Raw genomic sequence first — 221,689 nt, 5'->3', positions numbered from 1 at the left:
TCCTCCACCGCTACAACTACCATCGCTGTCACACCGCACTCGGAGGCCAAACCCCCATCAGCCGAGTCAACAACGCTGCGGATCAATACAGCTAGAGCGCTTCCAGCAGGGCGTCGACCAGCCCCCGGTCGTGCTCGTAGCTGAGCAGCGCCCGCGCCTCCTCGACGGGGAGCCAGCGGAGTTGGTCGACCTCGCGGTTCGGGGTGAACCGTCCGGTCAGCCGGGTCGCGGACCAGTAGCGGACGCGCTTGATCCGGTCCCGGATCAGATAGTGCTGGGTGGGCAGGCGCTGTCCGAGCATGACCGTCATCCCGGTCTCCTCGAACGCCTCGCGGAGCGCCGCCTCGCGATGGCGCTCGCCCAGTTCCAGCTTGCCCTTGGGGAAGCTCCAGTCGTCGTACTTGGGCCGGTGCACCAGCACCAGCTCCAAGCCGCCGGACGCCCCGCTCCGGCGCCACAGCACCACGCCTGCGGCCTTCACCACGTCCATACTGCGCGGGGCCTGATCCATAGCCTTCTTCTGCTGCTTCTTTTTCTTCTTCGACTGCTGCTTCTCGGACGTGTTCAGGTCGAGCGGGCGAGCCATGGGTCGGTGAGCCATCCGGAGCTGGTGAAATCGGGCCAGGAGCGGCTGAAGGCGTGGCGCGCGGCCTCGACCTCCAGACGTTGATCAGCATGCACCACCCCGAGGACGTATGCCGTCGCCGGGGTGATCCGCGGCGTCCGCGCCGCCAGCGCCGCCGCCTCGGCCGCGTCCGCGGCCTCCTGCTGTTGGTCGAGGTGCGCGGCGAGCTGGACCAGGCCGGCCAGCGGTTCGTCCGCGCGCCCGCCGAGCAGTGGGCGGCAGACCTCCAGGGCGTAGCGGGCGTAGCGGACCGCCGCGCCCACCCGCGTCCAGGAGACGTCCTCGTGCGCGGCCTGCAGCGGGTCCGCGGCGACCGGGACCCGGTGCAGCGCGTCGCCGTTGTACGGCTGGGCCGCCCGGTCCAGCGGCAGGCGGGAGACGGTGAGCTCCAGGGCCTCGCCCATCCGGCCCGCGTAGGCGAGCAGCTGCTCCGGCGGGCGGGACTCGGCGGGGGCGCGCAGCGGCAGGTCGGAGACGAGCAGCGTCATCCTGTCGGCGAGCGAGTGGAACCGGGCCGAGCCGAGTTCCTGCAGCGCCGCGGTGTGGCTGCGCGAGCGGGCCAGGGTGAGTTGGCGGTCCAGCATCGCGCGCGCCTTGGGGGCGCCGGGATGGTTTGCCAGCAGGCCGCCTGTCACGGGCTCGGCGGCGAGGCTCGGTAGGCCCGCCCCGCCGGAGGTCTCCCCGCTGCGCGGGGTCGGTACGCCGGTCGCGTCGGTGCAGGTCAGCGAGTCGATCGCGGTGAGCAGCCGGGTGAGTCTGCGGGTGTAGCCGTGTTCCTGGCCGAGGGTGACCACCAGCGCGGCCAGGTCGCCGCGCATGGTGTCGCCCCAGGTCGGGTCCAGCAGCGCGCCGAAGCCGTGCAGCGCGCCGTCGACACGCCGCAGCGTGCCGAGGTCCACGTCGGGCAGTGCCCGGAGGAAACGTCCTGCCTGCTCGGCGAGGTGGGCCCCGAGCAGGCTCTCCGCCGACGAGGCCCCTGCGGCGGCCGGCTCGATCTCGGTCGTCATTCGGTGAGTCCCCGTTGCGGTCGGTAATTGCGGGTTTGGTTCAGCTGGACCCGGCACCGGGCCCCCAGCCGTCGTTTCCGCGCCGGGCGCGGCGGCGGGAGTCGATCATCAGTTCCTGCACGTTGCGCAGCGGGCGGCCTTCCGCGTCGTGCGCGTGCCTGGTCCAGGCGCCGTCGGCGCCCAGGTGCCAGGAGGAGGTGTCGTCGGCCATGCCGAGTTCGAGCAGTCCGGCCAGCTCGGCCCGGTGGCCCGGGTCGGTGACCCGGAGCAGGGCCTCGATCCGGCGGTCCAGGTTGCGGTGCATCATGTCGGCGCTGCCGATCCACACCTCGGGGTCGCCGCCGTTGCCGAAGACGAAGACCCGGGAGTGTTCCAGGAAGCGTCCGAGCACCGAGCGGACCCGGATGTTCTCGCTCAGTCCGGGCACGCCCGGCCGGATCGCGCAGATGCCGCGCACCCAGACGTCGACCGGCACTCCGGCCTGCGAGGCCCGGTAGAGCGCGTCGATCACGGCCTCGTCGACGATCGAGTTGACCTTGATCTGCACCCGGGCCGGGCGTCCGGCCTTGTGGTGCGCGATCTCGTCGTTGATCCGCTCGATCAGCCCCTTACGCAGTGAGCGCGGGGCGACCAGCAGCCGCCGGTAGGACTCGCGGCGCGAGTAGCCGGAGAGCCGGTTGAACAGGTCCGACAGGTCCGCGCCCACCTGCGGGTCGGCGGTCAGGACGCCGATGTCCTCGTAGAGGCGGGCCGTCTTGGGGTGGTAGTTGCCGGTGCCGACGTGCGCGTAGCGGCGCAGCGTCTCGCCCTCCTGGCGGACCACCAGGGACAGTTTGCTGTGGGTCTTCAGCCCGATCAGGCCGTAGACGACGTGGCAGCCGGCCTCCTCCAGCTTGCGGGCCCACTTGATGTTGGCCTGCTCGTCGAAGCGCGCCTTGATCTCGACCAGGACCAGCACCTGCTTGCCCGCCTCGGCGGCGTCGATCAGGGCGTCCACGATCGGCGAGTCGCCGGAGGTCCGGTACAGCGTCTGCTTAATGGCCAGCACGTTCGGGTCCGCGGCGGCCTGCTCCAGGAAGGCCTGCACCGAGGTGGAGAACGAGTCGTACGGGTGGTGCAGCAGCACGTCCCGCTCGCGCACGGCGGCGAAGATGTCCGGCTGCGACGCCGACTCGACCTCGGCCAGCCCGCGCGCGGTCCCGGCCACGAACGGCCGGTACTTCAGCTCGGGCCGGTCCACGTTCGCGATCGCGAAGAGGCCGGTCAGGTCCAGCGGGCCGGGCAGCGGGTAGACCTCGGCGGCGGAGATGTTGAGCTCGCGCACCAGCAGGTCCAGCACGTACGGGTCGATCGACTCCTCGACCTCCAGGCGCACCGGCGGCCCGAAGCGTCGCCGCATCAGCTCCTTCTCCAGCGCCTTGAGGATGTTCTCGGTGTCGTCCTCCTCGACCTCCAGGTCCTCGTTGCGGGTGACCCGGAAGGCGTGGTGGGCGAGGACCTCCATGCCCGGGAAGAGGTACTCCAGGTGCGCGCCCATGACGTCCTCCAGCGGCACGTACCGCTGCGGCGAGGCCGTCAGGAAGCGCGACAGCGACTGCGGCACCTTGACGCGGGCGAAGTGCTTGTGACCGCTGACCGGGTTGCGCACCACCACGGCCAGGTTCAGCGACAGCCCGGAGATGTACGGGAACGGGTGCGCCGGGTCGACCGCCAGCGGGGTCAGCACCGGGAAGATCTGCTGCCGGAACAGCGCCAGCAGCCTGGCCTGCTCCTTGTCGGTCAGCTCGTTCCAGCGCACCAGTTCGATGCCCTCGGCGGACAGCTCGGGCAGCACGTCCTGGTGGAAGCAGGCGGCGTGCCGGGCCATCAGCTCGCGGGACCGGGTCCATATCAGGTCCAGCACCTCGCGCGGCTGCAGACCGCTGGCGCTGCGCTGGGCCACGCCGGTGGCGATGCGGCGCTTGAGCCCGGCGACGCGGACCATGAAGAACTCGTCCAGGTTGCTGGCGAAGATCGCCAGGAACTTGGCCCGCTCCAGCAGCGGGGTCTCCGGGTCCTCGGCGAGCTCCAGCACGCGCTGGTTGAACGCGAGCCAGCTGCGCTCGCGGTCCAGGAACCGGTTCTGCGGCAGTTCGTCCTCGACGTCGGTCGGGAAACCCGCCTCGGGCACGAGGACGGTCCCGCCGGCGGCTCCGGGCGCGGACGTGGTGGCGGATGCGGACGGGGCAGGCTGGGCTGTCATCTCGGGTGGCTCCTCCTGCGCGTCATCCGCAGGCCGCCTGGGGGACCTGACGGATCGCATTTCGTGATCTTTGCAACGGTGTGTGAACTGGGAGTGAATTCAGCATGGCCTGCGGGAAAGCTGCGGCGGTCGCCTCCGCACCGCCGTCCTCGGGCCACGCAGCACCAGGCGTCCGACGGGTCATCCGACGGGTCAGGGGCGGACGCCGTACATGAGATCCACTTCGTGGACCGTGAACCCTGCCCTTTCGTATACCCGCAGCGCGGCCGGGTTATCGGCATCGACGTAGAGGAGGACCGTGCGCAGTCCTCGGTCCTCGATCAAGTGGCGCAGACCCACTGCGGTGAGTACCTTGCCCAGCCCACTGCCCTGTTCCGACGGCGCGACCCCGACCACGTAGACCTCGCCCAGGCCGCCCTCGGCCTTGGTCCAGTGGAAGCCGACCAGTTCGCCGTTCCGCTCGGCCAGGAAGAACCCGTTCGGGTCGAACCAGCCCTCGGCCTCGCGCTCGTCGAGGTCGCGGCGGGTCCAGGAGCCCTGCTCGGGGTGGTGCGCGAAGGCGGCGGCGTTCACCCGCAGCCAGGCCTCCTCGTCCTTGCCGGGGACGAAGGTCCGCACGGTGACCCCGTCGGGCAGCGCGGGCGCCTCCGGGGCGGCGTCCGTCCGGCGCAGCTGCCGCAGTTCGCGGACCAGCGCCAGCCCGGACTCCTCGGCCAGCCGCCGCGCCCCCGGGTGCCCGCTGTGCGCCCACAGCTGCTGCGCCCCGCCGGCCAGCGTCCGCAGCAGCAGCGCCCGCCCGTGCCCGAGGCGCCGGTGCGCCGGGTCGACCACGAGCTCGGCGGTCCGGTCGCCGTCGATCTGGGCGTAGCCCAGCAGCGTGCCGTGCTCGTCCCGGCTGGTCAGATGGCTCACCTCGGCCCGCCCACTCCGCAGCGCCAGCCGCCCCTGCTCGGAAACCGCCTGCCGCCCGTCCACCTCCGCCGCGCGCGCCAACAGCGCCGCGACGTCCTCACGCTCCGCAGTGTCCATGTGTTCGACCCTACGGCTTGTCAGGTCCTTCGCCTGCGACAAATGGACTATGCGGCCCCGGCCCGGCGGGACGGCAGGACCGCGATCGCGGCGACCGCGCAGGCGGCGGCCAGCCCGAAGGCCGGGGCGTAACCGGCGGCGGTGATCAGCGCCCCGACGGCGGGTGGGCAGAGCGAGGCGGTCAGGTTCTGCCCGGTGTTGTGGACGGCCAGCGCCCGCCCGGCCCAGGACGAGCCCGCCAGCTCGGCCACCGCGGTGAAGGAGAGCCCGTTGGTGCTCGCCGACAGTCCGCACAGCAGAACCAGCAGCACCACGGCCGCCGGGCCGGGCACGAAGGCCATCCCCAGCGTCAGCGCGCCGACAGCCCCGGCCAGCACCCGCATCGGCGCCAGCCGGCTGCCGACCGCGTCCGACCAGCGCCCCGCGCCGATCCGGCAGGCGGCGGCCAGGGCCTGACCGCAGGCCATCAGCTGCCCGGCGGCCACGGCCGGCCAGTGGCGGACGTCGGTCAGGTAGACCAGCCCGAACGCTCCGACGGTGAACTGCGGCCACACCATCAGCGCGCTCGCGCCGTGGATCCGCCACAGGGTCGCGCCGCGGTAGGGGCTGGCCGGGCGCTCGGCCGGGGTGTTCGCCTTGCTCGGCGCACTGCGCGGCGGGTCGACGACGAAGGCCGCCGTCAGCACCGTCATCACGCCGCTCAGCACGGCGACGAACAGCACCGCCCCGCGCAGCCCGTGCGCGGCGGCGATCGGCGGGACGGCGACGGCGGCGACCAGCATGCCCAGCGGCGTCGACGTCTGCCGCACGCCCATCGCCAGTCCGCGCTGCTGGGGTGGGAACCACCCCAGCACGACCCGCCCGCTCGCCGCCGACACACTGGCCCCGGCCGCCCCCGCCACGGCGAAGAGCGCCCCCAGCGCGACCAGCCCGTGCGTGAACAGCGCCCCCGTCAGCGCGGCCGTGGCCAGCCCCAGCCCGATGGCCAGCACCCACCGCTCCCCGTACCGGTCGGTCGCCGCGCCCCACGCGTACAGCGCCAGCAACAGCCCGGCCGTCGGACACGCGACCATCAGCCCGGCCTGCGCCAACGTCAGGTGCTCGCCGCTGCGCAGCGCGGGGATCAGGTACGGCATCCCGTACACGAACGCGAACGCCGCCGTCTGCGCAGCGGTCCCGAGCCCGAGCATCACCCAGCGGCGGCGCGCAGGGGGCGTGCTGGGGGAAGCGGTGGGCGCGGTCGGGCCGCGCTGACTGGTGGTCATGACGGCATCATGGCCGCTGACTCATATGGTGGGACAGAAATATTCGTATGCTGAGACGGGCTGGCTGGTCACACCTCCGTCGGCAGCTCCGGGGGAGGGGTCGGTGCGCCGGGGAGTTGGAGTGTGGCGAGGGTGCCCGGGTGGGCGTTGGAGAGGGAGACCTCGCCGCCGTGGTCGTGGACGGTCTGGGAGACGATCGCCAGGCCGAGGCCGGAGCCCGGCATCTGGCGGGCGGCGGGGGAGCGCCAGAACCGCTCGAAGACGTGCGCCAGGTCGTCCTCCGGGATCCCCGGGCCGTGGTCGCGGACGGTCAGCGTGCCGAACTTCAGGGCGACGTCGATGGTGCCGCCCGCCGGGCTGAACTTCACGGCGTTGTCGAGCAGGTTGATCACCGCCCGCTCCAGCGCGTGCGCGTCGGCGCGGACGTACCAGGGCTCGACCTGGACGGTGAACTCCAGCCCCGGCCCGCGCAGCCGCGCCCGGTCCAGGGCGCGGGCGACGATGTCGTGCAGCGCGATGACCTCCAGCGGCTTGGAGCCCTTCGGGCGCGTCGGCCGGGAGAGTTCGAGCAGGTCGCCGATGAGCGTGGAGAGCTCGCCCATCTGCGCCTTCATGTTGCGCAGCAGACGGGTGTGGGTGTCCGGCGGCAGCGGACGCCCGGCGTCCTCGCTGCGGACGAGCAGGTCCACGTTGGTACGCAGTGAGGTCAGCGGCGTGCGCAGCTCGTGCCCGGCGTCGGCGATCAGCTGCGACTGCCGCTCCCGGGAGGCGGCGAGCGCGGTGGACATGCTGTTGAACGACTCGGAGAGGCGGGCGATCTCGTCGTCCCCGGCAACGTCGATGGTCGTGCCGACCTCTTCGGTGCGGGCGATGTGCTCGACGGCGGCGGTGAGCTTGTCCACCGGCTTGAGCGCGGCGCGGGCCACGAGCAGTCCGATGGCCCCTGCGGCGACGATGCCGGAGACGGCGATGGCGAGCAGCACGACCAGCAACTTGCCGAGTTCGTGAGTCACCTGGTCCAGCGGGTAGGCCGTGAGCAAGATGTACGGCTCGCCGGTGTTGGTCGCGCTGGACACCACGCGGACGCGCGCCCGGCTGCCGTCGGTGTAGGTGCCGTCGATGATCTGCGTCTCGCCGACCGGGACCGCCAGGTACGAGTGTGCAACGGTGATGCCGACCGAACTGCCCGGTTGCACACAGACGCTGTTTGTCGGCTCGTCCGGCAGCACGAGTTCGCTGTCCCAGCGGTACTGGGTCTTGCTTCCCGACGGCGCAGCGTAGCCGGGCGTCGCCGCGGCACTGGCCTTCGAGACGGCCTCGGGGGCGCTGCCGGCACACACCAGGTCGCGCCCGATGCCGCCGGCGTTGGTGAGGTTGTCGTCGACCTGGCCGTAGAGCTGCCCCTGTACCAGGAACCAGCACGCGAGCGCCGCTATGGCCACGGCGAGTGCGACCGCCGAGGCGGTGAGGAGTGCCAGTCGGCCGCGGAGGGTCATCCTCCGAAACCAGCCGGGACTTCTCATGCCGCACGCAACGCGTAACCCACACCACGCACGGTGTGCACGAGGCGCGGCAGGCCGCCGGCCTCGGTCTTGCGGCGGAGGTACATCACGTACACGTCGAGCGAGTTGCTGGAGGGCTCGAAGTCGAAGCCCCAGACCGCCTTGAGGATCTGTTCGCGGGTCAGCACCTGGCGCGGGTGGGCCAGGAACATCTCCAGCAGCATGTACTCGGTCCGGGTCAGTTCGACCGGCTTGCCCGCGCGGGTGACCTCGCGGGTGGTGGTGTTCATGGTGAGGTCCTCGAAGGAGAGGATCTCGTCGGCGCCCGCGGCCTCCGCCGCGCCCGCGGAGGTGGTGAGCGTGGAGCGCCGGAGCAGCGCGCGGACGCGGGCCAGCAGCTCGTCCAGTTCGAACGGCTTGGCCAGGTAGTCGTCGGCGCCCACGTCGAGGCCGGTGACCCGGTCGCCCACCGCGTCGCGGGCGGTCAGCATCAGCACCGGGACGGTGTCCCCGCGCGAGCGCAGCCGGCGGACGGCCGTGAGGCCGTCCATGCGCGGCATCATGATGTCGAGCAGGACCAGGTCGGGCTTCTGCTCCGCCACCGTGTCCAGCGCCTCGAGGCCGTCGGAGGCGGTGACCACCTCGTAGCCCTCGAAGGCCAGGCTGCTCTCCAGCGCGTCCCGCAGCGCTGGCTCGTCGTCCACGACCAGGACCCGGGCCGGTGCGTCGGACTCGGTGGCTGTCATCCCCGTTGCTCCTCGTAACGCTTGGTGACGCTTGGAACCAGTGCTGAGAAATGTCGTTGCTGCGGCAATTGTCCGCCACGCGGGCCCGCGGACCGCACAGGTCCGCGGGGTGCGCCCGCGTCAGCTGGTGACGCTCTGGCCGGACTGCAGCTGCGGCAGGACCTGCTTCACCGCGTCGATCGGAATGGCGAAGCCCAGGCCCACGCTGCCCGCCTGGCCACCGGAGCTGTCGCTGCCGCTGGAGGAGTACATCGAGGCGTTGATGCCTATGACCTGGCCCTGGGCGTTGAGCAGCGGGCCGCCACTGTTGCCCGGGTTGAGCGAGGCGTCGGTCTGGATCGCGTTGTAGCTCGCCTGCTGGCCGGAGCTGGGCTGGCTGTTGCGGCCGCTGTCGCCCTGCCAGAACGGGAGGCCGAAGCCGCCGTTGCTCTGCACCGTGCTCGGGCTGACGTCGACGGTGACCGGGCGGTTCAGCGCGCTGACGATGCCGGAGGTGACCGTGCCGGTCAGGCCGTCCGGGTTGCCGATCGCGGTGACCTGGTCGCCGACCGCGACCTGGCCGGAGTCGCCGAGCGAGACCGTCGGGAGGTTGCTGTAGCCGCCTATCTTGATGACCGCGACGTCCAGCTTGGCGTCGGTGCCGACGATGGTCCCGGTGGCGGTCTTGCCGTCGTTCAGGGTGACCTTGATGGTGCCGCCGTTGCCGTTCACCGCGTCGGAGATGACGTGGTAGTTGGTCAGGATCTGGCCGGTCGCGGTGAGTATCTGGCCGGTGCCGATGTCCTGGGCGTTGGAGCTGTCGACCTCGATCTGGACGACGGCGGGCGAGACGGCCTTGGCGATCGCGGCCGTGTCGCTGCCGGAGGTGCTCTTGTCACCGGTGACCACGGCGTTGGTGGAGTAGCTGGCGTGGTCGCTGGTGGAGTTGCTGATGAGGCCGCCCGCGACGCCGCCCGCGAGGGCGGAGAGCACGGCCACGGCGGCGACCAGCGCGAGCGGGCGCTTCATCCGCTTGCGCGGGGCTCCCGGCTCGCCGCCGTCACCGGCGGGGTACGCGCCGTCGGCGGTCGGCGGGACCGGCGGGATCGGCGGGACGACCGGCGGGCCCATGGGCGGCCCGGCGGGCGGCTGCTCGGCGCTGAAGTAGTACCCCTGCGGGCCCTGCGGCGGCTGCGGAGCCTGAGGCTGCGGCGCCTGCGGGCCCTGCGGTTGGGCGGCCTGCGGGCTCTGCGCGGCGGCCTGCTGCGGGCGCGGCCACTCCGGCGCCGGGGGCTGCGGGTACATCGGGGCGGAGGAGGACGGATGGACCGTGCCTTCGAGGGGCTGGGCCTCGTACGCGGTCGGGTGGTACCCGGGCAACGGCGGCACAGCAGGGGTGTACGGGTCGTCTGCGTGGTTCCGGGGCGTCTCGCTCATGGAAGTAACTTCCGCCTTGTAGATGAAAACCCTGTGAGAGCCCAATCAGAACCGAGGTAGAACCTTCGACCTCCCGTCCCGGACCCCCGTCCGCACCGGTCCGGGCGCCGACCGGCACGCGGCCGACCGGCGCCGAACGGGAAGTCAGTTGCAGCCGCAGCTGCGGCGGATCACCAGACGGCTCGGGAAACGCCGGATCCTCGGCGTGTCCGAACCCGGGACCGCGAGTGAGTCGTCCAGCACCAGGTCCACCGCGGCCTTGGCCATGGCGTCGCGGTCCGAGGCGATGGTGGTCAGCGGCGGGTCGCAGAACGCCGCCTCCTGGATGTCGTCGAAGCCGATCACGGCCAGGTCCTCCGGCACCCGGAGGTCCAGCTCGCGGGCGGCCCGCAGGACCCCTATGGCCTGGTCGTCCGTGGAGCAGAAGACCGCCGGCGGCCGGGCGGCCGGGTCCTTCAGCACCTCGAGTGCGACCTGGTAGGCCCCGTAGCGGGAGAAGGGCGCGTCGATCAGACGGCCCTCCGTGGAGACGCCCGCGGCGTCCATCGCGGCCCGCCAGCCGTGGATGTGGTCGACCACCGGGTCGCCGGGCGCGGGCGCGTTGACCGGGCCGCCGAAGCAGGCGACGTACGGGTGGCCGTGGTGTTCCAGCAGGTGGCTGACGGCGAGCATCGATCCGCCCACGTCGTCGGTGACCACCGCGATGTCGTCGCCGGTCTCCGGGCGGCGGTGCAGCAGCACCACCCGGGAGTCGTCGTGCGCCGCGAACTCCGCGTCGGCGCGCTCGCTCGGGCCCTCGCTGATCAGGATCAGCCCGGCCACCCGCATGCCGAGAAAGGCCCGGACGTAGTGGATCTCACGGTCGCCGGTGTAGTCCGAGTTCCCTATCAGGACGATCTTGCCGCGCTCCGAAGCCGCCCGCTCCACGGCGTGGGCCAGCTCGGCGAAGAAGGGCTGGCGCGCATCGGGCACGACCATGCCGATCAGGTTGGTGCGCCGGCTCGCCATCGCCTGGGCGACGCTGTTGGGCCGGTAGCCGAGCTCGTCTATCGCAGCGAGGACGCGCTCGCGGGTCGCAGGCGCGACCGGGCGCGGTCCGTTGTTGATGACGTAGCTGACGACCGCGGTCGACGTCCCCGCCAGTTTGGCGACATCGTCGCGGGTCACCTTGGGCATGGCGGAATCCTACTTGGACATGTCGGGCTGGGGGCCAGTGCGTTCGGGACCTGATACAGGTCACCGACGCACTGGGCTGCTAGGACCCCTTCGAGGCGTTGGCCGAGGACGTGGACTGCGCGGGGGACTTCTCTGACGATCCCGACGACTGCGCCAGCTCCGACGACTCCGACGGCTTCCGCGACGACTCGGCGGGCGTCTCGGCGCGGGCAGCGCCCTTCTCCGGTTTCTCCGGCACGACGAAGCGGTAGCCGACGTTGCGGACGGTGCCGATCAGCTGCTCGTGCTCCGGCCCGAGCTTGGCCCGCAGCCGTCGGACGTGGACGTCGACCGTCCGGGTGCCGCCGAAGTAGTCGTAGCCCCAGACCTCCTGCAGCAGCTGGGCCCGGGTGAAGACCCGGCCCGGGTGCTGGGCGAGGTACTTGATGAGCTCGAACTCCTTGAAGGTCAGGTCCAGGACCCGGCCCTTGAGCTTGGCGCTGTACGTGGCCTCGTCGACGGAGAGGTCGCCGTTGCGGATCTCCATCGGGCTCTCGTCCGCCGTCACCTGCTGACGGCCGAGCGCCAGCCGCAGCCGGGCCTCGACCTCGGCCGGACCGGCCGTGTCCAGCAGCACGTCGTCGACGCCCCACTCGGCGGTGACGGCCGCCAGGCCGCCCTCGGTGACCACGAGGATCACCGGCGCGCCCGGACCGGTGGAGCGGAGCAGCTGGCACAGGCTGCGGGTGTGGGGAAGGTCACGACGTCCGTCGACCAGGATGACGTCGGAGCTTGGCGTGTCGACGAGCGCGGAGCCCTCCGCGGGCGCGACACGGACGTTGTGCAGGAGCAGTCCGAGCGCGGGCAGCACCTCGGCCGACGGCTGCAGGGCGTTGGTCAGCAGCAGGAGAGAACTCATACCCGGTTAGTCCCCTTTCCGGGTGGACCGGTGACACTTCCTGGCCCGGTGGCGCACGTCGTCGGGCGCTACCGGGAACGTCCGTCACTCGTGCGAACGTCCGTACTGGTGTTCACAAAGCACAAAAGGATCCGGCGGCTACGCTGCCCGGACCCTCACTGCTCAGGAGAATAGCCCACATGGACGCCGTAGCGAAGAGTGCCGTTCGCATCCCGGACACTTCCGGCCGCCGGACGCACTGGCGCTCGTCTGCGGAAGCGCGGCTCACCGCGGCCGACGGCGTGAGCATCCACGCGGCGTACCTGCCCCCGCAGAACGCTGACGCGACAGTCGCCGTCGTGCTCGCCCACGGCTTCGGCGGAGCCGTGGAACGCCCTGCCGTACGGCGTGCGGCAAGGGTCTTCGCGGGTAGTGCCGGGGTGATCACCTTCTCCTTCCGCGGGCACGGCCGGTCCGACGGTCTGTCCACGGTCGGCGACCGGGAGGTGCTCGACCTCGACGCCACCGTGGCCTGGGCCCGGGCGCTCGGTTTCGAGACTGTTGTCACAGTAGGTTTCTCGATGGGCGGCGCCGTCGCGCTGCGGCACGCGGCACTCCACGGGGGCGTCGCGGCGGTCGCGGCGGTGAGCGCTCCGGCCCGGTGGTACTACCAGGGCACCGCGCCGATGCGGCGGCTGCACTGGGTGGTGATGAAGCCGCTCGGACGGGTGGTCGGCCGGATCGGACTGAAGACCCGGATTGACCCGAACGAGTGGGTTGACGTGCCGATTCCTCCTGTCGACGCAGCCGCACGGGTGAACGTCCCGCTGCTGGTCGTCCACGGCGACGCCGACCCCTACTTCCCGCTCGACCACCCGCGCTCGCTGCGCGAGGCGGCGCCCGACAGCGAGCTGTGGATCGAGCCGGGCTTCGGCCACGCCGAGAACGCCGCGACCGAAGCCCTGCTGGAGCGGGTCTCCGCCTGGCTGACCAGCCACGCGTGACTGTTGCCGGTGGGAACGGCGATGATGGCTCGCATGCAAGGAGCGACGGAGACAGTCAACGACGAAGGCGTGGCCCGCAACGGCGTGATCCGCTACTGGGCGGCTGCCAAGGCGGAGGCCGGCACGGCGGAGGAGCCGTACGCGGCGACCACGCTGGCCGCCGCGCTCGCCGCCGCGCGTGCCCGGCATGCCGACAACCCGCGCTTCGCGCACGTGCTGGAGCACTGCTCGTTCCTGGTCGACGGCGCACAGGTCGGCCGCCGCGAGCACGCCGACGTGCCGCTGACGGAGGGCGGCACGATCGAGATCCTGCCCCCGTTCGCGGGAGGGTGAGCGGCCGATGAGCGACCAGCAGCAGTACGAGAACGCGAACGAGTACGGGTACGAGTACGGGCAGCAGCCGCACCAGCACCAGCAGGCGCAGCCGTACCAAGAGCACCAGCAGCCGCAGCAGTACCCGCCGCAGCAGCAGTTCGAGCAGCACGGGATGTCCGGCTTCCCGATCGACCCCGGGGTCGGCGCGCCGCAGACGGCGGAGTCGGATGCCGAGCGCACCGCCTATCTGCCGCCCATTCCGGCCGCGCCGTCGCAGAGCCAGCAGGCGCACCAGGCCCCGCAGACCGCGCAGGCCTCGTACGGCTATCCGCAGGCCGAGGGTCCCGGTGGGCCCCTCGGGTACGGCGGCCACGGATCCGACGCGGAGCAGACCGCCTACCTTCCGCCGATCGTGGACGGGCACGCCCCCGACGCGTACCAGGCCGCCGCCGGGCAGTCCCGGTTCGGGCACATCCAGGAGCACTACGGCACGGGGGAGTTCCCCGTGCAGCAGCCCGTCGCCGAGCCTCTTGCTCAGGCCGCGCCCGCGTCCATGTCTGCGTCCATGCCCGCGTCCGTGCCGGAGGCCGAGCGCGCCGACTCGCCCTGGCCCGACGGCTGGGAGCGTCCGGCCGCGCCGCCCGCCGCCTGGGCCCCGCAGCCGTCCGGGGCAGCGCCGACGCCGCCGAGGCACGCCGCTCCTCAGCCGCAGGGGTTTGCGCTGGGGTCGGTCGAAGCCGGTCCTGGCGGGTCGACGGATAACGCCTTCGAGCAGACCTCGTACCTGCTGTCGGTCCCCGCACCGGTGGCACCGGTGGCATCGGAGCCGAAGGCCGCTCCCGCGTCCGGTGAGGCCGACAACGCCTTCGAGCAGACCTCCTACATGCTGCCCGTTCCCGTTCCCGTTCCCGTTCCCGCTCCCGCCGAGCCCGGGAACCCCTTCGAGGAGACCTCGTACCTGCTCGTGGTCCCCGCGCCGGAGAACGCGTCCGAGCAGACCGCGTACCTGCCGCCGATCCCGCCCCTGCCGTCTGACGCGGGCGCGCCGGGTGGGGCCGGGGGCTCGCTGCGGGAGGCGTTCGCCGCCGCGCAGCCGACCGGGCCGGTGGCGGGCAGGCCGAGGCCGCTGGACGCGCAGTCGGGTGGTTCACTCCGTGAGGCCTTCGCGGCCGCGCAGCCGACCGGTGTCGGTGCGCCCGCGCCGCAGCCCGCCCGGCGTACCGGCTCGCCGATCATCGACCCGGGCATCCAGCCCGGCGCCCTCACGCTGGTCCTGTCGGCGCTGATCGGCGTGTCCGCGCTGGCCGGGCGGTACGGGCTGGCCGTGCCGGTCCTGCTGCTGCAGGCCGTCACCGCCGCCGGATGGTTCCGACTGAACGGGATGTGGCCCGCACGGCAGGGCATCGCCCTGGCCGCACTGGGCGGGGTCGTCGCCGACGCGGCGATCCTGGCGGCGTCGTCGCAGTCCAGCGCGCCGACGGTGATCGCGGGGACGCTTGGGGCGTTCTTCGTCCTGGTGCTGGTCCTGCAGATCTTCAAGCCCAGCAACCCGGACGAGCGCTTCTACGCGCTGACCGTCTCCGCGTCGGCCACCGTGGTGACCGTCCTGGGCGCCGCGTTCCTGGCGGTCGGCAACGGAAAGGCCGTGCTGGCGGGTGCCCTCGCCGCGGGCGTCTCGGCCGCCCTCTCGGCGCTGCTGCGCAGGCCGGCCGCGCTCGGGTTCGGTGCGGGCGCGGTGGCCGGGCTCGCCGTCGGTGCCGGGATCGCAGCCGCGACCGGTCTGGGTCTGGTCGAGGGCGCGCTGCTCGGAATCGCCGCCGGCGCCTGTGGGCTGATCGGCCGTCGGGTGGCGGCGTACGACTTCCCGTCGCGCTTCGTCCACATGACCGCCGGTGTCGCACTGCCGCTGGCCGCCGCCGCGCCGGTCGTCTACCTGATCGCGCGCTGACCCGCTGAGCTGCTGAGTCGCCGAACCCCTGAGCACGCCGGGGCCGGGCAACCGTCGTTGCCCGGCCCCGCGTCGTTACTTCCCGAACGTGGCAGCCTTGAAGGCTGACCCCCGCTCCACTGCTTCACACGAAAGAACAAGCGAGCGAACTTCGAAGGGATCAACACCTCATGCGCAACCTGCGCCGACTCCTGATCACGCTGGTGATCATCTTCGGCCTTTTCGTCGTCGCCGACCGCGTCGCGGTCCGGATCGCCGAGAACGAGGCCGCCAGCAAGATCCAGAGTTCGCAGGGGCTGGCCCAGAAGCCGGACGTCAGCATCGAGGGGTTCCCGTTCCTGACCCAGCTGGTCGGCTCCAAGCTGGACCAGGTCAAGCTGCAGGCCGACGACCTGAAGGTCAAGGGCAGCAACGTCCAGCTGGCCACGCTGAACGCCACCCTCAACGGCGTGCAGATCACGAACAACTACTCCAGTGCCGTCGCCGACTCGGCGACCGGCACGGGATACCTGACCTACACCGACCTCTCCAAGGCGCTGCCCAACAACACGACGATCGGGTACGGCGGCGCGCCGGGCAAGGTGAAGGTCAGCACCACGATCCAGGGCACCCAGATCTCCGGCACGGCCGACATCTCCGTGGTGAACGGCAACAGCGTCCAGCTGAACAACCTGGACACCGGTGACCCGCTGACCTCGTTCCTGGCCAACGTCTTCTCGCCGCAGATCCCGTTGGCCGGTCTGCCGTACGGTCTGCAGCTCCAGTCGATCTCCGCGGACCAGAACGGCGTCGCGGTCACCGTCTCCGGCACGGACGTCCACCTCAACGGCTGAGCCGAACCCCCGGGGAAATCGCGGCGCGGAGGGGCACTGGTGTCCGATCCGTGAGACGACCTGTCCATGGGCGTCCCGCAGATCGGCCCGGGACCCCTCCGCGACCACGTCGGAAGTGGCCCGCGGCGTGCGCGAGCGCGTATTCATCTCATGCTGTGGATGTCATTGTCTCACCATTCAAGACTTCGGTGACAGCCCCTGCCCTGGTTCCCTAGAGTCGACGACATGAAGCGACAGGCGGACCTTACGAAGCGGCGGGCAGTGGACCTGTGCCGTGTCGCTGCCTGCCTCTGTCGAATGCGCTGATCGGGCCGGTTTTTCAAGAGAGCCTGCCCACCCTCGCGCCGTTCCCGCGTGCTTGAGCCACGCCCTGCAAGACTTCCTGCCGCACGTCCCACGATCCGGACTCCCCTCCGGACGTGTCACCGCGCGCGGCCACCATCGCCTTCCGCAACTGCCCCGGAGGAGAATTCCCATGAGCCGTAGTGACGTCCTGGTCAGCGCCGACTGGGTCCAGGAACACCTGGACGACCCGAAGGTCGTCGTGGTCGAGGTCGACGAGGACACCGCCGCCTACGACAAGAACCACATCCGCAACGCCGTCCGGATCGACTGGAAGAAGGACCTGCAGGACCCGGTCCGCCGCGACTTCGTGGACCAGGCCGGTTTCGAGGCCCTCCTCTCCGCCAAGGGCATCTCCAACGACGACACCGTCGTGCTCTACGGCGGCAACAACAACTGGTTCGCCTCGTACGCGTTCTGGTACTTCAAGCTGTACGGCCACGGCGACGTCCGCCTGCTGGACGGCGGCCGCAAGAAGTGGGAGCTGGACTCCCGCGAGCTGGTCGACGGCGCCAACGTGCCGAACCGCGCCGCCACCCAGTACAAGGCCAAGGCCCAGGACACCTCGATCCGCGCCTTCCGTGACGACGTCGTCGCCGCGATCGGCAGCAAGAACCTGGTCGACGTCCGTTCGCCCGACGAGTTCTCCGGCCGCCTGCTCGCGCCGGCCCACCTGCCGCAGGAGCAGTCGCAGCGTCCGGGCCACGTCCCGAGCGCCCGCAACATCCCGTGGTCGAAGAACGCCAACGACGACGGCACCTTCAAGTCGGACGACGAGCTCCGCGCCCTCTACCAGGAGGAGAACGTCGACCTGGCGAAGGACACCATCGCCTACTGCCGTATCGGTGAGCGCTCCGCGCTCACCTGGTTCGTCCTGCACCAGCTGCTGGGTCAGACCAACGTCAAGAACTACGACGGCTCCTGGACCGAGTACGGCAGCCTCGTCGGCGTGCCGATCGAGCTCGGCTCCAACTGAGCAGCCGGCCCCAGCAAAAGCAGCAAGGAGAGCAAGACATGTGTGGAGCCAAGGCCGGAGGCCCCGAGCTGGCAGGAGTGGACGTGGCCAACGAGACGATCATCCAGGGTTCGGTGACCCGCGACGGTGAGCCGGTCAACGGCTATGTCCGTCTGCTCGACGCGAGCGGTGAGTTCACCGCCGAGGTTCCCACCTCGGCGACGGGCCAGTTCCGCTTCTTCGCCGCCCCGGGTAGCTGGACGCTGCGCGCGCTCGTCCCGGGCGCCACGGTGGACCGTGCGGTCGTCGCCCAGCAGGGCCAGTTCACCGAGGTCGCGATCGCGGTCTGAGCAGTGACGCAGTAGCGCACTGACGTGACGGGGCAGGTCCGTCGGACGCCGTACCCACGGCGTCCGACGGGCCTGTTCGCGTTCCCCCGGCAGCATTTCGGGAAGACTCCTCTTATGCAGTCGCGACGCCGACATGCCTACTACGCGCTGATGGCGGTCTGCCTCTTTCTGATCGTCCTGGCGTGGAACGTGGTGCGCCTCTGGTCCGTGCCGGCGGCGGTGGTGATGAGCCTGGTCGCGATGGTGATCCCGCCGATCGCGGCGGTGGTTGCCAACCGGCGCGGTCCGGACGATGCCTGGTGGGACGACCCGGCCGTCAGCCGACGGGTGCCGCGACCCCGGCAGCGCCCGAGTGGCGGGGCTCACCGAGAGGGCGACACCCGGCCCCACTAGACTGTGGCAAGCCGTTTGTCCGACCGTGCAACCGCTCAGAGGAGCAGGCCCCCATGACCACCTTCTTCGACATCCTGCTCGCGCTGATCGCCGTCGCGATCATCGCGTTCGCCGTCTTCTCGGTGAAGAAGCTCTACCAGGGCCAGCGCTGACCATGATCGAGATCCCTGAGGGTCTGCACAAGGACGTCGTCTCGCTCGCGTTCCTGCTCGGGACGTGGGAGGGCGCGGGTGTTTACGCCCCCCTGCCCAATCAGGAGGGTCCTGGCGCGGAGAAGTGCAACTTCGGCCAGGAGGTCATCTTCCGGCACGACGGCCGCCCGTTCCTCGAGTTCCGCTCCCGCACCTGGGTGCTGGACAACGAGGGCAACAAGGTCAGCCCGCTGGAGAGCGAGGCCGGCTTCTGGCGGGTCACCGGCAACCCGCACGGCACCTCCGGCGTCCGCGAGATCGAGTTCTCCTCGGTGCGCGACGACGGCACGGTCGAGATCTGGTACGGCGAACTGGCCGACGGCAAGCCGCAGATCGACCTGGCCACCGACGCGGTCGCCCGGATCGAGGGCGCCCCGCCGTACACGGGCGGCAAGCGCCTGTACGGGTTCGTGAACAACGAGCTGATGTGGGTCGGCGAGAAGGCCGCCCCCGAGGTTCCGCTCCGGCCGTACATGTCCGCGCAGCTGAAGAAGGTGCTCAACCCGGCCAAGCTGATCGAGGACATCGCCGACCTCCCGGACGACGGCATCGCGTTCTTCCGCTGAGCACTGGGTGCTGGGTGCCGAGCACTGAGCGCTGAGCACGCGCTGAGCGCCTCCTCTCCGGCCGGTACCTCTGTCCCGCACCCCCCTAGACTCGGGGGTACGGGACAGAGGCGTTTCTCAGGACTGGTTTCTCAGGACAGGGGCTCGGGTTGAGCGGCATCGACTGGCAGGCGGACCTGCGCCAGCGCGGATATCGGCTCACGCCGCAGCGGCAGCTGGTGCTGCAGGCGGTCGACGTGCTGGCGCACGCCACCCCGGAGGAGGTCCTCACGGAGGTCCGCCGCACGGCCGCGGGCGTCAACATCTCCACCGTCTACCGGACCCTGGACCTGCTGGAGGAGCTGGGCCTGGTCACCCACGCCCACCTCGGCCACGGCGCGCCCACCTACCACCTGGCCAGCCGCGACCAGCACATGCACCTGGTCTGCCGGGACTGCGACAACGTCATTGAGACCGACATCGCGTTCGCCACGCCGTTCGTGGAATCCCTGCGGCGCGCCCATGGTTTTGAGACAGACATGAAGCACTTCGCCATCTTCGGCCGCTGCGCGGACTGCACGGCCAAGCTCCCCGACGGGGCCGAGCTCGCCGACCGGGCGGACACGGCCGACCACGGCGGGATCGCCGGGGGAGCGACGGACAAGGAGACCCACGCGTGAGCTACCGCAGCCCCCTGCTGGACCGTCTGCCCGGTGCGGTGTCCGCCGACGGCGTGGACGCGGGCGTCGCGGCGCACTACGGCGACCTCTTCCGTGAGCAGCGCGCGCTGGCCGGCGGTGCGGGTTTCGTGGACCTGTCCCACCGCGGCGTCGTCACCGTCTCCGGCCCGGAGCGGCTGAGCTGGCTGCACCTGCTGCTGACCCAGCACGTCAGCGGACTCCCGCCGCAGCAGGCGACCGAGGCGCTGATCCTCTCGCCGCACGGCCACATCGAGCACGCGCTCTACCTGGTGGACGACGGCAGTACGACGTGGATCCACGTCGAGCCGGGCACCACAGGGGAGTTGGTCGCCTATCTGGAGAAGATGAAGTTCTTCGCCCAGGTCGAGATCACCGACGCGACCGACGCCTACGCGGTCGTGTACCTGCCTGCCGGGTCCACTGTGGAGGCGTCCGGCGGGACCGGGGCCGTCGCGGCGGTGCGTGAACTCGCTTACGGCCGGGACCTGTTCCTGCCGCGCGAGAGCTTTGCCGAGGCGACGGACGGCTTCGGCCCGGCGGCCGGGCTGTGGGCGTACGAGGCACTGCGCGTCGAGGCGCACCGGCCGCGTCTGGGCTTCGAGACCGACCACCGGACCATCCCGCACGAGCTGGGCTGGCTGGAGACCGCCGTCCACCTGCAGAAGGGCTGCTACCGCGGTCAGGAGACGGTGGCCCGGGTGCACAACCTCGGCCGTCCGCCGCGGCGTCTGGTCTTCCTGCACCTGGACGGCAGCGGCGAGGCGCTCCCCGCGCACGGCGACCCGGTCCGCCTGGCTGCGGACGGGCCCGAAGGGCGTGCCGTCGGCTTCGTCACCACGGCCGTCCGGCACCACGAACTCGGGCCGATCGCCTTGGGGTTGGTCAAGCGCAACACCCCTGCGGACGCCCCGCTGACCGCGGGCACGGTTGCGGCGGCGCAGGAGATCGTCGTCGAGCCCTGACCGTGTCCCGGTCTCGGGTCTAGAAGTCCAGCAGTACCCAGAAGTCCAGCAGTGCCTAGAAGCCCAGCAGCACGGTGAACGGGCCGTCGTTGGTGAGCGAGACCTTCATGTCCGCGCCGAACCGGCCCGTCGCCACCGTTGCGCCCAGCTCCCGCAGTTGGGCGACGACCTCGTCGACCAGCGGCTCCGCCACCGGCCCGGGGGCCGCTGCGTTCCAGGTGGGACGGCGGCCCTTGCGGGCGTCGCCGTAGAGGGTGAACTGACTGATCACCAGCAGCGGCGCGTTCAGGTCCGAGCAGGACTTCTCCCCTTCGAGGCTGTGCTTGTCGGAAAAGATCCGTAGCGACCAGAGCTTGCGCGCCATCAGCGCGGCCTGTTCCGGGGTGTCCTCGTGGGTCACCCCCACCAGCACGCAGAGCCCCGGCTCCTGGATGGAGCCGACGACCTCGCCGTCTACGGTCACACTTGCCTCGGTCACCCGCTGAGCCACTGCACGCATGCCCCCATTCTCCGGCACCCGTTGCAGGGGGCGTGCGAGCGGGCTCCGCGCGCCCCCGCGCCACCCCCGACGGGGGCTGTGCGCTGGGGATATGCGCCGGTCGTATTTATCACGGTGATTCGCCAGGGCCCCGATTGGGTGCAGCCGTCCCCGAACATGCGACGGACGGTGGCACGATGCACGCGTGGGACACCATGACGAGCTCGCCGAGCCGATCGACCTCTCCGGACTCGGTCTGGACGAGCTGCGCACGCTGCGCCGCCATGCGCAGCGGGACGAGGCCGACCTCTCCTATCTGCGCCGACTGCTGCAGGGCCGGGTCGACATCCTGCGCGCCGAGCTGGACCGCCGCAGCGGCCATGCCGCGCTGCTCACGGACACCCTGCTGGAGCAGCTGCCCGAGATCCTCGCGGACATCCCCTCCCAGGTCCGCCACTCGGCCCGGCACGTCACCCTGGGCACGCCCAACAGCCACGCGTACCGGACCCTCGCCGACGAACTCATGGGCGACGCCCGCCTGGCGGACCTGGCCGAACAGAGCGACGCCCAGCTCCAGAAGGCCTGCATCCGGCTGACCGCGCACGAGCGCGGCATCTCCCGGGAGCGCCAGCGGCTGCAGCGCACGGTGGACGGTTGCAGCGCGGAGATCACCCGCAGGTACCGTGAAGGGGAAGCACGCGTCGACGACCTGCTGTCCGGAGGGTGACCCGCTCCGCGCGGCGGTCCCCTCCAGGCACAGAAGGAACACTCACATGTCTGAATCCTCCGCCGCCGCAGGTCCCGCCGACCTTCCCGTCCTCGCTGAGGTCGTCCGCTCGGGTTTCGTCGAGGGCCACCACCGCGGCTCGCTGGTGATCCTCGCCGCCGACGGCAGCGTCGACTTCGCGCTCGGCGCCCCGGAGTTGCCGGTCTTCCCGCGTTCCAGCAACAAGCCGATGCAGGCCACGGCCGTGCTGCGCACCGGTCTTGAGCTCAACGGAGAGCTGCTGGCGCTGGCTGCGGCCAGCCACTCTGCGGAAACGTTTCACCTGGACGCGGTGCGGAAGATCCTCGCCTCGGCCGGACTCGACGAGACCGCGCTGCAGACCCCGCCGTCCTACTCCCTGGACGAGGAGGAGGCCGAGGCCTGGATACGCGCCGGCGGGCAGCGCGAGCGCATCCTGATGGACTGCTCCGGCAAGCACGCGGCGATGCTGGCGACCTGCGTCCGCAACGGCTGGGACACCGCGAGCTACCTGGCGGTCGACCACCCGGTCCAGGTCGCGGTCAGCGAGACGCTGGAGGAGCTGGCGGGTGAGCCGGTGGCGGCGGTCGGCACGGACGGCTGTGGCGCCCCGCTGATGGCCGTCAGCCTGGTCGGGCTGGCCCGCGCCTTCCGCGCACACCTCCTGGCGGACCCCGGCACCCCGCAGCGCCGCGTCGCCGACGCGATGCGCGCCCATCCTGAGTACGTGGCGGGCACCCGCCGCATCGACACCTGGCTGATGCGTGCCGTCCCGGGCGCGATGGCGAAGATGGGCGCGGAGTCGGTCCAGGCCGTCGCCCTCCCGGACGGCCGCGCGCTCGCCTTCAAGATCGACGACGGCGCGAAGCGGGCCCTCGGCCCGGTCCTCGCCGCCGCGCTTGCACGCGCGGGCGTGCAGGTGCCCGCGGACGCACTGGCTCGCATCGCGGCTGCCCCGCTGTACGGCGGGGGCGCCGTGGTGGGCGAGGTCCGGGCGGCGTTCTGAGCCCTGCGGCAGAGGGAAGTTGCACTATCAGGGGGGCGGGGCTCTGCGCGAGACACCACCGTGTGCGGGTGGCGCTGCTCGTTCGGTGCTCTACCTGTGTGGGTGGCTGGTCGCGCAGTTCCTCGCGCCCCCAGAGAGAGCAACTATCCCTCGGCGCCGGTGATCCGGCCGAAGGCCTCGAGGTTGCGCGTGGATTCGCCGCGCTTCGTGCGCCATTCCCACTCGCGCTTGATCGCCGTGGCGAAGCCCAGTTCCAGCAGTTGGTTGAACGGCTCGTCCGCGTTCTCCAGGACCGTGCCGAGGAGGCGGTCCACCTCCTCCGGCGTCACCGCCGCCAGCGGGAGACGGCCGACCAGGTAGACGTCGCCGAGGCGGTCCAGGCCGTAGGAGAGGCCGTACATCCGCGTGTTGCGTTCCAGCAGCCAGCGGTAGAACGCCTCGAAGTTCTCGTCAGGGCGGCGCACCACGAACGCGTTGATCGACAGTGTCTGCTCGCCCACCCGGAGGCTGCACGTCGTCGCGAGCTTGCGCGTCCCCGGGAGGGTCGCCACGAACGTCCAGAGATCGCCGGACGGTTGCTCCCAGGGGACTCCGGCCTCGTCCAGCGCAGCGGCCAGCACCTTCGCCGCCCGCTCGCGGGTGCTTCTCTCTTCGCCTGCCCTTGCGCTTGCGCCTTCGCCTTCGCTCATGCTTCGCACGTTACCGCGCCGTAGCGACCGCCACCTGCCCGGTCGTGAACCGGGCGCGCTGGATGGTGTCGGAGTAGACCTCGGCGGTCGAGCGGGCCGCAGTCTCCCAGCCGAACGCGCGGGCGTGACGGGCCGCGGCCGCGCCCATCCGGGCGCCGAGCTCGGGGTTGTCGACGAAGCGGCGCAGGACTCGGGCCCAGGAGGCGGGGTCGTGGCCGGCGACCAGGAAGCCTGTCTCGCCGTCGCGCACCGCGACGGGCAGGCCGCCGACCGCCGCCGCGACCACGGGCGTGCCGCAGGCCTGCGCCTCCAGGGCGACCAGGCCGAAGGACTCGCTGTAGGAGGGCATCACCAGGGCTGTCGCCGCGCGGTACCAGTCGGCGAGCTGCTCCTGGCCGACCGGCGGCTGGAACCGGACGACGTCGCAGACGCCCAGCTGAGCGGCCAGCTTGTGGAGGGCCTCGGGGCGGGTCATCCCGCTGCCGCTGGGGCCGCCGACGATCGGGACGACGAGGCGTTCGCGCAGTTCAGGGGACTCGTCGAGGAGGTGGGCCACGGCGCGCACCAGCACGTCGGGCGCCTTGAGCGGCTGTATTCGGCCGGCGAAGAGCAGCACCACCGCGTCCAACGGCAGTCCGAGGCGTGTCCGGATCTCCCGGACGGACGCCTCGGCGGCGCGGGAATCGCTGACCGCGTCCCCCACGGGACCGGTCGGGGAGGCAGTCGCAGGGCGGAAGACGTCCAGGTTGACGCCGGGGTGGACCACCGCGAGCTGGTCCCGGCGCGCGCCGTAGTACGAGGCGAGCTGCTCGGCCTCCTCGTCGGTGTTGGCGATCAGCCGGTGCGCCGCCTCGACGACCTGGGACTCGCCGATGATCCGCGCCGCCGGTTCGGGCTTGTCGCCCGTCGCCAGCGAGGCGTTCTTGACCTTGGCCATGGTGTGCATGGTGTGCACCAGCGGCACGCCCCAGCGGTCGGCGGCCAGCCAGCCGACCTGGCCGGAGAGCCAGTAGTGCGAGTGGACCACGTCGTAGTGGCCCGGACGGTGCCCGGCCTCGGTGCGCAGCACGGAGTGGGTGAAGGCGCAGAGCTGCGCCGGGAGGTCCTCCTTGATCAGGCCCTCGTACGGGCCCGCCGTGACGTGTCGCACCAGCACGCCGGGCGCCAGCTCGACCTTCGGCGGCAGCTCGGAGGCCGTGGCCCGGGTGAAGATCTCCACCTCGATGCCGAGCTCGGCCAGGCGCTTGGAGAGTTCGACGATGTAGACGTTCATGCCGCCGGCGTCGCCCGTTCCGGGCTGGTGCAGCGGGGAGGTGTGGACGCTCAGCATGGCCACGCGGGCGGGCTGATGGGTCACCGCTCGTCCTCTTTCCGGTCCGGTCCTGGGTCGTCCTGCTGTCCGGCTTCCTGCCTTCAGCACTGGTGCAACAGGTCTGATCGCCCAGCGATTCCCGCCCTCATACCCACGTTACCTGTTCGATTCATTTGTTCGATCGCGTGCGGATGCCTCGGCCCGGACCGCGTACGCTGCGTGACATGGGAGCTCGCACGGGGACGAAGCCGGTGGGCGCGGTCACCCGGGGCACCACGAACCCGAACCGTCTGCGCCGCCAGGACCGCTGGATCGCCCACACCCTGGCCCCGGCCCTCCGCCGCGCGGACGCGTCCTCGCCGGCTGCATCCCCGTCGAACGCTGCCCGGACGGACGCGGCCCCGTCGAACGCGGCCCGGACGGGCGGTCCGGTCGCCGTCGACCTCGGCTACGGAGCCGCGCCGTGGACCGCGGTCGAGCTGTACGAGCGGCTCCACGCGGTCCGGGCGGACGTGCGTGTGGTCGGCATCGAGATCGAGCCGGAGCGCGTCGCCGCGGCGCAGCGCTGCGCCCGTCCGCCGGCGCTCACCTTCCGCCGCGGCGGGTTCGAGGTGCCGCTTGACGGAGGCGAGCGCCCGCTGCTGATCCGCGCGGCGAACGTGCTGCGGCAGTACGACGAGGACGAGGCCGCGGCGGCGTGGGAGCGCATCTGCGCCCGGCTGGCCCCGGACGGACTGCTGGTCGAGGGCACCTGCGACGAGATCGGCCGCCGCCAGTCCTGGGTCGCCCTCGGCCCGGAGGGCCCGCGCACGCTGACTCTCTCCACGCACCTCGCGTCGCTGGAACGCCCCTCCGATCTCGCGGAGCGGCTGCCCAAGGCGCTGATCCACCGCAACGTGCCGGGCGAGCCGGTCCACGCCCTGCTCCGTGACCTCGACCGCGCCTGGGCCTCGGCCGCGCCGTACGCGGACTTCGGCGTGCGACAGCGCTGGCTCGCCACCGTCCGCACCATCGCCCCGGACTGGCCCCTCGTCGACACCCCCTCCCGCCACCGGCTGGGTGAACTCACCCTCCGCTGGGGCGCTGTGGCGCCGCGCTGAGCGGACGCTCCCGCATGTGGCTGCGGCCCTGGGTAGTGCAACGGCCCTGGTCGTTTACAGCGATCCATGGCAGCATCCCGGGGCCGTATCTGACGCAGCGTCAGCAAATGGGAGGCCTGCCGTGCCACGTTCCCGCCCCCGTCGCTGGGAGTCACTGTTGTTCGTTGCCTCCGCCTTCGCGTTGAGCGTGGCCGGAACGACCGCCACCGCCCCGTCCGCCGTTGCCGCCCAGCAGCTCGCCCCGCTCTCGCCCGCCCAACGCCTGGCTGACTTGCAGGGCGAGATCGCCGCGCTCTACCAGCAGGCCGAGTCGGCGTCCGCCCGCTACGACGAGGCGACCCAGGCCGTCACCACCCAGGAGGCGCGGATCGTCGCCGTCGCGCGGCAGATCGTCGCGGCGCAGGACAAGGTCGACACCCTCACCTCGCTGGTCGGGCAGTATGCCGAGTCGCAGTACTCGGGGCTGTCCTCGTTCTCCGATCCCACCCTCCAGGCGCTGTTGGCCCAGGACCCGGGCGCCTATCTGGCCCAGATCCCGCTGGCGCAGCAGGCCTCCACCTCGGCTGCCGCCGCGCTGCAGCAACTGCAGCAGGCGCAGGCCACCCTCGCCGCCTATGGCAACGACGCGACCACCGAACTGGCCGCGCTGTCCCGGAGTCAGGCCGAGGCTGCTGCGGCCGTCTCCGAGATCAAGGGCAAGTTGGCCACCGCGAAGGCATTGCTGGCCTCGCTCTCCGCCGCTGATCTGGCGGAGTTGCAGACCATGCAGGCGCAGACCGCGCTCGCGGCCCAGATGGCCTGGCGCGGCACGCTCACCGCGGCCGAGCTGGGCCGTCAAGCCGTGGGGGCGAGCCGGGCGGCCATCGCCTACGCCGTCGCGCAGATCGGCAGGCCCTACCTCTGGGGCGGCACCGGCCCCAGCTCGTTCGACTGTTCGGGGTTGACCATGCGCGCCTGGCAGGCGGCGGGCGTCGACATTCCACGGACCTCGGAGACGCAGTGGGCGGACCTTCCGCACGTGCCCGTCTCCGACCTGCAGCCCGGGGACCTCATCATCTACTTCCACGACGCCAGCCACGTCGCGCTCTATGTCGGGGACGGCGCCATCATCGAGGCGCCGCACCCGGGCGGTGTCGTCGAGCTCGCCGCGGCCGGCTCGATGCCCATCCTCGGCGTGGTCAGACCGTCCTGACGACTCGCATAGCCGAAGTTCACTCGAACGAGTTATCGAATAACCATGGTGGATTGACGGTCTCTCAGTCCACCATGGGTCCGTGCGACAACTCCTGCCACACCCGTTCGAAGACGTCGTAGGCGTCTGCCCCGTACAGCACGAACCGGGCCTCCTCGACCAGGCTCCGGCTCCCCACGTCGCCCATGTCCGACACAACCGATGTGACCGCAGTGTCCAACATATCCAACATGTCCGATGTGACCGACGTAACCGAAGTGTTCGACCCTCCGGCCGACAGCATCACGCCGAGCGCGATCCGCGCCGCGCTCTCCATCGGCCAGCCGTAGACGCCGGTCGAGACGGCCGGGAACGCCACCGTGCGCGCGCCCAACTCGTCGGCCACACGCAGCGATTCGCGATAGCAGCAGGCCAACTGGGCGGCGCGGCGCTCGAACTCGGCCGACGGCTCGCCCGGTTGCGGGTAGACCGGGCCCACGGTGTGAATCACCCAACGGGCGGGCATCCGTCCGGCCGTGGTCGCCACCGCCTGACCGGTGGGCAGGCCCTTGCCGTAGTGCCCCGCCCTCAGTTCCCGGCAGGCGGCCAGGATCTCCGGACCGCCCGCGCGGTGGATCGCGCCGTCGACGCCGCCTCCGCCCAGCAGCGAGGAGTTCGCCGCGTTCACCACGGCGTCCACCTCCTGCCGTGTGATGTCCCCCTGAATCAGCGTGATCTCCATCACCAACTCCTTTCCTCCTGTGGCACGCTAGAGGACTTCTCGGGCGTGGCGCCGCACCGTTGCGCCTCAAGCGCCGCACGGGCTCTCGTACGGCACAGTGATCACGGTCGCCCCAGGTGCGGCCGAATGCGCTGGGGAGAGGTCGTGCAGATCACGTCACGGTCACGAGAAGGACGCCAGATGATGGTGTTGGGTGGGCACTGGATCCGCCGCCCAGCCGTTACCGAGTCGGAGAGAGGGAGGTAGGCCCATGAACGCCAGTTCCGGCGCCGCTGCGAACGCAGCGAGTGCGGCGATACCGCGCCCGCGCATCTCCGACGCAACGGACGCAACCAGTGCAACCGGCACAAAAGGCGCGAATCCCGAGTCTGCTGAGGTCGCCGCTGCTGTGGCCGTCGCCACTGCGCCCGTGCCGCCGCTCTCCGTGCTGCTCATCGAGGACGACGACGTCGGTGCCGAGTCGGTGCGCAACCTCCTTGCCGAGCTCGGCTCCGAGGTCGCCTTCCGCTGGGCCCGCAGTCTCCCCGAGGCGCTGCCGATGCTCGACGCGGACACTGCCTGCGTCCTGATCGATCTCGAACTCCCGGACAGCAGCGGCCTGGAGGACATCCGCACGCTGCTGCGCCGCGCCCCGCGCACGGCGGTCCTCGCTGTCACCGGCACGGTCGACTTGCAGCTCGGTGCCGCAGCCGTCGCCGCCGGTGCTCAGGACTTCCTGGTCAAGCAGGAGATGGACGGCCGTCTGCTGACCCGCGCGGTCCGCTACGCCGTCGAGCGCAAGCGTGCCGACGAGTCCCAGCGCCGCCTGGTCGAGGCGGAGCTGCGCGGCCAGGAGAACGCACGCCTCCAGCGCCACCTGCTGCCGACGCCACTGCTCGACGGCTCCGGCCTCAGCTTCCACGCCCGCTACCGGCCAGGTCGTCGCCGGGCGCTGCTCGGCGGGGACTTCTACGACGCCGTCCGCACGGCTGACGGCACGGTCCACGTCGTCATCGGCGACGTCTGCGGCCACGGCCCCGACGAGGCCGCGCTCGGAGTCGCGCTGCGGATAGCCTGGCGCACCCTGGTCTTCGCCGGTCTGACCGGCCATGCGCTGCTGGCCACACTGCAGCGCGTGCTGGAGCACGAGCGCCGCAGCGAGGAGATCTTCGCGACCCTGTGCATGCTGGCGATCCGCCCCGAGGGCGACCACGCCGAGCTGCACCTGGCCGGTCACCCCGCGCCGCTGCTGCTGCGCGAGGACGGCGTGCCGGAGCTGCTGCCCTACGACGACGCCGGTCCCGCGCTCGGCCTGATCGGCGAGGGCCACTGGCCTCCCGGCAAGGTCCGGCTGGGCGATGACTGGGCGCTGATGCTCTACACGGACGGCCTGATCGAGGGCCGGATAGGCGCCGGCACCCGCCGTCTCGGCCAGGAGGGGCTGATCGACATGATCGGCGACCACCGGCAGGCGGGCCTCCGCGACGAGCAGCTGATCGACACCGCCATGTCCGAGGTCGAGGACCTCAACGGCGGCGCGCTGGCCGACGACGTCGCGGTGCTCCTGCTCACCAGGGCCCGTACGGCCCCATGTGGTCCTGCTTCTGCTGCCCGTTCCGGCCACCCCGGCGGGACGGCGTGACGCGCCGCAGCGCGGGCCGCACGTCCACCATGTAGACCATCGCGGCCACGATCGCGATCAGGTCGAGGAAGATCGAACCGAGGAAGAACTCGATTCCCACGCCCACGCCCAGGATGATCAGCCAGAACGGCTTGGTCTTCTTGTCCGCGGCCCGGTACGCGTCCTCGCGGCGGAACGCGGCGTCGACGAAGGTGAAGACCGTGAACAGCGTCAGGCCCATCATCAGCCAGTACAGGACGTTGTCGAATGCTGCCGTCAGCAGTCCGTAGGCGGCCAGCTGGTTCATCGCCACTCCCTCGTTCCACTCGGACGGGCTCAGGCCCATCGTGACATGCAAAACGGCTGGGGCACACAGGACGTGCCCCAGCCGTTGCGATCCTGTCGTTCTCTTGTCGCGCGCCCTTTGGCCGGGTGGTTCAGCTGGTGGTGCGGGGCTTGCGCGGCGTCGACTTGCGCGCGGGCTTGGGCGCGGCGGCGTCCTTGGCCGCTGCGTTCTTGGCCGGGGCGGGCTCGTCCACGACCTCGACGATCTCGACGATCTCGGCCTCTGCCTCGACGTCGTCCAGACCGGCGGCGAAGACGTCCGCCTTGGCGGTCGGGGTGCCGTTGCTGGCGCGCTCGGCCTTCGCGGTCACCGGCTGCGGGTCGGCCTCAGCGTCGGCCGCGCCCTCCCCGAACTGGCGCTCGACGACGACCTTGCCGCGCACGGCGAGCTCGTCGTAGACCTCACGCGCCTTGACCGCGAACTCGGCGGCACGGCCGACGCTCTGCAGCGCGAGGGCCTGGGCCCGCTCCTGCAGCGACTTGATGTCGGTCGGCAGCGACTGCACCGTCTCGGTGACCTTGGTCTGTGCCTCGACCAGGCGGGCCTGGGCCTCGGTCAGGGTCGCGGTCGCCTTCTCCTGCGCGGCCTGCCGGTCGGCGGCGAGGGCCGCGGCCTTCTCCGGAACGGTCCGGAGCTTCTCCACCGCCAGGTCACCGGCCCCGGCGAGGGCGTAGAGCGGGGTGGGGTCGGACAGGGTCTTACGGAGGTCGTCAGTGATCGGCATCGGAATTCCTCCCCTTCACGTCGTCTGCTGGCTGGGTGTGTGCGGCTCGTCGGTGGTGGCCCCGTCGGCGGGCGCGGTGCGGGAGCGGGCGTTTCCGGGAGTGGCATCGGGGTCGTTGACCCGGACGCCGTTCTCCTTGAGGAACGACTCGTAGACCGCGAGCAGCACCTGCTTCTGCCGCTCGTCGATCAGCGGATCGGCCAGGATCGCGGCCCGGAGCTCCAGGCCCTCCTCCTCGCGCTCGTCCAGGATCCCCGCCTGCACGTACAGCGTCTCCGCCGAGATCCGCAGCGCCTTGGCGATCTGCTGCAGGATCTCCGCGCTGGGCTTACGCAGTCCGCGCTCGATCTGACTCAGGTACGGGTTCGACACCCCTGCCGCGTCGGCAAGCTGACGCAGCGAATACTGCGCATACCGCCGCTGCTCCCGGATGTACTCGCCGAGCGACCCGACGTTGAGTGAGGCCATGACTCCATGCTGCTCCTTTGTGCTTGCAATTGCAAGCACGCCGCTAGCAAGCGTTTGCGGGCGTGTCGGCGGCGTGGCGTCCACCGTCGATTCCGGAGGCCTCCGGCGCGGGACGGGTCGCGAGGAAGAAGGCCTGCTCGCCCTGGGTGGGGCGCTCACTCTCGTCGGGTGCGCGGACCAGGCGGGCGTCGAGGGTGAAGCCGGCGTCGGTGAGGAGTGCGGCGACCTGGTCCAGCGGGAGCCAGTAGACGTCCAGGTCAACGGCGTGGCCGTAGCCCTGGCTCAAGCGGCGGTGCCGGTCTCCCACCTTGAATGCGAGCAGGAGTCGTCCGCCCGGTGCCAGCACCCGGTGGATCTCCGCGAAGACGGTCGGCAGCAGCTCCGGCGGCGTGTGGACGGTCGAGTACCAGGCAACCGCGCCGTCCAACGACGCGTCCGGCAGGTCGAGTTCCGTCATCGAGCCCACCTCGAAGCGGATGCCGGGATGCCGTTGTCGAGCCACCTCGATCATGCCGGGCGACAGGTCGATCCCGAAGATCCCCTCCAGCCCCAGCCCCCGCAGGTGGGCGGTGACCCGCCCGGGCCCGCAGCCGAGCTCCACCGCACGGGCCTTGGGCCCGACCACCTCAGCGAACACGCCCAACATCGCTCGGTCCAACGGCTTCGGCGCGAGCTCGTCGGCGAGAAGCTCGGCGTAGTCGGCGGCGACGGTGTCGTAGGACGCGCGGGTGGAGTCCAAGTACGTCTGCGCGGAGGTCTGTTCGGCCATGGCGGCACCGTAGCGGCCACCTCTGACAACGACAGGTCAGTGGCCGTGCCCGCCGCCGCCGAAGTCGTGCCCGCCGCCGTGGTGTCCGCCGGAGCTGTGCGAGGTGTGGTGGCCGTGGTGGTGATGTTGACCGTGGTGACGTCCGCCGGCACCGGGGTCCGACAGGTAGCCGAGCCCGTTGTCGAAGCGGGGCGCCCGCCGCTTCCGGTCGATCGCTTTGAGCCAGCGCCGTCGGGAGAGGGCCACGATGACCGCCGTCACGACGACGAAAGGTACGCAGGCCACGAGAAACGCGAGCATGGTGGCGATAGGCATGAGTGGTCCCCCTGTTCCGGCGGATCTGCCCGCCGATGTGGACGCTCGTTCCCGTGGTGGTGCGTCAAGACACCTCAGTTGATCAAGATCTGAGCCTTCGTAGGGCACTGGCGGAGTGTGCGCCATCGTATTGAACGCGTTCAAAAATAGGGCTACAGTCCTTCTCGGCGCAAACCTGAACGCGTTCGATTCTGGTAGGGCCAGGCCATGGGGGGCTGCTTCGCCATGCACTCGACCGTCATCACCGAGCCGTACCCACGGCACCAGCGACGCCGCGGGCACCCGGGTGTCGCGCGGTCGCCGCAGGTGCGGCCAGAGGCCGCTCGGGGCAGTCCGAGTCGGGCGGGGAGCGGCCCGGGAGGGAGCAGCGACTGTGCAGGGGGCAGCCGGTGCTCGCATCCTTTCGGGCCGCTGGTCCGGATAGCCTCGACCCGTGACCGACGACCAGCCCGCCACCGCGAAGGACGAGCAGGGGAACTCCGCGGAGCCCGGCGGAACCGAGCCCGCCAGGACGGCGAAGAGCGAGCGCACCCGCGCGCTGATCCTGGAGACCGCGATGCGGCTCTTCCAGGAGCGCGGCTACGAGAAGACCACGATGCGGGCGATCGCCGCCGAAGCGGGGGTCTCGGTCGGGAACGCCTATTACTACTACGAGGGCAAGGAATTCCTGATCCAGGGGTTCTACGACCGGATGACCCACGAGCACGCCCTCGACGCCCGGGCCCGGATGGAGGGGCGGACCGACTTCTCGGAGCGGTTGTCGCTCGCGCTGGAGTCCTGGGTGGACTGCGCCGCGCCGTACCACGAGTTCGCCGCCCAGTTCTTCCGGACGGCGGCCGACCCGAACAGCGCGCTGAGCCCCTTCTCCAACGAGTCCCACCCGGCCCGCGCGACGTCCGTCCAGATCTTCCGCGAGGTGCTGGACGGCTCGGACCTGGGCCCGAAGATCGACCCCGAGCTGGACGAGCTGCTGCCCGACCTGCTCTGGCTGCACCTGATGGTCGTGGTCCTGTACTGGGTCTTCGACCGCACCGACGACACCGAGCGCACCCGCGCGTTCGTGAAGCGCTGCGCCCCGTTCGTCGCCAAGATCGTCACCCTGTCGCGCTACCGGGTCTTCCGCCCGCTGGTCCGCGACGCGGTGGACATGGTCAAGGAATTCGTCCTGCCGACGATCGGCAGGACCACGGCGTCGGCCAAGCCGGCCGCGCTCGCCGACCCCGAGGTCGGTGCCAAACGCAGGCGACGCGCCAAGGGTTGACCGGACGTCATCCCCTCCGGCGCCGCCGGAGGGGATGACGTGATGAGCAGCGACACGACGGATCCGGTCCGCGACGCGCGTGACCACCACCGCACAGCCGTGACCCGGTGAGCGGCCTGCGGCCGACCGACGGCCGTGTCCATGCGCCACTCCGGCACGGCCTGTGGATCGTTGCACTGGCCGCGCTGTTCAGCGTGCTCCTGGTCGTGCTGGCCTACCTGACTCTGTTTGCGCTCGTTGCTCTTGGTTGGTTCGGCTTCGTCGTACCGTTCGGCGCGGTGCTGTTGGTGGTGGCGCTGGTGGACGGGGCACTCAGCTCCAAACGATGCCGCCGCTGCGGCGAACGGCTCCGGCCGACGGCCGAGGAGTCAACGAAGCCGACGGAGCCGACGGGGCGGCATTGATCTGGCCGTCGGGCGCGGCGGGCGCGTCGGGACCGGCGCTGGTGCTCCTCGCGCTGCCCGCACTCGCCTGGGCGGCCTTCCGCTAGGGGCGAGACGCGCCGGCACGACGACCGGCGGTGCTCATGGCCCGGATGGCGAGGTCGCAGGCCCGACAAACCCCCTGCTTCCGCGCGGTGTTACGTATGCGAATTACCTGAGGCCGCCTCGTCGGTGTGTGTTAGGCTCCACCCGCATAGTGGAACTCCTATTCCACCATGCGGACAGGCCGGGCGGGGGCGCGGGGAGGCTGGCGATGCGGATTCTGTTGACCGAGGACGACTCGGACGTTGCCGAGGAGTTGTCCACGACGCTCCGGCGGCACGGTTACGACGTGACCCACGCGCCTGACGGGGTGTCCGCGATCGAGGGGCACGAGGGCTTCGATCTGCTGCTGCTCGACCTGGGTCTGCCGGACCTCGACGGTCTGGAGGTGTGCCGTCGGATCCGGAGGACCTCCACCATCCCGATCATCGTGGTGAGCGCGCGCGTCGCCGAGATGGACCGGGTGCTGGCACTGAAGTCCGGCGCCGACGACGTCGTGGGCAAGCCGTACGGGTTCTGGGAGCTCGAAGCGCGGATAGAGGCGCTGATGCGCCGTGTCGCGGTTCCGTCGGAGCCCGCGGCGGACGTGTTCGCCGCGCCACCCACACCCGCTTCGCCGTCCCCGGCGCAGCAGTTGCGCTTCGGGAACGTGTCGATCGACCCGCGAAGGCGCCAAGTGCTGGTCGGCGGCCTGGAGGTGGAGCTGACGCGCAAGGAGTTCGACCTGGTGTCCGTCCTGGCGGCAGACCGGGGCGCGGTCTTCGAGCGGGGGCGGCTCATGCGTGAGGTCTGGGGCAGTGACTGGTTCGGCTCGTCCAGGACCCTGGACGTGCACGTCAACAGCCTGCGCCGCAAGCTCGGCGACCCCACCTGTATCGAGACGGTGCGGGGTGTCGGGTTCAGGCTGAGAGCCGGGTGAGTCGCGGTGCGACGCAGATACCTGATCGCCAATCTGAGCCTGGTCTCGTTCATCGTCGCCGTGCTCGGGATCCCGCTGGCCGTGCTCGTCGCCCGCAACGCGTGGGCGGACCTGGAGAACGCGGGACAGTTGGACCGGGCGTATCTGATCGCGCCCATCGTCAAGCTGAGCGCACATGAACTGCCCACCCGACTCCCGGAGTTGGTGCGCGAGTTCACGGCGGCGCGCGGAGCCACGGCGATCGTCGTGGACCAGTCCGGCCGGGAGGTCGTCGCCTCGGGGCCGTCCCCTGCGCGCTTCTACCGGGAGAACTCCGGGGCGGTGCGAAGTGCCTTCCGGGGTGAGCATGTGATCAAGGAGGGGAGCCTGCTCCCCGACGCGTCCCGTCCCCTGGTCATCGCCCAGGAGTGGCAGTTGACCGACGGCCGCTGGTACGCGTTCCTGATCGGGGTGCCGACGGAGGACCTGCGCCGGACGATCGCGATGCGGTGGGCGGTACTCGGCGCCGGTGCGCTGATCGCGATCCTCGGGACGACCGCGATGGTCTGGTTCCTGTCGGCCTGGGTGCTGCGTCCCATCAAGGCCACCGAGGCCGCGGTGCGTTCCCTGACCCGGGGGCATGACGTCGAGCGGATCTCGGTCCATCGCGGGCCGCCGGAACTGCGCACGCTCAACGCCCATGTCAACCACCTCGCGGGCACGGTGCAGGCGCTCGTCGAGCGGCAGCGCTTCTTTCTCGCCGACGCGTCGCATCAACTGCGCAACCCGCTGGTGGCGCTGAGCCTGCGCCTGGAGAACCTGGAGCCGCACATCGCGGACGGCGGCCGGGGCGGCTACCGGAAGATCCTCGGCGACATCGACCACCTGCGGCAGACGCTGTCGGAGATCCTGGACATCTCCCGGGTGGTGAACGAGGAGCAGCAGATCACCGAGGTGGACGTGGCCGCGGTGGTGGCGGACCGGGCGTCGTCCTGGTCGGTGGTGGCCTGGCAGCGGCACGTCCGGATCTACAGCACACCCTGCCCCTCCGTCTTCGTGGTGGCGCGCCCCGGTGCGCTCGAACAGGCCCTGGACGTGCTGCTCGACAACGCGATCAGGTTCAGCCCGTCCAACGGCGAGATCGCAGTGGCCGTGCTGCCGGGCGAGACGTTCGTCGACATCCATGTCCGGGACGAGGGGCCGGGCATGACCGCCGCGGACCGTGAGCTCGCGGTGCGCCGGCACTGGCGGCTTCCGCAGGGGAAGCTCGCGGGCAGCGGGCTCGGGCTGTCCATCGCGACGATGCTGGTGAGCTCCTCGGGCGGGCAACTCGACCTGCTGGCTGCGGAGGGCAGCCCCGGCCTGGACGCCCGGATCCGCCTGGCCGCGCCCGTCGTCACGCAGTCCGTGACGAAGACGAAGAATTGACAGAGATCTTGCGCAGTCCTGCCACTTCGCGTGCCAGGAACGGGCGTTGGCATAACACGGCCCGGCTAACGTTCCCGTCGTGAGTCACCGCGACCGCAGAGTGCCGACCGCCACCCCGGACGGCGCCGTCGCGGACTCCTGACGCCGCTCTGCTGCCTCGCGATCCGTGTGCACCGCGCGTCGATTACCCACCTCTCCTCGAATCTCCTCGAAAGAGCCATGTCATGACCAGTACAAGCGTGCATGCGGGTGCCGCGAGCCTGCCGTCCACACGTGACCGGCGAGGCCTGGACCGCGCAACGACGCTGCTGCTGTCGACGGCCACAGGTCTGTCGGTCGCGAGCCTCTACTACGCCCAACCGCTTCTCGAAGACATCCGCGCGGCCCTCCATCTCAGCACCTCCGGCGCCGGACTGGTGGTGACGATCACTCAGATCGGCTACGCGCTCAGTCTGCTGTTCCTGGTGCCGCTCGGCGACCTGCTGGAGCGGCGGCGCCTGGTCACCGCGATGTGCCTGCTCAGCGCGGTGGCACTGACCGCTGTCGGCGTCGCGCCGAACGCGGGGCTGCTGTATCTCTTCAGCGCCGTCGTGGGACTGTTCTCGACCACGGCGCAGATGCTAGTGGCCTTCGCGGCGGGCCTCGCGGCGCCCGAGGCACGCGGCAAGGTCGTCGGCACGGTGATGAGCGGACTGCTGCTGGGCATCCTGCTGGCCCGCACCGCCGCCGGATACCTGGCCGAACTGGGCGGCTGGCGCCTGGTCTTCTGGGTGGCGGCAGGACTCATGGTGCTGCTCGCGGGGGCGCTGCGCGCCCGGCTGCCCCTCGCGCCGCCCACCTCCGACCTGCGCTACGGCGCGCTGCTCCGCTCCGTGCTCTCGCTGCTGCGCGAGGAGCCGGTGCTGCGCCTGCGCGCCCTGTACGGCGCGCTGACCTTCGCCGGCTTCAGCGTCCTGTGGACGCCGATCAGCCTCATGCTGGCCGGCAACCCCTACCACTTCGCCCCCGACATCATCGGCCTCTTCGGCCTGGCCGGTGTGGCCGGCGCGGTGGCCGCCGGGCTGGCAGGCCGCCTCGCGGACCGCGGCGGCGCCCGGGCCGTGACCGGCCTCTGCGGCCTGCTGCTGACGGTGATGTGGCTGCCCATGGGCTTCGGACAGCACTCCCTGATCGCGCTGATCGTCGGAATCATCGGCTACGACCTGGCCTGCCAGGCGATGCACATCACCAACCAGAGCGAGATCTACCGGCTGCGGCCCGAGGCCCGGAGCCGCCTCACCTCCGCCTACATGACCTGCTACTTCAGCGGCGGCGTCGTCGGTTCGTCCCTGGCGTCGCTGGCTTACGCCGACTACGGCTGGGACGGAGTCTCCGTGCTCGGTGCCGCCATCGGGGCCTGCGTCTGCCTGATCTGGCTGTTCGGGCTCCGGAAGGCGCGCTGACGCGCAGTCGTCCGCCACGGCGCACCGGGGAGCGCCGATACCGCGGGGGCCGGGCAGGGCGCGGCAGTGGAAGCCGCGCACCGACAGGTTCACGACCACCGACGCATTTACGACCACCGACACATTTACGACTACCGGCGCATTTTCGACCGCCGACACATTCACGACCACCGACACGACCACTGACCGAGGAGAACCATGTCCGCGTCGCAGACTCTCTGCGGTGACCGTTCCGAGCCTGCCTGGCTCACCGACTGGCAGGAGCGCAGTCCTGGGTTCCAGGCCGAGTGCCTTGCCGCTCATGACGCCCTGGTGCGGGACCTCGCCGATCCTTACGCCGCACAGGACCGGGTGCTCGCCGACATCGTCGGCGTCAGCGCGGGCTCCGCGCACTGGCGTGAGCGGGGGTACGACGCCGTTGCAGCCGCCGAACCCGCCGACCGTGCCACGGCGTACCGGGCGACCCTGCCGGTGATGCGGTACGACGACTTCGTCCCGCTGATCGAGCGCGAAACCCGCACCAAGGGCGGCATCCTGACCTGCAGTCCGGTCCTGCGCTGGCTCCGCACCAGCGGCACCACGGGCGACCCCAAGCTGGTTCCGTACACCAGGCACTGGCTGCTCTCCTACCGCATGCCCGCGATCCGGGCGATGTGGGGAACCTACCTGCGGCTCCACCCCGAGATCCTCGCCCACCCCTACGCCACGCTGGACACCCAGACCGTCCGTGAGGACGCGAGCGAGTTCGTCCAGGGCGTGGCGCACCAGGCGATCAGCAACCGTCATCCCCGGCTCAACGAGGGGGACTGGAACCCGCCGTGGTACGAGGCGCCGTGGTTCGGGCCGGAGACCCCGAACAGCCACGACGGGCGGATGTACCACCGCATCCGCGCAATGCTCGGCCGGGACCTGCACTTCATCGCGGCGATCAACCCCAGCACGCTGATCTCGCTCCGCGACCTGATCGGTGAGAACCGGGCGGAACTGGTGCGGGACGTACGCGAGGGCACCCTGCTCGGGGAGCCCTGGGGCAGCCCGGACCCGGCCGGGGCTGAACGGTTGGACCGCGTCCTGGCCGACCCGGACTTCCGGCTCACGGACGTCTGGCCGGGGCTCACCGGGTACAGCTGCTGGCTCTCCGGCAGCGCCGGGCTGTACCAGCAGAAGCTGGACGCCGTCCTGCCCGGACTGGCCCGGCTGCCCTTCATGAGCTGCGGGACCGAGGGCGTCACGGCGATCCCCGTCGACGCCGACCCGGTCAGCCAGCCGCTCTCGGTGAACCAGGCGTTCTACGAGTTCGTGCCCGCCGACGTTCCGGTCGGCGAACTCCTGGACGCAGGCGAGCACTTCGAGACCCTGCTCTTCGACGAGGTGGAGGCCGGCCGCGACTACCACCTGGTGATGTCGCAGGCCAACGGCCTGTACCGGCTGTGGACGGGCGACATCTACCGGGTCGAACGCACGGTCGGTGCGGTGCCGTGCATCCGGTTCGTCCGCCGCGACGGCGTCTTCCACTCCTTCACCGGAGAGAAGCTGACCGAGGGGCACGTCACCGAGGCGCTGCGCGACGGTTTCGCCGAACTCGGTCTCGAACTCGGGCTCTACCTGTGCGGGCCGGAGTGGGAGGAGCCGCCCCGCTACCTGGTCGTCGTCGAGTCGTCCCAGGCCGCTTCGGCGCCGGACCCCGAGGCCGGCGAACCGGGCGGTGAACCGGGCGGTGAACCGGCTGTCGAACCGGTCGGCGAACCGAGCGGTGAAGCGGACGTCGAGGCGCGGCTTTCGGACGCGGTGGATCGGGCGCTGGCGCGGATCAACATCGAGTACGCCTCCAAGCGCGACAGCGCGCGGCTGGGCCCCCTCGCCGTACACCTCGCCTCCAGGCAGTCCGTGTCCCGGTACGTCGAGAGCCGACGTACCCAGGGCAACGGCACGCAGTACAAGTACAAGCCATTCCAGCAGGACACCGCATTCGTCCAGCAGATTCTGGGCCGCTGAGCGCCGGGTGACGGCGCATCGAAGGAGGGGGAACATGTTCGAATCCACGGCGACGAGTCCCGTCGGGGTCGACATCCGACGGGAGATCATCCCCGTCGTCTGCGACGGCATCACTCTGGACCTGCACGTGTGGCGGCCGACCAGACCGAGAGCGGCGGTCTTCTACTTCCACGGCCTGCAGAGCCACTCGGGCTGGATGTGGGAGACCGGACCGGCCTTCGCGGAGAGAGGCGTGGCCTTCTTCGTCCTCGACCGGCGCGGCAGTGGCACCAGCCCCGGCGCCCGCGGCGAGATACCCGCGGTCGCGACCGTCCTTGCGGACCACCGGGCGGCGCTGCGGGCCGTCCGCGAGCTGACCGGCGACGACGTGCCGCTGGGTCTGTTCGGCCACTGCCTGGGCGGTTCGTTCCTCGCCGCCCTGCTCAAGTCCGGCACCCTGGACACCGCCTATGACGCTGCGGTGTTCTGCTCGGCCTGGCTGGGCAAGCTGCACGCCACCCTGCCCGCCGACCGGTTGCGTGCCCTGGCCGGGGACCAGAGCACGGAGCAGCAGGACGTCGGACTGTCCGCGGCGGACTTCACCGACCAGGACCGCTACCGCCGCTTCATCGACGGCGACGACCTTGCGGTCCGCACCCTGACCGGCCGCTCCCGGGCCCGACTGCTCCAGTTGGAGCAGATCTACCTGTCGCCGGACGCTCCTGCGCTGCCGGACCGGGTGACCACGGCGTTCGTGTCAGGGCAGGCGGACCCGATCATCGATCTCGACGACGCGCATCGGACGTTCATCCAGTTCACCGGTGGGCGTGGCGAGATCAGCATGCTGCCCACCGACCGGCACTACCTGCTGCAGACCGGGGTCCGCGACCGACTGATCGCCTGGACCGCCGCCTTCGTGAAGGCGGCTCAGCCGCGGCAGTACGTCCGTGCGAGGCAGCATGGCTGAGACCGCCGCCCCCGCGCTGCCGGACGCGCTGACGGTGTCCACCGCGCGGGTGCCGATGCGACGCTCCTTCGCCCACGCCGCGCACGTGCGGGACCACGCGGAGTCCGTCCTGGTCCGCTGCCGCCTCGACGGCGTGACCGGCTGGGGTGAGGGAGCGCCCCGACCCTATGTCACCGGTGAGACCACCGAGAGCGCACAACAGGTGCTGACCGGCGAGAACGCCGCGCTCCCGCTCACACTGCTGCGTGAACTCCGGGATTCGGGCGCCGTGTTCGAGCAGGGGCCGCGGGCCTTGGCCCTGCTCGACCTGCCGCGCCTCCTGGGCGGTCTGCGACGGGCTCCGGCCGCCGCTGCCGCGTTGGAGACCGCGCTGTTGGATGCCTGGTGCAGGCTCTACCAGCGGCCGCTGCGCGACATAGTGCGGGCCGTGCTGCCGGTAGTGGCAGAGACGTCCGGCGGGACGTCGGCTGGGACGTCGGGCAGGGCCTCGGGTGGGACCTCGGGACTGCTCGCAGAGGAGCCGCAGCAGCGGCCGGTCACGCTGGTGGTGGATCTGGCGGGCGGCGCGGACCGACGTGTCGCGGCCCTGGGCCCGACTGCGGCCGCCGCGCTGCGGCACGTGAAGCTGAAGGCCTCACCGAGCGCCGCCGACACCGCGCGCCAGGCCCGTACGCTTCGCGGGCAACTCGCCGACATCGGGGCCGCCGGGGTGACGGTCTCGGTGGACGCGAACGCCGCGTGGACCGGCGACGAGAGCCTGCGCGCCGCCGAGCTCCTGGGCGGGCTCGCCGACTGGCTGGAGGAACCCACCGCACCGCGCGACTGGGCACAGCTGCGGCGCATCCGGGAACAGACGGGTATGGCCGTCATGCTGGACGAGTCCGCGGTCGACGTCGGGGACGTTGCAACCGCCGCCGCACTGGGGGCCGCGGACGCCGTCAACCTGCGTGTCTCCAAGTGCGGTGGTCTGATCGGCGCACTCAAGGTCGCGGCGGCTGCCCGGCGTTGTGGGCTGCGCTTGCAGGTGGGCGTCCAGGTGGCGGAGGTCGGGCCGCTCTGGGTGGTCGGCCGGATCCTCGGCGCCGAACTCGCCGATCTGCTGGCGGTGGAGGCCGGCCGTCAGGACGAGTGGTTCGATCCGCCGCTGACTGAGCCTCCGTACCGGGTCGACCGCGCCCGGCATCTCGCCGCGGTGCCGCAGGGCCCGGGCCTGGGCGTGGTCCCGTCACCGGCCCTGCTCCGGTTCTCCCCGGGCTTCGACTGATTTCCACAGGTTCGAGATTCGAGAAAGGAACACTCACATGACACAGCGCACTGCCCTGATCATCGGCGCGGCCGGCGGCATCTGCCGTGAACTCTCCCGACAGCTGGCGGACAAGGGCGAGCGGCTCGTCCTGTTCGACCGCGACGAGGCCGCGGTGAAGTCCCTCGCCACGGAGTTGGCCGGGACGACCGAGGTCGAGGTGATCGTCGGCGACATCCTCGATGTCCCGGAGAGCGAAAGGCAGTTGGGCGCGCTGACCGGCGCCTGGACCCCGGAGATCCTGGTGAACGGCACCGGCGGCGACACCCGCGTGGTCCCGGTGACGGAGCTCGACGAGGAGTTCCTGCGGCACTCCGTCGCGGAGAACCTGCTGCCGGTGCTGACCGCCACCCGGCTCTGTGTGCCCGCGATGAAGCAGGCCGGCTACGGACGCATCGTCAACTTCGCGTCTGCCGGGGGGCGTACGTACAGCCACTTCAACAACGCCGCGTATGTGGCGGCGAAGGCGGGCGTGATCGGCTTCACCAAGCAGGCCGCGTACGAGCTCGCGCCCTACGGCGTCACGGTCAACGTCGTGGCCCACGGCCCGATCGCCACCGACCGGGTCGCAGGCGCCTGGGAGCGCCGTCCGGAGGAGCAGAAGGCCGCGGTGCTCTCGAAGATCCCGATGCGCAGGATGGGAACCGTCCGCGAGGCGGCCGGCAGCGTGCTGCACCTCTGCTCCGAGGAGTCCGGCTACAGCACGGGCACCGTGACCGACGTCAACGGCGGCATCTGGATCTGAGCCCCGCGTCCACCCGCCGCCCGCACGCGGGCGACACGGGCACCGCGCGACACGAGCACCGCGCGACACGAACCGCGCACTGCGCGACACGAATACGAGCACGAGAGAGCGAGAGACGAGCACATGGCAGTCTTCATTGTCGAATGGACCTACGCCGTCGACCGGGCGGGCCGCGAGGCGGTCAACGCGGAGCACAAGGCGCACCTGAAAGAGCTGGTGGAGCAGGGCGTCCTGCTGGCCGGTGGCCCGCTGCCGCAGGACAACACCGGCGTGCTGGTCTACCGCGCGGCGGACCGCGCGGCCCTGGCCGAGCTCTTCACCGACGACCCCTACATCCGCGCCGGGTACGTCAAGCAGAGCGTCATCCGCGAGTGGCAGGTCAACTTCGGTCCGCTGGCCGGTGCCTGAGACATGGCAAGCGACTGGGAATCCCTGCCCGGCCGGCCGGGCAAGATCGTGGTGATCGGGCGCAACTACGGTGACCGCGACGACGTCGCCGCGGCCGGAGCGGCACCGCTCGCGGTGTTCTTCAAGCCGCCCACCGCGGTGATCGGCTCCGGGGACGCCGTGCGGCTGCCCGCCGCGACCGGTGAGGTGCGTTTCGAAGGGGAGCTCGCCGTCGTCATCGGGCGACGGTGCAAGGACGTCCCGGCGGAGGCGTACCGGGACGTGGTCTACGGCTACACGTGCGCGGACGACGTCACCGCCTGGGATGTCGGCACGGCGTCCGGGCACTGGTCCAGGGCCAAGAGCTACGACACGTTCTGCCCGCTGGGACCGCGGATCGTCCGTGACCTGGATCCGACCGACCTGGCCGTCCGGACCAGGGTGAACGGCGAACTGCGCCAGGACGGCACCACCGCACGGCTGCTCCGGCCGGTGCCGCAACTCGTCGCTGAGGTAAGCCGGTTGATGACCCTGGAGCCCGGCGACGTGCTGCTGACCGGCACGCCGGGCGGGGGAGGCCCGTTGCGGGTCGGAGACCACGTCGAGGTCGAGATCGCCGGAATCGGCACGCTCACCCACACGGTGGCCGAGGCGGGTGATGCGGTCGATCCGGGGACGACCGCGCTGCCCCCCTTGGCCTGACGGCACGCGGCACGCCGCACGCCGCACGCCGCATGCCGCACGCCGCACGCCGCGCGGCAGTGCTTTCCTACCGGCGGGACCCGACCGGAGCGGGCACAGGATGTCGGGTCCGATACCTGGCACGCTTCCTAGGCTCGGTGATCGAAAGGGAAACGGAAGGAGCCGTCGGCGTGCTGGAGCCGTTGAACGACGCGATGGCGTGGGTCGAGGCGCACCTGGGTGACCAGGAGGGCGTCGACGCCGCCGAGTTGGCGAGGGTCGCGATGACCTCGGAGTACCACTTGCGGCGGATGTTCTCGGCCTTGGCCGGGATGCCGCTGTCGGAGTACGTCCGGCGCAGGCGGTTGACGTTGGCCGGGGCCGAGGTGCTGGCCGGGGAGGACACCTTGCTCGACATCGCGGTCCGCTACGGCTACGGCTCGGGCGAGGCGTTCGCGCGGGCGTTCCGGGCGATGCACGGGATCGGCCCGGGGGAGGCCCGCCGGGCGGGCGCCGGTGCCGTGCTGCGGTCGCAGCCGCGGATGACCTTCCGGCTCGTCGTCGAAGGGAGCAGCACCATGCAGTACCGGATCGTGGAGAAGGGCGAGTTGGCGATCGTCGGCCGTAAGGCCACCGTCCCGCAGATCCACGCGGGAGTGAACCCGCACATCGCCGAGATGATCGGCCGGATCGACGCGGAGACCATGGCGCGGATCACCGCGCTGTCCGACCAGGAGCCGGAGGGCATCGTCTCGGGCACGCTGCCGCACGACCCGGACAACCGGGACGAGGGCAGTCTGCTCGACTACTACCACGCGGTGGTGACGTCGCCCGAGCGGGCGGCGGCCGAGCCGGACCTCGACGCGTACACCGTCGAGGCCGGCAGCTGGGCCGTCTTCACCAGCACCGGCGAGTTCCCGCAGGCGTTGCAGCATCTGTGGCGCGACGTCTACACCGAGTGGTTCCCGTCCAACCCCTACGGCCACCGCCCCGCACCGACGTTGCTGCGCGTGCGCAGCAACGCCGGGATGCGGCCGGAGGCCGGTGCGGGTGCGGTGGCGGAGCTGTGGATCGCGGTGGATCGCGAGGAGCGGGAGCAGCGGGAGCAGCGGGAGGAGCGTGAGCAGGGCTGACAAGCAGCCAGAAGGCGCAGGTCAGAGCATTCCGGCGAGCCGGTAGAGCACGAGCGATCCGGCGACGGCGACGTTGAGGCTGGCGCCGCGGCCGATCATCGGGATCTCGACGACCGCGTCGAGCAGGTCGAGCGCTTCAGGCGGAATGCCGGTCTGCTCGTGGCCGAGAACCATCACCGTCGGCTCGCGGGCGGCCGGGAGATCAGCCAACCGGACGGCCTCATCGGCGAGTTCGACGCCGACGATGCGGTGGCCGCGGTCACGGGCGCGGTTCAGCCAGCCGAGCGGATCGCCGGTGCGGTGGACGCAGGACGGGCGGCGCAGCGTGTTGCCGCGGGCGAGGGCCTCGTCCACCCAGGGGAAGCGCGGCGCGACCATGCAGGCACCGACGGCGTCGCAGGTGCGCAGCAGGGTGCCGAGGTTGGCGCCGTGCAGCGGCCAGAGCGGCGCGGCGTAGAGGTGGTCCCAGCAGGGGTGGCCGCGTCGTCTCCGCATCCCGCTCAGCTCGGCGGGCGTGCGGACGCGGGCCTTCACGGCCGAGCGGAGGCGCACCTCCGCGAGGTCGTCGTGCCGGTACGCCGGTCATTGGTGCGGCGGTCACCGGGGCCGCAGTCAAAGGAAAAGGCAGTCATGCCGCCGAGGCTAGGCGGTCGTCGTCCCGTGCAGCCACGGAATATCGCCGGCAGGCGATGGCGGTGGCGGTGGCTGCACGGGACGTGATGCCGAGGGTCAGAAGGTGTCCGGGCACCACGGCGCGCGGTCGGTGCGGAGCACCCGCTGGGCGCGCCGGAGGCCGCCCGGTCGGCGCTCCTGCACCAGCCCGGCCTGCTGCAGCCGTTCCAGCGGCTGGGAGTTGAAGTACACCGTCGCCAACTGGCTGATGTCGCAGGCGAAGTCGACCTCGTCCGCGGCGTCTTCACCCACCGGGACACAGACGCCCCTGCCGTCCTCGGCCGCGTCGAGCGCGTAGCGGCCCGCCGCGTAACCGAGCGCGTCGGTGACCTCGAAGACCACCCGGCCCGGGGCCTCGTACGTCCGCGCCGCGAAGGCCTTCGGCACGTCGAGGATGCGGACCCAGAAGAAGTCGTCCGAGCTGTCGCCGTTGTCCACGCAGGCCCGGCCGTTGTGCAGGGCCAGCGGCAGCGGGGAATCGGTGGCGAGGTCCCAGATGTCGATCCGCTGAACCCAGTCGACCTGCAGCGCGTAGCGCCACAACGCGGCCTCGGCGGTCCAGTCGACCGCGAAGTAGTCCTTGACCTTGAGGGTGACGTCCTTGGGGAGCCAGTTCCGCCACTCGTCGATGACCTTGTAGGTGAGCAGGCCCGCCGGATTGCCGTCCGGATCGCGGTAGAGGGCGATCAGCGGCTCCTCGAAGGTGCCGTTGCGGCTGGTCAGCTCGCCGGTCCGGAACTTCCAGACGACCGCGTCCCGGGAGACGGCTGCCGGGCGGTTGCGGCGGAAGCGGTCGTGCAGTTCGGGGGCGATCTTGGCGTACTCGGCCAGGGTGATCAGCTCGATGCTGCCCCGGTCCGCCTCGGCGGGCACGCGCATGCCACCGGCCAGCTGCTTGTCGATGATCCGGCCGTGCTGACCGGCGACCGGGCCGAAACCGTAACGGCCGTAGATGCCGAACTCGGCCGGGATCAGCATGGCGAAGGCCTCGCCGCGGGCGACGGCGGCGTCCAGGTCCTGCCGCATCATCCGGGTGAGCAGGCCGCGGCGGCGGTGGGTGGCCGAGACTGTGACGTTGGTGATCGCATCCGCGACGGCGGTCGCGCCGCCCGGGAGGGTGACCTCCTTGGCGAAGCTGCGGAACGTGCCGACGCAGCGCTCACCGTCGAACGCGCCGAGGGCGCGGCCGAGCCCGAGGTCGAAGCGCTGTCCGTGGTAGTCGGCGGAGCCGTCGCCCATGGGCTGCATGAACCCGACGTTCATCGCCTGGCCCCAGGCGGCCAGGGTGGAGTCGTCGATGACCCGGATCTCGACGTCCTGCCGCGCTTGCGGCTGCGCCTGCGTTTGCTTCTGCACCTTCGGCTCGTCCATGGTCCGAACTCTAGGAGGCGACGTCGGCAGAAGCACCGGAATTGTTGCCGCATCCGCCGTCCAGCGCGCCGCCGTCGAGTGCGCCGCCGTCCAGCCCGCCGTCGTTGACCGCGCTCTCGGCCATCGCGCTCTCGGCCATCGCGCTCTCGGCCACCTCACCGTCGTCGATCCGCACGGCCTGGAGACCGCCGGCCCGGCCGCGCATCAGCAGCACGTAGCCGCCCGCGCAGACGACGCCGAGCGTGGCGCACGTGGCCCAGACCGAGTTCGCGCCCCACGCGCTCAGCATGAAACCGGCCGACAGCGGGGCCATGAACGAGTTGGCTTGCCAAGCCAGTTGGAGGGCGCCCTGGTACCGGCCGCGGCCGTGGGTGGGCGAGAGCTCGGCGACCAGGGCCTGGGTGGCGGGTGTCCAGATCATCTCTCCGCAGGTCCAGATGACGACGGTCAGCGCGTAGAACCAGATAGCCCCCGCGAAGGCGCAGAGCGCGGTGCCGAAGCCGAGCAGTAGGGCGGCCGAGGTCAGCGCGGCCTTGCGACTGCCGTGCTCCACCACCCTGCTGATCGGCATCTGGGCGAGGACGACCACCAATCCGTTGACCGCGATGACCAGGCCGTAGTCGGTGGCTGTGAACCCCTGACGGCCCATCACCACCGGGAGGGCGACGGCGTTCTGGCCCTCGACGACGGCGAGTAGGAAGGTCAGCACCACCAAGCCCATGAACGCGCCGTCACGGACCACCGTGCCCATGCTGACCGAGCCCTCGTCGGGTTCCGACGTACCGGCTTCCGACGTGCCGGCTTCGGACGCGGCGGAGGTCTGCTCCGGCCGGGTCTCCGGGATGCGCAGGAAGACGACGAGCGCGCAGAGCAGCGTCGTGATCGCGTCGCCCCAGAAGAGGAGCACAAAGCCGTGGGCGGCGATCAGTCCGGCGACCGACGCGGAGATCGCGAAGCCGATGTTGATCGCCCAGTAGTTCAGCGAGAACGCCCGCACCCGGTCCGCGCTGGGGACGAGGTCGGCCATGGCTGCAGAGGTCGCGGGCCGGGCGCAGCCGCTGGTCAGGCCGAGCAGCGCGGCGACGACCGCGATCAGCACCGGCGCCCGCGTGTAGCCGAGCGCGACCGTGGTCACCGCGGCGAGCACCTGAGCGGTGACGAGGGTGGGCCGCCGTCCGATCCGGTCCGCCAGCACGCCGCCGATGATCGAGCCGAAGACACCGCCGAGGCCGTACGCGGAGACGACCAACCCGGCGACGGCGGGGGAGAAGCCCCGCGTGGTGGTCAGATAGAGGGTGAGGAAGGTGACTACGAAACTGCCCAGGCGGTTGACCAGGGTGCTTGTCCAGAGCCACCAGAAGGTGGTCGGCAGTCCGCCCACGGTTTCGTTCAACATGACCCGTAAGCGGCCGGGGGCAGCCATGGACATATGCACTCCGCCTTTGGCAGGTAAGTGTCAGACAGTCTGTCCGCACGCTACCGACTCGGTGGGCGGGCGCGCCAGCGAATTGGCACCTGGACTAGGCTCGGGGCCATGGCTGAAGCTCCCTACCGTCTTGTGCTGCTCCGTCACGGCGAGAGCCAGTGGAACGAGAAGAACCTCTTCACCGGCTGGGTCGACGTCGACCTGAACGAGAAGGGTGAGAAGGAGGCTGTACGCGGTGGCGAGCTGCTCGCCGCGGAGGGTCTTCTTCCCGACGTCCTGCACACCTCCCTGCTCCGCCGGGCGATCCGCACCGCGCAGATCGCCCTGGACCGGGCGGACCGCCACTGGATCCCGGTGCACCGCAGCTGGCGCCTGAACGAGCGCCACTACGGCGCGCTCCAGGGCAAGGACAAGGCGCAGACCCTCGCCGAGTTCGGCGAGGAGCAGTTCATGCTGTGGCGCCGCTCCTACGACACCCCGCCGCCGCCCCTGGCCGACGACTCGGAGTTCTCGCAGGCGGACGACCCGCGCTACGCGGAGCTTCCGGCCGACATCCGCCCGCGGACCGAGTGCCTCAAGGACGTCGTCCACCGCATGCTGCCGTACTGGTACGACAGCATCGTCCCGGACCTGGCCGACGGCCGCACGGTCCTGGTCACCGCCCACGGCAACTCGCTGCGCGCGTTGGTCAAGCACCTCGACGACATCTCCGACGAGGACATCGCGGGCCTGAACATCCCCACCGGCATCCCGCTCCTCTACGAGCTGGACGAGAACTTCAAGCCGATCACCAAGGGCGGCCGCTACCTCGACCCGGCCGCCGCCGCCGCGGCCATCGAGGCCGTCAAGAACCAGGGCAAGAAGTAGCCACTTGCGTGATCATGCCCCCACCTGCGCGAACAGCGCGGATGGGGGCCTTCTCTTGCCTTGGGCCGTCTGTGGGCCGTCAGGCCGCGCGATCATGCTCCGTGTCGCGCCAGCGTCCAGCAGTCATGAGCGAAAGGCTCGCCCGTACTGGACCTGACCCGCGGGATCTGACGGATGGTCAACCGCTTGCTCGACGCGTCGTGGACGCACGACGGGAACCCTAGGATCGCGGCATGACCTACGAGTTGCTGACCGGTGACCGCGATCCGGAGCTGAACGAGATCCTCGAACGAGGCCTGGACGAGTACAACTTCGCCGCGACCGGCACCTCGGCCGCCGACCAGGGCGCGTTCTCGCTGAAGGTCGTCGACGGGGCAGGGGAGGTCGTCGGGGGCCTCGCCGCCTGGACGTGGGCCGGGCTCTGCGGGATCAGCATGCTCTGGGTCCGCGGGGAGAGCCGCAAGGACGGCTGGGGCACAAAGCTGCTGCTGGGCGCCGAGGAGGAGGCGCGGCGGCGGGGCTGCGACCGGGTGGCCGTGGCCTCGTTCACCTTCCAGGCGCCCGCGTTCTACCAGCGTCACGGGTACGTGGAGACCGGCCGGACCCAGGGCATCCCCGGCGGCCACGAGGACGTCCACATGTTCAAGCGGCTCGACGTCGCGACGGCGTGAAGCCGTGACGACGTGACGCCGTGAGGAACGGGGCCTCACGGCGTCGTGACGACTGGTCAGGGCCAGAAGGCGGCTGTCATCGGCTCGGACAGGGATCGAAGGAACGGGCTTCTCGGTGGCGGACGGGGTGGGTGGTCCGGCCGGGCGTCGGCCCGATCAGTGGCTGCGGCAGCCGCCGCACTGGCAGCTGCCGCCGGACTGGCAGCCGCAGCCGCAGCCCGAGCCGCAGCCGCAGGCGGCGAGAAGTGGGAGACGGCGTGGGTCGGTGGCCGGCGGGGGAGTCGGAGTCTGCGGGGTCGGAGCCTGGATCACGGAGACGGCCCTCCTCAGCGGAGTTGGGGTCCTTGGCTGGGATTCCACGGATCGGCGCCGGATGGCATCGGCGCCTGTAGCCCAGTGAAACGGCCCGTGTACGGAACGTCAACGGGCGTACGGGTTCACCCGTACGCCCGTCCGTGCGCCCCTGCCGGAGCACCGCAGGTGAGTCACCCCGCGCCCCGGCTCCCCTCGCCCCGGTCCCGGCGAGGCCGGGTCACTCCGCCTCCGGGGCCTCCGCCACGAACTCGTCCGCGTGCTCGCCGGTCACCAGGAAGACGACGCGGTTGGCCACCGACACCGCGTGGTCCGCGAAGCGCTCGTAGTAGCGCCCGCACAGGGTGACGTCCACCGCGGTCTCCACGCCGTGGTGCCAGCGGTCGTCCAGCAGGTGGGCGAAGAGCTGCTTGTGCAGGTCGTCGATCGCGTCGTCGTCGCGCTCCAGTTCCAGCGCGGCGTCCACGTCCTTGGTCGCGATGACCCGGCCGGCCTTGGCGATCATGCGCTGGGCCAGCTGGCCCATCTCCAGCACGATCGGGTGCAGGTCGGCGGGGACGGCGGACTCGGGGTAGCGCAGGCGGGCCAGCTTGGCCACGTGGCGGGCCAGGTCGCCGCAGCGCTCCAGGTCCGCGCTCATCCGCAGCGAGGTGACGACGATGCGGAGGTCGGTGGCGACCGGCTGCTGGCGGGCCAGCAGCGCGATGGCGCGGTTCTCCAGGTCGTGGTGGAGGTTGTCGAGCTTCTCGTCCGCGGCGATCACGCTCTCGGCCAGCTCCAGGTCGGCGTCGAGCAGAGCGGTCGTCGCCCGGCCCATCGCGGAACCGGCCAGCCGGGCCAGCTCCACCAGGCCGTCGCTGATCGAGTCGAGTTCCTCGTGGTAAGCGTCGCGCATTCTTCTTCTCAGTCCTCACTGGGCCGGTGGCACGGATCTGCCGCTGACACGGGTCCGACAGCACGGACGATGTCGCCGGATCAGGCAGATGTTCCCACTGTGCGTGGCCACGGCAACCCTGGACCTCAGCAGGAGTGAACCACTGGGGACGTGAAGGTGAATTCTCGGCATCCTCCGGCTGAGCGCATTCTCCGTAGCTCACTGCAGGTCACCGAGGTGCGCTTACGCTGAGGACATGGACGTGAACGTGGCCGCCGCCTCCGTGAGCGCGATCGTCGGGCTCGGAGTCGGCCTCACCGCCGCGCTCGCCTTCCGCTGGAGCGAGAAGGAACAGCACCCGTCGAAGCGGGCCGAGAAGCAGGACGAACCGGCTCTGCCGCCCGGTGTGGACACCGTGCTGTCAGTGCTGCGCTCCTGCGCCGTGGTGCTCGACGAGAGCGACCAGGTGATCAAGGCGAGCTCTGCGGCCTACGCCCTCGGGCTGGTGCGCGGGGGCGCGATCGCCGTTGAGTCGATGCTGGCGATGGCGCGGCTGACCCGCCGTGACGGTGAGATACGGCAGGCCGATCTCGACATCCCACGCCGCGCCGGGGGAGGCGGCGACGGGCTCGCCGTGTCGGTACGGGTGGCGCCGCTCGGCTCCAGACTCGTGCTGGTCCTGGTCGAGGACCTGACCGAGGCGCGGCGGATCGAGGCGGTCAGACGCGACTTCGTGGCCAACGTCTCGCACGAGCTGAAGACCCCGGTGGGCGCCCTGTCGCTGCTCTCCGAGGCCGTCCAGGACGCCAGCGACGACCCCGAGGCGGTGCGCCGTTTCTCGGGGCGGATGCTCATCGAGTCCGCTCGGCTCACCAGCCTGGTCCAGGAGATCATCGAGCTCTCCCGGGTCCAGGACGACCTGCGCATGGTCGACCCGGAGCTGGTGCCGGTGGACGAGCTGGTGGCCGAGGCCATGGACCGCTGCCGCCACTCGGCGGCGGCCAAGCAGATCACCATGGCCGCGGGCGGTATCGCCGGGCTCCACCTCTACGGCAACCGCGGCCAGCTGGCGGCGGCACTCGGCAACCTGGTCGAGAACGCCGTCAACTACAGTCCGGCCCGGACGCGCGTCGCCATCGCGGCCCGCAAGCTGCCCGGCACCCGGCAGGACTCGGTCGAGATATCGGTGACCGACCAGGGCGTCGGCATCTCCGAGAGGGACCGGGAGCGCATCTTCGAGCGCTTCTACCGGGTCGACCCGGCCCGGTCCCGGGCGACCGGCGGCACCGGCCTCGGCCTCTCCATCGTCAAGCACGTGGCCGCCTCCCACGGCGGCACGGTCTCGGTCTGGAGCATCGAGGGCCAGGGGTCCACGTTCACCTTGCGCCTCCCCTCCGGGGACCTCCCCGGGCGGCTCGTGACCACCTCAAGCCACGTCGATGTCCACGCTGACGCCGATGTCGACGCACCCACTGACCCGTCCACCCACCGGACGGAACCGGCTCACCTGCCCGAGCAGCCGGATCCGCACGCCGTCGAGTCGTCGGGATCGTCGAATCCGTCAGAACTGACCGATCCGACCGACCCGGCCGAGACCACCTCTCCCACCCTTACCGCCGCCCCGGAGGCCATGCCGTGACCCGTGTGCTTGTTGTCGAGGACGAGGAGTCCTTCAGCGACGCCCTGTCCTACATGTTGCGCAAGGAGGGCTTCGAGGTGGCGATCGCCGCCACCGGGCCCGACGCGCTGGACCAGTTCGAGCGCAACGGCGCAGACCTGGTGCTGCTGGACCTGATGCTGCCGGGTCTGCCCGGCACCGAGGTCTGCCGCCAGCTGCGCGCCAAGTCCAGCGTTCCGGTGATCATGGTCACCGCCAAGGACAGTGAGATCGACAAGGTCGTAGGCCTGGAGATAGGGGCCGACGACTATGTGACCAAGCCCTACTCCACCCGCGAGCTCGTCGCCCGCATCCGCGCGGTGCTGCGTCGCCGCGGCGAGGCGGAGGAGACCACCGGCGGCCCCGGCGCGCTCGAGGCCGGCCCGGTCCGGATGGACGTCGACCGCCACGTGGTCACCGTCGACGGCGCCAAGGTCGACCTGCCGCTGAAGGAGTTCGACCTGCTGGAGATGCTGCTCCGCAACGCGGGCCGGGTGCTCACCCGGATGCAGTTGATCGACCGGGTCTGGGGCGCGGACTACGTCGGCGACACCAAGACCCTGGACGTCCACGTCAAGCGCCTGCGCGCCAAGATCGAGCCGGACCCGGGCGCGCCGCGCTACCTGGTGACCGTCCGCGGCCTGGGCTACAAGTTCGAGCCCTGATCGGCGCACCGGGTCGGACGCTGACCTGCGTACCCAGCCGGTCGCAGATCCGCGCACCGGGTCGGACCCCGGTTCGAGCGCTGCGTCGAACAGTCGGGGTCGGACGCGACCCTGACGCGCCACAATTTCACCCGAAAGTGGCTGAGGCCGGGCCCGTCCTGTTGATCAGGACGGGCCCGGCCTCTGGCTTCGGGACGTGCCTCGGCTGCCGGGGATACCCCGGGATCAGGCGGTCGGCTTGGAGACCGGGGTGCTCGCCTTGCCGCCGGCCGTCGGGGTGGCGCTGCTGCCCGGCTTGTGGGTCCCGCCGCCCTTGTGAGCCGTGGCGGAGGCGCTGACGTGCGGCAGGGCGCTCGCGGTCGGGCTCGGCGTGCCCGGGGCGTAGGAGGCGTACTGGCCGGAGCCCTTCTGGATCTGGGCGTCCACGGTGACCGAGCCCGCGTTGGCGAAGACGAAGGTCACCGGGATGTTGGAGCCGGCCGGCTGGCTGAGCGTCGGGACGGTCGCCTGGATGGCGCCGGTGCTCGGGCCGCCCAGGATCAGGCTGGCCTGGGTGTTGATGTTGCCCGAGCCGGACAGCGTCGCGGCCGTGGCGCCGACGGTCACCGAGACCAGGGTCTCCGCCTGGGACTCGTTGTTGGCGATGTTGGCGACGACGTTGGCGGGGGCGTTGCCCTGGGCGTCGGCGACGACCTCGACGCCGTTGACCTTCAGCTGGCCGTTGCTCAGCGAGGTGGCGCCGGTGTTGGGCTTGACCTGGAGGGTCGCCGCGCTGGACCCCGCAGAGCAGGCGGCGAGGACGGGGGCGATCGCGACGATGACGGCGGCGACCGCGCCGCGACGAAGAGTGCGGCTCACGGCGGAGGGTGCTCCTTGAACGTTTTGATGGTTCTGGCCGCGTTCAGATTACCGATGGGCTTTATCCGCTCCACACGGGGTGGCCCGTGTCGCGTTCGAGAGCCGACCGATACCCTGTCGGACGAAGATCGGATCACGGTTTCATAACGCACCGAACGCAAGATCGTTGCGAGCCGAGGCGATGCCCGCAGGTTCGTGGACAACCGCTCCGACCTGCGGGAAGCCCCCGTCGAACAGGGGTCGCAGCACGGAATCATGCCGGTTGTCAAGCCTGCGGATATGCTCTGACCTGCGGAAACGCCCTTCTGATACAGCCCGGATCGTGTTAGGCTGGAAAGCCACGGAAGGGGTACCTGTCACATGACGTTCAAGGTTGGCGACACCGTGGTCTACCCCCATCACGGGGCCGCGCTGATCGAGGCCATCGAAATCCGCCAGATCAAGGGTGTGGACAAGACCTACCTGGTGCTCAAGGTGCAGCAGGGTGACCTGACGCTGCGCGTGCCCGCGGAGAACGCGGAGTTCGTCGGAGTGCGCGACGTGGTCGGCCAGGACGGTCTGGACCGGGTCTTCGAGGTGCTGCGGGCACCATATACCGAAGAGCCGACCAACTGGTCCCGCCGCTACAAGGCGAACCTGGAGAAGCTTGCCTCCGGCGACGTTATCAAGGTCGCGGAGGTTGTGCGCGACCTTTGGCGACGTGAGCGCGAGCGCGGGCTGTCCGCAGGCGAGAAGCGGATGCTGGCAAAGGCACGCCAGATCCTGGTGAGTGAGCTTGCGCTCGCCGAGAACACCAACGAGGACAAGGCGGAGACGCTGCTCGACGAGGTCCTTGCTTCCTGAGGTCCCTGAGTGCGTTCGGACTGTGCATGCATGTCGCAATGTCGGCGTGTGTCCGTACGCGTGTCAGTACGTGGTGCATTCCGTACGTGCGTCCGCACGTACGGGTATGACGTCACGGTATGTTTCGTTTCAGCGCCTGGCGATGCCGTCGCCGGGCGCTGAGGCGTGCGTTGTCGCACGCGCCACGCGGCGTCAGTCCTGCGTGCGTGGTGCGTGTGGTGAAGGCGGAGCTCAGAGCTGTGGTGCGTGTGGTGCGAGTGCCGGACGCAAGCACAAGTGGGGCTTCACGGAAGGGCGCTGAGCCCGGCACGCCATGGCCATACCCACATCCCTGAAGGGACCAAACCTGAACGCCGCAGCAGTGGTTCCCGCCGCCGGCCGGGGCGAGCGCCTCGGGCCAGGCGCCCCGAAGGCGCTGCGCGAGCTCGGCGGGGTGCCGATCCTGGTGCACGCCGTCCGTGCGCTGGCGCGTTCGCGTGCCGTCGGCCGCGTCGTCGTGGTCGCACCCGCGGACGGCGTCGCCGAGGTGCGCGCCCTCCTCGCTGATGCGCTCGGCGAGCGTGAGAACGCCGTCCTCGTCGTGGTGCCCGGTGGCGCGACCCGTCAGGAGTCCGTCCGGGCAGGCCTCGCCGCGCTCCCGGAGGACGTCGACGTGGTGCTCGTCCACGACGCCGCCCGCCCGCTGGTTCCGGTCGACGTGGTCGACGCCGTGGCCCGCGCCGTCGCGGAGGGCGCCGAGGCGGTCGTTCCGGCCGTCCCGCTGGCCGACACGGTCAAGCAGGTCGGCGCACCCGCCGCGCCCGGCGGACCGGAGCCCGTCATCGCCACACCCGACCGGTCGACCCTGCGCGCGGTGCAGACGCCCCAGGGCTTCCGCCGCGACGTCCTCGACCGCGTCCACGCCAAGGCAGTCGCCGAGGGTGTCGACGCGACCGACGACGCGGGCCTGGTCGAGCGGTTCGGCGGCCGGGTCGTGGTCGTGCCCGGCCACGAGGAGGCGTTCAAGGTGACCCGCCCGCTGGACCTGGTCCTGGCGGAGGCGGTTCTGGCCCGACGGAGGTCCCGCGATGAGTTCTGAGGGCACCCGACTTCCCGGCCTTGCCGGTCTTCCCCGTCTGCCGCGCACCGGGATCGGCGTGGACACCCACGCGTTCGCCGAGGGTCGCGAGCTGTGGGTGGCCGGTCTGCGCTGGGAGGGCTACTCCTTCGGCCTGGACGGCCACTCCGACGCGGACGTCGTCGCCCACGCGGCCTGCAACGCGCTGTTCTCGGCGGCGGGCCTCGGCGACCTCGGCGCGCACTTCGGGACGGACCGTCCCGAGTGGGCGGGCGCGCCCGGCGTGAAGCTGCTCGCAGAGGCCGCACGGATCGTCCGCGAGGCGGGCTTCGAGATCGGCAACGTCGCGGTCCAGGTCGTCGGCCCCGTGCCGAAGGTCGGCAAGCGGCGCGCGGAGGCGCAGGAGTTGCTTTCCGCGACAGTCGGTGCGCCGGTCTCGGTCGCGGGCGCGACGACGGACGGGCTGGGCTTCCCGGGCCGTGAGGAAGGTCTGACGGCGGTGGCCACGGCGCTGGTGTACTGAGGGTTCCCCTTTCACGCTCGGGGACGCTGCACTCACCTGACGTCTGCAACTGGCTCTCTGTGTGACGCGGGCAATAAAGGCGTGTGGCGTCAGCCCGTGCAGGCGCAGGGCACCGGTTCCCGCCCACTACCCTGGTGGGGTGAGCATTCGCCTGCACGACACCGCCTCCGGTCAGGTCCGTGACTTCGTCCCGATCACACCGGGCTGCGTCTCGATCTACCTGTGCGGAGCGACCGTCCAGGCCGCGCCGCACATCGGTCACATCCGTTCCGGCCTCAACTTCGACATCATGCGCCGGTGGTTCGCCCACCGCGGCTACGACGTCACCTTCGTCCGGAACGTGACCGACATCGACGACAAGATCATCGCCAAGTCGCGTCAGTCGGGCCTGCCCTGGTGGCAGATCGGCTACGCCAACGAGCGTGCCTTCAACGACGGCTACGCCGCCCTCGGGTGCCTGCCGCCCACGGCCGAGCCGCGGGCGACCGGGCACGTCACCGAGATGATCGAGATGATGCAGGCGCTCATCGAGCGCGGTCACGCCTACGCGACCCCCGAGGGCAACGTCTACTTCTCCGTCACCTCGTACCCGGACTACCTCGCGCTCTCGCACCAGGAGCTGGACAACCTCCGTCAGCCCGAGGGCGAGGGCGAGGTCGGCAAGCGTGACCCGCGCGACTTCGCCATGTGGAAGGCCACCAAGCCCGGCGAGCCCAGCTGGCCCACCCCGTGGGGCGACGGGCGCCCCGGCTGGCATCTGGAGTGCTCCGCGATGGCGCACAAGTACCTGGGCAGCAGCTTCGACATCCACGGCGGCGGCCGGGACCTGATCTTCCCGCACCACGAGAACGAGATCGCCCAGTCCAAGGCCTACGGCGACGACTTCGCCGCCTACTGGCTGCACAACGCCTGGGTGACCCTCAGCGGCGAGAAGATGAGCAAGTCGCTCGGCAACTCGGTGCTGGTCTCCGAGATGGTGGCCAACTGGCGTCCGATCGTGCTGCGCTACTACCTGGGCACGCCGCACTACCGGTCCACCATCGAGTACAGCGAGGAGGCGCTGCGCGAGGCGGAGACCGGGTTCGCCCGGATCGAGGGCTTCATCGAGCGCGTCCTCGAACTGCACGGCCAGGTCGAGCCGGCCGCGGACGTGCCGCCGGCGTTCGCGGAGGCGATGGACGAGGACTTCGGCGTGCCGGGCGCGATGGCGATCGTCCACACCGCCGTGCGGCAGGGCAACGCGGCGCTGGCCGCGGACGACAAGGAGAGCGCGGTCGCGCGTCTTGCCGAGGTCCGTGCCATGCTCGGAGTGCTGGGCATGGACCCGTTGGACCCGTTCTGGGCCGGTGCCGGCGCGGGCGCCGGGGACAACCTGCACGATGTGGTGGACTCGCTGGTCAGGCTGGTGCTGGAGCAGCGGCAGGCCGCGCGCGAGCGCAAGGACTGGGCGACGTCCGACGCCATCCGGGACCGGCTCTCCCAGGCCGGGCTCACCATCGAGGACCGGGCGGACGGTTCGCGCTGGACTCTCAGCAAGTAGCCGGTACCGCACCGCCGTAGAGCACGCAGCGCAGCCCGGAGCGGCAGCGCACAGGGCAACCCCGAAGCGAAGTAGCAGAGCGCGAAAGCGTAGAAGCAAGGAAGCAGGACAGCAGCCATGGCCGGCAACAGCCAGCGCAGGAACCGTCGTAACCCCGGGTCGAAGAAGGGCGCGTCGGTCGGCACGGGTGGCCACAGCCGTCGGGCGCTGGAGGGCAAGGGCCCGACGCCGCCCGCAGAGGCGCGCAAGGGCCACCCGAAGCAGCGTGCCGCCAACGCCGCCGCCAAGCGGGCCGCCGACGCGCGTGCGCGGTCCGGCACGCGCCGTGGCGGCGTCCAGGGCCGTACCGGCAAGGCCGGTACGGAGCTGGTCTACGGGCGCAACTCGGTAGTGGAGGCGCTGCAGGGCGACGTGCCCGCGTCCGCGCTCTACGTGCAGCAGTTCATCGACAACGACGAGCGTGTCCGTGAGGCGCTGAGCCTGGCGACCGAGCGCGGTGTCCCGCTGCTGGAGGCGCCGCGGCAGCAGCTCGACAACCTCGCCGAGGGCCACAACCACCAGGGCATGATCCTCCAGGTGCCGCCGTACGAGTACGCGCACCCGGACGACCTGCTCGCCGCCGCCGCGGTCAACCGCGACAACGCGCTGATCGTGGCGCTGGACGGCATCACCGACTCGCGCAACCTCGGTGCGGTCGTCCGTTCCGTCGCCGCGTTCGACGGGCACGGCGTGGTCGTCCCCGAGCGCCGCTCGGCCGGGATGACGGCGGGGGCGTGGAAGACCTCCTCGGGCGCTGCGGCGCGCGTGCCGGTCGCGCGCGCCAGCAACCTGACGCGTGCGCTGGAGTCGTACCAGAAGGCGGGTTGCTTCGTGGTCGGCCTGGCGGCCGACGGTGAGCACGACGTGGTCGACCTGGACGCGCTGACCGGACCGGTGGTCATCGTGATCGGTTCGGAGGGCAAGGGACTGTCCCGACTGGTCTCCGAGACCTGTGATCTGACGGTCCGTATCCCGATGCCGGGTCAGGCCGAGTCGCTCAACGCCGGTGTGGCGGCGGGCATCGTGCTCTACGAGGCCGCGCGCCTGCGCGCCACGGCAGCCAAGGCCGACAAGCCCGCGAAGTCGTCCAAGGCAGCCAAGACCGAGAAGGCGGCCAAGGCCGGCAAGGCCGACAAGGGCTGAGCCTTTTCGCCCGGGCCGTTTCACCTGGCCCGGTCGACCTGCTCCAGCTGACGTCTTCCAGCTGACCTGGTCCCCGCCTGAACTCCCCGGTGGGGATGCGTCAATGGCCGGCCGCTACGGTGGCCGGCCTTACGCGTCGTGTGTCCGTTCGGAGTTCGGACGTGGCCGCTCTTGGCGGACTTTTGTCAACTCCGTCCACTTCCGTCAACCGGGAGTGTCCTTCCGGCCCTTCAGTCGGTTAGAGGAGCGTGGACACCAGAACACGTACCCGTCCCCGTCCCCGGGCGGCCTCCGCCGGTGGGGCCGATGCTGGTGAGGCGACGCTCAACACGGTCAAGGTGCCGTCGGACCCGACGCGGTTGAACATCACCACCGCGAGCTTCCGAGTGCGGTTCAGCCCACCCGAGGGGTCGTTGATCGCCCCGGGCCTCGTCGGCGCGATGTCGCGTGACTCCGCCCTGGTGGGGGCAGGCACGTTCGCCGGTCCGGCACGCGCGGGCGCTGCGGCGGGAGTTGCCGCCGGCGGAGCGGTCGGGATCCCCGGCTCCGTCGCCGTCCCCGGGCTGACGGGTGCGGTCGCCACGATGCCCCGCCGACGCGGGCGCGTGGTGCCGATCACCTACACCGGCCAACTCGACCTCGCCGTACCGCCGCGGGGCGTCCCTGCCCAGGCGGCCGGCCGGGCGTCCGAGGGCGGCGGCCGTGGCGTCGCGCTGGGCGACATGGAGTCGACCCAGCAGATGACCCAGGTCGACTTCGACGAGCTCGAGAACTACGAGGACTTCGCGGGCTTCTCCGGCTTTGCCGACCTCGACGGCGTCCGGGTCTTCGAGCCGGCAGCGCGGCGTCCTCCGCTTCCCGACACGCCCGCTGCCTCCACCGCGCAGCACCACGCCTGGTACCCGGGCAAGCGCGTCGACCTCGGCCTGGTGCTGCTGCCGCTGCGCGTCTTCCTCGGCTGCATCTCGGTCTACGCGGGCTTCAGCAAGCTCTGCGACCCCGTCTACTTCGACGGCGGCGCTCGCGGCTCGATGATGCACTGGCTGCAGGCCCTGCACCCGTGGAGCGTCGCGCAACCGCTGCTGGCGCTGGCCATGGACCACCCGGTGGGCGCGGGCCTGGTGGTGGCGTTCGTCCAGATCAACGTCGGCGTGCTGGCGATCCTCGGCCTGTGGCAGCGGGCCAGCGCGGCGGTGGCCATGATGCTGTCGGTCGCCCTGTTGGTGACGGTCAGTTGGCGCGCCGTGCCGGTCTACGACACGCCGGAGATCATCTTTCTGGCCGCATGGAGCCCGCTGCTGCTGGCTGGTGCGCCGATGTTCTCGCTGGACGGCTGGCTGCACCTGGAGGCGTGGCGTCGGCTCGGCGAGCACGCGGAGGTGCAGCAGTTGCGGCGCCGAGTGCTGCGGCGCGGGGTGGTGCTGGCGACGGTCGTCATCGGCACGACCTTCCTGCTGGGTTCCGTGCTGGGCGCGGCAGTTCGCGCCTCGCACGTGAGCCAGACCACCTCGGTCCCGTCCGAGACGCCCACGCCCTCGCCGAGCCAGTCCACGCCGAGCGACGTCTGGCCGAGTGGAGCGATTCCGGTCCCGGTGGCCTCCGTGCCGACGAGCGGCAAGTCGGGCCACTCCGGCCCGGGCTCGGCGAGCGCCAAGCCGTCGCCGTCCAGCTCGCACAAGCACCACAGCGGCAGCACGGGGGCGACGTCGTCCACGTCCTCGTCGTCGTCCCTGGGCAGCTCGCCCACCGGCTACGGCACGGGGGGCAGTTCCGGCTCCAGTTCCGGCACGAGCGGCTCCAGCCGCTCGCACAAGCCGAGTCCCGGGCAGAGCCCGGGCAACCCCAACGGCGTGATCGGCGGCCTGCTGGGGTAGCCCGCAGAGCGCGTACGCGGCAGGTAGAAGGGCAGAGGGGCAGACGGGCAGAAGGGAAGGGCGGGGAACCGGTCACCGGTTCCCCGCCCTTCCCTTCTGTGCCTCTGTGTCCCTACGCGTCCTTAGGCGTCCGCCTCCACGGCGGCACGGGTCGACGCGAGCTCCTTGGCGGCCTCGTGGAGGTCCTTGGCGGTGTCGATGGCGCGCCAGTAGACACCCTGCGGGAGCTCGTAGCCGGAGAGGCGGTGCTCACGCGCCAAGCGGGGGAAGGTGGTCCGCTCGTGGTCGCCGAGGTCCGGCAGCATGCCCGCGAAGTCGGCGGAGAAGACGTAGACGCCCGCGTTGATCAGGTAGGGCGACGGCGGGGACTCGATGAAGTCCAGGATGTTGCCGAACTGGTCCACGTCCACGGTGCCCCACGGCAGGCGGGGACGGGCCAGGGCGAGCGTCGCGTGGGCGTCGCGGGCGGTGTGGAAGTCCGCCATGTCGCGGAGCGGGAACCGGGTCCAGATGTCGCCGTTGGTGGCGTACCAGGGCTCGCTGTGGCGCGGCAGCGACGCCGCCGCGAACTTCAGGCCGCCGCCGCGTCCCAGCGGCTCGGTCTCGACGACCGTGGTGACGTTCAGCGGCAGGTCGGCGGCCTTCAGCCAGTCCTGCAGGACGTCCGCGAGGTAACCACAGGAGATGACGACGTCGGTGACGCCCTCCTCCGCCAGCCACTGCAGCTGGTGGCCGACGATCGGGACGCCGGTTCCGGGGATCTCGATCATCGGCTTGGGCCGGGTGTCGGTGTAGGGGCGGAGGCGGGAGCCCTGTCCGCCGGCCAGGATGACGGCCTGGGTCACGGTGGGCGCTGCCAGCGGCGACTGCCCGGCTGAGGGGATGAGATTCTCGTCGGTCATGGCGCCACCCTAGGCCCTGTGGGCGGAGGTGTACGCCGGTGCCAGGAGCAGCCCCGACGGGCGGCCGACGCGGGAACCCTGAGCACCGGTGAAACCGGTACCCAGGGTTCTGTGGGGGGCGCGCCAGGGTCGGGCCGGGGTCCGGCGGGGTCCGGCCTGGGTCAGGCCGTCGGAGACAGGGATCCGGCGGCGAAGGAGGCGTCGCAGACGGGGCGGGCGTAGGTGAGCGCCTTCTGCACGTCGCCGTGGTACTTGCGGACGGCGGCCTGGCCGAGGTCCCGCGCGATGGAGGAGCAGAACGCCCGCAGCGACGGCTGGCGGTCCATGGTGCTCTCCAGGTCGTCGAGGGCGACGCCGGGGTTCCTGGTCGTCAACTCCCGCAGCAGGCGTGCCCGGAGGGCGTCCTGCGGCGCGGTGCTGTCGCCCTGCGCGGGGGCGGGCTGGGCGGCTGCGGCGGTCAGCGACTGGACGTCGGCGTTTGCCGATGGGGCCCAGGAGACGCGGGCCACCGCGAGGGTGCCGGTCGTCACCAGGACGAGCGGCAGGACGAAGGCAAGTGATCGGCCGATGCGGCGGGCTAGCTGCTTCACGACGGCGATGCTAGCGACCTGTGATGATTTGGCGACATTGCGTCACTCCAACGAGTGAGTATCGCGCCGGAATTCTCCCGAAAAGCCCGAAGCCGCCCGGGGGAACGGGCGGCTTCGACGCCTTGCTTCGGAGTGCGTCTGACGTCGGTTGTCTCCGGTTGTCTCCGATGTGGGACCGACCCGGACGTCAGTCGCCCAGACGGGTGCCCGTCTTGGTGGAGAACAGGTGACGCTCGCCCTCGCGCGGCACGACGTGCAGCACGTCGCCACGCAGCGGGACGGACCGGCCGCCGACCCGGACGACCAGGTCCTTCGTCTCCTCGCCGACGGTCGCGGAGCCGTAGACGTAGCCGTCGGCGCCGAGCTCCTCGACGACGTTGACGGTCACGGCCAGGCCGGTGCCGCCCTTGGCGAGCGCGTCGCCCTCGGAGACCACGTCGAGGTGCTCCGGGCGGACGCCGAGCGTGAGCGTGGTGTCCCCGGCGGCGGAGGCCTCGGCCAGCGCCTCGCGGGAGACCGGGACCACGATGCCGCCGAACTGCACGCCGCCGTCGACGATCGGGACCTCGATCAGGTTCATCGCGGGCGAGCCGATGAAGCCGGCGACGAAGAGGTTGGCGGGCCGGTCGTACATGTTGCGCGGGGTGTCGACCTGCTGCAGCAGACCGTCCTTGAGGACCGCGACCCGGTCGCCCATCGTCATGGCCTCGACCTGGTCGTGGGTGACGTAGACGGTGGTGATGCCGAGGCGGCGCTGGAGCGAGGCGATCTGCGTACGCGTCTGCACGCGGAGCTTCGCGTCCAGGTTGGACAGCGGCTCGTCCATCAGGAAGACCTGCGGCTCACGCACGATGGCGCGACCCATGGCGACACGCTGACGCTGACCGCCGGACAGCGCCTTCGGCTTGCGGTCCAGGTACTCGGTCAGGTCGAGGATCTTCGCGGCCTCCTCCACCTTCTGGCGGATCTCGGCCTTGTTCACGCCGGCGATCTTGAGGGCGAAGCCCATGTTCTCGGCGACGGACATGTGGGGGTACAGCGCGTAGTTCTGGAACACCATGGCGATGTTCCGGTCCTTGGGCGGGAGGTGGGTGACGTCTCGGTCACCGATGCGAATGGCCCCGCCGTTCACGTCCTCCAGTCCGGCCAGCATGCGCAGGCTGGTGGACTTGCCACAGCCGGAGGGGCCGACCAGGACGAGGAACTCCCCGTCCGCGATCTCCAGGTCGAGCGCGTCGACCGCGGGCTTCTCTCCACCGGGGTAGACACGGGTGGCCTTGTCGAACGTCACCGTAGGCATGGTTCTGCTCCACTTCACCGGCAGGAACGTGCCGGACGATCCGAGTAAAGGGGGTGGGGTGGTATGAAGTTGTGGCCCTGCTCGCCCCGCCTGCGCCCCGCACACGTCCGCCGGAGCGGCACGGTTCACCGGGAGGTCTAGTCCACATCGCAGAGTGAACTTCAGGCGACGGTACCGGTCGGACCATCCGCTTGTCAGCCCCTCGCGCACGACCAATTCCGCACCACGCCCACCCTCCCCGCCCGGTACACTGCCAAGCGCGCCTCCTTAGCTCAGTTGGCCAGAGCACCGCTCTTGTAAGGCGGTGCTCATCGCCCGGCTTGGGCCGGGAGGCCCGACAAACTGCCTGGTCAGAGGCCCTTCCGTCGAGACGATGGAAGGGCCTCTGTCGTTACAGCACGCATTCAGCACGCATCAGGCCGCCGAGGCGAGTCCGCCGGTCTCCAGAGCGGCGAGCTGCTCGGCGAGCTGCTGGGCCTTCCGCGCCGCCTTCTCGGCCTTCTTCCTGGCCTTCTCCAGCGCCTTGGTCCGCTGGGCGTCGAGACGGTCGGAGACCTCGTCCAGGCGGTCGGGCCAGAGGTGACCGTACGTGTCCAGGGTCAGCGTCGCGGTCTTGTGGCCGAGCATGGTCTGGACCACCTTGACGTCGGCTCCGCTGGCGATCGCCAGCGAGGCCGCAGTGTGCCGAAGCTTGTGCAGGGTGATTCCCATGTCGCCCAGCCCGGCCGTTACCAGTGCGGTCTTGTAGTGCCGGCGCATGAAGTTCCGGTACATCAAGACACCGCCCAGCGGAGCAGTGAAGAGATATTCCTCCGGGTCTCTCTCGGCGATTACAAGTGCCAGCTCCTTCACTAGGAACGCTGGAATGGGAACCGACCTTCGCTCGTGATTTTTGGTGCTGTCCTCAAGATAGAGCTTGCCTTTGTCGGAACCCCAGGCTTGGGCGATTCGAACGCGCCTGGTTTTCAGGTCAACATGCTTGATCTGAATGGCCGTCACCTCACCCCATCGGACACCGGTGTAAGCCAGGAAGAGAATGAGAGGCCGGTATTCAGCACAGGCTTCTGCAAGCGCTTCAACCTGCACATCGGTCAAGTAGATGTGTTCGGCGGGCGTGTACCGGGGGAGCGGCACCCCGATAGCAGGGTTGTATGCAATTTTCTTCGTCCGTACTGCGAATCCGAGGACGCCCTTAAGGACAACCCAGATCTTCCTGATGGTCGCCGCGCTCAGAGGTGAAGCAGCGGCGACGGAGTCCGCCATGATGTTGCCCAGCCAGGTCACGATGTCTTCGTGCTGCACATCGGCAACCGCGGTGGTGCCCCAGCGGGGAATGACGTGGAGGTCCAGGACGCCCCGATACCGGGCGCGGCTCGATCGACGGAGATCGACCTTTGAGGCGAACCAGGCTTCGGCGATCTCGGCCACCTTGGTACGTCCGGCCCGAGGGTCTCGGTACGTTCCGAGACCAAAAGAGCTCTCGACTTCGGTTCGCTTGGATTCGGCGTCAACCTTCCGAAGGAAGGTGAGCATCCGCTCCTTCCCGCTCGGGTCGTACCAGCGAACTCGGAATCGGCCCGGAGGCTTGCGCCCAGTCGTCTTCGCCTTCGCGACGGCCTTCTTATAGGCGGCGTGGTTAATGCGGTCTTCTATCCATACGCGGGACATAAATCACCTGGATCTGGTTTGCAGTGTTCATGGTCATATCCATTCCTTCTTTCTGCCCGTTTCGAATGAGCGGCTTCTGCCGCATTTCGGGTTGCATGGTTTGTGTTGGGCCCGCACTTGCGCCGGAGTGGTGGCCGCTCCGGGTAGGTGGATGAGTCAGGGCCCGGTGCCTGCGCTTGGGATCAGGCCGGCCGTGGGATCGGCCGAACGCCGAGGGCAGGGTTGCTGGCCAGGTGTCCGTGCCGGACGCCAAACTCCAAGGCACGCTTGAGCGTTGCCAGGATGCCGTTGATCGTGGCGAGGCTCAGGTGACCCTCGGCGCGAAGCGCCGAGACCAAGTGCTCAATGTCCGCTCGGGTGATCGTGATGGCGAGCTTGGCCCCGAGGCGCGGCAGTGTGTGCAGGTCGAGCGGTCTGCGGTTGGGCAGCCTCGGCGGCGCGAGCGGCCGGGTGGGCCTCACCGGCATTGCGGACCAGAGGTCGACCAGACGGTTGAGCGTCAACGGAGCCCGGCCGTACGCGATATCGGCTTGTATGGCTCTCGCAAGGTCCCGAGTCGCCACGCTCAAGCTGCGGAGGTGGCCTGTCTCGGTGCGCCAGCGGATGCGGTAGCGGGCCGGCGGCGTGCGGCCAGCCGTACGAGCACGCGCGACGGCCTTCTGGTAGTCCGCGTGCTTACCGCGGTCCTCGATCCGAGCGTGGAACATGGTCTTCTACCAATCGTTGATGGGTGCATGCCATAACATCGCCTCTTCTCTGCCCGTGCGGATGCGGGACCGGTTGGTCGCGCAATCGGGTTTGCTGAACTGGCGTCGCGGCCGTGCCGGACGCCCGTGTGGTGTAGGGCCTACTTCGCGCTGGTCTCGCCTGGCCTCAGCAGCGCGGCAAGCTCCTCCGGGCTCGCGCCCGATTGGACGGCGGCGTTGATCTTCTCCAGGGTCGCCGCCATCTCCGAGTTGAAGGACTCGGCCAGCGCCGCGGCCCGGTCCTGGAGCACGGAGCGGGTGAGGTCGGCGATGGCCTGCTGACCGTCGTTGGCCGGCATCCGCTGGAGAGTCGCCGAGTAGAACTGCCGAGAGTCACTCTCGGGCAGCGCTCTCTGCCCGCAGAACCACTCCATCAGCAACTCCGGGTCGCTCACTGCTAGTTCGGGAGTCAGCTGGAGCTTCGTCCCTGGCTCGGCGCTGTCGGGCAGGCCCAGCAGGTGGACTGGAGCGATGTCCAGTACCACCGCCAGGACCACGACTTCGTCGATCGACAATTCGCGCCGTCGAAAGCCGTCCGCACCTCGGCGGCCGGTCTCGATGTTGCTCAGCGCGGGGGCCGTCAGCTTGGTCGCACCAGCCTCATGGCATGCGGCTGCCAGTTGTTTCGTGGTCCACCCGCGTCGAGTGCGGGCTTCCTTCAACCGGAGCGCTGCCGCGTCGCTCACCGACAGGGTCGGTGGAGCCGAGCCGCTGGACATCTGGCCTCCTTGCTCGTCGTATCGGCGACTCTACCCATCATCTCTCGATTGTGCAATCGACAAGCGTCGGACCCGCGCTGCCATGTCGATTCGGCAAGCAGCTCGCCAGTCTCCTCGCCGAACAGGTCTTTGGGCTTGCATGTGCGTCGAATCGACAAGTTCATGCGTCGCATTGACAACTCGGCCAAGTGTGGTTGATGCTCATCCCGGTTGTTCAAACGACGACTCTGGTTGTCGAAATGACGAACGAGATGAGATGTGAGTACTCATGAGTACGGACAGGCTGTGGACTTTGGACGAGGTCGCGACGTTCCTCGGTGTGCCGAAGCAGTCGGTGTACCAGATGAACTGGAAGGGCACCGGCCCGCGGAGCTACAAGGTCGGGCGGCACCGGCGGTACGACCCAAGCGATGTGCGGGCGTGGCTGGACACCCGCTCGTCCGACGCCGGGAGCAACCGATGAAGCGGCCGATGACCTCTGCGGATGAAGCCTGCCGCCGCCCCTGGTGGTCGTTGGAGCAAGCCGCCTCCTACCTCGGGATCACAGCCGCCGACCTGCGGTATCTGGGCACGGTCGGCATCGGCCCCAGGTACATCGAGACGTTCGAGGCGCGGAAGTACCGGCCGGCTGACGTCCGGCTGTGGGCGGCCACCGGTCTCACGCGCGACAGCCGCGGTTGGAACGGGGAGGCGCGTTGACCGGCGATCAGATCGCCCGCCTCTCCGACGGATCACCTCCCGGCCCGAGCGGACCGAACGGGTCGTCCCGGCCTCCCTGAACGTGAGTCCGTTCAACAGGCGAACGCCGGGCCTCCGCCGGGAGGACCGAAGACCAACCATTGCAGGAGCTCATCATGCAGACCTTCACCCACGACCGTTACGCGGACCAGCCGCCGCACGCCTGGATCGGCCGTCACTGGATCTCGACCGCCAAGGACGGATCGGGAGAGTACCTCCGCGGAGTGATCATCGACATTCGCCCGGGAGGCGTGAGAGTGAAATGGCCGTCCTCGACTGAGTGGGCTGCCACCGACAAGGGCAGCCTCGCCAGAGGCTGAGAACAGACAGAAGGCCGGCGTGCCCCCACAGTCCTACGGTGGGGCGCGCCGGCCTTCTGCTGTGCCGGTCTTGAGAGTGGTTCAGCCGTTAGCGCCAAGGAATGATCTCGGGTTCCGGCGCATGCTGGTGGTGCGCCCCGGCCTCGGCGGAAGTGCTGGCTCTGCTAGTGAGCGCCCGAGCGCCTGAGCGCCCGGCACGGGGCGTCAGCACCGCAGGCGGTCCTTCAGCTGATCACTTCTCAGCCGCTTCCCCAGATCACGCACTCGGTCTGGTGGGCCGTGGTGATGACAACAGTGCCGCCGATCGAGATCCGCCGGGTGCGGGTGACCGTGCAGCAGCTCGGCAGAGGCTCGGGCGGTGCGGGGCGCGGGACCTCGGCGGTGGGCCAGAACAACACGGCGTCGTCCCCCGGCTCGCGCAGCGTGGTGCCGAGCGCGGCAACGCGGGAACGGCGTCGGCTCCTTCGGGGTCCTCGTCGGTTCATCGCCCCAGGATGCCCGGACGAGACGCTTGGTGGGGTTGGCTTTCACCCGCTTGCGCGTACGGCTTTCACCAGGTGGCACCAGAGACGCTGGGGCAGCCGGGCGATCTTCGCCTGGCTGCCCCCTTCGTCCCGCTGACCAGGAGTTCCAGTCGGCATTCTCAACGGCGGCGCCACCACAGCGCGCGGCTGCGGGGCCGATCCGGGGCGGCCGGCTCGCTGACGGGCTCGCGGAGGGCTGCGATCGTCTCGGCGTCCCAGCGGGCGCGGTGGGGAGCCCGATCCCAACTGGTGGATGGCGCCGCAGTGACGAGCACTCCCTCTCCGATGTCGTCAGCCAGGGTGAAGCCGGAGTTCTGAAGCTCGGTGGTCAGCATCTGGGAAGCCAGGAAGAGCGCCGTCGTGGCGCTGATCCGGTCCGACTCACACAGCCGCACCGTGAACGGGACCGTGGGCGGGGTGAGCGGCTGCGGGCCAAGGTTCCATGTCAGGACGACGCCTTCGGCTCGCGTGCCGAGGGCGAGGCCAGTGGTGCCGGGCTCGGTGAGCGTGTATCCGACGTCGTGCAGGGCCGTGCGAACTGCGTCGTACAGGTGCTGGTGGTGCTGGTCATACATACGGTGAGCCTCGCTGCTTCGCTCGCGATAGTTCAGAGGGTGTCGCGCATCAAGGCCACCACGGCAGTGCCGTACGACCGGGCCCTGGCCCAGACTGCATGCTCGTCCTGGCCGGCCTGTCGCCACTCGTCCAACCGGTCCTCCCCGACGCGCATCCCGAGTCGCGGATCAAGCAGCAGGCGGACTTTCCAGCCGGTCTTCAAGCTCAACCGTGGGGTGGCCGGTACCGATGTGCCGGACTGTTCGGCGGCCACAACCTGGGAGTGCCAGGTTCACCGGCGCAGGGCGGAGCGCCACTGCACGAAGAAGATCAGTGTGCACACTGCCAGAACTGCCGTGATGGGCTCCTGCATCCACCTGGTGTCCGACTCCGTGCGGCACAGGATCAGCGACACCGCAGTGCTAGCAGCCCAGGCGACCCAGTAGCCGTAGCGCTGGCTACCGGTGATTCGCCAGGCGACCGCCGCAGCGCTGAGCACCAGGCCGGCGGATGGCCAGAACAGCCAGGACGAGCCCAGCAGCGCCAGGGTGGCACACATCACGCTGCCGCCGACCAGGCCAGCTATTAGCCGGAGGTTCTGGCGCAGTTCCACCTCGCGGGTCTGCCTCACGGTCGTCTCCTCTCGGACGCTCCATCAAGGGCCCATCCCGCTGGCGTCATGTGTCACAGCTCAGACAAATCATCCGGGCACCCACACATCGTCGCAGGTTGCTGCGGTTCTGGATGACAAGCCGGATCGCCTACGAGGGGACGATGCGGCGGAACGCGACCGCCTGCTGGTCCCAGTAGCCGCCACTGAAGTGGGTGATCTGGATGTCCTTGCCTGTGCGGGGGGCATCAAGGACGAGGTCTGACCCCAGGTACATGCCGACGTGGCCGGGGTTGGTGGGGGTGCCGTCGGAGCCGGCCACGAAGATCAGGTCGCCGGGCTTCAGTTGGGCGGCAGAGTAAATGGGCGTTCCGTCGTACACCTGCTCGTACGTGGTGCGGTGGATCGTGATCCCGGCGGCTTCGTAGGCCCGCATCATCAGGCCGGAGCAGTCGTAGCTCGGATCTCCGGTGCCGCCCCACTGGTAGGGCATGCCCCGCTTGCTGATGCCGAACTGGATCGCCGTGACGACCTGCACCGGCGTGCCGACCGGAAGTGAGAACCCGGCGGGGAGGGCAACGGGATTGGTGATGGCCTGGCCGTTGCCGTCCCCGGTGGCGCCAGCACAGTTCGCCGCGCCACCGCTCACGGTTCCGACCAGTCTCTTCGCCAGGTCCTCCCACTTCGCGTAGGCGTCCGGGTAGGCGCTTCTCTGTACGCGCTGGGCGGCCTGCGTAACCGAAAGGGCTTCCCAGCCGGGCACCTTCACCAGGGCGGCGAAGAACGCCTTCGATGCGTAGACCGGATCGACGAGCTGGGCAGGAGAGCCCCACCCCTGCGACGGGCGCTGCTGGAAGAGGCCGACGGAGTCCAGGTCGCCGTTGGGCCTGTTGATCAGGGTGCTCTCCTGCATGGCGGTGGCGATGGCGATCACCGCTGCCTGCGGTGGCAGTCCCAGGCCGCCGGAGACCTGGTAGATGATCGCGGCGTTGTTGATCTGCTCACTGGTCAGCGACTGGCCGTCCGCGGTGATCGTTCCCGGCGCTACGGGTGTCACACAGCCCACGCCCCCCACGTTGAGGGTGGGGGTCACGGCGGAAGCGCCGCCGGCCGTAAGGGCGATGCTGATGACGAGGCCGAATGGGACAGCCACGCCAGCAGTGCAAGCCTGCACGATCTTCTTCACGAGCCACCCCTACGCGCGGGCCCGAGACGCGGCTGCTCGGTACGAGAAGCAAGACCGCCAAGGCCGTTGATTTACTCCAGCTAATTCTGAGTCGGCCAACCATAGGCTCACGTCAATGGCGCGGGTCAACTGGAATCAATGTGATTCCTGATACATGGCAACTGGAGTGAAGATCGCCAGGCGGATCGCGACCAGCCGTCGGGGGAGAGGCTGGTGGGGCGAGGCGCAGGTGCGGCCGTGAACGCGGTTCAGTGGTGTGCAGGGCCAGCCGAGACGAGCGAGTGCTCCTGGTGCCGTTCGAGGGCCACCACGGCATTGCGTACCGCCGCGCTCTTTCGCGCGGCAGCGACCCGTCGCAGCCACCGCGCCTCGTCAGCGAGTTCGGCAGCCCCGTGAGCAGGAAGGTCCGCAGGGCCGCTCTCTGGAGCGGCGCCACGTTCCCGCGCCCGCAGTCCGAGCCCGATCCACACCGCCTGTGCCGCCGCCTCGAAGTCGTCGCCGCGCAGGCCGGCCGCTGACAGGCTCGACCTGATTGCCCGCCAGTCCTCGCAGCTGACGTACTGGCGAAGCAGCAGCGCGGCGTCTCTGATCTCGATCGTTCGCCGCAAGAGGCGGATGCTGAGGTACCGGACCCTGGTGAGGTCATCGAGGAGAGTCGGGGGTGTGCCGAGGACGACGCCGGGGACCGCGGTAGTCAGCTCGCTCCAGAGAGGCCGCAGGGCGAGCAGGTTCCGGATCTTGCTCAGGTTGTGTCGGCCGGCTTCCACCGTCGGTACCGAGATGCCGAGCACCATCAGCAGGACCGCGAGGATCAGGGGCGCTCGTGTGACGAAGAGCGCGAGGTTGTTGCCGCCAGGGATTCGAAGCCCGACCATCCAGGCCGTGAAGAGCGCGCACCGCCCCACCGTGAAGAGCGAGCCGGCCAAGGTGCCAGCCGTCATCAACCAGATGCCCACGTTCAGGCACCGGGAGGTAGCTTTGCCAACTGCTACCCACAGCATGCGGCTTGCGGCGATCATGGCGTACCCGAAGTAGACCTCGAAGGTCCCTACGGCGATGATCGCGGCTTTGTCGCCCTCGGCGGCCACGACGAACTCGCGGGCCTCCGGGCACGGGGCGGCGATGAACAGCACAGCAAGCAGTCCGATCGCGGTTGCCGCGAACGGCCGGCGAAAGCGGAGCATGCCGCTTGCGCTCGCTGGCGGGCTCACGGCAGCCACCCAGTCCAGCATGGCTGCACCGGAGCAGATGCCGAGGCTGTAGACGATCAAGCCTGACAGGTTGGCGATGCCGGCGAACCTGTCGGTGGCTGCGATTGCGGTCGGCAGGTGGGCGGTCATCGCCAGGCCGAGCCAGAGCAGTGCCCACCAGAGGGAGCGCTTGATCGGTGAGCGCCGAGCGCACGGAAGTCGCCAGATCACCACCAGCCACAGGAGGGCGATGGCGACCTGCTCAACCACAGCGTTCGTCCCGGAGGGGATGACCGAGTGCCTCGCCCAGGCGGTCGATGAGCTTGGAGGGCTTGCCGTCCACGCGGGCGTGCCCGAGACCGGCTCGCTCGATCAGGAGCGAAGCGACCATCTCGGCTTCGCGCTCCTCGATCTTTGAGTAGCTGTGCCGGGTCGCGAACATGTGCGCCAGGGCCGCTGGCTCCAGATCCGGGAGAGCCTGGCGCAGTGCTGTTGTGTCGAGGACTTCATCGGGGTAGTGGTCGCAGAGCATGTGACCGACCTCGTGAAGCGCGATGGCATCGCGGTGAAGCGGTGAGGTGCTCTGCTCGACGTAGATCTGGTCCTCGTCGTCCAGCTTGGTCCACCACCCATTGGGGAAGCCGTCGCCGGCTGCCAGCCCAGGCACGAGGAAGAGCTGGATGCGTCGGCCGCGGTGTTCGCCGACCGACGCCAGAAACTGGGGCAGATCAAAGGGCTGGGGAACTGGCAGTCCTCGGACCCGCTCGTAGCAGGACGCGCGCAATCGCCTCAACTCGCGCATACAAGCCCTCCAGTTGCCCCCGGGCTCCAGGTCGCTGCAATGGCACAGCACCTGGCATCTCGCCCGGCCGTCAGTCAGCGTATGCGAACGATCGCGAAGGGTTGGCCGGAGGTATCGAATTGTGACGGTTCTGTGGGCGTGGCGATTGTCACTCGCTGGGCGTCTCGGCTTGATCGTCGCCGTCTGGGAGGCCCTCGACGGCTCGCGCCGCTTCGATCATCTGCGCGATGCCGGCCAGGCCGCGGGCTGAGAGGCCGTCCGCGCGCAGGACGAGCTGTCGAACCCCTTCATCGCGCAGTGCCGAGAGGACCCTCAGTTGCTCGTTGGTCCGCTCGGCTGCCTCGTCCTCGTAGAAGTACATCGGCGAGACGCCGAAGAACTTGGCGATGGCAGCGAGCCTGCTGTGCGTCGGGTCGGTGCGCTTGCCGGTTTTCAGTTGCCACAGGTAGGTGGCCGACAGCACCTGTTCGCCAGCATCGGCGTTGATCCGCTCCGCGACTTCGGCGTTGCTGTACGGGCCGCGGTCGGCCGGGTGGACGACCTTGAACAGGTGGTCGAGCCGGGCGGCGATCGTGCTCGGCTGCTCCTGTGCCGGTGTTCCTTCGTCGGTCATGGTGCCGGTGGACCCCCTCTGTGGACGTATATGACGACCCCTCATCGTCGCGCACAGTGACACTCATTAGCCAGTGTAAACAGAGAGTGTCGGCGTGAGGCTGATCACAGTGATTCTGGTTGACGGGGCGTATTCACTCCTGCGTATCTTTGCTCATCACCTCGTTAGCCAGAGTAAATCGCAGCTGTTCAGCGCGCGTACCTCGAAGCAAGCGGGCGATCCCTCACCGTCCGCCTGTCCGCTACTGCGGAGGCGACTTCCCGTAGCCGAGCCGGCCCCGCCGAGCGACGGCGCGCCCGCACTAGGAGTCCGGCTTGTCCACCTACCTGCACCTTGCCCAGTCGGCGCACACCTTGCTCGCTGATATCCAGAATCCCGCACCGGCTGACCCGACCAACGGCTCGAAGGGCGCGAACCTGCTGCTTTCCTACGCGAAGTGGGGAGCGCTGATCGCGTGCGCCGTGGCCGCCGTCGTCTCCGGTGGCCTCATGGGCATCGGCCACCTCAGCAACCGGCCGGACAGCGCGGAGAAGGGCAAGCGGGCTCTGGTTTGGTCCCTGGGTGGCGTCATCGTCACTGCCTGCGCGATCCCGGTGGTCAACACCGTCTTCGGCGCAGCGGCGTAGCAGAAACGTTCCTGCGAGCAATCAATGAGCAATCAGTTTCTCGACCGCCGCCCGCGTCGCAGGCTCCTCCCGCTCCTCCTTCTCGCGGTCGTCGGCCTCCTGGCCTTCGTCGCCGTTGGCGTGGCGATCGAATCCGGCGGTGCGCCACGTGGGCCCAAGATCTACACGCCGCCGGCCGCGATCCCACCGCCTGGCTCGGTGACTGGGGTCGGTCCGAGCGGGTCGCCCGCACCTGGCAACACCGGCCCGCTCCAACTCGTCCAGGGTGACAAGTTGATCAACGGCGTCTCCGTCGGATACCCCCACTCGATGATCGGCGCGGTCTCCGCCGCCGTCGAGTACTGGCGCCAGATCGGTTCCACTCTCGACCCCGACCGCGCCGCCGCTGTCGGCCGGCTGGTCGCCGATCCTTCGTGGTCCGACGCACCGCAGCAGCTGGCTGCCGGACCCACCGGCGCCCGCAAGGCCCTCGGTGTGGCGACGGATGGGCCCGCCCCGGCGGGTGCGTCGGTGATCCTCGCGCCAGTCGAGTACCAGCTGCGCTCGGTCTCCGCCGACAACGTCCAGGTGCTGCTGCTGGCCACCTACACCACCAGTTCGCCGGCCCAGGGGCCGCAGACGCGCATGGGGGTCTACCCGCTCGACCTGCACTGGGCGGCCTCCGGCGACTGGAAAATCCCGGCCCCGTCCGGCACCGACACCACCGACTACAGCAGCCTCGTCGCCGAGCCAGGGTCCGTCCAGGCATCGGTGAAGGGCTGGCAGGAGTTGAAGCGATGACCCCGGCCCGCACAAGCACCAGCAGCCGGGAGGCGACATGCCTTGCGGTCTGAGCGATCCGGTCAGCTGCGTCACCGGTCCCATACTCAACACGGTCGCTGGAGACGCCGTGAGCAGCATGGCGTCCTCGGCGTGGAACTCCATCTGCAAGTCCTTCGCTGACGCGTGCACCGAAGTCCTCAAGGCGTTCGCGAACGCCTTCGTGAAGATCCCGCCCATCGACCTCTCGGGCCACGGCATCCGCAGCGTCTACGCGATATCCCTCGGCCTCGCGAGCCTCATCGCGGCGCTGCTCCTCATCGGTCAGGTGATCCGGACCGCCATCACGCACGACGGCTCCGCCCTGGCCACCGCCTTCGTTGGCGTCGGCAAGGCCGCCCTGGCCTTCATGCTCACTCTGACCATCGCCTCCACCGCGCTGCTCGCAAGCGACGAGACCACCAAGTTCATCGTTGAGAGCACCTTCGACAGTCAGCAGGCGTTCAGCGACAAGATCGCCAAGCTGATCGCGTGGAGTCCGGGCAACAGCGCATCGCTTCTATTGATCTTCGCGATCCTCGGCATCCTGCTCACCATCGTCCTGTGGTTCGAGATGCTGATGCGCAACGCCGCCATCGCCGTGTTGATCGCCACCTCGCCGATCTCGGCAGCCGGCCAGGTCTCGCAGTCCACGAAGTCCTGGTGGAGCAAGCTGGTCAGCTCCACCGTCCAGCTGATCATCCTCAAGCCCATTGTGGCCCTGGTGTTCGCGCTCGGCTTCGGCCTGGCAGGTGACTCGCAGGACCTGTCGAGCACGCTCTCTGGCATGCTCGTGCTGCTGCTCGCAGCTCTGGCCTGGCCTTCCATCGCCCGGTTCTTCACCTTCGCCAGCGTGCAGGTGGGCGGGGGCGCTGGCCTTGCCGGGCTGCTCGGCTTCGCCGGCGGTCGTCTCAGTGCGGGCGGCGGTCCGGCGTCCGGCCCCTCTCCGGACACATTCGGCCAGGAGAGCGCCAGTCGCACGATGAGCAGCTTCGCCAGCAAGGGCGGAGGCGCTGCCGGTGGAGCAGCTTCCGGCGGTGCTGGGGCGGCGGCCGGAGGTGCCGGCGGTGCGGGGGCGGCGGCCGGGGGTGCCGCTGCTGCTGCCGGGCCGATCGGCATAGCCGCCGCTGCCGGTGTGAAGCTCGCCCAGCAGGCCGTCAACTCGTTGGCGGGCGGCATGGAGAAGATGGCCGGACACGCGGGCGTGCAGGGCGCGAATCCGTACGCGGCTCAGCCGGCCGGGTACGTCAACCGGCATGCGGGCGCTCCGCTGCCCACCAGCGGAGCCAGAGCGGACCAGTCGAAGCCGGACTGGTCTGGCCAGCAGGAGCAGCAGGAGCCGCAGGCCGAGCCGGTGGAGCCAGCCGGACAGCAGGCGGACCACCAGCAGGCACTCCAGGACACCACCCCGGAGCTGCCGGTCGCTGGTGCTCCGCGCAGCGACCCGCCCACGATCGAGATGCCCCCGGTGCCCGCTGGTCCGCCGACCGGTGCCACAGCCGCCAGCGCCGCACCCCCGGCAGGTCCCGCACCGCAGAGCGGCCCCGTACCGGGCCCCCCGCTCAGGGCACCCCAGCCCGGCAAACCGGGCACCGCCCCGTCGGCGTCCGGCACGGCGGCACCCACACCGACCCAGGCCCCCACGACCCGGCCGGCCTCCGGCGCAGCCCCGATCAGCGCCACCCGGCCAGCCCCCAGCACGCGGCCCGCAGCGGTCCAGGACCACGCGGCACCCGCACCAGCACCGGCCCCGTCGGACCGCCCCAGTGCGTCCCGACCCGAGGCCGCCCCGGTCGAGCGCCCCACCGCACCGCCCGCCACCACCACCCCTGACCAGCCCGAAGGAGGCGACAAGTCATGACCACCGAGACGGCTCCCAGCCGCACGTACTTCGGCTGGCAACAGGAGAAGGTCGCCTTCCTCTTCGGACTCAGCGTCCAGCGAGCCGCCATGCTCGGCGGCGCCGTCCTCGCGGCAATCTGGCCGTTCGCCATCTCGTACGTCCGGGCCGGCATCGTGACCTGGCCCCTTTCCCTTCTCCTCTTTCTACTCTCGTTCGTCCGGATCGCCGGCCGCACAGTTGACGAATGGGCGGTCGCCTTCGTGTCCTTCGAAATCCTCCGCTTCCGTGGGCAGAATCGCTTCCTCTCCGGTGCCTTCGCACCACGCAAGGCCGGTACGGACGAGCCGAAGATGGACCTGCCCGGCATCCTCGCCCCGCTGACAATCCTGGAAGCGGACGGCGGCAGCGGCGACCCGATCGCAGTGATCCACCACCAGTTCGACCGCACGTTCACGGCGGTCGCCCGGGTGCGCTTCCCCGGCATCGGCCTCGTTGATTCCCAGCGTCGCGAGCAGCGAGTGGCCAGCTGGGGCGAGCTGCTCAACAGCCAGTGCACGGAGGGCAATCCGATCATCCGGATTCAGGCGCTCCAGCGCCTGGTCCCGGAGTCCGGCGCCGCGCTCCAGCGCTGGCACACCGACCACGTCGCCACCGACGCGCCCACCGTCGCGGTGGACATCACCAGGTCGCTGCTGTCCACCGCCACCCTGGCCACCAGCCAGCGGGAGGCATACCTCGCGTTCACGATGGACGCCGCCCGCGCCGCCGGCCCCATCAAGGCGGCCGGTGGCGGCAACGCCGGAGCTGCCGCCGTCCTGGTTCGCCACCTGCGGGCCCTGACGTCCTCGATCGCCTCCGCGGATCTCCAGGTCGAGAGCTGGCTCAACCCGCGCGAGCTGGCCGAGGTCCTGCGGACCGCCTTCGATCCGGACTCCAGCCGGATGCTCGCAGAGCGACGGGCAGCGGCCACGGCAGCCGCGTTCCGCGGGCACGAGGTCCCCTTCGAGGCAGGGGTGGACCCAGCTGCGGCAGGCCCGTCCGCCGCTGAGAGCTGGCGCGGCCGGTATGAGCACGACGGCGCCGTGTCGGTCACCTACGCCGTCCTCAACTGGCCCAAGAACAAGGTGTACTCGACCGCCCTCGCCCCGCTGCTCGGCGAAGGCCAGTACCGCCGAGCGTTCAACCTGCACATCGAGCCCCGCGGCCCCCGCGCTGCCGAGCGCGAGGTAATGCAGGAACGCACCGCCCGCGAGGTCGCAGTCAGCATGCGACACAAGACCGGCCAGATCATCCCGGAGCACGAGAAGCAGGCCCTCCGCCGCGCTGAGGCCCAGGACGCTGAACGGGCCGCCGGCCACGGCCTGGTCCGCTACACCGCCTACTGCACCGTCACCGTCACCAACCCGGCCGAACTCGAAGACGCCTGCGCTGCCTTGGAGGCCGACGCCAACCAGGGCCGGATCGAACTCCAGCGGATGTGGATGGCCCAAGACGTGGGCTTCGCCCTCGGAGCACTGCCGGTCGGCATGGGTCTGCCCAAGAAGCGGGTGGCGTGATGTTCCGCCGACGTACCGCCGACCTCCCCGTTCTCGACCTGACCGAGGTGCTCGGCCGACCCGCCCCGGTAGCACCGAAGCCCGCGGCGGCGAAGAAGCCGAGGCAGCGCAAGGAACCGGTGGCGCCCCGGCGCGGCTACGCCCGCCCGTACGCCGGACGCGCGCCCAGGATGCCGAATGCCCCGGTGTTCAGGGGCAGCACCGGCCAGGTCCAGGGGCTGTACCCCTGGCTGTACGGGGCTTCCATGCCCCCGGCCGGCGCCTACATCGGCGTTGACTGCCTGGCCGGCGGGGCGTTCAGCTGCCACCCGATCGAGTGGCTGCACCGAGGGCTGATCACCAATCCCAACCTCTTGGTGACCGGCGTACCGGGTACCGGCAAGTCGGCGACCGTCAAGGTCCTCGCGACCCGGCTCGCCGCCTACGGCGTGCGCACCTTCGTGCTGGGCGACATCAAGAACGAGTACGCGCCGCTGGCCCGTGCGTTCGGCGTCGAGCCGGTCGAACTCGGCCCCGGGCTCCGGAACCGCCTGAACCCCTTGGACGCCGGCCCGTTGGGTTCGAACCTGCCCTCCGACCCGGAGGAGCTGCGCGAGCGCCTGGACGAGGTCCACCGCCGCCGGATCACCCTGCTCTCCTCCCTGCTGGTCATGCGGCTCGGCCGCAACCTGACGCCCACCGAGGAAGCCGCTCTCTCCCTCGCCATCCAGCACGCCTCCGGCCAGGCCACCGGAGCCAGCCACCTCGTAGACCCGACCATCCCGCAGGTCTGGGCCCTGCTGCGCGACCCGCTGCCCGAGATGGCCGAGGACCTGCGTGTCCGCGACGCCGACGTGACCGAGTTGCGGGAGATGATCCGGCCGGCCGCCGACGCGCTCGGCAACATGGTCCGAGGCAGTCTCTCCGGGCTGTTCGACGGGCCGACCACCGTGAGGCCGGACTTCGACGCGCCGATCCAGACCGTTGACCTGTCCCGGATCGACGGCCGCGGCGACGAGACCGTGGCCATGACCCTTGCGTGCGTGTCGAGTTGGGGCCAGGCGGCAATTGACGAGCCGGGCGGCCCCGTGCGCCTGGTCGTCCGCGACGAGCTGTGGCGCGCGATGCGAGTCCCGGCGATGATCCGCAAGCTCGACTCGGACCTTCGTCTCTCCCGCGCCCAGGGCACCATCCAGGTCCTGAGTACGCACCGATTGGCTGACTTTGAGGCTGTCGGTGCGCAGGGCAGCGAAGAGGTCAGCATCGCCCGCAACCTGATCGCGTCCTGCGACGTGCGGATCTGCCTGCGCCAGGACACCGCGCCGCTCGCCATGACGAGGGACGCGATTGGCTTGACCGACACGGAGTGCGCGCACATCGCCTCCTGGAGCGGCGAGCAGATCGGCCGCGCGATCTGGAAGATCGGCCGGACCTCCAGCCATGTGGTCCAGACCATTCTCAGTCCGATCGAGCGCCAGCTGTACTACACCAACGAGCGGATGGCTGTGTGAGATGGCCGCCGCCTCGAACTCCACCGTCGCCCGGCGGCCGGTGCTGGACGGCCCGTCGGACTACCTGATCGTCCTGCTGATCATCGCGGTGGTCACGGTCACTGCGGGGACCTGGGCCACCGGCCAGCTCGCCGGGCTGATCACCCACGCCACCTGGCCCGCCGTGCCGTTCGGCGACGCCTTCGCTGTCGCCAAGCAGCTCCCTCACCACCTGGACGACCCGAGGTCGGCCTGGCCCGCGCCGGTCCGCCGTGACCTGCCCGGTCCGGTCGGCTTCGCCGTCGCCAGCGTGATCGTCGCGTGCGCGGCGATCACGGCGGGTGCCTTCGCCCTGCGCCGTCTGCGCCGCAGCCGCTCGGTGCGCGGCTTCGCGTCCGCCACGCAGCTGTCGAAGACCCTTTCCACCGCGGCAGTCGTGAAGCGCGGGACCATCGTCCGGCCCTCCCTTAAGGGCCGCCGATTCACCGCCGACGACGTTGCGGTGCAGCTCGGCCGGACCATGGCCGGGATGCTGCTGTGGGTCTGCGTCGAGAACTCCGTGCTGATGCTGGCCGCCCCACGACAGGGAAAGACGAGTCAGGTGATCATCCCCTGGATTCGGGCCTGGCACGGCCCGATGCTGGTCACCAGCGTCCGCGGCGACGTGCTGGACGCGACCGCGCTGATCCGACGCGGCCTCGGCCCGACCCTGGCGATGGCGCCGACCGGCATGGTCGAGTGGCCGGACCAGGTGCAGTGGTCACCCACCAGCGGCTGCGAGAACTTCGGCAAGGCGATGCAGCGGGCCGACCTCATGGTCAAGATCGGCAAGAGCGAGACCACCGACAGCTCCGGCGCCGGCTTCTTCGGCGCCACCGCCACCTCCCTGCTCGCGGGTTGGCTGCACGCCGCAGCGATCGCCGGCCGCAGCATGGAGGACGTCCTGCGCTGGGGCTTCAACGCCCACGTGGAGGAACCGATCAAGCTGCTCGCCGAGTCCCACCGCGCGGAGCCAGGCGTCGCCGAGATGCTCGACAGCCTTTACCGGAACCCGGGCGATACCCGCGCGAACTTGTTCGCGACCGTCCAGACAGCCCTCACCCCACTGTTCTCGCCGCTGGCCCGCGCGACCTTCGTCCCCAAGGCCGGCAACGGCATCGACATCGAGGACTGGCTGCGGAGCAACGGCACCATCTACCTGCTCGTGGACAAGGAAGAGGCCACCGCACTCGCCCCGCTGATCAGCGCATTCGTCTCCGAAGTCTTCGGCACCGCCAAGCGCCTCGCCGACCGCTCACCCGGCGGCCGACTCGACCCGCCGCTGGGAGCACTGCTGGACGAGGTCGCCAACATGTCGCCGCTGCCCAACCTCCCCGACCTGATGAGCTTCGCGGGCGGTTCGGGCATCTACGTCGTCGCGGTGCTCCAGAACATGGCGCAGGCCCGCAAGACCTGGGGACGCGACGGGGCGGAGATGCTCTGGGGCAGCTCCACCGTCAAGATCGCCCTCGGCGGCCTGGGCGGCGACGAACTCGAAGAGTTTTCCAAACTCGCCGGGCTCTACCGCGAATCCCTGACGACCTACCAGAGCGGCAGCCACGGCACCACGATGCAGACCACCCTCCAGGACCGCAAGACCGTTACCCCGGACGAGATCCGCACCCTGGACGAGGAGCGTCGCGAAGCCCTGGTCATCCACGCCACCACCCCCATCACCAAGATCCGCATGCAGCGCCACTACGAAGGACCCGACCGCAAGGCGTACGAAGAGAGCATCGAGTGGTCGCGGCGCTACCGCGCGGGCGAACTCGACCCCCACGAGGTCGCCGCGTGACCCCGCGACCCGCATGGAGCGGGCGTCACGCCGAGCCGCGCTCCGCCGCCGACCGGCGCTGGGAATCCCGCTTCGACCGGCGCCACCACCAGGGCCTGCTCCGCCGCCCCGAGCCCCCGATCGACTGCACCCTGCGGTGGAGCGGGCCGGTTCGCGGAATCGACGGCGCGCTCTACCACGCCGGCGAGGACCACACCGGCGCCCCGGTGGTCGTCGTGTTCAGCCCCGGCTACCAGGAAACCGTCCCTGCGCTGTGGCCGACGGACGACTGGGCCGACCACCGCGCCCTCACCGAGGGCCGGTTCCTCCCCGTGAGCACCTGGCGGCCCTCGCGGGCCGACCACGAGGACCTGGTGCTGGCCTACCTCGTTCAACGCCCGCGCGAACTGGCCGACCTCAGAGGGTGGGTGCCGGTGGACGCGTTCACCACCCATGTTCGCTACGGCATCTACGAGGCGATGCTGGCACTGCACGCTGACGCCGAGCCGGTCACCCCCGCGACCATCGTGGACCGCGTCCGCAGGAGCACCGACGAGCTGTCTCCCCGCCTGGCGCGGCTGGTCACTGACACGATGGACACCTCCGCCTACCTGCGTCGCCTCAAGGTCACCCCGAGCACGTCGATCGAGGCACTCGACGCCGCCGTGCACCTCGTGATCGCCGACTGGAATGCGGTCTCGTTGGCCGACCGCGCAGACACGAGGCACCAGCTCACCCGGTGCCCGGACACCCTCTCCGGAGCCACCCGCATCCTGCCCGCCCAGCTCCAGGATCAGACATGACCGAGCCCGCGATCACGCCGATCGGCAGGGTCAAGCACAGGCCGCACGCCCGGATTCGACGCCTTCGCGGGCGCCGCGCCGACGGCGCGCCGACCAGCGGCACCAACTCCGCCAGCACCGAGGCGAGTCCTCGCACCAGGCTGGTTGAGTGGCACTCGATGACCGGGCCCGAGCGCATCGCGGCCTGGGGCGGCCTCTGTGACTGGGTGACCTGGCTCCACGACCGATACGAGCTGGCGGTGGAGTCGAGGCTGCCGCAATGCTGGGCCGAACACCCGGGGCTGATTGAGGAACTGTGGGCGCTCAAGGTCTGGCGGGAAGAGATCTACGGAGCCGGCCCCGAGCAGCAGGTCGGCCAGGCTGCCCGCTATTGGCATGCCGAGCTGCGCACGGTGGTGGCGAACGCGACCACCGTCTACGCGACGGCCTGCCGAACTGGGCACCGAAGCCCGGAGTTCAGGGCCGCCGAGACCCCGGACCTCCAAGAGCGCTGGACCACCGCCGATCCCTGGGCCGGGATTCCCAGCCGCCTGCTGGCTGCCCACGCGGACACCGCCGAAGCCGGTAGTCCGGACCGCCTCACCGCGGCCCAGATGGACGACGCCCGGGCCCGCGGCCTTGCCGCGCCGATCAGCCCCGGCATCCCCGAGTACGTACGGTTCGCCGACGCCTGGTGGGCCGTCGAGATCGGCGGCGCCTGGCTGCGCATCGTCACCGAGGAGCTGCTGGAGCGGCTCGACGACGCTGCTGCTCGGATGGCCGCCGCCGATGACGCCGCCCGCCGCTACAGGGAAGCCACCACCGGAACGAAGTCGAGGACGAACCGATGACCCACCCCAATCTCGTGCTCCGTGCCGAGCAGGCCGTCATCGGCTCGGCGCTACGCGACCGCCAGCGCTTGGACGACATCGCGTACCTCACCCCGGACCGCATGGCCCACCCCACCCACCGCGCCGTGCTGACCGCCTTGATCGAGTCGCGCACCAGCGACCCGACGGCGACGCCCGCCCGGCTGCCGGAGCTGATCGCGCAGCGCACGGCCATCACCGGAGTGCACGCCGACTACCTGCGGCGCCTCGCCGACGCCGCGCCGCAGCCGCGCAACATCGCCAGCTATGCCCGCATGGTCCAAGAGGCCGCCGTCCGCCGGGACCTCGCGCTGCACGTTGACCGGCTCCGTTCGACCGCCTCGGGCCTGCACGGACCAGACCCGGTGCTCGACCGGCTCACCCAGGCGATGCGCCGTACCGAGCAGACAGCTCCGGTGGCCAGGCTTAACGAGCCGGCCCCGCCTCCGTACGAGTCTTGGCCGCAGCCGGCCGGCGAGCAGCAAGTCCGGGTCGAGGTCCGCCTTGAGCGTCAGGACACCGTGCTCGCGGATCTGCTCCAGCACCCGGAGCAGATCCGGGAGGTCAGCAGTTGGCTGTACCCGGAGGTGTTCGAGGAAGGTCCGCGCCGTGAGGTCTACGAGGCCATCGTGGTCGTCGCCGAACGCGGCGAGCCGGTCGATCAGTTGACCGTCGAGTGGGAGGTCTACCGGCAGGACCCCCAGGCATATGAGGTGAAGGTGGAGGTGAGCGTCGAGGAGCGCCCCGACTACCTCACCCGCCTCGCCACCACGGCCGTCATCGTCGGTGCCGCAGTCGAACTCTCGGGGGAGATCATGGCCGAGGACATCAGGGCAAAGCTCGCCACCGACTTCGGCAACATCGACGCCACCACCCGCACACCCGGTCCGGAACTCAAGGCGAGCCTTGACGTCAGAGCGACCACGGCGGCCCCGCGTCAGGAGCCGGCGCCTCTCTTGCAACCGCCGCCGGTGCAGCAGACCCCCGTCATCCAGCCGAACATCCGGCCGTGAGGGGAACCGCGATGACCAACTCCGAAGTGGGCATGCTGGCAGACCTCAGCCACGCAGCCATGGACGCCGCCCTCGCCGACGGGACTGCTCAGTACCTCAGCGAGACGATCCGCGACTTCGCCCGGTATCGGGAGTCCTGGTGGATCTTCGACAGGGCAGGTTGGTGGGAGGTCACCCGAGCCGACGTCGCGGCCGGACTGGACCTGATGGAGGAGAACATGCGCCTCGCGGACCTGGCCGTGCAGCGCCACACCGGTTGAGCAGAGCCGCCCCCGCACCAAAGCCGAACGGTGCGGGGGCGACGCCGCGTTCCGTGCACCGTGACAGTGGCAGCGCGCGGGGCTTAGAGGGCGGCCGTGCCTTCGGTGTGCTCGGCGTCGTAGAACTCGGCGAACTCCGGCTGGCCGCCCTCCCAGGCGCGGTGCACAGCGGACCACTCCTCCTGGTTGAGGACGAGCTTGTCGTCCGCGTGGCCGTCGGCGTCGTCGCTGAGTTCCACGCCGCCGTCCGGAAGCCGCCTGATCGTCAGGTTGAGCGCGACGCCCTCGGTGGTGCCAGCGTCGTAGAACTCGGCGAACGGCGGCTCCTTCGTCTCGAAGGCGCGGTGGACAGCCGACCACGTCGCCGGCGTCAGACGAATCTGGTCGTTCTCGTGGCCGGGCTTGTCGTCGCCGAGTTCCACACAGCCGTCACGGAACCGCTTGATCGTCAAGCATCCGGTGTTTCCGTTGGAAGCGAACGACTTCACCCGGGCCGTGATGCTCTCGGTGCCGTCGTGGGCGTAGGGGTCGTGGGACATCGTCACAGCCAGTCTTTCAGACGTCGGTGCAGGAGATCGTTGGACTCTTCGGGCGAGAGAGCGAGCGCGGACAGGCGGGCCCAGGCTCGCTTGAAGCGGATCTCTTCGCGCTCCGACTCTTGCACAGTCCCTGCGGTAAGTGCCTCGGAGAACACATACGTTGGTGAATCTTCCTCGTCGAAGCTGTACCGCTTGACCCGGAAGAATACCCTGCCCGCTGCACCCGACGTCTTGGGGATGACGCGTAGGACAACATGACCTTGGGCTGTCAGGTCCTTGAGCAACGTCAACTGGGGAACCATCACGTCCGGGTCGGTCGAGCGCTCGAAGGCCGACTCGTGGACGATCGTGTGCACGTGCAGGGGTGGGTTATCGAACAACCGCTGCTGCCGGCGTCGATGGACTTCCAGCCACAGCTCCGCCTCGTCGGGGCTCGGCTGCTTCCAGTAGTACTGGGCGTTCTCCCGACGGGCGCTCGGGTGTTGAAGGAGGTAGCCAAAGCAGTCGTCGTCGATCTCCTCCAGGAGAGCCGCCTTGGCCTCGACCTCGATCTCACCGACCATCTGGTGATCGAGGATCTCGCGGAAGGGCGCCCACCAGTGGACCTTGGCCGCGCTCTCCCGCAGGTTCAGCAGACGCTGCCGGCGCGCCCCCTGAACGTCGTAGCCGTCGAGCAGGCGTTCCAGGGATCGCTCTGGGATGAGCTTGACGCCGTTCTCCCACTTGCTGATGTCGCTGGCGTCGAGCCCGGTCGCCGTGGCCACCTCGCGCAGCAAGCGTGTGCCACGGAGGGCTCCCAGCTCAACGCCCAGGGCGCCGGCGGCGATCGGTGAGAAGTGCGGGGGCACTCGATCCTCCCTTCTGGCTGACCGTCAGTCTCCTGCGCCGAGGGGGGCGTTGCAAGATTCGAGACTGACCCATTGGGTTACCCATTAGGGTTGCGCACGCGATGTGACCGGGTACACACTCGTCATCACTACGCAGCGCGGTCATCGCCCCACCATTGGTGATCATGTCGTGCACCTCGACAGCTGCACCCCACGCGATGGAGGCAGTCGTGCTGGCCCTGGAAGACAGACACGCTCACGTATTCGCGTCGAGCCAGTTTCCCGCAGCAGAGCTGTCCGTCCCCAAGGCCCGCCGGTTCGTCAAGAGCGCCTACGAGTGCTTCAAGGTGCCGACGGACACCGTCGAACTGATCGTCAGCGAACTCGTCACCAACGGAGTTCAACACACCCAACGTCCCGTACGTGTAACCCTGTTCACTCCTTCGAGTGGCTTGCTCCGCATCGAGGTTGCGGACACCAGCTCCGCGCCCCCCAGGCGACGGCAAGCCAGCCCCGACGACGAGAGCGGCCGAGGGATGGAACTCACGGAGGCGCTGTCCGAGTCGTTCGAGGTCGCGCTCATCCCCGGCGGGAAAGTGGTCTGCGTCTCGATCGCGGTCGAGGAGGCTTTCCCCACATGACCACCGGATTAGTAGCGATCGGGGTCGTCAACCCGTCTCCGGACGAGGCCCTGAATGCGGCGACTCGCCTGCTGGATGCCATGGACCAGCAGCACCTCAAGCGCTTGATGCTGCGCCTCGGGGAGCGCATCGGCGCGGAGGTCACCATCGACGGCCAGTGGGGCCTACCGAATGTGCTTGGGACCGATGCCCTGTGGGAGGGCGACGCCGGTCAGTCCACGTGCGCAGTCGGCAAGGAGGGGCGCCAGCTCCGGGTAGTACCCGCGGTCAACCGCTTGGAGCATCTCCGCCAGGGCGATCAGTTGGCCCACTCGCCCGGCGGGGGACTCCAGAACGTCCGCGAACTCTTGGCGGATGCGGTGTGCGACGGCGGGCACCAGCAGGCTGCTGACCCACAGGACCGCAGGGTCGTAGCCGACCGGCACCAGGCCCCAGCGTTCCCAGTCGAGGATCTTGAGCGGCGCGGCGGTCAGGTTGGCCCACTGGAGATCACCGTGCCCGGTGGTCCGCTCGATTTCGGCTGGGGCCGGGATACCGAGGTACTTCGGGAAGACCTCTTCGACCCATGTCTGGCGCAGAGTGATCTTCGTGCTCGGTGCTTCCGCGATGCCAGCCAGCGCGTTCCGCAGCCCGGTCCACCAGCCGTCGTCCAGGCCGGGGTCATCGCGGAGGTCCGGGGTTGAGGAGACCGCGGAACCTACCAGGTCGAAGACGTCCGCCTGGTAGAACCAGCCGGCCTCCGTCCAGTCCACGGTGTCGTGGAGCCGGGGGCGCGGGACGAATGCAGGGACGAACTGTTCAGCGCCGAGGGCGCCCTGGCCGGTCGGCCGGGGCGCCCGGTGACGGCTGCTTCTGGAGACCCGGAGCCAGTTGTTCTCGGACCGGCAGCCGATGGTGGTTCCGGAGGTGCCGAAGACTGGTGGTTCGGTGCACACGAGGCCGAGGAACGCGGCGGCTTTCTTGTGCGCTGTCGTCAGGTTGTGCCGGGTGTCGTCATCCGGCTGAAAGGACATCGAGCACCGTCCTGAGTCGCTCGTCGGGGATCGGCTGGGCGAGAGCTGCCCTGGCATCGTCCCAGTGCTGGCGGGTGCCGGTCGAGGTGAGGACGACGTCGAGCGCCAGGCACGCGCCGATGAGCTGGAACGCGGAGTTGTCGACCATCTCGCGCCCCAGAGGTCCGTAGTATTCCTTCATGCGTGGAGAGTTACCCGCAGTGCTGTATGTAAGCCCCACCCGAGCACGTCCAGCACGACGCCTGTGCCCCCGTTCGCGAAGGCAGTGCATCGCAACGGGGCTGTTCAAGACCCCACCCCAACACATCGGGGGATGCCCTACGCCCCGCGTGAGGCATGCTTCCTTCCACGCGCCCGGAGAACAGATGAAGGATGAATCACCCGCTGCGGACGACCTGGCAGCAAGCAAGGAGAGAAGCTGGCGCGAAGCAGCGGTCATCGACGCCGCCTTCACCTCCGGCGACCTCGACCAGGAGGGTTGGCACGAGGCCGTCCGCGCGCTCATCGAACCCGCGTACCTGGCTGCCGACAATCCCCGGGCCCAGTCGGGGCACAGCGGAGACGCGGCCCACTGGGAGCGCGCCCGCAGGCTCCTGGTCCGGGCGCTGCCGGCGTCCGGGGGCGACTTCCTCGACGTCGGCTGCGCCAACGGCCACCTCATGGAGACACTCACCGCCTGGGCTACTCAGGACGGCATTCACATCGAGCCATACGGGGTGGAGATCTCCGAGGCCCTGGCCGCGCTGGCCCGCGAGCGCTGCCCGCAGTGGAGCGGCCGGATCTGGCACGCGAACGCGATGGGCTGGGAGCCGTCCCGCACCTTCGCGATCGTCCGCACCGGTCTGGACTACGTCCCACCCCAACTGCGCGGCGCCTACGTCGAGCACCTGCTGACCCGGGTGGTGGCACCCGGTGGACGGCTGATCATCGGTGTCTTCAACGAGGAACGCGACCAGCACCTCCTGGAGCGTGAAATCACGGAGATGGGCCACCGCGTCGGTGGGCGCGTTACCGCCCCTCACCGCCACCCCGCCTTGCTGTACAAGGCGTTCTCGGTCGAGTCCCCATCCGCGCCAGGCTCCGCCCCTGCGGCATCCACGGAGGGGTGCTGAGGCTGGAGTCCGGCAACGGGGCGAAGCGGCACGAGTGGCGGATCGAGGAGCGGGGGTACCTCACCGCGGTTGGGGCGGCTAAGTAGGGATTAGGTCATGCGTGCGATTATTGGCGATCCAATGGGGCGGTTGCTGATACCTGGAGTGGCTCAAGATGCGCAGGGAGGAACCCCAGTGGGCTGTTCCGCGCTTCTTGTCGATCATTAGTTCGATAATATCGATGTTCCTCATCGTGGTTGTCAGTGGTGGCTTCTAATGTCATCCGTGGTGATGGAGCATCAGCTGGGGATGGGAGAGGGATGTCGTCGCGCTTTGAGGTGGGCCACCTCGTCGACTGCCCGGGGGCACCGGGAATCGGGCGTGTCGGCGAGATCCATGGAGACTCGCTGCGCGTCGACTTTTTTGAGTCCGTGGCCGAGCCTGCGGTCGAGTCGCTCCTCGCGTCACCGTCTCGGTGTCGCCGGGTGACGCTACCGGCCGAGACTCGCGTGTACTGGAGGAACCCCAGTACGGGGGAGTGGCGGGCCGGCCGTGTGAAGGGTGACCGGCTCCCTGAATACTTCGTACAGTTCCCGAACTCAGACTACGACTTTCCCGTACATGAGCACGATCTCCGCGTCCGCTGGGACAGGCCCGTCCGCGACCCGGTCCAGGTGCTGGCATCCGGCGGCAACGAGTCCGGTTACTTCCACGATGCCCGGCTACCGATGCTGCGCAGTCTGGTCGCGCAACGCGCAGCAAGCGCTAACGTGCCCGCTCTGCTCTCTGCGGCCGTGGAGATCTACCCACACCAGGTGCGCGCAGCACTGACCGTCCTTGCAGACCCTGTCCAGCGCTACCTTCTGGCGGACGAGGTTGGGCTTGGCAAGACAGTCGAAGCGGGCTATGTCATCCGGCAGACCATGATCGACAACCCGAGAGCCCGGATCACCGTCATCGCACCAGACGCGCTACGTCGGCAATGGGTGCGTGAGCTCACGGACAAGTTCTTCATCGAAGACTTTCCACAGGCGCGAGTGAAGTTCTCCTCGCACGAGACTCCGGAGAAGTGGCACCAGTACCACGACAGCGACCTCGTGGTGGTAGACGAAGCGCATGCGCTAGTTGAGGCTAGCGGTCCCGGAGAGTCCCCGTACCGTGAACTGTGCGAGTTGGCACATGCGTCGTCAAAGCTGCTACTCCTGTCTGCGACGCCAGTCACCTCTCACTACATCACTCACCTCGGACTACTGCACCTGCTGGATCCAGACCTGTACCGGTGGGACGACCGTGAGGCATTTGAACGACGGTACGCACTCCGGGCCGAGTTGGCCGACAGTGTGTATGGGCTCAATCCGGCTTTCACCTTCTTGCTTCCATCGACGATCGAGGGCATCCGGGGCCTGCTGCCACAGGACACACGCTTCGAGGTCTTGGCTGCGGGGGTCCTCGAACTCCTCGATGAGGACGATGACCTGCGCGATGAGGCCGATCGCCAGGAGATCATGGTTCGCGTCGAGGAGTTGCGAGCTCACATCAGCGAGACGTATCGCTTGCACCGTCGGGTGATCAGGCAGCGCCGTGCTCAGGTGCTTCGTGATGACCCAACGTCAGAGATGGAGCCGTATGAAGTTCGGGGCCGGGAAGAACCTGAGCTTCTCGAGTCCGAGATCTTCGGGCAACAGGCGGCTCAGGACTGCCTGCTCGAGTGGCGCACGGGCATCTGGGATCATCTACTCGACGAGGGTACGGAGGAGCAGCAGGCCTCGTACGCACTCGCTCTTGGTGTGCTCGCTTCCCGGGTATCAGGTCCGGCCGATGACTTTGTGGACGCGCTCCGCTGGCGGGTCCGGCGGGACGCGGCAGCGGGAGACCGCGCTGGTCTAACCGTGCCGGAGCGTCAGCTTCTCTCTGCACCTTGCCTGGTCGAAGAAGAGTCTCGGATCCTGGACGAGTTTGAGGGTCAGCTCACTGAGGCAGACCGGGATACCGATATCAAGGTGCTGGTGCACGCCTTGTTGCCGGTGCTGCGTCAAGGCGGCCGCATCGTGGTGTTCTGTGGTCCCGGAGGGCTGGCCGAGAACCTTGCCGAGCGGCTGCGTACGCAGTTCCCCAGGGCGTCAATCGGCTCGCACACGCGCAGTGCCGGCGTGGAGGAGTCTGAACAGGCTGTCGTCGAGTGGAGCGCTCCGGCTGCCAAGAAGCCCACCCGCGTGCTCATCGCTGACCTGTCCGCCGAGGACGGGCTGAACCTGCAACTGGCTGACGCGGTCGTTCATCTCCGCCTGCCATGGTCCCCGAACAGGCTTGAGCAGCGTCTGGGTCGGATCGATCGGTATCGCGGAGTCAGGTCCGCCGGGCAGGCTACGCCGGCCCGCCAGTATGTCTTGCGTGGATCTGCCGGGGCGGAGTCTTTCCACGATGCCTGGCTATCGGTGCTAATTCATGGCTACGAGATCTTTTCTGAGTCGGCGTCAACGCTTCAGGACGCTATCGCCCAAGGGCTGGCTGACGTATGGGGAGTAGCTCTACGGGAAGGCCCAGACGGGTTCCCCAGGGCTGAGGAGCGCGTTCGCGAAGAAATGGGCGAAGCGCGTCGTCAGATCGACAAGATGGACATGCTGGAGGCCATCCACGAGACCTCCACCGAGGAGCGTGACATCGCATCTGCGCTCGGGGAAATCGAGTGGCAATGGCACAGCATGCGAGACGCCTTGCTGCGATACGCCGGGGACAGTGAGGGAGGGATCAAGTTCCGGCACTACGAGCGCACGGTGGATGGCTGCCCACGCGAAGTCTTCGACCTCGACTCTTCACATCCGCTGATCGCTCCCCGACTCTACGTCCGCGAGCGCTCTCTGCTGTCCCGCACGATGGCCCAGGCGACGTTCAACCGTTCTGCTGCGCTGCGGGCACCCGGCACTCGGTTGTTCCGCATCGGCAACCCCTTCATTGACATGCTGGGTGCCGTCATCGCTGTCGATGACCGAGGCCAGGCGGCGGCGTTTCGGCGTATCGACGGCGACTACAGGGGAGAACCGCTGCCGTACTTTGGATTCGACTTTCTGGTGGAAGCGGACACCTCTGCCGCACTGAGGCTTGTTGCCGACCGTTTGGAGGCGCAGACCGCGCTGCGGCGCCAGGCCGACCGCATCCTTCCGCCATTCATGCTCAAGGTGTGGATTCCGGCTGGAAGCGATGAGGCACTCGTCAGCGGGAGAGTCCGCAACTGGCTGGACGAGAAGTACGACAACCGCAGGGATGAGAACTTCAATGCCCAGCGGATCCGTGACTTGACCGACATCTTCGGCGGCTGGAGGGGCTACCGGAGCTCCGCGGCAGCGGCCGAACAAGGAGCTCGACGGGAGTTGGCAAAGGCCACCGACCTGACCGCCCGCTGCTCTCAGGCCCAGGAACAGGCCCGACGCGTGCTCGCCGTGGCGAAGGCTCAGGCAGAGGCTCGCGAAGCAGCAGGCCACCTGGTGGGGGATGCCGAAAGTTACCTCCGGGACGTGACGGTGACGAACGCATTGGTAGAGGGACTCTCGCGCCCGATCGTACGTGTGGTCTCGGTTACCTGTGTGGTGCGCAGCCAACGGGAGAGGAAGACGAGTGACGCGTGATACGTGGGCGGGAGCCCAAGCGCTATTCAACTCCTGGCCGGATGTGGCGACACACACGTTCGATACGGGCACTCTGCGCCGGCTCGGCGATGCGCTCGCCGGCCTCGCCACGAATGAAGCAGGCTGGCGCGATGTGGCAGCGCTGACCCGGCAGATCCTGCTCGAAGCGCACGCACGCGGCAACACCTCGCGGCTCGAGGTGCCTGTGGACCCGCTGCTTCCCAGCCGCGACCAGTGGCAAGAGGTCCACTGCCAGACCCTGCCGTCGACTCGAGGGCTCCGGGTCTCCGCGCTGCCGTGGCACCCGGAAGTGCCGAGCGGGAAGGCGGAACAGGCCGCAGACGACGACCTGCGGCAGGTACACCTGGGACTTGAATCGCCGCACCGACGGCGACTTGAGCACTGCTCGGCCGATCCTTTTTGGACCGAGGCCCTGGGCTATGAGCACTACCTCTCAATCGGGCAGCGTCAGGCGGCGCGAGCGGTTGCCCTCGCGCCGCCTGGTAGCACAACGATCGTCTGCCTGCCGACAGGGCACGGGAAGACCGAGGTCGCGCTCGCACCCGCCCTGCTTGCGAGCGCACGCAGCGGGGTGTCCGTCATGGTGGTCCCCACGGTGGTCCTGGCGCTCGACATGGAGCGCCGCACCCAGAAGGTCCTCGCGAACGGGGGTCGGCAGAGCCCTACCGGCCGCTACGCATACATCGGCGGTCTCGCTGACGATCTCAAACGCGAGATGCGCGACGACGTGCGCACCGGACGGCAACGATTGCTCTTTACCTCACCAGAAGCTTTGGTCTCCAGTCTTAAGGAACCCTTGGAGGACGCAGCCGAAGCCGGTCTGCTGAAGTATTTCGTCATCGACGAGGCGCATCTCGTCGAACAGTGGGGCAGCAGCTTTCGCCCAGAGTTCCAGACGATGTCCAGCCAGCGCCGGACCTGGCTCAGCACTGCCCCCCAGGGGCTAGAACCCATGACTGTGGCGATGAGCGCAACGCTTACCGAGCAGCAGGTGAACTCATTGGAGAACCTGTTTGCCGGCCCCCAGCCTGCTGAGATCGTGTGGGCGTCAGGGCTGCGTCACGAGCCGAGTTACTACATTGATGCTCGCGATGATGAGGAGGGGCGCCAGGCCGCAGTTCTACGATCACTCTCTCTCTTGCCACGGCCGTTGGCACTGTATGTCACGAAGGTCGACGACGCGGAGGCCTGGACCGAGCGCTTGCGGAGGTCAGGGTTCGCGCGGGTCACGTGCGTGACCGGGAACTCGAACGACGAAGAACGCCGTAGGGCGCTCGAAGGTTGGAGCGGAAGGACCTCCGGCGCCGCGGGGCGCACGCGCTTCGACATCGTGGTGGGCACCTCCGCCTTCGGCCTAGGCATCGATCTTCCCGACGTCAGAACCGTGGTGCATGCCTGCCTTCCGGAAACGGTCGATCGGTACTACCAGGAGGTCGGCCGGGGCGGTCGCGACGGTGCTCCTTCGTTGGCATGTCTCGTGTCGGGGCCCGGGGACGAGTCCGTGGCCAAGGGCATCAACCGGAGTGCAGTGATCACGGCGAGGCGGGCGTTGGAGCGGTGGGAGTGGATGTTCCGCCCGGACGAGCACCTGGGTGCCAACCGCTATCGCGTCAGTCTCGATGCACACCCGGGAGACATGAGCGAGGGTTATGAACGCAATCGAGAGTGGAACATCCGCACGCTGAACCTCATGGTTCGAGCCGGCCTGGTGCGTCTTCACGCCCCCGAGCCGCCCCAGCGCCTCGAAGAGGAGCCGGACGTGGTGTGGCGAGCCAGGTTGGGAGCCTTCTACGCGACGATCGCCACACGTGTCGACGTCTCGCTCGAGGATATTCAGACGAACGTTGGCGACCACTTTGTCAAGAGATTCGATGCGGCTCGCAGCGCGTTGTTGTCCGAGCAGAGGTCGGCCCTGACGCACCTGCAGGCGGCCCTAAGAGGTGACCGTTGCATCGGAGACGTCCTAGGCGCGTACTACCGAGTGCCTCGTCCCCGCGGAAGCCTTCGAACGGGAATCACATGCCGCGGGTGTCCACGCTGTCGGGCGGACGGGGGGCCTGGAGAAGACGGGTTCTACCGCCTGGCGGCGGTACCGCGCCCACCAGTGCCGTTCGCGCTGGGGCGCCCGGAGGATCCCCTCGCGCACTACCGCGGTGACCTGCAGTTTCTGAGCCTGTGGTGGGATGGTGAGCAGGAACGACGGGACCTCGTCCCACAGTTGCTGAAGATGCTCACCCGGCGAGGCATGGCTGTGGTGGGTGGACCGGGCTTGGACGCCCGCACCGTGACACGGCTTCAACGGGACTCACTGCCCCGTCCTGTCATCGTGGACACCGACCACGACCTGTTGAACAGCTACCCAGGACCGGTGCTGTGGCTGCTGGACGACGACGCCGCCAAGTTGGATGACGCAGTGTCAACTCGTTTTGAGGCCGGAGACGTAACCTACCTTCTCCACCCGAAGCGCGTGGAGCACCCCGACCGGCCGGGCCTATCATTGATCGACATCCACCGAGCGAACATCTCGGTTCGCGCTGCTCTGGAGGCGCTCTGATGGCCCTGATCAACGTTGAGGGATCTCTGCCTTCTCCCATGTGGGCGGTGGTTCGGTTCCTCAGCTTCATGAAGAAGCCCGTTCCAGTCGATCAGTGCAGAGCGCTGCTGAGCCCGTCCTCCCTCTCCTCGGACGACGGAGCGACTGACAGAACGTTTGACTTGGCTGTCAGCACGCTCCGAGGACTTGGCCTGGTGAGCGTCGAGGAAGGCAGTGGTGACCTCAGGCTTGCAGACGTCCTGCGGGATCTCGGGCAGGAGGACCTTGATGCTTACACAAGGTTGCTCCGCGACGCCGTCCTCGCGCCTGATCGCAACACTGGACTGGCCGATAGCGCCGACCAATCCGGGCCGCGGGACCTCACTCGGGCGCTGGCGTGGTTCCTGTCCCTGGACCCGATGGACCCACCAGTGAACTGGGAGAGTGCCCAGTTGCAGCAGCAGGGCGCCTTGAAGCCTGAGGTCGGCTCCCTCTTCAGCAACGACATCCGATGGCAGCGCTTCGGGTATTGGGCGCCGGCACTCGGCCTGGCAGCCCGACCGCTCATCCCAAGCAGTGGCAGCAGCCCGCTGACGCCTGACTGCACACCGGCGGTCCGCCAGGCCGTGTTCGAACGGTGGCAACCCGGGATGCACGTCAACGCGGTTGAGACTCTTCTGGCCCTGCGCGGCGCGTTGCCCGTTCTCCCGGGCGGCGGCTACGCACAGGCACTGGGGATCACCAGCCCGGGAGAGACCGCAGCCGGTACGGCGCTGTCGTTCGCCCTGCTGCGCGGTGAGGACGAGGGCTGGCTCCGCTTTGAAAGCAACGCCGACGCGCGTCGCGTGCTGAGCCTCCATGACCCCGAGCGGCCTCTGAGCCCCCGCTACGTGAGCGACATCACGATCCTGGAGGACCACCGTGGCTGACTTCCGAGGCTATCTCTGTTGGGATCCCGCGACGGCGGCCACCACGATCAACACCGAGGCCGTCAGCCCTCCGCGTGCTGTCTTTCTGGCCACCCATGTGCCACTGCGCATCCAGCGGGCCCGGCCGGAAGGCCGCACCCTTGTGAAGGAAGGCCGCCCCGTTGACGAGCAGGTTGTCCTTAAGGACTTCCTGACGCGGAAGTCGGACACCGGAGCCCTGCTAATGCCGATCGTCGGCGATTCGGGATCCGGAAAGTCCCATCTCGTACGCTGGGTGAAAGAGCACATCCCCTCCACGGACAAGCGGCAGGTTATCTACCTCGAAAAGGCCAAAACCAGCCTCCGAGGTGTCATCGAGTCGTTGCTCGCGGAGATCGAAACAGGTGATCTGGCCCAACTGAAGGCAGACCTTGATAAGTTCACCGCAGATGTCGACCAGCCCGCGCTGGCCCGGCGGCTCCTGAACGCGCTCGAGGAGGTCCTCGCAGCAACCACGAGCAAGGATGTCTCCGGACCGGCGCGTGCACTGACAGGACCCCGCGGGCTGGCCGTAATTCTGCAGGACCCGCATGTCAGGGAGTACATGCTGGCCTCCGGCAGATACATTCCCCAACTGGCCGACCAACTCCTGAACGACAGGAGGGACGGCAGCGCCGAGCGTCCGCAGGGCTTTACCACAGATGACCTGCCGTTGGACATCGCCGACGTCAAGTTGGCAGCAAGGGTTACCCAGGACCTGCTAGGTCAGTTGATGACCAGGGGTGACCTCCAGGCCTCTGCGGTGGACCTGCTCAACCAGCACCTGGAGCCGGCTGTCAAGAATGCGGCCAACCTCGGCACGGGACGCCTGCAGGACGCGATGGTGGAGGTCCGCCGGGAGTACGCCAGGCAGGGCAAGGAGATCATTCTTCTCATCGAAGACTTTGCCCTTATCCAGGGCGTGCAGCGTGACCTTCTCGATGCGGTGGTCGAGGCGGCCAACCGAGACGGGAGGACGATCCTCGCACCGATCCGAACTCTGATGGCGGTGACTACGGGCTACTTCCGCGAACTGCCGGAGACAGCGCTCACCCGAGTTCGAGCGACCACTGGATACGTCTACGACCTCGATGTGCCCTATGACAAGGACGACAACGGAGCAGCCCAGATCACGTCGTTTGTGGGCCACTACCTCAACGCAGCCCGCATCGGTCGCGATGATCTGGAGCGCATAGACGACAGCGCTACGCCCAACTTCTGCGAGAGTTGCCCCCTACAGGCCCGATGCCATGACGCCTTCGGTGCTACAGCCGAAGGCCATGGCCTCTACCCCTTCAACGAGCCGGCGCTGATCCGCGCAGTCCACTCGACAGCCCCGAAGAATGAGCCGTGGGCTTTCGTCCCACGCACCGTGTTGGGCAGCGTGGTGCGACCTGTGCTGGTGGAACACGCCAGTAGCCTCAGGGAAGGAGAGTTCCCAAGCCCCCGCTTCCGCGAGCAGTTCCCCACAGCCTCGATTGATCACGCCTTGAGTGGGGCCGTGCGCGAGAGCGTTGACGACAGTGACCACGTCGACGCTGAACGGCGGAAACTGACGCTCGAGTTCTGGGGAGACGCGCCACAGCACGCAGCGGCACTGGACGCGAAGCTCCTCCAGGCGTTCTCCATGGCACCCTTGAGTGCCTCAGGCCGCATCACCCCGGCGGACACGGCCAACCACGGGCCGCAGCGGAGCTCACACTCCGCGCCTGCCCCCGCGCCATCTGCACCAGATACTGCTCTGCCGAAGTCCCTCCTGGCCCGACTCCAGTCCGCCGAGGACTGGATCTCGCGCGATCGAACGCTGGAGCAAGTCACAGCCCGCGAGATCCGAGGGGTAGTCGCGGAAGCGGTGGTCCAACGCTACCGGTGGACCACGCCGCTGATGCAGGCCCAGTCGTCGAAGCTTCTGACCAGTGCGTGGCCACGCGACTCGAGGACAGTCTCAATCGAGGATGCTGTAGGGGAAGGACGCGCCGAGGCGGCGCGTCCCGAGATCCGATTCGACCGCAAGGCTGCGAACAGCGAGTTCTTCAAGAGCGTCCTGTGCGCCAAGCACGGGCGCGGCCGGGCGCGGGCCGAGGACATCCGCCGTCTGAGCCGGTACGCGGACCTGTATTCAGACGCACTAACCTCCGCAGTCCAACGGCACTTGGAGATCTCGGACGACGAACTCGTCCTGGGGATAAGGGCCTCGCTGCTCGGGGCTGCTCTCGCTGGCCGGGCCTGGCCCGGGCTCGATGACGCGGCACTGCTGTCCGTAGTCCTGGACGAGGGGCGGACCTGGACCCGCGCGGATATTGGACTTCGCACCAGGCAGTGGAACGAAACTCTGGCACGACACTTGAAGGCACGACCGGCCTTGGTCGAGCGGATCAGGACAAGCATGGGTATCGCGCAGGGCAGTACGGGTGCCGTCAAGATGATCGATGCCGCTCGGGCAGTGCCGCTGCTCCGCCAGGCCGCGTCCGAATGGAACTGGGACATCGAGGGATTGGTGGTGCCCACATGGGTCAGGCCTGCGGTGATTGGGTTCGCGTCGTGGATGACCTCCGTTGACGATCAGGCCGCTCTCCTTCGAGAGCGTCTCCATGAGGTCCGGTCACGCCAGCCACGCGGCACCGCAAGCAGTCACACGCTCTCCGCGATTCGGGGCGCGCTGACATCTGCGCGAGAGGTGGGACTTCCACTGGCCACCAGCGACGCCGAGCGCATCGAGTCACTCATCCTGCGTGTGCAGGATGCTGACTGGAAGGTCATCTCGGAGCTGGAAGACGATCTGGAGAAGGCAGCCGGCCCGAACCGCTCCGAAGGAGCTCAGCGGACCGCCCTCGTCGTCGCAGCCGTCCGGGAGCGAGGGGACGCGTTCGAGGACATCCGCCAGATCCTCGTCGCAGCCGATGCCTGGCTCGACGAGGCCCTGAACAGCGCGGAGTCCCGGAGCGGCGAGGCCGGCGACAGCGCGGCACTAGGGGTTCAGGAACTGCTCAACGAGTGGCGTGAACTGGCCGTGGCAAGGGGCGATGAACAGTGAGCGAGATGTCGGTATACGACAAGGCGACGCAACTTCAGAACCACGCCCGCCGTCTAGCGGCAGGCGCTGCCGGAGATCGAGAGGCGGGCAGGATCGCCGAGCGCATCGCAGAACTGAGGGTGCAGCTGAACGAACTCCGTCAACAGATCAGTGTGGCCCGCGCACTGCAGGCCCAAGGGGCCTACGACTTCGCCAGGCTCTCTGACGTGGAGGATGGCCGCGTCGGGTTCGAACGCAAGGCGCAGCCTGGGGCACTGCCTTCGAACGATGTGTTCAAGACCGCCAGACAGAAGGTCAAGGCCGCTACCCAGCGCGCGGAGAGCGAGGTCCAGGCCGCTTGGTCGACCTGGTCCAATGACCGCCTGAGCGCTCTTCCTCTGGCCAGGATCCCCATGCTGCCCCCAGACGAGCAGCAGGTGGCCCGCGAACGCCGCGCAGAACTGGAGCGCGCCGCCAAGAACGGCAAGGCCACCACGTCGGGCATCGCCGTGTTTGCAGCCACAAGTGCCGCACTGGCTGAGATGCTGCACGACGCCCAAGACCCACCAGACGAGTTGCTGGCGCTCCTGGACAGGCTGGGGAAGCGGCCCGTCTCACTGCGCGAAGTGACAGACGAGGAGATCGCGTTGCTGCGGGCATACGCGATCGACGACCAGATCGGATTGCTGAGGAAGGGCGCGTGACCCAGCGCATCAACAGTGATTTCGCCAACGAACTCCTCAACCGCTTGGAGGATCTAGAACTCCCCCTTCTCGCATGGGGCATGACCGAGGGTGCGCTCGCCGAGACGGAAGTCCTCACGGTCATCGAGGAGACCCTCACGTGCCACCCGACGCCGCCAGCAGACACGACGGCCGACGATGTGCTCGATCAATGCCGGGACATGGCCCTGCTGTTCTGCGTGCCCGGAAGCTCCCCACCTCGCTACCGAACACGCCTGGCCGAGTCGCTGCGCCTGACGGCAGGGCTACGTCAGCTGTTCGCCCCACGCAGTTGGGCGGGTCCGCCCGAAGCCGGATGGTGGCAGCACGGGAAGCGACTGGTCGCTGACTACCGGCTGCACATTGCTCCGCGGCGCTACCCTCGGCGCGACATCGAGGCAGCCACAGTTCTCCAAGAGTTGGCATCCCTCACCGGATGGGAAGAGGTCCAGCAGTACATCGCGGCTGCCCAGCTCCAAGGGCGCTCCTTGGCCCGTTTCCAGGTGGATGCCTCTAAAGCCATCTTCGCCTCATTGGGACAGCCCCAGTCCAAAGGACTGATCATCGGCGCCGGAACCGGCAGCGGTAAGACACTCGCGTTCTACCTCCCGGCATTCGCCGCGATGGCACAAGAGGCTCGCCCCGGTTCCGCCCGCGTGCACACGCTCGCTCTGTACCCGCGCAAGGAACTGCTACGCGACCAACTCCGCGAGGCAGTCCGCACCGCCGACATGATCGGCGACGCGCTACACCGGGCCGGCCGTCGGCCCCTGCGGATCGGCGCCTTGTACGGCGACACTCCCTGGAACGCTCGCGATCGCAGGCTGGAGGCCGGCGCGAACGCTTCGGGCGCATGGACGAGGAAGCGCGGCGGGGCGGTATGTCCGTACCTGACTTGTCCTCAGTGTGAGACTGGCGACTTGCTGTGGTCCGACGAGGACCGGAGGGAAGAAAAGGAGGTGCTGACGTGCGTTAAGTGCCGCCACACAATCCCTCACGGGAGCATTGCCCTGACTCGGGACTCTCTTCGCAGGACGCCGCCCGATCTGCTCTTCACTACGACGGAGATGCTCAACCGGAACAGCGCGAATCCCGATCTGGAAGGCTTGCTGGGCTGGCGGGGCGGGAGCCCGCCGGCTCTCGTGCTGCTCGATGAGGTTCACACGTACTCCGGCATGCATGGCGCACAGGTAGCCCTGCTGCTGCGTCGTTGGCGCAAGGCAACCCGAAGGACGATGACCTTCGTCGGGCTGAGCGCAACCCTTAAGGACGCCGACCGGTTCTTCGCAGAACTCGTGGGGCTGCGCGCCAGCGATGTGGAATCCATCGAACCGAGCGTCACAGACATGGTGGCTGAGGGCCGCGAGTACGCGATCGCCCTGCGCGGCGACCCGGTCGCCGGTGCGAGCCTGCTGTCGACCTCGATCCAGACCGCGATGCTGTACGGGCGGGTCCTGGACCCGGATAGCGAACGGTTCCTCTTCGGTTCCACTGGCTTCCTGTTCACGGACGATCTGGACGTCACCAACCGCTTCTATGACGACCTGCGGGACGCAGAGGGAGGGCAATCGCGCTCTGGTGGACGCGCTGGTGCCAAGCCGGTGCTCGCCGGGCTGAGGGCGGTGGAGCGGCCTGAACATGCCGCGCGCTACCGTGACGGCCAGTCCTGGGATGTGGTGGAGCAGGTCGGGCACGACCTTGATCCGGGCCTGCGCCGTGGTGAACTGCGCATCGGACGAACCTCCTCACAGGACGTGGGCGTCGATCTCGGGGCCGATCTCACCGTTGCCACCGCCTCGCTGGAGGTCGGCTTCAACGACCCGCGTGTCGGGCTGGTAATGCAGCACAAGGCTCCGCGCGACGCTGCAGCCTTCATCCAGCGACGCGGCCGGGCCGGCCGTCAGAGGGGCACTCGCCCGATCACGGTGATCACACTTTCCGACTACGGCCGCGACCGCCTCGCCTATCAGGCCTACGAGACGCTGTTCGCCCCACAGGTGCCTATACGGCGGCTACCTATCGGGAACCGGTTCGTCCTGAAAATCCAGGCGGCCCAGGCGCTCCTGGACTGGCTCGGCCAAAAACTACGGTCCCGCAGAGTATGGGCGGATCCCCGTGTGCTTCTCGCGGCTCCGAGGAATGGCCTCCGCTCCGAAGACGACCAGGCCCGCGAACTGCTCGCCACCCTCCTGCAGACTCTCCTGGACGACCCACGTCTCCAGGACGATCTCGCCAACCACCTGCGCAGCGCGCTGCAGGTCAGTGCCGATGAGGCGCAGGCCCTACTGTGGGAGCAGCCGCGGTCGCTCCTACTCGGAGTCGTGCCCACCACTCTGCGCCGCGTAGGCAACCGCTGGAAGTCCCTACGCGACGACCCCGGGGCGACGCGCGGGAGTTTGCTGCCCGAGTATGTGACCCGGTCGCTGTTCGAGCCGCTGAATCTGCCCGAAGTGGAGCTCGAACTGCCCTTTGATGGAGGGGAGTCGGACGAGCGGCTTCCCATCGCCAAGGCGCTTAGGGAGGCCGTGCCCGGCCGAGTGAGCCGACGCTATGGTCATCGGCGTGACGAACATCGAACCTGGCTACCGATGCCGGAGCCAGGCAGGAGCGAACTGGACCTGCTGCAACTCGTTGCCAGCGGCACTCCCGAAGGCCCCTGGCGCCCGCACGGAGTCGACGGCGAGATCGAGGTGGTACGACCCCACCGGCTGATTCTGCAGAGTCCGCCAGCTGACATCACTGACCGCTCCCAGGGAACTCCCTGGTGGCACACCGAGATTGTCGTCCCCGACGACGCACCGCCCAGTCCCGGCGACCTGCCCGATCCTTCTCCCTGGCGGCAGCGCGTCGCCGGCATCGGCTTCGCAACGCACGCCGCCGGAAACCCGGTCGAGGTCCGACGCATGACGACCGGAGCAGAGTGCGACATCAACTACGAACGCGGTCGCAGCGAGAGCCGCACCGTCCGCTACACCCTGCGGGGGCGTCCTGCCGCATTGGGCTTCCGGCTGGGAGTTGACGCCGTACGCATCAGTGTGACCCCAATTGACCTCTCGGATCCTGCAGTACTCAACTACCTGACTTCGCCGCAGTGGCGGTCCCTCGCATTTGCCAGGGCCGTCGCCGAAGATCCCGCCCTCGCCGAACTGGCGAACTCCTTTCAGCGTGACCGACTGGCGCAGGTCTACCTCACTGCCTTTGCTCTCGCCGGCCTCGACGGGGATCGCACCAGCGAGGAGATCAGCACTGAACTAGCAGCCGGCTCATGGAGGCTGGACCTTCCGGAGATCTTCCGGGTGCTGTATCGCGAAGCCGATTCAACCGGTCACGGTGTGGACAATGACCGACTGGTCACCGCTCTGACCGAACTGGCGCGTGATCAGCGAGTCATCGATGCCCTCAACCGGGCCGGGCAGCTGCTGGTCGCGCCGGACATTGCGGTGCGCACCGCGGACCTGGCACTACGTGTGTACAACGACACTCTGGCTGCCGCCATCCTTGCTGCGGCGCTGCGCGCCTGCCCAGACGCGCAGGATGGCGATTTGATTGTCGATGTGTTGCCCGGGGCCGACTCCGGGAATCCAGCGGTGGTCTGGTTGAGTGAGACTTCCATCGGCGGTCTGGGCGTGGTCGAACAGTTTGTCCGCTCGTACACCGAGGATCCACGCAGGTTCTGGGGACTGGTGGCTGCGGCGCTTGCGCCAAGCGACTACGAGTACGTTGATGCTGCCGTGACCCGGTTGCTCCGTCACCTGGGCGTAGAGCCAGGAGGAACAGCAGCGCGCGCAATGGCGACACTTCGAGGCTCGGTGCCTGCGATGGAGGCGGAGAGATCGCTCGGAGCCCTGCGCCGAGCCTGGGCGCTCCTTGACGGACCGCCGCGGCACAGTGCGGTGGCGGCCCTGTCCACCAGGCTGCTGCGGCCTGGCAGTAGTCCAGACACTGATTCCGCAGTACTCGCCCTTGTCGACAGTTGGACGGCGTTGGAGAGGCGGCTCGGTATCGAGGTTGACGCCCCGGTCATGGCATACGCTGTCGGATCGGGCCGTCTGCAGTTGGGTGGCACGCGGCGGCTGAGCGCAGACCAGGCGTTCAGCATGCTCTGGCCTCGTGGCCGGCAGGCCCGCACCCAGCACCTCGAGCACTATCAGCCTTACGCCGACCGACCGATTCTGGACAGGCTGCTCATGGAGGCCGCCTACGACGACAGACTTCCGCGGATCGATGTGACAGCCGCCGACTGGGCAATGAGATACCAGAAGGTCATGGCTGAGTCCGCAGCGGTGGATCTCGTCTGTCCGGCTGCCGATGGTCGGGCTATGGGCGATGCGCTGGTCCAAGTCCCCGTCCTTCGCGTGGACCGTGATGTCATGCGCGTCTACGGCGAGGTCCGCGGGTTCGCCAGGCACGGTGACGAACTCAGGGCTCGGGTGGAACTGCGGGAGGCCGTGCAGTGAGCAGGTTGGAACGAACAGTCCGTACGGGCGCGCGCACCGGCCTACACGTCGACACCATGCTGGCTGCGGCCCTCCTGGGGGAAGTGCTCGCACCGAGTGACGACCTCTGGCTAGTGTCGCCGTGGATCACGGACGTACAGGTTCTGGACAACAGCCAGGGCGCCTATGACGCCATATTCCCTGAGGCGCCGCCATCCGGATGTCGGCTCTCCGACATCCTGGCTCGCGCGGCCGCCGCGGGGGCACGCGTGCATGTGGTCACTCGCCCGGACCCTCACAACGACGACTTCCTGCGGAGGCTCAGCACTACGGCACCGACGACACAACTGCGCATCACGTGTGACGCCGACGTGCATGAGAAGACCCTGTCTGGCGGGGACTGGATCCTCAGCGGATCGATGAATTTCACCATCCGTGGCATGAAGGTGAACGACGAGTCGGTGACGTACAAGGTGGGAGGGGCGGACGCCGCCCAGGCGCGGCTAGACCTGGCGGAACGCTGGAAGGATGGCGTGTGACACGGCAGCAGCACCAGAGGATGCGGACCCGCGAGGAGATCGAGTCCTTCCTAGCGCGGTTCTTTGGTCCTGGGAACGACGCCTGGCCCAACCTGGAGCCGGGCCATCCGGGTGAGAGGGACGCTGCGCCCTTCGTTGAAGTGCTACGAAGAGGAGCCGATACACCCGTCGTCCTGCCGCGGCGGGACATCGCACGCGACTGGTTTGCCGCGTACGTCATCGCCCGGGATCCGGCCGATGCAACGAAGGCAGCAGATCTGATCAACGCTTTTGCTGGTCCGACCTACGTCATCGACGAGGTCGTCCGCCCCATTCGATTGGATCCCAACGATCCAGTGGAGCAAGCAATCCTCGATTTCGCGGGCTCCGGTTCGACCTTCAGGCTCCGTACGGGTGTGCACCGTATGCACCGCACGAAGCTGATCGAATCCCTCCAGTTGATGCAGAGGACTGCGGCCGGTCGGCCGCCCCGGCTATGGCGAGTGGCCAAGCCAGTCGGGCGGTTGCTGGCCGAATTCGAGGCCGCTCTGGCGGCAGGTGGGCAGGCGTCGTCTGGAGATGTGCTGGAGCAGTTGGCCGCCGCCGGTGGTGTCACTGCGACGAACCTGGCTTGCCTGAGGATCAAACGGCTCTACCGGCTTGGACTCAGCGCAGAACTCCTCGCGATGCCCGGCCTGGCCGACGTTGTCCGACAGGATCCGCCCGGACCTGTGAAGGAGGCGATCCTCGGCGCGATCTACGCGATGGCCTTGCAGGAGCCGCTGAGTGCCGGGGACGTCGAGGCTGCGAAAGAGGCTCTCATCGCAGCCGGACGGTACGTCCCGGACCTGCTCGACGGCGACATGCGTACGTACGAAGCGGGCGCGTTGACTGTTGCCCTGCTCGCTGCCTCAGTGAGGAGCGACGTTGCCACCCTGACACGTCTGGTGAGGGACCTGCGGGAAGCCGGGCAGTGGGAAATGCTCCCGGCCCTGGTCTGGGATGACGCTGTGCGTCTCCTTGAAGGCTCCGCAGCACCGCAACATGACGGGGAAGCGGAAGGGGAGCCAGGCGCGGCAGTTACCGGAGAGCCCAGTGCTCCGTCGGCGGAACTGGTCGACCTCCCAGAGACCGCGCCGCCGGTCGACTCATGGCACAGCCTCATCGCGGCCGTCGCGGAGGACAGACCTGAAGGCAAGGCGGTGTTGCGGGCGGCCTCCTGGACTTCGTGGTCGCCACCCGCTTCGGACGACCAGGCGATCGCAGATGTCCTCGACAACTTGGGGGTGGTGCCGGCAGAACGGGCGTGGGGAGCCGTAGGCCCGTTCATCGATGCGGTCGGCTACCAGTTGCCAGCTGGCCGTGCCGCGCGGGCGTTCATCCGTAACGCCCTGACGTTCGACCGGTTCGCCCCTGGCGATCTGCTAGCCCTGCACGCGCTATCGGAGATTGCGCTGAGGGCCGCTCCAAGCGCGGAGGACTATGGGGATCTGCTAGATGAGATCGGCTCCGAGTGTGACCGTTGGGTTGCTGCCGAGCGTGCGTCGATCGCCTTGGACTTCGTCGATCGGCTGGTACTCGCGGCGTGCCCAGACGTTGAGGCACGCGGCAATTTGGCCTACGCCCTGCTGGAGCCACTATGGCGACACCAGGCCCGCCTTCAAGAGGCCGATCTGGCATTCGCGCGGCGGCTCTCGAACGAACTCGGCATCGAGTTCACCTGGGCGCAGCCGGACAGCGACGGGGTGGAACACACACCGCTCGCGGACCTCCCGGCACTCAACGTTTTGCTTTACTCGCTAGACCACGCGGTGCTCGCCCGTTGCGCGGACGAACTCAACCGTCTCGCGCCCGCGGTGAAGGTGACCACAGCCCATGACCACGTCGGTGGTCCACAGCTTCGCCAGAAGGCGCGCGGCGCCGACGTCATCGTCATAGCCACACGTTGCGCAAAGCATGCAGCGACTGGGTTCATCTCCCAGCACTCGGGCTCCGCGCAGATCGCCTATGCGGACGGTAGCGGGTCGGCCTCGATGCTCCGCGCTTCAGTCAGCGGCTTGCGCGCCGCAGTCGCCGATCACTGATCAACGGTGGCCGCCCGCATGGCGGCCACCGTTGAACAGCCAGCCGGAAACTCTAGCCCTGGACGACCCGCAATAGGTGGGTGGTGAGCAGCCGAACGTCGTTTGGCGTGTTCTGAAGGCTGTTCCAACGCCGCTCGTCGCCGTCTGCGAACTTCCAGGTGCCCGACGTCCACGCCGTATCTGGCCGGAGTCGCTCGAGGGCCTCACGAACCTTGACGCAGCGTACATCTTCGGCTGACATACCCTCAGTGAGGCTGTCCATGACGAAGCCCATCGCCTGGATTCCCACTCCATGCGTGAGACGAGAATTGCGAGGCGGGAGCTTCCAGGCATCGGGGAAGATCTCCCACACCATGGTCCAGAAGGCTTGAAGATGACGGAGCATCTGCTCCACATCGCCGCTGCCGTCGACCGGGCTCCGGTATTGGTACAGCGCTCCCTCAAAGAGGCTGTGCTCAACCATCTTCAGGAGGCTGTTGTCCTTGATGTACCCGTCTGGCGCCGTGGGGCTCGCAATCCTCGCGCGAAACGCGCCAGTAGAGTCAGTATTGAGGCGGGTCATGATCTGTGACGGGAGCTTGCGCCGGGCGTACGCAGGCGGCAAGTGCCCTGTGGTATCCGGCAACAACTCGTGGATGAGGCCCTTGGGAAGAGGCTTGGTGGAGTTCACCAGGATGAACTGGGAGCGTTGCTCCTCCTGACCGTCGGCGATAAAGCCAACCGCCGCGACCGGGAACTCGGCAAGATCCGCGTCGCGGATGGCGGCGGCACGCTGCTGACCATCGACGAGCCAGGCCGGCTTCTCACTCTCGGGCAGGGATTCGTCGACCGGAATTACCAGCTCTCCAGGAGTTGAGTACTCTACCGATCCGCTCCGGATGCCAGGAACGAATTCGACACGCTTGTCGAAGGCCAGGACCACGGCGTTGGGAAGCATCGATCCATCTGACTCCAGATAGCGCCGGATGGCCCGGATGTGGCTGAGCACCTCGGGCCTCTGGTAGCCCTGGAGATGCTCTTCCTCGTCACGACGGACACGGGAGACGGCTGCAAAGTTTGGCAGCTTCTTGCCGTCGATGCCAAAGCAATAGATTCGCCGGTTGCCCTGGCGAATCTCGAGGGCAGGAATCCGCAACGTGTATTGGTCGGCCACATCATCTCCTAGGTATACGGGGCGGCCGACTGGCTCGGCCTGCAGGCTTTATCGAGAGAAGGACAGGGCGCGCATCTTGGTCTCCAAGACCGCGAGATTGTGAAATCCCCTGCGCTTGTTGCGCTCGGTGCCGCGGAATATCGCGATCTCTACGCCGTGCGCTCGGCAGAGGGCGCAAGGGCAGGTCCGCCAGGGGGCAGCCTCTAGGGTCCGCTCGTAGCGGCCCAGGTAGCTCTTCTTCTTCGGATCGGCCACCAGAGTCTCGTATTCACCTAGCGAGGCGAGAACGTCTTTCAATGGGACGCGATTTTGGTCGAATCCTCGCAAGTTCTTCAAGCATTCCCGCTCTGCTTTCATTGCTGCAGCCTGCGAGACAGCTCCAGAGAGGATCTGTCGCTTGAGTGTGGGATTTCCATCTACTTGCGGCACCCGGATTGCGGCGAAGGCATCTTCCCTGGTGTGGTAATTATTCCGTTCATCCATGAAAGCCTGGCGGAAAGCGGACGTGCTGTCGAAACTCGTCACCCCATGCTCCGCGAAGACCTCCATGCTGTCCACGCGAGTAATTCCCAGCAAGTGGAGTTCGGTCTTCGGGAGGCGGACGTCGTCGATCCTCTCGAGGCACGCCAGGATCTCCTTGGTCTTCAACGGCACCATGCCTCCGAGAGCGATGCGCTGATAGCCCATGTCCTGCAATCGAGCCACACTGTCCGCGTAGCTGTCCGGGCTCCAGCCCTGCGCAGCTCCAACCGGAACAATCTTTCGCCCTCGTGACTCGACGGCAGCCAGGAACTTCTCGGCGAGCCGCAGGGAGATCTGCCGACGCTCGGCCCAAGCTGAATCAACGTCATCCTCGCTGACGTCCGGCGCATAGCCAAAGATGACGTGGTCGACACTGACCCCCTCGTCAAATCCACAGCCCTCGTAGAAATCAAGGACTTCTTCGACAGAGTAAGGCGGATATTCTTCCTCGACATAGTTGAAGGCACCACAGTCGCCGAGGCTCACCACAGTGTCGGGAAGCCGGAAGAACTTCCTGATTCCGAACCGATAGAGCCTTGCTCGCTGTGGCGCGGTATACTTCCCGCTACCTTTGACGGATCCATCAACAATGGCCTTGCTTACCAGGATTCCATCATAAGGAGCAGGCGTCACCACCTCGTGGGCATATCGATCGTCACGTTGCCGGACGCGCGTCGGAGAATATTCGTCATTCATGAAGTCGTATGTCGGACTGACCAGGTCCTGACTGTCCGGGAAGTAAAATCTCACGAGGCGCTCATCCTTGACTGGACATAGACTCGGACTAGAAAATTCGAGAGAGTGCTAATGTGGCGAGGCGTATTCTGCAGCTCGTCCCACGAGGTGTTGAGTTCGCGCCAGCGCCCATTCATCCAATGGCAGTGGGGCTTGATCAGAGCCAACTCTTTCCGCGTCTGCGCGAGAGCGTCATTCGACCGAAGGTCGACATTGGCCATAATTCGATCCATAAGCCGACCCATGGAACGGATCCCGACGCCGTGCATCAGCCGACTCTTATTTGGCATGATTCCCCACGCTTCTGGAAACGTCTGCTGGACAGCAGTCCAATACGTGATAAGAATATTTCGGATCGCGGCCGTGTCGGTTGTCCCATTTGAGAGATTCCGATGCGGGAAGAGAATTCCAGCCGAAGAATTGAGTGACTCTTCAATGGCGAGGATCAGGCTGTTGTCCGTGACCACGGCGTCGGACTTCTGGGCAGGCGTGGTGGACGCGCGCTTGATCAACCCGCGGAACGGGGAATCGTGATCCTGGTTGAGGGCGTTCACCAGCACCGAAGGCAACTTGCGCGCGGACAGCTTGGTCGGCAGCGGAGTCGCAACCTCGGGGAGGAGTTCGGACACGAGGTTCGTCGGCAAAGGTGACACGGTGTTGACTCGAAGAAACTGGTCCCGCTGGACGTCCAACTCTTCAGCTACGAAACCTGCGACCGTGATCGGCAGTCTGGAGTGCCGGGTGCGCGCCAGAGCGAGACTGCGCTGCTGGCCATCGACGATCCAGGCCGGGCGCGGCTCGTCGCTGGAGGTGGGAAGTGGGATCTCCAAGGTGCCACTCGTCGCGAGGCCGTCACTACTCGAGGGCCCGGGACTGGACTTGAAGCGCACTGTAGAAGGCAGAGCGAGAATGAGCCCGTTAGGGAAGAGCACTTCGTCGCTGTCGAGGTACTCCAGGATCTGCTTGACGTGCTGCTTCTTCTCCGGCCGCTGATACCCGATGAGTTTGCCCGCCTCGTCGCGGGAGATGCGGGCGACATCCGCTACCTGGTCGACCTCTTCCGCAGCCAGCACGAAGACGTACAGCGGAATCGTCGGGTGCTGATGGACCCGTAGAGCTCGACGCTTGAGAATCGTAGCGGTCATCGCTCCTCCAAGGTCTCGACGTACAACATGGCAAACCTCTTCTGCTCGCACGCGAGCCCGGTGTCTCTCAGCAGGCGGTGAAGCCTGGTTCGTGAGTAATCAGGGTGAAGTTGCGCGTGGCACCTGATGAAGTCTTTGACCGCGTCGTCAGTCAGTGGTTTGCGGTCATAGCGCTCGGCCTTATCCGCTGTTGCCGCCCAGCGTCCCCAGGATCGCGCGGTGGCTGCCGCGGTCAGCTTGCCGTCAGCACAGTGGCGGAGCCAGGACGCAGCCATACGCACATTCAGGCTGGTGAGGGTGCCCCCAAGCGCGCTTCGCAGCGTCGCCCGCGCAGGGACTCGCAACACACCCGGAACCTCGGTGGAACCGCCTACCAGCACAGCCTCGGTTCCGGCAGCGCCGAGTGCGGACAGGTCATCCCGCAGTGCGTTGCCGTACACCTCGGACAGAGATAGCAAGACTGCGCCGCGTCGCCCGAGATCCTCCAGGGTCGCGCGCCCGCGCCCCACCTGGAGGTGGTTCCACCACTGCACGGAGTCGGCCGTGCTGCCGGCCACGGAGTCAGCGTGGCGACGGCTGAAGGTCGCCGCGTACGCAGGCGCTGAGACGGTGATGGGCTGCAATCCGAGGCCGGCTGATGCGACCCACATCTGCGGGGTGAAGCCCGCCTTCACAGCTGCGCCAGCCAACTGCCGGGCCTGTACCCAGTGTTCGCCTTGGTAGAGGTCGCAGAGGGGGACAAGGCCGGAAGCCTCGTTCAGCCGCGTCTGCCAGACGTGGGCACGGTGCTCCGTACTCCCAGCCGGCAGTGACCGGGCATGCAGGGCCAAGCTTGGCATGGACATCTTGCGGTCCGTGCAGGTGACCACAAGCGAAAGTTGCCTCACGCGACTCGACTCCAGGATCCGGTAACTCGTCTCTAGTTGTGGTTACTCTACCGTCCAGATAACACGGTAGGGTGCACCGGTACCCAAAGAGCCAACTGAAGGAGTGAACATGGGACGTCCCGCAATCGTGCTGCTGAGCGGTGGTCTTGACTCGACCACGGTGCTGGCCATCGCCAAGGAGCAGGGCTTCACGCCGTACGCGCTGAGCTTCCGCTACGGCCAGCGGCACAGCGTGGAGCTGGAAGCGGCCAAGCGCGTTGCCGAGGCTCAGGGTGTGGCGCGTCACGTCATCGCAGACATCGACCTGCGCGTGTTCGGGGGCTCTGCACTGACCGACGACATCGAGGTGCCCAAGCACGACACCGTCGAAGAGGCGGAGAGCAGCAGCGTCCCGATCACCTACGTGCCTGCACGCAACACCATCTTCCTGTCCTTCGCCCTGGCCTACGCCGAGGTCGTCGGTGCCACCGACATCTTCACCGGCGTAACCGCGGTGGACTACAGCGGCTACCCGGACTGCCGGCCCGAGTACATGGACGCCTATGCCAAGATGGCCAACCTGGCGACCCGGGCGGGCATCGAAGGTACCCAGGAGCTGAAGCTTCACTCCCCGCTGATCGCCCTCTCGAAGGCCGACATCGTCCGCGAGGGCCTGCGCCTTGGTGTCGACTACTCCCTGACCTCGAGCTGCTACGACCCGGACGAGCAGGGCCGAGCCTGCGGCCGCTGCGACACCTGCCTGATGCGCCTGAAGGGCTTCGCGGAGGCGGGGGCCACCGACCCCGTCCAGTACCAGGGCGCCTAAGAATGACGTACCTGATCAAAGAGATCTTCTACACCCTTCAAGGGGAAGGGAGCCACGCAGGCCGCCCCGCTGTCTTCTGCCGCTTCTCCCGCTGCAACCTGTGGACCGGTCTGGAAAAGGACCGGGAGCGGGCGATTTGCAGGTTCTGCGACACCGACTTCGTGGGCACAGACGGGGAGGGCGGTGGCCGGTTCGCCTCCGCTGATGCCCTCGCGCAGGCCGTCGAGCAGGCATGGCCCTCCGAGGCCGCCGATCACCGCTTCGTAGTGTGCACCGGCGGAGAGCCGCTCCTGCAGTTGGACCAGGCTGCCATTGAGGCACTGCATGCACGTGGCTTCGAGGTTGCTGTAGAGACCAACGGCACGCGGACGCCGCCGGAAGGCATCGACTGGCTGTGCGTCAGTCCCAAGATCGGCTCCGACTTGGTGGTCACCCGCGGCGACGAACTGAAGCTCGTGTACCCGCAACTCGGCGGAGACCCAGCCCAGTTCGAGCACCTTGACTACCGCCACTTCAGGCTCCAGCCCATGGACGGCCCTGATCGAGAAGCCAACACCCGAGCAGCCGTCGAGTACTGCATGAAGAACCCGCGCTGGACCCTCTCCCTCCAGACGCACAAGTATCTGGGAATTCAGTAATGGAAATCTTCCGCGAGTTCACCTTCGAAGCCGCCCACCGGCTGCCCCGAGTTCCCGAGGGCCACAAGTGCGCCAGGCTCCACGGGCACTCCTACCGCGTCATCGTCCACGTGGAGGCCCCGGTCGACCCCGAGGCCGGCTGGGTCATGGACTTCGGTGACGTCAAGCGTGCCTTCAAGCCGATCGAGGCCCGTCTCGACCACTACTACCTCAACGACATCGAAGGCTTGGAGAACCCCACGAGCGAGCAGTTGGCCCGCTGGATCTGGGACCGGCTACTGCCCGACTTGCCGGCGCTCTCTGCCCTGACCGTCCGAGAAACCTGCACCTCCGGGTGCACCTATCGGGGCGAGTGAGAATGCACGACATCCAGAACGAGGCCGACCTTCGTGGCATCGAGATCGACGAAGTCGGCATCAGCGGCCTGCGCTATCCCGTGAGCTTCGACGACGGGTACCTGCGCCAGCACGGCATCGCGGATCTCACGGTCACAGTTCGACTTCCGCATGACCGGCGCGGCACACACATGAGTCGCATGGTCGAGCTGGTTCACGAGCACCTCCAGCAGTTTGACCCGCGGGAACTACCGCAGGTCCTCAAGGCCGGTGCGGACCTTCTGGACGTTTCCTCGCTGACCGTCACCGTTTCTATGCCCATCGGCACTCGTGTCACAGCGCCAACCAGTGGTGCCGAGTCCTGGCAGGTCCACGATGTATCTATCGAAGGTCGCTTGGACGGCAGCGCGGCCATCGTAGCGACCACTGTGACCTGTGAGGTCACCAGTCTGTGCCCGTGCTCGAAAGCGATCTCGGACTACGGCGCACACAATCAGCGCAGCCGCGTCTCGTTGACCGTTACCGGCGTGGGAGACAATCCATACCCATTTCCTGTGCACGATGCCGTGCAACTACTTAGGGGTTGTGCGTCCGCTCCCGTGGTGCCCCTCGTCAAGCGGCCCGATGAGCGTGCCCTGACGATGGAGGCATATGACCATCCGGTGTTCGTCGAGGACATGGCTCGAGATATCTCTCTTTCCTGTCGGGAACGAGAGTTCGTTCACTCAGTGAGCGTCCGTAACTTGGAGAGCATCCACAGCCACGACGCGATTGCCCGCATCTCCGGATGACGCGCCTTGTTGACGTGCGGCACGCCACCCCAGCGGGGTCGCGCCGCACGTCAACAGACGGTGTCCTCCATGGTTGCGACCGGCGACACTTCCAGCGTGTGGACAGTCGAGGAGACCGGAGGGAGATTGCGGTTGTTGCGTATCGCATCAGAGTCTGCGGACTGCTCGTGGCGTGACACTCCTGCTGGCGCGTGGCGGGTAGCGTGTGATCATTACCGATGCAGCAATTGGCTGGCCCAGTAGACGAGGTTGCCTCCCGCGCCGCCCACCACGAGGGTCAGCAAGGTGAGGAACATCGGTGAGACCGACACCGACATGGAGAAGTGGCTACCGATCCTCACGTCCAACGATCGTTGTACGGCCCCGACATTCCCCGCCTGCACGGTGTCCGATTGCGGTGACGGCAGCGCGTCGCCGGCATCGTTGGCAAACGGGGAGCCGATCTGCGTGAGATGCTCAGAGGTCATGAGTAAGCCCTTCTGTGGGTGCGCCGCCGGTACCTGGCCTCGGAACCTCAACCGAAAGCGCAACGCTCAGTCCGCCTGTTTTTTGCAGGTAGATACAAAGGGGGCCCCGCCGTAGGCACGGCGGGGCCCCTCTATGATGGATCAACGGTACTGACTGGCCTGACCTGAGGTCAAACGTCCTTGTCGGACGTCTACTTGGTGCCAAATGATCATTGGCGAAGCGCCGCTTGTCGCGCGGATGCGTCGGTGGCAACTGTGACGGCCCGCTCAAGGCGTGCCGGCTCCACAGGCCAGCTCACGTGCTCTTCGACTTCCCACTGAACCGGGCGCCGCGTGTCCCGCCTCACGAGGTCAGTGTCACGGCGTTGATCACTTTCGGGGGCGCCTGCCAGCGCTGCTGCCGTCGAACCTGCCAAGTGGCCGCCACCTGGCAGCCCTGTCCCTGAGGAGAACTATGCGTGCTCGCCCCATTGTCGCCGCCGGTGCTTTGGTCGCGTACATAGCCACAACGCCTGCAGCCAACCTGCTCGTCACTCACTATGGAGTCGTCCCCGTCGGGCTCGGGCAGGCAGCCCCCGCCGGTGTCTACATGATCGGCCTCACCCTCGTACTTCGCGATCTGGCTCGTGAGCTTGCCGGACGTGTCCTGATCATCACGGCCATGGCCATCGGTGCGGTCTTGTCGTACTGGCTGGCTACTCCGGAGTTGGCGACCGCGTCCGTGGCGGCCTTCGTAATCGCCGAGACCCTGGACTACGCGGTGTATGAGCCGCTACGCCGACGCGGGCTGGTCCTGGCCGTTGGGATATCCGCCACCGTCGGTCTGATCGCAGACTCCCTCGTCTTCCTGTGGATCGCTTTCGGATCCTTGGCCTACCTGCCCGGCCAACTGCTCGGCAAGGCCTGGATGACCCTTGCCGCGCTCGCTGTCATCACTGTGTGGCGCCGTCTGCGGCCGGTGGTGGTGCTTGCATGAAGCCCGCTCCCTTGGAGTCGGAGCCCGGGTGATCGGAGTGTCACACGAGCCGTACGCAAGTTGAGGGTGCCGCAGTTGGGGCGGCGCGGTGCTGGTAGGGCCGCGCCGCCGGATGGCGGTTCTAGCGTCGGTTCTTGGGCTTCTTACGCTTGGGCTGATTGCGGACCACACCGCTGCGGTCCGGCGGTGCCGGAGTGCGACGGGGGGTGCCGGCCGCTGCACGCAGGATGGCGGTCACGCGCTCGTGGAGGGCCTTCTTCTGCTCCAGTGTGGTGGCATCCGCCGGGGTCTCCAGCAGGTGCTGCTTGATGACGGAGACGATGTCCTGCTCCCACACGCCGCGTTCGGCAGGGTCGCGGGGGAGGGGGTAGTCCTCGCCGTAGAGTTGGTGGAGGAAGATGAGTGCCTCCTCGTCGCCGATCTCAGTGATCGTTTCGCGGTCGGGGACCTTCAGCGCCCTGGCCTCGCTCTCCCTGATCTCCTTGATCAGGTTGAGGCGCACGGTCTCCCTCGAGCGGATGAGCCTCGGGTTCGTCCCGAGCCACGCCGCGGTCGCGGCGAACGCCAGAAGTCCCGCTTCGGTTGTCGCGGCGACCGGATCGAACTCGACGCCGTCGCGGCTGTCCCCCTTCATCGCGGAGAGCAGGGCCAAGGCGGCCTCCCGGTGCACGGCGGGTGCGTCCCGTTTGATCAGTTCGGCCGCCCCGTGCGCCGTTTCCGCGTCGGAGAAGCGGGCGCCCTTCTGCTCGCCAAGGCGGAAGAGGTCGTTGGTCAGGGCAAGCGCCTGGTTGGCGGGGAACTCGAAGCGTGGCCTCGGGTAGGGCTCGCGGCCGGGGTCGTCGTCCCAGGTGGCGATCCGGTCCACGACAGCCGCGAGGGTCTCGCGGTCTGCGTCGATGAAGGCCAGGACCACGCGGCGGGAGAAGGCGTGCATCCGCCCGGTCCGCTCGACGACGGCCGCCGGCATCTCGTCGATGATGGCGCGGGCCGTGTCGCTGAACGCCTGCTGGTCCGCATCGTGCTCGCCGCGGGCCGCTCGGCGCGCTGCCCGCCGGGAGGGCAGCGCGCGGCAGGTGCCGATCAGGACGGCCAGTTCGAAGGCCAGCATGACCTGGTTGTCCGGGGACTGGGCGGCGAACTCGGACTGCGCCCGCTTGATCAGCTTCGGGCTAGTGCTGTGGACGGCCTCGACCGCACGCAGCGGAAGACCGACGGGATACCCGGGGATGTCTTGGGGGAGCGGCTCGATCTCGCGCAGGTAACCGGTGGACATCATGGACGCGGCCACCTGAGGCCAGGTCTGCCAGAGGTCGGCGCCCCGCCCCTCCTTGACGATCAGGTCGCCGATTCGGTTGTACGCCTCGACGTGGCCCGACTCGGTGAGCGCGCAGACCGTCCAGGCGGCTGCGCTCACCCAGCCGGCGTCGTCGCCTCCGGCGAAGGATCGGTGCAGGGCCGCCTGCTCCAGCAGCTCGTCCAGTCTGCCCGCCGCCCGGATGAAGCCGGGGATCAGCTCCCGACCCCAATGCCCAAGGAGGTGGGCTCGGTCGACCGAGCCCAGTTCGATGGCGCACCGGTCGGCAGCGTCCTCGGCCTTGGACGAGTCGCCTTGGCGGGCCGCGTCCGCCAGTGCTCGCCCGAGCTTCACCCAGGCGGCTTCGGGGTCGGGCACGTTGGTGAACAGCGCGGCCGTGTCACCGGTGGCTGCCGCGACGATCTCTGCCCAGGCCGCAAGCAGCCCGGCGGTCCTCTCAGCGTCGAGCACGACGCCGGCCAGGTGGGCCATCAGGACGTCGCCGTTGTGCGACGGACCGTTCGCCAGGATCTCGGTCAGCTGGCGCGCATCGGTGAACCGAGCCTGTTGAATCAGCATGCGAGCCATACCCCCCGTACGGATCACAGAGCCGTTTCGCGGGGCTGCCGTGATGCTGAGCGATGATGTGAATGTTCTTGCCGGGACAGCGTTTCAGCAGAGAGCCCCAGCTGCAAGGCAGTGCCGTCGGCGCGTCGGGTGGCCGGCTAGGAGTTTGCACGGCCTGGGCCAAGTCACCTCCGGCACGGCGGTCACCTTCAGTTCAGGTGCATCCGTCACGCACACCCTTCTTCGGTGTCGCCACGGCGACCGGGCTCAATCTCAACACCCGTCTGAATCAGGGCGATGATCGCGGAGGTCGGACGCACGTCGCCGAAGCTCCGATAGACGGTCCGCAGCACGAAGGAGGTCATATCCACGCTGCTCAAAAGGGCGTCCCCGCGCGTGGGACCACCGTGACGGACCTGACCACCCAGCGATGGCAACCCACCCTCTACGATGCCCTGCTCGTCCTCTCCCAGGCCGTCCTGGCCGTCCACTTCGACGACCTCCTTCCACTCTTCCCACCGAAGCCAGGCTCCAAGGGCACCTGATATAGCCCCATCACCGCCGCGCATTCTGACCACCGATCACCTACACAGGCGATCGCCGCCAGTAGCCGGACCAAGGACGATGAGCCGGATCTGTTCTTTCTTGCGCGGTAAGCGCTGATCCGAGGCGGCTGGACCGGCGGTGCACATGGGATGCTCTGCCTCTGAGGGAACGCAGGCATGCTCACGCGGTCGAAGCCGGGCGGGCAGGGAGGGGCCGAGGCATGGCGGGCGAGTTGTGGCCACATCAGGTGGAAGCCGTGGAAGCGGTGGCCACCGCGGTCGGGCGGGGCGGCCGTACCAGCCTGATCGCTGCCTGCGGCACCGGCAAGACCCGCATCGGCGGAGCCGTGGCGACCCGGCTGGGCCCCAGCCTGCGCGTGCTGGTGGTGGTGCCCACGATCGAGCTGCTGGTTCAGACAATCGACGCCTACCGCACGGTCAGCGGCGGACACCTGGGCGCCACGGTAGCGGTGTGCAGCGACCCGACGATCGCCGAGATGCAGATGCTGGAGGGCGAGCCTGACGTGGTGGTGACCACCACCCCAGACGTTCTGGCCGCCAGCACCCAGGGCCGAAGCCGAGTCACAGTGCTGTCCACCTACGCCTCCCTGCCCGTGATCGCCGCCGCGCACGCCCACCACGATCTCCCGCCCTGGGACCTCACGGTGATCGACGAGGCGCACCGAACCACTGGTAAGGCCGACGGTCCGTGGAAGGCGATCCACCACGACGCGCAACTGCCTGCTCAACGGCGCCTCTACATGACCGCCACACCGAGGGTGGCCACCACCAGCGGTGACGCCGGGGTGTCGATGGACGACCAGCAGATCTTCGGCGACGTCTCCTACCGGCTACCGTTCTCACGAGCGATTTCGATGGGTCTGCTAGCGGACTACCGCGTCATCGTGCCCGTGGTCACCGACGAGGAGGTCCACAAGCTGACCGCCGACGCGAACCTGGCCCTGCGCCTGGGGGCCGCGTCGCTGCAGCCGGCCACCGTGGCCGGGCAGATCGCGGTGCTTCGCACGATGACCGAGTACGGAGTCCGACGGGCCATCAGCTACCACCACCGTGTCGCCGACGCCCGGACCTGGGCCTCCACCCTCCCGGCGACCGCGGCCCTGATGCCCGGTGGCCCGGTCGGAGTGTGGGCCGGCCACGTCTCCGGCGCCCAGGCACCTCACCTGCGGCGCCGAATCCTCGAACGGCTCGCCGACCCCGGCGACGAACTCGCCGTGGTCAGCAACGCCAAGGTCCTCAACGAGGGCGTCGACGTGCCCGCAGTCGACTCGGTGATCTTCAGCCGGCCGCGGCGCTCCGCCATCGACACCATTCAGGCCGTCGGGCGGGCGCTGCGCACCGGTGGCCGCCGCGACAAGGTCGCCACCATCGTCGTCCCGCTTCTCCTCGCTGCCGGAGAGAGCCCCGAGGCGGCCTTGGAGAGCAGTGAATGGGAGCCGGTGTGGCAGGTGCTCCGTGCGATGCGCGATCACGACGACCGCCTGGACGAGGAACTACGGCTTCACCGCGTGCAGATCGGCGAGGGCAAGCCGTTCGAGACGCTCTCGCGGGAGCACAAGCTGCCGACCTGGCTGACGGTAGCCGGGATCGAGGTGCCGGAGACCTTCGCCCGCGCCATCACCATCCGGGCTGTGCGTGCCACTACCCCGAGCTGGGACGAGTACTACGGCGCCGCCCGCGCCTACCACCAGGTCCACGGGAACGCCGACATCCCGTACGACTGGATCACCACGGAGGGCCTGCGGCTGGGTTCCTGGTTGAGCAAGCAGCGCGTCGCCTACAACACCGGTGACCTGCCAGTGGACCGCCTCGAACTCCTGGAGAAGCTCGGCATCGTCTGGGACCAACTCGAGGAGTCCTGGCTGCTCACGTACGAGGAGGTCAAGCGCATCGCTGAGGAGATGGGCCACTTCGCCTTCGAGGAAGGCGTCGTCACCCAGCGCGGCGTCGTCGTCCTCAACTGGTGCACGGCGCAGCGAACCCGGCGCCGGGCGGGCAAGGTGTCGGAGCAGCGGATCGCGCTGTTGGATGCGATCAACTTCCCCTGGGACGGTGCACAGGACCGTTGGATGCGCCGCTACCAGGAACTCAAGGCGATCTACGACAGGCGTGGGAGCCTGCTGCGTCTGCCCAGCACATCACGTGAAGCGATCTGGCTGGAGGGCCAGCGCGCCAGTTTCCGCAAGGGTCGACTCGATCCCTGGCAGGTCGACCTGATGGCGGAGATCGGCATCGACTTCCAGGACCGCCGCGACAGCTCCTGGCGCAACACCTACGAGGCGTTGAAGGCATTCCACGCCGAGGAGGGCCACTGGGCCGTCCCGAGCGATCTGGTCACGGTCGACGGCATCAACGTGCAGTCATGGAGCACCGCGCAGCGCAGCAACCGGCAGAGCGGAACGCTGGCCGAGGAGTACGTGGCGCTCCTCGACAAGATCGGCTTTCCCTGGGATCCCGCACAGGAACGCTGGGACAGCCGCTGCGTCGAACTCCATGCGTTCCACACTGCCCACGGGCACATCAAGGTGCCCGCCGGCCCGCTGGACTCCTGGCTGTACCAGCAGCGCAAGAAGTACCGCCAAGGCCAGCTCGCTGAGCCCGCGCAGCAGCGCCTCGCCGCGATCGACCCGCTGTGGTACGACGAGCGGGCCTCCTTGACCAGCGAGCGGACCAGGCGGTACTTCGAACTGACGAACTCCTCTTGGGAGAAGGTCAAAGCGGTCCTTCCGACGCGCGGCGGGTCGGTGTGGGAGAACAGTGATCACCGGGCCGTCGTCGAGGCCATCCTGTGGAGGCTCGGCACCGGTGCGCGGTGGGAGGACATGCCGGTGGGCACCGGTTCGTACGTCACCGTCAGCGGGTGGTATTACCAGTGGGCGAAGGACGGCACGTGGCGGGAGATCTCGCGATGCGCCCAAGTCCGGGGCCACCACCGGGCCGACGGCTGAGAGGGGACGCGCAGTGGTGAAAGACGAGAGCGGCCTATCGCGCCGGCCAGGCGGCCTGCCCCTGCCGATCGCGGCTGCGCTGGTGGTGATCTGCCTCGGCGGGGTTCTCGCGGTTGGCGCCCTCCAGATCGCGCTTGCCGGGAGCGCCTCGCTCGGGGAGCGCCTTGCGGTGTTCGCCGTCAGCGGCGCCTTCCTGGTGCTGATGGCCCTGGTGGCCTTGTGCGGCGTGTGGCTGACGGTTCGGCAGCCGAGACGTCATGCCCCGCCCCAACGTTCTCGGTAGGCGTCGGGAGCGCGCGTCGACGAACGCTTCCGATCCAGGACGTTTGTCGGTCGGTCGTGATCGGCGTCAGGGTCTCGGAGTCGATGCGGGAGAACACGAGGTCACACTGCTCTTCCAGCGCCTCGCGCCAGTGGACCGGCACGTCGGGTCGGCTGTGGAGCGCGGCGGGGTAGCTGGTCGCGGCAATTCGTCGAGCTTTTGAGCAGAAGCGGCTCTGCGGCGTGCGGTGGTGGCGTGAGCTGCGGCGACGGCCGGGAGCAGGCCTCGCTGAGGGGTCGTCATGGATATGGCAAGAATCGCCGTGCCCGACGAGCGGTCTCCTGGGACTGCGTGTGCTGTTCACCCGAACACCCAGACAGCAATCGGCCCACCTGCGAGGATCGCCAGCATGCAGACATCTCCCGCGGACCACGCCTGGGACGACTTGCTTCAGTCGGGCACCGGCCCCGTGCAACAGAGCTTCCTGGACCTGGTCAGGAGCACCCGTGACCACGTCGGCTACCACCCGGACATCGTCTGGGGCAACCTGCAGACCCCGGAGTACGCCGCCGCCATGCTGCGACTCGTCGTCGACTTCCACGAGATCCCCGACGACATCGAGGCCGGCGTCGCCGCGCGGACAGCGCGAGCGCAGTACATCGGGCAGGAAGGCCGGACCTACCACGTACTGCTCGGCGAACAGGCGCTGCTTACGAACATCGGCGGAGCGGACGTGATGCGCGGGCAGTTGCGGCGGCTGCTCGACGCCACCGCTCTTCCCGGGCTCACCCTGGGGATCATCCCGGCACGCGCCCGCCTGCGGGTCTATCCAGGCGACGGCTTCTCCATCTTCGACGATCGCCGCGCCGAGGTGGAGGGCTACCGGGGCGCCGAGACGATCACGGACCCGACGCGGCTCGCGGTGTTCCGCAAGGCGTTCGAGTTGCTGCAGCAATCGGCTGCCTACGGCCCGGCAGCGCGAGACCTCATCGAGACTGCGATGGACGGACTCAGCCGCGAGGCGGATGACGTCCTCTGATGTCCCGCACCTTCGAGCTACACCTACAGCGCCGGTACTTCGACCTCGTCGCCGCCGGTCGTAAGACCACCGAAGTCCGTGTGCTCTACCCGCGCCTGGCGGACCTTTCGGCCGGAGATCGCATTCGCTTCAGAGTCGAGGATACCGATCAAGCCTGCGAGGTCCTGGTGAACGGCGTCACCGCCTACAGCGATTTCGAGGCCCTCTTGGCCGGCGAAGACCTGGCCACGATCGACCCGACCGCCACCCGCGAACAACAGCTCAGCGCCATGCGTTCCTTCTATCCTGCCCCGAAGGAGAGTCTCGGCGCCCTGGCCATCGCGATCACACTGACCTGACCGCTCGTCGCAGCACCAGTGAGGTCGTTCAGCGGCGAGCCAGGTCAACAGGTAGCGCCGCGAGACCAGCCCTTCGGAATCCGCCGTTCGACGTACAGGCGACGAACGCAGTCGCTACCCTCCGGCGATATGGATGTTGACGGACTGCTGAAGCAGGCCCAGGCGGTGCGCTTCCCATCGACCTGGGACGGGTGCCTCGCCTGGGCGTCCGGGTTGGTCTCCTGGCACCTCACGCAGCGCCCCACCGCCTGGGCGCCCGTCCGGGACAACACGGATACATACATCCACCATGTGACCGCGGTGGTCGCTTGCGCGCTGCACGCCACCGCGGTTGAGTACCGCCTGGACGCTCCCGCCGGTGGCGAGCTGTTGCGCATCCCGCTTGCGCCGGCCGGCGAACTTCTCGGCGACGGCGTCCTCGACGTCCTGGCGAGCGCCTCACCTCCGGCTCCGGATTTGTCGTCCCTGCTGCACTCCATTCCGTACTGGATCGAGCAGGGCGACGATGACGCCCGCACCAAGGGCGAGTTCATCGTCGATCAGGCCCGCGGTGTGCTCGCGCTGCACACCGAGTTCGGATACGCGGTCGGTGACCGTCTGCGGGCCATCCTGGAGACCGGGCAGGCCATGGACGACCTGCAGCGCGGCAACGCTGCCGTGACGTATCCGCCGGACGCTTGCATCTACGAGACGGCTCAGCCGCTTGATGACCACGTGATGGCCGCGTCCAACCTGGAGGCCATGCACCTCGCGGACCAGGCAGCCGGGACGCCCAGTTTGGGCCTGGAGCGGCAACGTCTGCTGGTCCAGGCCGCATTGAGCGACCGGATCGTCCTCGGTCTCGGCGAGCGAGCGTCAGAAGACCAACGTGAACAGGCACGGGCCAAGGCCGGGACTCTGCTGGATTGGGACCGGGAGCACGGCACGCACACCGGTCCGCTCGCCGCCGAAGACGGCCGATGGAAGGAAGATCCGCTCGGGTACGTGCGGCAGGAATACCACACGCACCTCGACCGCCTCAGCCAGCCGCTCCTTGGGGACTGACCTCAGCCGGTTGCTCCCGGCCAGTACGAGCGGTAGCTGATCGGTCATCGCCTTCTGCGAAGCAACCTCCCCGAGGCTGCCGAGACGCTAGCGTCTCCTCATCGACAAGCAGGGAGTGTGGCTGTGCAGTTGACGGTGGTGGTGCAGAACCTCGGTCACGGTGGGCTGAAGAACGGGGACGGTGAGCCGGAGGACCGGTGGCCGCTGCTGGCCGAGCGAATCAACGCGGCAGCCGAGCGGGTCGATGTGGTGCTGCTGTGCGAGGCGGTGGACTGGGGTCTCTACGGTCACAAGCAGCTGGCCCGGGCGATGCGCGACCTGGGCCTGGACGCGCTTCCGCTGGCGCCCTCCAAGAGCGGCTACGGCACCGCCGTGCTCTACCGGCCTGAGGTCCTGGGCCGTTGGAAGCGTTGGAACACTGACTTCGCGCTGGAGACCCTGCACGGCTTCGGCATCGCCACCTTCGAGATCGAGGGCCTGCCCGCGCCGCTGAGCTTCGTGCCGGTGCACTACGACCCGCATTCGGCGGACCGGGCACTCATCGAGGCGAACCTGACCGCGACCCGCGGCTACCGGTACGGCCCGTTCGCTGTACTGGCCGGGGACTGCAACTACCCGCCCGCGTCCTCCACGCACCCGCTGCCTGATTTCTCCGAAATGCGGCCATATAATCTGGGGTCGAGGACGCTTCTCCCGGAGGGAGACGTCGACCCGGGCGTGGATCCGGTGCCGGACCGGCGGGTGGCCCGCAAGCTCGTCCAGAACGGCTACGTGGATGTGGCCTGGCACCTGTACGAGAAGACGGGGGACGAGCGGCTCCTCGCGTCGACCGGCACGGACGACCGGATCGATCAAGCGTGGGTATCCGGTCCACTGGCCGGAGCGGTCTCCGGCTACCGGCTGCTGAGTGAGCCGAAGGGCGCCAGTGACCACGACGGCCTGGCCTTCGAGCTCGAGACGTCCGCTATCGACACCGCCCGGCCCTGGGCCTATCGCTGACCGGTCACGCGGTTGCGGTCATCGGTGAGCAGCAGCGAGACGCCCGTCCAGAGCCGTGGGAGGGCCCGTACTCAGCTGGGGTTCCGGTAGCTGGAGCCCGCCGCGCTGGAGTCCCTTGGTGCGGTGCCGGCGGTGGTCATGAGTTCCTCTCGAAGGTCTTCGCGACAGCAGCCTCCGGGGCAGTGCCGTGGTCAGCGGTAGAGGGCGGAGTGAGGTTGTCGGCGAGCGCGAGAGCGCGAACGTCCGGGAGCAGCAGCGGTCCCACAGCGGCCAGGATCAGGACGGCGGTGATCGCCCACAGGGCGCGGGCGAGTGACGCGGTGCCGGCGAGGCCCGCGGCGAGGTACGCGAGGGGCACCAGGGTGAGCTGCCCGACCTCGGAGAAAGCGGAGATACGGCCGAGTTGGTGGGCGGGGATCCGCTGGGGAAGGAGGGTGCGCCAGGAGATCATGGAGATGTTGAGAGCGGCACCTGCGGTGAACGTGGCGGCGATCAGGAGTGGTAGTGGGGCGTGGGTGGCCATGGCGGCCATGGGGAGCGCCATGGTGGCGGCTGAGGCGACTTCGGCGAGGCCGGGCCGGTTGGGGGATCGCAGCAGGCACGCGGCCGCGCCGGTGACCAGGCCGATGGTGAAGCCGGAGATCACCAGGCCCCAGTCGGCGGGGCCGTGGAGGTGCTGCTGCGCGTACACCGGCCCGAGGAGGACGTAGCCGGCGAGCCAGGCCGCGACGATCAGAGTGCCTTGGATCGTCATCGCCCACAGCCACCGGTGCGAGGCGAAGACGGTCCAGCCCTCGCGCAGCTGCCGCCACGCGGTGGTGCGCTCCGCGGCCGTGGCGGGCAGGTGCAGGCGCAGCACGAGTGCTGCGGCGCCATAGAAGGTGACGGCGTCGTAGGCCAGGCCCCAGCCGGGGCCGATGGCCGCGATCAGCGCACCACCCACGGCAGGGCCGGCGATCTTGACGGCGTTGATGGAGCCCTGGTGCAGCGCGTTCGCCTGCCTCAGCGCCTCGGCGGGGACGAGTGAGGGGACCGTGCCGGACATGGCGGGGGACAGGAACGCGCTCGCCGCGCCGGACAGTGCGGACAGCATCGCCAGACGGCCGACACTCGCGGTGTGCGTGAGCAGCAGGACAGCGGCAGCGCTCTGGCCGGCGCCCAACAGCAGGTTCGAGGCGGCCATGACGAGATGGCGCGGGTAGCGGTCGCCGGCCACGCCTCCGACGAGAGTGAGCAGGACCTGCGGCAGCGCGCCTGCCGCGAGGATCCAGCCCAGCGAGGAAGCGCCGCCGATCGCCAGGCCGCCGAACGCCAGCGCGAGGGGCGCGATGGCCGTGCCGGAAGCGGACAGGATCCGCGCAGCGAGGAACACGCGGAAGTCGCGGTGACGCAGCGGAGCGAACGCGCCGCTGGTCGCGGGAGCGCCGTGAGCGGCCATGAGTCCCAGCGGCCCTCGAAGACGTATCCGCCGGCGCACATCCCGCTCCATGCCGGGCTCCGGGTCGTCGGCGGCCTGTGCAGCCAGATTGGCGGGATCACCGGATGTCGTCACGAAGCACCACCTCAGCCTCAACGCCCCGATCCGACAGCCGTGATCGGGGCGTTGGAGGCGTATGCGCGAGCGAGGCACGACGTCGTCCGGGTCCTGTTTGCTGGCCATTGCCCTTCTTGAGCGCGCCGCGGCCGATGCTTTGCACAACGATCGTCGACTGCACGGGGTCCTCCGTGGTGAATTCCGGGCTTGGTTCGGAGTGGGCAGGGCATGCGGTCTGTACTGGTCTGGGGCCGTATCAGGCGGCGTGCAGTTGCGATCGGGGCTCGGTGAGCTGGATGTGGGCGAGGGCCTTGTCGTCGCTCTTCTTGTAGCGGGGCCACTTGCCGGCGGCGGGGTCCTGCTCCTCGACTTCGCGGACGGTGTCGACCACCGCCTGTGGGCCGGCTGTGCGGCACGCCGCCGCCAGCTCGGGCCAGGTGTACAGCCCGTATTCGTCGACCGCGCAGGCCGCACCGTCGGTGGCGACGAGCACCTCGTCGAGCTCGTGGAGCGGCCAGGTGGCGGTGCGGGCGTGTCGTCCGGCTGCCGGGAGCGCCTCCGCGATCCAGTAGCCGCCGGCGCGGTTGACCACGGTGTCCTGATAGGCGCGCAGCTCCCGAAGAAGAGCGCGGTGCCGGTCGTCGAAACCGTGGCCGAGGCGAAGGCGTTGACGGTACTCACGGGCCTGGGGACGGGACTCGACAAGGCGGGCCAGGTGCTCGTCGCGCAACTGGTGCACGGTGGCGTCGGTGCCGAGCGCGATGATCGGGCTGTCACCGAGCACTGCCGCGTCGATCTGCTGTCCCAGCTGGCGCACGATGGCGACGGTCGCAGCCGGGGATGAGCCTGCGACGAGCCCGTGGTCGCGCACGACGTGGCCGATCGCCTCGGCCAGCAGTTCGCGCAGGTCCCCGCGCGGGTCCTCGCTGAGCAGGTCCGCGATCCGGTCGCCGAGTACGCCGGCGTACCAGCCGCCACGCGGGGCCTGATCGGTGACGGTCGACACACCGTCGAGGACAACCAGGGCATGAGGTAGGACGACGACGCGGTCCTCGGTGGGGCGCTCGGTGCTTCCGGGTAGCTCTCCTATCCGCACCCTCAGGGGCGCGGTGCGGATCTGATGCATGCTCATGCCGGTACTCCTCGGAAGTCGGGAAGGGAGGGACGTCGCGGTGGCGGCGCCGGGGCGTGCGATCGCCCAGGCGGTCCTGGGCTCGCGGCGTTGGTGACGTCAGTCGTGGGAAGTTCTGTCGAGCTGCGACCTGATGGACTTCTCCAGTTGGTCCATCGTCTGGGCCATGGCGCTGGCGAGATCGACCTCGTATAGGTGGGCGAGGATCAGGACCGACCACAGGCAGTCCGCCAACTCATGCTCGAGGAGAGCCTGTCCGCCCTGGGCGTCACGGGCTCCCTCCTGGGCCATCACGATCTTCGCGAGGTCGCCGACATCCCCGACGAAGCCGAGCACGAACTCCTCGCGGCTCCATACCCGTCCGCGCTTGGCCTGGTTCAGATCGTCGTAGAGCGCGTGGATCTCCAGCGCCCGCTGGAGGAGCTGAGGAAGGTCGGTAGCCGCTTGCGGTGCCTCGTGTTCGAGGTGCGGAGCGGTGAGGAGCTGTTCGATGGTGCGGTGGTCGGCGAGGAACTTCTCGACCTGGTGGAGTAGCAGGGTGTCGCCGAGGTCGCTGAGGTGGACGCCGTCGCTCCAGAGCCCGGCCGGAAGATCGTTGCCGGGGCCGGCGGTGAGCTGCTGGGAGGCGGTAACGAACGGTTGCCAGGGGTCCAGGACGAGGGCGCCGGCGGCTTCGGCGGCACAGGCAGCGATGCAGTTGAAGCGGTTGAGCTCGTGGTTCATGGCCTCGACAGTCGCTCGGTCCGCGATGGGCCCGAACGGGGTCTCCAAGACGCACACCACGATCCGGGAGCAGGCCGCGAGCCGCCGGAGAATCGCGGTGTAGTGCGCGGTGAAGTCAGTAGCGTTCACCGTCTCGGCCTCTCGGCCTTGGAAGCGGCGCCAGACATCGTTGATGCCGCAGGAGACGAATGCCAGGTCGTAGCCGGCGCCTTCTGTCTCGGTGGCCCGACAGACGATCTGCTCGATGTCGCGGCTGGTGGCGCCGCCCCGCGCGCGGTTGTCGAACTCGAAGGCGACGTGCGGCCAGGAAGCTTGCAGGGAGAGGTGCACGCGGTGGACGTAGCCGCGCCGCTGCCAACTCTCGACCGTGACCGGCGTGCCGATCGGCGGCAAGCCGGACTGATTTACCAACTGGGAGTTACAGGCCTCCAAGTGCTCCATGATGCTCGAGCCGAACCAGCCGACGCGCAGCGTGCGCTGGTTGCCACTGGCGGATCCGGAGGCGCCGGAAATGAGTTCCTTCACGAGCGGCATGCCGCCTCTCCACGCAACGGCGCTCCCTCTGTGAGGGCAGCTGCCGTCAGGAGGACCGCGGCCGGGATAAGGGACGGGCGAGCCGAGCACTCCCCGTCTCGCGGCCCGCCGGTGGCTGGCAGGTGCTTCCCGGGCGGGGTCACGATGCCGTACCGAGGGGGACGGAGGCGACGTGCCGCCAGGTGATCTCGCGGCCGTCGTGGCTCTGGGCGACCAGGGAGATATTCTCGGCGGTGAACGTGACCGGTTGCGTCGGGCAGTCACTGAGCCATGCCTTCATGTCCCGCCGGTCCGGCACCGGCCCGGTGGCGTAGGCGATTGACGCGTGTGGGTAGTAGACGGGCGGGATGAGCGGGAAGCGCTCGCCGGTGACGGCGGCGGTGGCCTTGGCGGTGATTTCCCACAGGCGGCGGGCCGGCTCGCCGGGCCGTCCAGCGCATTCGAGAGCGACGGTGCCCACGCTCGGGCGGTCCAGGGTGAGGTCGAACGGGGCGATGGTGGCGCACTGCTTGCGGACCTGCTCGGTGATCGCGGCGATCTCGTCGTCGGTGATCTCGCTGACGGGCCCGGAGTGCAGCAGCGTGACGTGGTACCACTCGGGCTGGACCGGGGCCATGTTCTCACGGAGCGTCAGGTTCTTGTAGGACTCGAAGAGCGCGTTCCGGATGCCGGCTGGGGGGAGGATGTGCCAGTGGTAGTCCTCGCGGCCCTCTGGCCAGCGGTGGGTGACGGTGTTGAAGAAGCTGTCCATGGTGCGGTCCTCGTCTCAGTTGGTGGGTCGGGTGGTGACTGGGCCGAGCAGGTCGGTGAGTTCGTCCTCGATCGTCGGTAGGTGCTGCAGCAGTTCGCGGCTCATCTCGTAGCGGTTGTTCCAGTAGCGGATCCCGTCGGGGTCGGCACCGGTCGTGGGCTGAAGGTAGGTGTCGGCCAGGCCGAACCAGGTCTGCAGGGCCTGCAGCAGCGTCAGCCGCGCGGAGAAGTGCAGTTGGGCCAGCGCGGCGGGCGGGGCGTGCTCGGCGTACGCGGCGACCACGCTGTTGGCGAAGGTGCGCCAGTTCGATGAGGTGGCGACGGTGAGCGGGTCGTAGGCGATCCGGCCGACCTCCCACGCCGGGTGCAGGACGCGACCACGCAGGTCCACGACCGCTGCCAGGTCGCCGCCAGCGGCGAACAGGAGGTTCGGGCGCGTGACGTCGCAGTGAACCAACTGCATCGGCAGGTCCGGCGGCAGGCCGGCCTGAAGGGCCGGCACGAATCGGAGGTCTTCCAGACGCTGACGGACCCGCTCATGGTGGAGCAGGTCGGCTTTCGTCGGTGTGGGCAGGGCGTCGATCGCAGCCAGGATGCGCCGGCCGAGGTCGTGGACGGGCGCGGTGTCCCGGCACCACCAGGGCTCGGAGGTGGGCCGGAACCGGCCGGGGTGCGGGTAGGCGGCCAGGCGCTGGTGCAAGCGGGCTAGCATCACCCCGATCTGGGCACCCTCGGCAGGGGCGAGCGGCCCGGTGGCGGGAGCGGCCTCGATCCAGTCCCAGACGCTGACAGCCAGCCCGCCGGCCGCCGTCAGGAGGCTGCCGTGCCGGCCCGGGCGCAGAGCAGGGATCGGGCAGCCGCCCCGGCGGGCGAAGTCGGACGCCTCCAGGCCTGCCGCCGTCTCGGTCAGGTCGGTGCCTGGCCGATATGCCTTCACGAAGAACCGCAGCCCGACGCTGGTGGCCTGGTAGTTGTCGGTCTCGGTGCCCAGCGGCACACGCTCGACGACGGCGCCGGGAAGGCCGTGGTGCGCGGCGAGCAGCGCGACGATCTCGTCCTCCCGGCTCACGCCGTAGCGCCTTCGCGGGTCTCGGAGACCGGCCAGCCAGAGGCCGCGAACAGCGGGCCGCCATCGCGGTAGGCGGCGATGGCGGCGGCACTGGTTGGGAACATCGGCTCGGGCAGGTCGTGGAGGTCGGACCAGCCGACTGAGATGTGCTTGGTCGGCTCGTTGTTGACCAGGTCGCCCGTCCAGCGGGTGGCGGCGAACACGAACAGGACGAACTCACCCACGCCGTCCCAGCCTTCGGCGACGTGGACGACGTGCACGAGCCGCAGGTCCGCGAGGTCCACGATCAGGCCGGTCTCCTCCAGCAGCTCCCTGGCCGCTGCCCGATCGGCGGGTTCTCCCGGGTCGACTTTCCCACCCGGCGTCGTCCAGGCCGGGCCGGGGTTCCAACTGCGGGCGGCGTAATGGATGGTGACGACCCGCTCCGTGTCCTGGTCGTGGACGATCACAGATGCGGCGAGTCGGCTGGTCATCATCGCGTTTGCTCCCTTGGGGCCGTGCGGTCAGTGGCTGGTGGTGGCGTTGTCAGGTGCGCTGCGCGGTGCTGGTACAGGTCGGCGGTCCTGGGAGAGCTGCCACAGATCAGCGAACAGGCCGGGCTGGTGAACAAGTTCGTCGAAATGGCCGCGCTGGGTGATGCGCCCGTCTTCGAGGACGATGATGCGGTCGGCGACGCTGGTGTTGGCGAGGTTGTGGGTGACGAGGATGACTGCGTTGCCGGCGGCGGCCTCGCGCAGGCCGTCGAAGATGGTCCGCTCACCACGGGCGTCGAGGTCGCTGGTCGGCTCGTCCAGCACGAGCAGGCCACCGCGGCGGTGGAAGCCGCGGGCTACCGCGATGCGTTGCCACTGGCCGCCGGACAGGGCGACGCCGCCCCACCATTCGCGGGCCAGCAGGGTGTCCAGGCCCGAGCGCAGAGTGGCGATGACCTCATCCGCGCCGGCGGCCTTCGCGGCGTCCATCACCGCTTCGTCGCCGCGCTCGGTGGGCTGGCCGAGCTGGATGTTCTGCCGCGCGGTGTCGGGCCAGCGGGCGAAGCTCTGCGGCACCACCGCGGTGTGGCGCCAGACCGCTTGCGCGTCGAGGTCGTTCATGTCGACGCCGTCCCACAGCACCTGGCCCTTGGTGGCCAGGTTCAGCCCGCACAGCAGCTTGAGGAGGGTGGACTTCCCGGCGCCGTTGACCCCGACCACGGCGATGATCTCCCCACGCCGGACCGTCAGGTCCACCCCGTCCAGGACGGGCTTGTCGGCGTCCGGGTAGGTGAAGCTCACACCCTTCAGTTCGATCACCGACGGGGCGGACGGCTTGATGGTGCCGCGCGCCAGGCGCCGCCCGGCGGCCTCGTCCACGAAGGTCGTCCAGTGGTCGAGGTAGAGGCCCGTGCGGTAGAGGTCGGTGCCGTAGCCGATGATGCCCTGCATCGCCTGGGCGCTGGAGGTCACCGCGATGACGGCGGTGCCCGCCGAGGCCACCGAGATCCGCCCGTCCGCGAGCAGCCAGCCGAGCGCCAGCCACAGCACGCCCGCGCCGACGCCGGAGGCTGCGGAACCGATCAGGGAGATCCGCGCGGACTGTCCCACGGCCCGGTCGTTGCTCTCGTCGATCCGCTTACCGGCGGCCCGGTAGCGGGTCAGCAGGTAGTCGGCCATCGTGTCGGAGCGGACCTGGTCGGCGACCGTCTTGTCCATCAGGTACCAGCGCAACATGTTGAGAAGCCGGCGGTCGTCATAGGAGCCGTGCATCGCCAGGTAGTTGATGCGGGCTGAGCGCACCGAGGCCAGCGCGCGGGGGATCGCGCCGAGCAGCAGGAGCCCGAGCAGGAGCGGGTGCAGGACGGCGAGCACGGACGCCGCGGCGATCAGGGACAGGCTGGAGGCGATCATGCTCTGCGTCTCGGGCAGCAGGTCCCGGGAGATGTCCGCGCCCCGGTCGGCCGCATCGGCCCGGTCGTTGAACCCGGGGGTGTCGTAGGCGGCAAGCTCCGCGTTCGACCCGGCGTCCAGCATCAGCAGCTCGGCCTGGCGCGAGATCTTCGGGCCGATCCGCTGGGACAGGCTGGATACCGTCACAGCCAGCACGGCCCGCGCTCCGGCCGCCACCGCCAGTACCGCCAGCGACGGAGCCGCCTGGTGCAACCGCTCACCGATGTGGCCGGAGGCGATCAGCGCCGTCAGCGTCCGGGTCGTGGCCAGCAGCCCGAACGCCCCCAGAACCCCCGAGACGACCTGGCACGTCAGCAGCACCACCAGCGCCGTACGATCGATCTGCCAGCCCAACGCGAGGGCGCGGCGCATCAACTCCGGCAGCCGGCGCACCATCGCGCCCGTGGTCATGCTCTGCCCGGCCGCGATCCGGTTGTCGCCGGCCATCTGCCAGCGCAGCGCCTCCTCGTTCTCCTCGCTCTCCAGTTCCTGTTCCTGCTGTGGCGCGGTGGTGTGCGACATCCGATCCCCGTTTGCTCGTAGTGGCACCCGGCCGGGCGCCGGGTGATGGGCAACGCGTGCACCGCCGCCCGCTTCGCGGCGGGTGGCGGGGTGAGGGTCAGTGGGCGGCGCGTGGAGAGCGCAGCAGGTCGAGCGCCGTTCTCGCGTAGGCGAGGATCTCCTTGTCCTGGTGCTCCCTGGCCCACTTGAGCGCGGATGGGCAGTCGATCGCCGCCCATCCCCGGCATGCCGACTCCTCCTCGGCGGACAGGGTGCGGCCGTAGCCGTCGAAGAACGCTTCGCGCAGGGCGGGCCGCCCTGGGGTGAGCTGGTAGAGGACGCGCATGAGGTCGTGGCGCACCGGTTCTTCGACGGATGTTCGTTCGAAGTCGATGACCCGCAGGCGCAGACCGGCGTCTGCCCGCTCGACGAGCCAGTTGCGCGGGCTGTAGTCGCCGTGGCACACCGCCACTGGCAGCACCGGTGGCGGTGCGGCTGTGGCGGCGGCGAGCACGGCGACGTCCTCGGCCGGAAGCGCGAGGTCCAGGGCCAGGTCCAGGGCGCGGCGGCGCTGGACATCCCAGGGCGTCGGCGCGTGCACGGCATCCTCCGGCGGATGCTGCCCGTGCAGCCGGGCCGCCAGGACCCCGGCCTGCCGGTAGGCCTCCCGCTCCAGCACCGGGTCCAGTTGGGCCACGGACAGCGGAAGTCCCTTCACCGCGCGGGTGACGATCAGCAGACCCTCTGGGTTACGGCCGGCCAGCCGGGCCGTTCGGCGCGCACCGAGCGCCGGGACGAACTCGTCGTAGGCGCGGGTCTCACGGTCGAACATCAGCCGGTTATTGTGCCGCTTGGCGTACCAACCGTGGCCATTACGGTCCTCGACCTCCCACACCACCGGGGTTCCATGACGGTTGCGGGAGCGGATTGCGCGCAGACGGAACTCTCCGACCACCTCGCCCAGCAGGCGGGCGACGCCCTCCGGAACCCCCGTCCCCTCGCCATGGTGGCCGCTCACGCCGGGAACCCCCGCACCGACAGCGCGCGGCCCACTGCGATGGCGTCCAGCGCCTGGACGGTGTAGTCGATGACTGGCTCCGGCAGCGCCTCCAGTGGCCACCACCGCAGGTCGCCGCACTTGGCCGGCTCCATGTTCTCCACTTGGCCGGTGTACTTGGCGGGGGTGAAGAACAACTGCAGCCGTCCCGCACCGTCGTCTGCGTCGAGGTCGTGCAGGACATGGACCAGCTTCAGATCGGCCTGGTCGATGTCGATGCCCAGCTCCTCCCGCGCCTCGCGCGCCATGCCGGCCGCGACGGATTCGCCCTGCTCGAGGTGACCGGCGGGGACGTGCCAGCACCCTTCGCCGTAGGCCGTGTTTCTGCGTCTGCCCAGCAGGACCTGGTCCTCCTCGACGAGCACCAAGTGCACCCCGATGACCGTTTGGTGCGGCACTGAAATCTCCTTCACGACACAGAGGGGACGAAGACGATGGAGCGGCGCGCCGACGGTGCACTCGGTGCTGCGGCGGGTGCCGGGGGATCGGGTGCGCCTGATCCTGTCAGCGCCTGGCCGTGTTGCTCGGCGTGTCAGTCCGGCGGTCACTCGATGGTGCCAACCTCGGTAAAACAGCGGCGAGTTGCTGGCCATGGACGCGAGCCCTTGCCAGTGCTGACCGGGCTGGTGTTCGGCCGTGTGGCTCTCTCCAAGGTTGGCAGATGGCGTGGTCGAGCGGTGCGAGGATGCGGGGCCGTGACTGGCTCTTCTGTCTCCCGGAATCCCGTGGGTTGACATGCCGCACCTACAGGTCGGCCGGGATGGGGGTGGCGGGTGAGCCGAGGTGGAACAGCAGACGGGGTCCGAGCCGTTCGACCGCTCCACTGCCCATCATGACGACCAGATCGCCGCGTTCGGCCAGTGAGGCGATCAGTTCCTCGACGCCGCTGCCGACTTTGGTGGCGTGCCACGTGTGCCAGGCGTGCACGTGGCCGGCCATGCCATTGAGGGTGGCGGCGCGGGCGATGGCTGCGGTTCCTGTGTCGGCCTCCGGGTTCGATGCGGGTTGGGGCGCGTGGACCGGCAGCAGCACGACGTCGTCGGCCGCAGCGAGTTGGGCGCCCATCTCGAGGCCAAGTGACATGGTGCGTGCCAAGCCGCTCGGCTCGAACACGGCGATGACGTTCCCCTCCGTGAGCATCCGCGCGGCCTTGAGGTCGGCGGCGATCTCCGCGGGGTGACGGGCGAGTGAGTCGACCACGGTGATTCCGGCCTGGCGGCCCAGCACGGTCAGGGACCGTTCGATGCCGTTGAACCGCGTGGAGATGCCGGCGGCCAGGTCTGCGGCCGTTGCGCCGAGCGCGCGGCCGGCGGCGAAGGCGGCAGCGGCGGCCAGGGCGTTGTGTCGCCCGGGCATCGCCACGATGACGGTGTACCAGGAACTGTCGGCGTCCTGCACGGTCACATGGCTGGCCGTCCCGTCCCACACGACCTGCACGACGCGCACGTCCGCGTCATGCGCCTCGCCGAACGTGATCACGCGGGGGCCGGATCGCTTGGCCAGCCGGTCGGCCAGCGCGCACGCTCCGGGGTCGTCGGTGGGTAGAACCACGGTGCTGCTGCGTCGGGCGAGAGCCTCCAACTCGTCAAGGACGTCGTCGAGGTCCTGGTGGTGCGCCGGCGTGGCGGTGGCGTTGAGGATGAGTGCGACCGTCGGGAAGCAGCGGGCCTCGGGCCGGGGCCCGTCATCTTCGCCCGGGCCGAGGTCGGCGATCAGCAGATCGCCGCCGCTGTGGTGACCGGCGACGCTGCCTGCCGGTGGGGCGCCGAGCACCCAGGACGGGTTGCGGTGATCCAGTGCGCTGGTGAGCATGACCGCCGCGGTTGTGGTGCTGTGGCTGCCGGCCACTGTGACGGAGGCTGGTGCGGAGTCGACGAGCATCGCCAGGGCCTCGTCGCGCTGCAGGACAGGCAGGCGCATCTCCTCGGCCCGTTCGCGCTCCGGTCCTGTGCTGGCCGTTGAGCTGTTCCAGACCAGTGCCGACATGTCCGCTCGGACGTGGCTGCGGTCGTTGCCGAGCACGATCCGGGCGCCGGCCTTGGCGAGCGCTGCGGCAGCGTCGCTGTCCTGGGTGGCGGACCCGGACACGCGGCTGCCGCGCTCTACCAGCAGCCATGCAAGCCCTGGCATGCCGGGTTCGGTGATACCGACCAGGTGGGGAGCGGATAGGCGGATCGGCCCGCTGTACACGGGGGTCTCACGTGCCACGGTGTCGTTCAACTCCTCTGTAGAGCATGTGCGGTGGGAAGATCTGGCGGGCGCGGTAAGACGGCGATGGGCGACCATATGACCTGGGGCGGTAGCCGCCCTCACGTTCTGGCGCTCGGCGGGGCTGGCGCTCGCCGGTGGACGGATGGCGCGTTCTGGTGCGCCGCGGGAAACGGGGCACGGGAGATCAGTTGGTCCAGCAGGGCGACGAGCACCGCCCGCACGGAGGCGTGGTCGCGGGCGTCGACCATGAGCACTGCGGTGTTCGGGTCTTTGAGTACGAGCGCGGTGCGGATCTGTGGCTCGGTGTAGGGCCGGGCGCCTTGGAAGCAGTTGACCGCCACCACGAATGGGGTGCCTCGCTGCTCGAAGAAGTCCACGGCGGCGAAACTCGTCTCCAGACGGCGCGGGTCGATGAGGACGACGGCACCGATCGTGCCGCGCAACAGGTCGTCCCACATGAACCAGAACCGGTCCTGGCCCGGGGTGCCGAACAGCAGGAGCGTGGCGGCATCCAGGGTGATCCGCCCGAAGTCCAGCGCCACAGTGGTGGTCGTCTTGGCCTCGGCGGTCACCGGGTCGACACCGATACCCGCCACGGTCAGGCGCTCTTCGGTTCGCAGCGGGGTGATCTCGCTGATGGCGCCGACGAAGGTGGTCTTGCCGACGCCGAAGCCGCCCGCGATGAGGATCTTCGTCTGCGGGGGCGGACTGGAGCTAGAGGGCTTGGAGGCCGCTTCGGACGCGGCGGAGAAAGGTGACATCGGCTGCCTGGTGTTCGGTCATCGGGGGTTGGTGGTGCAGGAGGCCGCGGTCGGCCAGTTCGGTGAGCATGGCGATCACCGTGACCAGGGGCAGGCCCAGGCGGGCGGCGATCTCCGCCACCGCCCGCGGCGCCTCGCACATGGCGAGGGCTGCCCGCCACTCGGCGGGCAGCCCTCGCGGCTGCGCGTTGGGGGCGGCGGTGACAAAGGAGTGCATCGCCAGCGGGGGCCCGGCAGCGGAGGGGACGGGGACCAGGGCGAACAGGCGGGTACGGCGGCTGGCGGGCATCAGCCGGCGGTGAGGTCCGGGCGGGGCCGGGTGCTCATCTGTTCCGCGTACGCGCGGGCCTTGCGGACGATCTCGCCCAGGGCCAGGCCGACGGGCGCGGACGCCTCGAGCGCGACGAACAAGGTGCTGTTGGCCCCGCACGCGGTGATCGCGATCGTGCGCTGCTGCATGCTCACAACGGTGTGCAGGACTTGCCGGCCGTCCACGTCTGCGGACAGTGCGGTGGACAGGCTGGCCATGCCGGAGCAGGCCGCGGTGATGCGCTGCGCCTCCTCGGTGCTGACGCCGTAGGCGGCCTGGGGGAGGCCGTCGTTGGACAGCAGGACCAGGCTCAGCACGCCGGGGATGCTGGCGAGACTGTTGCGGAGCATGTCGTAGCTGCGGTCGTTAACGGTCTCGGGGACGCTGTTGGGAAGCGTTGCGACGTTACTCATGGATCACTCTCCAGGGGTGGGGAAGTGGGCGAACAGGTCGGACAGGTCTTCGGCGCTGCGATCGTCGATGCCGTAGCCGCCCACCCGGGGCTCGTCGGTTGGTGCGGGCTGGCGCAGCGGTGCGGCGAGGTTGGCACCGGGCACACGTTGGGGCAGGCCGTCAGTTGTCAATTGCCGGCCTGGCGAGGCGGTGACCAGGGACAGGGATGGGCGTTGCTCGGCCGGTACGGCGGGCAGTGAGGGCGCGGTGTGGTCGGCTCGGTCGGCCGCGGCCGCGGGCGGTGGCGGGGCGGGCTCGGCGCTTGCCGGTTGAGTCAGTAGGCGGTCGGGGATGAGCACGAGGGCCGATACTCCGCCGAAGTCGGAGGGGCGCAGCCGTACCGACAGGCCGAATGGGACGGTGAGCTTGCCGACGACGAACAGGCCCAGTTGCTGGATGTCCGCGAGTTCGGCGAACAGCGGGGCTACTTGCAGACGGCGGTTCAGCTCGTCGAGGGCCTCGGGCGTAAGACCCTTGCCGCGGTCTTCGACCTCGAAGGCGATCCCGCTGCCAGTGGGCGCGGATCGGACGATGACGGGCAGGTGCGGGGCGGAGTAGGCGAGGGCGTTCTCGGTGAGCTCCGCGAGCAGGTGGGTGAGGGCTCCGGCGGCCTCGGGTATGACTGCGCCCTCCGCCCCGAAGTCCAGGCGCACTCTCGAGCGGTCGGTGACCTCGCCGATGGCATCGAGAAGAAGGTTGCCGACGGGCACCGGCTGGGTGTGGGGGTGGGGGATGGTGCCGCCGGTGAGGAGCAGCAGGTTCTCCAACTGTCGGCGCAGCTGCACCAGGCGGTGGTCGACGGCGGCCAGATCGTTTTTCGTGGCCGCGTCGAAGCCGGGGCGGTGCTGCAGCGTTTCCAGGCCCTCGAGTGCGAAGTCGGCCGCGACCAGGGAGCGGGTGGCCGCCGACATGGCGAACCGGTCGAAGCCGTCCCGCTCGCGGTAGAGGGTGTATGCGGAGTCGCCGGCGAGCTGGGCCAGGCGTGCCAGGGCGTCGGAGATGACGCCGAACTCATCACCGTGACCGGTTGGCCTGGGCAGCGCGCTGGTGTCCACTGCCTCCCCGTGCTTCAGACGCCGGATCAGCTCCGGAAGCTGGTGCTGGGCGACAGCCAGCGCGATCGTCTGTGTCCTTTGGGCGCGCCGCACGATGGCACCGCTCACCGTGAGCAGGACGACCAGGACGACCACCAGGAGGAGGGAGCCGGCTCCGGCCACCAGGTACGCGTCGTGGCGAAGCCCCCGGCCCGCCGCCACTGCTCCGCGTCGTCCCGCCGTAAGCGCTGTCGCCTCGTGGGACAGGACAGTCACACACACCGCGACCAGGGTGGCGCAGGCGAGCGAGGCGGCGAGGGCGACCAGGCGCAGCAGTGCCCGCACCGTCAGCGCGTTCCGGGGTGAGGCGTGCAGCGGATGGGCGGGTCCAGGCAGGGGAGACGACATCATTCCTCACGGAACACGAGGGCTTGCGGGCGGCGGGCTGGGGCTCGGGGTGGGCTAGGTCTGGGCGAAGCCCCTGGACAGGTCGACATCGGTGACACGCACGCGGTGGACGTCCAGCTCGCGTTGGGCGGCGCGCGCGTAGTGGGCGACGACCTCCTCGCCGAGTAGTTCGGCCGCGAGCCGGCTTCCCTCGAACGCTGTCAGGGAGTGGTGGAGCGTGGGCGCGACCGGTGGGGCGGCGCTGTCCTGGTAGGCGTCACCGGTGGATGGCGCCGGTGGTTTGAGGTCGTGGTCGATGCCGTGCTGGGCTGCTGCCAGTACGGAGGCCAGCGCCAGGTAGGGGTTGGCGTCCGCTCCGGGCAGGCGGACCTCCAGGTGCAGCCCCGTGCCGTGGCCGACGACCCGCACCGCGCAGCCGCGGTTGTCCCATCCCCAGGCGTAGCGGGTCGGGGCGAACGAGTGCGGCTGGTAGCGCTTGTAGGAGTTGACGGTCGGGGCGTACAGCGGGGCGAGGTGGGGAAGGGCATCCAGCAGTCCCGCCACCACCTGCCCGGCTAGCTCCGGTAGTTCGCCACCGTGGCCGGGGCCGGCGAACAGCGCCTGATCCCCGCGCCACAACGACACGTGAAGATGCAGTCCACTGCCCACTCCATCGCTGGGCGCGGCCATGAACGTGGCCGCGAGACGGTGCCGCTCGGAGGTCGTGCGCACGGCGTGCTTGAACAACAGATGCCCGTCGCACGCGGCGAGCGCCTCCCCATAGGGGAAGGTGACCTCGACCTGGCCGGGTGCCCCCTCGGTCTTGACCGCCTCCACCGGCAGGCCCGCCTTCGCGAGGCCGGCACGCAGGTTGCGGGAGAAGGCGGACAGCACCCTCGGGTGGTCCAGCGCGTAGTCGCGGTTGTCCCACGTCACCGGGCGCAGATCCCGGTAGCCACCATCGGCAAGTTCGCCCAGGGTGCCGTGGTAGAGGACGAACTCCGTCTCCAGCCCCACCCGGGCCTGCATGCCGCGGGCGGCGAGTTGGTCGAGCTGCCGGCGCAGCATCGAGCGCGGCGAAACCTGCAGCAATTGCCCGTCAGGCCCGAGAGCGTCGGCGAGCACCAGGGCGGTCCTGGGCAGCCAGGGCGTCAGCCGCGCGGAACCCGGATCCGGGGCAAGGCGCACGTCGCCGTAGCCGGACTCCCAGGAGGCGAGGGCGAAACCCTTCAGCGGGGTCATGTCCACATCGGTGGCGAAGACGTACGCGCACATCTCCGCGACGCCGTCCCCGTCGGCGAGACGGTCCAGGAAGTACCGGGCGTCGTACTCCTTGCCCTTGAGCCGGCCCTGGCCGTCGGCCACGGCCAGCAGCACGGTGTCCACCCGACCGGCACCGACCAGCGCGCGCAACTGCTCCATGCTCACACGACCTCACTCTCGAGCTCGGACATCTCGGGGCTGGCGTACACGGGCGTGATGTAGGAGCGGCGGGCGGCCCACCACCACACGGTGGCCAGGACCAGCACCACCACAAGTGCGATCGGCGCGTAGTTGAAGGAGTCCACCGTGACCGGGTTGGTCTGGGGCAGGCAGAACAGCACGGTGACCACCGCCACCCACAGCACGGCGACAACGCCGACCGGCCGGCTCCAGCGGCCCAGGTTCCACGGGCCCGCCGTGAAGCGGCGCCCAGCGCGCAGCCGCAGGTAGATGGGGATGGCGTAGGCGGGGGTGATGCCGATGACGTTGATTGCGGTGACCGCCCCGTAGGCGACCGGCGAGTACAGCGACGGCAGGGCGAGCACCAGCGCGGCGACCACCGACAGCCACACCGCGCGGGTCGGCGTGCCGTTGCGCGACACCCGACGCCACCACGCCGAGCCGGGCAGCGCACCATCCCGCGAGAAGGCGAACACCATCCGGGATGCGGCGGCGGTCTCGGCGTTGCCGCAGAACAACTGGGCCACGATGACCACGACCAGCAGCAGCTTCGCACCGCCGGTCCCGAGGCTGTCGAGGAAGATCTGCGCCGGCGGTACCCCGGTCGCGCTGCCCACGGTGCCCGCGTAGTCCTGGATGGCGAAGGTCATGCCGGCCAGCAGCACCAGTCCGGCGATCCACGAGACCCAGATGGAGCGGACAATCCCGCGAGCGGCGCTGACCTGCGCGTGTGTGGTCTCCTCCGACAGGTGCGCGGAGGCGTCGTACCCGGAGAAGGTGTACTGCGCCAACAACAGGCCGATAGCGGTCACGTAGAGCGGGCTCGACCAGCCGGTGGTGTTGGCGAAGTGCCCGAATACGAAGCCGGCGGACTGGTGGTGGGAGGGAACCACCGTGAGGAAGGCGACGATCAATGCGACGCCGGCCAGGTGCCACCACACCGACACCGAGTTCAGCAGGGACACCAGCCGCACTCCGAACAGGTTCAACGCGGCGTGCACTGCCAGGATGACGATGTAGATGACCATCAGAGAGCCCGTTTTGGGGACGAAGCCGAACTGGAGGTTCAACAGGGCTCCGGTGAACTGGGCGGCGCCGTAATCGATCCCGGCGATCGCACCCAGCAGCCCAAGCAAGTTCAACCAGCCGGTGTACCAGCCCCATCGTGGGCCGCCGAGCTGGTGGGCCATGTAGTACAGGGCCCCGGAGGTCGGGTAGGCGGAGGTGACCTCCGCCAGCGCCCACCCGACGAACATCACCATCAACCCGACACCCACCCAGCCCCAGAGCATCACCGCCGGCCCGCCGGTAGTCAGCCCGAAGCCGTACAGGGTCATGCAGCCGGACAGCACGGAGATCACCGAGAAGGAGATGGCGAAGTTCCCGAACGACCCCATGCGCCTCGCCAGTTGGGGCTCATAGCCCAGCCTCCGCAAGATTGCGTTGTCGTCCGGGGGAACTGCGGCTGACCTGATCGTGTGGGACATCGGTAGACCTTCCGAGAACTCGGGAACGGGCAAGGAAGAAGCAGGCGGGCTTGTGTCAGGGCCGGCCGCCGGAGGCGGCGACGGCCGCCCACGCCTGCGAGCGCGCCCACGCGAACTCCCGCTCGGCGAGGGCGGGATCATCAGCCATATGAGCCCACGGCAGACGTGTCGCGTACGGGCCGATCGCATCGAACACCCGGGCGGCATCCTGAGGTCGATGCGCGGCCGACAAGGCGTGCGCCAGGTGGTTGAGATCAAGTGCCAAGCGCGGCTGAGACGTTGTCTCGTCGAACCACAGATGCAGAGCCCGCTCTGCGTCGCGGGCGATGTGGTCACGCGTCCACAGCCGACGCAGCAGCGGGTCCGCCGGGACGCGCTCCCGCTGCCGGCGGAAGTGCTCCGCATAGGCGTGCAACGGCAGCACCAGCAACGCCGACCCCACGGGCGCCCACGACACCACCCACCGCACGAAGTCGATCGACGCCCCCACCGACCCGCCCGGCCGCGACAGCCAAAACCGCAGCATCCGGTGGAACGCCTCTCGGTTGCAAGGATCAAGGCGGTGCGCCTCACCCAGCAGTCCCCACGGGCCCGGCGGCAGCAGACGCTCCGGCGAGGCGGCATAGTGCTCCGGCCGCGCCTGCTGCTCGTCGACCTGGGCCAGGGCTAACAGGCACACCCATGGCACCGGGTCCTGCGGTGCCAACTGCGCAGCCCGCCAGCACCATTCTCTTGCCCGCTGCTCCAAGGACCCGGTCTGCGCGCGGCCATGGCGGTGGGCCCGCAAAGCGCGTTCCACCGCGACCCGGGCCTGCATCACCACGGCATTCGCGCTCTCTGGCTCCTCCATCAGCCAAGCCCCCAGCACGTCGGAGCGCACCGCTGCCGCAGCGAGGATCTGGCTGCGCGCGCTCCGAAGTCCCCAGTTCGTGCCGGTTTCCGACAGCAGCTCACGGGTCGCCATCCAGCGTCCGGCCTGAAGATCCTCCAGCGCGGCCCTCAGCGCGTCGTCACGGCCTGCCGGATGGTACACCGGTCGGGCCCGCTCTCGAGCGGGTTCTCCAGCGCGCATCAGCGCATCCTCCCGGTACCCGTGCAAGGGCCAGTGACGACCGCAGTCAGGGCGGCGAGCGCCTCATCCACCCGGGCGCGCTCCGCATGGATGGCCCCGACGAGTGACAGGACGGCGCGCTGGCGGACACCGACGCTCGCGCCGGCCATATCCGGGTCGGTGGCCAGCGCCCCCACATCCTCGGTGAGAAGAGGCCGCGACTGCCCGTTCGCGGCGAGCAGCGCCTTCTCCAGGTCGGCGGCCCGGCGGCGGGCTGCTGCGGCGAGGCGCTGCGAGTGGAACGCCACCAGCAGCGCGATCAGTGAGCAGAAGACCATGCCTCCAAGGGCCGTGCTCTGCAGGTGAGATGCCATCAGATCCTCAAAGGAACAACGGTGAACGGGAGGCGGGCTAGGCGCGATTGGCACGCACCGTCAGTCAGGACTGCGCTGCTGCGTTTCTGTCAGGGCTTTCGAGCGATCGCGCCGTAGCAGGAGATATCGGCGTTCGTCGCTGCGGTGAGACTGGACGGGTCGGGGCGCCATCGAGACACCACCTGCAGACCAGGGGGCACCAATTCCAGTCCCTGGAGAAAGCCGTCGATCTCCACTCTGGTCCGGGCCTGGGCGCTCATCCCGCCCTCCCTGTACAGCTCGACGATCTGCTTCCACTGCGCAGGGGCGTAGTCGGGAGTCACATGGGACAGCGCCAGGAAACTCCCTGATGGCAAGGCGTCCACCAGCGAGGCGACGATGCCGTACGGGTCCGCGTCGTCCTGGACGAAGTGCAGAACCGCGATCAGCATCAGCGCGACTGGCTGGTCGAAGTCGAGGACCTGCCGGACCATCGGATCGGCCAGGATCGCTGCAGGATCGCGCAGATCAGCCTGGATGTAGGCGGTCCGGCCAGACGGTTCGCTCCTCAGGAGCGCCCGGGCATGGGCCAAAACGATCGGGTCGTTGTCGACGTAGACCACGCGAGCCTCCGGCGCCTCGGCCTGGGCTACCTCATGCGTGTTGTTAGCCGTCGGAATCCCGGTGCCGATGTCTAGGAACTGCCGCACACCGGCGCGCGCGAGGTAACGCACCGCGCGCGCCAGGAAGAGCCGGTTCTGCTGCGCGGTGACTGGCAGTGTGGGGGCTACCTCCAGCAGTTCCCGGGCCGCAGCCCGGTCGGCTGGGAAGTTGTCCTTGCCTCCAAGGTAGAGATCGTAGAGCCGAGCCGGGTGAGGGCGATCTGTTCGGAGCTCGGCGGACGAGGCGGCACTTGACCCGTTCGGCGGGCCGCCCGCAGGGCAGCTACCGCGGTTCGTTCCCTCGATGCCGGGACTGGAGGAAGGCCAGTCCGACATGGTTGGAAGCTCCCCTTGGCCCGGCACATCCGTGCAGGCTTCGTGGCCCGGTAACTGAGCCATGTTGCTGCTCGTGGCGAGGAGAAGCCAGGTGGGCCACGGCTCCGTGTGGAGCCGTTCGACCGGGACACCCAGCTCAGCAGCCAGAGCCCTCTGAACGTCCTCACCGGGCACGACGGCGCGGTTCTCCCACGCCCAGATCTTCTTTGTGGGAGGCCCTGCCCCGAGGCGCTCGTTGAGCAGGTTAACCAGGTCCGTCAGGCTCCAGCCGTGCTGGGCGCGGACCTGGCCCAGGGGGTGCTGCTGTGGCTGTTGCGTGTTCTGGAGCCTGGCCATGTGTCTGTCCCTAAGAAGGTGAGGTGGATTCTGGAGCGGTGAATGCAGGTGTTGGTGCCCGCTCGACGCGTCGGGGGTGCCACGGCGAGCGGGCGGTCTGGGGGCTGGCGGCAAACCAGCGACTGAGTCGGGCGGCGAGCGCCATCAGTCGACCCGGAATCTCCAGGAAGCAAGTGCACGACACGTCCTGGACGGGGACTTGGTCGGGGCTGCGCCGGTGGGACGACGAGCGCGGCCCCTCTCTCCCGCCTACAACCGCCGATCAGGGTGGTCGTCGCTACGCATCGCAGCGGGAGAGGTTCGCGGGCAGGCCCAGCTGAGGGCCGGCGGAGTCCATGACCGGAAGCTCGGTCCGGGACATACCGGGCCAGCGGTCCACCCCCGTGACCGGTTTCGCCAGCTGGTCCGGAGCAGCCTTTGCCGGCCGGTCTTCGCGCTTCGCATGGTTTCCACCTCTCCTGTCTGGTCGTTGGCGGGCACGCAAGTGGACGGTGCGACCCTGTCCGGGGATGTGTCGGGGACGTCCTGGGACGCCTTGAGTCGAGTTCCCGTCGTTGCTCGTCCAGACTGCGCGACCAGCGGCCCGAGAGCGAGATCCACCATTCGGACACCAGAGTTGTCCGAATGGGCGCCGTACAAAGGGCGCGGTAAGGGACATGCGCTCGCGGGACTGGACGGAGTGGACACCGCGACGCTTACAGGCGGAGGCTGCGGGGTGCACGGCGCGTCGTCGGTCTAGCGGACGCGGGCAGAGAAGTGTTCCAGTCAGGCGTCGGACGGAGTATCCGCGTGTGCAGCTGGCGGACGTGGTCCTCGCAGATGAGGGCGGGACTGAACTCTGAACGCCGGCGAGTTCTCCTCGAAGGGTTCACCGTCGCCGGGCCGGGGCGGTTGGCCGAGCGCTTCGGCGAAGCGGACTCGGCCCGGCGGTGTGTTGGGCCTGGGAGGTTCGAGCATGGCCCAGGTATGGCCGTGCGGTTTAGGACGGGCTGGCGTGGTCAAGCTCGGCGGCATCGGGGAACACCAGTTGCGGCTCGGCCAGGATGTCCCGACCAAGCACTTCCGCGTACACCTCGTCGACGCTGCCATAGGCCGCGTGCGCCAAGTCCAGGCCCAGCTTCGCGGCGGCTTCTTCCACGGAATCGGCGCTGGGGCCTTCGACTTCCAGGAAGGTCGGAAGGTCGGGCCATGTGTCGAAGTCGAAGCGCAGTTCGCCCAGGCGCCACTCCTCGCGGTAGTTCTCCTGGTAGCGGAGCGCTTGGAAGCCCATCGCGGTCAGCAGGTGATGGGTGCCGTCGAAGTCGGAGACGACGACTTCGGCCTCCAGGATGGTGTCGATCGCGGACTCGTCGGCCGTGGACTGCTTGTAGGTGAGGGTGACTTGGTGTCCCTCGTCGCGCAGCCGCAGCCAACCGCCGCGCTCGGCGATGTCGCCGTTCTTGAAGACCACCCTGCGCATCAGTGTGCGGGGCTGGTGGATCTCGGCCCCGAGATCTTGCAGGGCGGTGATGGTCTTGTCGACGTCGATGGCGAGGAAGCGGGCTTCGTACTCGGTCTGCATGGATGTGGCCTCTCCGGGAAGTTGGTGGGACGGATCTCGATCGGTCAGTAGGCGGTGGGACGGGGTCGGCTCTCGTTTTGGCGGCGGCCGATGAACAGGCCCATCCGGTGGCGGTGCCAAGAGGGTTGTCCGGGATGCGGGGCCTCGTCGAAGGCTGGGGTGTAGGTCTCCCAGATCGCTTCCCAGCCGGGGAAGTAGGCGCGGATCTCCTCTTCGTCCAGGTAGTGCTCGATCTGCTCGTGCCGGGGTTCGACGGGCATCATGTACTCAGCTCCCAGGAGCCCGCCGGCCGAGCACAGGCTCTGCAGGGCATTGGTGAAGTCCTTCAGGGGGCGCCGGTGGTTGATCGAGTAGTGCCAGGAGCAGCTGGTCCAGATGCCGTCGTGGGCTTGGGAGTCTACGAGATCCAGTACATCGCCAGTGATGATGTCGACACGGTCGGTGAGTTCTTCGGCCGCGAGGCGTTGACGGAGGCCGGGGTTTGGCAAGTCACCTTCGAGGGCGGGTTGGTCTCGGTCGATGGCGGTGACGCGATAGCCGCTGCGCGCCAGTGGCAGGACGAACTTGCCGTCGGAGGCACCGACGACGCAGACGGTCCGCGCGTTGGCGAGTTCGAGCTGGCGCTGGAAGAGCGGGAAGAAGCTGCGGGTGGACCGCCAGAGGCTTTCCGTCAAGGGCATGGGATGGGTCCGTTCTCATCCATGGAGATCATGACCAGGGCAGGAGTTCGTCGGGGGTGGCCGTGACGGGGCGACCGTCGGCCAGGTGGACGATGACGTGCCGGAAGCCGTGGTCGCGTAGGAGTTCCCGGCAGCTTCCGCAGGGGCTCAGCACGGTGCCGGTCGAGCGATGGAGGGCGACGCAGGTGTCGAAGTCGTCGGTTCCGGCCGCGAGGGCCATGCCGATGGCGACTGGTTCGGCGCAGGTGGAACAGTGGCTGCAGGTGCGGGAGCGCACTTGCACCGCTGTGAAGATACGTCCGTCAGTCGTCGAGACCGCGGAAGCTACGTTGATCTGCGGATAGCGGCAGTTTGCGAGGGCCCTGCGGCATGCCTCGACCAGCGCGGCCTCGAGCCCGGAGTCCTGGACGTTCACAGGATTCGCTGGGGTGCCACGGGGTCCATAGGCGCCTGGAAGATCTCGGCGGGCGCCTGCGGATGCCACAGGGGCATCGCTTCTTCCAGGTGGAAGACGCCGGGCCGGTCCCAGGCATTGGCGATCCAGTCGCCCAGGCTGTAGGCGCCGACGGCGTCCAGGCCGATCAGCGTGCCCGGGGTCAGCGGTCCAGGTACGGTGACACGGCCGAAGGTGTCACTGCGATGGCACAGAGGACCGACGAGTTCGTAGGTGAGCTCGGCCTGGATCGGGACACGTCCGATGTGGACGGGACGGGTCTCGTCACCGCGCCAGCAGTGCAGGGCGTTGGTGCCGATATCGAGGACCGCAGTGTTCCGGTCGTCGTCGTGGCGAACGGCGACGACCGAAGCGACGGCCGATAGGGCGGGTTCGGCAAGGTAGCGCCCGGGTTCGAACAGCAGCTGTTCGACCCCGCGCATGCGCAAACGGGCGGCGTAGTCGGTGACGACTGCGGTGATGCCGGCCAGATCCGGTGCCTTCTGCACCGCGGGCTGCATCAGCACGCCGAGCGTCTGGGCCAGTTGAAGCAGCGGCCCCTTGCGGCGTTTCTCGACCCAGCCGGAGGCCAGGCCGCCGCCCAGGTCGAGGCTGGTCACGCTGATGTCGAGCGCTGCGAGGCGGTCGAGCAGGGCGCAGACGCCGGCCAAGGCTCGTTCGAAGGTGGTGGCGGCGACGAGTTGGCCGCCGAGGTGCAGGTGGAGCGCCTCAAGGATGACGTTGTCGCTTGCGGCCAGTCGCTTGGCGGCGGCGAGGATCGCCTCGCCGGTGCTGGACCAGCCGAACTTTGTCTCCCCGCGCTGCCAACCCTCAGTGGGGTCGGCTCCGGTCTCACCGGTCAGGCCAGGTACGCGGATCCGCAGGCCGACTCGTACCGGCGGCGCGGCTGGAGGGCGGGTGCACAGGATGTCGATCTCGGAGTCGGTCTCGATATTGATCAGGCGCGGGGGCTCTCCGTCCAGGGCCGCGCGCAGCAGGCCGGCGGCCTTGCCGATGCCGTTGACCAGGATCGAGGACGGCTGGTGCAGGGAGCGGGCGAGCCGCCACTCGTGCAGGGAGGTGACCTCTGCGCCGATGCCCATGCTCGCGAGGTCCTCGCACAGCCGCGGCAGGTAGTTCGTCTTGTAGGAGTAGTACGTTTCGGTGGGCAGCGGAAGGCCGTCGGTGAAGACGCGGAAGGCCCGTGTTGCGTCGGCGAGCCGGGTGGCGGAGTAGCAGAACAGCGGGGTTCCGTGCGTCTCGGCCAAGGCAAACGCCTTCTTCGGCACCGTGTCGTTCATCGCTAGCCCATCCCTTCGGGCAGGAGGTCGACGATCGCCTTGACCACGCCGTCGGGGCGGAGACCTGTGGTGTCAACGGGGACGATGTTGGCGCCCGCGTAGATCTTGCGGGTGACGTGGATGTTGTCGGCTTCCAGCCGGTACCAGTAGCTGCGGTTCTTCTCCTCATCGCGAGCGTCCAGCCGCTGGCGCCGGATGGCGTCGTCCACGGTGAGGACGAAGGAGTTGTCGGGTCGGCGGGCATGCGACCAGTCGATCTCGGGCACGGGGGTGACTCCCATGGCCGCGTGGGTGGCCAGGGTGCGGTAGAAGTAGCTCTCCATCACCACGCTGCGCCCGGTGGCCAGCGTGGCGCGGACGGTGTCCGAGGCCAGGTAGTTCACCATCATCCAGAAGTTCATCCGCGCCATCACGTTGCGGGAGGCATCGACGTTGCGGCGCATGGGCTCGAAGCGGGCGTTGAGGGTGTCCAGCAGCACCGCGCCGAGTGCGTCGGCCAGCAGCGGGGCGACAGTGGTCTTGCCGGTCGCGCTAAGTCCTTCGAGGACGATGAAGCGCGGTTCGCCAAGGGGCGATGTCATCACCGCTCCTCAGTTGCCGATGTATACGACGTCGGGGATGGAGACGGCGATCTCGTCGTGCGCGTGGGGTTCATAGACGACGCTGCGCAGGCTCTGGTCGAAGCGGAAGGCGTTGGCATCACGGCCTACGGCCTTGCAGGACACCGTGAGTCCGCCGCGGGGATCGGCTTCGATCCGGTCCAGCCAGTCGCCGGCGATCAGGTTGGAGCAGGCGGCCATGGCCGGCTGGGGTGTCAGGTCAGAGTCGTAGACGACCCGCAGCCGTAGCCCGGCGGTGTCGATCTCCTCGTGCAGCGCCTCGTACCTGGAGGCCTGTTCGACCTCCAGTTCCGGGTGCCGTAGCGCGTTGCCCACTAGGCGCAGGCAGTGCAGTTTGAGCTCACCCACCCGGTGCTGGTCGAGGAGCCGGGCCAAAGCGACGACCTGCCCGATACTGGTTCGAGTGACCGTCATCGTGACCCCGGTCTCCAGGCCCAACTCCGCGGCCAGGTCGAGAGCGTCGATCGCCGAGGAGAAGCTGCCCCGCTGCCGGATGCGGTCGTGGACATCGGCCAGCCCGTCGATGGAGACCCGGAACTTGTCGAGGTACGGCGCCAACTCCCTTACCGTGCCGAAGAACCCGCGGTGGCCGTTGGTGCAGATCTCCACCGTCAGCCCACTCTCCTTGCAGAACCGGGCCACCTCAACGACGCCGGGGTACAGCAACGGCTCGCCGCCAAGCAGCGTCACCGCCTCCAGGCCGTACTCGCGCTGGAAGTGAGACACCAACTCCACCGCCTCGGCCGTGGTGTACCGCTCAGTGCTCTTCAGCAGCTCACCGTGGAAGCAGGTCTTGCAGACGAAGTTGCAGCGGTACTGCAGTTGCAGGTAGAGCATCTTCACGCGGGTGATGCCGGTGACCTCTTTGAGCATCGTTGCTTCCTCCAAACAGGTCCATCTGATGGTGTCCCGCCTCGCACATGACCGACGGCACGGCCTCAACACTCGCGCCTGGGAACCTATGGCGAAATCGGCCTGACCCGTGGGCCGCTGTCACGGGTTGGGCCCACCACGAAACGACTAGTAACGCTGGGTGATCTCACGTACGCTGCCAGAAACCTAGGAGGCGCAGCGCCGGTGGCGAAACGCAAGACCTTCGATCCGGGGCGCGTGCCGGTCTCCTTCTGGCGCGCCGACGATGTCCAGAGCGCGTTGGCCCGTCATGAGGTCGGCGCACTGTTCCAGCTCTACCTGCGCCAGTTCCCGGACTGCACTCAGACCCAGCTCGCCTTGCTGACCGAGCATGACCGCTCGGAGATCTCCAACTGGATCCGAGGGGTGCGCGCCGGCCGGGTCAGCGATATCGATGTGCTGACCCGGATCGCAGATGGACTGCAGATGCCAGACGAGGCCAGAGTGCTGACTGGTCTTGCCCCCGCCTCGGTCCTGATGTCCAGCGTCAGAACCGCTGTTCCAGCCTCACGCCAACCGGCCGCTGGGGAACTCCCCGCGGACATGCCGGGTGGCATGCCGGCGCCGAGTCCGACCAACTCCCTGGATTGGCGTGAGGACTTGCGCCGGTTCTGGGGATTGGCGCAGTCCTCGCGGGTGGACATCGTGTGCTCGGAGATCCCCGAGCAGGAGCGGCCATACTTCGCCAGCCCGCAGGACCGCAACTACCTGCGTTACGCCAAGTTCGCCGATCTGGACAGCCTCATCTACGTGCGCACACGCCTGACCCAACTGCACCCGGACTTGGTCATCCGAGACTTCTCCCCGTCGGAGTACTTCGACACTGGGGTGGACACCTTGGTGGTCGTCGGTGGTCCGCCATGGAACGCGAAGTACCGGGAGTTTCTGCCTCAGCTTCCGTTCTACTTCGCCCCGAACCCGCTGGGCGAGGACGATCCACTGGTCGTCCCGCAGTTGGGGAATCTGGCGCTCGGCCCGCAGTGGAGTCCAGACAGCGACCTGCTCGAAGACATCGCCGTCTTCACCCGGCTGACCATGACGAAGGGGACAACAGTCTTCCTGCTCGGCGGGTGCCTTACCCTCGGCGTACTCGGTGGCGCGCAGTGCTTCCTGCACGGGGAACGGGCCGCGGCCAACGCCCGCTGGCTGACCGAGCTCATCGGTGACGACGACTTCGTACTCGTCACCGATGTCCGCCGGCTCGGCGGAATCGCGGACCTGGCCGATCTGACCGCGACCGAACCGCTCCTGGTGCTGGCGCGCCACAACAACGACCCGTTCAGCGTCGTGGTGAAAAACACCGACCGCTACGGTGCCGTGTAGCCATTGATCGCCGACGACTTCATGGGGGCAGACGAGTGATCATTTCCGCAGACATTCGCGCGTACGTGGTCAACCTCCCGCGGCGGGCTGACCGTCGCAAGCAGATGGAAGCCCAGCTCCCCGCGCTACTCAAGGCCACCTTTACGTCGGACTGGACCGGGCCGTTCGACGGCCGGGAACTGAACCGGCACGTCCTGGACCAGCTCGGCGTCGCCCTTTTCCCCTGGCAGATCGCCTCGGACAACCCGTGGTGGAGCCGTCCCCTCAAACTCGGCGAGATCGGCTGCACCCTCTCCCACCTCGCTTGCTGGCAGCACGCGGCCGACACCGGCGACGAGCCGTTCATCCTCATCCTCGAAGACGACGCCGTATTGGCCCCGGACTTCCTCAGCCACCTGCTCGCCCGTCTGGCTCAACTCACCGCGAAGGACAAAGCATTCGACCTGCTCTACCTTGGTCGCTTCCCCTTGGAAGCTGACGAACCCTACGTGTCAGGCGTCGTCCACCCCGGCTACAGCCACTGCACCTTCGGTTACCTTCTCACCCGGCCAGCCCTGACAGAGGTGCTCGCGACCGGGCTGGAGCAATCCGTGGTTCCCGTCGACGAATTCCTGCCCTCGCTCTACATCGACCATCCACGGCAGGACCTGCGTGCTCGGTTCCCGCGGCAGTTGCGCGCACTGGCCCTCGACCCGCCACTCGTGCGCCAACTCCCCAAGGACGAAGCTGGAAGCGACACCGAGGACTCACCGTTCGTCGACTGGCAGTAGCGGCCGGCCTGGGCTCGGAGGACGAAGGCTCTGCCAATGGCCGATCAGTTCCTGGAGCCGCGGTCCAGTCCACTCGGCTGCCGGCGTCCGCACGTTGATCCCGGTGACCACATGCTCAGGGGGCACATCCTGGGTCACCACCGCGCCAGCCGCCACGTAACTGCACGGGCCGATGCGGACCCCGCCGACGATCCTGGCGCCGTAGCCGACCACGCAGTCGTCCTCGATTACTGGCGGTTCCTCATCCACCGCCCACCAGCCCTTGTGGGGTTGGGTGTACTCGTGGACGAGCTCGCCCATCACCGTGCTGCGGTCCCCGATCCGCGCCGCGTCACAGACGAAACCGGCGACCGTGCAGTCCGCACCGATCGCTACCCGGTCGCACACGTAGGCGCCATATGCGAGACGGGTCCGATCGCCGACACGACTGTCGTAGCCGATGCGGACCCGGTCCTCCAGCACGCAGTCCTGGCCGACCGTCACCCCCTCATAGAGCACGATCTGATTGAAAAGCAGGCTGCGGTCCCCGATCCGGACCGGGGCCCCGGGCTCTTGCACACCGGCCGTGGCCGCACGGCGCAGTCGGGATTCCTTCGGGTAGCCCAACACGCAGTACTCGCCGAGCTGAACCGTGCCCGCAAGCGTTGCCGGCCCGTATAGCGGGCGTGTCACGTGGAACTCCCAGCACGATCGGCAAGCCAGCCAACGGAGACTGTGATCGCCTCATCCTCACGTTCTCGGGAGTCGAACCCGTGGTCGGACCCGTGGATGGAATGGAAACCGCAGCGGGGGTGCTTCTGCGCGGCTTCGCGGGCGATGTCATAGGAGACATAGCTGTCCCGGTCACCGTGGATGATGATCGCCGGAGTCGAGTCCGCAGTGAAGGACTCGCCCGGCTGGTGGCAGCGCATCTCGGCAAACAAGACCCGACCCAGTTCGAACTCCCCATCCAGCATCAACGACCCCTCGTCGTGGAGGCGGTCCTGAGCCGATTCGCTGAAGTTCTCGATACCCCAGGGCAGCTCGGGCTCCAGGAACGTCCGTCGCAGGTCCAGGACCGGGTTCCACAACACCACTCCTGACAGGTGTTCACCCAGCCAGGGCAGAGACAACGACGTCGCCACCGCTCCGAAGCTTGCCGCGACCATGAACAGCGGCCCGGGATGCTCCCGGACCGCGAAGTCGACTGCTGCCTCCAGATCCAGCATCTCCCCGGCGATGGTGATCCCCCGCTGAGCGCCGTCGCTGGCCCCGTGGCCACGGAAGGAGAAGCGGATGACCGTGAAGCCGGACTCGGCCAGTGCCTCAGCCAGGCGGATGAACATCCCTCCTTCGTCCTTGTCGGTGTTGATGCCATGGGCCTGGATGACGGTGCCGACCGGCCGCCGCCCCATCGGAACCCTGTGGACAGCAGCATCCAACGCGAGGCCGTCTACCGAGGCCAGTTGAATCTTGTCCAATCCGATCACTCCTCACGATGACACGATCGACGTCACGACGGTATCCAAGGCCATGCCCGGCCATCCGCTGAATCAGAGATTCAGGCCCCGCCGACAACGGCAGGCTGCCCCGCATAGCAAGGAGCTTGCAGAGACGGGAGCACAGAGGCACGCCCCTTGCGGGAAGATAGTCACCGTCTCTGGCCCGGACCGGGGCTGCTCGATCCCAGGTGCCTCACCCGCAACGAGCCGCCACTACGGTCACCGGCTGCCCCTCACCCTGAAGTACACCGCCGACCACCACGAAGCACACCTAGAGATCTGAGGCCACCTCACCTCCCGGTGTGGAGGTGCCGGTAGCTACGCGTGGGCGGTACGACCATCTCCGGCAAAATCCCGTGGGACGCCTGACGGGGCCCTGGCCCTGCTCGTCCAGGCTGCGCGACGAGGACGAGACCACCGTGCTGACAGCTGAGTTGTCTTGCCAGCTTCAGCCTTCTTGGAGAAAGCCCGCACGGGAAGGCGCGGTGACGGTACGTTTACAATCGGGCCTCGCTCTCTCGGGGCTACGGACCGGGGAGCGAAGGTGGCCGCCAGAGCACGGGAGATCGTGTCCGCAGGGTCGGCGCAGGCCCGGCTCGGGGCCGCGCTGCGCAACCTGCGCATGGAGCGTGGTGTGAGCCAGGCAGGACTGGGTGTCCTGATCCATTGCAGTGCCGACCTGGTTCGCCGCATCGAATCCACGGAGCGATTCCCGTCCCGCGAGACCATCGAGGCATGCGACCAAGCGCTGCAGTCTGATGGTGCGCTCGCTGATCTGTGGCCGGCCGCGGACGAAGAGCGTCGCCGGTCCCCGTCCCGTGGGGCAACCAGTGGGACCGTATCAGCCAGGTTCGCCCCAGAAGACTCCTCGCAGCTGATCGCCCAGTGGAGTGCGTCCGGCCAAGCGCTCACGGTGCCGGTCCAGGAGAAGGGTCGATTGTGGGTCACGGAGGAGGATGTCGCTCTGACGCAGAGCATGCTTGCGATGTTCCGGCAGTTGGACCACGTCCACGGTGCCGGACCGTTCGCGAGCCAGCTCTCCACCTATATCGATTCCGAGTTGACCGCGCTGCTCTCCAGGCCGGTAGCGAGCTCGCAAGCCGCCCGCAGCAGAGCCCGGGTTGCCACGGGTTTCCTCGAACTGGCCGGTTACCAGGCTGTGGACTCAGGGCGGCCCGGCTGGGCGCAGTCCTACTACAAGCGCGCTCTGGTGCTGACCACGCAGACGGCTGACCGTGCCTACGGTGCCTATCTGGTGGCCGTCAACTTGGGACATCTGGCGTTGCATTGCGATCATCCCGAGATCGCGCTCAGCTGGTCTCAGGCCGCGAGCGCCGTGGCGGGAACGGGGGCGAGCCCGGCGACCCGGGCCGCGATCAGTGCAGTCAGCGCCCGGGCCCACGCCCGGATGGGCAACGAACCCGAAGCCACCGCCCTGCTCCTCCAGTCCGAAACGCTGCTGGACGCTTCCATCCCTGGGGACGAGCCGCCCTGGGCTGGCTATTTCACTCGGCCATACCTGGCCGACGAGATCGCACACTGCCTGCACGATCTCGGCCGGGCGCCGGCCGCCCGTGACCAGGTCGCCGACGCCCTCGATGGCGTTGGGCGTGATCGGGTGCGCCGCCTCGCCATCGACGCCGCGCTGCTCGCCTCCACGTGGGTGCGCTCCGGCGACCTCGATCGTGCGTGCGCGGCCGGCCGGGAAGCTGTCGGATATGCCGCCCGGACCTCGTCCGGACGCTGCATCGACCGCGTAAGCCAACTCCTCCTCGATCTCGCACCCCACGCCGGATACCAGGCCGTCACCGACCTTCACGAATACGTTCGCGAGGTGCTGCCCGCTGCTGCTCGTGGCGTGGCTACGACCCGTCGGCGGACGTGATCCTCCCGTAGAACCGCACCTCTGCCTCCAGCGCTGACTGCAGGCTGGCAGGGGCCGACAGGTAGTGCCCGACACCGTCCAGGATCAGAGCCTCGTGGTCGACTCCGAGCCCAGCCAGGCGATCGACGAGCGCCTGGGCGTCACTCACTGGGGCGACGTCGTCGGCTGTCCCGTGGATCAAGAGAACGGGGATCCGGATCGCCTCGGCGCGCACCGCGCCCGCCGCGCCGGCGAGGTCAGCGGCGTGGGGCCGCTGGAACCTAGGTGCCGTCGCGGTCCACCGCGCCGGGTCGACGATCGCCGAGGTCGCTGTCGCCGCGGTGAACGGGCCCGGCTGGCACGCGGCTTGGAGGGCGGTGTATCCGCCGGCGCTGGCCCCGGAGATGAATACGGAACCCAGAAGCGCGGTGCCCTCTGCCAGAAGGTGCTCGGCGACGGCCCGACAGTCTTCCACGTCGTACTCGCCCCAATGCCCGTTCAAGTCCTGGCGAAAGGCTCTGCCGTGGCCGGTGCTGCCCCGATAGGCCACCTCGGCAACGGCGAACCCCCGGCTGGTGAAGAACTGCGTGGTCCAGTCCAGACGTAGCGGTACGTCGTCGGTGGGACCGGGGTGAGCGCGCACGAGCAGAGGGGCCGGACCGCCATTGGGCGGCGCGTGCAACAGGAAGCGAATGTCCGTTCCGCCTGACCTGACTGTCCGGACGGAGGGGGCCGAGATCACCCGATGGCAGCGACCGGCAGCGCTGTCGGTGCGCTCGTCCAGCTCACCGTTGACCGGGTCGACCAAGAGGACGGCCGGAGTTCGCTCCGGTGTTGCGCCGATGACCGCCACCTTGCCGTCGTGCGCAGCAACATAGGGCTTCAGGGACGTCAGACCAGTGTCAGGCTCAGTTCTGCTGCCGCCCTCGCTGACGGTGACCAGCCGGGCCCGGAAGCCGTCGTGGACGGTCAACGCGACTGCTCCGCCCGGTAGGTGGGCGTACGACTGGTAGCCACCCTCCCAGGGTGCGGGCCCACAGTCGGCATCCATCGGTGCGACTGCGTGCTCGGCGCCGTCCCAGCGGTAGAGGTTCCACCACCCCGTACGGTCGGAGAGGAAGTACAGCGATCCGTCCGGCCCCCAGGCCGGCTGGACGACCGACTCGTGCTCGCCCCCGGCGACAACCCTGCCAGCGCCGAGCTGGCCGCCGGTCGTGTAGTCGGTGGCATGGAGCTGGGCGCAGTCCCACGGCATGCGGTCGGCGCCCCACTCCAGATACGCGAGGACGCCACCGCGAAGCCGGGGGGCTCCTAGGAAGCCCGGCGAGGTCACCAAGACCCGCACATCACCGCCGTCAGGCTGGATCTGGACGAGCTCGTCCCCGCTGTCAGTGCCCCGCACCGCGAGCAGAATGCCGTCCGCGATGTGCAGGTCCCCGTATAGGAATTCGTCCTCCAAAGGGACAACAGCAACGGGTTCAGCACTGGGGCCGATCCGATAGACCTTGCTGTCCAGGGCGCTGATGATCCATTGGCAGTCGGATGCGATCGCGTAGGACCCGCCTCCGTACGCATGCAGCCACCCACCCACCGACATACCGGGTGGAGTCTGCGCCCGGGGTGCCGCGTCACGTTCGGCACGGACCAGACGTCGAGCACCTCCGAAGTCTGGATCGGACTGAAGCCACCACAAGGACCCTCCGACAGACGTGAGTTCGTCGTAGGACGTGTGCTTGCGTGCCACCCACGAAGCATCGATCGGTCCACTGTCCTCACCGGTCATTCGATCCCCTCGACCCACAGTGCTCCCGACCTCGACGGTACCCCGAACGCCCGTGTCCACGAAGCGGACAACCGCGTTGTCCGCTTGGGTCACACTCACGCGCCTGACACTCCCGTTGCGGTCGCTGGGGATTCAGCTCACTGCTGTCCAACCCCAGGGGCGAGAACCGTGCTGGCCTTGGAGACAGGCGAGTCGGTAGTGGGCCTGATCGCCGTAGCGGGTGGGGTCGGTGGCGGCGTGCTGGAGGGCGAAGCAGGTGACCCGGAGTTCGCGGATGTCGCGCAGGACCGGGTAGCCGGCCCAGGTGGTCACGTCGGTGCCGTAGGCCTCGCAGAACGCGGCGTACTGCTCATCGGAGACGGTGCCGAAGGTGCCATGTCCAACGGCGGTGGCGGTGAGGTCCCATTCGGGCGGGCCCTGGGAGGTCCGTTCGAAGTCGAGGAGATAGACGGTCGTGGGGGTGACCGCGACGTTGCCGCCCCAGGCGTCGCCGTGGATCACGCTCGGCGGGCGGCCTTCAGGAAGGCTGGACCAGGCGGCCTGGAGGTTGGCCAGACGGTGGTGGAGCCACTGTTGCTGTTCGTCATCGAGCGTGGCCGCGTTGTCGATGCGGGTGGCGAGGCGGACGAACGGGTCCAGCCGGCCCAGTGGGAAGTCGGGGATGGGGAGTGAGTGGAGGCGCCGCAGGAGTGGGGCGATGTCGGCTGCGGTGCCCGGCCGGTGGCGAGGTAGCTCGTGCCAGAAGGTCACCGGGTGCCCCTCGGTGTCCAGGGGCTCCCGCATGTGGTCGAGCGGCCGCACAGCCGGGACGCCGCAGGTGCTCAGCCAACGGGCGACGGCGAGTTCCCGTAAGGCGGCGTCCCATTGACCTGGGCGGGCGATGCGGACGACGACCTGGTTGCGGAGCTTCCACAGGGCGTTCTCGCCGATGCGGATCAGCTCGGCTTGGTCTGCCGACAGGCCAGCGGTGGCGCAGGCCTTCAGAAGCAGGGCGTGGGAGTAGTCGACGGTGCTCACAGCGCCACCGTAGAGGTGATCTGCTCGCGCAGGTCGCGAATGTCCGGGATAGTCCGGTGGCGGTGGGCGAGGCGGCTCAGTTCACCCAGTTCGTGGTTGGCGCGCAGGGAGCGGAGTTGGCTGGCCTCGGTGAGCGCGATACGGCCGTCGTCCACTGCCTGTGCCGGGTCTCCGGTGGCCATCCGCAGGGAAGCCAGTTTGGTACGGGAGAAGGTGCGGGACCTGGCGAATCCATGGCCGTGGCCATCGACAGCGGTCTGCAGCCGGCCGAGTGCCTCCCGCGGAGGGTGGCCGGCGAGTGCGAGGTCGAACAGGGCGTGCCCGGTGTCGCCGTGGTGCTGGGCACTGTCGTAGTAGGCCATCCACGGCCCCTCGTCGGCAGGGACAAGCGAAGCGAACGAGTCGTCGGATTCCCCGATAGCGGCGAGGGCCTGCTGGGCGTGGCCCATCTTGGCGAGGGCTCGAGCGCGGGCGTTGTGGAGCATCGACCGCTCGGCCGGTGAGAGGCGGTTGGCGCGGGCGAGGCCGAGTTCGGCGAGGGTAAGACCAGCGTCCGGATCCTCGCGCCACGTGGCCTGCCGAGACAGCAGGTTGTAGGAGATGGCCCGCAGCGGCCAGTAGTCCACCTCCTCCGCGCACGAGGTGGCGAAGACGAACAGACGGCGGGCATCCTCGTGGGCGAAGGCGTCAAAAGCCGAGGCACCGACGACGGTCGCCAGGCGGCTGACTGCGGTGAACAGATCGACCTTGAGCGAGGCCGGGCAACTCGTGTTCAGCAAGCCTGCGGCCCAGCGCAGTTGGGCGAGTGCGGTCTCGCGGACGACACCACCCCCGCCGTAGAGGTTGTCCCAGCTGCGCAGGGTGGTCGCGGCCGTGCGGACTTGCTCGACGTCGGCCGAGCGCACGAGTGAGGGTGTGGCTGCCGCCGAGGTGGTGCTGATCAGTTGGAGCAGGGGGCCGGCGGCAAGGGCCGCCGCGCTGGTCGCGGCGAGGAAGTTCCGTCGTTCCATGGGGTTGAGCTCGTTCCACTCGGAGGTAGACCGTGACCCCTCCAGCGTGCTTCCTGTTCTGCCCCATGGGCGAGCCGTTGTGTCGCTGAGAGACGAGTTGTCCGTTTCCCGGGAGCAATTGTCCGTTTCAGCCTGAGCCGCCACGAGGCATCGAGACAGGACGCCGCCGGTCTCCAACGCGACGTCCAGAGCCGCGGCATGACGGGGACTGCAGGATCGCTCGGCCTTCTCCCACTTGCCGATCAGGTCGCCGCTGACGTGCACCAACTCGCCGAGCTTGTCCTGGCTCAGACCTCGGAGTGATCGCCAGTGCCGGATCTCGGCGCCAAGCCGGTGCGCCGGGGAGCGGGTGGGATCCAACAGCCTAGGCGGTCGTGGCATCTGCTCCTCCGGGTTTCTGTGGTGGCCAGTGGTCGCTGTCCGAATGCCCGTGGGCCTCTACTGAGCTGGGCAACGTCCAGGCGTACAAGCTCCATTACATACCGCGTCTACCGTGACGTGGAGCAGGTTGGCGCTATCCACGAGAACAAGCCCACTTCCTGCGCACTGACCGAACCCTCGGTGACCGGCCCCTGCCAGAGTCTCAACCGCTATTCGGGATGGTGTCGGCCGTTGACACCTCGCACAACGGCGCCTGCGAAACGGACAAACGCCTTGTCCGCTGGATGGCCTGGTCAGCCGTAGTTCCCTGCCCACCGCAGCATCCCCTTCCTGAGCTATCCGCCGTACCGGTCTGGTATTGCAGGGGGTCGGCATGTCTGCATGCTGCAGTGGCTGGTGTCGGCGACGCTGATGGAGGAGGAAATCGACGCCGCCGGGGACACCCGACTCCGGGCAGGCTAAGCACATCGCTCGGCTGGTCGAGGCCGCCGACCGGCCGAAGGAGCCGCTGTGGATGGCCCAGGGAACGAGTATGCCGCTTGGGCATCCGGAGAGGGCGCGCGCCAATACTTCGACGAGATCGGCATCCAGGAGCTAGACCGGCTGGTGAAAGACGTGCGCGGACGGGTGAGCCTGGAGGTGCACCTTCGGTTCCTGGCACGATTCGTGCAGCCGGGCTGGCGGGTACTGGAGATCGGCGCCGGCCCGGGCCGCTTCACTGTGGGACTGGCCAGACTGGGCGCGAAGGTACTGGTCACCGATATCTCTGGGGTGCAGCTGCGCCTGAACGCCGAGTTCGTCGCAGCGCAGGGGTACGAGAAGGCGGTGGAGCGTCGGGAGGTCCTGGACCTGCGGGAGGTAGGCCGCTTCGGTGGAGAGGGCTTCGACGCGGTGGTCGCCTTCGGTGGACCTCTGTCCTACCTGTTTGAGGGGGAGACGCAGGCGCTGGCCGGCATGCTGAGTGCGGTGCGGCCAGGCGGGGTGGTGCTGGCCTCGGTGATGTCGCTGTACGGCACCTGGAGAGTGGCCTTGCCGATCGCGGCGGAACTTGACGCCAGGTACGGACCGGAGGTCATCAGCGCGATCCTGGCGACAGGAGATCTCCGTGTGGTCCCCGAGCGGGCGCATGTGTGCCGGCTGTTCACCTGGGACCAGGTTGTCGAGCTGGTTGAGCAGGCGGGTGGCACGCTGTTGACGGGGTCCGCGAGCAACTGGGCCTCACTTGGGGACTCGCAGGCACTCGCCTACCTGGAAGCGGACGAAGAGCGGTGGAGCCGTTTCCTGGACCAGGAAACGATGGCCTGTAACGCGTCAGGCGCCCGTGACGGTGGCACCCATGTGCTGTTTGCTGCCGGTAGGCGCGACTGAAGTGAAGGAACCTCTATGCGGTTCTGCGCGGGTGGTCATGGCGAACTCGACGGTTCCCCAGCCAGCGCCACGACGATGAACGACGCAGCCCCTGACCTGCGCCAGTCACAGGCGGCGAACGGCAGCGAGGGGGCAGGCGGTCAGGCGGACCGCTGTTGCCCTCGCGGGCAACAGCGTGGCGGGGAGCGCACAGTTCCAGCCATCTGCGGGCGTGCCCAGATAAAGGGGCGCGGGGAGGCGCTCTTCGTACTACAGTCTCGCACTAGTAGTGACGGGCCATCACCTCTATGTAGGTGCCACGCGGAGCATCAAGGTCCTCCGCTGTCATAGGCGATCTGACCAATCGACTGCCCGAGCCTCGTGCCTGCCCCCGGCTTACTGCACCTGGACACCCGCACGATCACGTCGCCGCAAGGCCGTCCCGTCATGCGCCGAGCCGGACGTTGACGTGCGGAAGCCCTGGAAGGAGAGCAAGTATGTCAGTTGCAACTGAAGGCTTGGCAAACACCCAGGAAAAGATCCTCCGGGAGAACTTCGAGCGGTCCGGACCGTTCTTCCTGAGCCGCGACCTCCACCCGATGCTGGACTGCGCCTGCGCCCCCGAGTTCGCGACCTACAAGACCTCGGCCGGCGACATCGAGGCCATCCTCGATGTCCCGATCAGCGTCCCGTTCAACGCCAAGCTGCGCGAAGAGTTCTTCGGCGGGATCCTGTTCGACCGAGACCAGCACCGGCACTTCATGGTCGACCGCACCGCCTACGAGATCCTCCGGGAGGCGGCGGCTGGACACTGCACCGGTCGGGAACTGCTGCACCTCACGGAGCACTCCGGCGAGACGGGACAGGGGCGCCAGACCCTGGGGTCCCTGCTCCAGAACAACCTGCTGGGCTCGCTGGGCACCGGCTCGACCGTCGAGCACTTCGCGGCCCGCGACCTGTCCCTCAACTACCTCCAGAGCCCGATCATCGTCGAGGTCGAGGTCACGTACGGCTGCTTCCGCGCCTGCCGCCACTGCGCCTACGAGTCCTCGCCGGAAGCGAGGATGCCGGAAGAACTCACCGCCCCGCAGTGGAGCGCGATCTTCGGCAAGCTCGCTGAGGCCGGAGTGCTCATCGTTCAACTCACGGGGGGAGACCCCCTGTTCCGGGACGACTCCTTCGACATCGTGGAGGCAGCCGACGCGGCCGGCCTGAGCGTCTACGTCCGAAGCGACACGGCGGCCCTGAACCCGCAGAACGTGGACAGGCTCAAGTCGCTCCGCGGACTGTGGCACGTCGGTACGAGCATCGACGGCGCAGACGCCCAAACCCACGACTGGATGCGCGGCCGTGGCGCCTTCGACATGCTGCGCGAACGAGTGGGCGTCCTCGCCGCCGCCGGGATCCCGGTTGCCGCAGGCGCCACCCTCCACAAGAACAACCACACCACGGTCCGGGAAATCGGGCGCAGGGTAACCGAGTTCGGCGCGCAGTGGTTCGACATCGGCTTTCTCTCGCCGGTCGGCCGAGGCGTCAACCTCCGTGATCTCGTCCTCAACGAGGCCGAGATCCGAGAGAGCCTGGACCTCTACCTCCAGGGCGTGCGTTCCGGCGACTACACCCCCTCCCACAGCCACTATGTCCGGCGAGGACAAACCGCCCAGCCCTTCGCCGACTTGACGGATCTCGTCGACAAACTGCCGTACCTGACGGAGTGGCCCTTCAGCCGCATGCGCCTCGACCCGCTGGGCTCCTCCTACACGGCGGGGAAGTTGAAGGGCTCCGACTTCTCCGGCGGCTACAACATGACGGACAGTTCCGTGGCGCACATCTGGGACAACAGCCCGAACCTGGCGCAGCTGCGAGAGCTGGGGGCCGGCGGTCGGATCCACAGCCTCGACTACCGGCTCCTGCGGTCGAGCCACGAGTTCTTGTAGGCCCGGATCCACTCCGCTCGCCGCTGGCCCGGACGGGCAACCCCCGCCGGGCCAGCGGCGTTCCACGTTAAGGAGATGACGATGACCGGCTTTGAATTCCCGGGCGAGTACTACGAGATCATCAGGAAGGACTTCCGGAACCTGGAGGTAGAGAGTTCCTTCTTCTCTTCCTACCTGCCGGCGGCCGGTCGAGTCCTGGATCTCGGCTGTGGAACCGGGACCAACCTCCGCGCTCTCAGCGACCTTGGGTACGCCTGCACAGGAGTGGACCAGAGCGAACAATTCATCGACTTCGCCATGAAGGCCGGCGGCGATATCGAGTACGTCCACTGCAGCGCTGCCGACTACGAGGCGCAGGAGCAGTTCGACCTGATCTATGCCGTATTCGTCACACTCAATTATCTCAAGCGTGACGAGCTCGGAAGGCTACTGGCGAAGGTGCGAGGATGGCTGCGGCCGGGCGGGCGATTCGTTGTAGACATCGGCCACATGTTGAACTTCGCCGACAGCTATCAGCCCTATATCGTCGCCCATCACAGGCATGAAGGAATTCTGATCACTCGGCTTATTCGGCACGCGGTGAATGCGCACACCGCCAACTGGAGGCACGAGGAGACCATCCTGGTCCGGGAGGCGGACGGGCGGGTGTCAATGTATGACAACTTCTTCGACCAGATGGCGCTGACCGCCCCGGAGCTTCGCCAACTGCTGAAGGAAGCCGGCCTTACGGTCACCGAGGAATACGGGAGCTTCCGAAAGGAGAGTCCGTCGCCTCGCGGGAAAGGCCACCTCATATTTATCGCCGAATCCGTTGACGGCACAAGCTCGTGACTATCAGGATCAGCTCGGCGTTTCCCACCGGCAACGGGCTTGTGCATCAGGTGGGGCCGCACGAGTTCGTCATTGATCGTGATCTGCGGGACTCGACCGGAGACCGTTGGTACTGGCATGTGCGGTTGCATTCAGATCGCGATATCATGGTGCGCATTCGCCTGGCGCGCCCCCTACTGATTGGCCAGTTCGGGCCTGTCGTCAGCACGGCGGAGTCTCGTAACTGGCTTTGGGAATCACCGGGACCTGACACAGATTTCGAGGTACCTCTACAGGGCCAGACTGTGCTGGGGCTCTCCGCAACCATGCCGTACGGGCCTCGGGAACTTGAGGCGTTCCGCGTCGAGTTGGGGGCATCCGCGATTTGGCGGGCCCTGACGCGCAGTGAAATCGGCGGCAACGTCCCCATGCTCATAGTGCCCCAGCCGAAATCGAAGTACCTCGTTCTGCTCACTGCCCGGCACCATGCCTGCGAAGCCATGGCTTCATACGTGCTGGAGGGGGCGGTCAGCGAGTTCATTAGACTGCGGCAAGCGGGAAACCACATCGCCTCCCAGTGCGAGCTGGTAGCACTTCCCATCATGGACCTGGATGGCGTCGCCCATGGCGACCAAGGGAAGGCCAGAAAGCCCTGGGATCACAACCGGGACTACGGCGACTCAAGTGCATATCGGTCCGTATCTGCTTTGCGTGACAGGCTCACATCTGATGGCCGGACCATATTTGCGCTGGACCTGCATACACCCGGCCTGCGTGGACCTATTGAAGAAGTGCCGTACGTGGTCTCCTCTGGCGACCCTGGAGATAAGGAAGTAGCCAAGACCTTCCTAGCGACACTCAATTCGCTTCCAGGCGGGCAGAACTTCCAGTCAGCCCAGCTGCTACTTTTCGACCACGCTTGGAATTCTGCCAATTCTCGCTCTGGACAGTGCTGCTCAGCTTGGCTTCGAAGCCGTAAGAATACGCGCGTCGCACTCACCATTGAGTACCCGAACGCAGTCGATCAAGGTATGCCGGTGACCATCCACCGAGCCAGGACATTTGGGGCGCTTTTGCTGCGAACACTCACTGCTCAGATGTGATAGAATGCGCGCCATCTCTATGGCTCGGCAAGTTCGTCGCGAATTAGGATTCCAATGACCGAACTCAACCCATCGCCGCAGTTCGACCCCCGTGCGATCGAAGAGCGTTGGCAGAAACTCTGGCGGGAGGAGCGGACGTGGGAAGTCTCGAACACGTTAGCTGCTGACAAGCGCGCGTACGTGCTTGAGATGCTGCCCTACACGAGCGGAGAGCCGCATGTAGGCCACCTCAAGAACTACGCGGTCGGCGACGCAGTGGCTCACTTCCTGCGCCGGCAGGGCTACTACGTCTTGCACCCGATGGGCTACGACGCCTTCGGACTGCCGGCAGAGAACCACGCGATCCGCACCGGGAAGCACCCCCGGGTCTCCACGGACGAGTCGATCGCCTCCTTCCGTGAGCAGTTCAAGCAGTGGGGCATCTCCATCGACTGGAGTCGGGAGATCAGCACCCACCAGCCGACTTACTACCGTTGGACGCAGTGGATCTTCCTGCAGCTCTTCAAGGCAGGACTGGCTTACCGCAAGCGGTCCGCCGTTAACTGGTGCCCTTCCGACGCCACGGTGCTGGCGAACGAGCAGGTGGTGGACGGGCAGTGCGAGAGGTGCGGCAGCCTGGTCGAACTCAAGCAACTCGAGCAGTGGTTCTTCCGGATCACCGAATACGCCGAGCGGCTGCTGAACGACCTCGACGGCCTGGACTGGCCAGCGCATGTCAAGACCATGCAGCGTACCTGGATCGGACGATCGGAAGGCGCAAGCGTCACCTTCCGGTGCGCCGAAGTGGATGGCGAGATCCAGGTCTTCACCACACGGCCTGACACGCTGTTCGGGGCTACGTTCATCGCGCTGTCCCCGGAGTATCCGGACCTTGAGCGCCTCACCAGTGGGACACCGGAGGAAGCAGCGGTCCGCGAGTACGCCAACGCGGCTCGGCGCGCGGGACACAGCGACCGCGGGAACGACGAGCGGCCGAAGACGGGCGTTGTCACCGGCCGGCATGCCATCCACCCCCTGACAGGCAACAAGATCCCCATCGTGGTAGCCGACTACGTGCTCATGGAGTACGGAACCGGCGCGATCATGGGCGTGCCCGCGCACGATGAGCGTGACTTCGACTTCGCCCACGCGCTCAGACTCCCGATCCAGCCTGTCATCGGCCTTGCCGACGGCGCGACGCCTGAACTTCCGTACGCCGGCGAGGGCGTTGCCATCAACTCCGCGGAGTTTGACGGGGTACCCAGCCGAGACGCAGGCGCGCGAGTCACGGCCAAGCTCACTGACATCGGGCAGGGCGAGGCCGTCGTCAGCTACAAGCTCCGCGACTGGCTCCTGTCCCGTCAGAGGTACTGGGGCTGCCCCATCCCCATCGTCTACTGCGACGGATGCGGGCTGGTTCCAGTCCCTGAGGACCAACTCCCTGTCCCACTCCCCGATGTCGAGGACTATGCCCCCAAGGGAAAATCTCCTCTGGCTACCGCTGAGGACTGGGTCCGCACCGAGTGCCCGCAGTGCGGCGGCCCGGGACGTCGCGAGACCGACACCATGGACACGTTCGTCGACTCGTCCTGGTACTACCTGCGGTACTGCGACCCGAACAACAGCAACGAGCCGTGGAGTAAAGAGGCGGCGCGCGCGTGGATGCCGGTCGACCAGTACATCGGCGGAGTCGAGCACGCCATCTTGCACCTCCTGTACTCGCGCTTCCTGTGCAAGGCGCTCGCCGACCTCGACTTCCTCCCCGTGCAGGAGCCCTTCGGCACGCTCTTCACGCAGGGGATGATCACCAAAGACGGCGCGAAGATGTCCAAGTCCAAGGGCAACACCGTGTCACCGAGGTCGATCGTCGAGAAGTACGGCGCTGACACGGGCCGCTGCTACGTCCTGTTCATGGGCCCCCCGGAGCACGGCGCAGACTGGTCCGACGAGGGACTGGAGGGTGTTCACAGGTTCTTCAAGCGGGTCTGGAGGTACACCGACCAGATCACGAGCACCGGCTCCGACTTGATCGGCGCAGCCTCGGACCCCGAGCGTGATCTCGCCCTCCGGCGGAAGACAGCCTGGGCCATCCAGAAGGTCACCGAGGACATGTCCGGGCGGTTCGCATTCAACACCGCCATTGCCGCACTGATGGCGCTGTCCAACGACTGCAGTCGGGCCCTGCAGGACGGCATCGCGAAGAAGACAGTGACCGAGGCGGTCAGCACCCTGGCATCGCTCCTGCTGCCGTTCGCACCCCACGTCTCCAGTGAGATCTACCACCGGCTGACCGGAAAGCGCGTGTGGGAAGAGCCGTGGCCGGTTGCTGACGAGGCACTGCTCCGGTCTGAGACGATCAAGCTCGTCGTCCAGATCAACGCGAAGACGCGGGCTGAGGTGAGCGTTCCCTCGGATGCTTCCGAGGACGAAATCCGTCAAGCAGTCCAGGCTCTTCCCGTGGTCCAGCACGAGGTCGAGGGCCAAAGTATCAAGCGAATCATCGTTGTACCAGGTCGACTGGTGAACGTTCTGATCGCTTAGCGGTGCTGGTTACCAGTGCTGCCGCAAGGCGGTGCTGGTAACCAGCCGTAGAAGCGGGGTATCCATTCACCTGGGGCCAGGCGATAGCAGTCGAGGGCGGGGTGTCGGGGGTTGCTTCGCTGACAACGAGTGCTGCGCAATGGGCGCCAGCGCGGCCTCACCAACGCCATCTGCGAGGTTCCGGCCAGCCGCATCGCCCATCCGCAGAGGCTGATAGCCAGGGCCCGCTGACGCCGTGTCGCGTAGCGGAGCTTGGTCGTCGTCAGCGCGTGCCGAGCAGCCGGGTGGCATCCTCGATGGCCGCGGTGAGCGCGTCGTGCCCAAGATCCTGCCGAATGGGGCTGCCCCGCCGCTACTCCCACGGCCCACACCGTGTGGGCGACTCAGAACACGGGGGACCTCACCTACCTGCGCACCTACCGCGTCGCACTCCAATTCGGCGATCCGGGTAAGAACACGGCGTTCGCCGGTCTGCAGAGCGAGGCCAGACGGCGCCTGCCGACCGCTCACCTCCTGCGCCGAGTCGCCGTCATCGCCGTCGCCGGCTGAAATCCTGGGCCTCGGCCAGAACAGCGGGTAAGTGCCTTCCACACCAGCGGCGATCGCTCTCTACTCCACCCCGCCCGCGTCTGCGCGAGCGGCGTACCTGGACCGAGGGCGAGTACGGCTACCTGGCGGAGCTGAACGACAAGGTCACCGCTCGGACCGTCACCACTGAGGAGCCCCTGCTTCGGACGGTCCCGGATCTGGACGATGCCTGGTGGAGCGGCCTCAGCACCGCCCTCAACGCGATCGCCGAGGTTCCCACCAGTCGCGTGGCGGTCCGTCAGGAGTATCTGGACCGGGCCATGCCGCGGTACCTGGGAGTCGCCATCGACACCGCTGCACTCGCCTGGTCGACGGCCCACGGGGACGTGCACTGGGCCAACCTCACCAGTCCGACGTCCAGATCTGATGTGTTCTCAGTTCATGGTCCCTTCCGTGCTGGCCGGCGGACCTGCCTGAGGATGTCCGCGAGATCCTCGGAGCACCCACCCCCAACTGCGGCACGCCTGACTGCGCGGCCATCCCGAAGCTGAGAAATGCACACGGCGCCCACCCGGTCAGCACGTCGTCCGGGTGGGCGCCCTGTGCATTGTTCAGGGAGTCAGTCGGTGCAGGTCCCGGGGGAAGAGCGTCGTACGGCGGATGTTGTCGGCCTCCGTAATCCGGGCCGTCCAGCGCTCGAGTCCCAGAGCGAACCCACCATGCGGTGGCATCCCGTGCGCGAACGCCTGGAGGTAGCTCGCGTAGGGCTCCGCGGACTCCCCACGCGCCGCGAGCGCCGCCAGGTAGTCCTCATGACGGTGAAGCCGCTGTCCGCCCGTGACCAGCTCCAGCCCGCGGAACAGCAGGTCGAAGCTGTTGGAGTACTCGGGCCTGCCGGGCTCCGGGTGCGTGTAGAACGGCCGCTTCTTCATGGGATACCCGACGACGAACAGGAACTCACTCCCGTGCTCCCGAAGCGCCCACTCACTGAGCCACCGCTCATGCGCTGGAGCAAGGTCCGGCTCGTCCGTCCCCAGCATCCGCATGGCCTCCGAGAAATGGATCTGTGGAATTTCCGCCGGCACCACCGGCAGCTTCACCCCCAGCAGCTCCACCGCCCGGCTGGCCCGCCCGGCCACGGACTCCACCATCCCCGCGACCGCCTCACGCAGCACCACCATCACCTCGCGGTGGTCGGCGATGAAGCCCAGTTCGGCGTCCAGACTCGTGTACTGCGCCAGGTGCCGGGCAGTGTCGTGCGGCTCGGCGCGGAACACAGGGCCTGTCTCGTACACGCGCTCAAAGACCCCGACCAGGGCCTGTTTGAAGAACTGCGGGGACTGCGCCAGGTACGCCTTGGCGCCGAACCAGTCGAGCGCGAACACGTTGGCACCGGACTCGGTCGCCGAAGAGACGATCTTCGGCGTCTGAATCTCAGTGAACCCGAGGCCGTCCAGAGCGCCGCGGAAGCCGGCCACGGAGGCAGCGGAGATCTGATGCGGAGCGCGCAACAGCGGATGTCGCAACGCCACCGGCGCGTTGTCCAGGATCGTCGGGAGACCAGCTGGGACCGTCGGGCGGTACAGGTCGAACGGCGGAGCTTGCGCGAGGCTGGACAGTACGTCGATCTCAGGGGACGTCAGCTCGACACCACCGGGAGCCTGGGCGTTGGCAGTGACCATTCCCCGCACCCGCAACACCGTCTCCTCGGGGAAGTCGACCCGCGCTTCGGTAGTCACCACTTGCGCCAGGCCGGAACGGTCACGGATCACGAGGAAGGTGACGGACTTGAGTCCACGGCGGCGGTGCAGCCAGCCACGGATTTCGACGGATTCACCCGCGTGCTTCGGCAGTTCAGCGGCCAGTACGCGGGTCGTAGGGTGGATCATCGCAGCCCTCCAGGGGCGTCGTCGTGATCCCTTGGGAGTGCGGGCGAGAAGGGGCAACTCGCGGTGCCACCGCACTTTCGCCACCACCCGGGGGCGGCGGCCTCATTCGGGCCCGATGACGGGGGCCGGCCGGCAGGGCATTTCCTCCCTGCGCTCAGGAGTGTCTTCCCTTCGGGGGCGTGAGACTGCCTTCACAGCTTCCGGCAGCTCTCTCGGCTCGCGCCGTCCCGCAGGTACTCGTCTCCCTCAACGCGCTGCCTGTGAGGGTAGAGGCACGGCACCCGAGACGGCAACGCGAAAACGACGGACGTGACCTGATCCCCCATACGGGTGGCGCGAAGGAGTACCCGAGACCGTCACCCGTGAGGAGACCGGGCGATAGCCCTCCTTCAGACAGGAGGGCAGGTGGCAGCTCAGTCGAGGCGCAGGTCGAGTGTGTACCGCAGCTCAGCGACACTGAAGCCTCTGATGGTCTCCTCGCGAGTGACGGAGTCAGGGCCCCAGCCGTGCCTTTCATAGAACCTGCGGGCACGGGTATTGCCCGCCAGCACCCACAGGGTCGCCCTTTCGAAGCCGGCGTGACGCAGGGCTTCGTGGACTGCCTCGAGGAGATGGGGAGCCAGACCGCTGCCCCAATGCGACGGCGCTACGTTCAGCGCCCAAAGCTCCCCCGTGCCCGCAGCGTCCGGGTCGCGACCAGGGCCAGTGTGCGCGAAGCCGACGGGGGTTCCGTCGACCTCAGCGATCAATATCTTCTCTCTGGGGTCACGTTGGGTGCGCACGGTGCGTTCCCACGATGCGGTGCGGCGTTCCATGGTCGTCGTGTCGAGCAGGCCTTGCGGCATCAGACCGGCGTATCCGACATGCCAGGCATCAACGTGCACGCGGGCCAGCGCTGGGATGTCAGCGGTGACCACTCCGCGAATGAGCACGTTGCGTCCTTCCGGGCTGGATCCGCGCCGGTCGGCGTTCGGATCGCCATGCCGAATGGTCTCGGAGGAGCGCCACGCGGCTCCTGTGCCAGTAGCTGATTTGCATCCGAGGTGGCGTATCCCTGAGCGGCACGCTCTGACGGTCTGCGGGACAGCCACGTCACATCTGGTCGGGGGCCTCGATCCCGAGCAGGTCCAGGCCGAGTGCCAAGGTCCGCGCTGTGAGGTCGCACAGGGCGAGCCGGCTCTGCAGGATGTCTCCCTCAGCACGGAGGACGTGGCACTTCTCGTAGAAGGACGTGAAGGCGCTGGCGAGGCCGTAGAGGTAGTGCGCGAGCCGGTGGAACGCCAGGTCTTCTGCGACCTCGGAGATCAGCGTGCCGAAGCCGACCAGTTCCAGCGCGAGCGCGCGCTCGGCCGGCTCCGCCATGACCAGCGTGCCGATGGAGCGGTCAGGCTCTACCCCGGCGCGCCGGAAGATCGAGCAGATCCGGGCCCGGGCGTACTGAAGGTACGGGGCGGTGTTGCCCTCGAACGACAGCATCCGGTCATAGTCGAAGACGTAGTCCTTGAGGCGGTCGGTCGACAGGTCGGCATACTTGACCGCGCCGATCCCGACTGCCCAAGCTACGGCTGCCCGGGTGTCCTCGTCGAGTTCCGGGTTTTTCTCCGAGATGACCGTGCCGGCCCGGACGATCGCTTCGTTGAGGAGGTCGACGAGCTTGACCGAGATGCCGGCGCGGGTCCGCAGCATCTTGCCGTCGCTGCCGAGGATCGAGCCGTGGCCCACGTGCTCGGCGCGGGCTGGCGGGGCGAGCCAGCCGGCCTCGCGGGCGGTCTCGTAGACCATCTCGAGGTGCTGGTGCTGGGGCAGGCCGACGACGTAGAGCAGCCGGGTGGCGTGCAGGTTCCGCAGGCGGTGCCGGACGGTAGCGAGGTCGGTGGCGCCGTAGCCGAAACCGCCGTCGCCCTTCTGAACGATGATCGGCAGCGGATCGCCGTTTCGGTTGAGGTAGTTGCCCGGGAAGGCGCACTTGGCGCCTTCACTGTCACGGAGCAACCCCAGCGCGTCCAACTCGTATAGAACCGAATGGAGTTGGTTGTTGTAGTAGCTCTCCCCGAAGAAGTCGTCCTCGTTCAGGCGCACGCCCAGCGTGCTGTAGACGGTGAGGAAGTACGTCTTTGACTCGTCAACCAGGGTGCGCCACAGCCGCAGCGTGGTCTCGTCGCCGCTCTGCAGCAGGACTACGCGCTTGCGGGCGCGGTCCTTGAAGGTCTCGTCGGCGTCGAACTTGCTTCGCGCGGCACGGTAGAAGCCGTTGAGGTCTCCGACGGACAGCTCGTGGGCGGCCTCGGACTCGCCGATGTCCAGGAGGTGTTCGACGAGCATGCCGAACGGCGTGCCCCATTCGCCGATGTGGTTCTGGCGGATCACCGTGTGACCCTGCCAATCGAGCAGGCGCACGGCGGCGTCACCGATGATCGTCGACCGGAGGTGCCCGACGTGCATCTCCTTGGCGGCGTTCGGCGCCGAGTAGTCGACGGTGATCGTCTCGGGTGCCTCGACCTGCGGAACGCCCAGTCGGTCGTCGTCGAGCATGCCAGCTAGCAATCGGCCGAGCGAGTCGTCGGAGATGGTGAGGTTGATGAAGCCTGGCCCGGAGATCTCAACGGACGAGCACAGGTCGTCGAGCTGGGCCTGTTCGACCACCTTCGCGGCGAGGTCGCGCGGGTTGCCGCCGATCTTGCGGATGAGGGGCAGGGCGGCGTCGGACTGGAAGTGCGCGTGCTGGGATCGTCGGACGAGGGGGTCCACGGAAGTTCCCGCCACTGCCTCGAACGCCGATTTGAGCCGCTGACGCAGCAGCTCTTCCAGGTTAGCCATTTCCGGATCTTAGAACCGCTCTGCTCCTCCTGCCGAGGGGTTTTCCGGCTGTTTCGACCGACTCGTGGGCTCTACTCGAGGCCACGTGCTCTTCGGTCGATCAGAGCGAGCAGCGAGTCGAACGGCCGCTGTCACGCCGCTCATCGACGCCTTCTTCGGCGTCGACACGTACCCGGTTCCCGGCCGGCCGACCCTCATCTACCGGTACGGGGAGGGCGTTGGCTTCGTCACGCACCACGACGAGGTGACCGAGGTAGCGCTGGAGCGCGCCGCCACCAACGGCCAGCCCGTGATCGGTGGCGACCTCACCACGGTCCTCTTCCTCAGCGGCCCTGACGAGTACGGCGGCGGCGCACTCTATTTCGAGGCGCCGCCGCTGGACCTCCGCCCCGCCAAGGGCGCCCTCGTCGCCTTCCCCGCAACCCGCCACTTCCTGCACAGCGTCCGGCCCATAACCGCAGGTTCCCGGTACACGCTGCTGGCCCGCCGAGACGTGAAGGGCAGCGTTCAGCGGGCCGCATGAAGCGCGTCCGCGACGGCCTTGGGCTGGGCACGGGGCCGTCGCCCAGGCGGTGCCGCTTCAAGCGGATCGCGCCAATGTGTCAGGCATCGTAGATCCGCGAGCGCAGCACTGCGGCGGCGCGAGCCGAGGCCAGGCTTGCCGCGGCGGCGCCGGATCATGCCAGGTAGGGGTACTTGCCGCTGAGGTAGTCGCCGATCTGCTGGCGCATGCTCGGGTGGATGTCGTAGTCGTCCAGGTCGCCAGGGTGGACCCAGCACACGCCGTCGGCCTCGTCGTTGATCGTGGGCGTGCCGCCGATCGGCCGCCCGATGTAGGCCACTTCGAATTGCTGGCGGATCTCCCCGTCGCTGTAGGCGACGATGTGTACCGGGTTGGAGTAGACCCCGAGGAAGCCGGTGACCTCCGCGATGATGCCGGTCTCCTCCAGACACTCGCGCACCGCGCAGTCCGCGGCCGATTCCCCGATGTCCTGTTTTCCGCCCGGCAGTGCCCACTGTCCAGTGTCACGGCGGCGCTGCAGCAGGATCGCGCCGTCGTCATCCGTGACGAGCAGATTGCTGGCGGGGACGAGCGCGTTGGCCGCAGGAGCCGCCGGGTCGTCGTAGTACTCAACTCGGCCCATGCGAGTGGGTCTCCTCAAGGTCGTCCGTCCACGGCCAGGCGACAGCCCAGACTGCTTCGAGGCTCTGAGCGTAGCTGTCGAACCATCCGTCGCTGCGGATCCCATCGAAGTACCTGCTGCCGCGATGACAACCGAGCGCGCCGACCACCAGTGGCGTCCCAGATCCACCCCCTGGCCTGCTAGATCAGGGGCCGCAGCGAGCAGCCGATCAGGTTGTTGACGTCATCGAGGGGCCTGCAACAACCGACGTGATCGCGTCGGTGTTCGCGATGAGGTACTCCGCCAGCTGGGGCGGCATCAGGTTGACAGCCCGGACCGCGTCTGGGGCAAAGGGAACCCTGACAACCTCGTAGCCACCGCGCTCGGGCCGGTGAAATTCGGTGCCCGTGCGGGCGTCCAGGTCGATGCTTGCCAGGCGTGCGGCGAAGATATGCTGAACGCTGATGCCGTCAGCCAGGTGATCGGTGATCAGATAGACAAGCTGAGGGCCGTCGATTGTTCCGCCGAGTTCCTCGTACACCTCTCGGTGCAGGGCGTCTTCGATGCTGGCGTCTGCCTCTTCGACGCCACCGCCGACTGTGACCCAGTACGGGTCTCGACCGGGTCTGGTCCGCTTGATGAGGACCAGGTGATCGCCGTCGAGCAGAATCGCCCGGGCGCTGCGCTTGATGATCTCGGGCATGGTAGTGGGCTCTCTCTCGATCAGTAGCGACGTGGGCACGGTTGCTTCCGCTGAGCTATTTTCGGTTGCCCCGATCGACGTCAACCGCTCTACTCATGGCCATGGTTACCCCAACTCGGTTGGTGATGAGCCACTTTCGCGATCAAGGCTACGCCGTGCTGCCCGACATCCTCTCCGCTCAGCAGGTGTCGGACTGGCGCGCAGCCGTCGCGGACTACGTGGCACAGACCCCGCCCCCAGCCGGCCACACCGGGCCGTATTTCCTGTGGCCGCACTTCGATACACCTTGCCACAGGCTGCTCGAGCTCTACGGCAACAGCGGCGTCGGTGGCGTGGTTCAGTCGTTCATGCACCACGAACTCCTGCTGGACGAGCCTGAGTTCGCGCAACTCGCGCTGACCATCCCGCCCTATCCTCACCGTCCGAGCGCGCCGCACATCGATGGCTTGACGCCCACCGAGGATGACGGCCGGCCGGGCACTTTCACGGTGCTCGTCGGCGTGGTTCTCACCGACCAGCAACAAGTCGACCGCGGCAACCTGTGGGTCTGGCCGGGCACCCATTTGCGAACCGGGCGCTGGCTGCGGGAGCACGGTGCCGATGCTCTGGGGAGCGCGATTCCCTATCCGCCGGTCGAATTGGGCGAACCCATCCAGGTCACCGCCCCGGCCGGGAGCCTCGTCCTCGTGCACTACTTGCTCGCACACAACATCGGTGGCCACTTCGGCACCGCCACCGACGAGCGCCGCGAAGCGGTGTACTTCCGGCTTCACGCGGCCGGTCATCGTCTTCGCTGGCGCGAGGTCGTCACTTCTCCGCTGGTCGAGTTCGCTTCCCCGTGATTCCTGACAGAGGTGGCTCTCCCCTTCGCGTTGCAGGGAAGAGCCACCTGAACGCTGACCATCTGCTCAGATGAGCACAGCATTGATGGAGAACTCAGGATGTCCGAGAACGATGAGCCAATTCACCATCAGTTGGTTGACTCAGCTGAGACACCCCCACAGGGGCGAGTGGTCGATCTCGGCTGTGGAAGGGGGCCAACGCTGGCGGCCTTCGCCCACAGGTTCCCCATGGTGCGCCTGACCGGGTTCGACCGCTCCACGGCGAGCGTCGAGGCGGCCCGGGAACTGCTGGGTGATCACGCCGGCGGAAGCGAAGTCCTGGTCGCAGACCTGCGAGAGCCAGTCCCTCTTCCTGACGGCTGCGCCGACGCGGTCGTCTCGTACAACGTGCTCGAGTGCCTTCCGGACGCGTCGGCGTTCCTCGCGGAGATCTGGCGGCTGCTCAAGCCCGGTGGTCGCGCGGTCTTGGCGCACGTGGACTTCGACTCCATCGTGATCGCGGGGCCGGATCGCGACCTGGACAGACGGATCTGTCATGCCTTCACCGATGATCAACAGCCGTGGATGGACTATGCGGATGGGCGGATCGGTCGGAAGCTCCCCGGGCTGGTTCAGGCATCGCCGCTGACCTTGGAGCGGGTCGCCACGTGGGTCACGTCCTCAACCGAGTTGGACGGCCAAGCGGCCCGGCGCGTCGAGAACATCAGGCAGGCGCTGACCAGTTCGGCCCAGCGGGGGAAGGGCCTCGTGGACCTCGAGGAGGTCGAGGCATGGCACACAGCAGTGCAGGACGCGGCTGCGGGCGCGCGGTTCTTCTTCGCCGAGACGGCGCTGGTCGTAAGTGCCAAGCGCGCGGCGTAGCGTGAGGCTCGCCCCGAGGTGGCCAGCGTCAGCTGCCGGAACGGCGGCATCACGGGCGGCATGACGTCCAAGGGGGCCGCCCCAGAACTCAGGCGCCGCGCGAAAGCCGACCGCCGCGCCGCTCGCAGTAACCTCGTTGCTTGCCGGATCAGCCCGCCCTACGCTTGGGGGCAACGCGATGACGGAGACGAGTAGCCGCGGGACCACGCGAGCCGAGAGAGCTGCCGGTAGCTGGAAAGGCAGTCTCGCGCCCCAAGGCGAATCCCCTCCTGAGCGCGGGGAGGAACGGCCGCCAGGTCCAATGCCCCGCCGGCTGGCTCCCGTGACCGAGCCGGGCTGAGGCTGCCACCTGTCGGCGGCGAAGGCGCGGTGGCACCGCGAGTCCCTGCTCGCCCGCGCTCCCAAGGGATCACGTCGCGGATCGACCGAGCGGAGCGCCCGTCACCATGTTGAACATCACCCTGATCCGAGAACACCCGGCGCGCGTGCAGCACGCCTTGGCCAAGCGAGGACTTCAGGTCGATCTCGCACCGTTCCTCATGCTCGACGAGGAGTTCCGCCACGCTCGAACCGCGGTGGAGAGCCTGCGGGCCGAGCGGAAGCAGATCTCAGCGGAGGTCGCTCGGCTGCTCCGCGCCGGCCAGGACGTGACCGTGCTGCGTGCGCGGTCGGAGATCGTCGGCGCGGACCTGACCGAGCTGGAGGCCCGGCTCGCCGAACTGGGTACCGCCCGGAAGGACTTCCTCGACCAGCTGCCCAATCTTCCCGACGACGACGTGGTGGCCGGCGGCAAGGAGAACAACGAGGTCGTGCGCTCGATCGGCGCGCCACCGCAGTTCGCCTTCCCGGCCCGCGACCACGTCGCCCTCGCTCAGCGCCTGGGGCTCGTCGACTACGAGCGCGGCGTGAAACTGGGCGGCAGCGGCCACTGGATCTACCGCGGCAACGGCGCATTGCTCGAATGGGCGCTGCTCAACTTCTTCGTCCAGGCCCACCTGCGCGACGGCTACGAGTTCGTCCTGCCCCCGCACCTGCTGACCTACGAGGCTGGCTACACGGCGGGCCAGTTCCCCAAGTTCGCCGACGACGTCTTCGTCATCGAGCCTGGAGAGACCGGAGAACCCGGACCGCGACGGTTCCTGTTGCCCACCTCGGAGACTGCCCTGGTCAACCTCCACCGCGACGAAACCCTGCCGGAGGAGGACCTGCCGAGGAGGTACTTCGCGTACTCGCCGTGCTATCGCAAGGAGATCGGCGGGTACCGCGCGACCGAACGCGGGACGCTGCGCGGCCACCAGTTTGACAAGGTCGAACTGTTCCAGTTCGTCCGCCCTGATGCCTCGGATGCCGCACACGAGGAACTCCTCGGCAAGGCAGAGCAGTTGGTGGCTGATCTCGGCCTGCACTACCGGGTCACCCGCCTGGCCGCCGAGGACACCAGCGCCGCGATGGCCAAGACCTTCGACGTGGAAGTCTGGCTGCCCAGCATCAACGCCTACGTCGAGGTCAGCTCAGTGTCGAACGCCCGCGACTACCAGGCTCGGCGCGGCAATATCCGCTACCGCCCAGCGCAGGGGAAGCCAGCCTTCCTTCACACCCTCAATGCATCCGGGCTGGCCACCAGCCGCCTCCTGCCGGCCATCCTGGAACAGCACCAGCAGCCCGACGGTGCCGTCACAGTGCCCCAGGTACTTCAACCGTGGCTCCGGAGCGCGGTTCTGACGCCGTCGGTGCCACGGTGACCGAAGTCGGCTGATCGCAGGAAGGGGCGGCGGCCGGCCGGGCGGGCTGGCCGAGCTGTCCCGGGGATCGCTGCGGGCTGCGGGAGCGGACCGGGCTGTTGACCGTGAGGCGATTCGCAGTGGCGGTGGCCGCGACTGGCAAGGTCACGGCGCTAGTCGTACCGGCGCCCCAGCCCCGCAGGATCGTGGTGAGCCGGGCTGCGGCGACGGCCCCGGACGGCGAACCCGCCCCGGCCGCCGGCCGCCCGAGGTGGTCGTCGTCCACGTCACCGACCACATCGGCGCCGACGGCGGGTCCGTCTACCCGGACACCGCCGGTGCCAGCCCGAACCGGGTCAAGATCCAGGACACCCTGGCCAACGGCTGAGGACGGAGACCGGCGCCACCGTGCACGCATTTGTCCTCGACTGCCGCCCGGGCCTCGTCGAGACCGGGGTCGCCACCGGCACACGCGCCTCCTCGACCTGAACATGCCGCCGCGCACCCGCGCCCACCGGTATCGTCCCCACATGGCCAAGACACTGCGGTTGGCGGTCGCGCAGAGCACGGTGCCGGAGGACCCGACGGACACCGGCGCACTGCGGGCGAGCGGGGCGGAAATCCGAGACCTGGTCCGGGAGGCGGGCAGAGAGGGCGCACGACTGGTGCAGTTCCCCGAGGGAGCGATCACCTACCCGAGCAAGCACGTGATGTCGTCGGGTGGGCCAGGAACCCTCGTTGCCTCGGACTGGAGCCGGGTCCCATGGGATGTCCTGCGCGAGGAGGCGAAGTCGATCGCCGACCTGGCCGGCCAGCTCGGCCTCTGGGTCGCCTTCGGCTCGATCCACCCGCTCACACCGCCGCACCGCCCGCACAACAGCCTCTACGTGATTTCCGACCAGGGCCGCCTCGTCGCCCGCTACGACAAGCGCTTCCGTGCGACATGAAGTCGCATCAATGGAGTGATGCAAAACCACAGGAGAAGGGAGGGGTGGGACGCATCTCGGCCAGTACTCACGGCCGATCCCCGCGCTCACGTGCGTCTCTGGTAACGGAGGGGTGCGGAGCTGAGCGTGCAAGCCCAAGAACTGCCCAGACGTCAGGGCAGAACAGGTGAGGGGAAGTGCGGAGGGATGAACGTAAGTGAACCCTCTACTTAAAGCCTCGTGAATGTCAGCCCAGGGAGACGTCAGTTCAACTGGGTCCAAGGTTCGGCGCTGAGAGGCGTCAGGCGACCTCCGGCGGGAATCACTGGAGGGGGAGTACCGCCAACCTCGGGGCAAAGAGGGCATCCGGACCGCACGCATCTCCAGGATGCGGAACATGGAAATCCCGATGGGGTCCAGTCCAACTGGTAGGCCGGACGCAAGAAAGGTGAATTCCTCAGCGGGGCAGGAAGGCCCAAGAAGCGAAAGCCAGCCGCCGAAAGGCACAAGGAAACCACGGTCAACCAAACCCGTGCATAACTTGCTGGATAGGCATATAGCCAGCCGGAAACGGTGCTGACGTGGGCCTGGTGAGCTGTTGAAGTACAGAGGCGAGAAACCGGAACCGGAGGACAAGTTGGACGATCCCTTGGGATCGAACGGACCGAAGGACGGGGCAATACCTTCGTGGCACAGCATCGACTGGGCCACAGAGGAGCGCAACGTACGGCGACTGGGCCAAAGAATCTTCAAGGCAGCGCAGGAAGGGGACCTGAAGAAAGTCAGGAACCTGCAAAAGCTAATGCTGAGGTCGCGAAGCAATACGCTCGTGAGCGTTCGACGAGTGACACAGCACAGCTCGGGGCGCAAATCGGCCGGGGTGGACGGAGAGGTTGCCCTCACGCCCAGCAAGCGGAAACAACTGGCCGAGGATCTCCTCGCCCAGTCGGACCCGTGGAAAGCCCGGCCAGTCAAGCGCGTGTATATCCCAAAGAGCAATGGAAAGATGCGGCCACTCGGAATCCCCGTGATCCGGGATCGGGTAATGCAAGCCAGGGTGAAGAATGCCCTGGAGCCTGAGTGGGAAGCGCGCTTCGAGCCGCGCTCATACGGGTTTCGGCCCGGAAGAGGCTGCCATGATGCGATCGCAGTCATCCACAACGCGCTGGCGACAACCAACACCCAGCGCACGTGGATACTGGACGCCGACTTGGCTGCGGCTTTCGACCGCATCGACCACGGCCACTTGATGACCAGTATCGGCATGTTCCCAGGTCGGGAACTTGTTCGACAATGGCTGAAGGCCGGCGCGATGGAGAGGGGAAGGTTCTCCCCAACCGGAGAAGGTACTCCTCAAGGCGGAGTGATCAGTCCCCTCCTCCTGAACGTAGCACTCCATGGGATGGAAACGGCAGCCGGATGCCTCTACTGGCAGAGCAAGAGCGAAGGGCTCAGGCTCCGCAAGGGCAGTCCGGCACTTATTCGGTATGCCGATGATTTCGTGGTCCTGTGCCACTCGGAAGAAGAGGCTAGGCAAGTTCGGGCCGCACTCGCCACCTGGCTGGAACCGCGAGGGCTGCGGTTTAACGAGGAGAAAAGTCGTATCGTTAACATTGACGATGGCTTCGACTTCCTTGGCTTTACAGTCCGGAGGATGAGGGATGGCAAGGTTCTTGCCGCACCGAGCAAGGAATCCGTCAAGAGAATCAGGAGCCGCATACGCGAAGAAGTCCGGCACATGAAGGGCTCCAATGCAGCTGCCATCATCAAGGCACTCCGGCCAGTTGTGATCGGATGGGGGAACTATCACCGCAAGGTTTCCGCCAAGCGGGTATTCTCCCAGCTCGACACTTATGTTTGGACTGTGCTCTACCGGTGGGGGCAGTGGCGGCACCCGACGAAAACGAATGGCTGGGTACGCAACCAGTATTTCGGGAGATTTAACCAGCAGCGCAACGATGTGTGGGTCTTCGGGGACAGGAAGTCCGGGAAGTATCTACCAAAGTTTACGTGGCTGGAGATCGCTTACCACAGACCGGTCGGAGGTCGGGCCTCACCATATGACCCGGCACTTGCCCGATTCTGGGAAAAGCGTCGCCGACAAAAGAAGCCGACACTGAACAAACGGGACCTCGCCCTGTGGGAGATTCAACGGGGCAAGTGCCCGGAGTGTAGGCAATGGCTCATCGCAGACGTGGAGTTCGACCCGAACAGCGCCTGGCTCAGTATCCAGGATGCGGCGCTGGAACTCCGCGGGGGTGGCTTGAATAGGCACCACATTGTGTATCGCAGCCAAGGCGGCGGGGATGAGATCAAGAATCTCGCTCTTGTGCACGCAGAATGTCACCGGCAACATCATGCACGGGACAAGTTGACCCGTATGCCTGCGAAGCCCTCGCGGCTTGCTTGAGCCGTGTGCGTTGAGAGGCGCACGCACGGTTCTGAGGGGGCGGGGGCGCAGCAATGCGTCCCCGCTACCCGACTGTCGAACACCGAGGTCTCGCTCATGTACACCCCGGGGACAGCGCCGCTCGTCTTCGAGGTCGACGGAGTTCGGTTCGGATGTGCCCTGTGCATCGAGGCCAACTTCCCCGAACTGTTCGCCGAGTACGAGCGCCTGGACGTCGACTGTGTGCTGCTGTCGGTCATGGTCGACGACGCGGCGCGGGCGGTCGTGGGGCAGGCCTATGGCACCTTGTACAGCTACTGGATCGGCTACTCAGTGCCGGCTCAGTTCAGCGCGACAGTGCCGTCCGGGATCGTCGCGCCGGGCGGGCGGTGGCTCGCTCGCTGCCCAGGCGACGGCCGACCGGCCCTAGCCGTCGCAGACATCGACCTCGGCACGGCCGACACCGATATCGAGATCGCCGTGCGTCACGCACGTCCCTGGCGCCGCTTAGCACGGGCAGGGCTCTACGACGGGCGGATCGTGCAGGGGGACGCCAGAAGCGACACCCGAACCCTGTTCTGAGTGACCTGTTCCACGGCTCGGCGGCCTCGATCGGAACCCATAGTGAATCCACCCCGTGGGACTCGGAGAAGGAGAACGCATGCTCAGCAGAGGCGAAGCCGAGATCCCGCTCAGCGGGGGCCGTCTCACCCAGGGAGTGGTCCGGGTGGGTAACACCGTGCGCCGTCCGGCCTCGGCGTCGTCGCCGTTCACCGCCCGGCTGCTCCGCCATCTCGAACAGCGCGGTTTCAGCGGCGCTCCTCGGTACCTCGGCCGCGACGAAGCCGGACGGGACATCCTCAGCTACCTGCCCGGCCGAGTGCCGGCCAAGTTCCAGCGCTGGACCGACGCTCAGGTGGCCGACGCGGGCGTGCTGCTTCGCGCCTTGCACGACGCCATCCGCGGCAGCGAACTCGCCGTACCGTTCGCTACCGTCTGCCACCACGACCCGGGCCCGAACAACACGGTCTTCATCCAAGACCGGCCCACCGCCTTCATCGACTTCGACATGGCTGCGCCGGGCAGCCCGTTGGAGGATGTCGGGTATATGACCTGGACGTGGTGTGTGTCCTCGAAGGCCGGAGCGCCTCCTGCGGATGTTCAGGCCACTCAGGTGCGTGTGCTGGCGGACGCCTATGGCCTGGCTGGTCCTGAGCGTGCTGTGCTCGTCGACGCGATGCTGGAACGGCAGGCCCGCAACGTCCGCTTCTGGGCGGAGGTGCAGGCCGGCTTCCAGGCCGTCGAAGCCACTGCCCAGCAGATCTCGGATAGCATCACCTGGTCCCGGCGAGAGCACGAACACACTGCCGAGCACCGCAAAGTCTTTGAAGACGCCCTCAAGTAGTTGGTGAACTACTGAGGCAGCGTCGACTCAGGGCATCCGAGGGCAACCGCCAGTTCGTCCACATCGAGCACAGCGCCGCCGGGCGGCAGGGAATCGGTCATCGGCACAACGTACCGCCGCAGCCCGACCCGGGTGCGGCCCCGCTCGATGAGGTATTTGGGGCTTCTCAACGCCATCGGCGCCACAGTGCGCGCCTGCGGGGCCGATCCGGGGCAGCAGGTTCGCTGAGGGCCGCGAGAACCTCGGCGTCGCAGCCGGCGCGGTGGGCGGTCCGATCCCAGCCGGGCGGCGGCGCCGCGGTGACGAGCACTTCCTCACCGATGCTGTCGGCCAGGGTGAAGCCGGAATCCTGGAGCTGGGTGGCGACCATCTGGGAGGCCCCGACGCCGTAAACGTGGCTGGATCTTGAGGATGGGCAGACGGTTTGGATCGATGCGGGTTCTGGGAGGATGACGGCGGAGGCTGGCCCCACTATCTCTGGGGCCGGCCTCCGCCTCTCGTCACTGGCTGCGGTGATGCGGTCAGGCGAAGTGATCGAAGTGCCCGGCCTTGGCGCCGAGGATCATTGCCTTGATCTCGTCGCGCGTGTAGATCAACGGCGTCTGCTCGGGCCGCTGGGAATCGCGCACGGCCACGAAGCCGCCGACGGCGCCGAACTCCACGCTCTGATGGGGTGGTGTGGGCTGGCAGCCGGTCGGCGCGGGCCCCCTTGTTGCGGTGGTCGGGCGAGGCCGTCCGTGGTCCCCCGTCCCCCTTCCGCGGCCCAGTATCCGGGGCCGGCCGTCCGCCTCAAGGGCGCTGCGCGTGGCTGCGCCACCGGCCTTCGGCCGACCCTTGACCCGGACGGCCTCTTTGCCCCGGACCCCAGGCAGCTATCAGGGGGACGGGGGAGGTGTGTATGGGCTGGGCAGCTGCACCGCCGCACCTTCCGCACGAGGCCAAAACGATCATGAATCCGCCGCGCCCGAAAGGCTTGGGGTCGCCGAAGAGAGTTGACGGAAAACCCTTTTCGGGATACTATTGTTCTTGTTGGGAGGGGATGGCACCTCCGCCCAACGGACAGAGACCAAGCACCTGTTGGAGGATTTGTGACCACCGTACTCGCCCCCATTGGGCTGCTGAACGACGAGGCTGACTCGCCGGAGCTGGCCGCCGCAGAGGTCGAACTGACCGCCGATGCCGCCGACCCGGCGCCGGTCGCGGCGAAGGTGCTGCTCGAAGACGTGGACCCGTCCGAGCTGATCTTCACCCGCAACGTCCGCAAGGCCGAACTGACCCCGGACTTCGTCGGTTCGATCAAGGAGAACGGTCTCTATCAGCCGATCATCGCCACCCCCCATGAGGATGGGATCGCGATCATCCTCGGCAACCGGCGAGCCAAGGGCTCGATCGAGGCCGGTCGGACCGTGGACGTCATAGTCCGCAACGACCTGACCGCCGAAGAGGCGCGGATCATCGCGCAGTTGGCCGAGAATATGCACCGCGAGGACATGCGCCAGAGCGAGATCGCCGACGCCTACGCACAGCTGTCCATCGAACTCGGACTCGACGCCGACCAGATCGCCACTCGGGTCGCCCAGGACCCGAAGAAGGTCCGGGCGTCGATCGCGCTGGCCGCGATGCCGAAGACGGCCCGGGTCGCTGTGGACAAGGGCGCGCTCACGCTGGAGGACGCCACGCTGCTGTCTGAGTTCGAGGGCGATCCCAAGGCGTACAAGCGGCTGCTCGGCACGATCGAGAAGGCCGGATCGCTGACCTGGGCGATTAAGGACGAGCGGCGGAAGGCGGCGCGGGCCGTGCTGCGGCAGGAGACCACACAGGCCCTCAAGGCCGCTGGCGTTCGGATGGTCGGCGAGCCGTACGGCTTCTCGTGGAAGTCATCGAAGGAGGTTGGCCTTGACCGCCTCGCTGATGGTGACGGCGTTGTCCTGAGCCCGGAGAATCACAAGGACTGCCCCGGGAACGCGGCGTTCTTCAACGAGCACCAGGACGGCGACCTCAAGGCGACGTTCCTCTGCCGCGACCCCCACCAGTACGGGCACCAGGTGCCCGCTTCCTACTCGTTCCTAAGCCCGGCGGAGGAGGCTGCCAAGGCGGCGGCGGAGCAGGGCGCCCGTGAGCGCCGGGAGGCGCTGGCCATCGCTGAGGAGGTCCGGCACGAGTACATCCAGGAACTTTGCCGCTCCAAGAAGGTGCCGAAGGGGATGACCCGGAAGCTGATCGCGATGCTCTTCACGCTGGGGGCAGACGAGGCGAGCCCCGAAGCGTTGTCGCTCCTCAAGGCACCGGGTGATGACGACCCACGTGCGAGGTACGGCCGGTTCGTCGGGCGGATGGCCGAGGCGCGCCTGCCCTTGGCGCTTCTCGCCACCGTCGCGGTCCGCGCGGAACGTGCTGTGCGCCAGGCGGCTTCCGGCTACGGAGACAAGTGGGCCGCCATCGAATGGTTCGAGTTCCTTATGGCTTACGGCTACGAGCTGCACGAACCCGAGGTCGAGCTGCTCGCCGGGCTCCGGGCGAAGATCGCCGAAGCCGAGGCGCGGGCAGCCGCGAAGGCAGCGGCCGAAGCTGAGGAGGACGAGGACCGGGACGAGGAGGACGCGCCCGAGCTGGCGGCCGACGACGACCAGGAGGACGAGGCGGACTCGCAGAGCAGGCACTTGGAGATCGTCATGGACGACGAGCCGGATGACCTGGACAGCGAGGACGCGGGGGAGGCGGAGGAGATCGACTGGGAAGCCCGCTTCCCGGAGATCAACGAGCTGATCGCGGCCTAACCCTAGGGGAGGGGCGATCCCTCCCTGACAACTGCCGGGGGTGCCCGATGGCACCGGACACCCCCGGCCCTGCTGACCACACCACCAGCGCCGGAGGCCCGCATGCACCTGTACCTCGCCACCACCGACCACCGACCGCCCATCGTGCGGACTGACCTCGCCGTCCACCTCGCTGGCCGCCACGAGGCGCACGCGGTGCTGATCGCCCGGACGATCCTGCTGACCATGCCGTCTGCCCGCATCCGCCTTGCTCACCCACAGCCCGCCTACGAGGCGTACACGGCGTGGGCAGCCGCCGCCGACCGAGCCGCCGCACTGTTCGCCGGGGTCCGCTCCGGCACCGTCCCCGAACCCGAAGGACAGATCTCCGGGCACCTGCGCCTTGACGCTCCGGTCCGCCCGGCAGTCGTGGAGACGCTGCACGAGAAGATCAGCCCGACCCGCGTGCCGCAGCTGCGCGTCAGCTTCGGTGGCCTGCTGACTGTCGTCACCGACATGGACGCCTACACCAGCCAGCTCACCCTCTGGACCACCGCCTACCGGCACGCCGCGCGGCACTGGAACAACCTGCCCACCATCGAGCAGCTGGCCGCCGGAGCTCTGCCCAGCTTCGAGGACACCGAGGCCCCGGCGCTCACCCAGGCGGCGGCGTGAGCAACTCCCGGCCGACGGGCCCGCAGTACGTCACCCTGGCCACCGAAGGCGGCTACCGGATGCACGCCACCATCACCCTGGACTGGGAGCAGGGAGCCGCGCTGTACCGCATCGCGGAGCTGGGCGGCACCATCACGGTGGGGTGGCAGCCAGGCCACTACTTCCTGAACTGCTGCGCCGGTGACGCCATCGAGATCACTTACGGCAAGCCCGACCGGAGCCCGTTCACGCACCACTTCGAGGACGCGCCGACCGTCTACGGCGTCCTGCTCGCCGACAGGGCGCACTTCCACGCCGACACGATGAGTCCGACCAATCACCGGTGGCTGGTTGTCCGGCGGGAGATCGGCGGCCACTACAGCCCGAGCGCCCCGGAGGGCACCCAGCGCAGGACCGCCGCCATCGTTCACGCGATCACTCGGCACATGCTCTCCCGCCCGTGGGCGGCCGAACTGCGCCGGGCCCACGACGAGCAGCACGCCCCCGCCCGGCACCGCCACCACCAGCAGGCCATCCGCGAGCTGGAGGAGGAGGCGGCCAAGCTCCAGGAGAAGGTGAACCAGGAGCGGGAGCGGGCAGCAGTCCAGGCCGCCGTGATCGAGGAGGCTGCCACCGGCGCGGGCCGCGTGACAGCGCTGCCCGCACCGGTGGCTGAGCGCCAGCCGCTCGCCGCCTGAACCGGCCGCCTGAACCGGCCGCCCGGACCGGGCGGCCGGACCGGGCGGCCGGCATCGCGGGGGAGGGGGCATCGAGCCCCCTCCCCCGCGACCGCCGACCGGGGCCGGCCACCTGCCGCGCCCGTTCCGACCGCCTCACTCCAGCACCACGTGCTCACCACCGCAGGGCACGTACGCTGATCAGAGCCCCGCGCCGCCCGGCGCGAACCAAGGAGCAACGCCGATGCAAGACCGCACCACTCCGGAGAGCCGCCGCCGCGCCCTCTCATCCGCCATTGGCTCCGTCAGGGCCGAGGGACTCACCCCCAGCGCGGACTACCTCGCCGATGCCGAGGACTATGCCGCTGGCCGGATCTCCGCTGACGAGCTGGTGGAGCGCGCCGAGGCTCGCCACCGCGCCCCGGGCACCGAGCAACCGGCCCCCTGACCATGGCTGACCCGTACGCCGACCCGGACAGCGGTGTCCTGCGCAACAAGCTCGGCATCACCGACCCCCAGGCCCTCGCTGCCGCCGAAGCCGACATCACCGCCGCCCGCCTCACCCGGCTCGCCGAGAACCCGATCCCCGGCGCCTACGACCTGGCACACCTCCAGGCGTTCCACCGGGAGGTCTTCGGCAGCATCTACCCGTGGGCCGGACAGATCCGCAGCATCGAGATCGCCAAGGGCAACACGCAGTTCTGTCTCGTCCGGATGATCCCCGACTTCGCGAACGACACCTTCGGCCGACTCGCCCGCCGCCAGGACCACCTCCGCGGGCTCGACCGGGACGCCTTCCTCACCGGCCTGGCCGACCTCCACGGCGACGTCAACGCGCTGCACCCGTTCAGGGAGGGCAACGGGCGAACTCAGCGAGCCTTCCTCGCCCAGTTCGCGGCCGACGCCGGGCACCCGATCGACTGGACCCGGCTCGACCCTGAGCGCAACACGCTTGCGTCCGTCGCCTCCTTCAACGGCAACAACGGCCCACTGCGCGCCATGCTCGCCGACCTCACCGCCGAACAGCCGGCCCCGAGAAACAGCCCGGCCACCAGGACCACGGTCCAGAGCCCGGCACCACTGATCCAGCCCCCGCAGCCGGTCCAGCCGTCCAACCACCCGACCATCCGCCGCTGACCCCGGAAACGGCGGCGGCCGGTGGACACCCCCGCGAACGGGTTGGCACGGTCCACCGGCCAGAGACCACAGCACCCCCGCGAACGCGGTGGAGCATGCGGACCTCCAGCGTAGGGCACCGGCCGGAGCGCCACGGCGCTCGACGGCGAACTGGCCGGGCGGCTGGCTAACCTCCGGTGGTGGTGGCCGCCGCCGGGGGCGGCGGGGATTCGGGCGCGCCTTCGGCGCGGCTGCATTCTTCTGCCGGGCGCCCCGCTGCGCGGTTCCCCCGGCCCCCCTGCGCGGCCCAGTGTCCGGAGCCGGCCGCCCGCTTCAAGGGCGCTCCCTTCGGTCGCGTGGCACGCCACCGGCCTTCGGCCGGCCCTTGACCCGGACGCCCTCTTTGCCCCGGACCCCAGGCAGCTATCGGGGGGACGGGGGAGGTGCGCCCATGAATCTGAAGGTCCGTCATCTGTCTGACCCGTGCGGTGGACTCCGCCTTTGAGCTTGACCAAAAACCCCTATTGAGATACTATTGTTCTTGTTGGGAGGGGATGGCACCCCCGATCAGCGGACTGAGACCACGGCACACCGAAGGGCGGACATGAACCCGCGCTACATCGCGTACTTCACCAACCCGCTCTGCGGCAGCAGCGACCCCGAGGGCGTCACGTCGATCCGCCAGGCTGCGGACCGGCTGCGAACCCGGGGGCGCGATCCCTACAGCGGCTGCACCGAGCAGTCCTGGGCCGACCTCTACGTGATCACCGACGAGCAGATGCTCGCCGACGCGGAAGAGATGGCCGGTGTGGGAGTGCCGTTCGGCAGCGGTCCGGATATCCGGATCACCCTAGGCCCGCGCGGCGGCGCCCGTATCGAACGCTAAGAGGAGCAGCGACACCATGGCAGGCGAGACCAAGATCACCCTTATCGGTAACCTCGCGGACAACCCGACCCTCAAGTACACCGACGGCGGCGCGGCGGTGGTCAACTTCACCGTCATCGCGAACGAAAAGACGTACGACAGCACCGCCCGCGCCTGGCGGGACGGCGACTCGCTGTCCATGCCGTGCGTCGCCTGGCGGCAGTACGCCGAGAACATCGCAGCATCCCTGACCAAGGGCACCCGCGTGGTCGTCACCGGCGCACTCAAGCAGCGCTCCCACCAGCCAGCCGACGGGCCCCGCCGCTACTACACCGAGCTGCTGATCGACGAGGTCGGCCCGGCCCTGCGCTTCGCCACGGCCGAGGTCGCCAAGGCCGGAAGCCGTCCGGTCCAGCAGCAGGCCGCGCCCACCCAGGCCGCACCCGGCGCGTTCGGTGCGACGTGGCCGCCCGCTCCGACCAACCCGCCCACCGTCGGCGCTTGGCCGGCCCCGGCCGTGGCGGGATGATCACCCGAGCCGGGCGGCCTCGACCCGCCCGGCCCGCCCGAACCTTGCCGACGAAAGGCCCAACCCCGTGAGCAACACCCCGCCCAAGACCGGGCTGACCACCACCATCAACACGATCCAGCGCGGCCTGTTCGCCGCCGTGCTCGCCCTTACGGCCACGGGCGCCGTCAGCAACCAGCTTCTGCTCACCCTCGCACTGCTCGCCGTCGTCGGTGGCCTCCTGTGGCTCCAGACGGTGACCCTGCGTTTGCCGAAGCTGATCAACGAGGCCGCTGAGCAGCGCGGCATCCCGCCCATCCTGCCCAGCGCCCCCACCGCCCGGCGATGACCGACCCGAGCCGGCCGGGCCGCCGTGGCCCGGTCGGCCATCCGGAGAACCCTTGATCACCACCCGCACCGCAACCCGCCTGCTGCTGCGCTATGACATCGAGTACGGGGAGAACGGCCTCACGTACTTCACGGTCCGCGCCCCGCACGTCATCGGCACCATCACCCTGCACCCCGAAGCCGCGCCCGGCGAAGCCGACGACCCTGACGCCTACACCCGTCTACGGTTCACCTCCGGCCGCTACGACCCGGACGAGAGCCCCAGCAGCTACACGGACCGGCTAGCCGTCTACAACTCGTGGATCTACGGCGGCATCACGCTGCCCCCGCTCGGCGCGACCGGTCCCCGCGATCCCTGGGAGCAACTCCACCGCAGCCCCTACGAACTGGCCACCGAGTCCGCGCGCTCGCGCATGCGGGACATCGGGGAGAAGATCATCACCGAGTACCGGCTGGACCGCCAGCGGTACGCCCAGCACTCCCGCTACCTGCGATCCATCGCCGACCACCAACTGTCCAGGGTCACCCGGGAAGCCGACGACCTACGGCCCGCCGTCCACCGCCTGTCCGTGCTGGAGACCCGCATCAACCGCTGGACCCGAGTCCGGGCACCCGAGGCCAACTCGACCACCACCGTGGATGTCGGCGGCTACCTCGCCGACTGGCTCGGCGGACGGCTCGCTGGACACCAACCGCTCACCCCCGGCGGCCAGGAGGTCTACCGAGCCTGGACGGCCGCCCGCCGACTCGGTGACCCGGCAGCGGTGTTCCAGCCCCGTCGGATCATCCTGCCCACCGCCGCCGCGCTCGCCGCCTTCGCCGACTACCTCACCGAGGCGGCCCGGGAAGCGCCCAGCCGCGCCGCCCGCGCCAATGCCCGGTGCCGACTGCGCCGGATCGCCGCCACGCACCCGGCGCTCACCGTGGACATCCCCGACCGCGAGGAAGAGACCGCACCCGCCGCGTGACCTCACCACCACCACCGCCGGATCAGTCCCCCGGCGGCGGGGATTCGGGCGCGCCTTCGGCGCGGCTGCATTCTTCTGCCGGGCGCCCCGCTGCGCGGTTCCCCCGGCCCCCCTGCGCGGCCCAGTGTCCGGAGCCGGCCGCCCGCTTCAAGGGCGCTCCCTTCGGTCGCGTGGCACGCCACCGGCCTTCGGCCGGCCCTTGACCCGGACGCCCTCTTTGCCCCGGACCCCAGGCAGCTATCGGGGGGACGGGGGAGGTGCGCCCATGAATCTGAAGGTCCGTCATCTGTCTGACCCGTGCGGTGGACTCTGCCTTCGAGCTTGACCAAAAACCCCTATTGAGATAAACTGATGTCATCAGGTCAACGGGAGGGCAACCCGAAGACCGACCCACGAACCTCGCATCGAGAGGCAGAGCATGACCGAGTTGCACAGCACGAACGTCGAACCCGGGGCCTGGTCCTGGGGGGTGATGCCTGAGCAGAACAGGCATGCCAGGGGCCACGAGTTCTACCCGCCGTTCGCCGACCTCGCGAAGATCCCCGAGCTGTACGCCACCGACGGCCAGGAGTTCGCGGGGAAGGTCTGCCACATCCACTACTTCACCGGCGGATCGGACTGGTACATAGCCGAACTCGACCCGTCCAGCGGCCTGGCGTTCGGCTGGGCGCGGGTCAACTACCTCACGGGCGAATGGGGTTACATCCACCTGGTCGAGCTAGAAGAGCTCTACCTCACCCCCGCCGCCCGGCCCGGCCACCTGGCCGTGCCCATCCTGGTTGAGCGGGACCTCGACTTCGCCCCGACCCGCGCGGCCGACATCCCCGCCATTGCCTCGTAGTCCAGCCCCGCCCTGATCCGCTCACCCGGTCGAGTAAACGAGGAACCCGCCCGTGCCCACTCTCCTTCCCGAGCGCACCGCCGACGATGCAGCGGACTCCGCGCTGGTCGCCGTCCGCGCCTACATCTCCGCCAACCCCGGCACCTACCAGGGTGAACCCGCCGACCCGGAAAGTGTGTCCGTGATCATCCGCGACATGATCACCTCGCTGCTCCACCTGGCCGACGCCACCGGAGTCCCGGGGGATCGCGAAGAGCTTGCCCGCATGGCCTACTGCCGGTACCGCGAGGAAGCCGCCTACGAGCGACTTGCCGGATTCGACTCCCCCTGAGACCGGTCCCCCGGCGGTGGCGGTGGCCGCCGCCGGGGGAGGTGCGCCCACGAATCTGGCGGTCCGTCAGCTATTTGGCTCGAGCGTGCATTCTGCTCTCAGGCTTGACCAAAAACCCTTAATGAGATAGTATTTTTCTTGTTGGTCGGGGAGGGCAAGCCCCGGCCGGCGCCCACGAGGAACCGACCGAAAGGCGTCACGTGACCACGACTCTCGACCTGCCGCGTCTCCAGGAGATCAACAGCGCCAAGCGCGCCGAGTGCGGCCACAGCGACGGGTCCGGCTGTGCCTGGTGCTGGCTCACCCCCGAGGCGATCGCCGGACTTCCCTTCGCCGAGCGCCTGGCCGTTGCCGTCGATCTCGACCACCGGCTCACCGAACTCGGCATCCCTCGCGCCCCCCGCACGCTCGTGATCGTCCACGGTGCCCGGACCTACGCCGTCCAGGTCATGTGCAAGGAACTCGGCACGTGGGAGCTGCGCATCCCCGCGCCCGGCGAGGAGTACACCCTGTATCGCGGGGCGATCTATGCGGAGCCCGCCGAGCAGGTCCGTGACGAGAAGGTGCCGACGTGGACCCGGGGCGGCGACGACCTCGCCGCCGTCGCCCGCAGCTTCGCGGGCCTGCTCTGGGCCGCTGGCCTCCGTCGCTGATTCGCCGCCCGGCCCGGTGGGCCACTGGGCCGGGCCCGCCTCCCTTGCATCCGAAGGAAGACCCATGAAGATCATCGACGTTCAGCATGACCTCACTGTGGCCCGCCCGGCCCGCTCCCGGGAAGTTCTCGCCGTCCTGTCCGACATCGGCGCGCAGTTCGACGCCGCCGCCGCCGTGGTCCGGGAAGTCGCTCCGCAGGAGTGGGCAGCACTGCCGCCAGTTCCACCTCTGGCTGTCGCCGACTGGGAGCAGGCGTGCCGCGCGCTTGTCGCCCTCGACACCTTCCTGGCGGACGCTCAGGCCAAGGTCGGCGCCGTGCTCGCGAGCGGCAGTCTCACCCCTCAGTGGCAGTTGCGCTGGTCGTTCGTCGGTGCGCTCCACACCATCGGCGTTGCCTGGCGTGACGCCTATCTGCCAGGCGCGCACTACGTGATCAGCCCCGACCTGCCGATCCGGCCGGGCCTGTGCGCCGCCGCCGCGTGGGGGTCGAGCGGCGCGGCGAACTCCGCCCGCGCCCGCCGCTGGGCGGTAGCGGTCACCGTGCAGAACTTCCGCGCGATGTCGGCGACGACGGAGGCGACGGGCTAACGCTCGCATGCCCAATGAATTGACGCAAAACCCTTATTGAGATAGTATTGTTCTTGTTGGACGGGGAGGGCAACCCCAGCCGACACCCACGAAGACGAACCCGTGCGAAGGGACCTCACACATGACCATCTCCCTGGCCAGGACCTCCACCCGCAACGCCAACCTGCGCGAGATCGTGGACATTCTCCGCGAGCAGCACCCACGCAAGACCGACGTCATCGCCCCGGCGCAGAGCATCCACGCCGAGGGCGGCCGACTGATCATCGACGGTGCCGATCACGAGATCACCCCGGATGGTGTCACCAGCAAGGCCGGAGAGTTCCGACTCACCGACGTGTGTGAGTCGGGGGTGGCCGAGAAGCTGGGCATCCCGGTGGGTTACCTGCGCAAGACCAGGCTCGAAGCCCCGGAGCTGTGGGACGCGAACGTCAACGGGTGGCTCACGCACGAGAGCCGCGAGGCCAAGAGCTACATGATCCGCACGCTTCGGCCCGGCCAGGACGAGGACACCGGCACCGCCCGCGCGTTCCTGTCCAACGGCTACCGGATCATCGATAACCTGGACATCCTGACCGCCGCGCTCGAAGGTGTGGCCGCCGCCGGGGTCGATGTCCGGTTGGACAGCTCCGACCTCACTGACCGGAAGATGTATGTCCGCGTCGTGGCGCCCCAGGTCAACGCCTACGCTCCCGAACTGCTGCGCAACTACCGCTCCCCGTTCTCCGGGGCGCTCGGCAGTGACAACCCCACAGTCTTCGCAGGGTTCGAGATCTCCAACTCGGAGACGGGGTGCGGGGCGTTCACGATCGTGCCCCGGCTGGTCGTCCAGGTCTGCGACAACGGGATGACGATCACGGCGGACGCGATGAAGTCCGTGCACGTCGGCGGACGCCAGAACGACGGGGTGATCCGGTGGAGCGACAACACCCAGGCCCGCACGCTCGATCTGGTCACCTCCCAGACCGCCGACGCCGTCAAGACATTCCTTGATCACGACTACGTCGTCCGGCAACTGCGGGCCATCCAAGAGACGGCCGGGGCCCGGATCACGGACCCCGAGAAGACGATCACCACCGTCAGCCAGCGCCTCCGGTTCACCGAGGAGCGCCGGGCCGACATCTTCGCCCACTTCATCCAGGGCGCGGACCTGTCCGCCGGTGGCGTCCTCCACGCGGTCACCTCCGTCGCCCAGACCCTCCCCGACGCCGACGAGGCCCACGAACTCGAATCGCTCGGCATCCGCGCCATGGAGCTGGCCGCCTCCCTCTGACCGCCCCGCCGCCCGGCCCACCGTGGCCGGGCGGCCCGGCACGGACCAGCCGCCGCAGCCCAGCGCGAACCGGGAGATCCCACCATGAACGCCATCGCTGACCGCCTGCGCGATCTCGTCGCCGAAGTCACCACCTTCGAAGAGGACTGGGAAGACAAGCTGCACGCGGCCCTGCCCACCTACGACCCGGACCGCGAGGGCTTCCCCGTCGAGCCGCAGGACGAAGTCCGCTACTTCGAGTTGTGCGACGACCGCGCAGCCGAGGCCCGCGACCAGCTCCAGCGGACGACCATCGGCATCGAGAGGGTCATCGTCGAACTCACGCCGCAGCCGTTCTGACCAGCCCGCCTACCGAACCACCGGCCGCCCGGCACGAAGCTGGGCGGCCCCGGCCGGGAGCGCCGAGCTGCGGGGATCGACCCCGCACCACGGCCCAACCCCGTCCGCTGCTCTCCCACCGCAGCACCAGCCCGCCGCACCGCCCGCCGGCCCCTGCCGCCCGCAGCCGGGCGGCCCCAGCCGCGGGGATCGACCCCGCACCACGGCCCAACCCCGCGCGGCACTCCCTGCTGCCCACCTTCACCTTCCAGCACCACCCAGGAGAACCACGTGCCCACCCTGCCCCACACCGGGCTCCAAACCCCCGACCAGCCCCGCTACGAGGTCACTATCTGCCGGACGCTGGAGTTGCTCCGCGGAACCCCGTTCCAGGCCAACATCAGCCACGGCCGTCGCAAGATCGGCACCGCCGAGAACTACGGCGACGGAGGCAGCACGGAGTTCGTGCCCCACGGCAGCTTCACCGCTGCCGAGTTCGCCAGCTTCGCCGACGCCTGCCGCTTCGAGGGCGAGCCTGTCGGTCTGTCGCTGCTGCTCGACCTGCTGGTCGAGGAGTTCAACATCACCCGCTCGCTTCGGGCCCAGGAGCGCCACGGCCGCACGATGCTCCGCGAGGTCACCCCGGCCGGCACCACCATCACCGGAACCGCCGTGATGCCCGCCACCCTCACCGACCGCCGCCGACTGCGCGAAGCCCTCGGACAGCCGCTCACCCCGGACGCCGAGACCCAGTTCTGGAACGGCAGCCACTGGGAGGACCTGGCAAGCGCCTCCGAGTCCTGATCCACCCCCGCATCATTCGCAGGAGACACCAGTGCCCACCCCCGCCACCCTCACCACCACACTCCGCCTGCCCGGCGAGGAGAACCCCGTTACCGTCACCACCCCGGCTCAGCTCGGGGCGCAGGCCAAGCACACCAAGGTCGTGCAGTTCGCCTTGGGCCTGTCCCGGACCACCGGCCCCGGCCGCATGGTGAAGATCGGGCCCGACCCCCGCCGTGTCCCGATGCCCAGCAAGACCCGGTGCAAGGGCAAGGGCTGGCAGCGCTGGACCGAGAAAGATGGCCGAGTCCGCTACGGCGTCGCCAGCGAGGCCCCGCCGTCCGAGGCCGGAGCCGGGTGGAGCGCGCACGGGGCCCGAGTGGTCGTCCCCGCCGATGGCGGACCCCTGTTCGTCATCTTCCGCACCGACCCCGGCAACAGCTCCGACTGGGCCCGCGAAGGCGACGGCGTGAAAATGCGCCCCGCTCTCTTCCAGGAATGCCGCCACGGCCCGCTCGTCGGCAGCACTGACCTGGCGGCCTGACCCGCCCCGGTGCGGCCCGGACACACCTCCGGACCGCGCCGAGGCCGGCCAGACCGCCAGGCCCCACCCCGAGCACCGCAGGAGACAGCAGCATGCCCAACTACATCGTCGCCATCGACGTCATCAACGTGCACGTGGTGCCCGTACTCGCGCCCACCCGCGAGGCAGCCCAGGCCGAGGCCGAACGCATCGTCGCGGGCGACGGGAAGACCTGGTACGACCACACCGAGCCCCTGGTGGTCGGCGACGCCCACACCCAGGCCGAGTGGGACGCCGAGCAGGAAGCCCTCAGCCGCACGGGCACCAGCGGCATGCCGGGACCGCTCCGGGCCCTCCAGCCAAAGGACACCATCCCTGCGGCCAGGTTCACCGCGCCCCGCACCGACCACCACGCCGACGGCACCTCGTGCCCGCCTGACCACCGGCACACCAGCAGCGGCAAGCCCCTCGTCATCGGCTGCGGCGGGCGTGCCTACTCCAAGGCCGTGTGCACCTGCGGGTGGTCGATCCAGTGCCCCGGCAAGGGCTACGTGGACGAGGAACGCCGCCGACACCTGCGCACCGCTCACTGACACCAGGCCCCGACCGATGAACAGGCGCGGCCCGGAGGGCAACCGGGCTGCGACATCCCACGAAGCCGAGAGACCAACACCACGTGACCCCCGTCCACACCGGCACCACGGCGGCCCGCGACGGCGCACCCGTGCAGCCCCTGCCTCACCGGCTCCAGTTCCCGCGCGACGCCGACGCACCCACCGCGGACATCGTCGTCGGCATCCTTGGCGTCTGCGCGTTCGCGGTGAGCTTCAAGCACGTCGTTCAGACCGCCGACCGCGCCGGCCAGACCGGGTGGGTGGCGTACGCCATCGCCGTGTCGGTCGAGCTGATGGCCATCGGTGCAGTCTCCGAACTGCGCCGCAGGAAGCTGCGCGGGCACCCCGCCCGCTGGCCCCGCGGCGTCCTGGTCCTCGGCGTCGTCATGAGCCTGGCCGCCAACCTCGCCGTCGCCCAGTCCACACCCTGGGGATACGTGATGGCCGCTTGGCCGGCCGTCGCGTTTCTGGCCGCCGCTGGAATCATCGAGTCCCGCCCAGCCGACCGGCCGACCGCGGCAGCGCCGTCCGAACCCGCGGACCCGCCCGCCGAGACCGACGAGGGGGCCGACGCCGACGTCACCGACGAGGACCCTGCGGCCACCGCGGAGCAGTCCCCGGCACAACAGGTCGAGCAGCCCCAGGAGCAGGAGCCCGCCGAAGCGGACACCGGGCCCGGCCCCGACGACCAGCCCAACCCGCCGCAGCCGCCCCGGCAACGGCCGACCCGGCTGCGCGTCATGACCGACCTGTTGACCGCGATGCGCGCCGATCCGCACTGGCGACCGGACTACGACGAGCTGACCCGTACGACCGGCTATGGCCGGTCGTGGTGCGAGAAGCGCGTAGCCGAAGCCCGCACGCTCCACCAGGGCCGTCCGGAGCCCGTTGTCACCGAGGAGCCTGCTGCCCGTACGGCTGCGCCGCAGCCCCTCAGCCCGATCCGTACGCCCCGGGACGCTGACGACCGGCCCGTACCACCCACCTCGCAGCCCGCACCGAACCCGTACGAGGAACCCGCGCGTGAGCACCATCCTCCACATACCGCCGCAACTGCGTGACGCTGACGCCTACGTGCTGAACAACAGCGCGGGCAAGGACAGCGCCGCCATGCTCCACCTGTGGGCCACCACCGCCACAGAGGAGATGCTGGAACGTACCGTCGTACTCCATCTGGACCTCGGAGCCGCCGAGTGGGACGGAGTGCCAGCCCTCGCAGCGGAACAGGCCGCCGCGTACGGACTCCCCTTCGAGGTCCGGCGCCGCGAACGTGGCGGCCTGCTCGACCTGGTCCGAGCCCGCGGCCTCTGGCCCGGACCCGGCACTCCCTACTGCCGTTCCTACTTGAAGCGCGACGTGGCCAGGAAGTTCTACACCGAGCTGACCGCCCGCCTTGGCGTCACCGGCCGGCCCGCCCACCTCGTCACCGGGCTCGGTCTGCGCGCCGCCGAGAGCACCGTCCGGGCCCGCCGCCCCGCCGTCGCCCTGGACCGCGGGGCCAGCTCCGGCCGACGCCAGGTCACCACCTGGCTGCCCATCCACCAACTCAGCACCGATGACGTGTGGAAGACCGTACGGGCCAGCGGCATCCCGCCGCACCCGGCCTACCAGCACGTACCCCGCCTGTCCTGCAAGCTGTGCCCGTTCGCCGGTCGCAGCGCCCTCATCGCCTCCGCACGGCAGAACCCGGACACCGCACTCGACTACGCCCTGGTCGAGGACGAGATCGGACAGCCCTTCCGCCGCGACCTCTCGATGACGCAGATCATCGAAGCCGCCGAGCGTACGGACGCCAACCCCGTACGGCCCCTGCGCCCGTGCGGAGCCGCTCCCCGTACGCTCCCGCACCGTACGGAGGGCTGCGCCGCATGATCCGCACCGACCCCGTACCCGCCGACGCCGAACTGCCAATCGTTCTCAGTTACGGAATGGGCCTGGACAGTGCAGCAATCCTGACCCGGTGGCTCACCGAGCCGGCGACCCGCACCTTCCCGCTCGACCGGCTGACCGTGCTCACCGCGATGACCGGAGACGAGCCGGACGTCACCCGCAGGCTCACCGAGGACCACCTGCTGCCGCTGCTGCGCGACACCGGCACGCGCTTCGTGCAGATCGGCCGCAGCAGCCAGCAGGGCGGCTGCACCGTGCTGGACGACTCGCGCAGTCCGCGCAGGCTGATCATGCGAGGGCCGTGGCGGCTCTCAGACGAACTGCGCGCCAGCGGCACCGTCCCGCAGATCGCGGCCAAACGCAGGCTGTGCAGCTGGCGAGCGAAAGGCCAGGTGCTCGACGGGTGGCTGGCCGACGAGTTCAGCGGCCAGCCCTTCCGGCACGCCGTTGGCTTCGCCGCGGAGGAACTGCGCCGGGCCGCCCGCGACGAAGGCTTCACCGCCATCGGCCGCCGCCCCGAGTACCCGCTGATCGACGACTGGGGGTGGGACCGCCACCGGTGCGGCCAGTACCTTCTCGACCGCTTCGGTGAACCATGGTCGCGTTCCGCCTGCGGCTACTGCCCCTTCTCAGCGGGCCACCGCGGCCGGGCCGAGCTGATCGAGCGGTGGCGCACGGAGCCGGCCATTGGCGCCCAGGCGCTCGCCCTGGAGTACACCGCCATGGCCCTCAACCCGCGCTCGAAGCTCTACGGGACCGTCGCCGCCCAGGACCTCGCCCGCACCCACGGGCTGACCGACGTCCTCGCCGAGTTCCAGCAGCACCTTCAGCGGCAACAGTGGAGCGTCTACGAGGTACGCCGCATCCTTCACCCCCGCCGCGACGACCCCGCAGCCACGGAAGACGGGGGCCAGCAGCACGGCCGAAGCCGTGCCGACCTCGCGGATCGGCTGGGCAAGCTGCTGGCCCCCTCCCACGAAGACCGATCTCGAAAGACCGGCTACCTCGCGCAGGTAGATTAGTTCATGCCGGAACGGGGAGGCCGTCACTCCTGCCGGCCTCACCCGAAGGAGACCAGCTGATGGCCCCCGCCCCGACGCTCGCCGAGCGGTTGGCCGCTGCCCCGTCCGACAGTCTCAGCGTCGCCGACATCGTCAGCGCGACCGGCCTGTCCGAGTCCACTGTTCGCCGCCTCACCAAGGACCCGCAGTGGCCGGGGTCCGCCGTCCCCGACGACCAGGGTGAGCAGCGGTTCCCGCGTGAAGCCTGCGCCGAGTGGATGCGCGCCAACCAGGCCACGCGGATCAACGTGGAGGAGCTGCCGGGGGCCGACGGCGACCGCGTCACCATCACCGAGATCGCGCACCGCACCGGCACCAATCGCGGTTCCATCAGCCCGCTGCCCGCCCTCTACAGGGACAGCAACGACCCGTTTCCGGCCGCCGACGCCCTTGGCACGTACAACTGGGGCGCGGTCAAGGCTTGGCTGAGCCGGCGGTCCGGCCGCACAGGCCCCCGCGGCAGCACGGAAGCCCCGGTCCGGGCTGGCGCGCCGACCGCCACGCCGGTGCTCAACGTGCTCACCACCGCCATGATCGAACGGCTCACCGGCCGGGGCAAGGAAGCCGTCAAGACTCTGGTCCGCCGCCCCGAGGTCGCCGACCTCAGCAGCGGCAAGGTCGGCCGCTCGCGGGTGTGGCCCGCAGCCGCTTTGCTGCCGGTGCTCTGGCGACTCGGCTACCTGCCGGAGTCGGGCCCGCTCACCGCCGAGCAGACCGCCGTCCTGGTCGAACTCGGCTACCTGCCCGCCAAGGGGAAGCCGAGCCCCGAGCAGGCAGCCGTGCTGCTCGAATTCGGCTACGACCCCAAGGGCACCGTCGAACACCGCGCGTGGTTGGCCGGACCCCCGCGAACGGCCACCGAACTGGCCGCCCACTACGGCGTCACCCTCAGCGCGATCAGCCAGCGGATCAGCCGCGCGCAGAAGGCCGGCCAAGCTGTCCCGCACCCGATCGAGACCGAGGACGGCAGGCGCTACGACCCGAAGGTGTTCGACGCCTTCTGGAACCCCCCGGCTGCCCAGTAACACCCCCAACACGACGACGGCGCTGCCGACCATCACGGTCGGCAGCGCCGTCGTCGTTCCACTGCGCCCGAGCGCTGCCCATCAGCACCGGGCACCTTCCGCTCACCCCTTCGTCGCTTCGCCCGGCCCGGTGCCGCCGGAGCCGGCCACCGCGCCCACCGGCTCCGCAGCACCGGGCACCACTTCCGGCGCAGCCGCCGCGGCGCTTCGCTCGTCAGCCTGCGGCTTCCTGCCGCCAGCCACCTCCGCGAGGACCGCCCTAACCTCCGCCAGCGTCAGCCCCGTCAGCTCCGCGATCTGATCACGCGGCTCGCCCAGATCCTGGAGCCTCACGACGGCCAGCTTCGCCAGCCGTTCTGGCTCCTTCGCCGCTGCCTCCGCGTCCGCCACGACCTTCGCCGCCCGAGCGCTCGCGCTCTCCCTCAGCTGATCCGCCCTCCCCGTCTGCTCGTAGAAGTCGGTCAGTGCCGACTCCACCTGCCGCTCGCGCCGGAGACGCTCCGCGTCCCGCGCTGCCTTCGCCTGCTGCGCCGCCCGAGCCGCACTGGCCCGCGACGCCGAAATTCGTCCGCTCATGCCTGAACCATAACCGCAAAACCCCAGGTGACAAACCCCCTGGATTCCCTCTCGATAAACGCTGATAAGCATCGAGAACTCTCGATAGGAAAGCCGAGGCGCGCATCACAAAAACCGCTGCTGACCTGCTCTGACCTGCCAATCTGCCAGCAAATGAAAGCCATCCAGACACCTCTTGCAGATAATCTGAGTATGGTCCGCTGCGCGGGGCTAAAGTGCTCACATGACATTTGATGAGGCAGGTGAATCGGCGGCTCGAATAGCCGTCGCACCCACCCTCGTCCGGAATCGGAAAAGCTGGGGGTGGTCGCGTTGATGACCATCCACAAGCTCACCTCCGGTACCGGCTACACCTACCTGACGCGCCAGGTCGCGGGCGGCGACGTACAGCGTCAGCGGGGACAGTCAGCAGCGGAGTACTACACCCAGAAGGGCAACCCGCCGGGCATCTGGCTCGGGCGGGGTGCGCCCCTGCTCGGACTCGACGGCGCCACCGTCACCGAGGAGCAGATGAAGCTGCTGTACGGCCTGGGACAGCACCCCGAGGCCGAGCGGATCATCGCCGAGCACCTGGCCGCCAACGTGCGCGCCGACATGGACGACGAGCAGCTCAAGGCCGTTCGCGCCGCCGCGATCAAGACCGCGACCCTCGGCCGCGCCTTCCCCGAGTACAAGGCACTCGACCCCTTCGCCGAGCGTGTCGAGAAGCGCCTGGCCGTCATCGAGAAGCAGGCCCGCCGCGAGCCCACCCGGGCCGAGATCAAGAAGATCCAGCGCGAGGAGTCCACCCGCCAGCGGGCCGCCGTCGCCGGCTTCGACGCCGTCTTCGCACCCGTGAAGTCCGCCGCCGTGCTGTGGGCGCTGGACGAGCGCGAGGAAGTGCGCGCCGCTGTGCGCGAGGCCCACGAGGCCGCCCGGGACGCCGCGTTCGCGTTGCTCGAAGAGCACGCCGCGTTCACCCGTACTGGCAGCACTGGACAGGCCCAGATCGAGACCAAGGGCCTGATCGCGGTGGCCTTCGACCACTTCGACTCGCGGGCCGGCGACCCCAACCTCCACACCCACGTCGCCATCTCCAACAAGATCCAGGGCATCGACGGGAAGTGGCGCTCGCTGGACGCCCGCGCCCTCTACGCCATGACCGTGGCGGCCTCCGAGTTCTACAACTCCCGCTTTGAGACCGAGCTGTCCGCGCGCCTGGGCGTCACCTTCGAGGCCCGCGAGGACGCCGTCACCAAGCGGCAGCCGGTGCGCGAGATCGTCGGCATCCCGGTCGAGGCGATCACCCACTTCTCCTCCCGCCGGACCGAGATCGAAGCCCGCTACGAGCAGCTGCTGCGCGAGTACCGCCGCGACCACGGGCACGACCCCTCCCGGGGGATGACCCACCAGCTCGCCCGCCAGGCCAACCTCGATACCCGCGAGGGCAAGAAGGCCGCCCGATCCCTTCAGGAGATGCGCGCCGACTGGACCCAGACCGTCACCGCCGCCCACGGCGAGGACATCATCGAGCGCGTCATGGCGGCCGTTCCCGCCGCCGGAAGTGCTGCCACTACCATTGAGGACGGCGAGCAGGAACCGGTCGAGATCCCGACCCTGGCCGCTGCCGTGATCACCGCCGTCGCTGAAGAGCGGGCCGTGTGGACGGTGTGGAACCTGCGCGCCCACGCCGAGCGCCTGGCCCGCTCCGAGCACCCCACCACCGACACCGCCGAGCACCAGGCCCTGGTCGAGGCGATCGTCACCGAAGCCGTCTCCCCGGTCCACAGCATCCGCGTGGACGCCCCCGCGCTGCTGACCGAGCCCGAGGAACTGCGGCGCTCCAACGGCGACAGCGTGTTCGTCCAGCACGCCTCCGCCCGCTACACCAGCCGCGACATCATCGCCGCCGAGACCCGGCTCGTCACCGCCGCCACCACCCCCACCACCAGCGGCCTGAACGCAGGCTTCGTCGGCGCCGCGCTCGACGGCTTCGAGGCCCGCAACCGCGCCCTGGACGACGGCCAGCGGGCCCTGGTCACCGCGTTCGCCACCGACCACCGCCTGCTCGCCGTCGGCCTCGGCCCCGCGGGCTCCGGCAAGACCACCGCGATGCAGGCGTACGTCCACGTCGCCGCCCAGGCCGGCCAGCGCGTCGTCCCGCTCGCCACCTCCGCCGCAGCCGCCGCTGTCCTCGCCGCCGACCTCAAGCAGCCCGCCGAGAACCTCCACAAGTTCCTCTGGGAGTACACCGGCGGCAAGCACGCAGGCGCCTTGAGCACCGGCCAGAACGTGCCCTCCCACCGGGCCTCATTCGCCCTTAACCCCGGCGACGTCATCCTGGTGGACGAGGCCGGCATGGCGGGCACCTTCAACCTGGACAACCTCACGCGCATCGCCGCCCACCGCGGCGCGACCGTGCGCCTGCTCGGCGACTACCGCCAACTCGCCTCCGTCGAATCCGGCGGCGCACTGCGCCTGATCGCCGCCGAAGCCGGCGCCGTCGAACTCACCCAGCTCCACCGGTTCAGCAACAAGGCCGAAGCGAACGCCACGCTCAAGATCCGCGTCGGCAACAACGCCGGACTCGACTTCTACCTCGCCAACAACCGGGTCGTCGCCGGCTCCCGCACCGCCATGATCGAAGCCGCCTACGACGGTTGGAAGACCGACATGCTCGCAGGCCGCACCACCCTGATCAGCGCCGCCGCCGGCGCCGACGTCACCGCCCTGTCCGCCCGCGCCCGCGACGAGCGCGTGGCCGCCAGCCAGGTCGAAGCCGACGGAGTCCTGCTGCGCGACGGCAACCGCGCCGGCCGGGGCGACTGGATCGTCACCCGCGACAACAACCGCAAGATCACCACCAACCGAGGGCGCGACTTCGTCAAGAACGGCGACGCCTGGCAGGTCCTCAAGCGCCACGAGGACGGCTCACTCAAGGTCCGCCACATGGGCCACCGCGGACGCCTCACCCTGCCCGCCGAGTACGTCGCCGCCCACGTCCAGCTGCTCTACGCCTCCACCGTCATGCGCTCCCAGGGCTCCACTGTGGACACCGCCCACCCGCTGGTCACCGAGGACATGACCCGCGAGGACCTGTACGTCCAGCTGACCCGCGCCCGCCACAAGACCACCATCTACACCACCACCCACGACCTGCTGCCGTTCGACAACGACGACCAGCTCGACCAGACCAAGCACGACCCCGACACCTTCGCCGCCCGCGAGGTGCTGGAGCGCGTACTGAACCGCGAGGGCGCCCAGCTCTCCGCCACCGACACCATCCGCAACGCCCAGGAAGACGCCGTCTCCCTGGCCACGCTCGCGCCCCGCCACCAGCACGCCACCGAGACCCTCACCACCCCGTACTACCAGCAGCTCGTCCACCGACTCCTCGGCCCCGCCCTCGCCGAGCAGGTCACCACCGACGACGCCTTCACCGCCGTCGCCCGCGCCCTGCGAGGCGCCGAAGCCGACGGCTGGCAGCCCGAGCGCCTCATCGCCGCAGCCACCTGGCGCGGCGACCTCACCGGCGCCGACTCCCCGGCCCAGGCCCTCGCCTGGCGCCTGAACACCATCACCGAAGACCGCCCCGCCCCGGCACACCTCAACGCCCCCACTACCGCCGACACCACCCGCTACGCCGCGCTTGTCGCGGCGCTCACCAACCTGCCCGCCCACCGGTTCGACCCCGAGAGCGCGACCGCCGAACCGGCCGCCCTGCGCATCGCGCCCGCAGCCGCCCAGGCCCCCGACGCGCACCCGCATGTCCCCGCGGACACCCTCAACCGCTACGCCACCGCCGCCGCCACTGCGCTCAGCACCACCACCGACAAGGTCACCGCCCACCCGCAGTGGCCCCACCTCGCCGGCGCCCTAGCCGCCGCCGAACGCACCGGCCACGACACCACCGCCCTGCTCACCACCGCCGCCACCCAGGCCACCAATGCCAGCGACCCGGTCACCGCCCTGACCCGCGCCGCCCGCACCACCCTGGCCACCGACGGCACCCCAGAAGCCCACCAGAACACCCCCGAAGCCCTTCGCCACCAGGCCCTCGCCGCCGACATCCTCGGCGACGAACACGCCACCCGCGCCCGCAACGAGAACACCTGGCCCGCCCTCACCGCCGCCCTGCGCCGCGCCGAGACCGCCGGCCACGAACCCGCCGCTCTGCTGCGCCAGGTGGCTGAGAGCCGCCCGCTCACCGGCGCCGACAGTCTCAGCCAGGTCCTCGCCTGGCGCATCGGCCGCCACCTCGCCAACAACGCCCCGGCGACCACCGCCCAGCAGAGCGACCGCACCGAGACCGAGCTGTGGCGCACCCTCGCCTGGACGCTGAAGACCATCGAGAACACCGGCACCACCGCGGAGACCGCCCTCTCCGAGGTGACCGGCCGCACTGCGCTGCCCGAACTGCTCCAGCGCGCCCAGCAGCAGGCGCTCGCCCACACCCGCGCCGCCTCCGGGAGGGCCGACCTCCCGGCCTGGATCAGCGCTGTGCCGCGCTCCACCGCGGCCAACCCGGTCCACCACGAGTACCTCACCGACAGCGCCGCGCTGATCGCCAACCGCTTCACGGTGCTCGCCGAACGCGCGGTGGAGAACCGCCCGGAGTGGAGCCAGACCCTCGGCGAAGCCCCGCAGGACCCCACCCAGCGTGCCCACTGGCAGCAGCAGCTCGCGGTCGTCGCCGCCTACCGCGACCAGTACAAGGTCACCGACGACAACGCCGCCCAGCCCGCCGGCCCATACATCGAGGAAGGGCGCACCGGTCACCACGCCTACTGGCAGGCCACCGCAGCCGCCATCGCCGCCCGCCGCATCGTCGCCGCGCCGACCGCCCCGGTGGCCACCACCGCGGACTCCGACCAGCAGGCCCGCCGCCAGCTCGCCGCCGACGTCTACCGCGCCCTGCCCGAGGCAGACCAGGCCGAGATCCTGCACACCGTCGCCACCCGGACCGGCGCCACCTGGCTCGCCAGCCTCCCGCGCCTGGACGACGCCGCGCTTGCCCAGCAGCACGTTGCCGAGCAGGTCGGCACGGTGCTCGCCGAGCGCCGCCTGCTCACCAGCGAGGCCACCCAGCCCCAGCAGCCGCAGGCCGAGGAAGGGCACCAGCCGAGCCTCGCCGAGCGCCGCCGAGCCGGTCGCCAGGCCGAGCGCCAGGCCCACCGCGAACAGCTCCAGCAGCGCGGCGGACAACCCGCCCGCGCCACCCGGTCTGCGCCGACGCGCCGGGTCGAACCCGCCGAGCAGCGCCAGAACCACGCTCCGTCCCAGCGCCCTGCTGCTCCGCAGGCGCAAGTTCAGCAGCCGCAGCAGGTCCGCCAGGACCAGCGGGGCCCGCGCATCCGCTGAGCTGCTGGGGGCTTATGGCTGGCAGTTGCGTCACATCCGCTTCAGCGCCCTTTCGCATTCCCGGCACCGCCGGTCCTCCAGCTCCGCCGGGTACCACGGCTGCCCGTAGCCGGCCCGGTAGTGCGAGTGCACCAAGGGATCGGTGGAAATCCCGCAGAGCGTTGCAGGCAACGGGTCCTCCGGCACGTCAGGATCGCTCGCAGCGGCGTGGACCGACCGGACGAAGGCGGGGTCCGGTTCATCAGGGAGGAATCCCTCAAGGACTTCCAGCAGCACCAGCACACCCATACCTCGACGGTGCGCTCAGTGCCTGGACTGCGCACGCTGAGACGGTCAGGGTGCTCAGGAGGATGATTTGTCCACCTGCCACGCAATCACCCACGGGTACAGACGTCGGGCAACCTTTTCGGCAGCGCCCGTCAGAGTGGTGCTCGATCCGGCAGGACGTTCTCGGCTGTTCACACCGCGACGGCGTGTGAGGACTCGATACTCGTTTTCGCCGTGCTGCTCGATCCACCCGTCGCCACGCCGACTCTTCCCTCGCCGGTGGAGGTACACCGCCCACTCCCGCTCCACCCGAGACGGCACTCCGGCGGCGATGGTGATCACGTTCCCGTGCTCGACTCTCGTCATGACCGGGATGATCGCAGACCCGTGTGTACCTGTCGGCGGAGGGAGTCAGGTCAGTCCAGCGCCGCCGAGCCAGCCACCACCGGTTCGGCCTCTGCTCGTCGCAGGTCGACCGAGATCATCGAGGCCCGCGGCTTCGGCGGACGGCTCGCTGTGGTCTGGGACGCGGTGCTGAGCAAACAGAGAAGGTCCCGACCCGTTGGGGTCGGGACCTTCTGCTGAGCCCCCGATCGGATTCGAACCGATGACCCCCTGTTTACAAGACAGGTGCTCTGGCCAACTGAGCTACAAGGGCGGGCCGTGATGGCACACACCGTACTGTATCGCGTCGGCCCCGCCGAGATCCGTGTATTCAGTCCGCCGGTGAGCTCCAGCCTTCGCCCCCGCAGGTCGGTACCGGTCACCAACCTGGCAACCGCACTCCCGCCTCGCTGCGATGGGTCAGCGAACGTCGGTTCGGCGGCCCAACCTATCGCCTCAGCGACCCCGGAGCCGGTCACATCGGCTCACGGTCGTGCCAGCGTGCGAGGCCCGCCAGTCATGGCATCGCCCCTGATCTGCTCATACAGGCTGCTTCGCCTCGGGTCGGCAGGGGCCTGGAATCATCGGCTGCACACACAGGGAAACCAGGGGGGTGCGATGGGAATCACGTTCAGGCTCAGGCAAGAAGAGGCATCGATTCATCGCAAGATCGTGGCGCAGAGCCAGCAACTCCAGGAGCTCACCGATGCCGAGAGGGTCGCTGTCACGGGGGCATTGCTGAACGCCGGCTCACGCACCGCAGTGCATCAGAGAAGCTTCGTCTACGGCGGGGAGATGTCCATCGCCGCCCTTCTCTTCGCGGTGGCTGCGACTCCGGTGATGATCTCGTCGCCGCAGCCGGGCTCCACCGTTGATGTGCTGAGTTGGTCGGCCTTCAGCATGGGCGCGACTGCGTGCGCTCTTCTTGTCTCGCGCAGCTTCGGCAAGCTCGCAACCCTGAAGATCATTCGCTGGCCCCAGCTGTTTGCCCACTTCCTCGGTCGAGGCTATGCGTTGCTGATCCCCGTCGCAGTCGTCGGGATGATGCTCGTCGCACACCACGCACCCGGAGTGACGAGGCAGACCGGTAGCAGCGATCTGGCCAGGTTCTGCGTGATCGACATCGCCATCGGCCTGGCCGCGCTGACGACCGCCGTTGAGTGGCTGCGCTACCGGGGACTCCGCCGCGCTCAGCCTCAGCAGCCACTGGATACGTTGATGTTGGAGCTCCATTCCGTCGCTGCCCGTCTGGGGCAAGCACGACGGACCGGAGAATGGACGAATGCAAGTTCCCGCTCCATCCTCAGCAGCCTTGAAGCTCTGGCCTGGACGGCCGAGTACTACCCGCCTCTCGCGGTTCGGCTGCCCCTGGCGGATGCGGGCACGCGGGCGGTGGCCCGGCAGGAAGGAGCCAAATTGGCTGCTGTGATCCGGATGCACAAAGGGCCTGTGCTGACCGCGTCGGGTGCCGCTCAATTGGACACCACGGAGGCGTCACTGTGCCGTGCGCTGGTCGCTTGGTCGGGCGGTGACTGGGCTGCTCTCACCGAGCACGCCCCGGAGGTGGCTGTTCCGCGCCGATGGTTCCGCCTCTGGCAACGACTTTGGCCGGCCACTGTCCTGGCCGTCTTCGCCTTCACGTTGCCTCTGATCGATGCGCTCAATGTGAACCAGGTCGGCTCAAGCATCAGGATTAGTCTGCTGGTGGCAGCGGCGTTGTCCGTGGTCACCGGCGGCGTGCCGATCGCGGACAAAGTGCAGAGTGCGGTCGACAAATCGCTCGCGTGGCGGGCCTCCGGGGGAAAGTGACTGTAGAGCCGTGCAGTAGTTCGGGCGACAGCGGACGACCGGCTGCTGAGCGCTGGCAGTCCCGTCGGGAGCCAGGTGATGGGTCCGCGGCAGTTACTGTCCGTGGTTACGGGTGTGGTCCCGGACAGCAGGAACCCCTGGGCGGCGGCCGGTGGGGCGTCCGTCCGTCGTGCTCCGTGAGTTGGTGGGGTCGGGGTAATGTTCGATCGCGGCGCAAGCTGATGGTTGCAGGTGCCAAGAATCCGCTGCGCGGGCTATGAGGCAGCACGAAGCACGGAATCGGCACACATGAGGACGAGAAACGATGGGGGACAGCGAGAGTCGCCGAGAGTGACTTTCGCAGGTCAGACGCCCTGTCAGCTACGTTCTCGCAGGTCAGGGGCTTGCCCGGAGAAAACTTGTAAAGCGGATGTCGTCGGTTCGAACCCGACAGGGGGCTCTCAGCTCCGCTGCACGTCAGCGGACAGGCAACGACGAAGCGCCCCGGATCGGGTTGGTCCGGGGCGCTTCTGGCATCACCAAGTGACATCAGCTGGTCTTGCGGTGGCGCGCCCGCGCGCCGTCGGATGGCAGATCCGCTATACACAGAGTGTGAACGCTTTGCGGCAGAACGTGAGATCTGGCGTGCGCTCGCTGAACCCGCGTGCTGCTGCGGCCGCGTTCGTCGAACTCCCGTGCCAGCTCATCCGGGGCCGACGGCTGCGGGTTTGTCCGACGCGGGGCGAGCGACAACTGCGGGCATCCGCGGACCGCCGCACAACCGTCGAGCCATGAACCTGGACCCCGAGCAGTCCCGGCACCGCCTGAAGGCCGCGCGCTCCGCTCGGATCGCCACAGTGTCCGCAGCCGGGCATCCGCATCTGGTCCCCATCACCTTCGTCACTGCCGGCGACCACCTCTACTTCGCCGTCGACCACAAGCCCAAGACGACCGCTGCGCTTCGACGCCTGCAGAACATCCGCGAGAACCCGAACGTCAGCGTCCTCGCCGACTTGTACGAGGACGACTGGACCCAGCTCTGGTGGGTCCGCGCCGACGGCACCGCTGAGATCTGGGACGACGGCGCCACCCGGGAACACGCCCTCGACCTCCTGGCCGCCAAGTACCCCCAGTACAAGGAGACTCGCCCTGTCGGCCCCGTTGTCGCCATCACAATCCACCACATCTCCGGCTGGTCCTACAGGGACTGATGATGGGTCACTCCATGGCCGCAGAATCCGGCGTTGCGGTCTGGTTCTGGTTATCCTCCTGCGCGGGGCGATCATTCCCGTGACAATCCTCGGCAGACCACCTGTCCGCAAGGCATAGGGAAGGAACCTTCGCATGGGTCTGGAAACAGCGCCGTTCGCGCCGGAACTCGCTTCGCCGGACGAGCTGCGCGCTTGGTACCAACTCTTCGTGGAGGTGTCCGTCGCGGACTTCCCCAGCACCCCGGTGCCGGAATACGACACCTACGTACAGCAGTTGCGCACGTCCGCCTCGAGCCAATGGACTCGCGTGCGCTGGGAGGCGCGCGACGCCGGGCGACTGCTCGGTACGGCGAGCGCCACGTTCCCGACGGGGGAGAACAGCGGGTACGCCGTCATCGCCGTGCGCGTGGCGGTTCAGGACCGAAGGGGCGGCGTCGGGACCGGGCTGCTCCGGGCGATGCTGCCGGAGATCCGCGAGCGCGGCTGCCGGCCGGTCGCCTGCGAGGTGAAGGCCGGTTCGGACGGCCAGAAGTGGACGGACGTCCTCGGCTTCCGCCCGGTCCTGCGACTCACCGAACACCGCCTGGACATCACGAGCGTGGACCCGGCGCGGTGGCAGGTGGAGGCCCCGTCCGGGTTCCGGCTCCGCCAGTGGGCGGACACCGCACCGGACGAGCTGGTCCAGGGCTTCGTCGGAGCGCTGAACGCCATGGCCGATCAGCCGCTCGGCGAGGTCAGTTTCCAATACCCCACCTGGACGGTGGAGCGGGTGCGCCGGCGCGAGGCCGACCCGCTCAAGGCCGGGCAGTCGCGCCGCTATGTGGTGGCCGTGGACGAGCGCAGTGGGACGGTGGCGGGCTTCACCGAGATCGTCATCGATGCCGAGCAGGGGAGCCACTGCAAGCAGGGGGATACAGCCGTTCTGTCGCAATTCCGCGGACTCGGGCTCGGCCTGGCGATGAAGTCCTCGATGATGCGTTGGCTCACCGCCGACCTGCCCCAACTGGAACAGGTACACACGATGACGGCCTCCGAGAACACCCACATGATCCGCGTCAATGCCCGGCTCGGCTACAAGGCCGAATACACCCTGGCGAGCGTCGAGTCCGATGTCAGCGCGCTCGAAGCCCTTCTGGGTTGCGCTGTCTGACGTCCTGTCGAGGCCTGTTGACGCTTCCTCGCTCCGGCACCGAGACGGCGCCTACGCCGTTTTCGTGCTGGTCACCGCCAGGGTGCGGCACCGCGGAGCAGCAGGAACGCGAGGTCGAGGGCACTGAGGGCGATGGTCAGCAGGAACGGGAGACGGCTGTCCGGGTGTCGGGCGCGGGGGAGGGCGGCGGCAGCGCTGAGGGCGCCGGCGGCGGCGAGGCCGATCCAGCCGGGCAGCCCGGGTGGCCCCGGGGGGCCTACGGACAGGACCACGGAGGCGGCGAACAGCGCGAGGACGGCGAGTGCACGGCTGCGGGCGTGGCCGAGGCGCTGGGGCAGGCCGCGTACTCCGGCGGCCAGGTCGGCATCGATGTCCGGCAGCACGTTGGTCAGGTGCGCGCCGACGCCGAGCAGGGCTCCCGCCGCGACCAGCCACCACGGGGGCCAGGGGTGGCCGGGCAGGCCGAGGGTGACGAAAGCGGGCAGGAGCCCGAAGGCCAGCGCGTAGGGAAGCCAGGACCAGCGGGTCCGCTTGAGCGCGGCGTTGTAGGCCAGGCCCGCGCCGACACCGGTCAGGTGTGCGGCTCCGGCCGCGAGACCGCAGGCCAGGGAGAGCGGGACGCAGAGCAGGCCGGCGCTGAAGGCGGCGGCAGCGGCTTGTGCCCGGGCCAGTGATCCCACTGCCAGGGGTTTGTCGCGGCGGGCTGCACGGATGTCGCGTCGCATGTCGATGAGGTCGTTGGACCAGCCGATGCACAACTGACCGGTCAGCACCGCTGTGCCCACCAGCACGCATCCGGCCGTGGTCCGGCCGAGGGCCGCGGCCAGGGCGGTGGCCATGCCGGTCACGGCGAAGGCCGGAGCGGGGTGAGCGGCAAGCAGCAAGGTGACCGCTGAGCCGGGGGCCGTCCGGACGCCGGTCCGGGACGCGGCCGCCTCGGCGGCCAGGGAGGGCCTGTCGGCCGGAGGCGGCACCGCTTCGAGGGGCACGGCCCCGATGCTACGTCCGCAGGCACCTGATCACCGCTCAGCCACGCGCGCTGCTGCGGCTTCCCGGGATCAGGGACGGCGGAGCCCTACGATGACCGAATGACCCGGATTATGGCGGTTCACGGAGTGCTGCCGCCGCGCCGGTACACCCAGGGCGAGATCACCCGCGCGGTGGAGGCAACCTGCCGACTGCCGCGCGACGACCGGCGTCTGCTGGAACGGGTGCACGCCGCATCCGGCGTGAACAGCCGTCACCTGATCCTGCCGCTGGAGGAGTGCGCCCGCCTGGACGGCTTCGGCGCGCGCAACGACGCGTACGTGCGCGGGGCACTCGATCTGGGACACGAAGCCGTGAAGGGCGCACTCGACCGGGCCGGCATCGCCCCCGGCGAGGTCGACCTGGTGATCTCCACCTCGGTGACCGGGATCGCCGCGCCTTCTCTGGAGGCTCGCCTCGCCGCGAGACTGGGGCTGCGACCCGACGTGAAGCGACTGCCGCTGTTCGGGCTCGGTTGCGCCGGTGGTGCGGCGGGTCTGGCCCGCATGCACGACTACCTCATCGGATATCCCCACCACACCGCGGTGCTGCTGTCGGTGGAGTTGTGCTCCCTCACCCTCCAACGTGCCGACGCGTCCCTGCAGAACCTCGTGGCGGGCGCGCTGTTCGGCGACGGCGCGGCAGCAGTCGTCGCCGTCGGCGAGGGAGGCGAGGGAGGCGAGGGCCGCGACCCCGACGCCCCCGTCGGCCCCGACGACCCCGTCGGCTGCGGGGCGACGGTTCCGGGACCGCGGATCGTGGCCGTGCGCAGCCATCTGTTCCCCGGTACCGAGGACATGCTCGGGTGGACGATCAGCGACACGGGGTTCCACATCATGCTCGGCGCTGACCTGCCCGACCTGGTGAAGCGTCACCTCGGGGGCGCCGTGACCGATTTCCTGGCTGACCACGAGCTGAAGGCCGAGGACGTCAGTGCCTGGGTGTGCCATCCGGGCGGCCCCAAGGTCCTGGACGCGGTACGCGATTCCCTGGACCTGCCTGCGCGTGCGCTGGAGTCCTCCTGGCGCTCGCTGGCCCGCGTGGGCAATCTCTCCTCCGCCTCGGTCCTGCACATCCTGCGGGACACACTCGCCGACCACCGTCCGCCGCCGCCGGGGTCGTCAGGGCTGCTGCTGGCCATGGGCCCCGGCTTCGGCATCGAACTCGTCCTCCTGCGCTGGTAGCCGCGAATGACTCCCTACACCCTGCTGATCCTGCTGGTCGCCCTGGAGCGTCTGGCCGAACTGGCCGTCGCCCGACGTCACGCCGTCTGGAGCCGCGCCCGGGGAGGCGTCGAGTACGGCGCCGGCCACTACCCGGTCATGGTCGCCCTGCATACCGGCCTGCTCGTCGGGTGCCTGGCGGAGACCGGCCTGCTGCACCGGCCCTTCGTCCCCGGGCTCGGCCGGCCCGCGCTCGCCGCCGCGCTGCTGGCCCAGGCGCTGCGCTGGTGGTGCATCACCAGCCTCGGGCCGCGCTGGAACACCCGCGTCATCGTGGTGCCGGGCCTGCCCCTGGTCCGTAGCGGCCCGTACCGGTGGCTGCACCATCCCAACTACCTCGCGGTGATCCTCGAAGGCGTCAGCCTGCCGCTGGTCCACGGCAACTGGATCACTGCCACCGTCTTCACGGCGCTCAACGCCCCGTTGTTGGTCACTCGCCTGCGCTGCGAGAACGCCGCTCTCGCGACCGTCGGAGCCACCGCCACGGCCCGGGTCGCCGCGTGATCGACCTCCTGGTCGCCGGAGGGGGACCGGCCGGACTGGCGACCGCCATCCACGCGGCCCAGGCCGGGATGGACGTCGCCGTCGTCGAACCCCGCCCCATCCCGGTCGACAAGGCATGCGGCGAGGGCTTGATGCCTCACGGCGCGCAGGCGCTCGTCGCACTCGGCGTCGAGGTCACCGGCCAGCCCCTGCTCGGCATCCGCTACCTCGACCATCGCCACCAGGCGGAGGCCCGGTTCCGCGGTCGTCCCGGGCTCGGTGTGCGCCGCACCCTGCTGCATGCCGCGCTCGCGCGCCGCGCGGAGGAGCTCGGCATCCCCGTGCTCCCGCGGCGGGTCGACCACATCCGGCAGGACCAGGAACGGGTGTCTGCGGCAGGTCTCCAGACCCGCTACCTCGCCGCGGCGGACGGCCTGCACTCACCGATCCGACGGCAACTGGACCTTGCCCGTACCGGCGCGGGTGCCGCCCCCGGCGCGGGCGCCGCCCCCGGTCTCTGGCCCGCCCGCTACGGACAGCGCTGCCACTTCACCGTCGCGCCGTGGTCCCCGTTCGTCGAGGTCCACTGGTCTGCGCGCGCCGAGGCCTACGTGACGCCACTGTCCCCGCACCTGGTCGGGGTCGCCGTACTGACCAGCGAACGCGGACCTTTCCACGCACACCTCGACCACTTCCCGGCCCTCCGCGACCTGCTTTCCTCCGACGCGGCGGGCCCGGTGCGGGGAGCGGGCCCCATGCGGCAGCACGTTCGCGGACGCGTGGCGGGCCGGATTCTTCTGGTCGGCGACGCCGCCGGATACGTGGACGCCCTCACCGGTGAAGGCATCTCCCTGGCCTTCACCCAGGCGGCAGCGCTGGTCCACTGCATTCGGCAGGGACGACCCGACGCCTATGAGCGCGCCTGGCGCCGGGTCACTCGCCGCCACCGCCTCCTCACCCAGGGCCTGCTCTGGGCCCGCCACCGGCCCGGGCTCGCGCCCCGGATCGTCCCCGCGGCTGCGTACCTGCCACGGCTGTTCTCGGGCCTGGTCAACCATCTCTCATGAGCGAGGCCTGCCAGAAGCGCCGGCCCGGGTCTCCCGGACCGTGGACTGATGAGCACGCGCACCGGGCCGTCGCCGGGTTCGCGGGGATGACGTCCGCGTCATGAACCGGACGGGTGCCCGGTGCGTAGCAGTAGGGGATTCGATTCGCTCCGCAGACGGGACCGGCAGACAGGGTCCGCGTGGCGGTGCGGCACAAATCCGACCCCCCCTCCTGGGAGCGATCATGAACCGTCTCTACGTCCTCGCGGCCGGCGCCGCCGCGGTCGCCGCGCTCGCCGCCGGCTGCAGCAGTTCCTCCAAGAGCAGCGCCCCGTCCGCACCAGCCTCCCCGCCCGCGTCCAGTGCCCCCAGCACCGTCGGCGGCGCGGCCACCGTCAAGACCGCCGGCTCGCCGCTCGGCCAGATCCTGGTCGACGGCTCCGGCCGCACCCTGTACCTCTTCAAGGCCGACACCGGCACCACTCCCACCTGTACCGGGAGTTGCGCGAGCCTGTGGCCCGCCGACACCACCAACGGCACCCCGCAGGCCACCGGCGGCCTCAGCGGCACGATGCTGGGCACCACCACGCGCACGGACGACCACACGACCCAGGTGACCTTCGACGGCCACCCGCTGTACCACTTCTCCCAGGACAGCAAGCCCGGCGACGTCAACGGCCAGGGCATCCAAGGCGTGTGGTTCGTCGTGAGCCCCTCCGGAACGGCGATCACCGGCACGGCCGGCCAGGCGCCCAGCCAGACGCCCAGCCCTACTCCCAGCCCGAGCAGCGGCGGCAGCGGTGGCGGCTACGGCTACTGACCGGGGTCCTCACGGGAGTTGGACCGTGGCGACCCTCCTGGCCGTGGCAGCGGTGACCGGGGTGACGGTCGCCGCAGGCGGATGCACGGCCCGGCCGCAGGCCGCAGCTCCGCCCAGCACCCCAGCGCCCGCCTCCACCGCGTCCTCCCCGGCTGCCGCGTACCTGGCCATCGCCAGCACCGGCAACACCCGACTCGACAGGGACTTCGACCGCTTCAACGGCCCCGACCGAAGCGACCTCACGGCGAGCGCCGCGGACCTGCGCGACATCGCCACCACCGAGCATGCCTTCGACCAGCGCCTCGCCCACCTCACCCTGACCCTGCCCCCGGAAGCCGCCACCTGGGCACGGACCCTGATCCGCGCCAACGAGGCCCGCGCCAGTCTCACCCTGCGTGCCGCGGACAGTACGTCCCTCCGACAACTCGGCGGTCTCCGGCCCTCGTTGACCGCCGCCAACGCGCCCGTGGAGCGAGCCGTCTCGGCGATCCGCGCCACCCTCGGCCTGCCACCGCCCGACACCAGCTGACCAGGACGCCCACACGCAAGGAAGGCAGGACCCGATGAACGCCGTCACCTCCGCCCCGCCCCGCGGTCGCACCCACGTGGCACCTCTGCTCGTCGTCCTGTGGCTGCTCCGGTTGCTCACCGCCGCAGGGCTGGCCATCGACGCCTACGTCCACGTCGATCTCGCACCCTCGTACGACCCCATCAAGGCCACCGTCAGCCAGGGCGATCTCTTCCGTGCAGAAGCCGCTGCCGCGGCCCTCGCCGCGCTCCTTCTGCTCACCCTCCGCCGCCATCTGACCGCCTGGCTGCTCGCCCTCGCGGTCGCTCTCGCCGGCGTCGCCGCTGTCCTGCTCTACCGCTACGTCGACGTCGGCGCCATCGGCCCGCTGCCCAACATGTACGAACCGTTCTGGTACCCCGAGAAGACGATGTCCGCCATCGCCGAAGGCGCCGCTGCCCTCACCGCCCTCGCCGGACTCCTGATCGCCCGGCACCAGCTCCCGCGACGCGGGGCCGGCCCCTGCTCTGGAAACCCAGGTGGCCGCAACGCATCATCCGGCTAGAGTCGAGCGGTGCCCGAGCTGAAGCGGCTCCATGCCGACCATGCCCCGGCGGTCCTGGCCTTCGAGCTGGCGAACCGCGCCTACTTCGCTGCCTCGATCTCCGACCGCGGTGACGAGTTCTTCGACCAGTTTGCCGAGCGGTACAGCGCCTCACTGGCTGAGCAGGAGGCCGGCATCGTCGCCTTCTACGTGCTCGCTGCCGAGGACGGCTCGGTTCTGGGCCGGTTCAACCTGTACGACGTCAAGGACGGCACCGCTGTGCTCGGTTACCGGGTCGCACAGCACGTCTCCGGTCGCGGCGTGGCGACCGCGGCGGTCCGGGAGCTGTGCCGGCTGGCGCCGGCGCGGCACGGGCTGCGCACACTGCGGGCGGCCACCTCCCGTAGCAACGTCGCGTCCCAGAGGGTGCTGACCAAGGCCGGGTTCGTCCCGGTCGGACCGGCAGACCCGGCCGACCTCGGCGGTAAGCCTGGCACCTGGTACCAGCGTGACCTGACGCTCCAGCCGTAGACCGTGATCTTGTAGTAGTCCCGTCTTCCTGGCCGACGTCGTCGAGCTTGTGGCTCAGAAGATCGTCGGGGCGCCGTCGTCCGGTTCGCCGAAGGCCAGCTGGTAGACGAGGTCTTCGAGGTCCACGGGCTTGAGGCTGCCGACGCAGGACGTCAGGAGGTCGCGGACGCCCCGGTGGGGCTCGTCGTGGCGGGCGGCGTTCCAGTGGCCGGCGACGCCGGCCGGTATGGCGGCCACGTTCCTGCCACAGCGGGTGCAGGTGGTCCGAGGCATTTTCATATCTCCATCGTCCCAGTGGGGACCGACAGTTCATGGCAGCCACCCGGCCCCGTCGGCGGCGAGGCGTTCACGACCGTGCCCAGGCTCAAACTCGCTGCGTGGTCCGCAAGGGCCATGTCGGACGTCGCCCGCGCACGTGGCTCTCGCTCACGGGGAAGGGCCGCAAGGCGTTCGAGACGCACCTCGCGGCCCTTGCCGTGCTCACCGCCCAAGGGCGCGCCCTGGCGGGCGACGGCGACCTTGGCGGCGAGCTTGGCGGCGACGGTCAGCGGGCGTGACCGTCAGTTGGTGTACTGCTCCCAGGTGTGGCTGAAGTACCAGGTGGACTGGGAGATGCCGGAGCAGGAGTCGGAGCCGCCGGTGCCCGGGCAGCCGCCGTTGTCGCGCTCGGACGCCCACATCGAGATCTCGTCGATCCCCTTGCTGACGGCCCAGTTGTAGACGGTCTTGGCATCGGCCGTGGTGAAGGTCTCCGCCTTGCCGTAGTCGTCGATGCCCGGCATCTCGGTGATGCCGACCATCGCCCACAGCTCCTGCGAGGACTTGCTCGGGTAGAGCGTGTGGAGCTGGTCGACCAGGCCTTGGGCGGCGGTCTCGGTGTCCTTGGCCATCTCCTGCGTGGTGCCGACGTAGTAGTCGAATGTCATGAGGTTGACCACGTCGATGCGGGTGTGGTTGGCCACCGCGTTCTTCATCACCGCCTGGCCGCCGGAGTCCAGGCCGTCGGTGTTGGTGGGCATCGTGTAGGAGAACTGCACGGAGCGCTTGTTGCCCGCGGCCCACGCCTCCACCGCGGCGATCGCCTTGTTCCTGCGGTCGATGCCCGCGCTGTTGGTGAGCGAGTTGGCCTCGACGTCGAAGTCGACGCGGGAGAGGTTGTACGTGGTGATCAGGTGCTCGATACCGGAGGCGATCGAGCTGACGCTGTGACAGCTGTCCGCGAGCTCGGTGCCGCCCGAGTCGGCGGAGTAGCCGCCGAAGGACGGGATGACGTCCCCGCCGTTGGCGCGGATCTTGGCGATCGAGGAGCCGTAGGTCGAGGTGGCGATCGGCTGCGAGGAGCTGCCGTTCCAGTCCACCGTGCAGGAACCGGCGGACGGGGTCTGCAGGAAGGCCATGGACAGCCACTTGGCGCCCGACTTGGCGGCGACGGTCGCCGGGTCGTCGCTGGTGTAGGCCTCGAAGTAGGGCGCGAAGAGGTGCGAGGGGACGGTGGTGGCCCGGACGGCAATCGACCCGGCCGACCCGGCCGCGTGGGCGGCGACCGGGGTGGCCGGTGCGGTGGTGTCGGCCGCCTGGGCGACGGCGGTGGCGCCGAACGTGGTGACAGCGGCTGCGGTGACGGCGAGGGCGGCGCGCAGGCGTGCGGTGGGACGCAAGGGGGCCTCCGGCGATTCTTGTTAGGAAACTTTCCTATCTTTTGAGCAGGGAACGTATCCCCGACCTGAATCGCCGTCAAGAAGTCCGGCACCACTTCTTACATGAACATGAGGATTAACGTGAGCACGGACCGGGCCGGATCATGCGAACGCGCCGGGACCCCCGCTTCGGTGCGGGGGTCCCGGCGCGTTGCCGGTATGTGGTTGTTGTCGTTCGGTTGCCAGGACCTGCGTCAGTTCATCGACGGTCCAGTGCGCCAGGCGTCCATGCCGGCCTGGCGGGCCATCTTGGCCTGGTTGAGGGTGCGCGTCGCCATCTCGGCGGGGGGCGTCTCCCAGGTCTGGATCCAGCGGCGCCCGGCCGAGATCAGGGAGAGGCCGACGAGGGCCGCGCCGGTGGCGACGACCATCGAGCCGAGGCCCGTCATCGCCGCACCGACCGCAAGCAACCGGGTGTTGGGGCGGAAGCCCTGGGTCGCGTTCGTCGTCATTGCAGTCATGGCACCACGATGCCCGCGACTGCCCGGTCCCGCACTTCGGGACGGGCAGTCGGGTCAGGGGCGGCGCGGGGTCAGTGCGGAGTCGACGACGCCGTGGTGGGGTCGGTGGCGGGGGCGCTCGCAGGTGTGGAGACGGCGACGGGCGTGCTCGGCTTCGAGGGACGGCTGGTCTGCGCGACGAACGCGCCGATCAGCACCAGGGCTCCGCCCAACAGCTGCGGCGTGGCGAGGTGTTCGCCGAGCAGGAACCAGGACAGCGCGGTCGCCCAGATCGCCTCCAGGAACGCGACCACAGACGCGACCGGGGCCGAGAGTCGGCTCACCGAGGTGACACCGGTCAGATAGGCGACGACGGTCGAGATCAGCACCATCCACAGCGCCAGCGCGATCGCGGGGACGCGGGTCGAGCCCATCGTCGCGTCGCCGCCCAGCACGTGCCAGGGCAGCGTCCACGGCTGCGCCAGCGGCGTGATCACCAGGGCGCCGATGAGCAGGCCGAATGCGGAGAGGGCGATCGGGTCGATCCTGTCCTTGGGGGCGGCGGAGGCGCTGCGCCCGGCCTTCTCGGAGATCACGAAGTAGCCGACCTGGGAGACCGCCGCGCCCAGCCCGAAGAGCACGCCGATCGGGTCGAGCCCGCCCAGCCCGGTCCACACCTCGACCACCAGGGCGAGACCGAGGGTCGCGGTCAGCGCGCCGAAGGCCGCCGCGCGCGTGACCGGACGGCGCTGCACGAAGCGGACGTAGCCGAGGAGCAGGGACGGGCCCAGGTACTCCAGCAGCATCGCGATGGCGACGGGGATGCGGGAGATGGCGAAGAAGTACGACACCTGCACGAGCGTCACCCCGAGCAGCCCGAAGCCCAGCAGCAGCCACGGCTGACGTCGCGGCAGGTCACGGTGCCGGATCGCCACGGGCAGCAGCACCAGCGCGGAGCCCGCCATCCGTATCCAGACCACCTGCAACGGACTCAGACCGGCCTCGATCAGCGGTTTGGCGGCAACGCCGGAGCCGCCGAAGCAGAACGCGCTGACGAGCGCGAGGGGGAGACCGAAGGAGCGGCGAGGGCTGTGCATGGATCGCATTGTGACAGCGCCCGCGCGGAAGCGACAGGGGTGTCTCACGGCGATGCTGCTGTCGCTGCGCAGGGCGACGTGCGACTGGGCCGGCTGCGCTTTCAGGGGCGCGAGGCTGCATGTCAGCAGAGCCCCGCGCCCCTGGGATGTCAGCAGAGCCCCGCGCCGCTGGGCGGTACGTGCTTGCTCGCCCTGCTGGGGCTCCCCTCAGGTCACCGCGCCCCGTTGCGCGAAGCGCGGATCGCGCCATTCGCCGGAGGCGAGTACGTCGCGGAGGGCCTCCGCCGCGTCGAAGACGTCCGCGTGGGAGACGTAGAGCGGAGTGAAGCCGAAGCGCATCACGTCAGGGGCGCGGAAGTCGCCGATCACGCCGCGTGCGATCAGGGCCTGCACCACCGCGTGCGCGCCCTCGTGCCGGAGGGAGATCTGGCTGCCGCGCTCCGCCGGCGTCCTCGGGGTGACCGTCGGCAGGTCGAGGGCGTCCGTCAGGCGCAGGAAGAAGGACGTCAGGCTGAGGCTCTTGGCGCGGATCCGCGCGAGGTCCACGTCCGCCCAGACGTCCAGCGCCGCGTCCAGGCCCGCGAAGCTGAGCAGCGGCGGGGTGCCCGTCAGGAATCGGCCGATGCCGGTCGCCGGGGCGTAGTCCGGGGACATCGCGAACGGCTCCGCGTGCCCGAACCAGCCGGTCAGCGGCTGGCGGGCCGCGTCGTGGTGGCGGGCGGCGGCGTAGAGGAACGCCGGGGCGCCGGGGCCGCCGTTGAGGTACTTGTAGCCGCAGCCGACGGCGAAGTCCGCGTCGGAGGCGTCCAGTTCGACCGGGAGTGCGCCGACCGAGTGGCACAGGTCCCAGACCATCAGCGCGCCCGCCGCGTGGACCTGTTCGGTGACCGCGGCCATGTCCTGGAGGCGGCCGGTGCGGTAGTCGACGTGGGAGAGCAGGACCACCGCGGTGTCGTCGTCGAGCAGGTCCGTCAGTGTCTCCGCGTCGCGGCCGATCAGGCGGCGGCGGGCCGGGGCCAGGCCCTCGGTCATGTAGAGGTCGGTCGGGAAGCTGCCGACCTCGCTGATCAGCGTCCCGCGCCCCGGACGCAGCCGCATCGCGGCCGTGAGCACCTTGAACAGGTTGACCGAGGTCGAGTCGCAGACCACGACCTGGCCCGGCGCGGCGCCCACCAAGGGGGCCAGCCGGTCACCGAGGGCGCGCGGCAGGTCGTACCAGCCGGCCTCGTTCCAGCTGCGGATCAGGCCGTTGCCCCACTCCTCCTCGACCATCCGGCGCAGGCGCTCGGGGGTGTGCGCGGGGAGCGCGCCGAGCGAGTTGCCGTCGAGGTAGAGCACGTCCTCGGGGAGCGTGAACCGCTCGCGGAAGCCGCGCAGTGGGTCCGCGGCGTCCAGCGCCAGCGCGTCCTCGCGGGTGGGGACACCCGCGGGCGCGCTCACAGCGCGACCTCCGTTCGTGCTCCGCTTCGGTTCCTCCCCCAGCCTCCGGCCGGGGGGACCCCCACCGGGCGCGTGCGCCCTGCGCTCGTTCCTCGCTCTGGACGCCAGCACCCTCCGCTGCACCTCAGCTGCGCGCTCACAGCGCGACCTCCGTTCGTGCTCCGCTTCGGTTCCTCCCCCAGCCTCCGGCCGGGGGGACCCCCACCGGGCGCGTGCGCCCTGCGC

General features: G+C 68.9%; 218 protein-coding genes, 1 tRNA gene and 1 pseudogene. 124 read left to right on the top strand and 96 right to left on the bottom strand.

Annotated elements, in window-relative coordinates; translation table 11 throughout:
• Window positions 1-91 precede the first annotated feature (91 nt).
• The 10 genes from ABH940_RS16750 to ABH940_RS16705 form a co-directional block, all read right to left on the bottom strand.
• Window positions 92-490, bottom strand: coding sequence for an NUDIX hydrolase (locus tag ABH940_RS16750; protein ID WP_370066653.1), 399 nt, complete (start codon window positions 488-490; stop codon window positions 92-94).
• Between the two features lie 74 nt (window positions 491-564).
• Complete coding sequence (locus ABH940_RS16745; RefSeq protein WP_370066600.1) at window positions 565-1,632, bottom strand: CHAD domain-containing protein; 1,068 nt, start codon at window positions 1,630-1,632, stop codon at window positions 565-567.
• A 40-nt stretch (window positions 1,633-1,672) separates the two neighbouring features.
• A complete protein-coding gene (locus ABH940_RS16740; protein WP_370066598.1) occupies window positions 1,673-3,934 on the bottom strand; it encodes an RNA degradosome polyphosphate kinase in 2,262 nt (753 codons plus the stop codon).
• A gap of 132 nt (window positions 3,935-4,066) precedes the next feature.
• Window positions 4,067-4,903 (bottom strand): mycothiol synthase, encoded by an 837-nt coding sequence (gene mshD, locus ABH940_RS16735; RefSeq protein ID WP_370105515.1) that lies wholly within the window; start codon window positions 4,901-4,903, stop codon window positions 4,067-4,069.
• 47 nt (window positions 4,904-4,950) lie between these two features.
• Entirely contained in the window at window positions 4,951-6,168 is a 1,218-nt protein-coding gene (locus ABH940_RS16730; protein ID WP_370066594.1) for an MFS transporter, read from the bottom strand.
• A gap of 68 nt (window positions 6,169-6,236) precedes the next feature.
• Complete coding sequence (locus ABH940_RS16725; protein ID WP_370066592.1) at window positions 6,237-7,664, bottom strand: sensor histidine kinase; 1,428 nt, start codon at window positions 7,662-7,664, stop codon at window positions 6,237-6,239.
• Between the two features lie 23 nt (window positions 7,665-7,687).
• Complete coding sequence (locus tag ABH940_RS16720; RefSeq protein ID WP_370066590.1) at window positions 7,688-8,416, bottom strand: response regulator transcription factor; 729 nt, start codon at window positions 8,414-8,416, stop codon at window positions 7,688-7,690.
• A 120-nt stretch (window positions 8,417-8,536) separates the two neighbouring features.
• Entirely contained in the window at window positions 8,537-9,832 is a 1,296-nt protein-coding gene (locus tag ABH940_RS16715) for a S1C family serine protease (RefSeq protein WP_370105514.1), read from the bottom strand.
• Between the two features lie 144 nt (window positions 9,833-9,976).
• On the bottom strand, window positions 9,977-11,008 hold the full coding sequence (locus tag ABH940_RS16710) for a LacI family DNA-binding transcriptional regulator (protein ID WP_370066586.1): 1,032 nt from the start codon (window positions 11,006-11,008) through the stop codon (window positions 9,977-9,979).
• A gap of 79 nt (window positions 11,009-11,087) precedes the next feature.
• The gene (locus ABH940_RS16705) at window positions 11,088-11,906 is read right to left on the bottom strand and encodes a response regulator transcription factor (protein WP_370066584.1); all 819 of its coding nucleotides are present in this window, start codon (window positions 11,904-11,906) and stop codon (window positions 11,088-11,090) included.
• 179 nt (window positions 11,907-12,085) lie between these two features.
• Here ABH940_RS16705 and ABH940_RS16700 point away from each other — a divergent pair, with 179 nt between their 5' ends.
• The 11 genes from ABH940_RS16700 (at window position 12,086) to ABH940_RS16650 (ending at window position 20,424) form a co-directional block, all read left to right on the top strand.
• Window positions 12,086-12,889 carry an alpha/beta hydrolase gene (locus ABH940_RS16700; RefSeq protein WP_370066582.1) on the top strand — a complete coding sequence of 268 codons (804 nt, stop codon included), beginning with the start codon at window positions 12,086-12,088 and terminating at the stop codon, window positions 12,887-12,889.
• A 33-nt stretch (window positions 12,890-12,922) separates the two neighbouring features.
• Entirely contained in the window at window positions 12,923-13,222 is a 300-nt protein-coding gene (locus ABH940_RS16695; protein WP_370066580.1) for a MoaD/ThiS family protein, read from the top strand.
• Window positions 13,223-13,229: 7 nt separating this feature from the next.
• A complete protein-coding gene (locus tag ABH940_RS16690) occupies window positions 13,230-15,152 on the top strand; it encodes a hypothetical protein (RefSeq protein ID WP_370105513.1) in 1,923 nt (640 codons plus the stop codon).
• Window positions 15,153-15,322: 170 nt separating this feature from the next.
• Window positions 15,323-15,985: a DUF2993 domain-containing protein gene (locus tag ABH940_RS16685; protein ID WP_370066576.1), complete on the top strand. Its 663-nt coding sequence runs from the start codon at window positions 15,323-15,325 to the stop codon at window positions 15,983-15,985.
• A 225-nt stretch (window positions 15,986-16,210) separates the two neighbouring features.
• Window positions 16,211-16,291 carry an Ms5788A family Cys-rich leader peptide gene (locus ABH940_RS16680; protein ID WP_369405619.1) on the top strand — a complete coding sequence of 27 codons (81 nt, stop codon included), beginning with the start codon at window positions 16,211-16,213 and terminating at the stop codon, window positions 16,289-16,291.
• Window positions 16,292-16,460: 169 nt separating this feature from the next.
• Window positions 16,461-17,303 carry a sulfurtransferase gene (locus ABH940_RS16675; RefSeq protein WP_370066574.1) on the top strand — a complete coding sequence of 281 codons (843 nt, stop codon included), beginning with the start codon at window positions 16,461-16,463 and terminating at the stop codon, window positions 17,301-17,303.
• A gap of 38 nt (window positions 17,304-17,341) precedes the next feature.
• On the top strand, window positions 17,342-17,632 hold the full coding sequence (locus ABH940_RS16670) for a DUF1416 domain-containing protein (protein ID WP_196197444.1): 291 nt from the start codon (window positions 17,342-17,344) through the stop codon (window positions 17,630-17,632).
• 114 nt (window positions 17,633-17,746) lie between these two features.
• Window positions 17,747-18,025: a DUF3099 domain-containing protein gene (locus tag ABH940_RS16665; protein WP_370066572.1), complete on the top strand. Its 279-nt coding sequence runs from the start codon at window positions 17,747-17,749 to the stop codon at window positions 18,023-18,025.
• 154 nt (window positions 18,026-18,179) lie between these two features.
• On the top strand, window positions 18,180-18,782 hold the full coding sequence (locus ABH940_RS16660) for an FABP family protein (protein ID WP_370066570.1): 603 nt from the start codon (window positions 18,180-18,182) through the stop codon (window positions 18,780-18,782).
• A 149-nt stretch (window positions 18,783-18,931) separates the two neighbouring features.
• The gene (locus ABH940_RS16655; RefSeq protein ID WP_370066568.1) at window positions 18,932-19,441 is read left to right on the top strand and encodes a Fur family transcriptional regulator; all 510 of its coding nucleotides are present in this window, start codon (window positions 18,932-18,934) and stop codon (window positions 19,439-19,441) included.
• Window positions 19,438-20,424, top strand: coding sequence for a folate-binding protein YgfZ (locus ABH940_RS16650; protein ID WP_370066566.1), 987 nt, complete (start codon window positions 19,438-19,440; stop codon window positions 20,422-20,424). The genes ABH940_RS16655 and ABH940_RS16650 overlap by 4 nt, the downstream gene beginning before the upstream one ends.
• A 55-nt stretch (window positions 20,425-20,479) precedes the next feature.
• Here the strand turns inward: ABH940_RS16650 and dtd are convergent, their stop codons facing one another.
• Complete coding sequence (gene dtd / locus ABH940_RS16645; RefSeq protein WP_370066564.1) at window positions 20,480-20,923, bottom strand: D-aminoacyl-tRNA deacylase; 444 nt, start codon at window positions 20,921-20,923, stop codon at window positions 20,480-20,482.
• Window positions 20,924-21,107: 184 nt separating this feature from the next.
• Here dtd and ABH940_RS16640 point away from each other — a divergent pair, with 184 nt between their 5' ends.
• Complete coding sequence (locus tag ABH940_RS16640; RefSeq protein ID WP_370066562.1) at window positions 21,108-21,629, top strand: aerial mycelium formation protein; 522 nt, start codon at window positions 21,108-21,110, stop codon at window positions 21,627-21,629.
• A gap of 46 nt (window positions 21,630-21,675) precedes the next feature.
• A complete protein-coding gene (locus ABH940_RS16635) occupies window positions 21,676-22,653 on the top strand; it encodes an asparaginase (RefSeq protein ID WP_370105512.1) in 978 nt (325 codons plus the stop codon).
• 143 nt (window positions 22,654-22,796) lie between these two features.
• Here ABH940_RS16635 and ABH940_RS16630 read toward each other — a convergent pair whose 3' ends face one another.
• Together ABH940_RS16630 and mshA are read right to left on the bottom strand one after the other, a co-directional pair.
• Window positions 22,797-23,342 carry a YbjN domain-containing protein gene (locus tag ABH940_RS16630; protein ID WP_370066558.1) on the bottom strand — a complete coding sequence of 182 codons (546 nt, stop codon included), beginning with the start codon at window positions 23,340-23,342 and terminating at the stop codon, window positions 22,797-22,799.
• Window positions 23,343-23,352: 10 nt separating this feature from the next.
• On the bottom strand, window positions 23,353-24,672 hold the full coding sequence (mshA, locus tag ABH940_RS16625; protein WP_370066650.1) for a D-inositol-3-phosphate glycosyltransferase: 1,320 nt from the start codon (window positions 24,670-24,672) through the stop codon (window positions 23,353-23,355).
• Between the two features lie 206 nt (window positions 24,673-24,878).
• Here mshA and ABH940_RS16620 point away from each other — a divergent pair, with 206 nt between their 5' ends.
• The gene (locus tag ABH940_RS16620; protein WP_370066556.1) at window positions 24,879-25,754 is read left to right on the top strand and encodes a class I SAM-dependent methyltransferase; all 876 of its coding nucleotides are present in this window, start codon (window positions 24,879-24,881) and stop codon (window positions 25,752-25,754) included.
• 157 nt (window positions 25,755-25,911) lie between these two features.
• On the top strand, window positions 25,912-26,946 hold the full coding sequence (locus ABH940_RS16615; RefSeq protein WP_370066554.1) for an NlpC/P60 family protein: 1,035 nt from the start codon (window positions 25,912-25,914) through the stop codon (window positions 26,944-26,946).
• A gap of 64 nt (window positions 26,947-27,010) precedes the next feature.
• Here the strand turns inward: ABH940_RS16615 and ABH940_RS16610 are convergent, their stop codons facing one another.
• Window positions 27,011-27,670 (bottom strand): O-acetyl-ADP-ribose deacetylase, encoded by a 660-nt coding sequence (locus tag ABH940_RS16610; protein WP_370066648.1) that lies wholly within the window; start codon window positions 27,668-27,670, stop codon window positions 27,011-27,013.
• 385 nt (window positions 27,671-28,055) lie between these two features.
• Here ABH940_RS16610 and ABH940_RS16605 point away from each other — a divergent pair, with 385 nt between their 5' ends.
• Window positions 28,056-29,288, top strand: a complete 1,233-nt coding sequence (locus tag ABH940_RS16605) for a PP2C family protein-serine/threonine phosphatase (RefSeq protein WP_370066552.1) — start codon at window positions 28,056-28,058, stop codon at window positions 29,286-29,288.
• Here ABH940_RS16605 and ABH940_RS16600 read toward each other — a convergent pair.
• The 5 genes from ABH940_RS16600 to ABH940_RS16580 all read right to left on the bottom strand — a co-directional run bounded on the left by ABH940_RS16600 (window position 29,215) and on the right by ABH940_RS16580 (window position 31,889).
• Window positions 29,215-29,574, bottom strand: a complete 360-nt coding sequence (locus ABH940_RS16600) for a DUF2516 family protein (protein WP_370066646.1) — start codon at window positions 29,572-29,574, stop codon at window positions 29,215-29,217. The two genes, ABH940_RS16605 and ABH940_RS16600, sit on opposite strands and share 74 nt — an antisense overlap.
• Window positions 29,575-29,704: 130 nt before the next feature.
• Window positions 29,705-30,337 carry a hypothetical protein gene (locus tag ABH940_RS16595; protein ID WP_370066550.1) on the bottom strand — a complete coding sequence of 211 codons (633 nt, stop codon included), beginning with the start codon at window positions 30,335-30,337 and terminating at the stop codon, window positions 29,705-29,707.
• Between the two features lie 15 nt (window positions 30,338-30,352).
• A complete protein-coding gene (locus ABH940_RS16590; RefSeq protein WP_370066548.1) occupies window positions 30,353-30,805 on the bottom strand; it encodes a helix-turn-helix domain-containing protein in 453 nt (150 codons plus the stop codon).
• A gap of 43 nt (window positions 30,806-30,848) precedes the next feature.
• Entirely contained in the window at window positions 30,849-31,574 is a 726-nt protein-coding gene (locus tag ABH940_RS16585; protein WP_370105511.1) for a class I SAM-dependent methyltransferase, read from the bottom strand.
• A gap of 36 nt (window positions 31,575-31,610) precedes the next feature.
• Window positions 31,611-31,889: a hypothetical protein gene (locus tag ABH940_RS16580; protein ID WP_370066544.1), complete on the bottom strand. Its 279-nt coding sequence runs from the start codon at window positions 31,887-31,889 to the stop codon at window positions 31,611-31,613.
• Window positions 31,890-32,322: 433 nt separating this feature from the next.
• Between ABH940_RS16580 and ABH940_RS16575 the strand changes: the two genes are divergently transcribed.
• The 12 genes from ABH940_RS16575 (at window position 32,323) to ABH940_RS16520 (ending at window position 44,593) form a co-directional block, all read left to right on the top strand.
• A complete protein-coding gene (locus tag ABH940_RS16575; protein WP_370105510.1) occupies window positions 32,323-33,150 on the top strand; it encodes a TetR family transcriptional regulator in 828 nt (275 codons plus the stop codon).
• A gap of 107 nt (window positions 33,151-33,257) precedes the next feature.
• Entirely contained in the window at window positions 33,258-33,554 is a 297-nt protein-coding gene (locus tag ABH940_RS16570; RefSeq protein WP_370105509.1) for a hypothetical protein, read from the top strand.
• 292 nt (window positions 33,555-33,846) lie between these two features.
• Window positions 33,847-34,554, top strand: a complete 708-nt coding sequence (locus ABH940_RS16565; RefSeq protein WP_370105508.1) for a response regulator transcription factor — start codon at window positions 33,847-33,849, stop codon at window positions 34,552-34,554.
• A gap of 6 nt (window positions 34,555-34,560) precedes the next feature.
• Window positions 34,561-35,961 carry a sensor histidine kinase gene (locus ABH940_RS16560; RefSeq protein ID WP_370066536.1) on the top strand — a complete coding sequence of 467 codons (1,401 nt, stop codon included), beginning with the start codon at window positions 34,561-34,563 and terminating at the stop codon, window positions 35,959-35,961.
• A gap of 224 nt (window positions 35,962-36,185) precedes the next feature.
• Window positions 36,186-37,403 (top strand): MFS transporter, encoded by a 1,218-nt coding sequence (locus ABH940_RS16555; RefSeq protein ID WP_370066534.1) that lies wholly within the window; start codon window positions 36,186-36,188, stop codon window positions 37,401-37,403.
• 198 nt (window positions 37,404-37,601) lie between these two features.
• Window positions 37,602-39,398 carry a GH3 auxin-responsive promoter family protein gene (locus ABH940_RS16550; protein WP_370105507.1) on the top strand — a complete coding sequence of 599 codons (1,797 nt, stop codon included), beginning with the start codon at window positions 37,602-37,604 and terminating at the stop codon, window positions 39,396-39,398.
• Between the two features lie 34 nt (window positions 39,399-39,432).
• A complete protein-coding gene (locus ABH940_RS16545) occupies window positions 39,433-40,344 on the top strand; it encodes an alpha/beta hydrolase (protein WP_370105506.1) in 912 nt (303 codons plus the stop codon).
• Complete coding sequence (locus ABH940_RS16540; protein ID WP_370105505.1) at window positions 40,337-41,608, top strand: enolase C-terminal domain-like protein; 1,272 nt, start codon at window positions 40,337-40,339, stop codon at window positions 41,606-41,608. The genes ABH940_RS16545 and ABH940_RS16540 overlap by 8 nt, the downstream gene beginning before the upstream one ends.
• A gap of 37 nt (window positions 41,609-41,645) precedes the next feature.
• Window positions 41,646-42,392 carry an SDR family NAD(P)-dependent oxidoreductase gene (locus ABH940_RS16535; RefSeq protein ID WP_370066525.1) on the top strand — a complete coding sequence of 249 codons (747 nt, stop codon included), beginning with the start codon at window positions 41,646-41,648 and terminating at the stop codon, window positions 42,390-42,392.
• Between the two features lie 123 nt (window positions 42,393-42,515).
• Entirely contained in the window at window positions 42,516-42,800 is a 285-nt protein-coding gene (locus ABH940_RS16530) for a YciI family protein (protein ID WP_370066523.1), read from the top strand.
• Between the two features lie 3 nt (window positions 42,801-42,803).
• Window positions 42,804-43,481, top strand: a complete 678-nt coding sequence (locus tag ABH940_RS16525) for a fumarylacetoacetate hydrolase family protein (protein ID WP_370066521.1) — start codon at window positions 42,804-42,806, stop codon at window positions 43,479-43,481.
• A gap of 170 nt (window positions 43,482-43,651) precedes the next feature.
• Window positions 43,652-44,593, top strand: coding sequence for a helix-turn-helix domain-containing protein (locus tag ABH940_RS16520; protein WP_370105504.1), 942 nt, complete (start codon window positions 43,652-43,654; stop codon window positions 44,591-44,593).
• Window positions 44,594-44,614: 21 nt separating this feature from the next.
• On the opposite strand, the gene ABH940_RS16515 is transcribed toward ABH940_RS16520, so the two are convergent.
• The 3 genes from ABH940_RS16515 to ABH940_RS16505 all read right to left on the bottom strand — a co-directional run bounded on the left by ABH940_RS16515 (window position 44,615) and on the right by ABH940_RS16505 (window position 48,032).
• Entirely contained in the window at window positions 44,615-45,145 is a 531-nt protein-coding gene (locus tag ABH940_RS16515) for a TrmH family RNA methyltransferase (protein WP_370066517.1), read from the bottom strand.
• 177 nt (window positions 45,146-45,322) lie between these two features.
• The gene (locus ABH940_RS16510) at window positions 45,323-46,636 is read right to left on the bottom strand and encodes a GNAT family N-acetyltransferase (protein ID WP_370105503.1); all 1,314 of its coding nucleotides are present in this window, start codon (window positions 46,634-46,636) and stop codon (window positions 45,323-45,325) included.
• A gap of 10 nt (window positions 46,637-46,646) precedes the next feature.
• Complete coding sequence (locus ABH940_RS16505) at window positions 46,647-48,032, bottom strand: MDR family MFS transporter (RefSeq protein ID WP_370105502.1); 1,386 nt, start codon at window positions 48,030-48,032, stop codon at window positions 46,647-46,649.
• Window positions 48,033-48,170: 138 nt separating this feature from the next.
• Here ABH940_RS16505 and ABH940_RS16500 point away from each other — a divergent pair, with 138 nt between their 5' ends.
• Window positions 48,171-48,929 carry a phosphoglyceromutase gene (locus tag ABH940_RS16500; protein WP_370066511.1) on the top strand — a complete coding sequence of 253 codons (759 nt, stop codon included), beginning with the start codon at window positions 48,171-48,173 and terminating at the stop codon, window positions 48,927-48,929.
• Between the two features lie 233 nt (window positions 48,930-49,162).
• Window positions 49,163-49,600 carry a GNAT family N-acetyltransferase gene (locus ABH940_RS16495; protein WP_370066509.1) on the top strand — a complete coding sequence of 146 codons (438 nt, stop codon included), beginning with the start codon at window positions 49,163-49,165 and terminating at the stop codon, window positions 49,598-49,600.
• 532 nt (window positions 49,601-50,132) lie between these two features.
• On the opposite strand, the gene phoU is transcribed toward ABH940_RS16495, so the two are convergent.
• Window positions 50,133-50,807, bottom strand: a complete 675-nt coding sequence (gene phoU, locus ABH940_RS16490; protein ID WP_370066507.1) for a phosphate signaling complex protein PhoU — start codon at window positions 50,805-50,807, stop codon at window positions 50,133-50,135.
• 235 nt (window positions 50,808-51,042) lie between these two features.
• Here phoU and ABH940_RS16485 point away from each other — a divergent pair, with 235 nt between their 5' ends.
• Together ABH940_RS16485 and ABH940_RS16480 are read left to right on the top strand one after the other, a co-directional pair.
• Complete coding sequence (locus tag ABH940_RS16485; protein WP_370066505.1) at window positions 51,043-52,425, top strand: sensor histidine kinase; 1,383 nt, start codon at window positions 51,043-51,045, stop codon at window positions 52,423-52,425.
• Window positions 52,422-53,108 (top strand): response regulator, encoded by a 687-nt coding sequence (locus ABH940_RS16480; protein ID WP_196197415.1) that lies wholly within the window; start codon window positions 52,422-52,424, stop codon window positions 53,106-53,108. The genes ABH940_RS16485 and ABH940_RS16480 overlap by 4 nt, the downstream gene beginning before the upstream one ends.
• Before the next feature lie 225 nt (window positions 53,109-53,333).
• Here ABH940_RS16480 and ABH940_RS16475 read toward each other — a convergent pair whose 3' ends face one another.
• Complete coding sequence (locus tag ABH940_RS16475; protein ID WP_370066502.1) at window positions 53,334-53,966, bottom strand: hypothetical protein; 633 nt, start codon at window positions 53,964-53,966, stop codon at window positions 53,334-53,336.
• A gap of 360 nt (window positions 53,967-54,326) precedes the next feature.
• On the opposite strand from ABH940_RS16475, the gene ABH940_RS16470 reads away from it, so the two are divergent.
• From ABH940_RS16470 to ABH940_RS16445, 6 genes are all read left to right on the top strand, one after another.
• Complete coding sequence (locus tag ABH940_RS16470) at window positions 54,327-54,809, top strand: CarD family transcriptional regulator (RefSeq protein ID WP_030255707.1); 483 nt, start codon at window positions 54,327-54,329, stop codon at window positions 54,807-54,809.
• 313 nt (window positions 54,810-55,122) lie between these two features.
• Window positions 55,123-55,887 carry a 2-C-methyl-D-erythritol 4-phosphate cytidylyltransferase gene (gene ispD / locus ABH940_RS16465; protein ID WP_370066500.1) on the top strand — a complete coding sequence of 255 codons (765 nt, stop codon included), beginning with the start codon at window positions 55,123-55,125 and terminating at the stop codon, window positions 55,885-55,887.
• The gene (ispF, locus tag ABH940_RS16460) at window positions 55,877-56,389 is read left to right on the top strand and encodes a 2-C-methyl-D-erythritol 2,4-cyclodiphosphate synthase (protein WP_370066498.1); all 513 of its coding nucleotides are present in this window, start codon (window positions 55,877-55,879) and stop codon (window positions 56,387-56,389) included. Before ispD ends, ispF begins: the two co-directional genes overlap by 11 nt.
• 139 nt (window positions 56,390-56,528) lie before the next feature.
• On the top strand, window positions 56,529-57,929 hold the full coding sequence (gene cysS, locus ABH940_RS16455; protein WP_370105501.1) for a cysteine--tRNA ligase: 1,401 nt from the start codon (window positions 56,529-56,531) through the stop codon (window positions 57,927-57,929).
• 117 nt (window positions 57,930-58,046) lie between these two features.
• The gene (gene rlmB, locus ABH940_RS16450) at window positions 58,047-59,111 is read left to right on the top strand and encodes a 23S rRNA (guanosine(2251)-2'-O)-methyltransferase RlmB (RefSeq protein WP_370066494.1); all 1,065 of its coding nucleotides are present in this window, start codon (window positions 58,047-58,049) and stop codon (window positions 59,109-59,111) included.
• Between the two features lie 248 nt (window positions 59,112-59,359).
• On the top strand, window positions 59,360-60,985 hold the full coding sequence (locus ABH940_RS16445) for a DoxX family protein (RefSeq protein ID WP_370105500.1): 1,626 nt from the start codon (window positions 59,360-59,362) through the stop codon (window positions 60,983-60,985).
• 122 nt (window positions 60,986-61,107) lie between these two features.
• Here ABH940_RS16445 and ABH940_RS16440 read toward each other — a convergent pair whose 3' ends face one another.
• The 6 genes from ABH940_RS16440 to ABH940_RS16415 form a co-directional block, all read right to left on the bottom strand.
• Window positions 61,108-61,887 carry an NDP-sugar synthase gene (locus ABH940_RS16440; RefSeq protein WP_370066490.1) on the bottom strand — a complete coding sequence of 260 codons (780 nt, stop codon included), beginning with the start codon at window positions 61,885-61,887 and terminating at the stop codon, window positions 61,108-61,110.
• A gap of 161 nt (window positions 61,888-62,048) precedes the next feature.
• A complete protein-coding gene (locus ABH940_RS16435; protein ID WP_370066488.1) occupies window positions 62,049-62,477 on the bottom strand; it encodes a hypothetical protein in 429 nt (142 codons plus the stop codon).
• A 187-nt stretch (window positions 62,478-62,664) separates the two neighbouring features.
• Window positions 62,665-63,777, bottom strand: a complete 1,113-nt coding sequence (locus tag ABH940_RS16430) for an ABC transporter ATP-binding protein (protein WP_370066486.1) — start codon at window positions 63,775-63,777, stop codon at window positions 62,665-62,667.
• Window positions 63,778-64,191: 414 nt separating this feature from the next.
• The gene (locus ABH940_RS16425) at window positions 64,192-65,205 is read right to left on the bottom strand and encodes a tyrosine-type recombinase/integrase (RefSeq protein WP_370066484.1); all 1,014 of its coding nucleotides are present in this window, start codon (window positions 65,203-65,205) and stop codon (window positions 64,192-64,194) included.
• Between the two features lie 422 nt (window positions 65,206-65,627).
• The gene (locus tag ABH940_RS16420) at window positions 65,628-66,152 is read right to left on the bottom strand and encodes a hypothetical protein (protein ID WP_370066482.1); all 525 of its coding nucleotides are present in this window, start codon (window positions 66,150-66,152) and stop codon (window positions 65,628-65,630) included.
• Between the two features lie 140 nt (window positions 66,153-66,292).
• Entirely contained in the window at window positions 66,293-66,910 is a 618-nt protein-coding gene (locus ABH940_RS16415) for a helix-turn-helix domain-containing protein (protein WP_370066480.1), read from the bottom strand.
• Window positions 66,911-67,178: 268 nt separating this feature from the next.
• Here ABH940_RS16415 and ABH940_RS16410 point away from each other — a divergent pair, with 268 nt between their 5' ends.
• The 3 genes from ABH940_RS16410 to ABH940_RS16400 all read left to right on the top strand — a co-directional run bounded on the left by ABH940_RS16410 (window position 67,179) and on the right by ABH940_RS16400 (window position 67,968).
• Window positions 67,179-67,373, top strand: a complete 195-nt coding sequence (locus ABH940_RS16410) for a helix-turn-helix transcriptional regulator (RefSeq protein ID WP_370066478.1) — start codon at window positions 67,179-67,181, stop codon at window positions 67,371-67,373.
• A gap of 8 nt (window positions 67,374-67,381) precedes the next feature.
• Window positions 67,382-67,609, top strand: a complete 228-nt coding sequence (locus ABH940_RS16405) for a hypothetical protein (protein ID WP_370066476.1) — start codon at window positions 67,382-67,384, stop codon at window positions 67,607-67,609.
• 155 nt (window positions 67,610-67,764) lie between these two features.
• On the top strand, window positions 67,765-67,968 hold the full coding sequence (locus ABH940_RS16400; RefSeq protein WP_370066474.1) for a hypothetical protein: 204 nt from the start codon (window positions 67,765-67,767) through the stop codon (window positions 67,966-67,968).
• A 239-nt stretch (window positions 67,969-68,207) separates the two neighbouring features.
• On the opposite strand, the gene ABH940_RS16395 is transcribed toward ABH940_RS16400, so the two are convergent.
• From ABH940_RS16395 to ABH940_RS16360, 8 genes are all read right to left on the bottom strand, one after another.
• Window positions 68,208-68,453, bottom strand: coding sequence for a hypothetical protein (locus tag ABH940_RS16395; RefSeq protein ID WP_370105499.1), 246 nt, complete (start codon window positions 68,451-68,453; stop codon window positions 68,208-68,210).
• Window positions 68,454-68,611: 158 nt separating this feature from the next.
• Window positions 68,612-69,067 (bottom strand): hypothetical protein, encoded by a 456-nt coding sequence (locus tag ABH940_RS16390; RefSeq protein ID WP_370066470.1) that lies wholly within the window; start codon window positions 69,065-69,067, stop codon window positions 68,612-68,614.
• A 32-nt stretch (window positions 69,068-69,099) separates the two neighbouring features.
• Window positions 69,100-69,321 (bottom strand): hypothetical protein, encoded by a 222-nt coding sequence (locus tag ABH940_RS16385; protein ID WP_370066468.1) that lies wholly within the window; start codon window positions 69,319-69,321, stop codon window positions 69,100-69,102.
• 18 nt (window positions 69,322-69,339) lie between these two features.
• Window positions 69,340-69,678, bottom strand: coding sequence for a hypothetical protein (locus ABH940_RS16380; protein WP_370066466.1), 339 nt, complete (start codon window positions 69,676-69,678; stop codon window positions 69,340-69,342).
• Window positions 69,679-69,808: 130 nt separating this feature from the next.
• Complete coding sequence (locus ABH940_RS16375; RefSeq protein WP_370066464.1) at window positions 69,809-70,810, bottom strand: C40 family peptidase; 1,002 nt, start codon at window positions 70,808-70,810, stop codon at window positions 69,809-69,811.
• A 281-nt stretch (window positions 70,811-71,091) separates the two neighbouring features.
• Window positions 71,092-72,303, bottom strand: coding sequence for an MAB_1171c family putative transporter (locus tag ABH940_RS16370; RefSeq protein WP_370066462.1), 1,212 nt, complete (start codon window positions 72,301-72,303; stop codon window positions 71,092-71,094).
• The gene (locus ABH940_RS16365; protein WP_370066460.1) at window positions 72,296-72,835 is read right to left on the bottom strand and encodes a hypothetical protein; all 540 of its coding nucleotides are present in this window, start codon (window positions 72,833-72,835) and stop codon (window positions 72,296-72,298) included. The genes ABH940_RS16370 and ABH940_RS16365 overlap by 8 nt, the downstream gene beginning before the upstream one ends.
• Before the next feature lie 148 nt (window positions 72,836-72,983).
• Window positions 72,984-73,448: a helix-turn-helix domain-containing protein gene (locus tag ABH940_RS16360; RefSeq protein ID WP_370066458.1), complete on the bottom strand. Its 465-nt coding sequence runs from the start codon at window positions 73,446-73,448 to the stop codon at window positions 72,984-72,986.
• 314 nt (window positions 73,449-73,762) lie between these two features.
• On the opposite strand from ABH940_RS16360, the gene ABH940_RS16355 reads away from it, so the two are divergent.
• The 10 genes from ABH940_RS16355 to ABH940_RS16310 all read left to right on the top strand — a co-directional run bounded on the left by ABH940_RS16355 (window position 73,763) and on the right by ABH940_RS16310 (window position 84,477).
• Window positions 73,763-74,074, top strand: a complete 312-nt coding sequence (locus ABH940_RS16355) for a hypothetical protein (RefSeq protein WP_370066456.1) — start codon at window positions 73,763-73,765, stop codon at window positions 74,072-74,074.
• A gap of 24 nt (window positions 74,075-74,098) precedes the next feature.
• Window positions 74,099-74,854, top strand: a complete 756-nt coding sequence (locus tag ABH940_RS16350) for a hypothetical protein (RefSeq protein ID WP_370066454.1) — start codon at window positions 74,099-74,101, stop codon at window positions 74,852-74,854.
• A gap of 109 nt (window positions 74,855-74,963) precedes the next feature.
• Window positions 74,964-76,733, top strand: coding sequence for a hypothetical protein (locus ABH940_RS16345; RefSeq protein ID WP_370066452.1), 1,770 nt, complete (start codon window positions 74,964-74,966; stop codon window positions 76,731-76,733).
• Entirely contained in the window at window positions 76,730-78,271 is a 1,542-nt protein-coding gene (locus ABH940_RS16340) for an SCO6880 family protein (protein WP_370066450.1), read from the top strand. The genes ABH940_RS16345 and ABH940_RS16340 overlap by 4 nt, the downstream gene beginning before the upstream one ends.
• Window positions 78,271-79,761 carry a VirB4 family type IV secretion system protein gene (locus ABH940_RS16335; RefSeq protein ID WP_370066448.1) on the top strand — a complete coding sequence of 497 codons (1,491 nt, stop codon included), beginning with the start codon at window positions 78,271-78,273 and terminating at the stop codon, window positions 79,759-79,761. Before ABH940_RS16340 ends, ABH940_RS16335 begins: the two co-directional genes overlap by 1 nt.
• A 1-nt stretch (window position 79,762) precedes the next feature.
• Entirely contained in the window at window positions 79,763-81,574 is a 1,812-nt protein-coding gene (locus tag ABH940_RS16330) for a type IV secretory system conjugative DNA transfer family protein (RefSeq protein WP_370066446.1), read from the top strand.
• Window positions 81,571-82,356: a DnaB-like helicase N-terminal domain-containing protein gene (locus ABH940_RS16325; protein ID WP_370066444.1), complete on the top strand. Its 786-nt coding sequence runs from the start codon at window positions 81,571-81,573 to the stop codon at window positions 82,354-82,356. The genes ABH940_RS16330 and ABH940_RS16325 overlap by 4 nt, the downstream gene beginning before the upstream one ends.
• The gene (locus ABH940_RS16320; protein WP_370066442.1) at window positions 82,353-83,186 is read left to right on the top strand and encodes a hypothetical protein; all 834 of its coding nucleotides are present in this window, start codon (window positions 82,353-82,355) and stop codon (window positions 83,184-83,186) included. Before ABH940_RS16325 ends, ABH940_RS16320 begins: the two co-directional genes overlap by 4 nt.
• Window positions 83,183-84,217: a DnaB-like helicase N-terminal domain-containing protein gene (locus ABH940_RS16315; RefSeq protein ID WP_370066440.1), complete on the top strand. Its 1,035-nt coding sequence runs from the start codon at window positions 83,183-83,185 to the stop codon at window positions 84,215-84,217. Before ABH940_RS16320 ends, ABH940_RS16315 begins: the two co-directional genes overlap by 4 nt.
• Window positions 84,218-84,228: 11 nt before the next feature.
• On the top strand, window positions 84,229-84,477 hold the full coding sequence (locus tag ABH940_RS16310; RefSeq protein WP_370066438.1) for a hypothetical protein: 249 nt from the start codon (window positions 84,229-84,231) through the stop codon (window positions 84,475-84,477).
• An 83-nt stretch (window positions 84,478-84,560) separates the two neighbouring features.
• Here the strand turns inward: ABH940_RS16310 and ABH940_RS16305 are convergent, their stop codons facing one another.
• Together ABH940_RS16305 and ABH940_RS16300 are read right to left on the bottom strand one after the other, a co-directional pair.
• Entirely contained in the window at window positions 84,561-85,022 is a 462-nt protein-coding gene (locus ABH940_RS16305; RefSeq protein ID WP_370066436.1) for a hypothetical protein, read from the bottom strand.
• Entirely contained in the window at window positions 85,019-85,864 is an 846-nt protein-coding gene (locus ABH940_RS16300) for a Scr1 family TA system antitoxin-like transcriptional regulator (RefSeq protein WP_370066434.1), read from the bottom strand. The genes ABH940_RS16305 and ABH940_RS16300 overlap by 4 nt, the downstream gene beginning before the upstream one ends.
• 209 nt (window positions 85,865-86,073) lie before the next feature.
• On the opposite strand from ABH940_RS16300, the gene ABH940_RS16295 reads away from it, so the two are divergent.
• Window positions 86,074-86,484 (top strand): ATP-binding protein, encoded by a 411-nt coding sequence (locus ABH940_RS16295; protein WP_370066432.1) that lies wholly within the window; start codon window positions 86,074-86,076, stop codon window positions 86,482-86,484.
• 164 nt (window positions 86,485-86,648) lie between these two features.
• Here the strand turns inward: ABH940_RS16295 and ABH940_RS16290 are convergent, their stop codons facing one another.
• Together ABH940_RS16290 and ABH940_RS16285 are read right to left on the bottom strand one after the other, a co-directional pair.
• Window positions 86,649-87,497, bottom strand: coding sequence for a hypothetical protein (locus ABH940_RS16290; RefSeq protein ID WP_370066430.1), 849 nt, complete (start codon window positions 87,495-87,497; stop codon window positions 86,649-86,651).
• Window positions 87,478-87,678, bottom strand: a complete 201-nt coding sequence (locus ABH940_RS16285) for a hypothetical protein (protein WP_370066428.1) — start codon at window positions 87,676-87,678, stop codon at window positions 87,478-87,480. The genes ABH940_RS16290 and ABH940_RS16285 overlap by 20 nt, the downstream gene beginning before the upstream one ends.
• 184 nt (window positions 87,679-87,862) lie before the next feature.
• Between ABH940_RS16285 and ABH940_RS16280 the strand changes: the two genes are divergently transcribed.
• The 9 genes from ABH940_RS16280 (at window position 87,863) to dpdD (ending at window position 106,485) form a co-directional block, all read left to right on the top strand.
• Complete coding sequence (locus ABH940_RS16280) at window positions 87,863-88,609, top strand: class I SAM-dependent methyltransferase (RefSeq protein WP_370066426.1); 747 nt, start codon at window positions 87,863-87,865, stop codon at window positions 88,607-88,609.
• Between the two features lie 299 nt (window positions 88,610-88,908).
• Window positions 88,909-92,211 (top strand): protein DpdE, encoded by a 3,303-nt coding sequence (gene dpdE / locus ABH940_RS16275; RefSeq protein WP_370066424.1) that lies wholly within the window; start codon window positions 88,909-88,911, stop codon window positions 92,209-92,211.
• Window positions 92,201-94,786 (top strand): protein DpdF, encoded by a 2,586-nt coding sequence (gene dpdF / locus ABH940_RS16270; RefSeq protein WP_370066422.1) that lies wholly within the window; start codon window positions 92,201-92,203, stop codon window positions 94,784-94,786. The genes dpdE and dpdF overlap by 11 nt, the downstream gene beginning before the upstream one ends.
• Window positions 94,786-95,694, top strand: coding sequence for a protein DpdG (dpdG, locus tag ABH940_RS16265; protein ID WP_370066420.1), 909 nt, complete (start codon window positions 94,786-94,788; stop codon window positions 95,692-95,694). Before dpdF ends, dpdG begins: the two co-directional genes overlap by 1 nt.
• Complete coding sequence (dpdH, locus tag ABH940_RS16260; RefSeq protein WP_370066418.1) at window positions 95,687-98,746, top strand: protein DpdH; 3,060 nt, start codon at window positions 95,687-95,689, stop codon at window positions 98,744-98,746. The genes dpdG and dpdH overlap by 8 nt, the downstream gene beginning before the upstream one ends.
• The gene (locus ABH940_RS16255; RefSeq protein ID WP_370066416.1) at window positions 98,743-99,429 is read left to right on the top strand and encodes a hypothetical protein; all 687 of its coding nucleotides are present in this window, start codon (window positions 98,743-98,745) and stop codon (window positions 99,427-99,429) included. Before dpdH ends, ABH940_RS16255 begins: the two co-directional genes overlap by 4 nt.
• Window positions 99,426-103,904: a protein DpdJ gene (dpdJ, locus tag ABH940_RS16250; RefSeq protein WP_370066414.1), complete on the top strand. Its 4,479-nt coding sequence runs from the start codon at window positions 99,426-99,428 to the stop codon at window positions 103,902-103,904. Before ABH940_RS16255 ends, dpdJ begins: the two co-directional genes overlap by 4 nt.
• A complete protein-coding gene (dpdK, locus tag ABH940_RS16245; protein WP_370066412.1) occupies window positions 103,901-104,422 on the top strand; it encodes a phospholipase D-like domain-containing protein DpdK in 522 nt (173 codons plus the stop codon). The genes dpdJ and dpdK overlap by 4 nt, the downstream gene beginning before the upstream one ends.
• Window positions 104,419-106,485, top strand: coding sequence for a protein DpdD (gene dpdD / locus ABH940_RS16240; RefSeq protein WP_370105498.1), 2,067 nt, complete (start codon window positions 104,419-104,421; stop codon window positions 106,483-106,485). The genes dpdK and dpdD overlap by 4 nt, the downstream gene beginning before the upstream one ends.
• Window positions 106,486-106,537: 52 nt before the next feature.
• On the opposite strand, the gene dbpB (ABH940_RS16235) is transcribed toward dpdD, so the two are convergent.
• Genes dbpB (ABH940_RS16235) through ABH940_RS16220 form a run of 4 tightly spaced genes read right to left on the bottom strand, consistent with a single transcriptional unit; the run spans window position 106,538 to window position 110,597 of the window.
• Window positions 106,538-107,638 (bottom strand): DGQHR domain-containing protein DpdB, encoded by a 1,101-nt coding sequence (gene dbpB / locus ABH940_RS16235; protein WP_370066407.1) that lies wholly within the window; start codon window positions 107,636-107,638, stop codon window positions 106,538-106,540.
• Window positions 107,639-107,686: 48 nt separating this feature from the next.
• Complete coding sequence (dpdA, locus tag ABH940_RS16230; protein WP_370066405.1) at window positions 107,687-108,910, bottom strand: tRNA-guanine transglycosylase DpdA; 1,224 nt, start codon at window positions 108,908-108,910, stop codon at window positions 107,687-107,689.
• On the bottom strand, window positions 108,907-110,040 hold the full coding sequence (gene dbpB, locus ABH940_RS16225; RefSeq protein WP_370066403.1) for a DGQHR domain-containing protein DpdB: 1,134 nt from the start codon (window positions 110,038-110,040) through the stop codon (window positions 108,907-108,909). Before dbpB (ABH940_RS16225) ends, dpdA begins: the two co-directional genes overlap by 4 nt.
• Complete coding sequence (locus ABH940_RS16220) at window positions 110,037-110,597, bottom strand: hypothetical protein (protein ID WP_370066401.1); 561 nt, start codon at window positions 110,595-110,597, stop codon at window positions 110,037-110,039. The genes dbpB (ABH940_RS16225) and ABH940_RS16220 overlap by 4 nt, the downstream gene beginning before the upstream one ends.
• Before the next feature lie 439 nt (window positions 110,598-111,036).
• On the opposite strand from ABH940_RS16220, the gene queC reads away from it, so the two are divergent.
• From queC to ABH940_RS16200, 4 genes are read left to right on the top strand one after another with little or no spacing between them, the layout of a single operon-like run.
• Window positions 111,037-111,732, top strand: coding sequence for a 7-cyano-7-deazaguanine synthase QueC (gene queC / locus ABH940_RS16215; RefSeq protein WP_370066399.1), 696 nt, complete (start codon window positions 111,037-111,039; stop codon window positions 111,730-111,732).
• Window positions 111,733-111,734: 2 nt separating this feature from the next.
• Window positions 111,735-112,370, top strand: coding sequence for a 7-carboxy-7-deazaguanine synthase (gene queE / locus ABH940_RS16210; RefSeq protein WP_370066397.1), 636 nt, complete (start codon window positions 111,735-111,737; stop codon window positions 112,368-112,370).
• Window positions 112,370-112,726: a 6-carboxytetrahydropterin synthase QueD gene (gene queD, locus ABH940_RS16205; RefSeq protein WP_370066395.1), complete on the top strand. Its 357-nt coding sequence runs from the start codon at window positions 112,370-112,372 to the stop codon at window positions 112,724-112,726. Before queE ends, queD begins: the two co-directional genes overlap by 1 nt.
• A 2-nt stretch (window positions 112,727-112,728) precedes the next feature.
• A complete protein-coding gene (locus ABH940_RS16200; RefSeq protein WP_370066393.1) occupies window positions 112,729-113,496 on the top strand; it encodes a GTP cyclohydrolase I FolE2 in 768 nt (255 codons plus the stop codon).
• Window positions 113,497-113,708: 212 nt separating this feature from the next.
• On the opposite strand, the gene ABH940_RS16195 is transcribed toward ABH940_RS16200, so the two are convergent.
• On the bottom strand, window positions 113,709-113,963 hold the full coding sequence (locus ABH940_RS16195) for a hypothetical protein (RefSeq protein WP_370066391.1): 255 nt from the start codon (window positions 113,961-113,963) through the stop codon (window positions 113,709-113,711).
• A 454-nt stretch (window positions 113,964-114,417) separates the two neighbouring features.
• Between ABH940_RS16195 and ABH940_RS16190 the strand changes: the two genes are divergently transcribed.
• Window positions 114,418-114,939, top strand: a complete 522-nt coding sequence (locus ABH940_RS16190; protein WP_370066389.1) for a VUT family protein — start codon at window positions 114,418-114,420, stop codon at window positions 114,937-114,939.
• Between the two features lie 121 nt (window positions 114,940-115,060).
• Here ABH940_RS16190 and ABH940_RS16185 read toward each other — a convergent pair whose 3' ends face one another.
• Entirely contained in the window at window positions 115,061-116,812 is a 1,752-nt protein-coding gene (locus tag ABH940_RS16185; RefSeq protein WP_370066387.1) for a hypothetical protein, read from the bottom strand.
• Between the two features lie 215 nt (window positions 116,813-117,027).
• Window positions 117,028-117,291, bottom strand: a complete 264-nt coding sequence (locus tag ABH940_RS16180) for a hypothetical protein (RefSeq protein WP_370066385.1) — start codon at window positions 117,289-117,291, stop codon at window positions 117,028-117,030.
• A 275-nt stretch (window positions 117,292-117,566) separates the two neighbouring features.
• On the opposite strand from ABH940_RS16180, the gene ABH940_RS16175 reads away from it, so the two are divergent.
• From ABH940_RS16175 to ABH940_RS16150, 6 genes are all read left to right on the top strand, one after another.
• Window positions 117,567-120,314 (top strand): Helicase associated domain protein, encoded by a 2,748-nt coding sequence (locus ABH940_RS16175; protein WP_370066383.1) that lies wholly within the window; start codon window positions 117,567-117,569, stop codon window positions 120,312-120,314.
• A gap of 13 nt (window positions 120,315-120,327) precedes the next feature.
• Window positions 120,328-120,597, top strand: a complete 270-nt coding sequence (locus ABH940_RS16170) for a hypothetical protein (protein ID WP_370066381.1) — start codon at window positions 120,328-120,330, stop codon at window positions 120,595-120,597.
• 388 nt (window positions 120,598-120,985) lie between these two features.
• Complete coding sequence (locus tag ABH940_RS16165) at window positions 120,986-121,615, top strand: DUF5753 domain-containing protein (RefSeq protein ID WP_370066379.1); 630 nt, start codon at window positions 120,986-120,988, stop codon at window positions 121,613-121,615.
• Entirely contained in the window at window positions 121,615-121,953 is a 339-nt protein-coding gene (locus ABH940_RS16160; protein ID WP_370066377.1) for an ASCH domain-containing protein, read from the top strand. The genes ABH940_RS16165 and ABH940_RS16160 overlap by 1 nt, the downstream gene beginning before the upstream one ends.
• A gap of 291 nt (window positions 121,954-122,244) precedes the next feature.
• On the top strand, window positions 122,245-122,997 hold the full coding sequence (locus ABH940_RS16155; protein WP_370066375.1) for a hypothetical protein: 753 nt from the start codon (window positions 122,245-122,247) through the stop codon (window positions 122,995-122,997).
• Window positions 122,998-123,120: 123 nt separating this feature from the next.
• Window positions 123,121-123,996 carry an endonuclease/exonuclease/phosphatase family protein gene (locus ABH940_RS16150; RefSeq protein WP_370066373.1) on the top strand — a complete coding sequence of 292 codons (876 nt, stop codon included), beginning with the start codon at window positions 123,121-123,123 and terminating at the stop codon, window positions 123,994-123,996.
• A gap of 136 nt (window positions 123,997-124,132) precedes the next feature.
• Here the strand turns inward: ABH940_RS16150 and ABH940_RS16145 are convergent, their stop codons facing one another.
• From ABH940_RS16145 to ABH940_RS16025, 25 genes are all read right to left on the bottom strand, one after another.
• Window positions 124,133-125,548 carry an MFS transporter gene (locus ABH940_RS16145; protein ID WP_370066371.1) on the bottom strand — a complete coding sequence of 472 codons (1,416 nt, stop codon included), beginning with the start codon at window positions 125,546-125,548 and terminating at the stop codon, window positions 124,133-124,135.
• Window positions 125,549-125,786: 238 nt separating this feature from the next.
• A complete protein-coding gene (locus ABH940_RS16140; RefSeq protein ID WP_370066369.1) occupies window positions 125,787-126,662 on the bottom strand; it encodes a protein phosphatase 2C domain-containing protein in 876 nt (291 codons plus the stop codon).
• Between the two features lie 99 nt (window positions 126,663-126,761).
• Complete coding sequence (locus ABH940_RS16135; RefSeq protein WP_370066368.1) at window positions 126,762-127,919, bottom strand: GDSL-type esterase/lipase family protein; 1,158 nt, start codon at window positions 127,917-127,919, stop codon at window positions 126,762-126,764.
• A 139-nt stretch (window positions 127,920-128,058) separates the two neighbouring features.
• A complete protein-coding gene (locus ABH940_RS16130; RefSeq protein WP_370105497.1) occupies window positions 128,059-128,670 on the bottom strand; it encodes a 2'-5' RNA ligase family protein in 612 nt (203 codons plus the stop codon).
• 15 nt (window positions 128,671-128,685) lie between these two features.
• A complete protein-coding gene (locus tag ABH940_RS16125) occupies window positions 128,686-129,738 on the bottom strand; it encodes a phosphotransferase enzyme family protein (RefSeq protein WP_370066365.1) in 1,053 nt (350 codons plus the stop codon).
• The gene (locus ABH940_RS16120) at window positions 129,735-130,214 is read right to left on the bottom strand and encodes an NUDIX domain-containing protein (RefSeq protein ID WP_370066363.1); all 480 of its coding nucleotides are present in this window, start codon (window positions 130,212-130,214) and stop codon (window positions 129,735-129,737) included. The genes ABH940_RS16125 and ABH940_RS16120 overlap by 4 nt, the downstream gene beginning before the upstream one ends.
• 27 nt (window positions 130,215-130,241) lie before the next feature.
• Entirely contained in the window at window positions 130,242-132,185 is a 1,944-nt protein-coding gene (locus ABH940_RS16115; protein ID WP_370066361.1) for an ATP-binding cassette domain-containing protein, read from the bottom strand.
• A gap of 97 nt (window positions 132,186-132,282) precedes the next feature.
• The gene (locus ABH940_RS16110) at window positions 132,283-133,182 is read right to left on the bottom strand and encodes a phosphotransferase family protein (protein ID WP_370066359.1); all 900 of its coding nucleotides are present in this window, start codon (window positions 133,180-133,182) and stop codon (window positions 132,283-132,285) included.
• Window positions 133,179-133,619 carry an NUDIX domain-containing protein gene (locus ABH940_RS16105; RefSeq protein WP_370066357.1) on the bottom strand — a complete coding sequence of 147 codons (441 nt, stop codon included), beginning with the start codon at window positions 133,617-133,619 and terminating at the stop codon, window positions 133,179-133,181. The genes ABH940_RS16110 and ABH940_RS16105 overlap by 4 nt, the downstream gene beginning before the upstream one ends.
• 346 nt (window positions 133,620-133,965) lie before the next feature.
• On the bottom strand, window positions 133,966-135,507 hold the full coding sequence (locus ABH940_RS16100; RefSeq protein WP_370066355.1) for a Mur ligase domain-containing protein: 1,542 nt from the start codon (window positions 135,505-135,507) through the stop codon (window positions 133,966-133,968).
• 23 nt (window positions 135,508-135,530) lie between these two features.
• A complete protein-coding gene (locus tag ABH940_RS16095; protein ID WP_370066353.1) occupies window positions 135,531-136,193 on the bottom strand; it encodes an ATP/GTP-binding protein in 663 nt (220 codons plus the stop codon).
• Window positions 136,147-136,482: a DUF742 domain-containing protein gene (locus tag ABH940_RS16090; RefSeq protein WP_370066351.1), complete on the bottom strand. Its 336-nt coding sequence runs from the start codon at window positions 136,480-136,482 to the stop codon at window positions 136,147-136,149. Before ABH940_RS16090 ends, ABH940_RS16095 begins: the two co-directional genes overlap by 47 nt.
• Window positions 136,482-136,916 (bottom strand): roadblock/LC7 domain-containing protein, encoded by a 435-nt coding sequence (locus ABH940_RS16085; RefSeq protein ID WP_370066349.1) that lies wholly within the window; start codon window positions 136,914-136,916, stop codon window positions 136,482-136,484. Before ABH940_RS16085 ends, ABH940_RS16090 begins: the two co-directional genes overlap by 1 nt.
• A gap of 3 nt (window positions 136,917-136,919) precedes the next feature.
• Window positions 136,920-138,398 (bottom strand): sensor histidine kinase, encoded by a 1,479-nt coding sequence (locus tag ABH940_RS16080; RefSeq protein WP_370105496.1) that lies wholly within the window; start codon window positions 138,396-138,398, stop codon window positions 136,920-136,922.
• Window positions 138,399-138,452: 54 nt separating this feature from the next.
• Window positions 138,453-139,799 (bottom strand): glutamine synthetase family protein, encoded by a 1,347-nt coding sequence (locus ABH940_RS16075; protein WP_370066345.1) that lies wholly within the window; start codon window positions 139,797-139,799, stop codon window positions 138,453-138,455.
• A gap of 2 nt (window positions 139,800-139,801) precedes the next feature.
• Window positions 139,802-141,307, bottom strand: a complete 1,506-nt coding sequence (locus ABH940_RS16070) for an amino acid permease (RefSeq protein WP_370066343.1) — start codon at window positions 141,305-141,307, stop codon at window positions 139,802-139,804.
• 55 nt (window positions 141,308-141,362) lie between these two features.
• Complete coding sequence (locus ABH940_RS16065; protein WP_370066341.1) at window positions 141,363-142,379, bottom strand: hypothetical protein; 1,017 nt, start codon at window positions 142,377-142,379, stop codon at window positions 141,363-141,365.
• Window positions 142,379-142,732 (bottom strand): hypothetical protein, encoded by a 354-nt coding sequence (locus tag ABH940_RS16060; protein WP_370066339.1) that lies wholly within the window; start codon window positions 142,730-142,732, stop codon window positions 142,379-142,381. Before ABH940_RS16060 ends, ABH940_RS16065 begins: the two co-directional genes overlap by 1 nt.
• Window positions 142,733-142,821: 89 nt before the next feature.
• Complete coding sequence (locus tag ABH940_RS16055) at window positions 142,822-144,045, bottom strand: SAM-dependent methyltransferase (RefSeq protein WP_370066337.1); 1,224 nt, start codon at window positions 144,043-144,045, stop codon at window positions 142,822-142,824.
• A gap of 979 nt (window positions 144,046-145,024) precedes the next feature.
• On the bottom strand, window positions 145,025-145,606 hold the full coding sequence (locus ABH940_RS16050) for a class IV adenylate cyclase (protein WP_370066335.1): 582 nt from the start codon (window positions 145,604-145,606) through the stop codon (window positions 145,025-145,027).
• Between the two features lie 44 nt (window positions 145,607-145,650).
• A complete protein-coding gene (locus ABH940_RS16045; protein ID WP_370066333.1) occupies window positions 145,651-146,286 on the bottom strand; it encodes a cyclopropane-fatty-acyl-phospholipid synthase family protein in 636 nt (211 codons plus the stop codon).
• Window positions 146,287-146,314: 28 nt separating this feature from the next.
• The gene (locus tag ABH940_RS16040; RefSeq protein ID WP_370066331.1) at window positions 146,315-146,701 is read right to left on the bottom strand and encodes a cytidine deaminase; all 387 of its coding nucleotides are present in this window, start codon (window positions 146,699-146,701) and stop codon (window positions 146,315-146,317) included.
• Complete coding sequence (locus tag ABH940_RS16035; protein WP_370066329.1) at window positions 146,698-148,020, bottom strand: hypothetical protein; 1,323 nt, start codon at window positions 148,018-148,020, stop codon at window positions 146,698-146,700. The genes ABH940_RS16040 and ABH940_RS16035 overlap by 4 nt, the downstream gene beginning before the upstream one ends.
• A gap of 2 nt (window positions 148,021-148,022) precedes the next feature.
• Window positions 148,023-148,601: a hypothetical protein gene (locus tag ABH940_RS16030; protein ID WP_370066327.1), complete on the bottom strand. Its 579-nt coding sequence runs from the start codon at window positions 148,599-148,601 to the stop codon at window positions 148,023-148,025.
• A gap of 9 nt (window positions 148,602-148,610) precedes the next feature.
• Entirely contained in the window at window positions 148,611-149,513 is a 903-nt protein-coding gene (locus tag ABH940_RS16025; protein WP_370066325.1) for a radical SAM protein, read from the bottom strand.
• A 204-nt stretch (window positions 149,514-149,717) separates the two neighbouring features.
• Here ABH940_RS16025 and ABH940_RS16020 point away from each other — a divergent pair, with 204 nt between their 5' ends.
• Window positions 149,718-150,875 (top strand): hypothetical protein, encoded by a 1,158-nt coding sequence (locus ABH940_RS16020; protein WP_370066323.1) that lies wholly within the window; start codon window positions 149,718-149,720, stop codon window positions 150,873-150,875.
• 65 nt (window positions 150,876-150,940) lie between these two features.
• The gene (locus ABH940_RS16015; protein WP_370105495.1) at window positions 150,941-151,645 is read left to right on the top strand and encodes a glycosyltransferase family 25 protein; all 705 of its coding nucleotides are present in this window, start codon (window positions 150,941-150,943) and stop codon (window positions 151,643-151,645) included.
• On the opposite strand, the gene ABH940_RS16010 is transcribed toward ABH940_RS16015, so the two are convergent.
• Complete coding sequence (locus tag ABH940_RS16010) at window positions 151,622-152,254, bottom strand: DapH/DapD/GlmU-related protein (protein WP_370105494.1); 633 nt, start codon at window positions 152,252-152,254, stop codon at window positions 151,622-151,624. The genes ABH940_RS16015 and ABH940_RS16010 overlap by 24 nt on opposite strands.
• 59 nt (window positions 152,255-152,313) lie before the next feature.
• Window positions 152,314-153,105 (bottom strand): alpha/beta hydrolase, encoded by a 792-nt coding sequence (locus tag ABH940_RS16005; protein ID WP_370066317.1) that lies wholly within the window; start codon window positions 153,103-153,105, stop codon window positions 152,314-152,316.
• 565 nt (window positions 153,106-153,670) lie between these two features.
• On the opposite strand from ABH940_RS16005, the gene ABH940_RS16000 reads away from it, so the two are divergent.
• On the top strand, window positions 153,671-155,011 hold the full coding sequence (locus tag ABH940_RS16000) for a helix-turn-helix domain-containing protein (protein ID WP_370066315.1): 1,341 nt from the start codon (window positions 153,671-153,673) through the stop codon (window positions 155,009-155,011).
• Here ABH940_RS16000 and ABH940_RS15995 read toward each other — a convergent pair.
• The 4 genes and pseudogenes from ABH940_RS15995 to ABH940_RS15980 form a co-directional block, all read right to left on the bottom strand.
• A complete protein-coding gene (locus tag ABH940_RS15995) occupies window positions 154,989-156,773 on the bottom strand; it encodes a prolyl oligopeptidase family serine peptidase (RefSeq protein ID WP_370066313.1) in 1,785 nt (594 codons plus the stop codon). The two genes, ABH940_RS16000 and ABH940_RS15995, sit on opposite strands and share 23 nt — an antisense overlap.
• Window positions 156,774-156,905: 132 nt before the next feature.
• Window positions 156,906-157,790, bottom strand: coding sequence for a phosphotransferase enzyme family protein (locus tag ABH940_RS15990; protein ID WP_370066311.1), 885 nt, complete (start codon window positions 157,788-157,790; stop codon window positions 156,906-156,908).
• Window positions 157,787-158,800: a hypothetical protein gene (locus ABH940_RS15985; protein ID WP_370066644.1), complete on the bottom strand. Its 1,014-nt coding sequence runs from the start codon at window positions 158,798-158,800 to the stop codon at window positions 157,787-157,789. The genes ABH940_RS15990 and ABH940_RS15985 overlap by 4 nt, the downstream gene beginning before the upstream one ends.
• A gap of 168 nt (window positions 158,801-158,968) precedes the next feature.
• Window positions 158,969-159,181 (bottom strand): annotated as a pseudogene (locus tag ABH940_RS15980) (helix-turn-helix domain-containing protein); the annotation flags it as partial.
• A gap of 510 nt (window positions 159,182-159,691) precedes the next feature.
• Between ABH940_RS15980 and ABH940_RS15975 the strand changes: the two are divergent.
• From ABH940_RS15975 to ABH940_RS15950, 6 genes are all read left to right on the top strand, one after another.
• Window positions 159,692-160,549, top strand: a complete 858-nt coding sequence (locus ABH940_RS15975) for a class I SAM-dependent methyltransferase (protein WP_370066309.1) — start codon at window positions 159,692-159,694, stop codon at window positions 160,547-160,549.
• A 476-nt stretch (window positions 160,550-161,025) separates the two neighbouring features.
• A complete protein-coding gene (locus ABH940_RS15970; RefSeq protein ID WP_370105493.1) occupies window positions 161,026-162,465 on the top strand; it encodes a radical SAM protein in 1,440 nt (479 codons plus the stop codon).
• An 81-nt stretch (window positions 162,466-162,546) separates the two neighbouring features.
• Window positions 162,547-163,296, top strand: coding sequence for a class I SAM-dependent methyltransferase (locus tag ABH940_RS15965; RefSeq protein WP_370066305.1), 750 nt, complete (start codon window positions 162,547-162,549; stop codon window positions 163,294-163,296).
• Window positions 163,293-164,378: a hypothetical protein gene (locus ABH940_RS15960; RefSeq protein ID WP_370066303.1), complete on the top strand. Its 1,086-nt coding sequence runs from the start codon at window positions 163,293-163,295 to the stop codon at window positions 164,376-164,378. The genes ABH940_RS15965 and ABH940_RS15960 overlap by 4 nt, the downstream gene beginning before the upstream one ends.
• 54 nt (window positions 164,379-164,432) lie before the next feature.
• On the top strand, window positions 164,433-166,898 hold the full coding sequence (leuS, locus tag ABH940_RS15955) for a leucine--tRNA ligase (protein ID WP_370066301.1): 2,466 nt from the start codon (window positions 164,433-164,435) through the stop codon (window positions 166,896-166,898).
• Window positions 166,899-167,270: 372 nt separating this feature from the next.
• A complete protein-coding gene (locus ABH940_RS15950; RefSeq protein ID WP_370066299.1) occupies window positions 167,271-167,447 on the top strand; it encodes a hypothetical protein in 177 nt (58 codons plus the stop codon).
• Window positions 167,448-168,037: 590 nt separating this feature from the next.
• Here ABH940_RS15950 and aspS read toward each other — a convergent pair.
• The 3 genes from aspS to argS form a co-directional block, all read right to left on the bottom strand.
• On the bottom strand, window positions 168,038-169,402 hold the full coding sequence (gene aspS / locus ABH940_RS15945) for an aspartate--tRNA(Asn) ligase (RefSeq protein ID WP_370066297.1): 1,365 nt from the start codon (window positions 169,400-169,402) through the stop codon (window positions 168,038-168,040).
• Window positions 169,403-169,728: 326 nt separating this feature from the next.
• Window positions 169,729-170,247 (bottom strand): N-acetyltransferase family protein, encoded by a 519-nt coding sequence (locus ABH940_RS15940; protein WP_370066295.1) that lies wholly within the window; start codon window positions 170,245-170,247, stop codon window positions 169,729-169,731.
• A gap of 160 nt (window positions 170,248-170,407) precedes the next feature.
• On the bottom strand, window positions 170,408-172,132 hold the full coding sequence (gene argS, locus ABH940_RS15935; RefSeq protein ID WP_370066293.1) for an arginine--tRNA ligase: 1,725 nt from the start codon (window positions 172,130-172,132) through the stop codon (window positions 170,408-170,410).
• A 64-nt stretch (window positions 172,133-172,196) separates the two neighbouring features.
• Between argS and ABH940_RS15930 the strand changes: the two genes are divergently transcribed.
• A complete protein-coding gene (locus ABH940_RS15930) occupies window positions 172,197-172,655 on the top strand; it encodes a 2OG-Fe(II) oxygenase (RefSeq protein WP_370066291.1) in 459 nt (152 codons plus the stop codon).
• A 154-nt stretch (window positions 172,656-172,809) separates the two neighbouring features.
• Here ABH940_RS15930 and ABH940_RS15925 read toward each other — a convergent pair whose 3' ends face one another.
• A complete protein-coding gene (locus ABH940_RS15925) occupies window positions 172,810-173,277 on the bottom strand; it encodes an NUDIX hydrolase (RefSeq protein ID WP_370066289.1) in 468 nt (155 codons plus the stop codon).
• Between the two features lie 208 nt (window positions 173,278-173,485).
• Entirely contained in the window at window positions 173,486-173,959 is a 474-nt protein-coding gene (locus ABH940_RS15920) for an NUDIX domain-containing protein (RefSeq protein ID WP_370066287.1), read from the bottom strand.
• Between the two features lie 95 nt (window positions 173,960-174,054).
• Here ABH940_RS15920 and ABH940_RS15915 point away from each other — a divergent pair, with 95 nt between their 5' ends.
• The 8 genes from ABH940_RS15915 to ABH940_RS15880 all read left to right on the top strand — a co-directional run bounded on the left by ABH940_RS15915 (window position 174,055) and on the right by ABH940_RS15880 (window position 182,103).
• Window positions 174,055-174,801: a phytanoyl-CoA dioxygenase family protein gene (locus ABH940_RS15915; protein ID WP_370066285.1), complete on the top strand. Its 747-nt coding sequence runs from the start codon at window positions 174,055-174,057 to the stop codon at window positions 174,799-174,801.
• 99 nt (window positions 174,802-174,900) lie between these two features.
• Window positions 174,901-175,662 (top strand): methyltransferase domain-containing protein, encoded by a 762-nt coding sequence (locus ABH940_RS15910; RefSeq protein ID WP_370066283.1) that lies wholly within the window; start codon window positions 174,901-174,903, stop codon window positions 175,660-175,662.
• Window positions 175,663-176,108: 446 nt separating this feature from the next.
• Window positions 176,109-177,404, top strand: coding sequence for a serine--tRNA ligase (gene serS, locus ABH940_RS15905; protein ID WP_370066281.1), 1,296 nt, complete (start codon window positions 176,109-176,111; stop codon window positions 177,402-177,404).
• Between the two features lie 10 nt (window positions 177,405-177,414).
• Window positions 177,415-177,771 carry a DUF6296 family protein gene (locus tag ABH940_RS15900; protein ID WP_370066642.1) on the top strand — a complete coding sequence of 119 codons (357 nt, stop codon included), beginning with the start codon at window positions 177,415-177,417 and terminating at the stop codon, window positions 177,769-177,771.
• 142 nt (window positions 177,772-177,913) lie between these two features.
• Window positions 177,914-178,330, top strand: a complete 417-nt coding sequence (locus tag ABH940_RS15895) for a nitrilase-related carbon-nitrogen hydrolase (protein WP_370105492.1) — start codon at window positions 177,914-177,916, stop codon at window positions 178,328-178,330.
• 577 nt (window positions 178,331-178,907) lie between these two features.
• On the top strand, window positions 178,908-180,719 hold the full coding sequence (gene ltrA / locus ABH940_RS15890; RefSeq protein WP_370105491.1) for a group II intron reverse transcriptase/maturase: 1,812 nt from the start codon (window positions 178,908-178,910) through the stop codon (window positions 180,717-180,719).
• Between the two features lie 96 nt (window positions 180,720-180,815).
• On the top strand, window positions 180,816-181,280 hold the full coding sequence (locus ABH940_RS15885) for a hypothetical protein (RefSeq protein ID WP_370105490.1): 465 nt from the start codon (window positions 180,816-180,818) through the stop codon (window positions 181,278-181,280).
• A 145-nt stretch (window positions 181,281-181,425) separates the two neighbouring features.
• Complete coding sequence (locus ABH940_RS15880; protein WP_370066277.1) at window positions 181,426-182,103, top strand: aminoglycoside phosphotransferase family protein; 678 nt, start codon at window positions 181,426-181,428, stop codon at window positions 182,101-182,103.
• 166 nt (window positions 182,104-182,269) lie between these two features.
• Here the strand turns inward: ABH940_RS15880 and ABH940_RS15875 are convergent, their stop codons facing one another.
• On the bottom strand, window positions 182,270-182,473 hold the full coding sequence (locus ABH940_RS15875; RefSeq protein ID WP_370066275.1) for a hypothetical protein: 204 nt from the start codon (window positions 182,471-182,473) through the stop codon (window positions 182,270-182,272).
• 151 nt (window positions 182,474-182,624) lie between these two features.
• The gene (locus tag ABH940_RS15870; RefSeq protein WP_370066274.1) at window positions 182,625-182,765 is read right to left on the bottom strand and encodes a DUF397 domain-containing protein; all 141 of its coding nucleotides are present in this window, start codon (window positions 182,763-182,765) and stop codon (window positions 182,625-182,627) included.
• 426 nt (window positions 182,766-183,191) lie between these two features.
• Here ABH940_RS15870 and ABH940_RS15865 point away from each other — a divergent pair, with 426 nt between their 5' ends.
• From ABH940_RS15865 to ABH940_RS15760, 22 genes are all read left to right on the top strand, one after another.
• Window positions 183,192-184,880: a ParB/RepB/Spo0J family partition protein gene (locus ABH940_RS15865; protein ID WP_370066272.1), complete on the top strand. Its 1,689-nt coding sequence runs from the start codon at window positions 183,192-183,194 to the stop codon at window positions 184,878-184,880.
• A gap of 102 nt (window positions 184,881-184,982) precedes the next feature.
• On the top strand, window positions 184,983-185,534 hold the full coding sequence (locus ABH940_RS15860) for a hypothetical protein (RefSeq protein ID WP_370066270.1): 552 nt from the start codon (window positions 184,983-184,985) through the stop codon (window positions 185,532-185,534).
• Window positions 185,531-186,211: a hypothetical protein gene (locus ABH940_RS15855; RefSeq protein WP_370066268.1), complete on the top strand. Its 681-nt coding sequence runs from the start codon at window positions 185,531-185,533 to the stop codon at window positions 186,209-186,211. The genes ABH940_RS15860 and ABH940_RS15855 overlap by 4 nt, the downstream gene beginning before the upstream one ends.
• A 223-nt stretch (window positions 186,212-186,434) precedes the next feature.
• Entirely contained in the window at window positions 186,435-186,638 is a 204-nt protein-coding gene (locus ABH940_RS15850; RefSeq protein WP_370066266.1) for a hypothetical protein, read from the top strand.
• 2 nt (window positions 186,639-186,640) lie between these two features.
• Window positions 186,641-187,327, top strand: a complete 687-nt coding sequence (locus ABH940_RS15845; RefSeq protein WP_370066264.1) for a Fic/DOC family protein — start codon at window positions 186,641-186,643, stop codon at window positions 187,325-187,327.
• Between the two features lie 583 nt (window positions 187,328-187,910).
• The gene (locus ABH940_RS15840) at window positions 187,911-188,192 is read left to right on the top strand and encodes a hypothetical protein (RefSeq protein WP_370066262.1); all 282 of its coding nucleotides are present in this window, start codon (window positions 187,911-187,913) and stop codon (window positions 188,190-188,192) included.
• A 16-nt stretch (window positions 188,193-188,208) separates the two neighbouring features.
• Window positions 188,209-188,700: a single-stranded DNA-binding protein gene (gene ssb, locus ABH940_RS15835; protein WP_370066260.1), complete on the top strand. Its 492-nt coding sequence runs from the start codon at window positions 188,209-188,211 to the stop codon at window positions 188,698-188,700.
• Window positions 188,701-188,767: 67 nt separating this feature from the next.
• Entirely contained in the window at window positions 188,768-189,028 is a 261-nt protein-coding gene (locus ABH940_RS15830) for a hypothetical protein (protein WP_370066258.1), read from the top strand.
• 52 nt (window positions 189,029-189,080) lie between these two features.
• Entirely contained in the window at window positions 189,081-189,995 is a 915-nt protein-coding gene (locus ABH940_RS15825) for a hypothetical protein (RefSeq protein WP_370066256.1), read from the top strand.
• 418 nt (window positions 189,996-190,413) lie between these two features.
• Entirely contained in the window at window positions 190,414-190,836 is a 423-nt protein-coding gene (locus tag ABH940_RS15820; RefSeq protein ID WP_370066254.1) for a hypothetical protein, read from the top strand.
• A 52-nt stretch (window positions 190,837-190,888) separates the two neighbouring features.
• A complete protein-coding gene (locus ABH940_RS15815) occupies window positions 190,889-191,167 on the top strand; it encodes a hypothetical protein (protein WP_370066252.1) in 279 nt (92 codons plus the stop codon).
• Window positions 191,168-191,367: 200 nt separating this feature from the next.
• Window positions 191,368-191,820, top strand: coding sequence for a hypothetical protein (locus ABH940_RS15810; RefSeq protein ID WP_370066250.1), 453 nt, complete (start codon window positions 191,368-191,370; stop codon window positions 191,818-191,820).
• Between the two features lie 64 nt (window positions 191,821-191,884).
• A complete protein-coding gene (locus ABH940_RS15805; protein WP_370066248.1) occupies window positions 191,885-192,409 on the top strand; it encodes a hypothetical protein in 525 nt (174 codons plus the stop codon).
• 121 nt (window positions 192,410-192,530) lie between these two features.
• Window positions 192,531-193,679 carry a DUF932 domain-containing protein gene (locus tag ABH940_RS15800; protein ID WP_370066246.1) on the top strand — a complete coding sequence of 383 codons (1,149 nt, stop codon included), beginning with the start codon at window positions 192,531-192,533 and terminating at the stop codon, window positions 193,677-193,679.
• A gap of 84 nt (window positions 193,680-193,763) precedes the next feature.
• On the top strand, window positions 193,764-194,018 hold the full coding sequence (locus ABH940_RS15795; RefSeq protein WP_370066244.1) for a hypothetical protein: 255 nt from the start codon (window positions 193,764-193,766) through the stop codon (window positions 194,016-194,018).
• 270 nt (window positions 194,019-194,288) lie between these two features.
• Entirely contained in the window at window positions 194,289-194,801 is a 513-nt protein-coding gene (locus ABH940_RS15790; protein WP_370066242.1) for a hypothetical protein, read from the top strand.
• Between the two features lie 31 nt (window positions 194,802-194,832).
• A complete protein-coding gene (locus ABH940_RS15785; RefSeq protein WP_370066240.1) occupies window positions 194,833-195,324 on the top strand; it encodes a hypothetical protein in 492 nt (163 codons plus the stop codon).
• Window positions 195,325-195,416: 92 nt separating this feature from the next.
• Window positions 195,417-195,896, top strand: coding sequence for a hypothetical protein (locus ABH940_RS15780; RefSeq protein WP_370066238.1), 480 nt, complete (start codon window positions 195,417-195,419; stop codon window positions 195,894-195,896).
• Between the two features lie 83 nt (window positions 195,897-195,979).
• Complete coding sequence (locus tag ABH940_RS15775; protein WP_370066236.1) at window positions 195,980-196,978, top strand: DUF2637 domain-containing protein; 999 nt, start codon at window positions 195,980-195,982, stop codon at window positions 196,976-196,978.
• A complete protein-coding gene (locus ABH940_RS15770; protein WP_370066234.1) occupies window positions 196,941-197,789 on the top strand; it encodes a phosphoadenosine phosphosulfate reductase family protein in 849 nt (282 codons plus the stop codon). The genes ABH940_RS15775 and ABH940_RS15770 overlap by 38 nt, the downstream gene beginning before the upstream one ends.
• Window positions 197,786-198,829, top strand: coding sequence for a hypothetical protein (locus ABH940_RS15765; RefSeq protein WP_370066232.1), 1,044 nt, complete (start codon window positions 197,786-197,788; stop codon window positions 198,827-198,829). The genes ABH940_RS15770 and ABH940_RS15765 overlap by 4 nt, the downstream gene beginning before the upstream one ends.
• Before the next feature lie 59 nt (window positions 198,830-198,888).
• Complete coding sequence (locus ABH940_RS15760) at window positions 198,889-199,893, top strand: hypothetical protein (protein WP_370066230.1); 1,005 nt, start codon at window positions 198,889-198,891, stop codon at window positions 199,891-199,893.
• 102 nt (window positions 199,894-199,995) lie between these two features.
• Here the strand turns inward: ABH940_RS15760 and ABH940_RS15755 are convergent, their stop codons facing one another.
• The gene (locus ABH940_RS15755; protein ID WP_370066228.1) at window positions 199,996-200,469 is read right to left on the bottom strand and encodes a hypothetical protein; all 474 of its coding nucleotides are present in this window, start codon (window positions 200,467-200,469) and stop codon (window positions 199,996-199,998) included.
• A gap of 315 nt (window positions 200,470-200,784) precedes the next feature.
• On the opposite strand from ABH940_RS15755, the gene mobF reads away from it, so the two are divergent.
• On the top strand, window positions 200,785-205,809 hold the full coding sequence (mobF, locus tag ABH940_RS15750) for a MobF family relaxase (RefSeq protein ID WP_370105489.1): 5,025 nt from the start codon (window positions 200,785-200,787) through the stop codon (window positions 205,807-205,809).
• A 30-nt stretch (window positions 205,810-205,839) separates the two neighbouring features.
• On the opposite strand, the gene ABH940_RS15745 is transcribed toward mobF, so the two are convergent.
• Both ABH940_RS15745 and ABH940_RS15740 read right to left on the bottom strand, forming a co-directional pair.
• Window positions 205,840-206,097: a hypothetical protein gene (locus ABH940_RS15745; protein WP_370066224.1), complete on the bottom strand. Its 258-nt coding sequence runs from the start codon at window positions 206,095-206,097 to the stop codon at window positions 205,840-205,842.
• Between the two features lie 563 nt (window positions 206,098-206,660).
• Window positions 206,661-206,734: transfer RNA gene (locus ABH940_RS15740), tRNA-Thr, on the bottom strand.
• A 344-nt stretch (window positions 206,735-207,078) separates the two neighbouring features.
• Here ABH940_RS15740 and ABH940_RS15735 point away from each other — a divergent pair.
• The 3 genes from ABH940_RS15735 (at window position 207,079) to ABH940_RS15725 (ending at window position 210,609) form a co-directional block, all read left to right on the top strand.
• Entirely contained in the window at window positions 207,079-208,269 is a 1,191-nt protein-coding gene (locus tag ABH940_RS15735; protein ID WP_370066222.1) for a hypothetical protein, read from the top strand.
• A 770-nt stretch (window positions 208,270-209,039) separates the two neighbouring features.
• Window positions 209,040-209,459, top strand: coding sequence for a TIGR03668 family PPOX class F420-dependent oxidoreductase (locus tag ABH940_RS15730; protein ID WP_370066142.1), 420 nt, complete (start codon window positions 209,040-209,042; stop codon window positions 209,457-209,459).
• 133 nt (window positions 209,460-209,592) lie between these two features.
• Window positions 209,593-210,609: a GNAT family N-acetyltransferase gene (locus tag ABH940_RS15725; RefSeq protein ID WP_370066140.1), complete on the top strand. Its 1,017-nt coding sequence runs from the start codon at window positions 209,593-209,595 to the stop codon at window positions 210,607-210,609.
• A gap of 71 nt (window positions 210,610-210,680) precedes the next feature.
• Here the strand turns inward: ABH940_RS15725 and ABH940_RS15720 are convergent, their stop codons facing one another.
• On the bottom strand, window positions 210,681-211,598 hold the full coding sequence (locus ABH940_RS15720) for a UbiA family prenyltransferase (RefSeq protein ID WP_370066138.1): 918 nt from the start codon (window positions 211,596-211,598) through the stop codon (window positions 210,681-210,683).
• Window positions 211,599-211,697: 99 nt separating this feature from the next.
• Between ABH940_RS15720 and ABH940_RS15715 the strand changes: the two genes are divergently transcribed.
• From ABH940_RS15715 to ABH940_RS15685, 7 genes are all read left to right on the top strand, one after another.
• Window positions 211,698-212,819, top strand: a complete 1,122-nt coding sequence (locus ABH940_RS15715) for a type III polyketide synthase (RefSeq protein ID WP_370105488.1) — start codon at window positions 211,698-211,700, stop codon at window positions 212,817-212,819.
• 6 nt (window positions 212,820-212,825) lie between these two features.
• Entirely contained in the window at window positions 212,826-213,362 is a 537-nt protein-coding gene (locus tag ABH940_RS15710) for an isoprenylcysteine carboxyl methyltransferase family protein (protein WP_370066133.1), read from the top strand.
• On the top strand, window positions 213,359-214,408 hold the full coding sequence (locus ABH940_RS15705) for an NAD(P)/FAD-dependent oxidoreductase (RefSeq protein ID WP_370066131.1): 1,050 nt from the start codon (window positions 213,359-213,361) through the stop codon (window positions 214,406-214,408). Before ABH940_RS15710 ends, ABH940_RS15705 begins: the two co-directional genes overlap by 4 nt.
• Before the next feature lie 223 nt (window positions 214,409-214,631).
• On the top strand, window positions 214,632-215,207 hold the full coding sequence (locus ABH940_RS15700; RefSeq protein ID WP_370105487.1) for a hypothetical protein: 576 nt from the start codon (window positions 214,632-214,634) through the stop codon (window positions 215,205-215,207).
• 25 nt (window positions 215,208-215,232) lie between these two features.
• Window positions 215,233-215,736 (top strand): hypothetical protein, encoded by a 504-nt coding sequence (locus ABH940_RS15695; protein WP_370066127.1) that lies wholly within the window; start codon window positions 215,233-215,235, stop codon window positions 215,734-215,736.
• 34 nt (window positions 215,737-215,770) lie between these two features.
• The gene (locus ABH940_RS15690) at window positions 215,771-216,280 is read left to right on the top strand and encodes a hypothetical protein (protein WP_370066125.1); all 510 of its coding nucleotides are present in this window, start codon (window positions 215,771-215,773) and stop codon (window positions 216,278-216,280) included.
• Window positions 216,281-216,289: 9 nt separating this feature from the next.
• Window positions 216,290-216,790 carry a GNAT family N-acetyltransferase gene (locus ABH940_RS15685; protein WP_370066123.1) on the top strand — a complete coding sequence of 167 codons (501 nt, stop codon included), beginning with the start codon at window positions 216,290-216,292 and terminating at the stop codon, window positions 216,788-216,790.
• 54 nt (window positions 216,791-216,844) lie between these two features.
• Here ABH940_RS15685 and ABH940_RS15680 read toward each other — a convergent pair whose 3' ends face one another.
• A complete protein-coding gene (locus tag ABH940_RS15680) occupies window positions 216,845-217,063 on the bottom strand; it encodes a hypothetical protein (protein ID WP_370066121.1) in 219 nt (72 codons plus the stop codon).
• Between the two features lie 104 nt (window positions 217,064-217,167).
• On the opposite strand from ABH940_RS15680, the gene ABH940_RS15675 reads away from it, so the two are divergent.
• Window positions 217,168-217,347, top strand: a complete 180-nt coding sequence (locus ABH940_RS15675; protein WP_370066119.1) for a transcriptional regulator — start codon at window positions 217,168-217,170, stop codon at window positions 217,345-217,347.
• Window positions 217,348-217,350: 3 nt separating this feature from the next.
• Here ABH940_RS15675 and ABH940_RS15670 read toward each other — a convergent pair whose 3' ends face one another.
• From ABH940_RS15670 to kynU, 4 genes are all read right to left on the bottom strand, one after another.
• Window positions 217,351-218,448: a glycosyl hydrolase family 18 protein gene (locus ABH940_RS15670; protein WP_370066117.1), complete on the bottom strand. Its 1,098-nt coding sequence runs from the start codon at window positions 218,446-218,448 to the stop codon at window positions 217,351-217,353.
• 233 nt (window positions 218,449-218,681) lie between these two features.
• A complete protein-coding gene (locus tag ABH940_RS15665) occupies window positions 218,682-218,948 on the bottom strand; it encodes a hypothetical protein (protein ID WP_370105486.1) in 267 nt (88 codons plus the stop codon).
• Window positions 218,949-219,019: 71 nt separating this feature from the next.
• Complete coding sequence (locus tag ABH940_RS15660; RefSeq protein WP_370105485.1) at window positions 219,020-220,024, bottom strand: DMT family transporter; 1,005 nt, start codon at window positions 220,022-220,024, stop codon at window positions 219,020-219,022.
• A gap of 207 nt (window positions 220,025-220,231) precedes the next feature.
• Window positions 220,232-221,464 carry a kynureninase gene (gene kynU / locus ABH940_RS15655; protein ID WP_370066111.1) on the bottom strand — a complete coding sequence of 411 codons (1,233 nt, stop codon included), beginning with the start codon at window positions 221,462-221,464 and terminating at the stop codon, window positions 220,232-220,234.
• Window positions 221,465-221,689: the final 225 nt, after the last annotated feature.

Origin of the sequence: Streptacidiphilus sp. BW17 (genome assembly GCF_041262485.1) — a bacterium.
Taxonomy (GTDB): Bacteria; Actinomycetota; Actinomycetes; order Streptomycetales; family Streptomycetaceae; genus Streptacidiphilus.
The sequence above is the reverse complement of the archived record's forward strand: the minus strand, read 5'-3'. Positions and strand labels throughout refer to the sequence as shown.

Excerpts from the sequence above, each read along its gene's own strand:
- ABH940_RS16750 (WP_370066653.1), bottom strand. The coding sequence starts at position 490 with ATGGACGTGGTGAAGGCCGCAGGCGTGGTGCTGTGGCGCCGGAGCGGG.
- ABH940_RS16745 (WP_370066600.1), bottom strand. The coding sequence starts at position 1,632 with ATGACGACCGAGATCGAGCCGGCCGCCGCAGGGGCCTCGTCGGCGGAG.
- ABH940_RS16740 (WP_370066598.1), bottom strand. The coding sequence starts at position 3,934 with ATGCGATCCGTCAGGTCCCCCAGGCGGCCTGCGGATGACGCGCAGGAG.
- mshD (WP_370105515.1), bottom strand. The coding sequence starts at position 4,903 with ATGGACACTGCGGAGCGTGAGGACGTCGCGGCGCTGTTGGCGCGCGCG.
- ABH940_RS16730 (WP_370066594.1), bottom strand. The coding sequence starts at position 6,168 with ATGACCACCAGTCAGCGCGGCCCGACCGCGCCCACCGCTTCCCCCAGC.
- ABH940_RS16725 (WP_370066592.1), bottom strand. The coding sequence starts at position 7,664 with ATGACCCTCCGCGGCCGACTGGCACTCCTCACCGCCTCGGCGGTCGCA.
- ABH940_RS16720 (WP_370066590.1), bottom strand. The coding sequence starts at position 8,416 with ATGACAGCCACCGAGTCCGACGCACCGGCCCGGGTCCTGGTCGTGGAC.
- ABH940_RS16715 (WP_370105514.1), bottom strand. The coding sequence starts at position 9,832 with ATGAGCGAGACGCCCCGGAACCACGCAGACGACCCGTACACCCCTGCT.
- ABH940_RS16710 (WP_370066586.1), bottom strand. The coding sequence starts at position 11,008 with ATGCCCAAGGTGACCCGCGACGATGTCGCCAAACTGGCGGGGACGTCG.
- ABH940_RS16705 (WP_370066584.1), bottom strand. The coding sequence starts at position 11,906 with ATGAGTTCTCTCCTGCTGCTGACCAACGCCCTGCAGCCGTCGGCCGAG.
- ABH940_RS16700 (WP_370066582.1), top strand. The coding sequence starts at position 12,086 with ATGGACGCCGTAGCGAAGAGTGCCGTTCGCATCCCGGACACTTCCGGC.
- ABH940_RS16695 (WP_370066580.1), top strand. The coding sequence starts at position 12,923 with ATGCAAGGAGCGACGGAGACAGTCAACGACGAAGGCGTGGCCCGCAAC.
- ABH940_RS16690 (WP_370105513.1), top strand. The coding sequence starts at position 13,230 with ATGAGCGACCAGCAGCAGTACGAGAACGCGAACGAGTACGGGTACGAG.
- ABH940_RS16685 (WP_370066576.1), top strand. The coding sequence starts at position 15,323 with ATGCGCAACCTGCGCCGACTCCTGATCACGCTGGTGATCATCTTCGGC.
- ABH940_RS16680 (WP_369405619.1), top strand. The coding sequence starts at position 16,211 with ATGAAGCGACAGGCGGACCTTACGAAGCGGCGGGCAGTGGACCTGTGC.
- ABH940_RS16675 (WP_370066574.1), top strand. The coding sequence starts at position 16,461 with ATGAGCCGTAGTGACGTCCTGGTCAGCGCCGACTGGGTCCAGGAACAC.
- ABH940_RS16670 (WP_196197444.1), top strand. The coding sequence starts at position 17,342 with ATGTGTGGAGCCAAGGCCGGAGGCCCCGAGCTGGCAGGAGTGGACGTG.
- ABH940_RS16665 (WP_370066572.1), top strand. The coding sequence starts at position 17,747 with ATGCAGTCGCGACGCCGACATGCCTACTACGCGCTGATGGCGGTCTGC.
- ABH940_RS16660 (WP_370066570.1), top strand. The coding sequence starts at position 18,180 with ATGATCGAGATCCCTGAGGGTCTGCACAAGGACGTCGTCTCGCTCGCG.
- dtd (WP_370066564.1), bottom strand. The coding sequence starts at position 20,923 with ATGCGTGCAGTGGCTCAGCGGGTGACCGAGGCAAGTGTGACCGTAGAC.
- ABH940_RS16635 (WP_370105512.1), top strand. The coding sequence starts at position 21,676 with ATGTCTGAATCCTCCGCCGCCGCAGGTCCCGCCGACCTTCCCGTCCTC.
- ABH940_RS16630 (WP_370066558.1), bottom strand. The coding sequence starts at position 23,342 with ATGAGCGAAGGCGAAGGCGCAAGCGCAAGGGCAGGCGAAGAGAGAAGC.
- mshA (WP_370066650.1), bottom strand. The coding sequence starts at position 24,672 with ATGCTGAGCGTCCACACCTCCCCGCTGCACCAGCCCGGAACGGGCGAC.
- ABH940_RS16620 (WP_370066556.1), top strand. The coding sequence starts at position 24,879 with ATGGGAGCTCGCACGGGGACGAAGCCGGTGGGCGCGGTCACCCGGGGC.
- ABH940_RS16600 (WP_370066646.1), bottom strand. The coding sequence starts at position 29,574 with ATGAACCAGCTGGCCGCCTACGGACTGCTGACGGCAGCATTCGACAAC.
- ABH940_RS16595 (WP_370066550.1), bottom strand. The coding sequence starts at position 30,337 with ATGCCGATCACTGACGACCTCCGTAAGACCCTGTCCGACCCCACCCCG.
- ABH940_RS16590 (WP_370066548.1), bottom strand. The coding sequence starts at position 30,805 with ATGGCCTCACTCAACGTCGGGTCGCTCGGCGAGTACATCCGGGAGCAG.
- ABH940_RS16585 (WP_370105511.1), bottom strand. The coding sequence starts at position 31,574 with ATGGCCGAACAGACCTCCGCGCAGACGTACTTGGACTCCACCCGCGCG.
- ABH940_RS16580 (WP_370066544.1), bottom strand. The coding sequence starts at position 31,889 with ATGCCTATCGCCACCATGCTCGCGTTTCTCGTGGCCTGCGTACCTTTC.
- ABH940_RS16565 (WP_370105508.1), top strand. The coding sequence starts at position 33,847 with ATGCGGATTCTGTTGACCGAGGACGACTCGGACGTTGCCGAGGAGTTG.
- ABH940_RS16555 (WP_370066534.1), top strand. The coding sequence starts at position 36,186 with ATGACCAGTACAAGCGTGCATGCGGGTGCCGCGAGCCTGCCGTCCACA.
- ABH940_RS16550 (WP_370105507.1), top strand. The coding sequence starts at position 37,602 with ATGTCCGCGTCGCAGACTCTCTGCGGTGACCGTTCCGAGCCTGCCTGG.
- ABH940_RS16545 (WP_370105506.1), top strand. The coding sequence starts at position 39,433 with ATGTTCGAATCCACGGCGACGAGTCCCGTCGGGGTCGACATCCGACGG.
- ABH940_RS16540 (WP_370105505.1), top strand. The coding sequence starts at position 40,337 with ATGGCTGAGACCGCCGCCCCCGCGCTGCCGGACGCGCTGACGGTGTCC.
- ABH940_RS16535 (WP_370066525.1), top strand. The coding sequence starts at position 41,646 with ATGACACAGCGCACTGCCCTGATCATCGGCGCGGCCGGCGGCATCTGC.
- ABH940_RS16530 (WP_370066523.1), top strand. The coding sequence starts at position 42,516 with ATGGCAGTCTTCATTGTCGAATGGACCTACGCCGTCGACCGGGCGGGC.
- ABH940_RS16525 (WP_370066521.1), top strand. The coding sequence starts at position 42,804 with ATGGCAAGCGACTGGGAATCCCTGCCCGGCCGGCCGGGCAAGATCGTG.
- ABH940_RS16510 (WP_370105503.1), bottom strand. The coding sequence starts at position 46,636 with ATGGACGAGCCGAAGGTGCAGAAGCAAACGCAGGCGCAGCCGCAAGCG.
- ABH940_RS16505 (WP_370105502.1), bottom strand. The coding sequence starts at position 48,032 with ATGTTGAACGAAACCGTGGGCGGACTGCCGACCACCTTCTGGTGGCTC.
- ABH940_RS16500 (WP_370066511.1), top strand. The coding sequence starts at position 48,171 with ATGGCTGAAGCTCCCTACCGTCTTGTGCTGCTCCGTCACGGCGAGAGC.
- ABH940_RS16495 (WP_370066509.1), top strand. The coding sequence starts at position 49,163 with ATGACCTACGAGTTGCTGACCGGTGACCGCGATCCGGAGCTGAACGAG.
- phoU (WP_370066507.1), bottom strand. The coding sequence starts at position 50,807 with ATGCGCGACGCTTACCACGAGGAACTCGACTCGATCAGCGACGGCCTG.
- ABH940_RS16485 (WP_370066505.1), top strand. The coding sequence starts at position 51,043 with ATGGACGTGAACGTGGCCGCCGCCTCCGTGAGCGCGATCGTCGGGCTC.
- ABH940_RS16470 (WP_030255707.1), top strand. The coding sequence starts at position 54,327 with ATGACGTTCAAGGTTGGCGACACCGTGGTCTACCCCCATCACGGGGCC.
- ispD (WP_370066500.1), top strand. The coding sequence starts at position 55,123 with ATGGCCATACCCACATCCCTGAAGGGACCAAACCTGAACGCCGCAGCA.
- ispF (WP_370066498.1), top strand. The coding sequence starts at position 55,877 with ATGAGTTCTGAGGGCACCCGACTTCCCGGCCTTGCCGGTCTTCCCCGT.
- rlmB (WP_370066494.1), top strand. The coding sequence starts at position 58,047 with ATGGCCGGCAACAGCCAGCGCAGGAACCGTCGTAACCCCGGGTCGAAG.
- ABH940_RS16440 (WP_370066490.1), bottom strand. The coding sequence starts at position 61,887 with ATGACCGACGAGAATCTCATCCCCTCAGCCGGGCAGTCGCCGCTGGCA.
- ABH940_RS16430 (WP_370066486.1), bottom strand. The coding sequence starts at position 63,777 with ATGCCTACGGTGACGTTCGACAAGGCCACCCGTGTCTACCCCGGTGGA.
- ABH940_RS16420 (WP_370066482.1), bottom strand. The coding sequence starts at position 66,152 with ATGTTCCACGCTCGGATCGAGGACCGCGGTAAGCACGCGGACTACCAG.
- ABH940_RS16415 (WP_370066480.1), bottom strand. The coding sequence starts at position 66,910 with ATGTCCAGCGGCTCGGCTCCACCGACCCTGTCGGTGAGCGACGCGGCA.
- ABH940_RS16410 (WP_370066478.1), top strand. The coding sequence starts at position 67,179 with ATGAGTACGGACAGGCTGTGGACTTTGGACGAGGTCGCGACGTTCCTC.
- ABH940_RS16405 (WP_370066476.1), top strand. The coding sequence starts at position 67,382 with ATGACCTCTGCGGATGAAGCCTGCCGCCGCCCCTGGTGGTCGTTGGAG.
- ABH940_RS16400 (WP_370066474.1), top strand. The coding sequence starts at position 67,765 with ATGCAGACCTTCACCCACGACCGTTACGCGGACCAGCCGCCGCACGCC.
- ABH940_RS16395 (WP_370105499.1), bottom strand. The coding sequence starts at position 68,453 with ATGAACCGACGAGGACCCCGAAGGAGCCGACGCCGTTCCCGCGTTGCC.
- ABH940_RS16390 (WP_370066470.1), bottom strand. The coding sequence starts at position 69,067 with ATGTATGACCAGCACCACCAGCACCTGTACGACGCAGTTCGCACGGCC.
- ABH940_RS16365 (WP_370066460.1), bottom strand. The coding sequence starts at position 72,835 with ATGCGCGAGTTGAGGCGATTGCGCGCGTCCTGCTACGAGCGGGTCCGA.
- ABH940_RS16360 (WP_370066458.1), bottom strand. The coding sequence starts at position 73,448 with ATGACCGACGAAGGAACACCGGCACAGGAGCAGCCGAGCACGATCGCC.
- ABH940_RS16350 (WP_370066454.1), top strand. The coding sequence starts at position 74,099 with ATGAGCAATCAGTTTCTCGACCGCCGCCCGCGTCGCAGGCTCCTCCCG.
- ABH940_RS16340 (WP_370066450.1), top strand. The coding sequence starts at position 76,730 with ATGACCACCGAGACGGCTCCCAGCCGCACGTACTTCGGCTGGCAACAG.
- ABH940_RS16335 (WP_370066448.1), top strand. The coding sequence starts at position 78,271 with ATGTTCCGCCGACGTACCGCCGACCTCCCCGTTCTCGACCTGACCGAG.
- ABH940_RS16330 (WP_370066446.1), top strand. The coding sequence starts at position 79,763 with ATGGCCGCCGCCTCGAACTCCACCGTCGCCCGGCGGCCGGTGCTGGAC.
- ABH940_RS16320 (WP_370066442.1), top strand. The coding sequence starts at position 82,353 with ATGACCGAGCCCGCGATCACGCCGATCGGCAGGGTCAAGCACAGGCCG.
- ABH940_RS16315 (WP_370066440.1), top strand. The coding sequence starts at position 83,183 with ATGACCCACCCCAATCTCGTGCTCCGTGCCGAGCAGGCCGTCATCGGC.
- ABH940_RS16310 (WP_370066438.1), top strand. The coding sequence starts at position 84,229 with ATGACCAACTCCGAAGTGGGCATGCTGGCAGACCTCAGCCACGCAGCC.
- ABH940_RS16290 (WP_370066430.1), bottom strand. The coding sequence starts at position 87,497 with ATGTCCTTTCAGCCGGATGACGACACCCGGCACAACCTGACGACAGCG.
- ABH940_RS16285 (WP_370066428.1), bottom strand. The coding sequence starts at position 87,678 with ATGAAGGAATACTACGGACCTCTGGGGCGCGAGATGGTCGACAACTCC.
- ABH940_RS16280 (WP_370066426.1), top strand. The coding sequence starts at position 87,863 with ATGAAGGATGAATCACCCGCTGCGGACGACCTGGCAGCAAGCAAGGAG.
- dpdE (WP_370066424.1), top strand. The coding sequence starts at position 88,909 with ATGTCGTCGCGCTTTGAGGTGGGCCACCTCGTCGACTGCCCGGGGGCA.
- dpdG (WP_370066420.1), top strand. The coding sequence starts at position 94,786 with ATGGCCCTGATCAACGTTGAGGGATCTCTGCCTTCTCCCATGTGGGCG.
- dbpB (WP_370066403.1), bottom strand. The coding sequence starts at position 110,040 with ATGACCGCTACGATTCTCAAGCGTCGAGCTCTACGGGTCCATCAGCAC.
- queC (WP_370066399.1), top strand. The coding sequence starts at position 111,037 with ATGGGACGTCCCGCAATCGTGCTGCTGAGCGGTGGTCTTGACTCGACC.
- queE (WP_370066397.1), top strand. The coding sequence starts at position 111,735 with ATGACGTACCTGATCAAAGAGATCTTCTACACCCTTCAAGGGGAAGGG.
- queD (WP_370066395.1), top strand. The coding sequence starts at position 112,370 with ATGGAAATCTTCCGCGAGTTCACCTTCGAAGCCGCCCACCGGCTGCCC.
- ABH940_RS16200 (WP_370066393.1), top strand. The coding sequence starts at position 112,729 with ATGCACGACATCCAGAACGAGGCCGACCTTCGTGGCATCGAGATCGAC.
- ABH940_RS16195 (WP_370066391.1), bottom strand. The coding sequence starts at position 113,963 with ATGACCTCTGAGCATCTCACGCAGATCGGCTCCCCGTTTGCCAACGAT.
- ABH940_RS16190 (WP_370066389.1), top strand. The coding sequence starts at position 114,418 with ATGCGTGCTCGCCCCATTGTCGCCGCCGGTGCTTTGGTCGCGTACATA.
- ABH940_RS16185 (WP_370066387.1), bottom strand. The coding sequence starts at position 116,812 with ATGCTGATTCAACAGGCTCGGTTCACCGATGCGCGCCAGCTGACCGAG.
- ABH940_RS16175 (WP_370066383.1), top strand. The coding sequence starts at position 117,567 with ATGGCGGGCGAGTTGTGGCCACATCAGGTGGAAGCCGTGGAAGCGGTG.
- ABH940_RS16165 (WP_370066379.1), top strand. The coding sequence starts at position 120,986 with ATGCAGACATCTCCCGCGGACCACGCCTGGGACGACTTGCTTCAGTCG.
- ABH940_RS16160 (WP_370066377.1), top strand. The coding sequence starts at position 121,615 with ATGTCCCGCACCTTCGAGCTACACCTACAGCGCCGGTACTTCGACCTC.
- ABH940_RS16140 (WP_370066369.1), bottom strand. The coding sequence starts at position 126,662 with ATGAGCATGCATCAGATCCGCACCGCGCCCCTGAGGGTGCGGATAGGA.
- ABH940_RS16135 (WP_370066368.1), bottom strand. The coding sequence starts at position 127,919 with ATGCCGCTCGTGAAGGAACTCATTTCCGGCGCCTCCGGATCCGCCAGT.
- ABH940_RS16130 (WP_370105497.1), bottom strand. The coding sequence starts at position 128,670 with ATGGACAGCTTCTTCAACACCGTCACCCACCGCTGGCCAGAGGGCCGC.
- ABH940_RS16120 (WP_370066363.1), bottom strand. The coding sequence starts at position 130,214 with ATGATGACCAGCCGACTCGCCGCATCTGTGATCGTCCACGACCAGGAC.
- ABH940_RS16115 (WP_370066361.1), bottom strand. The coding sequence starts at position 132,185 with ATGTCGCACACCACCGCGCCACAGCAGGAACAGGAACTGGAGAGCGAG.
- ABH940_RS16100 (WP_370066355.1), bottom strand. The coding sequence starts at position 135,507 with ATGGTCGCCCATCGCCGTCTTACCGCGCCCGCCAGATCTTCCCACCGC.
- ABH940_RS16095 (WP_370066353.1), bottom strand. The coding sequence starts at position 136,193 with ATGTCACCTTTCTCCGCCGCGTCCGAAGCGGCCTCCAAGCCCTCTAGC.
- ABH940_RS16090 (WP_370066351.1), bottom strand. The coding sequence starts at position 136,482 with ATGCCCGCCAGCCGCCGTACCCGCCTGTTCGCCCTGGTCCCCGTCCCC.
- ABH940_RS16085 (WP_370066349.1), bottom strand. The coding sequence starts at position 136,916 with ATGAGTAACGTCGCAACGCTTCCCAACAGCGTCCCCGAGACCGTTAAC.
- ABH940_RS16080 (WP_370105496.1), bottom strand. The coding sequence starts at position 138,398 with ATGTCGTCTCCCCTGCCTGGACCCGCCCATCCGCTGCACGCCTCACCC.
- ABH940_RS16075 (WP_370066345.1), bottom strand. The coding sequence starts at position 139,799 with ATGGAGCAGTTGCGCGCGCTGGTCGGTGCCGGTCGGGTGGACACCGTG.
- ABH940_RS16070 (WP_370066343.1), bottom strand. The coding sequence starts at position 141,307 with ATGTCCCACACGATCAGGTCAGCCGCAGTTCCCCCGGACGACAACGCA.
- ABH940_RS16065 (WP_370066341.1), bottom strand. The coding sequence starts at position 142,379 with ATGCGCGCTGGAGAACCCGCTCGAGAGCGGGCCCGACCGGTGTACCAT.
- ABH940_RS16060 (WP_370066339.1), bottom strand. The coding sequence starts at position 142,732 with ATGGCATCTCACCTGCAGAGCACGGCCCTTGGAGGCATGGTCTTCTGC.
- ABH940_RS16055 (WP_370066337.1), bottom strand. The coding sequence starts at position 144,045 with ATGGCCAGGCTCCAGAACACGCAACAGCCACAGCAGCACCCCCTGGGC.
- ABH940_RS16050 (WP_370066335.1), bottom strand. The coding sequence starts at position 145,606 with ATGCAGACCGAGTACGAAGCCCGCTTCCTCGCCATCGACGTCGACAAG.
- ABH940_RS16045 (WP_370066333.1), bottom strand. The coding sequence starts at position 146,286 with ATGCCCTTGACGGAAAGCCTCTGGCGGTCCACCCGCAGCTTCTTCCCG.
- ABH940_RS16035 (WP_370066329.1), bottom strand. The coding sequence starts at position 148,020 with ATGAACGACACGGTGCCGAAGAAGGCGTTTGCCTTGGCCGAGACGCAC.
- ABH940_RS16030 (WP_370066327.1), bottom strand. The coding sequence starts at position 148,601 with ATGACATCGCCCCTTGGCGAACCGCGCTTCATCGTCCTCGAAGGACTT.
- ABH940_RS16025 (WP_370066325.1), bottom strand. The coding sequence starts at position 149,513 with ATGCTCAAAGAGGTCACCGGCATCACCCGCGTGAAGATGCTCTACCTG.
- ABH940_RS15995 (WP_370066313.1), bottom strand. The coding sequence starts at position 156,773 with ATGACCGGTGAGGACAGTGGACCGATCGATGCTTCGTGGGTGGCACGC.
- ABH940_RS15985 (WP_370066644.1), bottom strand. The coding sequence starts at position 158,800 with ATGGAACGACGGAACTTCCTCGCCGCGACCAGCGCGGCGGCCCTTGCC.
- ABH940_RS15970 (WP_370105493.1), top strand. The coding sequence starts at position 161,026 with ATGTCAGTTGCAACTGAAGGCTTGGCAAACACCCAGGAAAAGATCCTC.
- ABH940_RS15965 (WP_370066305.1), top strand. The coding sequence starts at position 162,547 with ATGACCGGCTTTGAATTCCCGGGCGAGTACTACGAGATCATCAGGAAG.
- leuS (WP_370066301.1), top strand. The coding sequence starts at position 164,433 with ATGACCGAACTCAACCCATCGCCGCAGTTCGACCCCCGTGCGATCGAA.
- argS (WP_370066293.1), bottom strand. The coding sequence starts at position 172,132 with ATGGCTAACCTGGAAGAGCTGCTGCGTCAGCGGCTCAAATCGGCGTTC.
- ABH940_RS15925 (WP_370066289.1), bottom strand. The coding sequence starts at position 173,277 with ATGGGCCGAGTTGAGTACTACGACGACCCGGCGGCTCCTGCGGCCAAC.
- ABH940_RS15920 (WP_370066287.1), bottom strand. The coding sequence starts at position 173,959 with ATGCCCGAGATCATCAAGCGCAGCGCCCGGGCGATTCTGCTCGACGGC.
- ABH940_RS15915 (WP_370066285.1), top strand. The coding sequence starts at position 174,055 with ATGGCCATGGTTACCCCAACTCGGTTGGTGATGAGCCACTTTCGCGAT.
- ABH940_RS15910 (WP_370066283.1), top strand. The coding sequence starts at position 174,901 with ATGTCCGAGAACGATGAGCCAATTCACCATCAGTTGGTTGACTCAGCT.
- serS (WP_370066281.1), top strand. The coding sequence starts at position 176,109 with ATGTTGAACATCACCCTGATCCGAGAACACCCGGCGCGCGTGCAGCAC.
- ABH940_RS15895 (WP_370105492.1), top strand. The coding sequence starts at position 177,914 with ATGGCCAAGACACTGCGGTTGGCGGTCGCGCAGAGCACGGTGCCGGAG.
- ABH940_RS15885 (WP_370105490.1), top strand. The coding sequence starts at position 180,816 with ATGTACACCCCGGGGACAGCGCCGCTCGTCTTCGAGGTCGACGGAGTT.
- ABH940_RS15875 (WP_370066275.1), bottom strand. The coding sequence starts at position 182,473 with ATGGTCGCCACCCAGCTCCAGGATTCCGGCTTCACCCTGGCCGACAGC.
- ABH940_RS15860 (WP_370066270.1), top strand. The coding sequence starts at position 184,983 with ATGCACCTGTACCTCGCCACCACCGACCACCGACCGCCCATCGTGCGG.
- ABH940_RS15850 (WP_370066266.1), top strand. The coding sequence starts at position 186,435 with ATGCAAGACCGCACCACTCCGGAGAGCCGCCGCCGCGCCCTCTCATCC.
- ABH940_RS15845 (WP_370066264.1), top strand. The coding sequence starts at position 186,641 with ATGGCTGACCCGTACGCCGACCCGGACAGCGGTGTCCTGCGCAACAAG.
- ABH940_RS15840 (WP_370066262.1), top strand. The coding sequence starts at position 187,911 with ATGAACCCGCGCTACATCGCGTACTTCACCAACCCGCTCTGCGGCAGC.
- ssb (WP_370066260.1), top strand. The coding sequence starts at position 188,209 with ATGGCAGGCGAGACCAAGATCACCCTTATCGGTAACCTCGCGGACAAC.
- ABH940_RS15820 (WP_370066254.1), top strand. The coding sequence starts at position 190,414 with ATGACCGAGTTGCACAGCACGAACGTCGAACCCGGGGCCTGGTCCTGG.
- ABH940_RS15805 (WP_370066248.1), top strand. The coding sequence starts at position 191,885 with ATGAAGATCATCGACGTTCAGCATGACCTCACTGTGGCCCGCCCGGCC.
- ABH940_RS15800 (WP_370066246.1), top strand. The coding sequence starts at position 192,531 with ATGACCATCTCCCTGGCCAGGACCTCCACCCGCAACGCCAACCTGCGC.
- ABH940_RS15795 (WP_370066244.1), top strand. The coding sequence starts at position 193,764 with ATGAACGCCATCGCTGACCGCCTGCGCGATCTCGTCGCCGAAGTCACC.
- ABH940_RS15780 (WP_370066238.1), top strand. The coding sequence starts at position 195,417 with ATGCCCAACTACATCGTCGCCATCGACGTCATCAACGTGCACGTGGTG.
- ABH940_RS15765 (WP_370066232.1), top strand. The coding sequence starts at position 197,786 with ATGATCCGCACCGACCCCGTACCCGCCGACGCCGAACTGCCAATCGTT.
- ABH940_RS15760 (WP_370066230.1), top strand. The coding sequence starts at position 198,889 with ATGGCCCCCGCCCCGACGCTCGCCGAGCGGTTGGCCGCTGCCCCGTCC.
- ABH940_RS15755 (WP_370066228.1), bottom strand. The coding sequence starts at position 200,469 with ATGAGCGGACGAATTTCGGCGTCGCGGGCCAGTGCGGCTCGGGCGGCG.
- mobF (WP_370105489.1), top strand. The coding sequence starts at position 200,785 with ATGACCATCCACAAGCTCACCTCCGGTACCGGCTACACCTACCTGACG.
- ABH940_RS15745 (WP_370066224.1), bottom strand. The coding sequence starts at position 206,097 with ATGGGTGTGCTGGTGCTGCTGGAAGTCCTTGAGGGATTCCTCCCTGAT.
- ABH940_RS15735 (WP_370066222.1), top strand. The coding sequence starts at position 207,079 with ATGGGAATCACGTTCAGGCTCAGGCAAGAAGAGGCATCGATTCATCGC.
- ABH940_RS15730 (WP_370066142.1), top strand. The coding sequence starts at position 209,040 with ATGAACCTGGACCCCGAGCAGTCCCGGCACCGCCTGAAGGCCGCGCGC.
- ABH940_RS15725 (WP_370066140.1), top strand. The coding sequence starts at position 209,593 with ATGGGTCTGGAAACAGCGCCGTTCGCGCCGGAACTCGCTTCGCCGGAC.
- ABH940_RS15715 (WP_370105488.1), top strand. The coding sequence starts at position 211,698 with ATGACCCGGATTATGGCGGTTCACGGAGTGCTGCCGCCGCGCCGGTAC.
- ABH940_RS15710 (WP_370066133.1), top strand. The coding sequence starts at position 212,826 with ATGACTCCCTACACCCTGCTGATCCTGCTGGTCGCCCTGGAGCGTCTG.
- ABH940_RS15700 (WP_370105487.1), top strand. The coding sequence starts at position 214,632 with ATGAACCGTCTCTACGTCCTCGCGGCCGGCGCCGCCGCGGTCGCCGCG.
- ABH940_RS15690 (WP_370066125.1), top strand. The coding sequence starts at position 215,771 with ATGAACGCCGTCACCTCCGCCCCGCCCCGCGGTCGCACCCACGTGGCA.
- ABH940_RS15680 (WP_370066121.1), bottom strand. The coding sequence starts at position 217,063 with ATGCCTCGGACCACCTGCACCCGCTGTGGCAGGAACGTGGCCGCCATA.
- ABH940_RS15665 (WP_370105486.1), bottom strand. The coding sequence starts at position 218,948 with ATGACTGCAATGACGACGAACGCGACCCAGGGCTTCCGCCCCAACACC.
- ABH940_RS15660 (WP_370105485.1), bottom strand. The coding sequence starts at position 220,024 with ATGCACAGCCCTCGCCGCTCCTTCGGTCTCCCCCTCGCGCTCGTCAGC.